This is a genomic window from Rhabdochlamydiaceae symbiont of Dictyostelium giganteum, from assembly GCF_964291045.1.
Lineage (GTDB): Bacteria > Chlamydiota > Chlamydiia > Chlamydiales > Rhabdochlamydiaceae > PALSA-1444.
Genome location: NZ_OZ197277.1, coordinates 115,344 through 346,029 on the forward strand (window position 1 = coordinate 115,344; position 230,686 = coordinate 346,029).

Here is a 230,686-nt window from a genome sequence, read left to right on the forward strand (position 1 = left end):
GAAGGGATAGATCTTTTGATAGTGCATGAGGGGATGGAAGCTTTTGAGTAGAGGGAGAAGTTTTAGACTCTAATTGAGAAGAGGCAACTTCAGTGGCTTTTTTGGTTGTTGTACTGAAAAAATGAGGAGTAAATTTTCCTGTTATTTCTTTTGGGGCTAAGAAAAAAGAGATATTTTTTCCCGCCCATCGAAGGGTATTTCTCATGAGCATGAGGCGTCTCCTTAAAATAGATGAATTTCTCATTATTCCTACTCATTCATAAAACAATCAAGATAAATCATTTTTACCTATTTTAAACCCTAAGTTGTTTAAATAGAATGCACTATACACTCCTATAGGAGTATTATTCATCTTAAAATAGGATGAAAAATAGCTATTTGGAGGGTGTGTATTTTTGATTTTTGATTCAAAAAATTAGACGCAGTTATAAAATCGAGTGCATATTTTTTTTCTCAAAGTATAGAGCCCATTTAAACTTTTTAAGGAGATGCTATGTGGATTGATACGCATGCCCACTTAACACTTGGATCATTTGATGATCAATTAGAAGAGATCATCAAAAGAGCCTTAGACTGCCGCATTGAGCACATTGTTAATATTTGTACAGATCAGAAGAGTTTAAATAAGGGACTTGAATTATCTAAGCAATACCCTTGGATTGTTAATACTGCAGCTGCTACTCCTCACGATGTTGTAGAGATTGGGGATGCTTTTTTTGAAGAGGTGTCTTTCCATGCCAAAGAGGGGAATTTAAGGGCTATTGGAGAGACAGGTCTTGATTACTACTCATCAACAGCTTCTAAAGAGATTCAGGCAGTGCATTTAAAGCAGTATCTGATGCTTGCAAAGGAGTGTTCTCTTCCGCTAATTTTTCACTGTAGAGAGGCGTTTGATGATCTTTTTAAAATTGTGGATGAGAAGAGAGAAAAGGTAAAAGCGATTCTTCACTGCTTTACAGGCACTCATGATGAGGCAAAAGAGTGTTTAAAAAGAGGGTGGCTTCTTTCCATTAGCGGGATTGCGACATTTAAAAATGCAAAAGCTTTACAACATGTGATTAAGGAGACGCCTCTTGAATCGCTTGTGATAGAAACAGATGCTCCTTATTTGGCGCCTCAGTCAAAACGAGGGCAAGTGAATGAGCCGTCTTATGTCATTGAAACAGCTCAAATGATTGCTGATCTCAAAAATATCCCTATTGAAGAAGTGGCTAGAGTCACAACACATAACGCGCATCAATTTTTTTCTTTTCAAAAAGAGGGAAGATCTATTTAATGCAAAATCATGAGCCAATCAGTTGTACCCCTTCCTTTTATCTTAAGAAGAATACACTCTTTGCTAGGCCTTTGGCTGGTTATTTTTCTAATAGAGCATCTTCTTGTTAACTCGCAACTAGCGCTTTTTTTTGGGGAAAAAGAGACAGGATTTATCCATCTTGTCAATACCATCCATGCACTTCCTTACCTTCCTTTCATTGAATGGACCTTAATTGGAGTTCCTTTAATTGCGCATGGGTTATGGGGCCTTCACTATTTAGCTGGGTCTTATTTAAGAGGTGGTAGGAGTGATGGGTCACGCCCTCTAATTCCTTCAAATGGAAGAAATAGAGCGTATTATTGGCAAAGAATTGCTTCTTTGATTTTAGGTGTGGGACTCATTTTACATGTGGGTAAATTCCGGTTTCTTACCTATCCAGCTTCTTTGCATCAAGGAAGCGCTAACTACTATGCTATCACAGTCCCAGCTGATCCAAAGCTTTACTTTTTGGCAGAAGAGATTGGGGTCAAGCTGTTTTCTCCTTCTCAAATTGAGGAGCTAAAAGCCACCCTTCTTTCTGAAAATAGTAAGAGACATTTAGAAGAGGTCGTAAAAACCTATCCTCCAGACAGCTCTGATTCTTCTATCTTGATCAGTAGCGTGAGGGAACTAGAAAACAATCAAAACACACAAGAGCTCATTTCTTTTTTAGAAGCGCAAAAACAAGCTCCTCACGAATTGGTTGCGCTTGGATCTCAAATGGGACAAGTCACCCTTCTTTCTGTACGAGAGACATTTAAAACGATTTTTACAGCCATATGTTATACAGCGTTTGTTTTAGCTGCCTGTTTTCACGCTTTTAACGGCCTATGGACATTTCTCATCACCTGGGGTGTCATTTTAAAAGTATCTGCACAAAAAATGGCTTTAATTGTGACGTGGTCATTGATGGGGACTATAACGCTTTTAGGGATGATGGCCATTTGGGGAACCTACTATTTTAATTTAACTGGATAAGGCGGTATGGATCAAGAAAAAGAGGTTATTGTCGTAGGTGGGGGATTAGCTGGATTATCGACTGCCATGCGTCTTGCAGAAAATGGGTGCAAAGTGAAGCTCTTTTCTGTCACCAAAGTCAAAAGATCGCACTCTGTCTGTGCTCAAGGGGGTATTAACGGAGCGATGAATCTTAAAGGAGAAGACGACTCTCCATTCATTCACGCTTATGACACCATTAAGGGGGGTGACTTCTTAGCTGACCAGCCCCCCGTATTAGAGATGTGTTTAGCTGCCCCTGGAATCATCCGGATGATGGACCGTTTGGGATGTCCTTTTAATCGAACAAGTGAGGGGACATTAGATTTTAGAAGATTTGGAGGGACACTGTATCATAGGACAGCGTTTTGCGGAGCGTCAACTGGGCAGCAGCTGTTATATGCCCTTGATGAACAGGTGAGGCGGTATGAGGTGTTAGGAAAGATCCAAAAATTTGAAAACCACGAATTCATGCGGCTCATTTTGGATGAAAAAAGGTGTGCAAGAGGCATTGTCTTCATGAATCTCATCACCATGCAATTTGAAAGCGTGCGAGGAGATGCTGTGGTGTTTGCAACAGGTGGCCCTGGCCTCATCTTTAAAAAATCCACCAATTCCACCTTTTGTACAGGCGCTGCAAATGGAAGATTATTTAGGCAAGGAATGCTCTATGCCAATGGAGAGTTTATTCAGATTCATCCAACAGCTATCCCAGGAGAGGATAAATTACGGCTCATGTCGGAGTCTCTTCGAGGAGAAGGAGGAAGGGTTTGGGTGATGGGGGACTCTTCTAAGAGTCTCACATTTCCAGATGGAATAGATAGATGTTGCGGTAAGACAGGAGAGCCGTGGTATTTTCTAGAAGAGATGTATCCAGGATATGGCAATCTCATTGCAAGAGATGTGGCTGCAAGAGAGATTTTAAGGGTGTGTGAGCTTGGCATGGGAGTAGGAGGCAGTGAGGGCGTGTATTTAGATATGCACCATCTTCCCCAAGAGACACTGCATAAAGTGGAGTCAGTCTTAGAGATTTATCAAAAGTTTACGGGAGAAGACCCTAGAAAAGTTCCCATGAAAATCTATCCAGCTGTGCACTACTCTATGGGAGGCGCTTGGGTGGACTTTCCAGCAGCTGATGATGCGGACCGCAATCAAAGGTTCCGTCAGATGACAAATATCACAGGGTGTTTTGCAGCTGGAGAGTCAGAGTTTGAGTATCACGGAGCGAATCGGTTAGGGGCAAATTCCCTTGTAGCTTGTATTTTTGCAGGGCTCACCTGTGGTAACGAAGTACCAAACTATTTAGAGACACTTCAAGAGCGTGCAAAAGATCTTTCTTCTAAGCTGTATGAAGAGGCTACTTTTTTAGAAAAGCAGGATCAAAAGAGACTCCTTTCTTACCAAGGAAGTGAAAACATCCATAAGCTTCATGATGAAATGGCAGAGGTGATGGTGCGTCATATGACTGTAAAAAGAAATAATAATGATCTTCAAAAAGCCGTAGGAAAGTTAAAAGAGATCCGGGAGAGGGTAGCTTTTGTAACGCTTGATGATCAAGGATCCCATCTTAATCAAACTCTTACCTTCGCTCAGCAGTTTACTCCCATGTTAGAGCTCTCTCTTGCTATGACAGTGAGCGCTTTATCCCGTAATGAGTCAAGAGGCGCGCATTTTAAGCCAGAGTATCCAAACCGTGATGATGAGAACTGGCTGAAGACAACTCTTGCCTCTTATACAAAAGAAGAGCCTACCATCTCTTATAAACCCGTTGACATAAGACACTTAAAGCCTTTAGCAAGAGATTATGTGCATGCTAAAAAAGTAAACCCCACCTTAGAAAATGTCCCTACTAATATAGGACTTCCGGTATGACACAGTTTATTTTAAAAGTTTATCGAGGAGTGCCTCATCATCAATATTGGGAAGAGTTCTTACTCACGTTAAAGCCGTTTTATAATGTGATTTCAGCCTTAATGGATATTCAGAAGGACCCTATTAATAGGCAAGGGAAGAGAGTTAATCCCATTGCTTGGGAGCAAGGGTGTCTTGAAGAGGTGTGCGGCTCTTGCTCCATGCTTGTGAACGGCTTTCCTAGACAAGCGTGTACAGCACTCATTGAACCTCTTCTTGCAAAAACTCAAAATAATACAGTAACCCTAGCTCCTTTTACTAAGTTCCCTTTGATTAGAGATCTTGTTGTAGATCGCAGTGTGATGTTTGAGCATCTAAAACGGATTCAAGGGTGGGTGGAGGTTGATAGCTCTTTTGCCCAAGGGACACCTCCTACTCAAGATCCCCAAGTTGCAGAAGCTAGATACGTGCTTTCAACCTGTATGACATGTGGATGTTGCTTAGAAGGGTGTCCGCAGGTAAATCCTAGATCTAAATTTATCGGGCCAGCTGCGATTTCTCAGGTGAGGCTATTTAACGCCCATCCTGTAGGGAAGCTAAAAGGAGGAGAGAGGCTCCGTGTCCTAATGGAAGAGGGAGGCGTCAGTGATTGCGGTAACGCCCAAAACTGCGCTAAAGTGTGCCCTAAAAAGATCCCTCTAACAGAATCAATTGCTAAGATGGGAAGAGATACAACTAGGCAGGCGTTAAGAGATCTCACCTCTCTTCCTGATGAAGGATAATAGAGATACAGGGCAGGGCGTGCTAATGCATGATATCAATATACTATAAAAAACTAAATTCTGTATTTTTAAAAACACAGGATTGAATTATATAGCATTTATCCTTAATGAAATTAAAAATAGTTAATATTAAAAAGATGGCGTTTTTGATCTACTTTGATAAAATATACGAAAGGGAGTTTGTCTCATATCAAACCCATCTATCTATTTTTCATGCATCAAGTTAAAGAGGTAAAAATGTTTATGAAAAAAACCATTTCACATGTTGATAGAGTTTTACAACAACTCTTCGGCATTGAAGAGCATCAAGACTTACTCATTTCTTTAGTTAACGCTATTTTAGAACAAGAGGATCAGGTGACCCTACTGACTCTTTTAAATCCTTATAATCCTCAAGAATATCATGAAGATCAAGCTTCATGTTTAGATATTCAAGCTCAAGGGAAAGATGGAAAAGGGCGCCGTATTATCATCCAAGTAAATGATGATGAAGCTCATGAGAAAAAAGCATTATATGATTGGGCAAAAGTGTATACCGAGCAATTTTCAACAGAAAAGAGGGATAAAACTCCTTCTAAGACGATAATGATAGATATTTTAAATTCTAACCGGATTCCATCTCCTGATAGATATCATCATGTATTTCGTCTTGAATCAGATAGCGGTAGCTGGAGCCATTTGGAGGATTTAGAGCTTCATACCATTGAATTAAAGAAGTTTTGTCAAGATAGCAGTAAAGATCTAGTGACTAAAATCCATACACCTCTTGATCGATGGATGGCTTTTCTTACATGGCCTGATCTACTGAATCAAGAGGATTTTCCTGAAGTGTTTAATACTCCCTCTTTAAAAAAGGCTCTTCATATTTTAGAGGGCATGCATTTTGAAGGTGTAACAATAGAGTAGTGTGAGGGTCATTTAAAGTGGCTTAGTATCGCATGTAAGATGTGATTAAGAAATATTTAAGCCACTTTAAATGTTATTCACAATGGGGCAAGTTAAGGATAGTCTCTCTTTAAGCAATTACAGATTAAAAAAGAAATAAGGATGCCGAGGTTAATCATCCTTTACTGATTTTAAAGAGCGTCATGCTGTTCAAGGTGTCTCATATTTTAAGCTTGTCATCATAGACTGATATTTTCTCATTACTCCCTTAATCTTTAATGAGTGAGAAGCTGTGCTTGATAGAAAAAAGAGTTAAAAGGAGAAGATTTTATTTTGCACCCATTGTACAGTGCTTAATCCTAAGGTAGAGCATTTTTTAATTTGATAAAAATGGGGTAGAGTTTCAAGATACATGATTTGATTTAAAATCCTATCCATGAAAGGTATCTAATGAGCGCTCCTGTCTCTTCTATTCAGCATCAAAACAATCAACCTCTAGCTCCTATCCCATCTAAACCTTCTGCTTTAGTCACCTCATCCTATCAAGAGATAAGCTCATCTCACTTAGATATAAAGTCTATGGCGATAAACTCCGTTCAGAAAGAGCAAATGCGTTCTTTCATGAAAACATACGGCTTTGATGATGCATTTATTCAAACAGTTCAAGAAGAGAATTTGCAGAGTAGAGAGCATCTAGCGGATCATCTTTTTTCTCACATTTTAAATGAGATGATATCCGAGGAGTGGGAAATTCTTTCCTATGATCATTTACTTAAGCTCTACGATTTACAAGGAATGAATCTTGTCTTTGCAGCGATCCGGGAAGGGAATAAAAAGTTTTTCTCTTATATCATTAATCATATTTCTGAGAATGATCTAATGAAACTCAAAGGATTAGAAGAAAGAGAGGAGCTTAGAGGAAAAACACTCCTTCATCTAATAGCTATCTATGGAAGGGAAGACATGCTTGAAACTCTTCTTCATGAAAATTCTGGTATTGTAAATATTAAAGATAAAGATGCTCTCGGTCTTACTGCTCTTCACCTAGCCACTCATGAAGGACATGAAGGGGTCTTGCAAAAGCTTCTTAACTATGGAATAACAGGACAAGAGTTAGAGCTTGAAAAACATAGCATCTCAATCATCGCTCTTGCAGTTGCCTCAGGTGATCCTAATATCTTAGCGCTTCTTCTCAAGCACAATCAATTTAAAGAGATCAGTCTCTTAGACCCTATTCCAGATGTCAAAACTGTTCTCCATTTGGCTATTCATTTAAACCAGCCGAAGATGCTTGAGCATCTCTTAAATCATGAGCATGATAGCATTAAACACCTTTTAGAAATGAAAGATGCCTCAGGAAGAGTGCCTCTTCAACTAGCTGCCTTTTTAGGAGATCTCTTTGCCATAAAAGCACTTGTTGATAAAGCAGTGCATATTCATAAGGGAGAACTTGAGAAGTGTGGAACAGCGCTTCACTTTGCTGTCAAAGGAAAGCAGCCAGATGCAATTACGCTTCTTCTTTCATTAGGAGCTGATCCTCATAAAATAGATGAAGCGGGTAAGGCCCCTCTTGCGTATTTACACGGAGAAGAGGCTGAGCATATCATCATGAAAAGATGCAAAAACATTTTAGAGAACTTTATAGCCTCCAAACGACTAGAAAAAGTGAAGGTTGTTGATTTTAATGAAAGAGCGCCATTTAACCTGATTTTAGAAGGAGGTTATCAGCAGAAAGAGGGATTTGTAGGGATCATTAAAGGGTTAGAATCAAAAAAGATTCTAAAAGATATTAGGAGATTTTCAGGTGTTGGCATGGGGGGCATTATCGCTACGCTCTTAGCCCTTGGATGCACCTCCTCACAAATTGAGGAGTTACCATTTTCTTCACTTCAAGATCTCTTTAATATAGATTCATCTCTTACACATCCTCAGCTTAAAGAACTTGATGCTCTTTATTTTTCAAATTCTTCAAAAGAAAAAAGATCTACTTCTACTCTTGCCTTATGTCAAATGAAGACTCTACAAAATAGTCTTGCAGAGATCATAACCAATCAAACAGAAATAGAGAATCTTACTCTAAAAGAACTCGCTGAAAAAATTAGACGGTATCCTGAGCGATATAAGCATATCCATCTTTCAGTTTATAGTTTAAAAACCCAAAAAACGATTCAGTTTACTTCAGAAGATCCTAAATATGGAGATTTTCTTCTGTCTGATGTTCTTGCTGCAACCCTTGCCTTTCCAGGAATTTTTAAGCCGTTTCCATTAAGACGGAAAAATAGTGATGGAGATCTTTATGACGATACGACCTATGGAAAAATGGGCGCTCCTTCTTTAGAAGCTTCTCTTGTAGATCAATTTGATGACTTGATGTATCAAGAAGACCCTTACTATCAGGGAAAACAAACCAATTACCGTACACTGGCATTAAAGTTAGATCATCAAGCGGACAAAAAAAATAAATTAACGCTTGAACCATTACTTTTATCTAGATTCCTGCGTTTTTATATGGATAAGAGGGAAAAAAAGATCTCTTCAGAAGAGATTTCTAGAGGCAGAATCAAGACACTTTCCTTTCTAGAAGATGAAGAGGATCATATAACTGCTGCTGAAAAACAGATTAGACTTCTTTTTTCATCTGCTAAAAAAACATCTATAGAAAATAGTTTTCCTCTCGTTCAGCCAAGATCTAAAGGTAATCTAACCCCATGGAAATATGACATTTTTCTTAAAAATAATGCTCTTTCCAATGAGAGCTCTTTAGCTAAATCACCTTCTTGTCTCAACAATATCCCTCAAAGAGAGATTTTATTTACAGGACGAGTTAAAGAGCTGAATGATTTAAAAACACGATTTAAAGATGTTTCTAAAGTAGCTATTGCAGGGCTTGGAGGCATGGGAAAAAGTACCTTAAGTTTTAAATATGCATCAGAACTTATTGGCTATAAGTTTATTCATCTCATCAAAGCCACAGCTCCTGATGCAGTAAGAGCTGGGCTCATTGAACTAGCAGGCCTTCTTAATATTAAAAAAGAGAAGCCTGAGGATACCTTAGCTGAGTTCAAAGTATCTATTCAGCAAATAATCTTGCCAGGACTGATCATCGTTGATGGAGCGGATGAGGAGAGCTTTTTTAAAGAGCTGAGCGACTATATCCCTCATGGAAAGAAATGTCATATCCTCATTTCAACTAGGATTGGGGATAAAGCTAAAGTCAATGGATTTCATGTGATTTCCTTAAAAGAGTTCTCAAAAGAAGAGGCTATCTGTTATCTCACTAAAGTAGATAAACCCATTCAAGAAGAACAACAAGCTGCAGAAAGGCTAGCTAGAGCAGTGGGGCACCATCCACTAGCTCTTTCCCATATTGCAAGATATTTAGAGCAAGAGATGATCTCTCTTTGTCAATATGAAGAGCGGTTTAAAGAACGTCATCTCAAACTTCCTGGCAAAGATGATATTAATCTCCCTGTAGAAGAAGTATCTATTTTTATCACTTGGCAAGTCTCTTTAGAGGCAATTAGTCAAAAAGAGCGGGGGACTTTAGCAATTGGCATGATGAAGATGATTGCGCTGCTCGAAGAGGAAGATATCCCTTTTGATTTACTGCACACTTGGGCCAAAAAATACCATCCTGATGAGGATGATATTGCGATTGCAGGGGCTATTAAGCTATTAAAGGACTACACATTTTTTCAGGAAAAAATCTACAAATTTGACAAACAAAAATATTATCAAATTCACTCTCTTGTTCAAAAAGTGACTGCGTATCAGCTAGAGCTCTCAGAAAAGAGCAGTATCCTTCAAGAAGCTATAGTTGCGCTTAATCAAGAAATTACTGAGCTTAGAAGACCTCACCGTATACCTAATTGGAACTTGGATGAAAGGTTAGCGGACCTTTATCAAGTACACATTGTTAAACTCTATGAAATAGAGGGAAAACAAAAAACACTTTCTATAGAGGAGTATGTACAGCTATTAAGTCACCTAGGATGGATATTAAGTCGTAATTATTTTAATAGGGATGAATTACTCAAATATATTGATCAAGGAATTAAGCTGGGGAAAGCCCTTCCTCATGGGGCAGAGTCTTTAATAATGGCAGAGCTTTATTGCTTAAAAAGTAAGCTAATGAATAACGAACAGCTAGGAAGAGAATCTCTAAAGATTAGAGAAAACATTTTTGGCAGAACATCTGAATATACGGTAGAAAGTTATGATAATTTATCAGATATTCTTAAGCAATTAGGTAAACAAAACGAATCCTTAATATTAGGAAAACAAGTCCTAGAAATTAGAAGGAAAAATTTAGGAGAGGGGAGCGAGTTAACCTCTAAGAGCTATGATAAAGTGATTGATCTCTTAAGGGAATTTGGACAAAAAGAAAAGGCGTTCTCTGTAGCGCAAAAGATGTTAGAAACAAGAAGAGAAGCATTAGGAGAGGGGAATAAGTGGACATCTAAGAGTTATAATAAAGTGATTGATCTCTTAAGGGAACTTGGACAAAAAGAAGAGGCGTTCTCTGTAGCGCAAAAGATGTTAGAAACAAGAAGAGAAGTATTAGGAGAGGGGAATAAGTGGACATTTAAGAGCTATGATAAAGTGATTGATCTCTTAAAAGAATTTGGACGAAAAGAAGAAGCTCTTTCTGAAGCGCAACAGATATTAGCAATAAGAAGAGAGAAATTAGGAAAGAGAGATCACTCCACATTTAAGAGCCATGAAAGAATAATTGATCTCTTCAAGGAATTTGGGCAAAAAGAAAAAGCTCTTTTTGAAGCGCAACAGATGCTAGAAATAAGAAGAGAGGAACTAGGAGAAGGAGACTACTACACATTTAGGAGTTATGAAAGAGTGATTGACCTCTTAAAAGAACTTGACCGAAAAGAAGAAGCGATTTCTTTAGCGCAACACATGCTAAAAACAATAAGAAAGGAATTAGGAGAGGGGAATTATTTGATGTCTCATATCTATAACAGCGTAATTTATTTCTTAAATGAGCTTGGAGAAGAAAAAAAAGCGCTCACTGTGGCATATGAGATGCTAGAAACAAGAAGAAAAGTCCTGGAAGAGAGGGATGAGTGGATATCAAAGAGTTATGCAATAGTGATTAATCTCTTAAGGAAACTTGGGCAAAGAGAAGAGGCGCTCACTTTAGCACATAAGATGCTAGAAACAAGAAGGAAAGCTCTAGGTGAGGGGGATAAGTGGTCATCTCAGAGTTATGCAATAGTGATTGATCTCTTAAAGGAACTTGGGAAAGAAGAAGAGGTTCTTTCTCTAGAACAATAGATGCGAGAAGCAAGAAAATAAACCTGAAAAGAGGGAGATGAGAATCTATACAGCTGTGATTCATCTATTAGTAACTTAGGCAAATGGATAGATCTCTTGGATTTATGTAAAAAGCGTTAGATAAATCCCCACCCATAAGATAATAATCTTGGCATAAGACCATAGATTTTCTTGGAGCTTTTCGAGAAAATAACTGAGGGACCTGTCATGTTTTTTACGGAGCTTATTTGGCATTAATTGGGGAGGGGTTGGAATAAGTTAGAGGGGTTACAGAAGGTAAAGATAACAAATTTTGACGGATCAAATTAAGAAGATCTTTCGTCTCAGATTCTTGTTCTGAAGCTTGGCCAACGATTGATTCAAGCTTTTCTGTGAGTGTTTTAAGTTTTTCTGTGTGCTCGCTGATTTTTGCAGTCTCAAGTGTGCACGCATGTCTTAGCTGAGAGAGTCTCATTGTCTCTTCATCAATAGTAATCAGTTGTTTTTGCACTTCACTTTCATTAGAGGCAAGTGTACACAGCTTTGTGATTTCAGAGAGCTGAGTAGCAAGAGAGACCCTTTGTTGATGCACGTTGTGAGGTAAAGGCTCTTCTGTAGATGAAGGGTACCTTTTTAAAAGAGCATCAAAAGATTGCTGAAGAAGCGTTGCTTCTCTTTCTACAGATTTAAGCTGCTCTTCAATTTCTTGATTTGTCTGTTGAAGTAGTTCAAGAGCAAGAGAGCTATCGATAATTGCCTTAGATAACGCTTCTTCTTTTTTCATGCTGTAAATCGTGAGGAGGCTATAGATAGGAAGCGCGTAATAGGGAAACCGTTTACTATACAGGCAAAAAAAAGGAAGAGCTAGATAACAAACCCGCTGAATTTGAGCATATAAAGGAAGATTCTTTAGTGATAAAGATCCGCTGTGATAGGAGTAGATCACAAGAGCGCAAGAAGACCATTTCAGTGCTGGTTTTTTTCCCCATACAGCTGCAACGAAAAGAGTTGTTGGGATCCATATGAGAAGAGGTTTTTTAAGCTTGATTAAAGGGTCTCTCACCTTCTCATGAAAAAAAGATAAGGGGGATACCGTGAATAAGTGTAAGAAATTCATCATCCATTCCTTATAAAGGAGGTTATTTTTTTATTTCATAAGAGAGCTTTTGAGAGGCGTCTTTAGACGCTTTTTTGGCCTCAATTAAATGCTCAAACTTTATGATCAATGTTTTTAACGCAATTACCCGTTCTTGTAAAGCTCCAATCTCTGCTTTCATCTTTCCAATCTCTTCATACAACCCAGTAATTTCTTGTTCTTGCGCCTCTATGACCTCTTCTGATTGGATACGGTAGGCAAGCTGAATATAGCTTTTTAGCTGCTCAGGTGGAGGAAGTGAGAGAGTATGAGGAGAGGGAAGCGGTGAGAGTAAAGAGAGCTTTTGATTAAGCTCATGAATTAACTGTGTTGTGTGATGAAGCGCTTCAACAGCCTCTTTTTTTAATTGGATTTCTCTTTGAAGCGCTATAAGAGGATCGTTTACAGGTGTTGTCATCATCAAGAAGAGGTGAGGTGAGAAGAGGATAAGAGATAAAAATGAGCCTCTTCTTCAAGTGTTAAAAGAGCCTGGGTTTTTTCTGTATTTAAGAGCTTAGCTGTTAGCATAAGCTCTTCTAAAGTGTGCATCTTTTCTTCTAACTCTAGGGTGATTTTAGCAAGGTTAGAGGCAAGCTCTATGATTTCTTGCTTTCCTTTTTCAAGCCTTTGGCAGTTGATTTTGATCCGTTGCAGTGTTCTTGGCGCCTCAAAGATCTTTTCCACAGCTTTTTGAACGAGAAAGAGCTCTTTTCGAGTCGCAGAAGAAGAAAGACCGTTTAAATCTAAAGCCTCTATGCTAGATGACGGTGTGGAAAATACCGCGATTTCTAAAATCAGCTGATCTGTCGTTTGTATAGAGGCTTTTTTGATTTGCTGTAGAAGTGTGATTAAAGGAGCAAATCGCTGCAGCTGTTCCTGATACTCTTGACCAAGTTTTTCAAGATTTACCCTATTTTGCTTGGATAGGGCCTCTACACTCCCCCTTTCATTTCTGATGAAACTCTCCAAGCTAAGCGCTAAATGCATGAGAGGTTTATGTGCGGTATAGTTAATCACATTTTTTGCTGTGTGATAAAGAGAGGGGATAAGAGCCTTACTTTCTTGATCTAAGGGAGGAGTGTTTTGAAGAGAGGTGTTTTTAGCAATTTTTGCGAGGAGATAGTGCTCAGGGATATCCACATCTTCAGGAAGAGCGCGTATAAGGGAGAGGTAAGTAAAAGCTGTTGTCATTTGAGAGACTGTCAGGCGCATAACGACTCCTTCAAATCTTAAAAATAGTACAGTAATTTTGAATTGTAGTGTCTCTTAATTAATTATTTTGAGCAAGAGATTTTGTGATGATGTGGGTAGAAAAAAGGTGAGAGGGGGGCAAAATAGGAAGAGGCTCAAGGGAAGTGGCTCCTTGATCCGTAAAAGAGGATAGGAGATTTTGCACCCATGTTGTTTTACACGGGAAAAAATCTCTCAGCTTACATAAAAACGCTTCGTGATCGCGGTTTTTGCGGTAAAGAGGGGTTTTAGGGGGGTGCTTAAGAAGCTGCATGTGATGCGCTTTATAATCCCAAAGAAGCGAGGTGTGAATGAGCCACCTCTCTTTTTTAATGTATAGAGCATTGCCTCCGCATTTATGCTCTCCTAAGGTAAAGTCGTTATCTTTAAGCTCTAAAGAGGGAATGACTTGCTGTAACATCGAAGCTGCCCATCTTAAAATAGGCTCTGGATACGGCATAAAACTGTGCTCTTTTTTATGGCAGATAAAGGTCACAAAAACAGTCTCTTCATCGACAATTACTGTTCCTCCTCCGCTAAATCTTCGAATGAGAGGAATATGCTCTGGCACTTTACTTAAGTGAACCAGTTCCTCTACTTTTCCAGAGATTCCCATGACAATAGCTGGCGGTGTCCCGTTTGCTATAATGATATAGTTGTCCTCAGAGTGCTTTAAGAGATACTCTTCTAATAACAATTGCTCATAAATCGGGACAGCAGTGAGATGAATGAGCTGAAATCTCATGAAGAGGTAAGAAGCGGCCTAGCTTGATGCTTCTTTTCAGAGACCACTTGATTTGCCACTTCAACTAAATGATCAAACTCTTCTGCAGCTGATTCACAGGTTGCGCAAGAGTGGTTCCAGGGGATCAAATCAATGGAAATAGAAAAAGGGAAGGTTTGCTTTTCAATATCTTGGCGAATTGCCTCTGCGACAAGTTCTGCTGTATGCTGAGATGTTTTAGGGAGCATTAGCACAAAATCTCCTCCTTGTTGAGGAAGTAAAATGTCGTGTTTACGGAGGTTAGATTGCAAAGCCGTCATGAGCTGAACTAAATCTTCTTCAGAAGGGGGAGCCTCATTTTGGCTAAAATCGATTTCAATGGTGAGTAAACTGATGTCCCCAGCATTACGTCTTTCATCAGAAGGCGTGTTTTCATCCTCCCTTTTTTCTTCTAAAGAAGGGGGGTGAAAAAGAAGGTTTTGCAGCGCAATCACAATCCGCTGGTTGAGGAGCTGTAGAGGAAAAGGGTAGGGGAGAAAATCCGAGGCCCCGGCATGCAAAGCTTTTTGAATAAAGCTTTGAGAGAATTGATTGGTTAATACAAAAAGAGAAGCGGCTGTTTTTTGAGACAGCTCTTCTAACCCTTTAAAGAGGCTAGAGTCTTCCATTAAGAGGGCGTCCATGATGATCACATCAATAGAGCCCTCTTCTAAAGCGTGAAGGGCTAGGTTTAAGTCCAGTGTGTGGATGAATCTGCAATCTACAACGAGAGTTTCTTGGAGAGCTAAAGCTATAGAGACTTCTTCAGAGACAAGAAGAACAGTTGGAATCGGGAGAGAGGTTTTCATATAAAGGGGTTTGATATTTTTTTTGGTGTAAAGAGATCATCAATACTTGAAGATCTGCTGGGGTAATGCCTGAAATACGAGACGCCTGCCCAAGGGTACGGGGTCTTATTTTGGAAAGGCGGTCTTTGGCTTCTTGACTAAGAGATAGCACTTCTTTGTAATCAAAGGAGCTAGGTATTTCTGTATTTTCTGTCTGGCTAAGTTTTTCAACTTCGATTTGCTGCCGGTAAATGTAGCCTGAGTATTTGAGCTGAAGTTCAACTTGCATTTGCACTTCAGGAGAGGCTGTATAAAGAGGGTCTGGAAATTCTTCTAGTAGCCTTGTGTAGTTCCAATCAGGTCTAGAGAGAAGTTGAGAGAGTGAGACCGATTTTCCGTCATAATTGAAGTGCTTTTTAGAGAGGTGGTGCTTGATTGTTTCAATCTGTTCTTGTTTATGAAGAAGGTGATCTTGTTGCTCTTTTGTAATCAGTCCTCTTTCATATCCCATGGACCGAAGTCTTAAATCGGCATTATCTTGTCTTAAAAGTAACCTATGCTCTGCTCTACTTGTAAACATACGGTAAGGCTCTTGAAGCTCTTTTGTAGTGAGTTCATCAATCATCACCCCAATATACGCCTCAGACCTCTTTAAGCAAAAAGGAGAGAGCCCAAGCACTTTAGAAGCTGCGTTAATACCCGCGATTAGTCCTTGGCCAGCAGCTTCCTCATACCCTGTTGTTCCGTTAATTTGCCCAGCTAAGAAAAGAGACTCAATTTGCTTGGTTTCAAGCGTAAGAAGTAACTGACCGCTTTTAATGTAGTCGTATTCAATGGCGTAAGCTGGCCGCATGATTTCTGCTTGCTCTAACCCTTTCACACTTCGAATCATGGATAGCTGAACATCAAACGGGAGCGATGTGGAAATCCCGTTAATGTAAAATTCATCAGTTGTCAGCCCTTCTGGCTCTACAAAAATTTGATGTCTTTCTTTATCACTAAACCGAACAAACTTATCTTCAATGGATGGGCAGTATCTAGGTCCCACACTTTGAATTTTCCCCGAATACATGGGAGAAAGATGGAGATGACTTAATACGATTTCTTTTGTCTCTTGCGTTGTATAGGTGATATGGCAGGGCACTTGGGGAAGTTTTGCTGTTTTTAGCTTGTCAAAAGAAAACTGCACATCCACGTCTCCCTCTTGAAGCTCCATCTGGCTAAAATCAATACTTCTTCTATGGATTCTTGGAGGTGTGCCTGTTTTTAATCTTCCTAAAGAAAAGCCCCATTTTTCTAAAGAAGCAGACAGCCCTTTAGACGGTTTATCGCCTGCTCTTCCTCCAGAAAAAGTTGTAGATCCAATATGAATCATCCCTCTCATGAATGTGCCTGCAGAAATGACGACTGATTTCCCAAGATAGGCAATCCCTTCTTGTGTCGTCACCCCTTGAATTTTTCCGTCTTTTACAAGAAGATCTTCAATGGTGCCTTGTTTTAGAAAAAGATGAGGAACCGTTTCTAAATACCGCTTCATTTCCGATTGATAGGCAAGTTTATCACTTTGCGCTCTTGGAGACCATACAGCTGGCCCTTTGGATTTATTGAGCATGCGGTATTGAATGGCTGTTTGATCGGCCATTTTCCCCATGATTCCTCCCAAAGCGTCGATCTCTCTCACAAGATGCCCTTTTGCCGTTCCCCCAATGGCGGGGTTACAGCTCATTTTCGCAATGGTATCTAGATTCATGGTGAGAAGAAGGGTTTGGCACCCCATTTTAGCAGCTGCGTGCGCAGCTTCACACCCTGCGTGACCGGCACCGATCACGATGACATCAAATTCTTGGGGATAGGTCCACATAAGATTAAATCACGTAAAAAATTGTAATGAACAGATTGTATTAGACATCTGATTCCTTTTCAAGTTGCCATAAGTAGAAAAGATAAGAACTGCACCCTATTTCTTCACGTATGAGCTCTTCTCTAGTCTAGTTTCTCTTAAAGATCATACAGACTAGAGAGTGAATCAGTAAAAACAAGAAAACAATTAGTTTTTATGGCGGTCTTGTCTACGACGTTTTTTACGCTTATGTTTTGCCATTTTGTATTTTCTTTTCTTCTTCACTGATGACATAGAAATAGTTTCCTTATAAATTAATTTTAAATTAGCTGTTATCCTGAAGCGGCTTCAGAATGGAGAGTTTGAGGAGCTTTGGAAAAAGACCCCCCTTCATTTTGATAAACAAGCGCTTGGAACTGTTTTCCCAGGTAGAAAACAGCCACCATCCATGCTGCAACAGAAAGGAGTAAAATGCAAGCAACATAAGGGAGTGTGGATGCAACTGTTCCTGAGAAGACAATGAGACCTTGGTAAACAAGAGCGCTTCCTGATTTTCCAAGGCGTGATCCCACACCATCAATCGCAGCTTTTCCTTTGAGTTTGGATTCTTTACTTAACGGGATGAAAGCAAGCTCTTTTGTTGCATCAAAAATGGTGTATTTTGAAGCTTTAGAGATCACTTGTTGCATGGTTCCAAAGAGGATGCTGATGGCAAAAGGAGTGGTATGGAAAAAAGCGCTAATTGCTAGCCCTAAAGAGGAATTTTTCATGAGGGCAAAAGAGAAGAAAATGATTCCTGTGACTAAAAGAAGAAGCGGGGCAATCATAGCATTCCATGTCCAGGAAAACCTGTGAATGGTAAAGCTTGTGACAACTGCAATGAATGTGGCGATGATTCCTACCCATGTGGTGACATTTCCCATATATCCACAAAAATCGTTAGGATCTGGACACAGTTGCTGCACCTGATCTTTCCAAATCATCTCAGTAAGGTTGATGGAAATATGGTAGGTGAGCACGATGGTTGCAATACAAAGAAGATACTTAGAATTGGTGAGGTAGTGGAAATTGTTTCTTAAGCTCATTTGAATAGAGGGAGATCCGCTATCAGGAGGGAGCTGGTCTTGATAGAGAGGGGTGCGGATAATATTGCGGTGAAGCCATCTAAAGATGAGAGAGAGAATAACGCCGCTTGCAATAATCACAGCATTTAACATCATGAGTGAATATTGCCAAGAGTCAATATTTGAAGATAAGGCCCAACTTGTTGCAAGAGAAGAAACGGTTGTGGAAAGGCTTCCTGCAAAGATCGCAGAGAGATTGCCTCCAATCAAAATGAGCACATAGAACCGTTTTGCTGCTTTGACATCAAGGATTTCATTTGCAAATCCCCAGAAAAGCACAGTCATGATGGTTGTTCCCCAAAGTTCTGCCATGACATAAAACGCGGTATAGGTCCAGTTACGAATGATCGCAATGAATCCTTTGAGTCCAATCGGGAGAAGCGTTTCTAAATAGTTTGCAAATTGATGCGGATGAAGAAAATCTCTTAGGGGGTAAATGACAGACGCAAAAAGAGCAAAGAAGCTTAAGAAAAAGGTCATCATGATATAGAACACTTTTTCAGTTGAGTATTTATTCGATAGACGAGTAAAGGCAACTGTCATACAAAGTGCCATGGGTAAAATGACCCACACTTTCATAAACGGCAAAATTTCAGCTCCTGAAGAAGGGGCAGTAATCACCAAAGAGTCTTTAATAATTCTTAGCACATTGTAATTAAAGCAGATAAAGAAAAAGATTGAAATAAGAGGAAGAAACAGCTTGAATTCATGTTGATAAACAGGGAAAAACCATGAGCGGAACCGGCTAAAGCCTTGTGGTTGCTGGGAAGACATAATCTCCTTTTGGCTAATAGGTTTAATCAAGATAAAAGGGTTGTAGCGGGACAAAACACGTAAAATAGTGCAAAATAATTCTTTCACGCAGCTTCATCTCTTGGGTAGATTTGATCAGTGATAGAAATAATCAAGGGGCACAGATTTTTCAGATGCTTTTTCCTATTAAACTTCAGTGAGAATAAAAATATTAGCTGGAACGAGAGTTATTTAGCAAGTAGGTTCTTCAAAAGAATAAAAATATTATTTTGTTTCTTCCTCTCACGGTTTAAGAGGGAGAAAATGAAGAAAAGGCTTCACTATTATCTTGATCTCCAAATCCTGAGGAAGAGAGGTTGGCAAACTGCGCAATTTCCTTACGGAAGGCAAATTGAATGTTTCCGACCGCGCCGTGACGGTTTTTTGCCACAATGAGCTCAGCTGTTCCTGGCTTATCGTAAGGGTCGTAATACTCTCTTCTTAAAAGAAACATGACAAGGTCAGAGTCCTGCTCAATCGATCCACTCTCTCTTAAGTCACTCATCATCGGACGGTGCCCTGTCCGCTCTTCCACTTTCCGAGATAACTGAGACAGGCAAAGGATCGGGATGTTCAGCTCTCTTGCCAGTGTTTTAAGTAGCCTAGAGATTTCAGAAATTTCCATCTGCCGGTTTTCTTGACTTCTTAAATTTCCAGAGCCTGAGAGAAGCTGTAAATAGTCAATCACCAAAAATTCAATGCCATGAGCCTCTCGCATCCGTCTAGCTCTTGCTCTTAAGTCTGTTACTTTGAGTCCTGGAGAGTCGTCAATGAGCATCGAGTGCTTTTGCATCCGGTTAACAGCAGCAACGACCCTTTGAAACTCATGGCCGCTTAAAGAGCCGGTGCGGATTTTTTCTGATTCTACTTCTGCTTGTGAGCAGATGATACGGTGAAGAAGCTGATCGGCTGTCATCTCAAGAGAAAAAATACCAACAGGAAGGTTGTTTTTAAAGCACACATTTTCTGCCATATTGAGGGCAAAAGCAGTTTTTCCCATCGCAGGTCTGGCTGCTAGTATCATTAAGTTAGAAGGGGATAGTCCGTTTAAGAGTTTATCGAGTTCAGAAAAATGGGTGGGAATTCCCGTTGTGATACTTTCTTCTTCCCCTTTAGCTTGAAACTCTTCTTGCTTTGCTTGAAGCTCTTTTAAATAGGGCAGTTTTGAGGGGGATTTAGCTCCAGAGAGAAGGTCTCTAATCGAAGTGCCGCTTGACGTATTAGCTGCTTGACTGATCTGGAAAAATTTTTGCTGCGCTAAATCAAGAGTTGCAGAAACATCATCTGGATCATCAAAGGCTAGCTTTTCAATCGTTTGAGCCGATTGAATCATTCTTCTAAGGAGCGACTTATTCCTAACAAGGTCTGTATACTCTTCAATGTGAGCTGCTGTCCCTGCATACTGCGCAAGTGTGGTGAGATACGCGATATCTCCAACCGCTTTAAGCTGTTTTTTTCTTTTGAGCTCTTCTGCAACAATATGAATATCTGCTGGTTTATCTTGTACAAAGCACTCTTTGAGAACTTGAAAGATGATTTGATGTTCAGAGGTGTAAAAGTCTTTATCGTCTAAAAGGTCAGCCGCGATGTTTAAGCTTCCAATGGAGGTTAACATGCACCCCAGAACGATCATTTCCGATTCTTTAGAGTAAGGGGGGACTTTTAATCCAACAGATGCATGCATACGCTTAAAATAATAACCAAGAATTTTTTTAGTTTATCAAAAGAAAACGGAAAGAGTGGGATTTGAACCCACGGTACCCGTGAGGGTACGCGTCCTTAGCAGGGACGTGCCTTCGGCCACTCAGCCATCTTTCCAAAAAGATTGAAAAGGAACATATTACCCCTTGGAGGGGTATTCGTCAATGATTGGATACAAAAAATATAAAACTCTTCCCTTCTAGCTAGCTGATGAAGAGTGGATAAACGGCCTTCCATTGAACGCATTCCAAAGCGTTGTTTGGACCGACCCATCAGGATTTTGCACAATCAAGTTGTGTACAGGAAGATAAATGAGGGTGATTTTCCGAATGGTGAAGTTTTCTCCAAAGGCGCAGTTTGCCATCTTTTCCACTTGGGTTAAAGAGAAATAAGAGGGAAGCCTTGGAGACTCTTTTAACGGTTTAATGAGAAGTTTTTCCTCTAGCTGCGTTTCAGGAGTGATGCGGAGTTTAGGGTTTTGAAAATGGAGGCGGTAGCTCGATCCATTTTGAATAATGAGTTTTTTCTTGAGGCAACTTGTGATCCACCCTTTCAAGGTTCTTGCATCTACAAATAACCCTTTTAAAAGCTGCTCTTCTGCCACTGATCCGCCTTTAGATGAGAGAAAATGGAGCACTTTAAAATCAAAGTGCGAGGCACTAGCAGAGAGGCAATCTCCAAATCCATGGGTTTTATCCCAATATTTTCCATTTAAAATAGCCTCTCCGTCACTTAAATCCCAAAGTAAAAGAGACTCTTTGGTATACCCTGCTGACGGGGTGTATTTCACTTCCATTAAAGCGTAAGGGTAAAACTCGGTTAAGGGAGCTAGATAGTGAGATTTCCCTTTTGGAAAAAGTTCTCCCCTATGTTTATCCATGAGCTGACTGGCTGTGTATTTCATCTCAAGCGCATGAAATTGCCGGATATCTAAGTGCTCTACAATTTTTGTGGTTACATCAGGGTAGTGATTGGAGAGAAACCAAAAACCGTAAACGCCTAAGGCTAAAGTAAGAAGTGTGGACAAAAGTCTGATCATAATATTTTCATTTTTTTATCAATTAAGAGAAAAAGCATACCACGAAGGGCTCTCAAAATGCACCTATTCTTGTCACTTACTTACTTGGCACCCCCCGCCTTGTTTTAAATCTCAATGACGTGGGAGCGTCTCTTTAGAAAGAAGGCTCTCTTCTCTTTTTTCCATGTGAATGCGGGAATAATCAAAGGCGCCGTTAGGAAGAAGGGGAGGAAAATGGACATAATCTTTAGCCAGGAAAGAAAATTGCCAGTGGTAAACCGGGGCAATGGGCATCTCTTCCATAATTAAAGATTCTGCTTCTTGTAAGAGCTCTACGCGCTGATCTGAGGGCATCACCTGACTTGACTCTTCAAGAAGATCGGTATACTCTTTGTTTTCCCACCCTGTGTAATTTTTATAATTATTTTTAGAGTTAAACCTTTCTAAGATGCTCATCGGATCGCTATATTGCGCCACCCAAAACGATTGAGCGAGATCATAAGAGAGCGTGGTTAAATTTTCGATATGCACTTGATGCTCGAGATTATGCAAATCAATTTGAATGCCTAAAGTATGCATCCATTGATCTTGCAGCACTTGAGCAAGCTTTCGGTTTAGCTCAGAAAATGTATAGTTGAGCATCACCTTAGGAAAATCTTTTAAGGAAATACCCAGCTCCTTCAGTCCTAAAGAGAGGTGATACTTTGCTTTTTGCGTGTCGTGATCTTGAAAACAAGAAGACCGTCTATTTGGCATAAAGGCAGGAGGGATAATTCCTGTTGCAGCGATTTCATTGAGCTGAGTGACATTTTGGGTGATCTGCTGCCGGTTAATCGCATAGCTAAACGCTTTACGGATATTGATGTTATTAAACGGATACTTTGTCGTATTGAAGGTGATCACCGTAGTAGCAGGAGCTGCAACGGTATGCAAAAGCCCTTTTTTATGGTAGTAGGAGGCGGCATCAGAAGAAATGGGAGAAAGCCCGGCTCCTAAAATATCGAGATCTCCATTTTCATACAAATTGAGCGCCGTATTTTCATCAGAAATCATACTGATTTTAAGGCCATCTAGATGAATACTTGACGCATCCCAATAATGCTCATTTTTATCTAAATTGATTTTTTTATGGTGTTTCCACGTTTTGAGGGCAAAAGGGCCGTTAGAGATAAATTGCGAAGAGGTTTGATTCATCCACTCACCGCTTGCTTGATCAAGCGTGTGTTTCACAGGGAAAAACGCGCAATACGCTACAAGTTTAAGAAAATAAGGCGTTGGCTTTTCAAGTGTGACAACAAGCGTTTTAGCATTTTCTGATACAATGCCTATTTCACTCACTGTTACTTCTCCAAGTTTGGCTTTTTTAGCATTTTTAATCGGATAAAAAAGATGCGCGCTTGGTGTGGGAAAATCTGGAGAGAGAAGCGTTTTCCAAGAGTGCTCAAAATCTTGAGCTGTCACTGCTGTTCCATCTGACCAAACAGCATCTCTTAAATGAAACGTGTAGATAAGTCCATCTTCAGAAATATCGATTTTTTGTGCTTGAGCTGGCATTAGTGAGGCGTCGTTACTGAGCCTTAAAAGCCCTTCAAAGAGCAAATAGTGCATTGCAGAGCCAATGTAATCTCTTCCTCTTCTAGGGTCTAAAGAGTGAGGTTCATGGGCAATATTTAGCCGTAATATTTGCTTAGATTCAGGCTGAGAAGAAGAGCTACATCCCATAAGTCCTACAAGAAGCCCTACAAGCGTTAGCAAGAAGAAATAGCTTTTTTTCCCCTTTGAAATTAGATTTACATTAAATATTTTCACTTACCATCTCACTACAGTGATGGGGCGATCATAATTCAAAGCTCGTTATATGAGAAGTGTTTTTGAAAATTTTTGGCCAATTACCCAGGTAAAAGGCTAAGATAAAGTGCTTAAAAAAGAAGTCCTTATTCACGGATGAGGGCACAAAACTTATGCGTATAAGGCTATAACTAAAGTGTTACTGCATTGTTTCTAGATGGTTAAAAGGTAGCCATACACAGAAAAGAAGAGGACATTTTCAACCCGGGTCATCTGACTTTTTTTCTTTAAAAAGCCAGCGTACGGCCTCTAGATCAGGAGGATTTTGAGAAAGGAAGTAGCGCCCTTGCCAGCTTTGTGTTTTAAGAGCTGATGGACTAGTAGGTTTTACCCAAGGAGCATAAACTCTAAAGGCACCTTTGCCTCTTTTGTGCTGATTTCCCATAATGCCTTGATCTATTAACACCTTTCTATCAAACACAAATTGCCCCCTATTGAGATGATCACTCACGCTAACGACAATAAATTCTAATGCGTCATGAGTTTGAAAAGGGACATAAGAGGCTCCTTTATGAGATCTTTGCCATACTGTCACAAAATGCCCAGCTTTTTTAGGGGTTGCTTTAGCAACCCGGAAAACAACTTGTTGTTCATTAAGCTCTAACCTACACGCTCCGTAGTCCTTACCTTCCTTTTCTTGATAAGCATTTGTCACCCTCATTCCAGCTGGCTGATATAAAGTGGTTATCGCATGAAATAATTCTTGAGGTAGGTCATCAAAGGCGTGATCTAGAGCACATTTTTTTGTAGGGATATCATAAGAGTCATCTTCTAGAGCGCGCTTTTTTTCCTGATTTTTATTCATGTGACTTAAGGGTATACCGTTTTGATTTAGAGTAGAGGAGATAGGATAGCTCATCTAGATGCCTTCTTGTGAGATTCAGTTTGAGAATAAGGAATCATATTTTATATCGCAATGTAAGCCTCTTTTTTAAAAACTTACGTCATGAAAAAGTCCATTTAAGTTCTTGTTTAGAGCTCACGGCTCCTAATTTTTATAAAAAAAGAGATCTCAAGCGCTTTTCGAGAATAGGCCTCTTCACATCACAGGCTTTTCTCGGCGCTCTATTTTCTTTGCAAGTTTAGAAAATGCACACTTTTTCTTCCCTATTTTCAATAACTTCTATAATAAATAATTTTAAAGTGCATTTTAATTTTCCGCCTGTATTTTAATAGAGAGGGTGAATATGAAATTTCTAGTCCTACTTTGCATAAGCCTTGCCATCACATTAGATGCAAATGCCCCAAGAGAGCAGCTCACCTTGACAGATGTCAGAGACTGTATGGAAGAGATGTTTAGCTTGCATGTGGAGACGCATGAGATGACGCCCTCTCTTGCCAAACGGTCCATGCACAATTTTATTGAGCAGTTTGATCCGCAGAAAATGTATTTAACAGAATCAGAAGTAAGACCCTTTCTTCAGCTCTCCTCTTTTATGACCGAGCAACTGATTGATAGCTATTTTGCCGATGAATTCCCTGAATTTATCATGTTAAATACGCGCATGATTAAAGCGATTGAAAGGTCCCGTGTGTGGCGTAAGCAGTTTTATGAAGAGTTTATGCAAAAAGGAGAAGCTTTGAGGATTGTTATTCCCTCTGAAAGAGCATCTCACTTTGCCACCTCTTTGGAAGAGCTAAGAGAGAGGTTTCGCTCTGAGCTCTTTCGTTTATTTATGCTGGAAAACAGGCAACAAAGTACAAGTTACTGGACACAGGACCGCAAAAGGTCAGCATGTCTCTTATTTGAAAAGAGGTTTCATCAGTATGAAAACAGCTATTTACTCACAGGAGAGGGAGAAGAGCACCATTTTGCTATGCATCTTTTAAAAGCCATGGCAAGAGGGCTTGATGCACATACAGCCTACTTTACCCCTGCTGAGGCGTATGAAATGCGGTCGTCACTCGAAAAGCAATTTGAAGGGGTAGGAGTTGTTTTAAGAGAGGGGTTAGACGGCGTTGAGATTACGGATTTAATCAAAGGGGGACCAGCTGCTCGATCCGGACAAATAGAGATGGGAGATCTCATTGTTGAAATCAATGGCAGACCTCTTATGGGAAGCTCTTATCAAGATGTGTTATCTCTCATGAAAGGAAATGGGAGAAGAGAAATCACTCTTTGTCTTAAAAGAAGAGGTCCTAATACGGATTCTTATATCCAGGTGTCTTTGATGAGAGAGAAAATGGCGATGAATGAAGAGAGAGTCTCTTATTCAGTAGAGCCTTTTGGGTATGGTATCATTGGAAAAATTACGCTTCCCTCCTTTTACGAAGGGTCTTCGTTTTCTAGCTGTGATGCCGATATTAAAGAGGCGCTTCGCAGCATCAAAAAGCAAGGAGAGCTCCTTGGCCTTGTGATTGATTTAAGAGGGAACTTAGGAGGCTTTTTAAGTCAGGCTGTTAAAGTAGCTAGCACCTTTATGACAAGCGGCGTTGTGGCCATTTCTAAGTATGCCCAAGGGGAAATTCAATATTTAAGGAATATCGATCCTAGAGTGTATTACCAAGGCCCTCTTGTTCTACTCACCTCTAAGATGTCAGCTTCTGCTGCAGAAATTGTGGCTCAAGCGCTTCAAGATTACGGTATCGCAGTTGTGGTAGGAGATCCAAGAACCTATGGTAAAGGGTCCATTCAATATCAAACAATTACAGATCCAAAAGCAAGCTCTTTTTTTAAAGTGACAGTGGGTAAGTATTACACCGTCTCTGGAAGATCTACGCAAATTGAAGGGGTTGAGACAGATATTCATGTTCCCACAAAGTACGCCTCGTATTTGATTGGAGAAAAGTACTTGCAATATGCGCTCAAAAATGATCAAATGGCTCCAGCTTATAGTGACAAGCTTGTGGATGTTGACGGATCAACGAAAAAATGGTTTCAACAGAACTATCTCCCTTTTCTCCAAAAGAAAGAGTCTAAGTGGACGCAGATGGTTCCTCTTCTTAAGAAAAATAGTGACTACAGGGTCAGCCACAGCCAAGATTATCAAAAATTTTTAAAAGAGCCTCTCAAGGAAAATCCGTTATTTGATTTACCTCTAGAAGAAGCTGTGAACATTGTTAAGGATATGGTGTACCTTGCTCATGAAACAAAAACAGATCATTCTAGGAGTTGATCCCGGCTCTCTCATTACAGGATATGGGCTCATTGAAGTGAGTCAAGAAGGGATTAAACCGCTTGATTTTGGAGCGATTAGACCCCCAAAACTTGCTTTAAAGCAAGAGAGGTACTTAGTGATTTTTAACTCCATTGAGCAGCTCATCTTGCAATTTAAACCAGAGTCAGTGGCTGTAGAGACGCAGTTTGTGTATAAAAATGTGCAAAGCGCTCTTAAGCTTGGGATGGCGTGTGCAGCTGTTCTCATTGCAGCTGCAAGACATAAAGTCTCTGTGTTTGAATACGCCCCTAAAAGAGTGAAACAATCTGTTGTGGGAGAGGGAAGCGCTAGTAAAGAGCAGGTGCAGAAAATGGTTCAAATGCACTTAAGTCTTAAAGAGCCTCCTATGCCCTTTGATGCCTCTGATGCTCTTGCGATTGCTCTTTGTCACGCTTATTATAAGGATACCGTTCATGTTTGAATTTTTAAGAGGAATAGTTGTTGAAGCAGCTCCTACTAAAGTGGTGCTAGATGTGGGAAATATTGGATACGGAGTCCATATTTCTTTAAGAACCTATGAAAAAATACCTGCTTTAAAAGAGGTGATCACGCTCCATGTGACACTCATTGTTAAAGAAGATGAACATGCGCTGTATGGATTTATTTCTCCTCAAGAAAAAATGCTGTTTCAGCAGCTCATCACAGTAAGTGGTATTGGTCCAAAAACAGCTCTTTCTATTTTAGGACATATTGAAATGGGAGATTTTCAAACAGCTATTATGCAAGCTAATGTCCCACTACTTTCTAAAGTGCCAGGTATTGGGTTAAAAACAGCGCAAAGGCTTATCTTAGAGTTAAAAGATAAAATGCATAAGATGAGTAAAAGTGATATTATTCCTTCTGCCTTAGATGCCCCATCATCGCATTTAAATGACGCAGTGTCAGCGTTGATTCATTTAGGGTATCATCCAGCTGAGGCGCAAAAACGGGTGAAAAAAGTGATCAGCACATTGCCAGAGAATTTCTCTCTTTCCGATCTCATTTCTTTAGCCCTAAGTGCTTCATAAATTACGATGAGATTGGATTTAAGACCCTCTTTTCAGGTATTATCTTGCACCAATGACACATTTTAATCATAGACCCTACGTTGTAGGAGAAACCGTTGCAGCGATTGCAACGCCGCCAGGAGAGGGAGGCGTTGCGATCATCCGTATTTCAGGGGATCAAGCTATTTCCATTGTAGAAAAAGTTTATAAAGGCCCTATCCGTTCATACAAAAGCCATACGATGCATTTAGGCGCTATCTTAAGTCAAGATGGATCCCTCATTGATGAGGTGATGGCTGTTGTAATGAAGGCTCCTAAATCGTATACAGGAGAAGAGACCGTTGAAATTCATTGCCATGGGGGAAGCCTCATCTCAAAATCTGTGCTAGAAAGGATTTTAGAAGTAGGAGCAAGAGCGGCTCTTCCTGGAGAATTTACGTTTAAGGCGTACATGAATGGAAAAATAGATCTGGCTCAAGCAGAAGCTGTTCAAACCCTCATTTCAGCGAAAAACACCCTAGCTCTTCATGCAGCAGAAAATCAGCTTCAAGGAAAACTCTCTCAGGCCATTGAACAGTTTCAAACAAGACTTTTTGATATTGCAGCGATTTTAGAAGCGTGGGTCGATTTTCCAGAAGAGGGGCTTGAATTTGCCTCTTTTGAAGAGGTGACTTCTTCCTTAGAAGAGATTAAAAAAGATATGCAGCGTCTTGCTCAAACCTTTGAAGAGGGAAGGGTTTTAGAAGAAGGGATTAAATTGTGTCTTTCCGGAGTGCCAAATGTGGGGAAATCATCTCTAATGAACGCTCTTTTAGGAAAAGAACGAGCTATTGTTACAGAGATTGCAGGCACAACAAGAGATCTTTTAGATGCTGATTTAAAGCTCGGCGGTCTGCATTTTCAGCTGATGGATACAGCAGGGATTAGAGAGGCAGAGGAACGGATTGAACAAGAGGGGATTAGAAGGTCAATAGAGGCGTTTCAAGAGTCTGATATCATTTTAATCGTCTTAGATGCCACTCAAGGAATAAGAGAGGAAGATGCAGACATTTTAAGGCAGATGGATTTAGAGAAGACTGTTGTCATCTGGAATAAAATCGATCTTCCCTCTTCTCATACGCAGCCTTTAGGATCCATTGGCATTTCTGCCAAAGAGCGCACCGGCATAGACCTCTTAAAAGAGGCCATTCTTGCAAAAATTTGGAAAAGAGGCGCTCCTTCCAAAGATGAAATTGTGATCACAAGTTTAAGACATAAGCAGTCACTTGAACAAGCCACAGGTTATCTTACCCAGGTGATTGAGGGATTTAAGGGAGGGGTTTCTCCGGAGTTTTTATCCGCAGATATGAGAAGCACTCTTTTAGAACTGGGAACGATCATTGGAAAAGATATGACAGAAGAGATCTTAAGTGCCATCTTCTCTAAATTTTGTGTGGGGAAATGAAAAAAACAGCAAAAGATATTCAAGTGATTTTAGAGCACTATTTTCCAGATCCCAAGCCGCCTCTTACACATTTTGATCCTTATACACTCCTCATTGCGGTCGTGTTATCAGCCCGTAATACCGATGCTAAGGTGAATCAAGTGACTCCTCATCTCTTTAAAAAAGCAAAAACACCTGAAGAGATGGTGAGGCTAACTGTTGAAGAGATTAGAGATATCATCCGGCCTTGCGGTCTTTCCCCCACAAAGGCGAAAAATATTTGGAAGCTCTCTCAAATCCTTCTTGAAGAGTATGAAGGAGAGGTTCCGCAGTCATTTGAAGCGTTAGAGAGCCTTCCCGGGGTGGGGCATAAAACAGCCTCTGTTGTGATGGCGCAGGCGTTTCATATCCCCGCCTTTCCAGTAGATACCCATATTATCCGCTCAGCAAAAAGATGGGGGCTAAGTTCTGCAAAAACAGCTGAGAAGATTGAAATGGATTTAAAAAAGATCTTCTTAAAAAAAGATTGGATTAAGCTCCATTTACAAATCATCTACTTTGCTAGAGAGTTTTGTCCTGCAAGGGGGCATCATGTGAACTGCCCCATTTGTCACCTAAGTGAGATACCCATGGGCTCTCCGAATCTCCCAGATATTTCCATTCCTTGAGAGGACGCCTCTACTAAATCTGCCTCAAATTGAATGGTATTTTTTTCAAAGAGGAGAATGAGTGAGGACCCTCCAAAGGAAAAATACCCTTTTTCATCTCCTTTATGATAGAAGGTGTAAGGGGAAAAGGTTTGATGAATGGTTCCGACATTTGTTGCTCCAATCTCAAGATACAATATCACTCCAAAATGGACCGATTCAAACGGGGTGATCACCCGTTTATTTTCTGCAAGAATAGAGGGTCTACTTTGCAGGGCTAACGGATTGACAGAGAAGAGGGGGCCATTGATGGGACGGGACTGGAGAGGTGTGCCATCACAGGGGAAGTGAAACCTGTGATAGTCAGGAGGGGAGAGCCTGGCAATAAGAAGAGACCCTTCTTCATATGTTTTTGCAAGCACAGGATCTTTAATCAGAGAAGAGATGGAAAAAGGCCTTCCTTTTACGAAAAACTTTAAAGAGTGAGAAGCTTTAGGAAAAACAAGATATTTTCCATCGGCTGGGAGTACGGCAACACGGGAGCTTGGGTGAAGAGGTCTAGAATTTTTTTTAAGTTTCCGGATAAAAAAGTCATTAAAGGTTTTAAAGGTGTGAGGAGCGTCTTGAAACTCCTCTATATTGACAGCATATTGCTGAATAAAAGGAGTAATTTTACGCCGGCTCCACTTTGTATTTTGTAATTTGCCATAGAGCTTTGAGACAAGAGATGAGTGAGTGATTAAAGGACGCAATAACCTAATCACACCTCTTAACAGAAAGTGGGGTCTATAGAAAAGGCGAACTAAAAACCCTTTGTAGACTTTTTCAATCTTTTTTTCCTGAGTGTTTCTGTCGGTATAATAGATGTGGGGCATAGTTAATTATTCCTTAACGCAAACTTCAAGGGGAAAAAACAGTTTGATTATAGAGGTTTAAAAGGGGTTTGGAAAGAAAAATGATGCCTAAGATCATAGGCATGTTTTGCTCATTTTATCTAAAGCTGGTATGGTGGGTAGAAAAGTCAATCAGTTGCGCTTTAACCCGCTTGTAAGAAAGTAGAAATCATCATGTTAACTATATTTAGATATCTTTTTGGAACCCAACAGACACGGATGCTCAGTCGTTATCAAAAACTTGTTAAAGAAGTCAATTCTCAAGAAAAAAAACTGCAGTCTTTAACAGATGATCAGCTTAAAGCAAAAACAGCAGAATTTCGGCAAAGACTAAAAGATGGAGCACCACTTGATGATCTTCTTCCTGAAGCGTATGCGGTGGTAAAAGAGGCTTGTAGACGGCTTTGCGGCATAGAGATGCATGTCTCGGGGTATGATCAAAAATGGGATATGATTCCTTATGATGTCCAAATTTTAGGAGGTATTGCCCTTCATCACGGCTCCATTGCAGAAATGCAAACAGGAGAAGGGAAGACCCTTACTGCTGCGATGCCCCTATATCTTAACGCCCTCACTGGAAAACCGGTTCATCTTGTCACCGTGAATGACTATCTTGCGCAAAGGGACTGTGAGTGGATTGGATCGGTGTTTAGATGGCTGGGGATGACAGTTAAATCTCTTACAAATGCGACGCCTCAATCACTTAGAAAAGAGGTGTATGCAGCAGATATTGTGTATGGAACCGCTTCTGAATTTGGGTTTGATTACTTAAGAGACAACTCCATGGCGCAGCAAGCATCTGATCAATGCCAAAGAGGGCACTATTTTACCATCATTGACGAAGTGGACTCTGTTCTCATTGATGAAGCAAGAACCCCTTTAATCATCTCAGGCCCGGTAGCAAGTTCTCGTCAAATGTATGATGTTTTAGAGCCCCCTGTCTCTGAGCTGATCCGGTTTCAAAGAGATCTTTGCAATAAGCTCGCCACACAGGCAAAAAAAACAGTTGATCAGTTAGATTTTTTGAAGGAAAAAGAGGTTAAACTGTCTAAAGAAGATGAGGCAAGCGCTAAAGCAGCCTTTCGTAAGCTGTGGCTTGTGGGTAAAGGTATGCCCCACAATAAGATCTTAAAGCGGTTAAAAGAAGATCCTAAAGTGCGCTCTTTTGTGGATGAATGGGATATTTACTATTACGGAGAGCAGAATAAGGAAGAGAGAATAGAGGCTCTTTCTGAGCTTTATATCACAGTTGATGAAAGAGGCAATGAATATGAGCTCACTGATAAAGGGATGCACCTTTGGGTAGAGATGAAGCAGTCTGCTAACGACTTTACGATGTTAGATCTAGGAGAAGCTTACGCGCTCATTGATCAAAATACAGCTCTTACAGACGATGAGAAATTAAGCCAAAAGGTGAATTTACGAGAAGAGGATGCACTGCGGAAAGAAAAAGCGCATAACTTAAGGCAGCTGTTAAGAGCGTATCTTCTCATGGAAAAAGATGTCGATTACATCATTCAGGACGGAAAAATTGTCATCATTGATGAAAATACAGGAAGACCGCAACCTGGCCGCAGATTTTCTGATGGCCTTCATCAATCAATTGAAGCTAAAGAAGGCGTTGAGATCCAAGGCGAGACGCAAACCTATGCGACGATTACGCTTCAAAATTACTTTAGGCTGTATGAAAAACTAGCAGGCATGACAGGAACGGCCATGACAGAGGCAAGTGAATTTAAAGAGATTTATAAACTTGATGTTCTCTCCATACCCACCCATAAACCTTCACGCCGGTTTGATTTTGATGATGAAGTGTATATGACAGAGCGGGAAAAATATTTAGCGCTGCTCCAAGAGATTCAAAAGGTACATAGGGAGGGGCGCCCGATCTTAATTGGAACAGAGTCGGTGGATATCTCCGAAAAAATTTCCAGGATCTTAAAGCAAAATAAACTTGAGCATACTGTACTCAATGCGAAAAATCATGCTAAAGAGGCAGAAGTGATTGCTCTTGCTGGAGAAAAAGGGGCGATCATGGTCGCAACGAACATGGCAGGAAGAGGAACAGATATTAAGCTCTCTCCTGATATCTCAGCACTTGGAGGTCTTCATGTCATTGGAACAACAAGACATCAATCTAGACGGATTGATCGGCAGTTAAGAGGAAGATGTGCAAGACAAGGGGACCCTGGAAGCTCCAAATTTTTTATCTCATTTGAAGACTCATTGTTAAGGCTGTTTACCTCCCCCCGTGTGGCGACCTTTTTACATAAGTTCCGTCCTCCTGAAGGAGAGCCGATTTCTGCTAAGGTATTGAATAGGTCAATTGAAACCGCGCAAAAAAGAGTTGAGCAAAGAAACTATCAAATGCGTAAACACACTCTTGAATACGACGATGTGATGAATAAGCAAAGAGCCGAGCTTTATGCATTTCGTAACGATGTGCTCCATACAACTGACATTTTATCTCTTGCCGAAGAGGTGTTAGAAGGACTCTCTATGCAAAAAGTGGCAAGGTTTTTAGGAACTGATAAGCAAGCTTCTATGCAAGGATTAGAATCGCTTACAAATTGGCTCACCACAAACTTCCCTGTCACCTTTGATCTACAAGTAGAAGCTCCTCTAGAAGTGGAAAAACGGGTTACAGAGCAAGTGATAGGAGCGTTTCGTTTAAAAATGGAGCAAGAGCGTAAGAAAATAGATAACATTGAAGCTTTAGTTCAAGGTAAAATGAACCCTTACTCTTCTGATATTCTCGTTGATATCGTGCGGAATATTTTGATCAGGAGCATTGATAAAAAGTGGCAAGAACATCTTCTTATGATTGACTATTTAAAATCCGAGGTGCATTTACGAGTGGTAGGACAAAAAGATCCTCTCATGGAATTTAAGCATGAAGCGTTTGAGCTGTTTAATCACTTAAGTGAAACGCTTAAAGAAGAGATTGCTCACGCTCTTTTTAAATTTCAAATGGTGCTGCCGGAAATCAAGAGCTCAAAAAAAGTCCCTTTAGAAGATAGCTCTTTTCAAGCTCCCTTCCGGGTCAACCTCTCTCTCATGCCTGAAATAGAGTCTTAAACTGAGCAGTCAAAGCACTTAAAAATACAAAGGGTTTAAAGAGAATGCATATCTCTTTAAACCCTTTTTTTATACCGTGTGATGTCCTAAATATTTAGGGGGAAGGTTTTGATGTATGACTTAGCCAGATTATTTGTTCGGACTTTTGAGTCCAAAATAGATGAGAGGCAAAGAGATGATTAACATCAAAAACCAGTAACTAGCGTTCATCTCTAAGTGTAAAATCCCTTGCTCTGAAAAGAAAAACTGCAAGAGTCCAACTGTAAAAAGATTACTTCCTACAACTAACATGGCGGTGGAAGAAAAAGACATTCCCTCTTCTTTACTCTCTTGAACAGGCTCTTCTGAGGGTAAAGAGATCCCTTCTGAAGGGGAGAGAGGTTTTGAGGGGTAAGGGGGATTATAAAGAGCTGCTAGGGGATCTTCTCTTGAAGAAGAAAACGGTTTCATATCACCCTCCATTTGAATGGGAGCAAAGCAATAAGGGCATTGAGAAGATTCATAAGGAATTCTCCCATCACAATTTAGGCACATTTTTTGACGTTCTGCAGACTTCATTTGATTTCCTCTTTATTAATTTTATAACTTTGGGTGTTTTTTTACCTCAACCTTTGATAAAATCACATTTTTAGAAAGGATAGATGCATGACCGAAAAAATGTGTTACGATGTAGTAGTGATAGGATCGGGTCCAGGGGGATATGTTGCCGCGATAAAATCGGCGCAAGCAGGAAAAAAAGTGGCGCTGATTGAAAAGCATCTCTTAGGCGGAACATGTTTAAATGTAGGGTGCATTCCAACTAAAACGTTAATTGCTGGCGTAGAGGCTTTACACGTTGTGAAGCAGGCAGAAAAACTGGGTATTACGATTGGAGAAATCTCAGTTCGCTACGATAAAATGAAAGAGCGTAAAGACGGCGTCATCACAAAAATACGTCAAAGCTTAGAGGGGCTCATTAAGTCGAATAAAATCACGATATTTAAAGGGTTAGCGACATTTACAGATGCCTTTGAAATTAAAGTGAAAGGGGAAGACAACCTCTACATTAAAGGGGAAAAGTTTATTCTAGCAACAGGATCTACACCGGTTGACATTGCCGCATTTCCTTGTGATCATACCCACATCTTTAACTCCACATCCATTTTAGAAATGACAACACTTCCAGAGTCCATGGCCATCATTGGAGGAGGGTATATTGGGTGTGAGTTTGCCTCTTTATATGCAGAGCTTGGCGTTAAAGTCACCATTTTAGAATCGCTTCCCTCTCTTGTGACATCTCTTGGAAAAGATATCTCTCAAACCCTTACCCAAGCGTTTAAGAAAAAAGGGATCGAGATGAAAACAGGAGTCACTGTAAGTCACCTTGAAAAAACTGCGTCTGGAGTGACTGTACACATCCAAGGGCAAGACCCTATTTCTGTAGGGATTGTACTTGTTGCAACCGGAAGGAATGTGAATACAGGCGGTCTTGGATTAGAAATGGCTGGTGTGAAGACATCAGAGAGAGGAGCTATTTTAGTGAATGATAAAATGGAGACCTCTGTTCCTGGGATTTATGCAATTGGAGATGTGACAGGAAAAGTGATGCTAGCTCACGTAGCTTCTCATCAAGGGATTGTGGCTGCAACAAACGCCGTAGGAGGAGATGCCTATATGCATTATGAAGCAGTGCCAGCTGTCATCTTTACCCATCCTGAAATTGCAACAGTGGGGATGACTCTTGAAGAGGCAGCTCAAAAAGGGTATTCTCCACAGCTTGGTAAGTTTCCTTTTCAAGCGCTTGGAAAATCGATTGCAACGCTTGAAACAGAGGGGTTTGCAGCGGTTGTGATTGATCAAAAGACAGGGCAAATTTTAGGGGCTCAAGTAGTCGGGCATAACGCGTCATCTTTAATTGCGGAAATGGCTCTTGCGATCAGTAATGAACTCACCATTGAATGTGTGACAGAGACCATTCACGCTCATCCAACGCTTCCAGAAGCTTGGTTAGAGTCAGGACTCATTGCTCAAAATACACCGATACATTTTCCCCCTAAGATCCTCAAATGATTCTAGAAGATGATGTTTTCAATCCAGCCCCTTTACCTAAGTTAAGAGTCTTAAATCAACTCCCCTCTAATCCTGAAGGGAAAGGGGGAAGGTTTCCCTCGTGGCTGCATAGATCTCTTCCTAAAGGAAAAAGCCTTTCTAAGACGAATCATATCTTAGAAAAATATGGTCTTAATACCGTCTGCGAAGAGGCTAAATGCCCGAATAGACTTCACTGCTTTTCTCATAAAACAGCTACATTTTTAGCTCTTGGAAAAGCGTGTACGCGCAATTGCGGTTTTTGTGATATTGACTTCACGAAAACGCCTCTTGCATTAGAGGCTGATGAACCTGAGAGAATTGCACTCTCGGTTGCAGAACTTGGCCTTAAACACGTCGTGATTACCATGGTGGCAAGAGATGATCTTCCTGATGGTGGGGGAGAGCAGATGGGACAAATCATTCAAGCTGTTAGATTGAAAAATCAAGAGTGTACGATTGAAGTTCTGACCACCGACTTTGAAGGCCGTGTAGAATCGCTTGATCTTGTATTAAACCGCCATCCAGAGGTTTTTAATCATAACATTGAGACAGTAAGACGCATAAGCCCTAGAATCCGTCACAAGGCAACTTATGATACAACACTTAAGATGCTTCAGTATGCTCACGCTTCAAAAAAGGTGTCCTTTGTGAAGTCAGGACTCATGGTGGGGCTTGGAGAGACAGAGAGTGAAGTGTTTGAAACACTGCAAGATTTAAAAAATGCAGGGTGTCAAATTGTCACCATTGGGCAATATCTTCAAGCAGATAAAAGAAAGCTTCTTGTGAAAGAGTTCATCACCCCTCAGCAATTTAAGCGGTATGAAGAGTATGGATACTTGATTGGAATACCTCAGATGTATGCAGGCCCTTTTGTGAGGTCATCGTTTAACGCGCATGAAATCAAGCTATTAGCTGGGGAAAAAATGGCTCTAATAGAGCCTTAATGTTCAATCACTGCCCGGTCAAAATCAATGAGGAGTAAAGAGTTCACCGATATGTTTTTAACATATGGCTGTTGCAGATAGAAAATGGTCATCTCTGTCACAGGAATAGAGGGCATTTCATTTAAGAACACTTTCTCTGCAGCGCACACATTTTTCCACTTATCTTCTTCAGAAATCGCGCTATAAGAACTTGTTGTATAGTGGATAAAGTCTTTATTCTCCCACCCTGTATAGTTAGGCTGTACATTTTTCAGCTTAAAAATCTCTAAGGTGTTAGAAGGGTCGTTATGCTGAACTACCCAACCTGACCACACAATTTGAAAGTCTTGATCATAAAATTTTCGAACCAGGATCGGGCCATCGACATTTTCAATTTTGACTCTAATCCCTAGCTGCTCTTCCCACATCTGTTGAATGGCTGCAATGGCTTTTGTAGACGTGCTGTAGTTAATCGTAATAGGAGGAAATTGTTCTAAAGAAACACCTAGTTCTTGGAGCCCAAGAGAGAAAAGGTCTTTTACATTCATAGGAAGAGGTGTTTGCCCAGCTGCAAACGGGCTTCCTTTCTTTAACACTTGAGGAACCAGGCCAACAATAGGAGAGGGATCATCAAGATGCATCACATCTTGCATGAGCATCTTCCTGTCAATGGCGTAAGTGAGCGCCTTTCGAATGTTGACATTATTAAAGGGAAACCTAGTGGTATTAAGAAACATCCACTGTTGCCCAGCGATTTGGCAGGTGTGAAGATTCATGGTTTGTTTCAGCGTTGGAATCGAATCTGTTGGAATGCGGCTAGTAGGTTCTCCTAACCAATCGAGCTCTTTCTTTTCAAACATCAAAAGAGCTGTCGCTTGATCTTTAATGATATAGTAGTGAAGTTGATGCAGCTGAACCGCCGTTGCATTCCAATAACCCTGATTCTTCTCTAAAATAATGCGATCTTGAAATAAATATTTATTTAAGATGAAAGGACCTGAGGATATGATCTTCTTCTCATTCGGAGCAGAAGTTTGCATACTGGGGTGCACAGGTGAGAATATTGAGTTAATCAAAATCTCTAGAAAACGGGGGTTAGGCTCTTCTAAATCGATGATTAAGGTAGCGCTATCTAGGGCTCTAACTCCCAGTTCATCGATGGGGAGCTCCCCTAAAAAGGTCTTTTTGCCGTTTTTTAAATTAAAAAACAAGTTGGTGTTAGCTGAGGCATACGCTGGAGTGAGCGCTGCTTTCCACGTATTTTCAAAATCTTGAGCCGTAATACGGGAGCCATCAGACCAATAACACTCTCTAATTTTAAAGGTGTATTGCTTAAAATCTTTAGACACTTGATAGGATTCAGCCAGCTCCATTTGAGGGATCATCTCTTCATTGAGTCTCACAAGACCCGTAAAGAGCATCCTAACAACTGCCTGGTTATGCATACTGACCCCCTTCCGAGGATCAAAAGAGACAATATCAGTTCCTAAGCTTGTGCGAAGGATTTGCTTGTCTAGCTTTTTCTCTGTAGTTGAAGAGTGACACCCACATAAAGCAAATAGATAGATAAATATTGCGAAAAGTTTCATTTTTATTAGCCTCTAATTGTTAAGCAAATAAAAATTATTGGCAATCATAAAGATGGATATCATACGGTATAGAGTCATAAAGAAGCTGTTTTGAGTGAACTCTTAGGAGTATTTTAGAAGATTAAAAAGAGGTAAGGGGATGAAAGGCTTTTAAATGCATCAAAAAATAGACTTCAGGAAATTCAATAAGTAACAAGAGAGTAATCGTTCTGGTTTAGAGCTTCATGCGTTTAAAATCGCTAAAGGCAGCCCTTTATACATAGGAAAATCCCCCTTCTTTATGACTTAAGAAAGGGGATAACGACTCGTTTAGTTTTCTGTCCAGCCAAGGACATCCCGGATAATAGACCACCGTCTTGTTTGGGTCTTATAAGAAGCAGTTTTTCCAAGCACCCAAATATTAAACTGCTCTTCTGTAAACCCTTCACTTTTTTTCAGCTCAAGCCACGCATCAAGGTAGGTTTGTAGCTTATGACTGCCTTGCGCTGTCATATACCCAAATGTGTCTTTAGCTTTAAGAGATTCTGGAATAATGACGGTAAAATCGGGGTAGTTAGAGCTCCATGAAAGCGACTGAAACTCTCCTCTTAGTAACACATCATTGGGATAATACGTGATGAAGTCTTCGTAGTCATCAATGAAAGCAATCTTTGCAGGAGGGACTAAAGAGTAGGCAATTTTTTCATACGTAGAGCCTCTTTTTACGACAAGCTTCACATGAGGGTGGTGTAAAAGCGCTTCAGGAGAAGCGTAGGCTTTGCGGAGTTTTTTTCTAAGCGTAAAGGCAAGGCGTGATTTTAAATACGGCTGCGTAAAGTGCGCTTTTTCTAATCTCTCTTCGTTAATGCTAATGCATGACATAGCAATATCATAGAGCCCTTGGTTTAAGTCTTTAGCTAAAGAGGAGAGGTTAATGGGAACAAGTTCTAGCTGACATTTTAAATCTTGAGCGAGCGCATACGCTAAGGCAATGTCATACCCTACAACATCTCCTTTTTCGTTATAAAAACAAAACGGGACAGATTCTGGGTTATACCCTACACGGAGTATTCTAGAAGCTAAGATCCTATCGAAGGGATCTTTAGATCTAGGAGGTGGAAGAAGGTCTTGAGGCCCATAAACATGCACTTTAACAGGCTCTGGAAGACTTAAATGATAAATACTTGGAGCTGGATTTGTAATGGGGGGAAGTTTAATCCAGTTTTTAAACGCTCCAATAAAAAGAAACACAGGAAATAGAATCAGAAGAAGATGTTTAGCAATTTTTCCAAATTCAAATTTTAAGAATTTGTGAGAGCTGAGAGCAACTAATAAAGAGAGACTAGAGATTTCTACGACAGATGTGATCGACTGAAATCCAGCTGTAAAGGGAAGCGTTGCCATATACGTATCAATAGCGTTTAAAGGGAGGCCAAGCGTTCCTAATAAGAAGTTAAGAGAATTAATCCAAGATCCCATTCCAATCGATCCTAAGCTTGTTAAAAAGGTAGTGAGAAAGAGTTGGATTTGAGAGTCGCTATTAATCGAGATGTTATAAAATGTTGCAGTAAAAAAGATAAATACAGTGATGAAAAGAGATCCTAGTGGCAGGTTGAAAAGGACAGAGACAATCCCTTGCACCTGATCACTTAGCGTGCTTTCTTTATGATAATAAATCTCAATCTCCCGTTTAATAATTTCGATGAGGAAGGGGAGGGTAACGATGACAAGATTTGTGGTAAAAGCCACTAGCATGATAGGCGCTAAGCTCTTTAGCCATCTGCCAGCTGGTATGTTCGTTAACATCCCGACAATATGCGGTATGATCCATAGGGCTAAAAGGCACATCCCTAAAATGTAGAGAATGAGATAGGTGCCAATTTGTTTAAAGGTAATCAGGTGCATTGAGCCAATGCGATCTGCCATAATCAAAAATGTTCCTAGTGGAGCTAGTCTACTAATCCAACCTGTCATCGTTGTCAAAGCTTTTACTAACGTATCTAATACGCCCATAAACGTTTGCTTTTCCCGGACATGCATAAGAGCAATACCAATCAAGAGCCCAAAGACCACAACTGCTGGAATGAGGTTATTGGCAAGGGCTGCAAAGATGTTAGAGGGGATTAAAAGCTCTGCAAAGTTAATCGATGAGGGCTGAATTTGGGTATAACTTGCGTAATGAACCCCATCTGATTTGGGGAAAAGATAGACGATGAGATAGATGCATAAGATGTTAATGATCCAAAAACAGGTGATAAATAACAGCCCTTTTTGGAGAATATTTTTTGCATGATCAAGAGAGAGTCTTCCGACTCCGTGAATCACAGCACAGATCAAATACGGGATGGTTGTCACTTTTAAAATCATGACATACGCCTCTTCCCAAGGAGCAAAAATGGTGCAAAGATCTCCTAAAAAGATCCCTAGAAATGCGCCGCAAAATGTGGCGATTAACATTTGAAGGTAAAGAGGTCTTCGAAAAAAAGTCATCATAAAAGCCTCTCATAAAAAAGGGTTTAAATGTTTTGGATCCTAGATCCTGGTTTTTGAGGAGGCAAAAATTGCTGCTGCCTCCACGCCTCATACAAAACGATGGCTACGCTATTTGAGAGGTTTAAACATCTTGCCTCTTCTAGCATAGGAATTGTATAAAATTGATCTGGGAATTCTTCTAGCCACTTCGGGGGAAGTCCAGCTGTTTCTGATCCAAAAATCAAATAGTCAGTTGGTTTAAAAGAAATATCTGTATAGGGTTTTGTGGCTTTAGAAGAGAAAAAATAGAAAGAAGAGGGTAAAAGGGGAAGATTGTCTTCAAAGGTATCATCAATGGTGACATTCACCCCTTCCCAGTAATCAAGTCCTGCTCTTTTTAGCCACCTATTCGAGGTTTTAAACCCAAGAGGAGGGACTAAAATGAGAGAAGAGCCAGTACAGGCGCAAGTTCTTACAATATTTCCTGTATTTTGAGGAATCTGAGGTTGATAAAGAACAACTTGCATAGAGTAACTGATATTACCTAATTGCCTGAGAATCTTCAAAAGGGGTAGCAATTTCAGGGCTTCCCTTAAAGATAGGAGAAGAAGAGGGAATTTCCTCTTGAAGAGGAGAGTTGGCTTTAATCACTTCAATATCAAACGTGAGTAAAGAGTTAGGAGGAAGATACCCTTGTGTTCCGTAGCCTAAATCAGGGTGAATGAAAACCGTTCTTTTTTCCCCTTCTTTCATCCCTAAAAGCCCTTTACTAAAGCCGGGGATTGTTTCATCAAGTCTTACAGGTTCAGCTTCTTGGGAGGAGCCAAAAATAGAGCCATCTAGAAATTTTCCGGTATAACGAATAAGAGGTGTAGAGCTTTCATCCACACTAGCTCCTTCTCCTTCATGCGTAATAATATATTGAACTTTGTTTTCCTCTAAAGGATGAACGCCCTTGATTTCTAAGTTTTGATTTAAGAAGTTTTCAGCTTTAGCTAAATTCTCTTGAGACACCTGTTTAAACGCAATCTCTTGAGCTGTTGTAATGGCTTGAATGCATTCTGCTTCACTCATCGGAGGCGCTTTCCCATCAGAGGCATCTTTTAACCCTTGAATCACTTTAGCCATATCAAATCTTAATCCCATGGAATCGAGATTTTTGCCGATTAAATGCCCAAACGCTTCTGAAATTTTTGCGACATCTTTAGAAGAAGATGTTTCTTCCAAAGCATCTGGCTGCGAGGGGTTAGAGACCAAACATGTTACGGAATAGAGCGATAGTGCAAATATGAATTTTTTCATGTAGATCTCCTCATCATCTTTTTTATCTCTTAAGTTACTAGCTTCGCTTCTTTATGTCCAAGTGATTTCCTTAAAATCTGCTCGAATGGCAAGCTCTTGGAGTTGATTAGAAGAAACAGGAGCTGGAGCTTGCATCATGAGATCGCTGCCTTTTTGGGTTTTAGGAAACGCGATCACATCGCGGATATTATCTGTGCCACTTAAGAGCATAATGAGTCTATCTAGCCCAAGAGCTAGCCCCAGGTGAGGGGGCGTGCCGTATTGAAGCGCATTTACAAAAAATCCAAACTTCTCTTCCACTTCTTGAGAAGAGAGGTTTAAAAGGGTAAAAATCTTCTCTTGTAAATCGCTCTCATGAATACGTTGAGAGCCGCCGCCAACTTCATAGCCGTTAATGACGATATCATACGCTTGGGCCCGCACTTTTAAGGGGTCCTCATCAATTAAATGACGATCATCCGGGTGAAGGGCTGTGAAAGGGTGGTGCTCACTTTCTAAACGATTATGCTCTTCATTCCACTTCATCAAAGGGAAATCCACAACCCATAAACAGCTAAACGTGTCACTCTTGATGAGATTAAGCTCTTTAGCAAGGAGCCGTCTTAAGTGATCAAGTCCTTGGTTTACAGAGATAGTATTACCCGCTGCAATGAGAAGGATGTCTCCTACTTCCAGTTGGGCTTTTTCAAAGATTTGAGAAAGTAGCTCAGGAGAGAAAAACTTCCCAATTGGAGATGATATTCCGTCTTGTGTCCGTTTAATCCAAGAGAGCCCTTTGAGGCCAAATTGCTCCACAAAAGAGGTGTACCGCTCTAGTTCTTTACGAGAGAGCGTAGTGCCATTTGCAACTTTAAATGCCTTAATGCAACCCCCTTTTTCAAGCTCACTTAAAAAGATAGAGCATGTAGATGCTTTCACAATGTCATCAAGCCGTATAAACCGCATATCAAATCTAAGGTCTGGCCTATCTGTTCCGTAATATTCAACAGCATCATGATAAGGCATACGGAGAAACGGGGCAGAAATGTCTAATTTTTTATGGTCTTTAAAGAGCTTGATCATCACTGTTTCTACCATATGCATTAAGTCATCAGGATGTGCAAAGCTCATTTCAATATCAACTTGTGTAAACTCCGGTTGCCTATCGGATCTTAAATCTTCATCTCTAAAGCAACTAGCAATCTGAAAATATCTATCCATCCCAGAAACCATGAGAAGCTGCTTAAAGATTTGAGGGGATTGAGGAAGGGCATAGAAATTTCCTGGATAAATCCTTGAAGGGACAAGATAATCCCTTGCTCCTTCAGGAGTGGATTTCCCTAAAATGGGGGTAGAAATTTCGATGAAGTTTTGATCAGAGAGAAAATTCCGAAGAGAGTGCATCACTTGATGCCGAAGGACGAGATTTTTTGCAATTACGCCCCTTCTGATATCTAAATATCTGTATTTTAAACGGAGCTCTTCATTCACATCGATCATCTCATCACTGATGGAAAATGGGGGAGTTTTGGCTTTAGATAAAACAGTAAGAGTCTCTACAGAGATTTCAATGGCTCCTGTTAACATGCGGGTATTATGCATCCCTTCTGCTCTTGGCCTAACAACTCCTGTTACCGAGATCACCCATTCTGATCTTAGCTTAATGGCAGAGTCATAAAGAGAGGGATTTGAAACGGGATCAAAGACAAGCTGAGTGAGTCCAAACCGGTCACGAAGATCCACAAAGAGTAGGCCTCCTAGATCTCGTCTTTTATGGACCCATCCTGAAAGGGTGACAGGAGTCCTGGTGAACGCTTCATTTAACTGTCCGCAGGTGTGAGAAGGTTTGTAATCAGTCATGACTGCTCCGCAATATGATGGGTTAAAAAGGATGCAATTTCACTCCAAGAAATTAGAGAGGAAGATCTATTTTTCATGTCTTTAATTTCAAGAGAGGACGACTTAAGCTCATCATCTCCTACAATGATACAAAATGGGGCATTTAAACTGTTGGCAAGCTGAAGGCCGTGCTGAATTTTTTTTCCTGAAAGATCAAGATCGACTTTCCAGCCAAGGTGTCTCAAAGTTGTCACTTCTTTAAAGCACGCCTCTCTTGCCTCTTTTCCCATTGGAATGAAAAAAAGATCAAGATGAGGAGTCTCAGGAAAAGGAGCTTTTTCTTTATGCATGGTTTGTAAAACTCTTTCTAGTCCTGTTGCAAATCCAACAGAGGGGAGGGCTGGCCCGCCAATGGATTCTAGAAGACCATCATATCTACCACCCGCTCCTATGGTATTTTGAGCTCCAAGGCCATGAGAGATGATTTCAAAGACGGTTTTATTGTAATAATCAAGTCCTCTTACAAGCTTATGATCAATCAGGAAGGGTATTTTTAAAGATGTTAAAAGAGCTTTAACTTTTTCAAAGTGCTCTTTTGCCTCTTCTGAGAGAAAATCTAAGATCGAAGGCGCTCCTTTTAAAATCTCTTTATCTTCTAGGCTTTTAGAATCAAGTATTCTTAAAATATTCTTAGAAAACCTTACTTGACTCTCTTCTGATAAATGATCAAAGTGAGGAAGAAGAAACTGATGGAGTGCTTCTCGGTATCTAGATCTTGTGACTTCATCTCCCACAGAATTTAAATGCACGGTCAGGTTATGAAGGCCAAGTTTTCTATAAATTGCTAAGAGAAAATCGATCATCTCGACATCTTGCTCAGGTGATCCAATCCCTAGAGCTTCAGCGCCAAACTGATGGTGCTGCCGGTATCTTCCAGCTTGCGGTCTTTCATACCGAAACATCGGTCCTATGTAGTAAAGCTTAGAGCATCCAGGAGCTTGATAGAGTTTTTTTTCGCAGTAAGCTCTTAAAGCAGCAGCTGTCCCCTCTGGGCGAAGGGTCATGGATCTATCAGATTTATCATGAAAAGTGTACATTTCTTTAGAGACAATATCAGAGCTTTCTCCCACAGACCGAATGAAGAGGTCTGTATTTTCAAAAATAGGCGTGCGAATCTCTTTAAACCCATAGCTTGAGGAGATAGATCTTAGCACTCCTTCAACGTATTGCCATTTCTCTGATGAGCGCCACAGATCTTCTTCTTTAGACTCATGGGGCACAATATCAAAAAGCCCTTTAGGAATTGTATACTTCATCACATCCTCTTAAAAATAGAATCTCTTCATTCTAAATCCTTCATAGAAACAGAGCAAGGACTTAAAGTGATAAAATCCATTTTTAACTTTTAAAATTAAAGGGCCATTATAGCTTAACAACTTTTCCTAAAACGATCATTTTTATTTTAGTTCCCATCCATCATACGATTGTCTACTGAAGAAGGGGTATCCTCATCATTTCCAAAAAATCATTAAAAATTGACCTAACCTTATGGAGAGGGTGTGGAATGTAGACTGATACAACAGGCTGTATTCAGGCTTACAAGAAACAGTTATTTACGATAAAATGGATCTCTGTGAGTAGAAATTTGATCACATGATAAGAAATATGACATAAGAGCTACATGTAGCCAAACCATTTCAAAAAAACTAGAGACCTTAAGAGGAAATATGCGGCTTATTTTATCAGGTATTTTATTGTTTACCTCTCTTTTTGCCAAAGAGACATTTGTTATTGGAACAACAAGTGGATACGCCCCTTTTGTGAGCTTAACAATAGAGGGGTCTTATGAAGGGTTTGATATTGATATGGCAGAGCTCATTGCAAAGAAGCTGGGTAAGACAGTTGTGATCAAAGACTACGGAAGTATGGCGGGGTTAATGCTCGCTTTAAAGCAGCAGAAAGTAGACGCTCTTCTTTGGGCCATTTCGATAACAAAGGAGAGGCAAGAAGCCATGCATATGATTTATTATCAAGGCGAGAAGATAAGTGAAATCTCACTTCTTTATAAAGGAGATCAAAACTTATCTTATCAAGAATTCATAGATAAGAAGGTAGGCGCCATTTGTGTGGAAGCCGGAACCTTTCAAGAGGCAGCTCTTGTAAAATCTTCTCCTTTTAAACTCAAACAAGTGACCCATATTGCCGATGCCATTTTGGAGCTGAGGTATGGTAAGTGTCAAGGCGTTGCGATTGATAAACCGCTCATTAAAAGGTTTCAAGAGCAATACCCTGAGTTTAAAGTTTTAAGTTTTCCTCTTCCTGAGAGTGAAGCGTCGTTAGGAAATGGCATTTGCATTAAGCATCAAAATACAGCGCTCATTGAGCAAGTGAAAATAGCTGTAGAGGAACTGATCCAAGAAGGCTCTATTGCAAAACTTGAGAAAAAGTGGGGCCTTGAGATTTAAATGGACTCTTTCCAGATGATTAGGGACGCCCTTCCTTTACTTATGAAGGGATCTGTCATGACCCTTCAAATCGCTCTCCTTTCTTTTATCATGAGTCTTGTGATTGGGACTGTGTGCGGAATACTTACCTGCCGGCATTTAAAAATACGGGGGATTTCAGAATGCATTGAAGGAGTGACATTTGTCTTAAGAGCGATTCCTTTTTTTGTGCAGCTTCTTCTCATGTATTTTGTGATTCCTGATGTCCTGAAGATTGATATGACAGCGGTTACAGCATCGATTATCTCACTTGGACTGTGTTCTTCAGGGTATATGACCCAAATCATTAAATCAGGCCTTGATGCTGTTCCTGTATCGCAGTGGGAGTTGACATTTTCTTTAGGGTATACAACCTATCAAAGCCTCCGTTTTGGTATTTTTCCTCAAGCGTTTCTCTCTGTTCTTCCCAACCTTAATAATGAACTTGAGTCACTTCTTAAAAGTACAGCCATTGTCTCTTCGATCGGCGTGCTTGAGCTCACCCGTATGGGGATGAACATCGTCTCAAGAGAGATGGAGCCTGTCCCGATTTACCTCACTGTAGCACTTTTTTATACGGTGATGTCTTTAATGATTAAATGTTTATCCCTATTTTTAGAAAGACGGTTTTTCTATGTTAAAAGTTAAAGAGCTATCTCTTTTTAAGAATAAAACCATACTCTCTCAGGTGTCCTTAGAGATTCCTTTAGGTCAGGTGACTTGTTTCTTAGGAAAAAGTGGGTCTGGAAAAACCTCTCTTTTAAGATGTTTAGCCCAGCTGGAAAAAAGCTATCAAGGAGAAGTGAGTTATGAGGGGAAAAAGATCTCAACTCTTTTATCTCGTGAAAGGGCGCATTTAATGGGATATGTCTCTCAATCGTACCCGCTTTTTCCGCACCTTTCTGTATTTGAAAACTGTTTACAGCCGCTCACTTTACACTGTAAAGGTGTAAAAGAAGATCGTTATATCCAGATTCAAAAGGTGTGTGAGTCTTTAGGCGTGCACGCCTATCTTGATGCTATGCCGCATGAGCTCTCTGGAGGGCAAAGGCAACGCGTAGCCATTGCCCGGGCCCTTTTACTTGAGCCCTTATTTCTCTTACTCGATGAACCCACATCTGCTTTAGATCCAGAAAATACCGATATTTTGATCCATATTTTAACAAGTTTTAAGAAAAAAGGAGGAAGTGTCTTGATCTCCACACAAGATATGGGATTTGCTGCCCGGGTGATGGATCACGCTTTTTTCTTAAGCTTTGGAGAGCTCTCTCATGAATACATTCCGTCTAGAAAGGAAATGTGTCATGATGAACTGTGTGCCTTTTTTTTATAAAAAAATAGACTCTAACATATTTCTTGGATCAAAACGAAAAGAGGTCTCTTTTTTTTCTTCCATACGGTATGATATTTGGGCTATATGAAGTATCAACTTTTAGATAGCGGCTTTGAACAAAAGCTGGAACAGTTTGGCCCTTATGTGTTTTCAAGACCGTGCTCACAGGCCGTATGGGCCCCTTCTTTACCCAAAACAGAGTGGAAAAAAGCTCACGCCTCTTTTACAAGAGAGCCTTCTAACAGATGGACAGGAAAGTCCCTTCCCTCTCACTGGGTGATTGAGCATGAGTCAGTTAAATTTAAACTAGAGCCAACTGATTTTGGACATGTGGGGATGTTTCCAGAGCATGGAGAGCTGTGGAATTGGTTAAGGCCAAGGTTATCTTCTCAATCTAAAATGCTCAACCTTTTTGCCTATACGGGAGGCGCCACCTTTGCAGCAGCTCAGATGGGATCAAGTGTTTGCCATGTGGATGCTTCAAAAACAGCTGTCGCTTGGGCAAGAGAAAACTGCGCACTCAATCATTTAGAAAAAGCTCCTATTCGGTGGATTGTGGATGATGTAGTGAAGTTTTTAACCCGGGAAGTGAAAAGAAAGAGCCTTTATAACGGGATCATTTTAGATCCGCCCACTTTTGGAAGAGGAAACCGCGGAGAGATCTTTAAGATTGAAACGCATCTGGTAGAGATTTTAAAGCTGTGTAGTGAGCTCCTTGCAGATGGGCCCTCGTTTCTCATTCTCTCTTCTCACACTCCAGGATATACACCGCTTGTTTTACACCATCTTTTACAGCAATGTATGGACAATAGAAACGGTGTGCTAGAAAAAGGGGAGCTCACCATTAAAGGTCCTTTAGATCTTCCTTCAGGCACATATGCGAGGTGGCAAGGTGAATAAACTCACAAGTTCTCAAAATATGAGAGTTAAAAACATTTTGCATTTAAGAGAAAAACGGGAAAGAGATAAAACCTCTCTTTTTCTCATTGAAGGGTATAGAGAGATTGAAAGAGCTGTTTCCTCAGGAGTTGTATTTGAGTCGTTTTATTACTGTCCTCCTTTTTTCTTAGGGAGTAATGAAGAGAAGCTAATCGATCAAATCAAGGCGCCTCTTTTTGAACTCTCAGAAGAGCTCTTTAAAAAGGTGTCTTATAGGGACCGCCCTGATGGTCTTTTAGGGGTGGCTTATCAGATGAAAACCACCTTACAAGATTTAAAGCAAAAAGAAAACGCTCTTTATGTGATTGCAGAGGCGATTGAAAAACCCGGGAACCTAGGAACCATCTTAAGATCGTCTGATGCAGTAGGGGCTGACGGGGTGATTGTGTGTGATCGGTGTACAGATATTTATAACCCCAATGTTGTAAGAGCAAGTGTTGGAACGCTTTTTACCCTGCCTGTAATTGAATCTTCAAGTCAAGAGGTGTTCGAGTGGCTCAAAAAAGAAAAGATTCAAACCGTTGCTACAACGCCGTTTGCTTCTTTAAACTACACAGACGCAAACCTCTTATCCTCTGTTGCCATTGTTGTGGGGACAGAGCAGCTTGGTCTTTCTGATTTTTGGCTCAATTCTGCTGATATCAGTGTCAGTATCCCGATGAAAGGGATTGCAGATTCTTTAAACGTCGCAACCGCTACAACCCTCCTTCTTTATGAAGTTCTTAGACAACGCCGCTATTCTATTTTGTGATAATCACGTCCTAGTCGTGGATAAGCCAGCAGACATCGCTACGCAACCAGAACTCGTAGAGATGGCTAAGCTATGGGTAAAAAAAGAGTTTCATAAACCTGGCAGTGTGTTTTTAGAGCCCATTCATAGGTTAGATAAACCCGTGGCTGGAGTGGTGATCTTTGCAAGAACCAGTAAAGCACTTTCCCGGCTGCAAGAAGAGATGCGAGGGCGCAATATCCAAAAGATTTACCATGCGTGGGTTGAAGGATCGCCTCCTTTAGAAAAAGGGGTGCTAAGGCATTTCTTAGAGCATAAAGAGTTTCATGCAGAGGTGTCTCCGCGCGGTAAAGAGTCGATTTTAACCTATGAAAAAGTAGAGAAAAAACCGGGTAAAACGCTTCTTAAAATTGAGCTTCAAACAGGAAGGTATCACCAAATACGGGCGCAAATGCAAGCGATTGGGTGTCCTATATTAGGGGATAAAAAGTATGGCAGTCAGGTTTCTTGGAGTAAAGGTATTGCTCTTTATGCCACATCTGTCTCTTTTACCCATCCTGTTACCAAAGAGCCTCTATATATTAAAAGCTTGCAAGGGCCTCTGCAATTTGAACGGCATTAAGCGCTGCTCCCTTAAGAAGTTGATCCCCTACTACCCATAAATCAAGAGCATTTTCTTGAGAGAGATCTTGACGGATTCTTCCTACAAAAACAGCATCTTGTCCCGACGCATCAACAGGCATCGGAAAACGGTTTTCTTCCCAATTTTCTAAGACCGTTATACCAGGAGATGTGGCCAAGACTGTATACGCCTCTTCAGGAGATATGCCCCTAGTAAATTCTACATTGATAGAAAGAGAGTGAGCGCGCATCACAGGAACTCTTACACAGGTCACCCCCATTTTAAGATGAGGGAGTTGTAAAATTTTCCTGCTCTCTTCCATCACTTTTACCTCTTCTTCATTATATCTCGAAGCGGTCATAGGAGCGTTATGCGGGAAAAGATTAAATGCATAAGGATGAGGAAACACGTTTGAAGAGAAGGGCGTTTGATTAAGAAAAGCTTTTGTCTCTTCTTTAAGATGCTGCATACCTTGATAGCCAGCCCCGCTTGCTGCTTGATAGGTGGACATCACAACTCGTTTTAAAGGAGCACTTTTGTGTAGGGGAAAAAGTGTCATAAGAGCCATTGTCGCTGTGCAATTTGGAGAGGCGATAATACCTTGGTGATGAGAGAGGGCATAAGAGTTAATTTCTGGAATCACTAAGGGCACTACAGGGTCCATACGAAATGCGGAGCTACTATCAATTACTAAACATCCCTGACTCACCGCTTCTTTTGCAAACTGAAGAGAAACAGCACTTCCTGCTGCAAAAAAAGCTAGATCAATCCCTTGAAAGCAAGAAGAAGTGAGCGGTTCAATAGTGATCTCTTTTCCTAGGAAAGAGAAACTTTTCCCTACAGATTGAGAAGAGGCAAAACACTTAAGAGTATGAAAAGGAAACGCTCTTTTTTCTAAAACACTTAAAATGGCTTGTCCTACAGCACCTGTGGAGCCAACAATCGCAATGGTCATATGAGTCCTTATAATGTAGTGATCAAGAGAGAAGGTTTTTAAGTTCTATAAGAAGAAGAGAGCTTAAAAATAGCCACTTGATAGAGCTTTTAAGAGTAAAAGTAGGGACCTTTTCTCTTAAAAGCCCTTTATTTTAACGCCAATTTTGGATTAGTCAATAGATTTTTTCTCATCCATAAATCGTGAAAATTGATATGTATTTATAGTAAGATGAAAATTAAGCTGTCTATAACACCCCTATTTATGAGGTCATTATAAAAATGATAAATTATTTTCAATTTATACAAAAAAGCCCATTGTTAGGATTTTCACAGGTGCAAAGCTTTTCAGAGAGGCTCTTTTTTTGTGCGATCACGGTTAACAAAGTGCGCTCTCTTTCAACCATCTCTCAACTGCAAACACCTTTAAAATCAGCAGAGTCTATTAAAGAGGCAGAAAATTTGATCAATCATCAATCTTATATTCTTAAAGCTAAAGAAGTGATCCGCATGTATCAACTCATGCACTCTGATAATATTGATCATTCTTTAAAAGAAAAGCTAAAACAACGATTTGATGAAAATGCCAAGAGATCAGATGCTAAATTTTATGCTGATCCTAAGCTTGATGCGTACATTGAAGCGCATCAAGGAAAAATTGAGAATATTAAGGCTTTTAATATAAACAACCTTGCCAACCGAGCAAGATTAGGCAAATTAGATGCCAAAACTTCAGCACATATTTTTCAGATAATTGAAGATGAAATGGATGAACTCAATCGTCAAGTATTAGAAGAAAAGAAGACCGGTTTAACAGGATATGAAGGGTTATGGGATTTGGAGATACATACAGGGAATGGAAAGTTCAGCTCATCTTAAGTAAATTGGATTGGGGGCTCCTTAAAATACCCCTCTTTTGAGAGTGAAGCTTGGTTATGAGCTTAAATTCTTTGATGGATAGCAACACATTAGCTTCCTTTCTAAGAACTATGAAAAGGGGTAGAAAAAGAATTTCTCTTGAGTATCTGTTTTCAAAATCCTTAAAAATTTCCCTTCAAAACCTCTTTTTGATGAAGATAGAGAGGAATTAAAAGAAGCCATACGCTTAGAATGTAGGGGAACAAAAAATGTATTCCCGTACAAAAGATTGGGATCCATGATCTCTATAGCGCATTTTAAGGTAAATGACTCAATGGATTTAGAAGCGTACATGCAAAAGGTGATTTCTCAAAAGAGCGTCATGCGATTTTTCTTTTGGGTTTTAAGTCTCCTTTATAAAGCAATTATTTGGGTAAAAAATCAAGCTTACCGCTTCCATTTATTTCCTATTAAAAAAGTGTCTGCTGTTGTGATTAGCATTGGTAATGTTACAGCAGGAGGAACGGGTAAAACACCGCTCACTAGCTATTTAGCAAGGGAGCTCTCTCAAAATTACACTGTTGCTATTTTATCTAGAGGATATGGATCGTCTGCGGGAAGAAGCAAAAAGCCCCTCCGTGTAGTCTCATCGATGAGCGCTCAGGAAGTGGGGGATGAGCCTCTTCTACTCGCAAGACAGCACCCGGCTGTTGCAGTGTGGGTGGGAAAAGATCGCTATCAATCTGCCTTAAGAGCGATTCATGAAGGGGCAGAGATTTTACTTTTAGATGACGGATTTCAACATCAAAGGCTTCATAGAGATTTTAATGTTGTTGTTGTTTCTTCTCACCGCCCTTTTGATAATGAACATTTTTTACCAAGAGGCTATTTAAGAGATTTTCCTTCTCGGTTAAAAGAAGCTACTCTTATTGCGGTGATGGGTAAGCCTTTACTCCCTTTTTTAGAGGCTCCCTCTGTTGTCTTTAAACGGACTTCTCCTCTTTCTTTAGAAGGGAAAAAGGTAGGGGTTTTTTGTGCCATTGCAAATCCTAAGAGATTTGTGCAACAAGTCAAGTTAGTTCATGGCACGGTGTGCGCAGCCTTTTTTAAACCCGATCATGCTGCTTTTTCTTTTAGAGAACTTGCCGCTTTTTTTCAGCAGCACTCTCCTGATTTACTGGTGTGTACAGAGAAAGATCATGTTAAGCTCTCTTTGGAACACGCCTCACTTCCCATTTGCGCTCTTCCTTTAATACTCCATATTCAAGAAGGTAGGGCAAGGTGGGAACAATTCATTCATCAAATTCAACTCCAGGTTCATCATGTCAGAAGAATATCTTGTCGCTCTCCCTAAACTCGGGGAAAGCATTGTCAGTGCTACGGTTGTTCAGTGGTTTAAAAAAGAAGGAGATACCGTCTATCTGGATGAACCTTTACTCGAAGTATCTACAGATAAGGTTAATAGTGAGATTCCCTCACCCACCTCAGGTATTTTAAGAAAAATCACCGCCTTTCCTGATCAAGAAGTGGAAGTGGGAGAGGAGCTAGGAATCATAGAGCCTTCTTCAGAAAAAGGAAAAGATCCTATAGAAGTAGTAGAAAAAAAGGTGATACAAGAGGTGATCACTCCCTCTTGTGCGATGAGAGAGAGCTACTCTCCTGCTCTTTTACGGATTGCAAGAGAAGAAAATATCTCTTTAGAAGAGCTAAGCTCTATCTCTGCAACAGGCCATCAGGGAAGACTCTCTAAAAGAGATTTAGAGCTTTATGTAGAACAAAAAAGATCTGCTATCAAAGCTCCTATGATCAAAGAGGTAGAAGGTGTTGAGCATCTCAAAATGACAGGGATGAGAAAAGCGATTGCAGATAACATGGTGCGCTCATTTTATGAAGCGCCTCACGCCTCTTTAATCACAGAAGTTGATGTCACAGAAATCCTTACCTTTATTCAACAAGAAAAAGAAGCCTTTTTAAAAGAGCACGGCGTAAAACTCACCATGACCTCTTTTGTTGCTAAAGCCATTGCTCAGGCGTTAACAGAATACCCTCTTTTAAACTCTTCTTTAGATCAAGATACCATCTTGATTAAAAGACAGATCAACTTAGGGATTGCAGTTAGTGTGGACCAAGGCATTTTAGTTCCTGTTATTCCTCATGTTCCTCATTTAAAGTTTTCCGAACTTGCCAGATGTATCAGTGATCTTTCTCAAAGAGCAAGACTGAATCAGCTACAACCAGCTGAGGTGAAAGAGGGGACGATTACGCTCACAAATTTTGGAATATCCGGAGTCTTGATGGGTATTCCAATCATCAGATATCCAGAAGTTGCCATCATTGGGATGGGAGCTATTCATAAAAAAGTAGCTGTTCTTGATGATAATACCTTTGGGATTCGTTCTGTCATGCATGTCTCTTTAACCTTTGATCATAGAGTGATTGATGGAATGTATGGATGTGGATTTTTAAACCGGATGAAGTTTTATTTAGAGCAAAAGCCGTCTCTTTAATCCAAGACAAAGCTATGAAGCAAAGGGGATAAGAGTTTAAAAGAAAACTCTTATCCTTTTTTTTAAGCGCCTTCTACAGCTGAATACCCATTTTTTCCATCAAATGTATAAAGATTTTCTGTTTTAATGATGTCATAGCCTAATTGAGTGAGAAACTCCAAAAGGGAGATGAGGTCTTGTTGAGAGAGCGCTCTAAGGGTTTTTTGCAAGAAGCGGTATCTCCACTGTTCAGAGCAAGCAGTTTCTAAATGACCACCTGGCCACACTTTCACGCCTCGATTAGAAATAAGCTCAAGCTTAAAGGGAGAAGAGGGGAGCGATTCTAGTTGATGGATCAATTGATCTGGTAATGTTTCTCTATAGATAAAAACATCGATGCCAACAAGAGTTCTTTGAGTAGATATAGGATGGATAGGGGGCACCCCCATCATTTTTGTTTCTGATTGATAGATCGGAGAGCGCATTTTCTCAGGTTGACTTCCTAAATTTTTTACAACACATCTTGCAAACTCTTTTGTTCCCATACAAACTTGGCTAACAGCTGGGTTAAAAATGTCATAGGTGTGGATGCCATCTTCAATGGTTTTTAACCACGCGTTATGAATAAGAGTTGCAAGGGAAAATTCTTTGAGATAGGCCATCATCATGACAGAAGCTAGGATGAGCCCGGAAGGGTTTGCAATATTTTGATGCGCTCTTTTAGGAGCCGATCCGTGAATGGCTTCAAACATAGCGCTGTGAGCTCCAATATTTGCAGAGGGGGCAAGTCCTACAGATCCTGTCATTTCAGCAGCCACATCAGATAAAATATCGCCATAGAGATTAGGAAGAATAATCACATCAAAACTCTCAGGGGTGGTGGCAAGTTTTGCAGATCCAATGTCTACAATCCAGTGCTCAGAGAGTAAATCAGGGTACTCTTTTGAAATTTCATTAAACACTTGATGAAAAAGTCCATCGGAAAATTTCATAATGTTGTCTTTGGTAAAGACGCTCACCTTTTTACGGCCGTGATGTTTAGCATACTCAAAGCCATACCGAATGATTTTTTCACACCCTTGTCTTGTGATGATTTTATGAGAGACATAGACGTGAGGCGTTTGTCTATACTCAATGCCAGCATAAAGATCTTCTTCATTTTCCCGGATAATCACCACATCCATCAGGGGATGTTTGGTGGCAATATAAGGAGAGTAAGAAACACACGGCCTAATATTAGCATAGAGCCCAAGTGAAGTTCGAATGGTCACATTCAAACTTTTAAAGCCTCCTCCTTGAGGCGTTGTAATGGGAGACTTCAAAAAAGCTTCTGTCTGTTTAAGGGTGTCCCAGGTTTGAGGTTCAATCCCGGAGTAAACCCCTTTTAAATACACTTTTTCTCCCACTTCCACTTCATGAAGTTCAAGATCAGCTCCTGCTTCTTTCAAAATATGTAGTGCGGCGTCCATGATTTCTGGACCGATCCCATCTCCTTTAGAAATCGTAATGGCATGTTTCATCTTTTTCTTCCCCTATGATTTTTTCACATTATCTTCTTCTGACAAAAAAGCCAATCCCCTATCATTAAGAGATCTGATTTTAGGGAGTTTTGTGCTAGAAAAGTTATTCCAACATCAAAAGCAGTCGCTTGCCTACTTTTACGAGAAACTCGATTTACACCAAGCGGAAAAAATCGTTGACCTCTGCTTAAATACCCAAGGATTTATCGTCATCACAGGAGTGGGGAAAAGCGGAATTATTGCAGAGAAGATTGCCATGACACTCATCTCTACAGGAACGAAGGCGCTCTATATTCCTGCGATGAATTTTCTCCATGGAGATATCGGTATTTTATCACAGCACGACTGTTTAGTGATGTTAAGTAAAAGCGGGGAGACGGAAGAGCTTTTAAATCTCATCCCCTTTATCCAAAAGCGGAAAATAAAAACAATCGCTCTTGTCTCAAATTCGCAGAGTAAACTCGCTAAACTCTCTGATTTATCACTCACACTTCCTGTTGATAAGGAGCTTTGCCCTTTTGATTTAGCTCCTACCATATCTGCAGAAGTGCAGCTTCTTTTTGGAGATGTACTCTCTATTGCGCTCATGCAAAAGCGTGGATTTTCTCTCAAAGAGTACGGAGCTAACCACCCTTCAGGAGCCATTGGGAAAAAAGTGACGCTTCAAGTGAAACAGCTCATGCTACCTCTTGAAGAGCTATCTCTTAGCTTTTCTAATCAAAAGGTAAAAGATGTTTTACCAGAGCTTTCTCAAAAAAAGCTAGGCTGCGTTCTTATTATTAACAGGCAGCAACAATTCCAAGGGATTTTTACAGACGGGGACTTACGAAGAGCCCTTGAGCAAAGAGGCCCTGATGTGATGGACACTTCTTTAGAAGCAGTGATGACAAAAGAAGCAATCACCACTCAAAGTGAAGAGCTTGCTTGGGATGCTTTGAAACGGATGCAGAAAAAACCGCATCAATGGATCATGGCGCTTCCTGTTATTCAAGAATCTCGTCTTGTTGGGCTCATCAGAATGCATGATATCATTCATGCAGGGATTTCTTGAGTTTATTTATTATCAAGAGCTTAAGAGCTATTTAAGCCTTTTCTTATCAGGTGAATGCCTTAAATTCACCTCAAAAACACTTGAGACTTAATCAAAAAAACAAGAGAGGCAAAGCTTTAGATCAGCTGTCTTCCCTCTTAACTCTATTCATTAAGGCATGGGTTTTCCTGATTTCTAAAGAGAGAAGGGCTTTATTTTTTCCCTACACAGTTTCTGAAAATACGTAAAACTGTATTCTCGTTTTTTTGAAGAAGTGACAGCTATCCACTCTTTCATAAGGTGCTTACAGGTGATCTTTAGAAGAAGGGGTTTTGATGAAAAAGGAGCTTCTTCAAAAATACTGAAGGGGGCTCTAAAGAGATATAAATATCTTAAATTGTTTATAATGAGTAGCTTATGATGTTTCTAAAATGAGAGGTTCTCTCAAGCACCTTTATAAGAGGGGTCAGGGCAGCAAAACACCTGGCATCTTTTAAGAGGAAATAACCTTCCTTAAATATCCTCATCTTTAGGGCAGTTTGAGATAAATGCGCTCCTAAGAGCCTAAAATCGTTCAAACTTTCCTAAAGTTTTCACCCGCAAACAGACAACTATTTGGTCCTTTGTCAGAAAAAAAGCCCTTTTTTCTTTGTTTCATCACGTTCTTGGAATGTTTTTTTTCGCATTTTTTCGAAAAATGGGCTCAAAAAGAGCTGCATAGAAGAAAGGGTAAACGAAAAAAAATTCGCCCAAAAAAAACTATTTTCCTCTATGAGAAACGGTTTTTTTACGTTTTGTTTTCAGAAAAAGCGTTGCGAAATAAATCCCATCTTTAGTATTGTTATGCTTTCCTCAAAACGACGGTGAGAGAGAAAAGCGAAAGCGAATCGTTTAAGAGCTTGATAAGAGTTCAAAAAACGGTAACTGAAAAAAATCTGATTTAAGCGAAAAGAAAATGATTGCTTAAAAAAGAGAAAATAAAGTAAGCTAGTAGCCATCCTCAAAACGAAGTGCGAGAGAATGTGTAACACGAAGTTGTTACTGATTGTTTAGATAGTGAAGAGAAATGATGTTCAAGCATATATAATAACAAGCTTGTGCGCTTAGAGCGAGAAATCGTTTTAAGTGCCTTTATATTAAATGATTTTTTATAATCAAATTTTCAAATTGAGAATTTGATCTTGGTTCAGATTGAATGCTGACAGCGTGGATGAGGCATGCGAGTCGAACGCTACTACAGGGCAACTTGTAGTGGAGTGGCGGAAGGGTTAGTAATACATGAATAACTTGCCTTAAACCTGGGGATAACGACTGGAAACGGTCGCTAATACCGAATGTGGTCTTTAAGGGATACCTTTTAAGATTAAAGTGGGGGATCGAGTAATCGACCTTGCGGTTAAAGAGAGGTTCATGGGATATCAGCTAGTTGGTGTGGTAATGGCGCACCAAGGCTAAGACGTCTAGGCGGATTGAGAGATTGACCGCCAACATTGGGACTGAGATACTGCCCAGACTCCTACGGGAGGCTGCAGTCGAGAATTTTTCGCAATGGGCGAAAGCCTGACGGAGCGACGCTGTGTGAGTGATGAAGGCCTTCGGGTCGTAAAGCTCTTTTGCTTGGGAACAAGGTGCATTTGTGAATAACAAGTGCGTTTGAGGGTACCAAGAGAAAAAGTACCGGCTAACTACGTGCCAGCAGCTGCGGTAATACGTAGGGTACAAGCATTAATCGGAATTATTGGGCGTAAAGGGTGCGTAGGTGGATTGATAAGTCAGATGTGAAATACCAGAGCTCAACTCTGGTGCTGCATTTGAAACTATCTCTCTAGAGGATTGACGGAGAAAGCGGAATTCCACGTGTAGCGGTGAAATGCGTAGATACGTGGAGGAACACCGGTGGCGAAAGCGGCTTTCTAGTTTATACCTGACACTGAGGCACGAGAGCAAGGGGAGCAAACAGGATTAGATACCCTGGTAGTCCTTGCCGTAAACGATGTGTACTTGATGTAGCTAGGCTCAACCCTAGCTGTGTCGGAGCTAACGCGTTAAGTACACCGCCTGAGGAGTACGCTCGCAAGGGTGAAACTCAAAAGAATTGACGGGGGCCCGCACAAGCAGTGGAGCATGTGGTTTAATTCGATGCAACGCGAAGAACCTTACCTGGGCTCGAAATATAGAGGACGATATCAGAGATGATATTTTCCGTAAGGACTTTTATATAGGTGCTGCATGGCTGTCGTCAGCTCGTGCCGTGAGGTGTTGGGTTAAGTCCCGCAACGAGCGCAACCCTTATCATTAGTTGCCAACACGTAATGGTGGGGACTCTAATGAGACTGCCTAGGTTAACTAGGAGGAAGGTGAGGATGACGTCAAGTCCGCATGGCCTTTATGTCCAGGGCTACACACGTGCTACAATGGTCGGTACAGAGGGCAGCGAGACCGTAAGGTGGAGCAAATCCCAGAAAGCCGATCTCAGTTCAGATTGCGGTCTGCAACTCGACCGCATGAAGTCGGAATTGCTAGTAATGGCGTGTCAGCAACAACGCCGTGAATACGTTCCCGGGCCTTGTACACACCGCCCGTCACATCACGGGAGTTGGTTTTGCCCAAAGTGGCTGACTTAACCGTAAGGAAAGAGGTCACCAAGGTGAGGCTGATGACTGGGATGAAGTCGTAACAAGGTAGCCCTACCGGAAGGTGGGGCTGGATCACCTCCTTTTAAGGACGAAATGGATATGTCAACCCTCCGTTGACACCATTAGGTTGAGCAAGCTTGTTGCTTGTAACATCATTTCCCTTCTCATGTCTAAGCATGAGATGCAATACTAATAAGTATTGATTGTTTTCTTGATAGATTGGATAAGTTTTTAATTAATTATTAAGTATTTTAAAATTTTTATGTTTTAATTACATAAAAGCGCATAATTTCATTGATGTAAATTAGCGCTTGAGGATAATTCACAATATGAACGATTAAGGCGAATAGCAGCTTTCAAAATTTTGATCAAGTTGCTAAGGGCTATTGGTGGATGCCTTGGTATCGATAGGCGAGGAAGGACGCGCAAACCTGCGATAAGTTTCGGGGAGCTGGAAAGAAGCTTTGATCCGGAAATGTCCGAATGGGGGAACCCGGTGAGAGTAATGTCTCATCATTATTATCTGAATACATAGGGTAATAAAGCAAGACCAGCTGAAGTGACACATCTCAGTAAGCTGAGGAAAATAAATCTAGAAGAGATTCCCATAGTAGCGGCGAGCGAAGTGGGAAAAGCCCAAACCAAGAGTTTCGTACTCTTGGGGTTGTAGGGCCTGTCAATATGTGTATCGATGGATCTTAGTTGAATAACCTGAAAAGGTTAGCGAAACAGGGTGATAGCCCCGTCAACGAAAAGTGAAGTGAGCACGATAGGTACCTGAGTAGGACCGGCCACGGGAAATCCGGTCTGAATCTGGGGGGACCACCCTCCAAGGCTAAATACTCATCGATAACCGATAGTGAACCAGTACCGCGAGGGAAAGGTGAAAAGAACCCCTGTTAGGGGAGTGAAATAGAACCTGAAACCAATAGCCTACAAACGGTCGAAGGCCTATGTCCTTTTTAAGGAAACGGCTGACGGCGTGCCTTTTGCATGATGAGCCAGCGAGTTACGTTAAATGGCAAGATTAAGGGACTGAAAACGTTCCGGAGTCGAAGCGAAAGCGAGCGTTAATAGCGCGTTAAGTCATTTGATGTAGACACGAAACCAAGTGATCTATCCATGACCAGGATGAAGCAGGGGTAACACCTTGTGGAGGTCCGAACCAGTAACTGTTGAAAAAGTTTTGGATGAGTTGTGGATAGGGGTGAAAGGCTAATCAAACTTGGAGATATCTTGTTCTCTCCGAAATAACTTTAGGGTTAGCCTTGGTTATGTAAATTCTTGGGGGTAGAGCACTGAATTCACTAGGGGGGCGACAGCCCTACCGAAGGAAATCAAACTCCGAATACCAGGAAGATGAACCAGGAGATAGACTGTGGGGGATAAGCTTCATAGTCAAAAGGGGAACAGCCCAGACCGCCAATTAAGGCCCCAAATTCTATGCTAAGTGGGAAAGGAAGTAAAGTTTCAAAGACAGTTGGGATGTTGGCTTAGAGGCAGCCATCATTTAAAGAGTGCGTAATAGCTCACCAATCTAGAAACTTTGCGCCTATAATATCCGGGACTCGAAGTATAGAGCCGAAATTGCGGATGTGCAACTCTAAGGAGTTGTACGTGGTAGGAGAGCGTTGTATGTGCGATGAAGATATACCGTGAGGAGTGTTGGAGCGCATACAAGTGATAATGCATGGCATGAGTAAACGATAAAGGCAGTGAAAATCTGCCTCGCCGAAAATCTAAGGTTTCCAGGGTAAAGCTCGTCTTCCCTGGGTTAGCCGGTCCCTAAGCCAAGGCGGAAACGCGTAGGTGATGGGAAGCAGGTTAAATATTCCTGCGCCGCCGTAGATGATACGACGGGATGACAAAGTAAGTTAAACGCGCGGACCATTGGATGTGTCCGTTTCAGCATGGAGCTGGTGGCTAGGTAAATCCGGTCACGGAAAGCTTGGTGTTGGACAAGGGGAATCTTCGGAGGAACCGATAGCGTGGCGCGATGCTTTCAAGAAATAATCCCTAGTTTTCGAAGGCGACCGTACCAAAACCGTCACAGGTGGATAGGATGAATATTCTCAGGCGCGCGAGATAACTCTCGTTAAGGAACTCTGCAAATTACCCTCGTAACTTCGGGAGAAGAGGGGCCTGTTGATGTTATTGACTTCGCGTCAAGAAGCGTCGATAGGCCGAAGAGAAATGGCCCAGGCGACTGTTTAACAAAAACACAGCACTATGCAAACTCGTCTAAGAGGAAGTATATGGTGTGATGCCTGCCCAATGCCAAAAGGTCAAAAGGAGATGTCAGCCGCAAGGTGAAGCATTGAATTTAAGCCCCGGTAAACGGCGGCCGTAACTATAACGGTCCTAAGGTAGCGAAATTCCTTGTCGGGTAAGTTCCGACCTGCACGAATGGCGTAATGATGGCCAGGCTGTCTCCACCCGAGACTCAGTGAAATTGAACTCGCTGTGAAGATGCAGTGTACCCGCGGCAAGACGGAAAGACCCCGTGAACCTTTACTATACTCTGATATTGGCTTCTGACTTTTTATATGTAGGATAGCTGGGAGACTGTGAAAGTAGCTCGTTAGGGCTGCTGGAGTCGACGGTGAAATACCAGTTTTAAAAAGTCGGAATTCTAACATCTGTCCCGTGAATCCGGGAGATGGACATTGTCAGACGGGTAGTTTGACTGGGGCGGTATCCTCCCAAAAAGTAACGGAGGAGTCCAAAGCTTCTCTCATCGTGGTTGGCAATCACGAGTTGAGCGTAAAGGTATAAGAGAGGTTAACTGCGAGACCAACAAGTCAAGCAGGTACGAAAGTAGGGCTTAGTGATCCGGCGGTTCAGAATGGAATCGCCGTCGCTTAACGGATAAAAGGTACTCCGGGGATAACAGGCTGATACCGCCCAAGAGTTCATATCGACGGCGGTGTTTGGCACCTCGATGTCGGCTCATCACATCCTGGGGCTGAAGTAGGTCCCAAGGGTATGGCTGTTCGCCATTTAAAGTGGTACGCGAGCTGGGTTTAGAACGTCGTGAGACAGTTCGGTCCCTATCTGCCGTGGGCGTAGGATACTTGAGAAGAGCTGCTTCTAGTACGAGAGGACCGAAGTGGACGAACCAATGGTGTGCTGGTTGTACTGCCAAGTGCATAGCCAGGTAGCTATGTTCGGAAAGGATAAGCGTTGAAAGCATCTAAACGCCAAGCCTCCTTCAAGATAAGGTATCCCAATTAGACCCCCGGAAGACTACCGGGTTGATAGGTTGGATGTGTAAGCGTAGTAATACGTTGAGCTAACCAATACTAATAGGTCGATTGACTTGATCTTTCTTTTTATTGTCGGCTTTACCCTTAATACTAAGGGCCAAGTCAATGATAATAAAAAGCTGTAAGCCTAGAATCCAATTCAATTGTGATTAATCTTACAAGCGCTATTTTATATCAATGAAAACTTATCCAACATTTTTTCTGGTGACTATAGAGAGGGGGAAATACCTGATCCCATCCCGAACTCAGAAGTTAAGTCCCTCATCGCCGATGGTACTGTACACGAGAGTATGGTAGAGTAGGTTGTTGCCAGATTTTTTTTCGCCCTAACTTGGAAACAAAGTTAGGGCTTTTTTTTTGTCTTTTTTTATTCTAATTTTAATCATCGTCATTCCTGTTTAAAGAAGCCTTTTTTAAAAGATGGGCATTTGATTTTTATCGGATTTTATTTTTTGATGATGAAACTTATTCATGATTTTTTCTGATGAATAGAGAAAAAAATGCCTAATCTTATCCTAAATTTAAGATGTTTTTAAGTTTTAAACTATTTCTGATGCTATACACAAGAGTGATGCATTAAGTGAGCAGAAAAAAAGCAGTATTTTTATTTTTTATCTTAAATATTCATGGGATTTTATTTTTTTAGATAGGCGCCTTAAAGGCAATTATTTATTGACAAACAAGAGTTTTTACTTAAAAAAGAGGCTTTTATAACTTCTTAGATGGAATTTCTTGATGATTTTGAGAAAAAATGATTTTTTTAATCTTATTTTAGCTCAAAAATGGAGATGTTTTTTTAGGAAAACTTCTTACAGCCGTATCCTATTGCTTATAAAGAAAGAGTTATAAAGTCACCTGAGAGCGCATAAATGAATAGATTTGAAAAAAATAAGCTGAAAAAATGCAATTTATTTTGAGAGAAGAAAAAAAATAGAAGAAAAAGACGAAATAACCTACATTTTTTTATCTTCATAAAAGCAATTTTTGGGGTGTTTTTTTTGACTTTTTTAACATTGTTATTTAACATTATTAATGTGCTGCGAAAAATAGTTTGTCTGAAAGAGAAAAAAGGGGGTTTTTATGTTTGGTGACTTAGTGATTCCTCATTATACATCTAAAAGCATTTTTAACTTTGTAAGATATCCTCATCAAAAAAAGAGCTCACAATCTTTGGATATTAAAACTCTAGGCTCCTGCCACCTTGTTTGTAAACAGTGGGATAAAACTTTAAATGAAATCATGAACTCTCATGATCTTGAAAAAAGAGGACTGCTTATTTTACTGCATGGATTACGTTCTTCCACTCTTTCTTATAGTTTTATCACCCCTTTTAATATAGATGCTTTGAAAATCATTCAACGGATTCCTCTTAATTTTTTTGCACACTTTAAACAAATTGATCTTGGAAATACTCTTGTAAAGCATCTCTCTTATATAGAGCAGCAGTTAAAAAGCTCAAAAGGTATCGCAGGATCTAACTTTAGAGCTTTATATGAACATGTGGAATGTCTTCAGGCAGCTGTATTTAAGGGGCAATATAATACCATTAAACAAAAAGCTGCGCAGTTGATGCTACGGCAACTAAAAGACACTGTGTATGATTCAAGGCATGGAATCCGGTTTTTCTCTCAAGATTTAGCCTTATTTTTAGTAAAAAAATTGCCTCAACAAGCCATAGAAGTGATGATCGAAAGCTTCTCAGGAAATAGGGAAAGAACTTATCTTCTTCTTAAAGGGCTTAGAATAAAAAATGTTCCCTCTAAAAATAAAGATACAGAAAGCGCTGCTATTGAAGAGGAGAATAAACAAATAGCAAGAGAGCTCTATTGTAGCTATGCCTCATTACAGTTTGATCAAATGATTAATGAATTTTTCCTCAACTTAGGAAATGAAATATCTCATCAAAGAAACATATTTTATTCAAAATATCTTAAGGCAAAATTGCACAAAAAACTTTTCTCTAGATCGGAAAAAGTTTCTCGTTTAAATGATCTATTTGCTGAGATGGATTTTTTGATGTATGAGCTTTTTCAAGAAGAAGAAGAGACTGTAGAGCAATTTTCAGGAGAGAAAGTGCTATGGATAGAAGATCAAATCTCTCAGGTTGATCCATCAGAATATCCAAAAAGTGATGCTTTAGAACTACTTAAAAAATTTTCTCAGGACTATGATGCCGGCTCTTTTATTGAAGGGCAGTATCCCCTGAATCAAATGACAGAGCAAGCACTAGAGTTAGAAAGAAAACTTTCTGATCGATTTTCCAAAAAATTAGAAATCGCTAAAAGAATGATCAAAGGATACTCTTTACTGAATCAACCTGAAAAGGCATTTTTGTTTTTTAAGGGACTTAATATCCAAGAACAAGACTTCGTCCATATTAGGCAAGTATCATCAATCATGATCCATTTGATCCAAAAATTTCCTGATTTTCCTGAAAGTGAAAGCCTGAAAAATCTTTTAATTCAAAAAACTCACCGTCACTATTTTTGGTTAAAAGAAGCTGTCCTATTAAAGTTGGCGAGTTTAGAAAATCTTAAGCAAAATCCTTCAGAACTTATACTTCTTGATCAAAAATTAACAATGCTTTCAGATAGAGAGATAGTAAGTTCTTTTCCAAGATTTCAGGCATTATTGATCATGACAGAGATATATGCTCAACTAGAGGAGTATGCGAAGGCCTCTCACTACCTTTCTAGAGCATGGAGAGTGAAATCTTTAATGAATCCAGAGCAGCAATTGAGGGCATCTATCAAATTGATTCAAGTCTTTAAAAAAGGTGCTGTTTTACAAGCAGAAAGCAGCTCGTAACAAACGCTTTTCTTTTGACGATTAAGAGACATGAACAAGAGAAAGAAGAGGGATACTTAGCCCTAAAAAGACTCTTCTTTCTGCTCCTTAAGGCGCTTTAAGGACTCTGTTATAAGAATTTCTCAAGGAGATAGATAACTCTTATCATGAAGCTATTCAAGAAGAGCATACTATCATGCAAAGCTTGAATCTTTAAAGTGACTTAAAAAAAAGAAGAAGAACTAAAGCCAAGCACCTGGAAAAAACCTTCTAGATGGACTAGGAGCAAAAGAGTCTCTTCTATTCTAGCATTTACCAAAGACCCTAAAATCCCTTTGAGTAACCATCAAGAGGAATAAGATATTTTAGATGGTGAAGCTCAAACAAAAAAAACCAGGAATATCTCTGATAACTCTTTTACCGAGTTAGAAGTTGTCTTTCCACAGCCCATAAGCAAAACTAGAATATTAATGAAATCATTATCACTTAACAGGTCCTCCTCAGTTAGCTCTCTAGATTTTTAAGAGCTAGATCATACTCCTATTTATACACAAATGTGTGTGTGGTGGGGCATCTAAATAGTTGCCATTTTTTCTTCGGCGAAAAATAACACATGACTTTTTTGATTCTTGTTTTTAGAATAAATATTTCTTAAGTTGGAAATTATTTATTAAAAAAGGGGTCTATTATGTCTCTTAATAAGCTCATTCCTGATCACATCTATCATCATATCATAGGGCTAGTAAGATATTCTGATCTAAAGCAAGATGTGAAATCTTTAGATGGTAAGACAATATTTAATTGCCGTCTTGTTTGTCAGCAGTGGAATAAGGTCGTTAACCAGTTAATGAATATCCATGATTTAGAAAAAAGAAGCCTATTAATTTTGTTTCAAGGGATACATATAGGATCGCTATCTCCTACAGCATCTTTTAAATTAAATCTTCAACTTTTAAAAATCATCCAGCTTGTTTATCGCGATTTTTTTCCTTTAGTTAAGATAAACCATTTAGAAAATATTCTTTATGAGCTAGATAAGACAAGCCATTTAGAAAATATTTTTTCTCAACATATAAAGCACATGCAAAAATTATTGGCTTTGCCAAATATGAATCAAGATTCTAGAGCGGAATGCTTACAATACTTTATTAAACTTACAGATGCCATCCAATCAAAAGGAACTTATCCTGTGGTAGATAATAAAATGACCTTTTTGACGCTGCCTCAGCACGAAGAAGAAAGAGAGCCTATGAGGATCCTAGGTCATTGTTTTTATAATACAGTGCAGAAATTTTTTCGAGAGGACCTTCTTCAATCACAGATAAAGGAAATGATTGAGAGTTTTTCTCATAAAGAAGAAAGGCTCTATGTATTATTAAAGGGGATTCAAAATACAATGCTCTCTCTTCAAGATTATGAGGGGCTTTCAACTAGGTACCTCCTATATATAGATAGTAACTGTGGCATGTATGATTATGAAAAGCGTGCAGCTCGGGAAGAATATTATCAATATGCAGCGTCTCAAATAGAAGATATTATTAATGAATCGATGCTGGATTTAGGAAAGAGAATTTCTTATCAGAAACAAAATTTAATTTCAGCGCATATTCAACTTGAAACTCTTTCTTTTATGGAAGAGCAGTGCCCAATTAATCAAAAACCTTTTTGGGCAATAGATGTAGAAAATAAATTGTCTCAAGCTTTTGCAAAAGAGCTCAAAGTGATGAAAAGAAGTATTAAAAGCTACTGTCTAATGTATGAACCAGACAAGGCTTTTCAGCTATTTACAAGGGTGAATATTAAGGAAGAGGATTTTTCTTATCTAAAAGAAATCTCCTCAATGATGATTGATCTTATAAAAACATTTCCTGATTTTTCAGAGAGTGAAAATATAAAAAGCCTTTTAGAAAAATACGTTCATCCTGACTATTTTTGGCTTAAAGAAGCGATGTTATTAAGTTTAATAGAAATAGAAAAGCTTAAGCAAGCTCCTTCAGAGTTGACTCTTTTAGAGCAAAAATTAACCCTTCTTTCTGATGAATGGATGAAATCTTCTTTACCTACATTTAAAGCATTATTGATGATGACAGATCTTTACTCTCAGTTAGAAAACTATACAAAAGCTACCCTGTATCTCTCTAAGGCATGGAGAATTTATTCATTAATGGAGAACAATAACAAGTTAAAAGCTTATATTGAACTTATCAAAACAGCAAAAAAATTGCATGAATTAAGCCGGCCTTTAAACTAGATTTTTTTAAAATATTTCGTTATGGAAGAGAAAAAGTGGATGTATAGGATCTGTTTAATATCAATATTTTGAAAAATTAAAGACCTATTTTTCTTTTATTTATTGAGTTAAACGGATAACATTTTTTCACCCAAGTGAGATGTTTATATCACTAGATTAAAAATGCATGCATTCCTTAAGGAGGATAATCATGACCATTCGGCCGCGCTCTTCAAGTTATGAGCATGTACCTAGTCCCGAAATCTCCCTAGAAAATGCTTCATCTTCTATAGCATTAAAGAAAATTAAGCAGTTATCTGCCGAGGCGCCTGAGACAAGTACACCCAGATCTTTTCAAAGACAAGATTTTTTAGAACCTCAAATAAAACAAGATCGTGATTATGCGCTGATGAGTAATCCTGATGTATCTATACGTCAGATAAGGTACATCACGACAAAAAGATGGATTCAAGCAATTGATCATGAACCTCATAATGCAGCTCTCATTTTTAACTACGGGAGAATGCATCCTCTTTTAAAACACGATCAAGAAAGAGGAAGAGATTGCACAAAGGAAGAGCTTTTTGAGCTGACGTGTGATATGAAGTCTTCTCACAAATACATGCAAATGACTCAACAAGAGCTTTATAAACAAGCCATAGAGAAAGGTTTTTCTGATCAACGCCTCCATAAAAATTTAGTTAAAGAATGTATGTTTATTGATTACTCGTCTCTTGGAAAATGTTATTCCCCATCTGGCGTATATCAAGGAACACTTAACTTAACTCCGGTTATCAATAACATGATTAGATTAATCGAACTCAATCCTCATGATGATAGGAATTATGCATTACTTGGAAAGGTGATGAGATATCAGGAAATTCCCAGGCGGCAAAAGAGCCATTCTAACAATGAGAATCAAGAAAAAATCTTATTCCCTTTAGGGATTCAAAAAGAAGAAGAGCTGTATCTTAAAGCGCTTGAACTTAATCCTCGTAATGATGAAGCGTACATAGGACTTGGACTCCTAGCTGAAAAAAATGGGGGTGAAAGAATCCCAGAACCTTATCTTAAGGCGCTTCATCTTAACCCTCATAACTTAGAAGCTGCGATCTTGCTAGCTAGCTGTCAAGGCATCATGGGTCAAGATAAAGACAGAGTCCGACCTATCAGTGACTATACCATCACTTTTCCAGATGGTAGCGTTAAAAATATAGGGACAGTAATTGAAAATGCCGTTCAATACGCTCCGCATTATTTAGCTATTATGCCTCATTGGCATGAGGTAAGAGATCTGACTTTTATGGATCCACAAAAAAATTATTTTTCAATTATTTTAAAAAAGTTCATTGATTCTTCTATTGAGAAGCACATTAAACGCAATACAATAAAATATTTTATAAAATCTATGAAGTGCGCAAGTTATTCCGAATGCTTCCAAGATATTGCAAATTTATTATTTCTTTTAAGTAAAACACATTTAGTTGATAGGTACGAAGATCGAGAATTGATTGAAAATTATTTTAATTCAACGGTTAAATTCGGTCTGTGTTGCGCTAATGGTGCTTCGCTAAACGCAGAATTTTTACAAGCCCACTTTCCTAATGATAAAAAAGCCCTTAAAGAACTTAATCCCTTTTTTATAGAAGGGATTGAGGGAGGCTGGCAGTATTTTCCTCATGCATATTACCATTTAGGAGCGTTTATATCACCTCATGAGACAATTAAGATTGGTGGGCAGTATTTTACACAGCAGGAGCTCTATTTTGAGGCTGCAAGCGAAGTCTATCACATGGAATATCGACGTCCACCAAGTTACTACTATCCACTTGATATTGTGGCAAAAATATTGGGCCACTATGCTCTAACCTTAAAAGAGGAAGATAATGGGAAAGAAGAGATAGAGCAATATGATGTCACATCTTTCAAAAGAAAAGATACCACTTCTTTAACAAAGAAAAATTTGTATCTAAAATCTTTATCCATTGCTTCGCAATCTGCATGGCCCTATTTTTATCTGGGAAAAGAGTTTAAAAATCCTATAGAGATCCAAGGAAAACTATTTAACTCAGCTCAAGAGTTATTTTTAGAAGCTCTTAATGTAGATCGGTATCATGCAGATACCTATCACCATCTAGGTAATCTCTTATCTTCAGAAGAGAGCATCACTTTACAAAGCAGAGTCACACTCACGTGTCAGCAGCTTTACACAAGAGCCATTCAGTTAGGTACCCGGGCACCAGATGCTTATTTCCAAGCTGCAAAGCTGATGAAAAAGGGTCAAGCTATCCTTCTATTCGATGGATTTACCTATCTATCTAAGATCGATCTACTTTTTAAAGCGTTCTCTCTGGATCTTACATCTTCTTACTATTTAAACCAAATCGCTCTCTATTTCAAAAAGCCAAGCTAAGGGATTTATGGCATAGAAGAGTTTTTGATGCAGCAAAGCCTCTCTTCTTTTTAGGGGTTAAAAAGGTTAGCTATTTTAGCCCTGTGTAAACGATGCTCACCTGGATAAAGCAGATCTTGCGGTAAGAGGCCCTAATAGTATTTTTATGATATTTTAAGAAAACTTACAGGTAAAAATAAGAAAAAAAGCCATGATTTTACTCTCTATTGAGGTTTTTCATCATGGCTATAAATAGGACTAAGCTTAAGCCTAAATTGTTAAATAATTGAACTGCTGCTCAAAGAGTTGAGAGGGAGTTTGAGAGGGGGCATCTTTCCAGTAAAACCCTCCACGAGCTAAATCTTGCTGATAGATGATTTTCATAAATAACTGCGCAAAATATCTCGGGTCAGAGGATTGATCTTTTAAATAGAGCCTAGCCTTTTGATCTTTTCTATCCACTTTAGGAATTAAGATTCCATTGATGGATAAGCTGTTTTTTAGATTTTCAGAACAAATCTCCACCTGTTTAATATCACCTGTTTCATCTTTAGTCAGCTGCGCCACTATTTGATGAGAATTGGAATATAAGACCGACTGGATTTCCATAAAACCTCTATAAAAGTTATGACTATTTTTAGTAACTTCATTGTAAAAGAACGATTTCTTTATTTCAATCAGTAAAAACTGAAAGGAACTAACAGATTTATGCTATGCCTTATTAGAATGGTTATTAAAAGAGCTGTTATTAAATTGTGCTAAAGCTGAGATAGGAGATCAAATACCTTGTTAAAATAGAGCCGGGGCTTTTGTTTAATCTCTAGGTATTTGATCTTCCTCAATACGAGGAGTTAGCTTTTCATTCAAACGCGTCAAATTTATTTCTTAATTTTATTGCTAGGGTATGGAGCGTAAATTGTGAAGCCTTTAATCTTAAGGTTTTTCCGACGTAGCGCATCCACATTATCATAGAAAGATTTATCCCAAATTCATCCATAATAGTGGCATATTTTTCGCAGGCAGTTTCTGAGAAAAGGGAATGAATTTCTTGAGCAAAAAAATCAGAGCTACTGAAGACATCAAGATAATCTATTTTAATCCCATCGTTTTTCTGTAAGCAATTTTCATGACTAATGCCATACCCTTTAACGAGGAGATTTCCCTCTTGAGTGTCGTATTGAATCAGTAAGTTACTGCTTGTTCTATTTTGGTTACAAAATAATAAATCAAAAATCAAGATTTTTTGCAGATCAATGAGAGGCAGCAGGGATTTAGGGTTTTCTTTAAGTGTAGAGAGCGGAACTGCATCTATAATAAAAGACGTCGCAATACCTGGCTGATCAAGGAGCTGAATCCCTAAAGATCTAGGAAGGGGAAATTGCTCTTCATAATTGAGAGCTAAGGCGCAGAGTTCATACTGAAGGTGAGTAGGTTCTGCTACAGGTTTAAAGATCCAAGCGGGGATATCTCTTTCATTACGTATGACAAAAAGGTTTTTATCTGAAGAGATTCCTGTCCAATCATGAATCTTATAGAGAGGATTCTCTTGGAGCGTGGACCGAATTCGAGATAAGAGAAGAGGATTACAAAATTGCTTAAGAGGAGGAGGAGAATATAAGGCTGGATAGGTCTTAGTATGTTTCGTATAGGCCTCTTCTATTGCTTGGAAGTTAGTATAGTCTTTCAACCGGGTAAAGCTATGATATAGAGAGGAGAGTGTTTTTAAAGAGCTCGCTATAGGGCGATGCGTGAGCACCATCTTAACGGAGGCTTCTTCAAAATTACCAAACAAGAGCGCGTATTTTTCTGAAAGGACATCTAGAGAAATGTAGTTGGTAGGTAACTTTAAAGATAGCAAGTTATCCATAATCTGCATTATCAGCGTTTCATCGATTGCAGGAGACTCTTCAGATGGACTAGACGAGGCTGTGTGATGACGAGATAGCGTGACAGGGATGGAGCTAGATGACCCAGCTTTTCTTATAGAAGATAGATTCAAGCTTAAATGATTCTTGTTTTCTTGGTGAGAAGATTGAGATCGCTGAATCACTTCTTGAGGGTGCGGTGTATATCTAGGAGGGGGAGTTGGCTCTTCTTCATCTGCATGAGTTGTAGCATTTCTTATAAGGTTCTCATTAACTACAGGATGTTCTCTTAAGGGATTTTCTTCTGCAACTGCATTTAAGAGCGGGGATTGATTCAAGCCCTCTTCATTTTCTAAATAGTGAGGAGTCGGGGTTCTTTCAGGAGTGAGATCATACTCCTCTTCAGATGCATAAATGATTGTATTCTCTTGGCTAAGGTGAGTTTCTACGATAGAGATGCGCTCTACATGTGATGGTGAGGAGTGAATATTTCGGTAAGAGTTAAAATCACTACTGTTATAAGAGCTAAAAAAGCTTTCGACTTTTTTTTCTTCATCTGAGGATTGCTCAGGAGATAATGCCATGTTTGCTGCTACATTCACTCTATTAGCGGTTGTAGTAAGGGTATTTTCAGCATCTAGGAAGCTGGCATCTGATTGAGAAGTGTCACGGTTAATTTGAGCTCTTTTATTCGGATAATTATGAGGAATATGAGTCATTGATATAAGTCCTTTATAGAATCAAAAAATGAAATTTAATTTTAGTAAGTTGTTATTATTACGCATTTATTCTTAATTTTAAACGCATTTGTTTTGTTTAAAAATTCAGGGGTTTCTAGATATTTATGCCCATATCTATTCTAAAAAAAGATAGGAGAGATAAGAGGTTAAAAAAAACTCGATCAGAAGGAAGGGGTTATTTTTTTAATAGTCTGGTAGAGAGCTTAAAACAAACAGGACCACTTTAATGAAAATGAGATGTCTAGCTCAAAAGTTAAAGCTTATTTACCTAAGGTGTGTCATAGAATCAAAGAGAGAGCTCAAAAAAAAATCATGAAGAATGAATTGCTGCGCATCAAATTTGCACTTTATGGCAGCAATTCATCAAGGGGTATTATTGTTGGAAACGTGGACGTTGGTTAAAGCGACCTTTACCACCATTGCCACCACTACGTGGTTCTAAAGAACGTGCAATGTTAACGATAAGGCTTCTTCCACCTAGTTGGTATCCGTTCAATGCTTCGATTGCTTTTTGTGCATCATCAGAACTTTCCATTTCAACAAATCCAAATCCTTTAGATTGACCTGTCACTGAATCTGTTACGATCTTTACAGACGCCACAGCACCAGATTGACCGAAGAGATCAGCTAATTCTTCTTCAGATGTTTTATATGGCAAGCTGCCGACGTACAATTTTTGATTTTGCATAAAATTCCTTTCCTTAACAAGTGCCCAACATGGGGCTTTAAAAAAGCCTGATCGATCTGTTTCCCCTCGACAAACAGTTGCACGTGGGACCTAAGAACTCAAACTCAAGCTTAGTTTACATGAATAAGGCATTGAGATGATAGAGGTATTTTAAAGGAATATAAAAAAAGCAATAAAATAGTATGGGTAATAGCAAATAGTGGTGTTCAAACAGAGGAGAAAGTGCTTAAAGCGCCGTATTACAGGGGTTAAGAGGGCCATATTTTTTTGGTATATAGATTAAACCTACGCATCATTTCTCTGGTATAAGGACCTGGCTTTCCTGATCCAATCAGTTGATGATCAATCGCTACAATCGGCATGACTTCTCTAGTGCTTGATGTCATGAACATTTCATCCCAATCAGAGAAATGGGCTAAAGGAAGAGGTTCTGTTTTAACAGAGATATCAGGGCCTGCACACCGTTTAACAATGTCTCTTGTAATCCCTGGTAAAATTTCAGGAGATTCTGGAGTGATCAAACACCCCCCACTCACAACAAAAATGTTACTTGTTAATCCTTCAAGAACCTCTTCCTTTGCATTCACATAAAGGGCATCATCGGCTTGCTCTAACTTGGCCTTTTGTAAAGCCATAAGAGCTTGTAAATAACAGGTGGATTTAACCTGAGGGAGAGGTCTTAATACACGTGTTGTAATCACCTTAATCCCTTTTTCTAAGCACTCACTTGCAAAAGAGGCAAGGGGTGTAAATAAGATACAAAAGCTTGGGCGAGAAAAAGGAGAGAGATAATCTTCACTTTGGCCAGCAGTGAGAAGAATTTTAACCGCCACCTCAGGGAAGGGGGATTTTGCAATCCCTTCATGAATGAGAGAGGCGATGTGTTCAAGAGAATAGGGGAGCGTGAGATACACGTGATCTGCCGATTTTTTTAACCGATTCAGATGATCATTGAGGTGAAAAGGGACCCTTTGATACGTACGTAAGTAATCAAAGACAGCATACCCTCTTATAATCGATAGATCAGAAAGAGGAAGGGTGGCTTTTGATAATAATAGCCACTCATCATTAAGAAAACATAATCCATCTAACATAAAGCTTAAAGCGTATCACTGAATAGGAGATGATATCAAATACAGAATGGGTTATAGATGGCTATCATAAGAGATGCTTATTTCATCTACCTGAGATAGAAAAATATGTGATATGATTTTTCCTATGAATAAGATTTGTGAGCATTTTTTAAGTTGCGGGGGGTGTTCCTCTCAAGATATCCCTTATGAAGAGCAGCTTCAACGTAAACAAAAGGTCATTGAAGAGCTATTTGCTCCTTTTAAGCCGCTTCCTATTATACCGTGTGAGCACCATGAGAACTACCGCAATAAGATGGAGTTTTCCTTCTCTCAAAATAAAGCAGGAGACTGTTTTTTAGGACTCATTTTGAAGCAATCAAGAGGTAAAGTGTTCAATCTTTATGAATGCACCATTGGACCTTTAGAGTGTAGAGATTTACTTGCAAGGGTAAGGCTTTGGTGGGAAAAAACACAGCTGAGTGCCTTTAACTTTAGATCAGGACTTGGGGCTTTACGGACGCTAACATTTCGGCAGTCTAAAAAAACAGGACAATCGTTAATCATGTTAACGGTTTCAGGAGATCCTCATTTTGCGCTCTCTCAAGAGCAGCTAAATGCTTTTATAGATTGTATTAACGACCCATCCATCTCGGTTTTTCTCCAAATTCATCAAGCCATTAAAGGACGCCCGACGCAGTTTTTCGAGATGCATCTTGCAGGCCCTTCTCACATCATGGAAACTCTGACAGTAGAGGGAAGAGAGTTTACATTTAAAATTAGCCCTAGCTCTTTTTTTCAACCCAATACCCTGCAAGCAGAAAAACTGTATCAAGCAGCCCTTAGGCTCCCTTCTTTTGATGTAGACTCTTGTGTGTATGATCTTTACTGCGGGACAGGGACTTTAGGCATTGTGTGCGCTCCTAGAGTGAAAAAGGTGATCGGTATTGAACTTAACCCTTATGCCGTCTTTGATGGGAAACTTAACGCTGAACATAACGGCATTTTAAATATCGATTTTCATCAAGGAGATGTTGCAGATATTTTAAAATCTCAAGAAACCGAGAAACCAGACGTTGTGATTGTAGATCCGCCAAGAGTTGGGCTCAATGAAGCTGCAATTCAAGAGCTTTTACTCTTAAACCCTTCAGAAATTTTATATATTTCTTGTAATCCTAAGACGCAAGTGAAGAATATTGAGGCACTAACGGGATACACGGTTAAGATTATTCAGCCGGTGGATCAATTTCCTCACACACCTCACATTGAAAATATTTGCCTCCTGACAAGAAAATAGAAAAAATGAAAGCCGAATTTACTTGAAACGATGCAGATTATTGAGGCACAATCAATCGTTTTGAGAAATTTCACCATTCGAGGTTGTGACATGAACAGCAAGCTTTTACAATTTTTTACCGCTAAAGGATTCTTGGCGGATGGATTTAACACGCAAGGACAAGAAAACAATTTACCCCAAACTTTTTTACTGTTTGGATTTGGGATTTTATTTTTCTATTTTCTCTTATGGCGTCCTGAGCAAAAACGGAGAAAAGCAGCAGACAAGCTAAGAGGCTCTTTAAAGGTAGGAGACCGAGTGGTTGCTATGGGAATCATTGGTATTGTAGATAAAGTACAAGAAGACTCTATCGTTTTAAAAATGTGTGATGATTCCAAAATAGAGATGCTGAAAGTTGCTGTTTCAGAGGTTTACCCTGGAACCGAGGAGAGCGCCGATCTACCTCCCTCTTTTCAAGCGTAATGCGTATTCTTTTAAGCTATCTAATAAGGACTCCTTATTAGATAGCTTAAACCATCTATTCAATTCTCCAATCGGTTTGATTTAAGCTCTTAAGCATATTTTTTAGAAGGATTCCAAGATATTGATTTAATTTCTCTGCATTTTCAAATTTCATCATTGTCTTAGGTTGCATCGCTGTTTTTTTTGAGATGAAAGCTTGGTACTGCTTAGAAATAAAGCTTAAATTTGTTCGGAGTTGGCTGATTTTAGGGGATAAAAATGTGTATTTTCCCAAAATGGAACCTGGATCAATGGCTCCTGTAGAGGAATTTAAGTCAGCTAGATACGCTGTAAACTCTTGATCTTGTAAAACCTGAGAGAGATATCCTGAGAGCTTCTCAATTGTGGGAAAGGTGATTTTAGGAGAAGAAGGATTTTTTTGATGTTTTTGCAGGTGCACCTTTAGACTTTGAATATAGGCTTTGAGAGAGACATCATCCAAGGAGGTGGCAATCTTCTTCTGAATCCATGTTCTATAGTCTAATTCTGAATATTTTTCAGGGAATTTCGGATCAAGATAAGCAAGGTTTGTTAAAGCAGATCCAGCAATATTTTTCTTCAAGAGCTTACCTTCAGCCAATTGTTGAAGACCTTGTCCAAATGCCTCAAGACTTTTTAAGGTTTCATCAATGGTTTTTGGAGAAGAGGAGACGGGCTTTTCTTCAAGAAGCGGTTGTAAAGAAGTGGCGGGGGGCGAGAGAGGGGCTTGCTGAATGGGGGGGGAGGTGGAATTTTTTTGCAAAAGCCCCTCTTCTAATTCCTGAATCTTTTTTTCTTGCAGCTCTAGCTGAGAGGCATAGGCAGTTTTAATATCCTGAGAGAGTTTTAAGGTCGCGTGATAATCACGGTGTAGAGTTTTTAATTCTTCAGTTTGGCAGTTGGCAACTTTTTCTAAATGGAGATATTGATCTTTAACCCCGTAAAACCCTTGAGAGAGATTTTGAAGGGTTGCTTTAAGAGTTTGAATAGTGATTTCAAGCTCCTTTTTTTCTTGCTGAAGCTTAAGATAGAGATCTTCTTCTTGACCTAGGTGAGAATAAGTCTTTATAGCGGTGGTTGAAGAAGCTAGCTCTGAATGTGGATGAGAGGCTGTTTGTAAAGAGGGTGTGTTAAGAGATGAGGGCAATATACTCTCTTCTTGATGAATGTCTAATTCTAAAGACGCTTCATCTTCAAGAGAAGATGGCGGTATCGATACTTGGTTAACGTCGATCTCTTGTAGATGAGGATCGCTTGGGTTATGCCTTATTTTCTCCTCCTCATTTATCGTAGAGAAGATGAGACTTACAAGTTTTTGTAACTGCTCAAGGGATGAGGTCAAATCTTTACTCAAAGAAGAGCTATGCATGAAGAGTTTAGAAGACGATTGAATAAGAGATGAGAGCTTTTTGATGCTTTCCTTAAGATCAGATCTTGATTGTAAAGAATGCTCTAAAGAGGAATAAGCATTGATTTTTTGCGTGAGCTGGGTGATGTCTGAGGAGAGAGCTTTAACTTGCTCCTGGACCAAAGAATTTTCTTTTAAGGGAGGGGTAGCGGGAGCTTCTTCTTTCACTGGAGAAGATTTTTTACAGGTTGACCAAGCGAGGCGCACTTTTTGTAAAGTTTGCTGAATATGAGAAGATAGCTGACTCTCTTGGAGTAAATCAGTTTCTTTACCGTCTGTATAAAGCTTCCACTTCCCTTCAGTATAACGCAAAGTTATGGATTCTTTAGATTTTTGAGAATCAAGATTTTGAAGAGTGACTTCATACCGATTAAGAGAGAGTCTATAGCGAGGTGTGATTTGATCTTTAAAAATTTCTTTAGCTATGCATGCCACATGCGAGGTAATATCATATTGCCCTTCTTTTTTTAACAAAGAGAGCTCCTCAGAGGTTAAATCTTTTAGCTGAGTTTTCCCTTGAGGATCATAAGAGCATCTTTGAATATCGATCATGATCACCTCTCCTCTTTATTTTTATATTATCATTATTTTTTATTTTAATATAATATTAATTATATTTTTTTTATTAACAACAAATAAAAAGATAGATAACGGGGGGGGGTAAAGGGGCATGAGATCCTAACCTAAGGAGTCGGTCTTAATTTATTGATTTAAGAGCTAAAATACTTAGCTTTACTTTTTAGGCATATCTTTTCCCTAGAGTATTAATGATGGTTTCATCATCCGGATAAACTTTGGATCATTTTTTAATGATTCACTTGCAAATTGAAGTGCAGAGCTATCTTGCTGGACAGCAGTAAGGACAACCTTGCTGTCATTTTTTAAAGTCTCACTTGCAAATTGAAGTGCAGAGCCATTTTTCTGGACAGCAGCAAGGACGATTTTTGGGTCATTTTTTAAAGTCTCACTTGCAAATTGAAGTGCAGAGTCATTTTTCTGGACAGCAGCAAGGACGATTTCTCGATCATTTTTTAAAGTCTCAATATTTTCATCATCCGGATAAACTTTGGATCATTTTTTAATGATTCACTTGCAAATTGAAGTGCAGAGCTATCTTGCTGAACAGCAGTAAGGACAACCTTGCTGTCATTTTTTAAAGTCTCACTTGCAAATTGAAGTGCAGAGCCATTTTTCTGGACAGCAGCAAGGACGATTTTTGGGTCATTTTTTAAAGTCTCACTTGCAAATTGAAGTGCAGAGCCATTTTTCTGGACAGCAGCAAGGACGATTTCTCGGTCATTTTTTAAAGTCTCACTTGCAAATTGAAGTGCAGAGCCATTTTTCTGGACAGCAGTAAGGATTAACTCTCGGTTATTTTTTAAAACTTCACTTGCATGCTCAAGTGCTAAGCTATCTTGCTGGACAGCAGTAAGGACGATTTCTCGGTCATTTTTTAAAATCTCACCTGCATGTTCAAGTGCTAAGCTATCTTGCTGGACAGCAGCAAGAACAATCAATCTGTCATTTTTTAATGATTCACTTGCATACTTAAGTGTAGAGCCATTTTGCAAGACAGCAGCAAGGATGACCTCGTGATCATTTTTTAAAGTCTCACTTGCAAACTGAAGTGCAGAGCTATTTTTCTGGATAGCAGTAAAGATTAACTCTCGGTTATTTTTTAAAACCTCACTTGCGTGCTCAAGTGCTAAGCTATATTGCAGGACAGCAGCAAGGACGATTTTTGGGTCATTTTTTAAAGCTTCGCTTGCAAATTGAAGTGCAGAGCCATTTTTCTGGATAGCAGCAAGGACGATTTCTGGGTCATTTTTTAAAGCCTCACCTGCATGCTCAAGTGCTAAACTATATTGCTGGACAGCAGCAAGAACAATCAATCTGTCATTTTTTAATGATTCACTTGCATACTTAAGTGTAGAGCCATTTTTCTGGACAGCAGCAAGAACAAGCCCGGTGTCATTTTTTAATGATTCACTTGCATACTGAAGCGCTGAGCTATATTGCTGGGTAGCAGCAAAGAAGAACAGTCGATCATTCCTTAAAATTTCATTCATGAATAGAAATGCAGAGCTATTTTTTTGGATAGCAGCCAGAATGAATTCTTTATCACTTCGTAGGTGCTCTTTAATATATTCAAGTATCCATGCGTTTTGTCTAATTGCATCAAGGATCTTGGCCTGATCATTTTTAATAGAGTTCAATAATCCAGGTTTTTTATTGTCATTTATAGATGAAGGTAGCTTTTTCCAAAGCCTAGAGATCGCATCAGCAAAGAGAAGACGTGAAATGGCATTTTTATTACCGGGCTCTAATAATTTTTGCCTTTGTTGAGTTAGTAAGTGATACTCTTGATCTGTCACTGAAGAGATATGAAAAAAGTAAGAAGGATCATTTAAATTAAGATTGTTGTGATGGGTGAATTTCCAATCTGAAAATAACCGTTTAAGAATCTCTTGATACTTTACTGTAGAGCTTCCCAAGTCAGATCCTAGAGGAGAATTTAGAAAAGAGTAAATAATTGCTAAGAATGTATGTTCATTAAAATAAGGGGGCAAGTCTTTGCATGCCACTTCTTGCGATATGAGCATATATAAGAGAGTTTCTCCAAGAGGAAAGTTTGGTCTGATAGAGGATAAATCTGATGTGAGTTGATTCGTGATGAGATTGACTCGTTCATTCCACTCTTCCTTTCCATAGATCTTTTCTATTTGAGCAATTTGATTTTGAAGGGATTCTCTTAAAGAAGAAACGGAGTCTAAAGACAGGGTGTGAGATAAGAAAACTTCATCAAATTGATCTTTCTTTTTAACCGTATTTTCGATGTCTTTTAAAGTGATCACAGCTTGCCCTGCGGCTTTAATTCCTTGATACAACTCCTCAATAGTATTTTGCATAAATTCCCTAGAAATTTTTCGTTGCTTTAGTGTTTTAAATAGGGAAAAAATACCATATGGAATGGCAAGGGGAATCAGTAAAACAATTTCTACTCCTTTGGAAAGCTTTAGCTCCTTTTCTGCGCTATTTAATCGTTCCTGATGTTCTTTTTGAAGCGATTCCCAAGCTTCTTTGATTTTATCAGGGTGCGCATTTGGAGGAATTCCTTTAGACAATGTGAGGATATAGCTTCTTAATGAGGCCCATTCCCGCTCAGCTTCTTGACTCTTAAGAGTCAGGTATTTTGTTTTGAGCTCTTTAATGATCTCTTCTGCAATGAGAAGGCAAGAGATCACTTCATTAATATATCCATTGATACAGTCTGTGATGACTTTCTTATCATATTGCCTAACGATCACAGGATCCATGCTTTCTAAATGTAAAAATTCTCCAATCTCTGGATGAGATTTCTCTAATAGGGTATTGATTAAACTTGTTTCTAAAATCCTTTGGCCAAATGCTTCAATTTCTTTTGAAATATTTTTAGAGATAGAGGTTAACGAAAAGGTTGAAAAATTTTGTTTCTCTTCAATTACCTTTTTTAAATTATTAGTAAAAAGAGTTTCTAAAAGTCTTTCATCAGCTGCATCTAAGGTGTTAGAAATCCTCGTAGATTCTGTTTTTGTTTGCACCTGGAGTGTTTGGATAATCTCTTTTAATTGCTCTTGATTTGTGAGATCTTTAAGAGAAATGACATTCTTAATCCCCGAATGTTTTTTAAAGGCCTCTTCTTTTTGGATAAGATTCTCGGAGTGCCTAGATTTTTCTTTTGTATCAGGAAGGGCCTTCTCAGAAGAGGCGGGTCTTAACTCTTGAAGCTTAGATAGTTTTTCTTTAAGGATATTTACCTGATCTTGAATCGCAGGAACAGCCCCTGCAAAAGGCTCTAAAGCTTGAATTTGCTGAATGAGATTTTTCTCCTCTTCACTGGGAGATAAGAGTTCTTCTTTTTGCCTTTTTTCAATAGCTTGGATATTAATGAAATCGATATCTTTAGAATATTTTGTCAGCCCTAATATACAGTGATCTAAGGTTCCAAGCACCCTTTCTAACCGCTTTCCTAAAAGATGCAGATGCGTAAATCTAGCTTCAGTATCTGTGATGGAGGTCACAAGAACGATCTGAGGAGAGTATTTTCTCGTTAAAGACCTAAGTGTTAGTTCAATAGCAAGTGAAATCACCTCACCATGCGTATCTGCAAATCCAGGGAAATCCACTAGGACAAGGTCGTCTTTTACAGTTGTATTAGGAAAAAGGGTGCAAGATGTTTCTGTATCATTTCCAATGAGGTTTCCTTCATCAGTAGAGGATTGATAAGCTCCATCTTGAAAGGTCATCTCATCTCCTCGTAAGTAACAAAGAGTAGTCGATTTTCCAGATCCAGTATTCCCTAAGAGAAATACGGTATTTGAGCTACCTTGAGGTATGATCTTGTCTATTTTTGAAAAAACTGCCTTTCTAAATTCCAAAATAATTTTAGAAAAGGAGGAAAATGAGAGGTTTTCTATGGCAGCAGATCTTTCTACTTTAGTTGAAAGTGCTTTCATAGAGATGAGATGGTCATAGAGGTGAAAAAAGCCTTCTTGAAGAATCTCTTCAAGATAAGAAGGGTAGAGAGAGGCATTTAGCTCTCTTAACTGCTGTAAGCTAGCTAGTTTTTGCTCTCGTTGTATATTCTTTTGGTATTCATCAAATTGATCTTTTTTCGTTTGCAATAGGGCAGCAATATCTGAAGAATGGCTCTTTCCTAGAAGGGCCTTAACATCTGCCTCAAAAAGTTCCCCTGATTTACAAAAAGGAAGATGTGTAGCGATCTCCCTCATTTTTTCTAATGTCAAGTTCATGGGAGCGCAAAAAGAAGTATTAACTTCACTTAGAGGAGATATCTTCCACTGCTGTAGATGGTAGGCAGTGATGATCTCTTCAGCTGAGATTTGACTGCTTTTCATCGCTTCTACTCTCTGCACTAGGTTATGTAAAAGAGCTGAAGAATTGGGATTAGAGGAGCTTTCACTTTTGTTTTCTAGTTGACGTATCGTTTGATATGCTTTATTTAGATGGGTCACATCATGACAGCAGAGAGTCTTTTTTTGGAGGATATCTTCAATGAACTTAATTCCTGCTTCAAGCGTGTGAAAGGAAGGGGCAGAGTTTCCATTTTGACTACAATATTCACGTGAGGAAAAGGGAGAAAATGTGGGATTCATTAGGATAGGTCCTTAAAAGAGAGTTTACTTACTTGGATCATACCTCTATGGATTTTAATACGTCAAGAATAGCTTTAAAATTTGATTTTATTCATTGCTATCCAGGGTGGCGTGAAAACGAATAGAGATAAGGCTGTCCTCTTAAAATCTTGTTTTCATGCTTTATTGAGAAAAGACCACCTATTTTAACAAAAGGGTTAAAGATCATCCCATGAAAGAGGTAAAATCTCTTTGAGGAAAGAAGCGTTTGTGAGCAGCATGAGGAGCCGGTCAAACCCAGCTGCCACCCCGCAGCAGGAGGGAAGCCCTTTTTCAAGCGCTGCAAGAAAATGTTCATCGAGTGGAAGAGGGGGTTTTCCTTGTTTCACTCTTTCTTTATTATTTTCTTGTAATCTGATGCGCTGCTCAAAAGGGTCTTGAAGCTCTTCAAACCCATTAGCAAGTTCAATCCCATTAAAGAAAATCTCAAAACGGTTTGCAACAGTGATATTTCCTTCTTGTTTAATCTTAGCAAGGGCTGCCCATGAAGGAGGAAAGGCATCTATGACATAGAGCCCTTTTAGCTGAGGCTCGATGATGCATCCCATGTAGTAGTAAAGCCAGGTGTCAAGATCCCAAGATAAAGAAGAGGGAGAGGGGAGTGAAGAGGTTTTAAGCGCTTGTTGATACAGCTCATCTTTTGTTACAAAAAAAGGATCAAAGTGTAAAAACTTTAAGAAAAGTTCCTGAAAACTTAAAAACTGAGGCGTTAAGGGGCCAAGAAAGAGCTGAATGAGCTCAAGAGTCTCTTCGATAAGCTTTTGTAAAGAGAAGTGATTACGGTACCATTCAATAAGGGTAAACTCAGGGTTGTGACGAGAGCTCATCTCTTCTTCTCTAAAGACATGAGAGAGTTGATACATATCCACTGGGTAGTGACATAAGAGCCGTTTCATGGCGTATTCAGGGGAGGTGTGAAGGTAGGCCTTTTGTCTTGATGCAAATGTGACTGTCATCACATCAATATGCGCATCAATGGGCGCTGATTTACTTAAGAGGGGGGTGTCAACTTCGATGACATTTCGGGTGGAAAAGAAAGTTCTGACTGTTGCGAGCATTTCTGCTCGCAATAAAAGATTTTGCAAAGAGATCAAGATTTATACTCTAGAGACGTATTCACCTGTCCGAGTGTCGACCTTAATTTTATCCCCTTCTTCAACGAAAATAGGGACTTGAATTTTTGCTCCGCTTTCAGTGATCGCAGGCTTAAGAACACGGCCAGAGGTATCTCCTCTAACACCTGGCGCTGTTTCTTTAATGATCATTTCCATGAAGGTTGGAGGAACCACTTCTGTTGGAGATCCTTTATAAAAAGTGATGGAATAGATCACTTCTTCCATGAGCCAGGTTTGATGATCGCCAATTAGAGAAAGAGGAATCTGAATTTGCTCAAACGACTCGTCATGCATAAATGTTGCAGAGTCTTGCTCAACGTAGAGAAGACGCATTTTGGATTCAGCAACATCTGCAATTTCGAGTTTATCGCCGGATTTAAAGGTTCTCTCGATCACACGTCCTGTCATCAAGTGTTTTAACTTTGTACGGTTAAACGGTTGTCCTTTTCCCGGTTTAACGAATTCATTACTGGTCATGGTGTACGGCTCGCCATCGATTTCAACTTTGAGACCGGCTTTGAATTCATTGCTATTCACTTGTGGCATGATTAATCCTTCTGTATAAGAAAAAGATTATGACAAAAAGTGCTGTTTTGGAGCAAATCTTCTCTAGGTTTAAGCCAAGGTTTATTGTGTTTAGGAGAGGAGCCTTAGCACAGCTTCTTCAAAGAGCTTTGGATTTTTATCTGAAGGGAGTGTAAAGAGCTCTTTACGGGTGCCTTGAGGAGTCATTTGTTCTGTTTTTAAAGTGTGAGAGCCAAATTTAAGAAGCGTATACCGTTTTTGAGACGCTACAACTTGGATACGGCAAAGGTGATATAACCAAAGTGTGGGAGGCGGGGGCGCTCCAAAGCGGTCTTTCATCTCCATAAAAAGGGTCTCCACTTCTTCTAACGTATGCGATTCTCCAAATCTGTGATACATCTCAAGGCGTAAAGAGCTTTCTTGAATGTAGGTTTCAGGGATCTTCGCGTCATAGTTAAATTCCATCTTGGTTTCAAAAAAAGAGGGCTCTTGCTGTTTTTTTAAAGCAAGAACTGCTTGTTTAAGAAGCTTACAGTAGAAGTGAAATCCAATGGTTGAAACTTGTCCTGACTGCTGCGTTCCTAAGATGTCGCCTGCTCCTCTAATCTCTAAGTCTCTCATCGCAACTTTCATGCCGCCTCCATACCCTTTAGCCTCTAAAAGAGCATTCAGTCTTTTTCTTGCAATTTCAGGAAGCTCTCTTAACCTCGGCACGAGGAAATAGGCAAAAGCTGGTCTATTCCACCTTCCCACGCGGCCTCTTAGCTGATAGAGGCTAGAGAGTCCAAATTGATCGGCTCTATCGATTAAGATGGTGTTGGCGTTGGGGATATCAATTCCATTTTCTACAATTGTTGTCGCAACAAGAATGTCTGCTTCTCCTTGTTTAAAGGAGTGAAAAAGGGTATCCAGCTCATCTCCTGACATCTGGCCGTGCCCAGAGAGTATTTTAGCTTGAGGGAGGAGCTTTTGGAGCTCAGAGGTCACATGCCCAATGGATTCAACGCGGTTATGAATAAAATACGCCTGTCCATCTCTTGAGAGCTCTCTTAGAAGCGCGTTTGTAATCACATGAGGATCTCTCTCAATGAGAGCTGTTTTAATGGGAAGCCTATCTTGAGGAGGGGTATTAATAAGAGAGATTTCTCTTGCCCCTAATAGCGAGAGATAAAGCGTTCTGGGTATAGGTGTTGCAGAAAGAGAGATGCAATCAACGCCAGTTTTAAGCTGCTTAAGATGCTCTTTGGCTCTTACTCCAAATCTGTGCTCTTCATCAATTACAATAAGCCCTAAGTTTTTGAAGATCACATCTTTAGAAAGAAGTCTATGCGTTCCTAAGAGGATATCGATTTTTCCCTCTGATACTTCTTGAAGTATTTTTTTTACTTCTTTAGCCGTTTGAAACCTTGAGATTACTTTAATCACAACCGGGTGATTTTGCATCCGATGACAAAAGGTTTCATAATGTTGAAGAGCTAAAACCGTTGTAGGGACAAGGACAGCTACTTGTTTATTCCCATCAGCAACGGCTTTAAAAGCTGATCTCATCGCGACTTCCGTCTTACCGTACCCTACATCTCCGCAAAGAAGCCTATCCATAGGATGGGGCGACTCCATATCTTTTTTAATATGCAATATCGCCTCTTTTTGATCAGAGGTTTCTGGATAGGGAAACTCTTCTTCAAAATCTTTCATCATTTGGCTATCTTCCCTGAAGGCAAAGCCGCCGCTGACTTCCCTTTCAGCATGAAGGCGTAGTAAATCTTGCGCATACCCCACAATAGCTTTTTGCGCTGACGCTTTAGCTTTTTGCCAATTTTTGGTTCCCAAGGTATGAAGTGTAGGGATTTCTTCACTAGAGCCAATATATCTGCTGACTAAATGCGTTTGGGCAATAGGCACATAGAGTTTACTTCTTTCTGCATACTCTAAGAGAAGGTATTCGGTTTCTTTCCCTTCATGATTGGGTCTTTTTTCTATACCGAGGTATTTTGCAATGCCGTGATGAAAGTGCACGGCCAGATCTCCAACACTCAGCTCATGAAAATCAGAGGGAGGGGTGTGAGTGGTTGATCTCCACTGCTCTCTTCTCACTTTTTGTTTATGTGTGAGCTCTGTAATGGGGAAAATCACTTCATCTGAATCGTGAAAAGCAAATCCCGAAGATAAATATCCTTTAATAAATTGAGGGTGCAAGATGTGGGGGAATTCTTTGATAAACACCTGCTTTTCAGATTCATGTTCATGAATGAACACAACATTTTTTGGATTATGGTCTAAAGAAGCTGGCTTAAAGGGGTGATGATATCTAGATGTTTGAAAGGACCTATTAAAGCATTCAAAAGAAAGAGGCTGCAGTTTGTCTTTTCCTGAATAAAAAGCTCTTCCTACCGGCTGCTCTAAGGTGACAGCAGAGAGTTTTTCGATAGGCTCTTCACTCCAAAACAGCACCTTTTGTTTTTCCACATGAGAAAAGAGCTCGTTAAGTGTTAAAAGCGCCTTTGATGTCATAGAAGGAAGCTTTTGAAGAGAGACCCAGTGATTTTCAAGTGCTAGGAGATTATCAAAAATTACGGCTCCTGGGTTAAGGTAAGTAAAAAGAGATGTTTGCTCCTCTTCCACAAGCGCTTTTTCATTAGCAGGAGAGAGAAAAATCTGTTGATGTCTAGCAATAGATTTTTGACCAATAGGATCAAATGACCGAATGCTCTCTAGAGTATTTCCAAAAAATTCTAGCCTAAATGGCTCAATGGAGCTGATGGGAAAGATGTCAATAATGCCGCCTCTCACAGCAAATTCTCCCTTATCGGTCACAACTTTAGCTCTTTGATATCCAAGCTTTGTTAACATCTCTGGAAGAGCTGAAAAGGAAAGCTCCATGCCTTCTTTAAAAAGGTGAGACCCTTCACGGATTTGGTGAGGGACCGGAACTTTTTGAAGGACTGCTTGCAGTGAGGCAATGATGATGCACGGCTCTTCTCTTTGTAATAGGTAGTGAAGGAGCTTAAGCCGCTTTCCCACAATATCTTGGCTAGGGTCTAAAGACTCTCCAGGAAGCGTTTCCCATGAGGGAAACTCAAAGACAGAGTTCATCTCAAAAAAAGGGGCGTTATCCACAATTTTACACGCTTGAGGATCATCCACAATCAGTAAGATATTTTTCTGATGCGCTTTTTGAAGTAAACTTAAAAGAAGCGTTTTGGGAGCGTCCCATAGCCCTTCCATGAGAAGAGAGGGGGTCTCTAAACTTTTCTGTACAAAAGAGAGGAGTGAGGGGCTATGAAAGTTCACAGATCTTCTTAGATAGCTTGGTTAAAAATTCTTTTAGGTGCTCTGGCGCCTTGCCGCCTGCTTGAGCAAGATCTGGCTTTCCGCCGCCAGACCCTTCAATAAGAGGCAAGAATTCTTTCAGTAAAGAAGAGGCATTTAACCCTTTTTTCACAAGATCAGAAGAGATTTTGAGGATCACCTGACATTTAGAAGGAAGTGCGGTCCCCAGGAGAACAACACTTGAGGGGAAATGGTCTGCAATAAGCTGAGCGGTATCTCCTAATTCAGCAATTTCCACCTTCACTTCTCCTTGAATAAAAGGGATAGGGTGAGGTGCCTGTCCTATGTGGATGAGCCCTCTTTGGATGAGGTCTTTAGCCATCTCTTTTAAGACAGATTTTCTAGCTGCTTTTAGCTGTTGTTGATACCCTTTAATTTCAAGAGCTTGAGACTGAAGTTTTTCCTCTAAGAGCTTGACTGATTCTTTAACCCATACATCTGCTTGCTTTCCAATGACAGCTTCAATACGGCGCACGCCTGCTGCAATGCTACTTTCTTTTACAATACGGAAATACCCAATCGTGCCAGTAGATGAGGTGTGAGTCCCTCCGCAAAGCTCTTGAGAAAAGCCGATGTCAACCACTCTCACAACGGTTCCGTATTTATCTCCAAAGAACTGTTTAATCTCTCCCTTTTGCCTTGCCTCTTCATAAGACATATCATAGGTTTTGACTTTGTGATCTTCTCTAATCTTACTGTTAACAGACTCTTCGATGAGAGAAATATCTTCTTCTGTTAACGGCTTATGGTGATTAAAGTCAAAGCGGAGCCGATTAGGCTCTACAAGAGAGCCAGCTTGTTTTAAATGCGCTCCTAAAATATCCACTAAAGCAAAGTGCAAAAGGTGAGTGGCTGTATGGGCATTTTGAATCTGATGTCTTCTTGTGATATCAATTAAAGCCGTCACACTGTCTCCTACCTGAATGACTCCTTCTTGAGAGAGGACATGATGAACTGTGAGATGAGGAGGTGCCATCTTTGTTGATTGCACTTTTAAAGAGCCTCTTTCATGAAAGAGCGTGCCTGTATCTCCAATTTGTCCTCCCATCTCTTTATAGAAAGGGGTTTGATCTAAGATAATGATCCCTTCAACACCTTTTGCAATTTGCGGGACTAATGCTCCTTCTACAATGATGGCTTTCACGGTACTTTTTCCTTCAAACTGATCGTAGCCAGTAAAAAGAGAAGGAGGAACTGTTTCACTTAAGGTTTGATAAAGATCTTCTTTTACGGCGTAAGATTCTTGGGTTTTTGCTGCCTTAGATTTTTCTTTAGCCTCTTCTTCAAGGAGTTGATACGTCTCAAGATTGACAGTGATACTAGAGTCTTTAGCAATAAGAAGAATCTCTTCTAAAGGGAACCCGTAAGTGTCTTTAAGTTTAAACGCCTCTTCTCCTGTGATTTGAGGCGGAACTCTTGTTTGAGCAGCTGTTGTAATGGAAGAAAGGATGTTTCCGCCTCTAGTGAGGTTTCTTAAAAACGCCTCTTCTTCAACAGTTAACAGCTCTTGGGTACGGCTTTTGGCCATTTTGAGCTCGGGATAGTCATCTCCCATGACTTCGATAAGAGAAGGAATAAGATTGGCAAGAAACGGCTGTCCCATACCGAGTTGTCTGCCATAACGAACAGCTCTTCTCACAAGCTTTCTTAAGACATACCCTCTTTCAATGTTACTTGGCTGCGCCCCGTCTCCAATGGCAAAGGCAAGAGACCTGATATGATCTGCAATCACATGAAAAGGAGCTGCGGTAGATGGTGAGCTTGGATCATAAGGTTTTCCCGATAACCTTGCGATATCTTGGATGAGATGGCTTAAAATATCTGTTTGAAACACGTTATTCACATCCATTTTAAGAGCGACAACCCTTTCAAGACCGCTTCCTGTATCAATCGATTGTTTTGGAAGAGGGGATATGATCCCTTCGTTATTTCTATTAAATTGCATGAAGACAAGATTCCAAAACTCTAAAAACCGCTCCCCTTCTGTATCATGAAGAAGCGACTCTGCTGTGCCGTATTTAGCTCCTCTATCGTAGTAAAGCTCAGAGCAAGGTCCGCAAGGCCCTGTTTCTCCCATCGCCCAGAAATTGTCCTTTTCATCTAGCCGCACAATTCTTGATGTGGGAATAATTTGTTTCCACAGCTCATACGCCTCATCATCTTCTCTAAATACAGAAATCCAGAGCCTTTCAGGGTCAAATTCAAACACCTTTGTCGATACATCCCACGCAAAGGTAATCGCCTCTTTTTTGAAATAGTCTCCAAAGGAGAAGTTTCCTAGCATCTCAAAAAATGTTAAATGGCGGCTTGTGTGTCCCACATTCTCTAAGTCGTTATGTTTTCCTCCCACCCGGATACATTTTTGAGATGTTGTAGCTCTTGTGTAATCTCTTTGACTCTCTCCTAAAAAGACATCTTTAAATTGGTTCATCCCTGCATTGTTAAATAAAAGTGTAGGGTCGTTATGGGGAACGACAGAAGAGGAAGGGAGCAGTGTATGATGATGCTCTTTAAAATAGCGGAGAAATTTTTGACGAATAGTTTGAGATAACATGGGTATAGCGACTCCTTCAGGGGGCTCTTGATCTTAAAAAATGATAACATGAACATTTCCAGAGGTCAATTGATTGAAAAAACATCCCTCTCTTTTTAAGAGATTTTTTTTTCACTTTAAAGTTGTGCTTGCTTAAGAAACCCCGTATTCCCTATTTTTTCTCTTTAAAAAAAGGAGAATAGTCATGACAGAGACCATTAAACGGAAAGGGTATGCTTGTATCAAAAAAATTCCAGCGGATATTTTAGAGGATTTAAGCCGGGGTAAAATTGAGACGGCTTCTTTAACAGAGGCACTAGCGATCGATTTTTCCCTTCTTTTACAAGAAACGTTTCCCCAGCTTTTTGCTCAAAAGAGCCATGAGATCCAAAATATACATTCTTTAAGCTTTATGATGAGAACAAAATTTGCGGCAGCGCTTCTTTATGAACATTATGGACTCAAAATCATTGATGAACTCATTTTACACCCCTCAGATAGTGTCAGAGGGTGGGCAGCAGGAGTGATTAGCTTAAATCCAAATCTCTCTCTTGAAGAGCGGCTTGAACAGATTAAGCCGCTAGCTAGGGATCCGCATTTTGGAGTAAGAGAAATGGCATGGCTTTTACTAAGAGACCATATTGCAGAGGATATTGCTACTACCATTACTCTTTTAACGCCGTGGGTGCAAGATGTAAATCCTTATATCAGAAGATTTGCCGTGGAAAGTACAAGACCAAGAGGTGTATGGTGCTCGCATATTGCAGATTTAAAAAATAACCCCTCACTTGGACTTCCTCTTCTTGAGCCGTTAAGTCAAGATCCAGAGAAATATGTACAAGACTCTGTTGCCAATTGGCTCAATGATGCTGGAAAAACAAACCGAGAGTTTGTGCTTACATTAACACAAGAGTGGCTAAAGAACTCTTCTCATAAAGCCACAACCTACATTTGTAAAAGGGCCTGCAGAAATCTTTTAAAATAGAGAAGTTTTTCTTTTGAGCGTTGTTGAAGGGGAGGATCTTTTTAAGTTGAGTAAGGGAAGGAAAAATCCACGTGACGCCTTACCCTTCCTTTCGTTATGATGAAGTGTTACTTAAGCTTAAAATACCTTGTTAAGGAGCAAAATCGGTGGAAAAAGATCTAAAAGAGCAACTCAGTCATATTGCCCATACAATCCGGGCCCTTTCTATCGATGCAATTCAAAAAGCAAACTCTGGCCACCCCGGCCTTCCGATGGGGTGTGCTGAGTTTGGAGCGTATCTCTATGGATGCGTTTTACAGCATCATCCTAAAAACCCGAAATTTCTTAATAGAGACCGTTTTATCTTATCTGCAGGGCACGGATCGATGTGGCTCTACTCTCTTCTTCACCTTTCAGGCTTTGATCTTTCTTTAGAAGATATCACGCAATTTAGACAGCTCCATTCGAAAACACCTGGTCACCCTGAGCTGCATATGACTGCAGGTGTTGAAGCAACAACTGGACCTCTTGGTCAAGGAATTGGAAATGCAGCCGGGCAAGCACTCGGGCTTAAAATGTTAGCTGCGCAGTTTAATACAGAAAAACATGCAATCTTTAACAGCAAAGTGTATTGCTTAGCAGGAGATGGCTGCATGATGGAAGGGGTGTCAGCAGAAGCATCTTCCCTAGCTGGTCATTTACGCTTAAATAATTTAGTCCTGATCTATGATGCTAATCAAATTTGCTTAGATGGCCCTATTGAAGAGTGTTTATCTGAAAATACCAAGATGCGTTATGAGGCGTATGGATGGGAAGTGTATGAGACAGATGGGCACGATTTTGATCAGCTAGAATCGGTTTTTACTAAGCTCAAGCAGCATCAACAAAAGCCTACCCTTATCATCATGCGTACGGTGATTGGAAAAGGGTCTCCTCATAAAGAAGGGACACATAAAGTGCACGGCTCTCCTTTAGGAGAAGAAGAGATCATACTTACGAAACAAAGACTAGGTATTGAAGAAAAGCCGTTTACCGTTGCAGATTCAGTAAGGGCTTTTTTTGCAGATAAACTTCAGCAAGGAAAAGTGTTAGAAGAAGAGTGGACAAAACAGTTTCTTCTTTGGAAAGAAGAAAACCCTGAAAAATCTCTCCGTTTAGAAGTGATGCAAAACAAAACGTTACCTCAAGATTTAGAAGCGATGCTTCAAAGTCTTACTCTTGAGAGCCCTATGGCAGGAAGATCAGCGTCTCAAGCTGTCATTCAATTTTTAGCCAAAAAGCTTCCTCAACTTGTTGGAGGATCAGCTGATTTATCGTGTTCAGATCTCACCTTTATGAAAGAGTTTCCCGTCATCACCCCTTCTTCTTTTGAGGGAAGAAACATTAAATACGGGGTGAGAGAATTTGCAATGGGAACGATCGGGATTGGGCTTTCAGAGACCCAGCTTTTTCTTCCCTTTGTAGGCACATTTCTCACCTTTTCTGATTACATGAGAAATAGCATTAGGCTAGCTGCCCTTTCCTCTTCACAGGTGATCTATCAATTTACCCACGACTCCATTTTGTTAGGAGAAGATGGCCCCACGCATCAACCGGTTGAACATTTTATGACTCTTAGAGCCATACCTCAGCTTCAAGTGATCCGTCCTGCAGATAGTCATGAGGTGAAAATGGCATGGCTTGCAGCTCTTAAATACAAAGGGCCAACAGCTATTATTCTCTCACGGCAAAATTTACCCTCTTTAGAAGGGACAAAAAAAAGCTATGCGGAAGGGATGGGAAGAGGGGCTTATATTGTCAAACAGGAGAAGAAAAAAGCTGATTATACCCTCTTTGCCACAGGGTCTGAGCTCTCTTTAGCCTTAAATGTGGCAGACGCTTTAGAAAAAAAAGGTCAAGATGTAAGAGTTGTCTCCATGCCGTGTTGGGAACTTTTTAAAGTACAAGATGAGGCGTATAAAAATAGTATTTTGCACGCTCATCCGGGGAAAAAAGTAAGCCTAGAAGCTGGGATTAGTCAAGGGTGGCATCAATGGATTGGAGAGGATGGTATTACAATTAGTATCGACTCTTTTGGAGCGTCTGCCCCTCAATCAGCTCTTAGTGAAGAATTTGGGTTTACTGTTGATCAGATTTTGCATAAGCTGAGGCAATGAATGACTCTTTACTAAAAGCTCTTAGCTGCCAGCCCCAAGATAGGCCCCCCATTTGGATCATGCGCCAAGCGGGGAGGTACTTACCTGAGTACCGGCAGCTAAGAGAGAAATTCTCTTTTCAAACGCTAATTCACACACCCTCTCTTGCAGTAGAGATTACAACACTTCCCATCCGTCTTTTACATTTTGATGCAGCCATTTTATTTTCTGATATCTTGGTGATTTGTGAGGTGTTTGGGTGGTCGATTCATTTTAAAGAAGGGAAGGGAATCTGGCTTAAAGCTCCTCACATTCCTATAGAGTATTCTGTGAAAGAGACGCTTCACTATGTATTTGAGACAATTACTCTTCTTAAACAAACACTTCAAGTGCCTCTCATTGGGTTTTGCGGAGGTCCTTATACGATCTGCCGTTACATGCATAATATTAATCATGAGTGGTTAGAGAAAATCACAGCTGCAACGATTGAATATTTAGAACTTCAAATTAAAGCAGGGGTGGATGCAATCCAAATTTTTGACTCGTGGGCAGGACTTTTGCCCCCGGAGGAGTTCCAGACACTTGCGCTTCCTTACCTGAAACGATTAGTAAGTGCTGTGCAATCTAAGGGAGTGAAAGTGATTGTATTTTGTAGAGGGTCTTCTCGGTTTATTCCAGAGCTTATCAGTTTATCTCCTTCTGCAATTGGATTTGACTGGGAGAAAGACCTCTCTCAGATTATTCTTGATATTCCCTCTTCAATAGCTATTCAAGGGAATTTAAATCCTACCCTTTTAAAAGCTCCAAGAGCTGATCTTAAAAGGCAAGTTGACCGTATTTTATCAGAAGTTAAGGGGAGGCCGGGTTACATTTTCAACTTAGGGCATGGGATTGAGCCAGATACCCCTGTAGAGAATGTGAAATGGCTTGTGGATTATATCCAAGGGATTTGAGAGTCCCTTGGATATCATGGGTTAAGATCTCTTTTGCTGAGTCTATTTTAAAAATCTTGCGTGTAATAGAAAGGCGTCTCGATCTGAAAAAAAGAGTGAAGGATCATCGCTTTTAGAGAAGACTTAAGATAAGTCTCTATAATACGAGATCTTTCCCAAGGTTGTGTTTGAGCGCGCGGAGGAACCGTTTCTACATTATAGTTAAGTTTAACAAATGAGGCGGTTGTGTCAGGATCAATAGTAGAGGGTGGTTTTTGAAAAAGAGCCTGGGCTTCTTGTTGAATCGCTTCAACTCCCTTAGAAAAATGAGGTATTTGGTTATAGTCATGACTAAGTGTGATGAGATCCATATCAGCGATGATATGAGCTGGCTTCATCATTTTTTTTGTACATAACTCTCTCCAAAGATGTTCATTGGGTGACAGATAACTAAAAAAACCTGTAGGGGAATAAGGAGTACTTACTTGATGGTAAGAACTGATGGCAATGTCCATATAGGTTAAGATATCATCCCGGCTTCCACGGTATTGGGTAGGAAGCTTTTTATCACTTGAGGTCAGTTCACAAATGGCATCAGATTTTGCTTGCCAGGCATACCGTAGTTCTAATTGTAGATCTTTTAAGAGATTGTGAAGTTTGCACTCTTCATGAACTTTTTTCCATAGAGAACACAGTTCAATGATAGGAGAAGCTAAGACAAGGGATGTGGTGCTGATGATGAGATGAGGAATAACACGAGGGTTCTTTTTTAAGGCGATCAAAACAGCGATAGCCCCTAAGAAAAGAGATGTTATAGTTATCTTAAACTGATAAGCATGTAAAGGCTTAAGGGTCTGATACCATTTTTCAGCTTGAGTATAAGAATGTGTAAACTGTTTAAAATCCGTTAGGTAATCAAGTTGCGAAATAATGTGTGGTCTAGGTGGAATAGATGTCATATAAAAGCCATTTTACCAAGTTATACTGAAAGCGTAAAGCTGTCTTATTCACTTCCATTTTATACAAGATCAAAGATTTTGTATTCATGAGAATTGGATGTATCCATAAAAACTCTTTCTTTCTAAGAGCTTATTTTTTTTAAGTATTGCTGAAAAATGCACATTCCTGAAGCTGTATAGGCATTTCTATCTTAAGCTAAGACATAGTTTCTAGTCTTTAAATCCCATGCTAAATGAGCCTATTCCACTTGGGTCTTGCTTTCATATTTTTAACCTAAAATATTATTTTCTGACCAGGGTGTTATACATACACCTTTTCTCAATTTAGCATGGCTCTTTTAGAGTAAAGAGGACATTGAAATGTGATTCAATCACTTCTTAAAAAAATTTAGCCCTTTGAAATGCAATAGATCGTTGATTTTATGGGCAGAGATCACATTTTTTAAGCGATGAATAGGTTTATAGTTAAGAACCAAAAGAGCAAATTTAATTAAAATAATTTGGCCGATAAGGTTTTTAGAGCATTTTTTCATGAGATGGGACTCAGGAGTTTTACAATAGGTCACATATTTAAGTTTTGCATGGGGATTGTGCCTTCTTTCGACCTGATCAAGAAGTGCTGCAGCTTGTAAAGAGGTGATAGCAAGCTCTCCTGCTTTTTCAAGAGATAAAGAGGGATTTTCTAATGTAATTTCATGAATCTTTCGGTGAATAACACGGGTCATAATTTGGCTTGCAAGAAAATCTGTAGGGTAGAAATGCTGAGGTACGTAAAAAAATCTGTGCTCTTCTTCTTTTTGTATTAAGGTTAAAGATTCTTTAAGTATTTTTTGAATCACCTCAATATTTGGGATCTTAGAAGAAAATGCCCAGTCAGAATAGTAACTTTCAAGATCAAGAAAGTTATATTCCACTGGGCGCTGAGTCCAATGTAAAAATTCTCTCTCTTGAATGATCAAATGATCCATTTGATTTGTGTAGGGCTTTTTTAGAAAATCTTCGGCTTCTTTAAGCTTAAAAGCACTTAATCCAAAGCCGTAACAGAATAGGGCATAAGAAAAATCACGAAAGGTTTGTGAATTGATAAACATTATTGATTCCTTTATTAACAGCATACTTTCCAAACACCCTGTTCTGCCATCTCACAAGAGGAGGCATCAAACAAAGAATCGCCTCACGATTTCCTCCTGAGAGAAACCCAAGTTTTGTTCCTTTATCATAGAGAAGATTAAACTCTACTAGGGAACAAAATGTGATTAAATAATATCTTAAAACGGAGATAGAAAATTAGTCTTTTTGAATGCAATAAATCGCTTCTGTAGACGGAAGTCTTCTCAAAGTTTAGAGATCTTTAGCCTATATGGTTATCAGTTATTTTTAATGCGTCAGTTTTGAGGTAAAGGAGGTGCTAAAGTGTGAGGAAATAACCTCCTAAAAGGAAGAGAGAAAAAATTTAGCCCTCTTGAATGCAATAGATCGTTGATTTTCTTGGCAGAGATTGCATTTTTTAAGAGATGAATAGGGTTGCAATTGAGAATGAAGATTACAAAGCCCGTTATAACGATATGTCTAATAAATTTTGTTACGCATTTCTTTGTTAAATGAGATTGAATCCCCTTACAATAGGTTACATGCCTAAGTTTTGCCTGGGGATTATGCTTTCTCTCTGTCTGATCCAGAAGTACTGCAGCTTGTAGGGAAGCGATTGCTAACTCGCCCGCTTTTTCAGGAGATAATGAAGGAGATTCTAAGGTGATTTCATAAATTTTGCGATAGATAACACGGGTCATAATTTGGCTTGCAAGAAAATCTTTAGAATAAAAATGTTGAGGGATATAAGAAAATTTGTGTTCTTTTTTGATTAAGGATAAGGATTCTTCAAGTATTTGCCCAATCACATTGATATTGGAGATCCCAGAAGAAAATGCCCAATCAGAATAATAACTTTCCAGATCAAGATAGTTATAGGCAGGATCAATCTGATTCCATCGATACATTTCTACCATTTGGATACGCACAGGATCAGCATGAGTATTTTTTATAAAAATGGCAGCTTCTTTAAGACTTATTGCACTTAATCCATATCCATAACAAAAAGAAGTGTAAGCAAGATCACGAAATGTTTGTAAATTGATAGACATCTTTTTCTCCTTTTTAAAAATTTATTTGCCAGGCATAAACTGACCTAGTCAATTCATCATAATCATCATGACTAATTTCTTTTCGAGCTCTCATCTGCCTAAAATGCACTTGAGCTACGGTTGCTATGGACTCCATAATTTGTTTAGTCTCATAGCTTAAGTTAAGTATCCGAGTTTTGACTTCATCTGTAAACAGATGTTGTGGAAGGAGATATTCAGATCGTTGAACTGTATGAATGGTGTATTGCACAAATTTGATTAGTTTCAAAGAGATAGGCCAATCAAAGCGGAGCTCATTTTGTCCTATTTCCCCACGGCAATTAGGGCATGTAGAGTGTGATAGTTGCCACTCAGAAATTTGAGATAAACTAAAGGTATGGTTACAAGGGGTTATGACAGGATGGGAAAGAAGATTTTGGGAAATTGTATCGGTGAGTTCAGCAGCTGTATTTCTATCAATAAAGTCTGTATTGGAAAGGAAGTATTCAAAAGCCTCTTGAAGGGGTTCTATAGCGCGATACCAATTTTGAACAGGCTCCACTTTAATTAAAAGCCGATTAGGGGATACAACTCTATCGCTTTTGAGTTCATCTCTGATTCTCAAAGATCCTCCAACTGCTCCAGTAATCAGGCCACTATAGACCACTTTTTTTAATATAGATTTTTTAAAAAGAGACTGAATTGTTTTTAATCCACCTCCATTTAAAATAGAAAATAGACGGACTGTCAGCTCAAATCCAGAACCTACTAAAAACCCCCACCCAAAATGGTTAGCTCCTGTTTGTAAGAGCGGGCGAGTGTTATCAAAGAGAAGCGCGAAATAGCTGGTATTTTGATTAGTGATAATTTTTTCAATGCAAGGGTTTCCTTGCATAAAAGTAATATAATCTAAATTTAATCTTAAATGAGTTCTTGCTATTGTCATAACAATTCCTAGTTTGAAGATAGCACTATTATTAATATCAAATGACATTTTTTGTAAATGGAGTAAATGGTTTCTCGTGTTTTTAAAGATTCAATTGCATATTGTATCGAATTAATTTAATTGAGCTAATCTATCTTCTTTATTGTATATTGGGATTTTTACCACTTCACAACAGGAGGCATAGAACAAAGAATCGCCTCAGGATTTCCTCCTGAGAGAAACCCAAATTTTGTTCCTTTATCATAGAGAAGATTAAACTCTACATAGTGAGCCCGTTTTTTAAGCTGCACTTCTTTATCTAAAGGGGAAAAGGGGAGTGAAATTCTTCTTTGGTAAATAAGCATAATGGCAGGAAGAAAACTTAAAGCAATGGATTTCCATAATCTGAAGTCTTCTTCAAAGTTTAAAGAGTGTAGCTGATCAAAAAAGATACCTCCCACACCTCTTTCTTGACTCCTGTGGGGAATAAAAAAGTAGTCACTAGCTGCTTGTGAATAGTTCTTATAAAGTGAAATGTCAAAGGCATCTAATGTCTTTTTTGCAGTTTGATGAAAGTGTGCTGTATCTTCATCATAAATAAAGCCCATAGGCGTTAGATCATACCCCCCTCCAAACCACGCTTTATCTTCAGTTTCAATGTACCGCATATTCATATGCACAGTTGGGGCATGAGGATTTTGCATATGCGTAATGAGGCTAACTCCTGTTGCAAAAAAGGGAGTCGGAGTTTCATAAAGAGGAAGAGAGGGCCCTTCTACTCCTGACCAGTTCACAGCAGCTTTTTCAAAAACATCTCCGCGAAGGACATTCATTTCACCGCCACCACCTGTTTTGTGGCTCCAAGGTGTTAACATAAACCGGTGATGAGGTTCAAATGTTTCAAAAGAGGTGATAATGGAGTCTCGAAACGTTTTTAGGAATTGAATTATTTTTTGACGATTTGACATAGTAAGCTCAGTATGCCAAAACCGACAATTATTATCTTGGGGGGAGGGATTTCAGGGCTCACATTAGCCTATACCCTTCTTCCTTACATGCATTTATTCAATCTCCATCTCATTGAAAAAGAAGAGACTGTAGGAGGTTGGATGGGAACAGATCACTCCACAGGTTTTTTCTTTGAGAAGGGGCCTAGAGTGTTTCGGAAAGATCGATCACACCATCTTTTATCTCTTATTCACAGATTAGGGTTAAGTGAAGAGGTGATCAATGTCTCTCCTCAGGGACGAAAAAGATATGTCTGGGACGGAGGGCGTTTAAAAAAAATGCCTCAGCTCTCTTGGGGTCTCATTAAGGGGATATTCCGGGATTTAAGAGAACCTCCTTCTTGCAGTCATGATGAATCTGTTTGGGATTTTGCTTGTAGACGGTTTAATGCTGAAGTAGCAAGTGAGATCTTTGATCCGGTGGTGACAGGAATTTATGGAGGAGATAGTAAACACCTCTCTTTTCAGTCGTGCTTTCCTTTATACGCTAAGTTAGAGTGTAAATATGGATCTTTAATCAAAGGGATGATCAAAGAGAGAAATTCTTTTAACTCCGCCTTATTTGGGCTTAAAAGAGGGACAGAGTCGCTCATTAATCAGTTAAAAATGAAACTCACTTCCTATCTTCATCTTCAAGAAGAGGTTTTAGCCATCACAGAGATAGGAGATCAATTTGAAATAAAAACATCTCAAGGCGTGTATTTTGCAGATCATCTCTTTAGCGCGCTTCCTCCTCAGGTAATCGGAAAGCTTTTAATCCCAGAACTGTGTCAAATTGCTCTTAAGGGAGTAGTGGCTGTTCATCTTGGCTATCATCAAAAAGTATTACACCAAGAAGGGTTTGGATACTTAACAAGAATGAGTTCGCAAGAAGAGGCAATGGGAGTCATCTTTGACTCCAATGCTTTTTTAGAGCATAACAAGACTGAAGAAGAGACAAGGCTTACTGTAAAGCTGAAAGATGAGACGCTCTCTGATGAAGAAGCCGTAGCTTCTGCCCTAAGAGTTATTCATAAGCATTTAAAGATCAAAGCGACTCCAGATAAGGTTTTAATCACAAGAGCAGAAGGTGTATTTCCTCAGCTTCATGTGGGGTACTCTACATGGATTCAAGAGGTTTTACATATCATGCAGCAAAGATCTCCTTACTGCACTCTATCAGGAAATTACTTAGAAGGAGTGAGTGTCAATGACTGTATTGCCTATTCACAAAAAATGGCTCTTCAATATCTACAAAAGAAAGGAATAGTATGTAGTACCCCTTAGGGAAGTTATTGCGACTCTTATCTAACTCTTTAAAACGATTTTTTTGGAGCAGGATTTAACTCATCTTTTGGATTTAAAATTTCTAAAAATTATCAAAGAGTTAAGGAGAGCTCTATACGAAAAAGCTTCTCAAGCTGCACTTTTACCCCATATGCATCAACACCTTCTTCGATATATCTTTGGATGAATGCGTCATAATCATACACTATATGATTGTAGATTACAGGACTATTTGGTACATCTTGAAGATAAGGGCAAATATCTGTGGGTAATAATTTCCTTTGAGCAGTAGGAAGATGCTCCCAAGCTGGAACAGATAAACGCCTTTGATACAAATTCCAAGGATCCCAAGTAGCCAGAAATACCTCGAATGAGCTTTCAGAGACTTCTTGTAAAATCTTTCTCCCCATGCAATCTATTTCTTCATCAGAAATTGACACACCTCGTCTAAAGATCATCCCTTTAGTCTCTATTGGAAGATTTAACATTTTTTGTAATCTAATATGAAATGCCATATACACTTCAACTTCATCAACAAAGCGAAGTGACTTGATATACAGTTGGATCTTTTTATTCAGCTCTTCTAAGTGAAAAAAACCTTTTCCTACACTTTTAAGCTCTTCGATAGTCACAGATGGTTGTTTAAGCTCACGTAGTTTTTGATAAAAGCCAATAGTATCTAAGGTAGCTCTGATACGGTCATCACAAGAAGAGAGTCCTTGGTGGATGAGAAAAGCGGTATGATGACACATTTTCTCATCTTCACTCATGAGCTGCATCATATGTAATACACGGCTTGCAAGCTGTCTTCTAGTAGATAGATTATAAAAATCTGCAGTCCCCGTCAGACGCTTAAGAAAGTGCAAGAGATTTTGGTGATCTTGAACTGAGGTAAGAGTTAGATGGAGATGATAACATACTTTTTCAAGATCTAGAGATGTTTCCTGCACTCCTTGGTTTTGCCAAAACTCAAGAGCGGGGAGGAGTGTTTCAAAATGGGTCATGTATTTTTCTGCAGCTTGCCTAGAAAAATAAAACTGAGCACCTTCAATATTGCGAGTAGCTTCTTGTAATCTAGTTATAATGGTAGGTGAGAGTCTTAATTCTGTGAGATATATGGGGCGTATATTTCCATTAGAAGCCCGGCCTAGAGTAGCTACCCAGTTGGGTAAAGATGTGAGATTACAACATCTAGCTAAGTCTAACCCCCCACCAAGTGTTACTTGAGTAGGTAAAGTCGTAAGAGCTGTACATCTGAGAAGCTTAAGAGATCCACCCACTTTAAGTCCGTTAGGTAAAGTCGTAAGAGCTGTACAGTCCGAAAGATTAAGATCATGTTTTACCTCAAGTTCTTGAGGGAGGAGTGTAAGAGATGTACAATCTGAGAGATCAAGATAGCCGTTTACTTTAATCCCGTTAGGTATTGCCACAAGGTTTTTACATTTAGAGAGGTTAAGATTAGATCCTACGACAACTGATGCAGGAAAGGATATAAGAGCTGTACAACAAGAGAGATTAAGCTCATTCCCGACTTCAAGATTTTCAGGAAGAAATTGAAGAGATATACAGTTAGAGAGGTTAAGATGCCCTCTTACTTTAAGCTCCTTAGGTAAGGCTGTAAGAGCCTTACAATAAGAGAGATTAAGCCCATGTCCAACCTTAAGTTCTTGGGGTAGAAGTGTAAACCCTGTACAATAAGACAGGTCAAGATATCCATTTACTTTGAGCTTCTTTGGTAAAACCATAAGGGCTTTACAATTAGAGAGGTTCAGATCTTTTCCAATCTCAAGTTCTTCAGGAAGAAATTGAAGAGCTATACAGTTAGAAAGGTTAAGAGAGCCATTTACTTTAATCCCTTTTGGAAAAGTCGTAAGAGCCTGACAATTAGAGAGATCAAGATCTGTTCCTACCTCAAGATCTTCGCATAAAAATATAAGGGCTGTGCACTTAGAGAAATTAAGAGAACCTCCCACTTTAAGCCCTTTAGATATGGCTACAAGAGCCTTACAATCAGGGAGTTCAAGATTACGACTTACCTTAAGATCCTCAGGAAGAAATTGAAGAGCTGTGCAGTTAGAGAGGTTAAGAGACCCTCCTACTTTAAGCCCCTTAGGTATTGTCATGAGAGCCTGATTACCAGAAAGATCAAGATCTTTTTCTACCTCAAGGTCTTCAGGGAGAAATGTAAGAGATGGACAGTTAGAGAGGTCAAGAGACCCTCCCACTTTAAGCCCCTTAGGTATTGCTGTAAGAGCTATACAATGAGAGAGGTAAAGGTTATCTTTCACTTCAAGCTCTTCGGGGAGAGATGTAAGAGCTGTACAATAAGAGAGTTGAAGGAAGCTCCCCACTTTAAGCCCCTTAGGTATGGTTGTAAGAGCTCTGCAAGCACAGAGCCCAAGCCAGTATTTCACCTCAAGTTCTTCGGGGAGAAGTTGAAGAGACTCACAATTATAGAGTTGAAGAGAGCCTCTCACTTTAAGCGCATTAGGTAAAGACATAAGAGACTTACAACCAGAGAGATCAATGTTTTTTTTCACTTCAAGATCTTCAGATAAAAGTGTAAGAGCGATGCAATTAGAGAGGTTAAGAGAGCCCCCTACTTTAAGCCCCTTAGGTATTACTGTAAGTTTCTTACAATTAGATAGGTTAAGATCATGTTCTACTTCAAGATCTTCAGATAAAGATGTAAGACCTATACAATTAGAGAGGTTAAGAGAACCCCCTACTTTAAGCTCGTTGGGTAGTGCTATAAGATTTTTACAATTAGAGAGGTTAAGATCATGTTCTACTTCAAGATTTTCAGACAAAGATATAAGACCTATACAATTAGAGAGATTAAGAGAACCCCCTACTTTAAGCCTATTAGGTAGCGTGATAAGATTTTTACAATCCGAGAGATTAAGATCATGTTCTACTTCAAGATCTTCAGATAAAGATGTAAGACCTATACAATTAGAGAGGTTAAGAGAACCCCCTACTTTAAGCTCGTTAGGTAGTGCTATAAGATTTTTACAATTAGAGAGGTTAAGATCATGTTCTACTTCAAGATCTTCAGATAAAGATGTAAGACCTATACAATTAGAGAGGTTAAGAGAACCCCCTACTTTAAGCTCGTTAGGTAGCGTGATAAGATTTTTACAATCCGAGAGATTAAGATCATGTTCTACTTCAAGATCTTCAGATAAAGATGTAAGACCTATACAATTAGAGAGGTTAAGAGAACCCCCTACTTTAAGTCCATTAGGTATTTCTGTAAGAGTTATACGATCAGAGAGATTAAGATCATACCCTACCTCAAGTCCTTCGGGTAGAGATGTAAAAGATGTACAATTAGAGAGGTTAAGAGAACCCCCTACTTTAAACGCCTGTGGTAAAGACATAAGAGACTTACAACCAGAGAGATCAAGATCTTGTCCTACCTCGAATTTTTCAGGAAAAAATTTAAAAGATGTGCATTTAGAGAGGTTAAGATGGCCATTTACTTTGAGTCTCTTGGGTAAAGCTATAAGGGTATTACAAGAAGAGAGGTTTAGATTGTTTCCTACTTCAAGCTCTTCAGGGAGGATTTTAAGAGCTATGCAGTAAGACATGTTAAGAGACCCCTTTACTTTAAGTCCTTTTGGTAAAACTTTAATAGCTGAGCAACTAGCAAGAACAAGGTCGCCCCTTATCTCAAGTCCCTCAGGTAGATGTATAAGATTTTTACACTTAGAGAGATTAAGAGATCCTCCTACTTTAAGTTCCTGTGGTAAAGAGATAAGTGACTTACAACCAGAGAGATCAAGATTTTCTCCTACATCAAATCTTTCAGGGAGAGAGATAAGACCTGTGCAATCAGAAAGATTAATATTTTTTTTCACTGCTAGTCCTTCAGGAAGAGATGTAAGAGCTATACAGGTAGAGAGGTTAAGATAGCCATTTACTTTAAGTCCCTTAGGTATTGTCGTAAAAGCTATGCATTTAGAGAGGTTAAGATCATTTCCAACTTCGAGTTCTTCAGGAAGAGATATAAGACCTATACACATAGAGATATTCAGAGATCCATTTACCTTAAGTCCCTTTGGTAAAGTTATAAGTTTTTTGCAATGAGAGAGCTGGAGATTTCCTTTCACTTCAAATATTTCTGGGAAAGAGAAGGGTTCAGAGATATTAGAAAAAATTACATTACCCTTTACTTTGAGATTTTGAGGTAAAAAGTTAAAACCTCTTTCCTCAGAATTATCCATTTTTTTACCAAAAATTTCTGAAAAGGATAGGTTCTCACAGCTCAAAGAACCCTCTATCTCGACATCTTTAGATTGTAAAAGAGCAAAATGATTTATATTAGAGGGGCAAATTTTTACATTGTTTCTAATAACAATTCGGCTTGGTAAGTCTTCCGCAGTCGCTAATTGATCTAATTCTTCTGCTAAAATAACCCGAGTAGACTCCCTATGTTGAAGGTTATCAGTGTATGTGTAAGCGTTAATAAGATTTGAAATATGCATAGCAACCTTTAATGGTATTTTTTACGAATTAATTTTAATACACATTAATTCTACATGATCAATCAAAATGATTTGTAGAAAATAGAGTTGAAAATTCCTAAAAAGAAGAGTCATAGGTATTTTTTTGATTTAAATTACTTATTTTACTAATGTGCAATTTATTTTTGCGAATGAAGAAAGAGTACTTAAAAAGGCCCTCTCATGAGAGGGCCTTTTTAAAGATCAGAGAAGAGAGGATTCTCTTTGTTAAAATCGCCCCTTTGCAAGTTGGATTGATTAAAAGCCTTAAATGGCTTTGAGGCTTTTAGAGAGTTAGCTTAAGAGCGCCTCAAGGTCTTCAATGGGTTCTTGTTGGTTAAGCTCATGCATGGCTTGAATGATCTGTTCAAAGCGCTGTTGGACCTCTCCTTCAGGTTTTACTTCAAGTACTTCTTGAAAGGCCGTAGCATCTTCTAATAAAGTAAACGATCCATCGTTCTCTTTTTTTGTAATATACTCTCCTCGTGTCGGTTCTAAACGCTGCTCGAGTTCATTGATAAAGGCTTTATTGTCTTTTTTTTCTTGAGATAGATTGCAGCTGATTTTTTGTATTGATGCAAGGGTTTCTATATGAGAATCTTTAAGAGCGTTTAAGCAGTCAGTAAAATTGAGGCCATCTATATTCCCTCCAGTTTTGAGCTCACGTAGGGACTGCTTGATAAACTCTTTTGTCTGATAATACCGATCTTTTTCTTTGATGAGCTGAGCTAGCCGCGCTTGGGAAGTATTTCGATCCATTCTTGGGATTACAGAGGAGGGCAAATTAGGATCGGTTAAACTTGCAAGCTCTGTTAGACCATTAATTGCCAGTTGTTTCACATCGTTACTGAGATGCGGTTTTTGGATTAAATTGGTGTAGAGATTCACTAATCCTAAAGTAGAGCTATGCCCTTCTTCTATCAGCTCAGGCTGAAGGGGAGTGACGATTTGATTAAAATCGCTAGCCGATTGAATGGTTAACGCTCTCCAAAGCATAGGTTGGATAGTAAGGTACCAAGAATTTATCCAATCATTTCCTGTATCATCAGAAATAGTTTTAAAATGCTTTATCATTTCTAAAAAAGTGTTTGAGGGTGTGCTATTAAGGGTTTTTATCACTTTATCTTGATGTCGAAGGAGCATACTATCAGTTGGATGGAGATAATTAAGAGCTTCTTTACAGCAGTTGTAGACAAAAGCTGTTGCGTGACTGACTTGAGGAAGCGTTTCAATCTGTGTGGATATCTTAGATAGAACCGTTTCTGCACAGTCTAGCGTCTCATGACGTCTTTCAAGTACGGCTCTATACCATGTTAAATCCAGGAAGATTTGGTATGTTTTTAAGACAGTTTTATAAAGCGTATCTTGATAAGGAATCTTATCCCATTCAATATGTTGATGTAGTGTCTTGATGACAGAGGCGAAAGAGGCTTTTGTTAAAGGAGCGTTATTCATTTCTGCTAAAATAAGCTCTCTCCCTTTTGTATAAAGGGCCTCTACTCCTTGCTGAAAGGCATCTGGGTCACTGGGTAATAAGCTACAAACGGTTTTCACATCGTTTTCTAGTTCATGAGCGATACTCTCAGAGGGGACTCCTGCTAAGGTAGGAGATATAGAAGGCCTATTCATTATAGAAATTGTCATAACGATCCTTTTACGTTGTATTGTTTAAAAGAGGAACTTTTTATCAGAAGAGCCGTCTTGTTTAATGTTTGGCAACAGGCTTTTAGAAGAAATGAAATTGTTTTAAAAGGGAGTATTTGAGCTAGGTGAACAGGGAATAAAAAAGAGAGCTTCATGAAAGAGGGGAAAATAAAGAACAGGGTTGCTTTTATCGGTAAGCGCATAAAAAACTTCTTTTTTGATCTTTAAGAAATGGAGTATTCAATTTTTTTCATAAAAAATCAAATTAAAAAATATATCCATCTGGAGTATGTTACATTTGTGTGAATAAAAGAATTTAAAAAATGGATAAAGATTTTATTGATTAGAGTTCTTTCAAAATTCTAGTTTTGAAGGAAGCTTAATATAGGAGCCTTAGAAAAGGATTTGGATTAAGGTTTAATTTGATTGCAGGGATTCATAAATTAGAGCTTTCTGAAGGGTTTTGAAAGAAATTCAGTTACAAAAGAGGGGAGTTACCGTAATGCCTCATAAGCTAAGAGCTTATATTTCGCATCCCTTTAGCTTTTAGAGGTCATTTTTTGAGATAGAGGACCGAATACATTTGAATTTACTCTCATTCTGCGGAATATAGATTATAAGATAAAGCGTTAAACGAGATACTCTTTTTCTACCTCATACAGGAAAAAATACCCATTTAACTTTGGCTCATCTATTTAGATCTTCTTCTTTTCATCAAACCCCTCATGTTTCTAAAGGATCTTGAGGTATTTAAGCAGTCTTAATACGAAAGAGTTGTTCAATGTGAACTTTTGTCCCGTATAAATCGACCCCTTCATCGAGATATCTCTTCATAAATGCATTGTAATCGTACACCATATTGTTATACAGTACAGGGAGCTCTGGTGTATCTTGAAGATAAGGACAATTTTCTAATAATAATGGTCTCTCTATTACAGGTAGCTGCTCCCAAGCTAAGATAGATGCTTTTCTTTGATAAAGATTCCAGGGGGCCCATTTTTCTAAAAAAGCCTCAAATGATGATTCAGTTATTTCTTGTAAAAGTGAGTTTCCCACACGATCGATTTCCTCATCAGAAATAGCCACACATCTTCTAAAGAGCATGTTTTTTGTATGTACCGGAAGATTTAACATGTTTTGCAGCCTGATATGAAATGCCATATAAACTTCTACTTCATCCACAAAACGGAGTTTCGTGATAGAGTCCTTGATTTTTTTATTTAGCTCTTCCAAGAGAAAAAAGCCTTTTCCTAAGCTTCTAACCTCTTCAGAAGTGACGGATTCATGTTGAATAGCACGCAATTGCTGGTACAAATCCATATCACTTAAAGTTGCGAGGATACGGTCATCACAAGAAGAGAGGCCTTGATGAATGAGAAATGTCATATGGCAACAGAGTAACTCATCTTCTGTCATGAGTTGAAGCATATTAAGTACCCGTCTAGCAAGATCTTTACGGGTAGCTATATTAGAGTAGTCTGCTGTCCCTGTAAGGCGCGTCAGAAATTTTAGGAGATTTTGATGATCTTGTCCCTGAGTCAAATTTTGATGAAGTTGATCGCAAACCTGAGCCATTTTTGGCATATCTTCTTGAATGATCTCTTGCCAAAACTGCGCAGCTTCAAAAAGATTATCAAACTGGGTGATGTATTCATCTTCAGTTTCTTCAGATAAATAAAACTGCATTCCTTCTAAATGATTGATATCGTGTTGTAGTCTTGAAATAACTGCAGGAGAGAGTGCGCATCCTCTAAGGTCTATAATACGTGTATTCCCATTAGAACGACGACCCAAATGGGTGATCCAATTGGGTAAAGATGTTAAATCACTACATTCACATAAATCTAAATGTCCTCCAAGCTGAAGAGAATGAGGTAATGTTGTAAGAGCGCTACAATAGGAAAGATCAAGATCTCCTCCTACTTCTAAATCTTCAGGAAGATGGGTCAATCCTTGGCAATCAGAAAGATTAAGATGACCTTTGACTTTAAGCCCTTTAGGGATTGAAGTCAAAGCTGGACAACAGCTGAGTTTACAATCTCCTCTTACTTCTAAATCCTCAGGGAGATGAGTCAATTCTTGGCACGTAAAAAGATAAAGATCACCTTTGACTTTAAATATTTTAGGGATAGTAATAAGAGCTGCGCAATAAAAGAGATTAAGATCACCGGTTACTTCTAGATCATCAGGAAGATGAGTCAATCCTTGGCAATGAGAAAAAGTAAGATTGCCTGCTACTTTAAGTCTTTGAGAGACCGCAATCAGATCTGGACAACGGCTGAGTTTAAGATCTTTTCCTACTTTTAGATCTTTAGGAAGATGAGTCAATCCTTGGCAATCAGAAAAATCTATATTCCCTTTAACATAAAGTTTTTGCGGTAAAAAGCAAGGCCAGGTTGTAGGAGAATTTTGGATGTGTTCTTTTAAAAATTGTGAAACAAAAAGATGATCACAGGTAAGAGAGCCTTCTATCTTAACATCTTTGGACTGTAAAAGGACAAAAGCGTGGATATTAGAAGAACATATTTCTATATCCTCTTTAATGAGAATGCCATGAGGTAAGGATTCTACGTTGACAAGCTGGCTTAGCTCTTTTGCTAAAAGTGGATGTCTCTGTTCTTTTTTATGTGTATCGGATGATTCGTAAATAGGATCATAATTTACTTTTGAAAAACCGTTAACAAACATGAAAATCCTTAATTTTTTATATTAGATCTTCCCATTTTATTGAGAAAATCCCCATCATCTTCCTTATCCCATATTCTGCTCTTTATAGAGAGATAAGAGTAGACTCAAGCAATTTTCTGTGTCATAGAGAAATATTTCTTGGAATTCGAAGTTAAAAAATATCTGATTATAGATTTCTTTGCATCTCTAAACTTCGGTTGTTCAGGATATATTATAATATTTTTTTAGGCATCATAGAAGAGGTAAGCCCCTTTAAGGCTATAAGTCAAAAGCAATAGTTCCCTTTCTTTAATAAAAAAGGGAAATTCTTGAAGATATGATTTTGATTATGATAACTGCCTTGTCATATGAGAGAAAATGACCGGGTGATGAAGATTAGTTAAATGGTCTCCAAATCCGTAGTCATAGTTTTTTAAGGTATGAGTATTAGGATCTAAGCTTTGATGAACATAAAGCGCTTTATCGATTGTATAAGAGAGGAGTAAGAAACTTTGATTAGGCGTTTGAAAGAGCTCTTGCCAGTTAAATTCCATGGAAGGAGAGAGGAATACGCCATTTCCAACAGCCCCTGGAATCCAAGGAGAAGAAGAGGTCCCTTCAAGAAGCCGAATTAAAAAGCCTCCAATTGTGGGGAAAATGGATGTGAGAGAAGAGAGAGGTGAAAGCGATAGAAAAGAGGGGTTAGGGATCGTAGTGGTGCGAAAGAGTTGATCACATCCTGTGCGGATGACAGGTTTAAGTGTTAAATCAGCTGCCACTTCTGCAAGAGACCTCATGAGCATGTATTTACGAAGAGCCGTGCTGTCTCTCCATAAATCTCTTCCTGCACTATAAAGAGAGGTAACTTCTGTTTGCATGAGGGGAGTAGGGAGCCTTTTGATGACCGTTTGATCGGTGTGAAAAGAGAGTTTATCTGTATCTTTTACGGGGAAAAGGGATTCAAACTCAATGTATCCATTGCGATGGAAAAATTCTCGCTGTTTACTTTCTATTTTAAAAGGCATAATCGCTCCACAGCTAGGTTGGCTTGAGTTGTAAATGTTGAGAGTCTAATAAATCCTTCTCCATGAGCTCCAAAACCAGAGCCCGGTATAGAGAGGATGTGACAGCTATTTAAAAGCGTATCAAAAAATTCCCAGGATGTTTTTCCTGAAGGGACTTTAACCCAAATATAAGGAGCATTCACCCCTCCAAAATAGGTCAGATTTAACTGATCTAACCCGCTCATTAAGATCTTCGCTTGAGATAAGTAGTGCTGAATTTGCGCTCTTGTCTCAAGAAGTCCTTGAGGAGAAAGAGCGGATTCTGCAGCGCGCTGAGTAATATAAGAGACGCCGTTTGATTTAATGGATTGCCGTTTTTTCCAAAGCGCGTGAATCTTTCCATCCATGAGTTCACAAGGGATGACAGAATAAGCACATCTTAGACCTGTAAACCCAGCTGCTTTTGAAAAGCTCCGCATTTCAATCGCCACTTCTTTGGCTCCTGGAATGTCATAGATGGACCTGGGGATATCTGAAGAAGAGATAAACGCTTCATAGGCATGATCGATGAGAAGAATGGCTTTTTCTTTTTTGGCATACTCTACCCAGGCTGTTAAGGCATCTCTATTCATCGCAACCCCTGCTGGGTTACTGGGGGTACAAAGATAGATCACATCAAGATGAATATCTGGAATTTGCGGTATAAATCCGTTTTCTTCAAGGCAAGGGATGAGATGAATATGCTCTTTTCTTCCTGCCAAAAGAGCGTTATCTAAGTAGGCGGGATAGGTGGGAGAGGGAATCCCTATTTTGACGCTGAGGTCAAATAATTCAATCAGTTGTGTACAGTCTTGATTAATCCCTTCAGAGATAAAGATTTCACTAGGTGAGATAAGATTTAAGGGGTAAGACACCTTTGCAATAGCTTCTCTTAAAAAAAGATACCCTTCACTGGGACCGTACCCATGCATGCCTTCAAACGAGGTCATTTCATCAGCTGATTTTGCAATTGCTTCTGCAACGGTTTTTGCAAGAGGAAGGGCGACATCTCCAATCCCTAAATTGACAATAGGAACAAGAGAGGAGGCTTGAAGAGTCATCAATTTTTCCTCGATAATAGGAAAAATATATTCTCGTTTTAGCTCTTTAAAGTGGGGATTGAGTTGTACCATTTGACATCGCTTCGTATTCAGGCCATAATGATATCGTATGAAAGATTTAATGGCTCATATTTCTACGATTGAAGAACAGATTGGATATGTATTTCAAGATAAGAAACTTCTTGAAAAGGCGTTTATTCACCGCTCCTATTTTAATGAACACAGAGAGAAAGTGTCAGAGCACAATGAACGGTTAGAGTTCTTGGGAGATTCTGTACTAGGACTCATTATATCAGGGTATCTCTACCAATATTTGCCAGAGCAAGCAGAGGGAGAGCTCTCTCGGTTAAGAGCGCATCTTGTTGAAGCAAGCTGCTGTGTGAAATTTTTACATAAGTTAGGGGTGGCATCCTTTATTCAATTAGGAAAAGGGGAGCGCATGAATGAAGGAAGAGGAAGAGAAACCATTTTAGCTGATCTTTTTGAAGCGCTGATTGGCGCCATTTATCTTGATGGCGGCATTAATGAAGCTAGAAGAGTCTTTCTCACCTCTTTTGAAAAAGATATTCAAGAAATACTTGCTCACCCCGTGAGAAATTGGAAGGCAGAGCTGCAAGACTACTCGCAGAAAAAATATCAAAAGCCGCCCTGCTATAAAGTGTTAAGAGAAGAGGGACCAGATCACAGTAAGCTGTTTGTTGTAGGCGCTTATCTTGATGAACTAGAAGTTGGGCAAGGCTCTGGTTCTTCTAAAAAAGAGGCAGAGCAAGCAGCTGCTTGTAGCGCCTTTACCATCATACCTTTACCTTAAAAGAGACTCATGACACCTTCTAAAAATAAAGCCAAAACACTGTGGGTGTGTCAAGAGTGTGGAACCAGTCACCCAAAATGGGCAGGGAGCTGCTCTGCTTGTGCAAAATGGAACACACTTGTGGAAGAGAGTGTAGCTCCCTTAACAAGATTTCAGCCAGCAGCTGTTATAGCTGCTTCCCCCATGACGTTAAGTGAAGTGTCTTTTAAAGAAAAACCAAGATACTCTACCCGGTTTCCTCAGTGGGATAGACTACTTGGTGGGGGATGTGTTGTAGGGTGCTTAGGCCTCATTGCAGGAGATCCTGGCATTGGGAAGTCGACACTCATGCTCCAGCTAAGCGCGCATTTAGCTTTAGAAGAACTTAAAGTTCTCTATGTTTGCGGAGAAGAGTCTGTTGAGCAAACAGCGATCCGGGCAAAAAGACTAGGCATTGTTTCAAGTCAGATCTATTTCTTAAGTGAAACCAATTTTGAACTGATTCAAGCACACATTGAAAAGCTATCTCCTCAAATTGTGATCATCGATTCGATTCAGATTTTGTATAAACCTGATATTCCCTCGGCTCCTGGATCTGTCACACAGGTAAGAGAGCTTGCTCTTTCTCTTATGCATCTAGCCAAGAAGATGCATATCACAACGTTTGTGGTTGGACATGTGACTAAATCGGGAGAAGTTGCAGGACCTAGAGTTTTAGAACATATTGTCGATGTGGTCTTAGAATTTGAAGGGGACTATAAGCACGGCTACCGCATATTACGGGCTGTAAAAAATAGGTTTGGCCCAACAGATGATATTGTTCTTTTTCAGATGAGACAAGAGGGCCTTTCTGAGGTAGAAAACCCCTCTCAGCTTTTTTTAGAAGAGAGAATACAAGAATCTACCGGGTCTGTGATTGTTCCTACAATGGAGGGGAGCCGTCCTTTTCTCATTGAAGTGCAAGCGCTTGTTGCCTCTTCTGCCTTTGCCACCTCCTCTCGTAAATCCACAGGGCTAGATCCTAACCGGCTATCTCTTTTGTTAGCTGTTCTTGAAAAACGGATGGGGTACATGCTTCACCGAAGTGATGTTTTTGTCTCGGTGACAGGAGGCATTAAAATCATTGAGCCAGGTATTGATTTAGCTGTTCTCATGGCGATCTCTTCTTCTTTTTGTAATAGAGCTGTTGACCCTGATACAGTTGTGATTGGAGAGGTGGGTCTTGGCGGAGAGGTGAGATCGGTATCTCGGATTGAAACACGGCTGAAAGAGGCAGCTCAAATGGGATTTAAGCGGTGCATTATTCCGCAAAGGAACTTGAAAGGAATTCAAGTGCCTGGCATAGAGATCCTAGGAGTCGATAAAGTCGAACAAGCCATTGAGTACCTCAAATTATAATATTATTATTGGAGCGAGAAATTCTTCTTTATCAAGAGCTCAAGTAGATGAAGTTTTTCGTGAGCTAACCATTTTTTTTCCTCAAATCACATTTTCCCCCCTTTGGATCATGACTCAAGGGGATAAAGATAAAGCCTCTTCTTTAAAAACTGTTGATAACACCTCTTTTTTTACCGAAGAAATTGATCAGGCAGTGATCTCAAAAAAAGTGCGCATTGGAATTCACTCGGCTAAAGATCTTCCCTCACCCTTACCTCAAGAGCTTATACAAGTTGCTTTAACACAAGGGCTGACCTCCATGGACTCTCTTGTCATTAAGAAGCTCCCTCTTCCACTAAGAGCTTTGATTGGCACATCTTCCTTGCGAAGAGAGCAAGGGATCAAAAACTTACGTCAAGATCTCATCTGTCAAGATATCCGAGGAACCATTGAAGAGAGGTTACAATTTCTTGATCAAGATGCTCTGCAGGGTGTTGTCATTGCAGAGTGCGCCCTCATCCGGCTTAAGCTCACCCACTTACTCAGAATACCTCTTCCTTTAACGCCTATCCCTCTTCAAGGAAAGCTTGCTGTCATTGCAAGAAAAGATGATGAAGAGATGAAAGAGCTCTTTCACTGTATTAACGCCTGTTAAGGACTTTAAGAGATATGGAACATGTTCTTTATCTTGGACTTGACCCCTCAGGGTATGTGAAAAAAGAGGGGCAAAGAAAACAGCTTTGTCATCTTCCTCTCATTCAAGTTGAAAAAAGCTCTTTATCTCTTAGAGATCAGTGTGATCTCTCTTTATTTACCCATATCATTGTGACAAGTCCAAGATCAGCTGATTTTTTGATTGAGGAAAACATCATGGAGTTTCCTTTAGCAATCATGGCAATTGGAAGGGCAACTGCGGCTAGATTTTTATCAAGAGGGGTAGATGTTGCCGTGACGGCTTCTTTAGAATCTCAAGAGGGGCTCTTACCTTATATTCAGGAGCTTAATCCTAAAAAGGTGTCGATTTTGTACCCCAGGTCTTCATCAGCTAGATTTTTAATAGCCTCTTACCTTCAAGAAAAAGGGTTTAATCACCAAGTGATGGATCTTTATCATGTAAAAGGGATCACGCCTTCTCATTTACCTTCATTAGAAGCTTTTTCTGAAGTGATCTTTACAAGCCCATCAACCGTAGCATCTTTTTTTTGTGCCTACAAAAGCATTCCCTCTCATCTTCTTTTAACCTGCATTGGACCGATTACAGAACAAGTGCTAAGAGCTATACCTCATGTGAAAATGGAGTGTTTAATCAGAAGGTTTTAAAAAGAGAAGGGTAAATGTTTAAGGGGTTTTTGCAGTTTTTATGAGTAAAAAAACCTGTAGGATAAGATGTGATCGATCATAGGGATAGCGTAATTTTAAGTCCCTCTTGGTATTTAGATAACATGCTTTGAGAACTTAACAATCTATGTGCTCAGTGGATGTTTCTCTCGAGGATGATGGAATAGGTAGTTGTTTTATCTCAAGGGTCTCTTTTTCATCCTCACCAAAAAATTCTTGTGTAAGTGTTATTCCTTTTAGTTTAGCTTTCTCAGAAAGGTTAGTTAAAAAAATCATTGTGCGCTCATGCACTTCTTCATTTTTTCGTTTTTCTGTAGCAGCATCAATATATTCATCAACACTTTTCCAATAAAATCTTTCTTTTAGAAGTTGTGTTTTACAGACGGTTTTTTGAAAAACCTCAGTGAAAAAATCAGGATTCTTTTCTAAATCCTCAAGCTTGAGAAAATTGATATCACTCTCTTTCATTTCTTTTGTTTGTAAATATAGAGGCACTCTCATACCTCTTTCATTAAACCGTTTGATCAATTGGGGCGCAATGATTTCCACTCTTGATTTACCCTGATCATGGGTATGCATTTTTGCCCATGCTTCAAAAGTGCGCGGGCAAATTAATACTTTAGATTCCATAGGATCTCCTCAAATCGTGAATATTCGCCTTGGAATAGGCATTTTTTAATAAATGCAGGGGGTTATAGTTGAGAATCAAAGTAACCAAACCTAGTAAGGCAACTTGGAGGGCAAGATTTTTTAAACATTTTTTGGTGAGATGAGATTGAGGTCCTTTACAATAGGTCACATATTTGAGTTTTGCATGAGGATTACGTCTTCTCTCGACCTGGTCAAGAAGAGCTGCACCTTGTAGTGATGTAATGGCAATTTCTGAAATTCTTTCAAGGGATAATGAGGGGTTTTCTAATGTCATTTCATAAATCTTTCTATGAATCACACGGGTCATAATTTGGCTTGCGAGAAAATTTGTGGGGTAAAAATGTGAAGGGATATAAAAGAATCTATGTTCTTTTTCTTTTTTGATTAAGGCTAAAGATTCCTCAAGCATTTGTTGAATTACACCGATATTGGGTATTTCAGATGAAAATGCCCAATCAGAATAATAACTTTCAAGATCAAGATAGTTGTATTCAATGGGAAGTTGAGCCCATCTGGTAAATTCTACGGATTGAATAGGTAAAGCATCCAAAGGATATTGATAGGGTCTTTTCAAAAAATCTTCCGCTACTTTCATCTTTAAAGGATTGAGTCCGCATCCATAGCAAAGGGCTGAGTAAGAAAGATCACGTATAGATTGTAAATTGATAAGCATGATTTATTCCTTATGATTAAAAACGTGTTTTCCAATCATGAATTGAGCAAGTCAATTCCTCAAAACGCGCATTTTTTAAGAGGAAAGCCTCCTTTTAGAAAATGGGTGTGATTTAATTTTAATATTTTAATTAATTGCATTTTATTAAAATAATTGGGTTTTTAATAGGATGTACTTATTAGAGATAATATCTCAATTTTTGTAAAAGAAAAAACAGTCTAATCTTAAGAATTGCAGCAGTAAAATTTTGTTGCCCTTGAACGTGAGAAAAACAGCTGCATCAAGATGGTTATAACAGTGTTGATTGACAACGCCTTACGGTTTTTAAATAAGTTTTTATAAGAAATCTCATGAAAATATAGCGATCTCTTAATCATGGTCAAAAAGGTAGCATCTTGTGATCAAGAATTCATAGAAATTGAACTTGAAAGAATATGCCTCTTCTTGGAATTTTTACGTCCTTTCTTGATAAGAGATGTCGAATACATCAGTTCTGAAGCCAAGGGAAGCTATTGATCGTTAAACCCCTAGAAGGTATCCTAGGGGAAAAAAGGAGATGTGTTATGACTTATAAGATGCCTGATTTATCATATGATTTTGGAGCTTTAGAGCCTGTAATTTCTGGGAAAATTATGGAAATTCACTATACAAAACACCATCAAACTTATGTGAATAATCTCAACATCGCTGTAGAAAAATATGCAGAACTTGAAAAGAATCACCAAATTGAAGCGATGATTCCTCTACAACAGGCGATTAAATTTAACGGCGGCGGCCATATTAACCACTCCATTTTTTGGAAAAACTTAGCTCCTGTGTCTCAAGGGGGAGGAGGAGTGCCTCAAGGAGCGTTATTAGCAGCGATTAATGAGGCGTTTGGTTCATTTGATCAATTTAAAGAAAAAATGACTCAAATGACAGTGGCTATTCAAGGATCTGGATGGGGATGGCTGGGATATGATAAAGCAAAAAAAGAACTTCTATTAACAACATGTGCCAATCAAGATCCTCTTAGCACACAAGGGTATACACCGCTTCTAGGGATTGATGTATGGGAGCACGCTTACTACCTTCAATACATGAATGTCCGTGCAGATTACGTGAAAAACATTTGGAATATTATCAATTGGAATGATGTTTCCCAAAGATTTGAAACCCATCAGGCTCCTTAATAACAGTTTCTTTTGATAGGGTTTTAATAAATAGCTAAGGTAAAATAATTCGCATGGGTCTTTTTTCAAAAAACAAACCGAAAATTAAAATTCAAAGCACTAAAAAAGACAGTTTTAGTGGATGGGTTAAATGCAGTCACTGTAACGAGCTGATTCATGCGAATGAACTACAAGATAATAAATATTGCTGTCCTAAGTGTGACTACCACTACCGCCTTACAGGACTTCAAAGGATTGAACTCCTTGTAGATGCGGGGTCGTTTGAGGAAAAATACACCACCATTCAGCCAGTAGATCCTCTACATTTTGTAGATAGTGAACCGTATCCTGAAAGAATTAACCGGGCCAAGGTTTCAACAGGGCGTGATGAAGCCGCAATTGTTGGAGTGTGCTCCATTAACTCTATCAAGGTGGCTCTTGGTGTTTTAGACTTTAGCTTTATGGCAGGCTCTATGGGATCTGTTGTTGGAGAGAGACTCACATCGATTATTGAATATGGATTAGAGCACCATCTTCCTGTTGTGCTTATTTCAGCCTCTGGAGGAGCGAGAATGCAAGAGTCGATCCTCTCTCTCATGCAAATGGCAAAAACATCGGCTGCCCTTGCAAAACTGCATGAGCAAAAGCTTCCCTATATTTCTGTCTTAACAAATCCTACTACAGGAGGAGTGACAGCCTCTTTTGCTTCATTAGGGGATGTGATCATTGCAGAGCCTGATGCTTTAATTGGATTTGCAGGCCCAAGAGTTGTCGAGCAAACAATTGGTCAAAAGCTGCCTCCTAAAGCGCAACGTTCAGAATTTTTGATGGAAAAAGGCATGATTGATTGCATCGTGACACGTCATGATCTCAAAAGTAAGCTCTCTTCTCTTTTACAGATGATGCTTGGGAATGAGAGAAATACAAAACTTAGCATGACCCCTTTAACATCCAAACCAAATGATATTCCTCATAAAATTAAAGAGTTATTAAACTTATCTACCCAAGAGCTTATTGATGTCAATCCGTAGAACCCTTATTGTTTCAATTATCACTGAAGAAGGGGTTGAAATACCCCACTATGCCTCAGAATTTGCAGCAGGAGCTGATGTGAGAGCGTATCTTCAAGAAGATATGACTGTATTACCCCATGAAACAGCGCTCATTCCAACAGGCATTAAAATGGCTATTCCGAATGGATTTGAGCTTCAAGTAAGACCTAGAAGTGGTCTTGCTTTCAATAATCAAGTGACAGTGCTCAATACACCTGGAACCATTGATGCAGATTACCGAGGAGAAATTAAAATTCTTCTCATTAATCATGGAAAAGATCCTTTCATCATTAAAAACGGAATGAGAATTGCTCAGCTTGTTGTTGCTCCTGTGATTCAAGCGCAGTTTATTCTGCAACCTTCTCTATCTTCAACAGAAAGAGGAGAGGGGGGATTTGGGCATACTGGCTCTTATTAAAAGCTAGGACCCTCTTTTCTTACGCCTATTTTCTTTTTAAGGGCCCCTTATTTTCATTGATTTTTCAAAGCAGGCGTTATTGTTTTGCTAAAAACGTTCTAAAAAGATAAAAAGAGAAGAAAATAGACTATTTGAGTTGTCTCAAAAAAATAGTTCGTGTTAAAAATGGATAGTTTTGGATAGACTCGGGATAATACGGTGAAGGGGGTTATGACATCTATACAAGCAAATTTAAAACAGACTCATGGCGGATGGAAAGGGATGTTTGATCCTAAAAAGCTTCTCAAATTATTAAAAAATTTCATTAAAAAGGACTGGACTGTGTCAATTACAGACTATTTAGATGACCGGTTGGTAACATTTTTAAAAACAAAGACCCAACTGCAGGCAATTGATGAACTGATTGAAACGCTCGATTTAGCGCATCAGCTCAAAGATAAGCCAAGGTTTCATCAAGCGATTTTAGACCGTGAAAATATTGTTTCCACGGGAATCGGCCTTGGAGTTGCCATCCCTCACGCAAAACTTCCTGAATATGAACAGTTTTTTATTGCAATTGGATTGCAAGAAGAGGGAGGGATTGAATGGAATTCCCTAGATAATGCTCCCGTTCATTTAATTTTTATGATAGGCGGGCCGGACAATAAACAAACAGAGTATTTAAATATCTTGTCAAGACTGACGATGGCCATCAAAGATGCCGACCGGAGAAAAGCTCTTCTCAAAGCGACATCAGCTCAACAAGTCATTGACTTATTCAAAGGGTGTTAAGGAAGAGATATGGATTTAAAAATAAAAGATGTTGCAGATCTTCTTAACGTATCAGAAACAACGGTGCGTCGGTGGCTTAAAGATGGAAAAATTCCAGCTTATCAACTCAATCGTAGATACCGATTTAGTAGAGGTGAGATTGAAGATTGGATCATGGATTGTAAGCTAAAGCTCAGTAAGAACGGCTTTTCTCCTTTCAATGAAAAATCAGAAGATATCCTCGATGAAGAAGAGTCCCAAAAGCAACGCGTCGGTAGGCAGCAGTTTGGGCTTTATAGAGCGATGTGTAAAGGGGGAGCTGTCACTCATATTGCAGCTAAAACAAAAGAAGAGTTCATTAAAGCTGTCATGCGGCAAGTAGCTCCTCGTTTGGGACTTGATGCTGATGTGATTTCTGAGCTTTTACTAGATAGAGAAAAGCTCATGTCAACAGCGCTAAACTCTGGACTTGCGGTTCCGCACCCAAGAGATATTGTGCTTGAACTACCTGGCTCTGATGCGGTGATTACCGCTTTTCCACAAGAGCCTATTGAGTTTGGAGCGTTAGATGGACAACCGGTTCACACTCTCTTTTTTCTCTTCTCTTCTTCCGATAAAACCCATCTTCATTTATTGTCCAAATTAGCGCATTTAGGAAGCCAAACTTCAGCGCTAGAATTTTTAGCCACAAGGCCATCAGAAGAAGAGCTTTTAACGTATGTTAAAGATTGGGAAGCTAAAATTCGAAACCAAAACCCTTAACCCCTCCCTTATCATGAAAAAAGGACTTTTTGCTAAAAAATCGATCGGCTCTTTACTCAAGAGTACAGCGAATCATAAAAATGGGTTAAAGCGGACTCTTGGCCCCCTTAACCTCATTGCCATGGGAATTGGAGCTATTATCGGAGCTGGTCTCTTTGTTTTAACAGGGGAAGTGGCAGCTAACTTTACAGGACCTGGTATTTTAATTTCTTTTGGTATTGCAGCGATCATTGCTAGTTTAGCAGCGCTTTGCTATGCAGAGTTTGCAGCGCTCATCCCTGTTGCAGGAAGTGCTTATACCTACGCCTTTGTGGCTGTAGGAGAGTTTTTCGCCTGGATTATGGGTGTTGCTATCACCATTCAATACTTATTCTCATTTTGTGCAGTTGCTGTCGCTTGGTCAGGCTATTTAGGAAGCTTTATGAGTGATCTTGGACTCACATTAGGAAAGTCTCTATCAGAAGCTCCTTTCATTTATACCGATGCAGGATGGGCATCTACAGGGGCGGTTGTTAATCTTCCTGCCATGATTGTAATCGGAGTGATTGGACTTCTTGTGGCAAGAGGGATTCAAACAGCTGCTCTTTTAAACGATCTTTTAGTGCTTGTGAAGCTTGGCGTGTTAGTGCTTTTCATTGGATTTGGAATTGCGTTTATTAAAGCAGACAATCTCACCCCCTTTATTCCTGAAAACACAGGGATTTTTGGAGAGTTTGGATGGAGCGGGATTTTTAGGGGAGCAGGCATTTTATTCTTTGCTTTCTTAGGGTTTGATGCGATTGCAACGCTTGCTCAAGAGGCAAAAAATCCTCAGCGGGATATGCCAATTGGGATGATTGGTTCTTTAGTTGTGTGTGCCATTTTATATATGATTTTTGGTCTTGTGATGACAGGGTCAACAAAGTACTCTCTTTTAGGTGTTGCAGATCCTGTAGGAGTAGCTGTGAATAGTTTTGGACCCAGTTTCATTTGGTTAAGATACATTGTTAAACTAGCTATTTTAGCCGGACTCTCTTCGGTGATTCTTGTGATGATTACAGCGCAATCAAGAATTTTATATACGATGGCGCAAGATGGACTCCTTCCTCCTATTTTTGGAAAGACGCATCCTACACACCGCACTCCTTTTTATACCACGATGATTGTCTCTCTTGTAGCAGCTGTTATTGCAGGGTTTTTCCCAGTCAATATTTTAGGACAGATCACATCGATGGGAGCGCTGTTTGTATTTGGCATGGTGTGCCTGGGCGTTCTTGTTTTAAGATTTACGCAGCCCACACTTCACCGTCCGTTTAAAACGCCCTTTACCCCATGGGTGCCTCTTTTAGGGACGCTTGCGTGTCTTTTACAGATGTTCATGATGCCGCTAATTACCTGGATTCAATTCACTCTGACTTTAGGGATTGGGTGCTCTATCTACTTTCTGTATGGAAGTAAACATAGTAAAATCCGCAAAGGTTAAGACTGTTTTACGGCACACTTAATCAAGGCGCCTCCTAAACAGGTGGCTCCTTGATAAAACACAACCGCTTGACGAGGCGTGATAGCCCGTTGCGGGTGATCAAAGACAACTCTTAATTGATTGTCATCAAGAGGGTAAAGAGTGCACCTCGTATCTTCTTGTCTATACCTGATTTTTGCTGTACATTCTAGAGGAAACTCTGGGGGAGCTCCTACCCAAGAGATCTCTGTTGCGATGAGCTCAGAGTGATAAAGCGCTTCATGGTGATACCCTTGCTCCACAAACACGGTATTTTCTTGAACATCTTTTCCCACAACAAACCACGCTTCACCGGGCCCGCCAATACCAAGCCCTTTTCTTTGCCCAATGGTATAAAAAGCAATTCCTTGGTGAGTCCCTACTACTTTTCCTGATAGCGTCTTAAAAGCGCCTTTTTGATAAGCAATATACTCTCCCATGAACTCTTTAAAGGGCCGTTTCCCAATGAAACAAATCCCTGTGCTATCTTTTTTTGCAGCGGTTGCAAGGCCGTGCTGAAGAGCTAAAGCTCTCACCTCTTTTTTATTTAAATGCCCAATGGGAAAAAGCACCTCTTGAAGCACCTCTTCTTTTAAGGTGTAGAGAAAGTAAGTTTGATCTTTATTGGTATCATGACCTCTAAGGAGCTTGCCTTCATGAGCTCTTGCATAGTGCCCTGTTGCAAGAAAATCCGCCCCTAGCTCTTTAGCTTTAAGAAAAAGCGTCTTAAATTTGATTTCTTTGTTACAAAGAACATCAGGGTTAGGGGTATAGCCAAGTTTAAGCTCTTCAACAAAATGGGAAAAGACAAGATCCCAATACTCTTGCACAAAGTTAACGGTATAGTGAGGAATAGAGAGCTTATCACACACTCTCACCACATCTTCATAATCTTCAGCTCCTGGACAGCTTCCATCGGTGTCTTCCCAGTTTTTCATATAAAGACCAATCACACGGTAGCCGAGTTCTTTTAAAAGCAGGGCAGAAACAGAGGAGTCAACCCCTCCTGACATACCAATAACAACAGTTTTTTGAGGATTCATAAGGTCTATTTTAAGGGGTGATGCGTTTTTAGGAAGAGAGATTTTTTTGAACATGGGTGTAAAAAATAAGAATATCTATTTAAAGGCACCCCATTTTTATTGAGAACTGGATATGAGAAAGAGGGCAAAAACGTTTTTTCAAAAAAGAGAGCAGATATGAATGCCTATTAAAAGAGAGTAATATTTTTTCCCTATGTAATACAGGAACCCAATTGTGTTTACCGTGTTCTTGTATTACATTGAGAAGATGAAGCATTCTAAATATCGCTCCCTACTCCAAGACTTACTGAAAGCTCCCATTTTTAGCGCTAAGGAAGCCAGGTCTAGAGGCATTTCAGCTCGAATGCTCTCTCATTTTTGTTAAAATAAAGTGATTGAAAGAGTGGGTAGAGGAATATATAAGGGGGCTCAAACAGATTAGAGGTATATAAAGGGGCGTGGGATTTAGATCAAAAACACACCTCTCAGAGTTCAATTTGCTAAAGTAAATTTGATAAAAAAATGACAATTTTTAATAAATTTATATTTAGATTATTTTTAATCAAGGAGAGCATCCGAATAGCTACCAAATTTCTGTACTTTTTTAGATGAGAATACAATACATCTTACAGTAATAAATTGTTAAAATTGATATTTATGCGTCATTAGATGAGAATTAGGCTTATCTATACCGTTACTATATCATGAGGTAATTATGAGAATTATAAACTGTTTGCAATTCATGCGAAAAAGCCAATCTCTAGGATTTTCACAGATGCAAAATTTTTCACAACGGCTCTTTTTTTGTCATAGCACAATGGGGAAAATTAAATCTCTTCAATCAACACATTTAGGCGAACCTTCAGCTCAGAAAATGGATACGATTGATGGGTCTTTTTCTAGACAGGTCCATGCATTATCTAATGTCATACAAGATCTGTCAAAATCGGCGGAGTATATTAAAGAGGCAGAAAGATTAATCAACTATCAAACTTGCCCTCTTACCATCGAAGAAGTTATTCGAATACAGCAATTAATGACATTAGATGAAATTAAGGGTTCTTTGAAAGAAAAACTGCAACAGCGATTCAATGATGATTTAAAGAATAGTTTAAATGAATTCTATAAAGATCCTAAGCTTGATGCATATATTCAATCCCATCAAGGAAAAATTGAAAATATTGAAGAATTTAATATCAACAATCTTGCTCACCGAGCAAAAAGAGGGGATTTAGATTTTGAAACTTCACAAAAGATTTTCAAAAAAATCAAAGATGAGCTTGATGCAACGAACCAGCAAGTTTTAGAAGAAAATAAGAGTGGATTGACGGGATATGAAGGACTATGGGATTTAGATAAAAAAGAGAGAAGGTAGATTTGAATTTACCTAAATAAGCCTAGCATGAATTGTATAGATATCTGCGAAAATTTAATTTTCTAGTTGATCGATACTCAGCTCTGATCTTAGCTATTTTAAATAAAATATATGCGATACGAGCCAATAAAATCATTGGAGGGCACCTCAATGGAGACTTTGTCAAAGGTACAGAAAAGCTAAAACTTGCTTAGGAAAATTAAGAACTTATATAAGAAAGGGGGTACAAGCGCTACATCCTGTTTTAGAAATCTATCCTCGGTTTCTTTCTTAAAGAGATTGTAATCAGAGCAAGAGTGATCCTACAAGTTAAGAAAGGTCATTTTAAAATTTATAGCTGTCATATATCTTGTATTGCTAAACGTAAAGCTGCAAAATTGGATGAATGTGGACGCAGAGTGTATCTTCTTTTCACATAGAAAAAAGGGGGGATATTAAGCACGAACTTTTATGTTCGAGCATCTTACGGTGGACATTTCATCCAAACAGCAAAAGAAAATGGGAAAAGAATCGCTATACTCTCATTAAATACATTTTTGCCCTTTGAGAGTTAAAAAAACATCGACTCAAAGAAGCAGAAGCGCTCATCAGTAGGACTTCTAAAATTCCTCTTCATCTTAAAAAACCTTTAAAGAGATACAAGCTATCAACCTTTGGATAGGATGCAAGAAACACGATAGAAAAATAGGGAGGCATTATCTCAAAGAGTCTATCATTGACCAAATGCAAGCATACTTTTTGGCCACCAGACACAATTTTAGAATAATTATGAGAGAGGCGGGGGGTGTTTATATCTTTTTTCCATTCTGAATATTAAAATTATGAAATTTTAAATAAAAATCTATGCTAGATCAAAAGTGTTGATAAAAATCAATGGGGGCATTTTACCCCCACTAAATTCATAAATCAGAGCTGATTATTTCAGTTTAGTAAATAGATTCATCGTTGTATCGTAAATTGCCGTAAGTGAATCGCAATCTGCTTTTCCCTTAAGAGCCATGGTTTCATGAGAATAAGAATTAATATCTCTCAGATCCAGAGGTTGAGATTGTTTATGCGCCGCTTGAGTGTTCCATGTTATAGGAAGGAAATATGGCTTATTTTGACCCTCTATAGAGAAAGGGTCTGTCATTTTAATGCCTATATGAACGGGCGCCTCAGGTCCATAATTAGAGATGATAAATACATTAAAACATTCATTTACTGTTTTAATAGTATAGATGAATCCTTGTGATGATGAATCTTTTTGAGAGTTTTCTATTTGCCGGGTGGCTTGTGTAACGATTTCACTATGAATGAGAGAATTCTCATTGAATCCAATTTTTTTCAATAACTGTGTTTTTGGATCAATGCTTATCCATTGATTAAATATAGGTTTAGAGTTCAATGTAAGGTTGTTATCTGCATTCGGCGTAAGTTGAAGGCTGTACTTGTCGATATTTTGAGATGTTAGAAATATACCAATAAGTCTACCGAATAACTTCCCAATAATATAGATAGGTCTTCCTTTACTATGAATAAGACTTTCTCCATTAATAGGATTTCCCTCATATAAAATTACAATGTCTCTTTCTTTGAGAGCCAAGTTTTTATCTTGATTTTTCTGGGAAAATTTCTCAAATGATTGAGTGCAAAAAAAACGTTTGAAGATTTGATCTTGAGGGGATCTATAAGTTAAGGGATTCGTTAAGGTTGTCATTGACGAACCCATCAAACGGGAAGTTATTCTAATTATATTCATAAAACACTCTCCTTACACCTTAATTATAATATATATAATTTTAATTTAACATTTGTTTTTAATAAATATTTTTATATTTTGATAATAACTAAATGTTTTAATGGCTTTAGAAGAGGGATTTTATCAATCAAATACTAGGGTAAAGGGGAGATCAGCTGAGATTAGAAAGCTTAATTTTGAATCAATGGAAGATTTTTTATATGAGATGCGTCCTATTTTTATTGAGCATCTGCCGATTATAAGTACTTAAAATGACAAAAATAAAATTTAAGTCTTTGGCTATAAGTCATTTGAATTGCGAGAATTACCAGTTTGGAAAGAGGATGCATGAGTAAAAAAGGCATTAAAAATGCAAGGCCTGAAGAGAAAATCGTAGGGAGGTTAAGAGAGCTAGAGCTTTTAAACCATCTTTTTTATTCTAAAAAAGCTGAGTTCATTGCTGTCTATGGACGCTGTAGAGTGAGCAAGACATATCTAGTTAAGAATTTCATAGGCTCTTTACCTTGCACTTTCTTTCATGTAACAGGTCTTCAGAAAGGGTCTTTAAAGGAACAACTCAAAGAATTTGCAAAACAAATTGGGGATACCTTTTATCAAGGTGCATCGATTGTCCCGAGAGTAAATTGGATAGATGCTTTTGAGGATTTGACTCAGGCGATGAGTAAAATTCCAAAAGATAAAAAAGTTGTACTTTTTTTTGATGAATTTCCATGGATGGCAACACCTAGATCCAAACTGATTACGGCTTTAGAATTATACTGGAATCGTTACTGGGTATTTGATGATCGCCTTAAGTTAATTATTTGTGGATCAGCTACTTCATGGATAATTGAAAATATTATTAATAATAAAGGCGGCCTTCATAACCGGGTGACTAGAACCATTCAGCTCAAGCCTTTTTCTCTCTATGAGACGGAAAGCTTTTTAAAAGAACATCAGATTCATTTAACGAGGTGCCAAATTCTTGATCTTTATATTGTCCTTGGGGGAGTTCCTTTGTACTTATCTTTCATAAGAAAAGGACTCTCTATAGATCAATGCATTGATGAGCTCTGTTTTCAAAGCGATGGCCCTTTAGTTAAGGAATTTGTACGATTATTTGAGTCACTTTTTGAAGATGTAAAACCTTATATGGAACTGATCCGCATCATTGCAAAGCACCGTTATGGAATTGGTCAAGCAGCCCTCATTACTGAATCTAAGCTCCCTGGTGGGGGAAGGACTGTGCGTAGATTACAGCAATTAGAAGAAGCTGGATTTATCACAAGTCTTGTGCCTTATGGAAGAAAAGATAAAGGCGTTTACTATGTTATTGACGATGAATATAGCCTTTTTTATTTATATTGGATTGAACCGAGTTTAAAACTCATTGCTAAAAAATCCATTAATGAAGGGTTTTGGTCTTCTCAATCCAAAGCATTAACTTGGAAAATTTGGGCAGCACTCTCTTTTGAATCCATCTGTTATAAGCATATTGATCAGATTAGAAAAGCGTTAAAAATTGATCCGGGATCTGTTGCTGGAACTTGGCGATTTATCCCTAAAGCAAGGCAAATAGAGGTAGGGGCTCAAGTAGATCTTCTATTTGATAGACCCGATGAATCGATCACTTTATGTGAAATCAAATACTCAAACCATCCGTTTGCCATTGATAAAACTTATGCAAAAGAGCTTTTAAGGAAAATGGAGGTGTTTCGTCAGCAGACGAAAACAGAAAAGCAGCTTTTTCTTTGCATGATTACAACGATGGGACTTCAAACCACCATGTACTCTGAAGAGATTATCATCCATCAAGCAACTCTTGATGATCTATTTGAAAAAAATGGATAAGTGGTAACTCTCTGTAGTGCATAACATACAAAAAATATCTATCAGAGAAAAGAGGATCACAATTGCGATATTATTTAGTGATAGGGGGCATTTAAATGAATTAAAATATAATTATTTTTCGAATAAAATTTAAAACACCCTACTTTTAAAAAATTCATTTATTATCAATTACTTACAAATATTCAGTAATATTTAATTTAAAATAACATGTTTTTCAAATTAAAAATATGTTATTAATGAAATTAAGATTGAATAATAAAAAGGGTGATAATATGGGAATGAATATTTCAAATATGAATCCGCAACCCCACTCCAGTTCTGAGAGTGAAGGGAGCGATAATGAAGATTCTCTCAAAATTCATCATTCAGGAAATCAAAAAAGTACATCTTTAAGCGTTAAAGAAGAGGCAAAAAAAGCCCATTCCGTAGGACAAGAAACTTTATCCTCTTCACTTAATGTGAAAAGGCCTCTTCATCAGGATGATCAAGATGTTGAAGATGCTCAAATAGGGGGTCATATTCAAAATACAGTTAAAAAGCGGCTGCCATCTGAGGGCTTGAACGTAAAGGTCTTATCTTCAGCATCTTCTCAGAGGCAAACTGAGAATTCAACTGACCTAAAACCATATAAACCTCCAATCAACAAAGGAAGTGGATTTAAACCTCCTTATAACAACCTATTAGCTCAAACAACTACAACGACGACAACTTCTTCAAGCTATAAAAAGGATGCTCCTCTTACACCGCAGACATTGCATTCAGAAATCAATAAACCTCAAGCTAAAAGGAAGGAAAAGTTTAAACCCCCCTATAACAATTCACTAACTCAAATATCCCTACCGATGACAACCTCTTCAAGCTATAAAAAGGATGCTGCTCTTACACCGCAGACATTGGATTCAGAAATCAACAAACCTCAAGCTAAAAAGAAGAAAAAGTTTAAACCTCCCTACAACAATTCACTAACTCAAACAGTGCCGCCAACGACAGCCACTTCAAATACCCTAAATGTGAAAGATCTTAAATCAGAGGGAGATCATGCAGAAGATGTTTCATATCAAAGAGAAGAGGAAAAAGAATATGAAGACACTTATCATGAAGCATCTCTTCAAACAATTAAAATGGGGGAGGAGATTTCAACTCAAGATTCTATTCTTTTCTCACCAGAAAAAAATCTAGCTTCTTTAGAGGCTAAGGAAGGGGTTCCATCTAAAAAACTTATACTAGAAAAAAGTTCAAAAATAAATCCTCCGCAACAACCTGCTATCCAAAAACAAACATCTATCTCCTCCTTTGAAAAGGCTATGGCTTATCTAGAAGAGACCCTTGCATCGTCTATGACCATTACAAATGAAACAGTTTCTCAAAATACAAGAGTGGAAAGAGTTTTTCAAGCATTACAAACTCATATTGAAAACACAATACTCACAGAAGAGTTTATTGAAGATGTTTACACGTGTCTATTTGAGTCGGATTTAGCTCCATTTAGCGAGGAGCACTTAAACACAGATATGACATTCACTAGACCTCATCCTGTTCATGTGATCTATTCATTAGCAAATTGCTTAAGAGCTCTTCCTAAAAACACTCATTTTTTAGCACTTATTGAGGAGGCAAAATCTTATTTAGCGAATTTATGGTATAAGGAGCAGCAAAAAGGGATTGAATTGTTCCCTATTTCAGAATTTTTGCAAAAAAGCACTAATGCAACACTTATTAAATCAGTTAATGAGTGTCCTCTCTATACAGCTACAGAGTGGCTTGGTTCAGATAATCGAAACCCAGTTTTTATTCTAAGAGCTCAAGACTTTAAGCCCAAGTGGGTCTTTAAACCTATAAACATTCAACCCGTCAACATTGAGGAGGCCAATAGACTAGCGAATACCAAAGACTGCGAACACTTTGCTTTTAAAATGAATTTTCATGAGCAATTTCCCATACCCGCAGTTTTTTTAATTGAACTCAGGGGAGTTAAAGGAACTATTCAACCATTTATTCCAGGTGCAATCAGATTTAATAAGATTCCTAGAGATAAACGAATGTCAATTCTTCCATCATTACAAAAATTATTAATCTTTGATCTTCTTTTTCTTAACCACGATCGAAATCAATCAAATATACTCTATCGAAAAGAGGGGGATTCATATACATGCTATGGAATTGATCATGAACAGAGCCTAAAATACCAAAAAGGGGCTTTTACAATGGATCAGATTGATTTGATACAAGAGCTATCTCCCGGGCTAAAATTTACTGATTTTAACCGTGCAGCAAAGAAGCTTTTTTTAGAAGAGAGCTGTAATAAATATTTAGAAATTCTTCAAGAATGCTTTAATAATGAGAAAAAACTAGGTAGATCTCATAAGAGTGATGAAGATCTAGAAATGGAAGATAAAATGTTAAATCATATGGTGAATGTGGGGAAAATGCTAAGAGAATCAACAGAATCTTTTCGTAAAACAGTTAAAGACATCAAAAAAATTATTAAGTTAGACAAAACTATCACAAACATTACTCAATCAAATACAGATGAATCCTTTTTGCCAGATTAGACAATTAATTTAAAAATTAATTAATTTGAATTATTTTTAAATTGATGTTATTTAATTATCATTATAAAATCGGTTTTGTTAGCAGAGGGGTTTTTATGGAGTCTAAAGTATTAATTTGTCCAGATACCTATGAAGCATGGGTAAAAATGCATATTGATGATCAAGGTAAGAAGAGAGTTGAAATTCTTGCACCTCGGTTAATCCAGCGATTTACTAAGTGGGGGCTAGAAATCCCTGATCACCGTCTAACTGAAGAAATGGAAAAGAATGAGATCTATTTTCTCAAGCTTGATGATCTAGAAAAAGATCCTGATTTTTTCACTACCATTTTTCTAGAGACTGTTTGTAGAACACAGCTATTAAAAGATCGATTTTATTGGAAAGATGCGAGTAACTATATTAATGCTGCTGATGAATCACAACGAAAAGATGAAAGAATAGCAAGAAGCATTGCTCTTGTCACAGGGGGGTGGAGGAAAAATTGGACAATGGATCAATCATTAAATACGAGGATTGAGAAAGAAGTTCCAGAAGCACCAACTGAACAGATAGAAAAGCTTAGCATTCAAGAAGGAAAAGATCCGGGTATTTCTAAGAAGGTAAGTAAAACACCTACAAGAGTGGAGCGTCTCTTAAAGATAGACACGGTCGCTACTAAGTTAATTAATGCAAGGAATGAAGCAAAGGCATCTTCACAAACACCTTTAATCCCCATGTCTGGATCCAAAGCTTGATCGCTTAAAGGAGGAATTTCTATGGAATCTAAAGTATTAATTTGTCCAGATACCTATGAAGCATGGGTAAAAATGCATACCAATGATCAAGGCAAGAAGAGAGTTGAAATTCTTGCACCTCGATTAATTAAGCGATTTACTACGCGGGGCATGGCAGTTCCTACTCATCTTAGAACACAAGAAATGAAAAATAATAAAATTCATTTTTTAAAGCTTGATGATCTAGAAAAAGATTCTGAATTTTTCACCTCGATTTTTCTAAAAACTGTGTGTAAAACACAGCTATTAAAAGATAGGTTTTATTGGAAAAATGCAAGTGACTATATCAATGCTGCAACTGAAGAGCAGGAAGAAGAGGAAAGAATACAGGAAACGATTGCTGCTTTAAAAGAATGTTGCGCTGAAGCTGAGGCGAGAGGAACAACATTCTCACAGGAATTTTTTGATAGAACTAGAGGTAAATCTCCTATAGTAGAACAAGAAATTTTCTTAAACCCATTAATAAAAAATTCAACTCAGCAGCTTACTGACAACAAAGCTCCTTTTTTCAAAACCCAAGTAGAAGTACCAACTGAAGAGATAGAAAAGCTTAGCATTCAAGAAGGAAAAGATCCGGGTATTTCTAAGAAGGTCAGTAAAACACCTTCAAGAAGTGAGCGATTCTTAAGGATAGATGCAATCGCTACTCAGTTGATCAATGCAAAAAATAAAGCAAATACATCTTCAATTCCCATGTCTGGATCCAAAGCTTGATAGCTTCAAGGAGGAATTTCTATGGAATCTAAAGTATTAATATGCCCACGTACTTATGAAGCATGGGTAAAAATGCATATTGATGATCAAGGCAAGAAGAGAGTTGAAATTCTTGCGCCTCGGTTAATCCAGCGATTTACTAAGTGGGGGCTAGAAATCCCTGATCACCGTCTAACTGAAGAAATGGAAAAGAATGAGATCTATTTTCTCAAGCTTGATGATCTAGAAAAAGATCCTGATTTTTTCACTACCATTTTTCTAGAGACTGTTTGTAGAACACAGCTATTAAAAGATCGATTTTATTGGAAAGATGCGAGTAACTATATTAATGCTGCTGATGAATCACAACGAATCGATGAAAGAATAGCAAGAAGCATTGCTCTTAGCAAAAAAGGTTGGGCGAGAATTTTAGGAATAAAGGAACCTTTAGATACGGGGGATAAGAGAGAAGTTTTAGAAGTACCAACTGAACAGATAGAAAGGCTTAGTATTCAAGAAGGAAAAGATCCTGGTATTTCTAAGAAGGTAAGTAAAACACCTACAAGAGTGGAGCGCCTCTTAAGGATAGACACGGTCGCTACTAAGTTGATCAACGAGAGGAATAAGGCAAAGGTATCTTTGCAAACATCTTCAATCCCTATGTCTGGATCCAAAGCTTGATTACTTAAAGGAAGGATTTCTATAGAATCTAAAGTGTTAAATTGCTCACGTGCCTATGAGGCATAAGTAAGAATACATATCGATGATCAAGGCAAGAAGAGAGTTTTGAAATTCTTTTACCTTAATTAATCCAGCGATTTACTACTCAGGAATAGAGAGAAAAATCCTTTCCTTAACTCTTATTGAAAATATTTCTGAAACAGATCAAAAAGCTCAGTAAGATCTTGATGATGAGAGTTCCTTAATCAAAGACATAAGGCAAATACGTGAGGGAGGAGTTTTTATAGAGTGTATAGCAATACATGCAAATTTATAGATTAGAAATAATGTAACTTATTATTTTTTGACTGGACTATGCTAGGGATAAGCTCTGGATAAGTCTCTGAATATTTTTTTATTATATCTCTTTGCAGCTCAATATCAAGAGGTACTAGTGCTGGCGCTACATCAGACATCTCACATCCTTGCATAATAGCAGCAACTAATAACGCCCTTGTTAATTGAATTTTCACAGGAGAAACACTATCTCTATCTCCATCAAAATTAACAGGAAAGCCGCAATTTAAAAGATGAACACCTTCAATATGAAGATCTTCATGACAATCTCTTATATAGGAACATTTTTTTCTCATATGAACTGCATCAAATTCTCTGTCGGAGGAGGATGCGCTTAACAAGACGCAATTATTTTTAATGAATTGATGATGAGTTAGAGGAACGCTTATTTGTCCAGTACAGCCGATAATCAGATCAGCATCTTGTAATAAGAGTGATAAATCAAATTCCTGGATTTCATCTGCTTTATCATAAATTTTTACATCCTAGTCATGTTTTATTCGTGTGTAAATGGATGATCCAATGACTCCATTTCCGATAATGAGCACTTGTCTTAGGTCCATGTTAAGACGTGCTATACGCTTCAGAGCTTTTTCTATGACTATTTCACTAATAAAAGGGGATTCATAAAGTAGTTTTGCTTCGCTTCTAGCTACATTAATGACAGGGAACTGAAGATGCTTATTTTTAATTTTCTCATATCCAGAGCTTGTTTGTTCAATACCCACAATTTTTCTATGATCAAGCATTAATGTTGTTGAAATTTCAATGAGTTGACCTCCATCATCAATGATAATAATTTTGTCAAAAACAGATAGATTAAGGGAATTTAAGGCGTCTTCAAGAAATTGAAGTGTTATTTTGCTGAATTGAGTATCAAAGGAGAGATCTTGCTTAAAGAAAAAACTTAAGGGTGAAACGTTTATGCCCTCAGAAAGCATCTCTTGCCAGACAGATTGATTACTTGAATAGCACTTTCCTAAGAGAAAAACATTTTGAGGAGATAGTCCTAATGGATAAAGAGATCTCAACATGGAATGTGTTGTAGATAAGATATGCTGGCAGCCGATTACAAGTGTGTTATTTAAAGAAAGAGAGGGATACAAGGAAGTGACATAGTCAACAATAGGCATGCTTAACATAAAAAAACACCCTTAAATTAAAAAAATATATTTTAAAAAAACGATTCTATTAAGCTACGTATATAATGTCAATTTAATTGCATTGAAATTATATTTAATTTTAAATATGCGTCATATTATTTTAGATGTTTATGCTATATTGCATTTTCTTTATCATTAAAAAATGAGCTGTTTCTAAGTTTATAAATTCATTTTATTTAGGCATTCATCTCTTTGCGCCTTATTTGGGCTATTTCTATAGAGACTTTAGACTAAATCAAGACTGAATAGATCATCCAATTGAAAATTCAAACATTCATGGAAAGAACAATCTGATTGTTTTAATTTTTCCATAGATTCGTGAATAATATATTTTGATAATTGCATTAAAAATGGATTAAATGAGGATGCTTTAAGCATTCTTTGCCATGCAGCTAAAATAATCTCTTCGCTGCCCCATTTATTAACATCAGATTTAAGCTGTTGCATTTGAGCTTCAATTTTATCTAGAGAATAAACTATTAATGCTTCAATAGAGGTCTTTTTTTCGTAGGTTAGCCATAAGTTGCAAAAATCTTCCTCTAAATTGTATGGAAGAACACTTGTAATTTCTTGTATGGCTTTTATCTCTTCTAATTTCTTTATTTTTTCTAGGTTTTGATTTTTAACTATTTCTGAAAAGGGAATATCTCCTGTGATTGCTTCAGGCAAATCATGAACAACCGCTAACTTCAAAGCTTCTAAAATATTAAAATCTAATTCAAGATAGGGAGCTACTGTAATGAGAAGTAAGGCTAAATTCCAAGTGTGGGAAGCTACGGTTTCTTGCATACCATTTGAACACCAAATGCGTCTGGGTTCAAATTTAAGTCTTTCACTTATGTTAAAAAAATTTATTATTGATTTGATATCATGATTACAGTCTTTCACAAATGAAGCCTACTTGAAATACGAGTGTTGATGTCATTGATAATTTTTGGATTTTATCGATAAGTTCAATTTCAATATAAATGTTATTGTTTGGAACATTTTATTATAAAATAATCTAAATATTTTAATTCGTAAGCGTCTACCCATTGGCTAGAATGTTTTGTATGGGGTTTTTCCTGGAGAGCCCATTTACAAAATCCTTTGAAAACATTTTCTCCAATTGAAAGGATATTAATATTTGAAAAACCGTGAGCTGATAGCAGCTCTCTTGCATATTCAATTCCTACTGCATGGTGAGATCCTAGCACATTTAGTGGTAAAATATCATTTATTGCTGGATTAGATGAATAGCCAGTGAAAAAAAATGTACTTATAATCAGCTCGCCATTTGGTTTTAAAATTCTATAGGACTCTTTTATAAAGGCCTCAAAATCAGGAAAATGTTGTGCTGCTTCTAGAGTGATAATACCATCAAAACTTTCATCAGAAAATGATGTATCTGCTGCATATCCCTGTATAAATCTATGAGCCTCTTGTGGATAATTGTCTTTACATAGAGAAATTTGAGAGGGAACTGCATCAATACCCATTGGGTTAAATCCATAATTTAGCATTAGATGCACACCATGCCCTCTTCCACATCCAACTTCAAGGATCCTTCGATCTTGACCATTTTCAAGAAAAGAGATCACTTTTTTATATAAATTTATCTGAGAATCCAATCGAGTTTTTTTATCAATTTTTTCAGGAAGGTTACTCCAAAACCCAAAGTTGATACATCCTAATTCTAGATCAGGGAATAATATTTCCATTCCATTGATATCCATTAATCCAGAATAAAATTTAATAACATCATGATCTACCATTGGTAAATCAATAGTGTTTTCAACAAAATTATATCCTTTGCTCATTTTCCCCTCTTACACTAAAGACATTAATAAAAAATGCGATAAAAAAAAGCAAACTGAGGCCTGCTCCAATTGAATAAAATGATAAATGAAAATATTTAATAAATTCAAGAATTAAAGGAGCAAAAATAGATGCAATACCTTGAATGCCTTCGCAAATCCCTGATGCTTCTCCTATTTTTTTTGAATTAAATAATTGAAATGATCGACTGTATACCAGTGGAATATAAATAGCTCCTATGCATGCTATAATCCCACCAAATACCTTTAATGAAATTGGATTTTTCATTAAGTATGCTCCAATAACCCCTAATAACATGAGTAATCCGCCCAAAAAATATGCCGCAGAAATCAGGTTTGAATAAGTTAAATGATAATCTTTATGAGGTAAAAAATGTAGAATGCTTCCGCTTACGACACCAATTCCAGCTAAAATAAAAAAAGTATCACCTTTAAAAGCTAGAGCGCTGATGAAATATACAGATTCAGCAAACAAAAATGATATCCAAACAAGATATAATTTAAAAATTTTGCCTCCTTTTGTCGCATTTTTTTTATTGCGGTTATAACTTTTATTTTCCTTAAATAAAATAAAAGAAAAAATAAAACTGATTATTGAAAAGTAATAAATTAAATTAATGGAATTTTCCAATCCTAGATTTTGAAAATTACCGAAAAAAATCCATGGAAATGCCTGTAACAATACAGAATAGGCGATTAATTTTGGACTTTGATAACTATGATTTTTTTTACTTGTTTTTAAAAAAAAATTTTTGTGAAAAGAGATTAAACTAGCATTAATAATCGGAGTAGGATTATATGCAAATGCCAATAACATAATAATAGGAAGATTAAATCCATATTTTTTTAAAAAAAAAATCCCAAAAATCCCAATAGCTGTTGTTATTAAGAGAATATTTTTTCGAGAATATTTATCAGATAGTTTGCCAAATAAGTAGGCTCCGCTAATATTGAGTAAAACCCATATTAAAAAAATAAAAATTTCCTTTTCTAAAGGAAAGAATGCGTAAATCCAAACATTTAGTGAAAGTGCACACATAATTGAAAGTGCTGCATTTATAGCTAAAGTAAAAAATGACCCTATTCCTATGTCATCTATTTTTTTTAGCGAATTTATTATCAATGGCCAAATCACAGAAACCTAATTTTTAAATTTTGTTTTTTTACTAAAACCTATCGAATAAATCTATATATATCAATAAATTTATTCCTACCTTCTGATGCCAATTTGATGCATGGAAAGAGTCAAAATAAGAGATATAAGATATAACTATCCGAACATCTTTCCATAAACATATATATTTAGAGAAGTGGGATATTTTATGAGATTTAAAAAATAATTATTTTGTCGAAAAAATAATATAATTTTCTTTCCAAATAGATTTTATCTGTATTATATAAAAATTACTTTATTGGTCGCTCCTGTCTTGCCAGCAATTTGAACTTTTTTCTCTGTAAATATTCACTTTTTAATCCTTACCCTGAGTTTTATTAACCCCTGAAGAGGTTTGCTCAATACCTACTATGGGAAGATCATGAGGAAACCGTGCATTTATTTTCTCTATGAGGTGCCCTCCATCATCTAAAATGAGTATTCTTTTATAAAAATACAAATCATTCTTGGATAATATTTGATCTAGCATTTCATCAACACTTTGATCAAAGACTAAGTCAAAAGGAAGTTTGCCGTTAAAAAAAGAACTGGCTAATGAAATATCTACATTTTTTTGTTGCAATAGATTTATAACAATTGGATTTGTCGAATAGCACTTGCCAAGTATAAATAATTTTTTGCATTGAAAAGGAAATTAAAAAATATTTCGCATAATGCTCTTGTACTAGAACATAAATGTTGCACAGAAATAATAAGAACATCTTCTAAGGACAAGCTGCTTAATGCTTTCTTTGTATATTCAAGTAGTGGCAATTTTTTATTGGAATAAACTATGCCATGGAGTTGAATAGTGAGATTTTTTTGACTATTAGTCATTAGATTCCCATTATATTTTGGTATTTAAGCATTTAAAAAATTAGCATGTTTTTGATAAATTTTGAAAATCAAATAATTTTATTTGTGCTGCGTGGGTGTGTTGTATTAATTCATAGACAATCAAAAAAAATGGAATGAAAAAATAGGGTAATTTTTTATTGATTAAAGAAAAAGCATGGGATTATACTTTTTGTTACAAAGCAAAAAAGGAGATCCCATGCAATCACGACGTAGATCACGACGTAACTGGGCTAAATATAACAGATCTTTAGTTAATCGTAGAGATATTAATTTCTGGGTAGAGTCTACAGCCCATGAAAAATTTAAGGTAAAAGATAAGAAAAAACGAGGCCATCCCTTTAGCTATTCGAATTTTTTGATCATGGCTATGATGACGCTTAGATTCCAATTCAATCTTCCTCTAAGGCAGACACAGGGGTTTTTTAGGTCTCTTCTTGTTCTTCAAGGTATTGATATACAAGTGATTTCCTATTCACAGCTCTGCAGAAGGATGAAAACGCTTTCTCTTCCTAAAAACCTCGTTAAACGTGGGCAAGTGACAGATATTGTGTTAGATTCTACAGGACTAAAAGTGTATGGATCTGGAGAATGGTGTGCCTCTAAATATGGAGGAAAATCCAAGTGGAATAAGCTCCATATAGCCATGAATTTAAAGACACAGGAGATCATCTTAGCTGAAATTGGGGATGAGTATGAGGCTGATACAACCTATTTTGAAAAAGCACTTCAAAAAGCAAATAGCAAGAAAGGGAGAGTTCTTATGGATGGTATCGCTGATAACGAAAACTGCTACGCACTTGCTAAAAAGTATAACAAGGAGCTTCTAACACCTCCTAGAAAAGGAGCGGTTATCCGTAATGAGCCTGTTTATGAAAAAAGAAATGAGGCTATCCAGATCATCAAAGGACTGGGAGGTGATCTAGAAGCAAGATCGATATGGGGAAAGCTAACTGGATACAGTCGAAGAGCGGTAGCCCGAAGTATGATGTCTAGGTGGAAAAGAACCTTTAGTGGAAGCCTAAAAAGTAGATGTCCGCAGAGGAGAAATGTTGAAGTTGCGTTCAAAGCAGGTATGATTAACAAAGTAATTTCTAGAAAAAGTGGATAAAAGTTCCTGGGAAAGGGGAATTATTGTCATTTTTTTGCTCTAAAATATTGTTTTTCAGCATTAGTACAACAAACCCGTGCTGCGTGATTTTTATGCAAAATGAGACCAATTTTTAGTATACAATTACAGAAGCGATTGTGTTGATATTAGCTCACTGAAATAGGAATTAAAGGATTTTTTTAATCATGCAGGGCCTAATCTTTGATGTTATCTAGTTAGCATTGTAGAACGAATAGGGCATTTTAATTGAATAAATTTATGGTTACAAATAACTTGCCTGCATATCAGCTAGGCGAATATTAAAAAATATAGATTGGTTTCAAATGAGGGCTTTTGAATTCATCGATTATTTCGTTATATTAAATTAATAATTGTAAAAAATAGATTGATCTGCGGATTGTTTTTATGGAATATTATTAAAAAATAATATCACTTTTGCAGAATAACAAATATTTTTCTATTGGATTTGATACGATAAAAGATGTATGTTTTCATTAAAGATAAAACATACATAAGGAGAGACGTTTTATGAGCAATTCGACTACTCAAGAATATTATAAGTTATCAGCGGATCAAATTTGTGAAAATGTAAATATGACAGGTCAAGAAGTTATTAAATCAGAAATAGAAGGTGTTTCTTTACTTTTGTTTCCTCATGTCTATCCTTCTCATAAATTTAGGACAACATCTTTTGTTCTTAAGAATTTAAAGGAAATTATTAAGAATAAAACAGTATGTGATATGGGATGTGGACCAGGAATTGTGGGTTTATTCTCTTTGCATAATGGAGCCACAAAAGTAGTTCAAGCTGATATCAATCCAAATGCTATAGAAAACGCCAAAGAAAATAACATTTTAAATGGCTTTAAAGAAGATCGAGTACAAACCTATCTGAGTAACTGTTTTGATAATATCCCTCCAAATATTTTTGATGTAATTGTATTTAATATGCCTTACCACTGTGATGAGATCAAAATTAACGATCCCTTAGAGTATGCTTTTTATGACCCAGCTTTTGTTTCCATACAAAAATTTTTATCCCAGTCTAAATCTTACTCACATAAAACAACTCAAATTTTTATAGCTTTTTCTAATAAAGGGAATACAGAATTATTAGAGACAATTTTCACTAATAGTCCTTATAAGTGGGAGTTATGGAAAGTAACCAATACAGAACAAGAATACGATAATAGAATCTATCTACTTCAGCAAAATGATTGATTTTAGAGAAAAAAGCATTCAGATATTGCGATTTTTACATTTGGCAGAGCAGCTAAAGAATGAGTTACGTCATAGTTGGACCTCTCAGGGAAGACAAGAAAGCGTTGCTGATCATTCTTGGAGAATGTGTCTTTTGCTGCTGGTTAGTGCTCCCTATCTTACTCCACAACTAGACCTTTTAAAAGCTCTAAAAATGGCCATTATTCATGATATAGGTGAAATAATAGTAGGTGATTTACATGCTTTTCAATTAATGAAAAATCCAATCCTTGCTCAAGATAAGAAAGTGAAAGAGAGCCTTGCCATGAAAAAAATTGTAGAGCCTCTAGGGGAGGAAGGTATTGAACTTCTTAATATCTGGAATGAATTTGAGGCTAATCAATCAATAGAAGCAAGGGCAGTCAATTTTATAGATAAAATCGAGGCCTGTATTCAGCATAATGAAGCAGATATACAAACATGGACTGTTGAAGAGATAGAAGGAATAGATGAGTATTTCTCAGCGCTAACTCCAATAGAACCTTTTTATCAAGAAATTAAAAAAATTATTCAGTTGGAAACATCGAAAAAAATAGATGCCACCTACCAAGGGAAAGAATGAAAATGAAAAAGTCCAATAAGCTAAGTGAGGAAATTCAAAAGTCGCAAATTCTTTATAGAGAGCGTGAAAATAAATCTCTTTTTAATATTATCGAAGAATTTTCTCAAGGAGAATTGGATAAATATGAATATATTTTAGAAATGCATGATAAATATTCAACTTTGTTTGAACTGAAAAAGTTAATAAAAAAATGCAATATTAAATCTATTTCAATTGATTCTGATTTTGTGAAATTTCATTTAGATGGCTCTAATTTGACATTGATCGCAGATAATGCCTGCCGTTCGGCTTTATTTGAATCGCTAAATTTTGGTTCTTATGAACAAGAAGAAATGCAAATGATAGAGAACCTGATTGGAGAAAAGGATGTTATATTCGATATAGGGGCGCATTTAGGCTGGTACTCCATTCAACTAGCTTATTTACGTAAGCATGCAACTATTTATGGATTTGAACCTGTTGCAGCAACTTATCACTTATTTAAAAAAAATATTGAATTAAATGAATTAACCAACATTAATTATTTTAATTTTGGTTTTTCTGATAAAGAAAAAATGACAAATTTTTATTATTCTGAAGCAGGATCTGCTATTGCTTCAGAGCAAGATATTTTTGAGGTGAATACCCTAGGAACAGTGGAGTGCTATTTAAAACGACTAGATGATTTTGTTTTAGATAAAAAAATTAGCCAAATAGATTTCATAAAATGTGATGTTGAAGGTGCGGAGTTTTTAGTTTTAAAAGGTGGGCAAAATTCTATAAAGAAATTCTCTCCCATCTTATTTCTTGAACTTGTTGAGAATTGGTGTAATATGTTTAGCTACACAATACAAGAATTAATTGTTTTTCTCTTTGATCTTGGTTATAAAATGTTTGAAATTCAAAAAGGCCATTTGAAGGAATTAAATGCAATTTCCACTGAAAGCATCGATAATTTTAATTATCTATTTTTACATGGAAAGAAACACGAACATTTGATCAGTAAGTTCTCTAGTAAATGAGCAAATAGAGAGTGTATAGTACGAAGATTAAAAAATAAAAATAATGCCTTTTTTCCAGAATCATTATTGTATGCTGTATTATTATCCTAATAAGTGGGAGGCATTTTGCTAGTTTTTCTTAGTATATGCCATCATGTTTTTGGATTTTTACTTTAAAATTAGAGATTAGATTTTGTGGCTATTATATCAATCCTTGGGAAGCTAAAAAGAATTTCTCCATTTTTTAAAGGCCCAACAATTTTCAAGTAGGTATCAATAACTTGATCAAGAAATATTTGTTTTAAATTTTGGGGTAAAGGCTGTAAATATGAAAACCATTGTATAATGTAATTTTCAAAACTGGTTTTTGAGGAAAAATGAACAACATGCTGAACATTATCAAAATAAATAGATTCAAATTTGTTTTTCACTAATAATTTTTCATAGTTATCACTTCGTTCAAAATACCATTCAGGAGAAAATTGATAGAAATAGCTAGCCCATTCTGTTGAAGATATTACTATTTCAATAGATGTTTCAAGCTCAGTGGAGATTCCTAGAGGGATTGTTGCTACTAAATATCCTTTTGGCTTTAAACTTTTTCTTGCAGATTGGAAGAACAAATCTGGATTTGGCATCCACTGTATGGCAAAAGAGGAAAAAATAACATCCATAGTTGCATTAAAATCAAATTGTTGAGCATCTTGAATTAAAAAAGTTAAATTAGGATGGGATTCATGATTGAAAGATTTTCTAGAAAATTCAATCATATCTGAAGAAATATCTATTCCTATAATGGAACCATTAGGAACTTTTTTGGCTATGATAGATGTTATTTTTCCATCTCCACATCCTATATCAAGGATATTTTCAGATCCTTTTAATTGAACTTTTTTTAAAAGATTTATTGCAGCTTCTTTTTGTACAAATGAATGGTCTGCATATTTTTTGGCATTCCATAAATATTTTACTTTAGTATTCATTAAATTTTAGTTGATTAAGGTTTAAAAATTTAAAATAAGTGAATACCACAAACGTGGTTTCCCGAATCGTTCTTGAGATTTATTTAAGCTTAATCCCATTTTTTCTAATACTCTCTTTGAAGGAAGATTTTCTGGATGCACTGTCGCCATTATTTTTAAAACAGAAAATTCTTTAAAATAACCCAAGCTATTGATGCTACGTGTATAATTAATAATAATGGCTTTTAGAGCTTCAGTACAAAAGCCTCTATTATGATATTTTTCATGTAAAATATAACCTATTTCAAAAACCCCTGGCTCTTCTGTAGGAAGAAAATCAATTTGCCCTATAAAATCCAGGCCATCTTTATTAAAAATAGAAAAAAAACCAAAGGGTTTACCTTGTATAAAAAAAGCGGCCCCCTTTTGAGAGATGAGAGTGTTGACTTCAAATTTAGTTTTTGGCTTTCCATGGTCAAAGTATTTAGTGATAGCTGCATCTCCATAAAGTTGGACGTATTTTTGAAAGTCCTCACTTTTATAAGATCGAATAAAAAGTCGTTCAGTTTCAATTTCAACTTGAAAATGGTTATAATTTAGCTGAAAAGAAATACGAGAATCTTCAATGGGCTCATTTTTTAGGGATTGCATAATAGTTACCTATAGAGATGAGATGGGTAATAGGTCTATAAAATGGGCGTAGGATAAATCACATTTTTTTAATATGCCTCCTGGAGCGTTGTAAGGACGATCTTCCTTCTTAAAGCCATAATTGAAAGATAAAAATTTAATGTTTATGGAGATTTCTTCCTTATAAAGCGAAGAAATAAAATATTTAAGATCATTTTGAAATGAATTTTGAGTGTCTCTATAATATTTTAATTCATCATTGGGAAGAGTAAAGACAATTTGAATAGGATCCTCTTTACCTTTACTTATTCTTGAAATAATATAATCAATAATTAAATGCCCTTCAAGATATTGAATAATAGAGTACGCTTTATTAGTATCATGATTATACCAATTAGATAAAATTGAGCAGTTGTCAGAAAAAATATTACCTAATCGAATATTACTATATTGAAAATGTTGGCTAGATTCAGAAATAAAATGACGAGAAAGAGCCCTTTTAAAGTAAACAATCAAATTATTTTCTGTTATTTTTTGCATTTGCATAAAAATTTGAGATGACTTGATACATTTTATCTGGTGAGACGGGATGCTCTCTATTATATCGCAAGCACTATTAAAACTTTGAATTGATGATTGAATTTTTTTCAATGCACTCCATGCTGTAAGGTCGACTAACCAAAAAGTAGCCTCTGTATGTTTGCTGAGCACAGGGGAAAACAAAAAATCTTTGTAAAATTGAACTCCTGCTGTCTTTAATCCATAGCATCCTATATACCATATAATGACATGAGGATTAGGCATCTGTATGATTTTACATACAATATGTTCAATAGGAAGGTCTTCTATAAATTCAACTTCTACTTTACACATAGCAGAAATAGACTCTTTTTTTCTTAGAAAAGATATGGATTAGATGGCTTTTTTCAGAAGAAATCAATTTAAGCATAGAAGGTGGCATAACTATCGCTATTCTCAGAAAATGTTTGAAGTATAGCATAGCGACTCAACTTGTATTTTTTAAATAATTAATCTGCATAATATGAAAAAAATGAAGCTTACAAGAGATAGATTACATCGATATAAGCCAAATCAAAAAATGAAATGAAAAAACAGATCAAATTTTTAGGAACTAAAGAAAAACATAGAATTTACGCTTTTCCATATCGCTAAACAGCACGCTTCAAGAAAAAATCACATCTTCATGATCAGCCTGTTTGTAAAAAAAGAGAGAATAATCAGAGTGGATAGATGGATTTGCTTTAAAAGTATCAGATAAGGGATTATTAAATATTTCTATTCAAAAAGTGTGGGCTGAGTACATACATACCCCTCTTGAACAAAAAATTCTATTCAAGAGGGGTATGTGTATTTTATGAAGAGGAAGGAGCCTCTTCAATGGCAACTGGAGTGACATCCATAAAGACAATCTTTCCTTCTTCAACCTTAGCTTGAAGTGAAATGCTTTGAGACATTTGCTGCAGCAATTTTTCTGCTAAAGGGTCTTCAAGATGTGTTTCAATCACTCTACGGATAGGACGAGCTCCCATTTCAGGTTGATACCCTTTTTCAACCAGAAGCTCTTTAACAGCAGGATCGATCGTTAAAGAGATCTGCCGTCTTGTTAGCCGTGTTTGAAGTTTTTGAATTTCAAGATCAACTACTTTCAGAAGCGCTGGTTTATCAAGCGTTCTAAAGATGACAGAACCATCAAGTCTATTCACAAATTCTGGTTTAAAGTTTTTACGAACAGCTGTTTCAATCGCTTCTTGAATCTTTTTAAAATCAGAAGAGTTGTCTTGAGCTCCAAAGCCAACTTCTACTTGCTTACGGACAAGATCAGCGCCAAGATTTGAGGTCATAATTACAATGGTGTTACGGAAATCCACCTTTCTTCCAAATGAGTCTGTAAGACGTCCCTCTTCAAGAATTTGAAGAAGAATATTCATCACATCAGGGTGCGCTTTTTCAATCTCATCAAACAGCACAACGCAGTAAGGTCTTTGTCTTACTTGCTCTGTGAGCTGCCCTCCCTCTTCAAATCCTACATACCCTGGAGGGGATCCTGTCATACGGGAGACGGCGAATTTCTCCATATATTCTGACATGTCCACTTGAATAAGCGCATCTTCTCCTCCAAACATGGTGATAGCAAGTTGCTTAGCAAGAAGGGTTTTTCCTACACCTGTAGGCCCTAAAAAGAGAAAGGCTCCAATCGGGCGGTTAGGATCTTTAATGTCTGCTTTACTGCGGCGTATGGCTTTACAAACCGTTTGAATGGCATCATCTTGTCCAGTGATTTTTTCACTTAAGAGCTCTTGCATCTTGAGTATTTTAGCCGTTTCTGCTTCTGTTAGACGGGTGATAGGAATGCCTGTTTGTTTAGAGACAATCAAAGCAATGTCATCTTCATCAACAATCACTTGATGCTCTTTTTTAGAAAGCTCCCACTCTGTCATGAGTCTTTGAAGTTGCTGACGGAGGTTTTTTTCATCATCGCGCAGTTTAGCAGCTTTTTCATAATCTTGATGCGTAATCGCCTCTTCTTTAGCAATTCTTGCCTTTTCAATCTCTTGATCAAGATCTGCAATATTGGGCGGTTGATGCATGGAAGAAATCCGTGCTTTTGCTCCTGCTTCATCTAAAAGATCAATCGCCTTATCAGGAAGAAACCGCCCAGTAATGTATCTGTCAGAGAGCTTAGCAGCAGCTTCAATGGAGGCTTCTGTATAAGAGCAGTGGTGGTGCTCTTCATATTTTTTTCGAAGTCCTTTTAAGATATGGATGCTATCTGGAATGGAGGGAGGAGCGACAACGATTTTCTGAAACCGTCTTTCTAAAGCCGCATCTTTTTCAATGTGTTTACGGTATTCATCAAGCGTTGTAGCTCCGATGCACTGAATTTCTCCTCTAGCAAGCGCTGGCTTTAAGATATTAGAAGCGTCAATAGCTCCTTCAGCCGCTCCCGCTCCTACAATCGTGTGGATTTCATCGATGAAAAGGAGAATGTTTCCATTTTTTTTCACTTCATCCATCACCGCTTTAATCCGCTCTTCAAACTGCCCGCGGTATTTGGTGCCTGCGATCATGAGAGTGAGATCTAAAGATATGAGCCGTTTTTTTGCAAGATGATCGGGCACCTCACCGCGCATGATCGCTTGAGCTAACCCCTCGACAATGGCTGTTTTTCCAACACCTGCTTCTCCAAGAAGCACGGGGTTATTTTTACGGCGCCTACATAAAATGAGAATTAAACGTTCCACTTCCTCTTTTCTTCCGATGACAGGATCGAGTTTTCCCTCTTTGGAAAGTTCTGTTAGATCGTGCCCATACGCTCTCAGAGCTGGCATTTTTTCTGTTCCTGAAGACGCTTTATCATACGATTTTGTTGAGCTAGAAGGATTGGGAGCAGAGTGGTGCAGTCCGATGGGGGGCAGCTGCAAGTTGAATGTCTCAAGCTCTTTCAGGATTTCTTTTTGAATATCTTTTAGGCTGACATTTAAGCTTTCTAGCACCTGAGCGCCCACTCCATCACTTTGTCTTAAAAGGGCTAAAAGAAGGTGCTCTGTCCCCACATAGTTGTGATTTAAGCTAGAGGCCTCTTCGTTAGAAAACTCAAACACCTTTTTCACTTTCGAGGTGAGTGTTGGGTCGCCGTACACTTGCATCTCAGGCCCAAATCCCACAAGCTTTTCCACCTCTTGCCGGACGGTTTCATAGTCGAGGTTAAAATTACGGAGAACATTAACAGCGATACCTTGCCCGAGCTTAAGGAGTCCTAAGAGCACATGCTCTGTTCCTAAGTAGTTGTGATTCATGCGCTGGGCTTCTTTTTTCGCAAGCTTAATGACCTGTTTGGCGCGGTTAGTAAATTTATCAAACATAGGTGACCTACATGGGTTAAAAACAGTATCGATTCAAGATGATAAATCCCTTCAGGGCGATTCACACTTCCTCATGGGTCATTCTATTCGGTTGAGGACTTTTTTCGCAAACAGATGGAAAAAGAAGAGAGGAGACCTTGGGCATTTTTTCAGGGTATGATCAAGATCGTGATTTTCTCTTTTTTCTAGTCTTCCTTTAAACAAGAGGCTGCAGTAAAATAGCATTTTTAACCATAAAGATAGATCATGAGCTGGACATTCATCGCAAGAAAAGCTGCTAAGGCCTCTGAGAATATGGAATACGATGCAGAACTTCTCAAAACCCTTGTACCAGAAGCTAAGCCGATTTTGCATCTCTATGATTGGGAAAGGCCAAGTTTAACTTATGGCTTTTTTGCACGGCCTGAAAAACTGCTCCATTTAGATGCGGTTAAAAAGCATGGATTTGATTTAGCAAGAAGACCCACCGGCGGAGGTGTGGTTTTTCATGCGTGGGATCTGGCTTTTTCTGTTCTCATCCCTGCTGGCTCATCTCTTTATTCACAAAACACCCTTGAAAATTATGAACTCATCAATCAAGTGGTTTTTTCTGTTGTCCAAGATTTTGTAGGGTCTGCTGCTTTAATGAGTCTAACTCCCTCAGATACTGTCATTCAACATCCTGAAGAGGCATTTTTTTGCATGGCAAGACCCACTAAATACGACCTTGTTGTAGGAGAAAAAAAGATTGCGGGAGCTGCTCAACGGAAAATGAAGCAAGGCTTTTTACATCAAGGAACGATTGCGCTTCAATTCCCTGATCTTAATCTCTTAGATGAGCTTCTCCCTTCTTTTTCTGTGAGAGAAGCGATGAGAAGAACCACATTTCCTCTCCTTTCTGAAAATATCTCTCTTGAAGAGGGCAGGGATCAGCTTCGTCTTTTACTTCAAAAACGGTTTTTAACTCTTTAACGGATCACTTATGAATATGAAATCGAAATCAGCCATTACGCCAACACGCGCTCAAAACTACCCTGAATGGTACCAAGAAGTGATTAAAGCTGCCGATTTAGCAGAACACTCTCCGGTTAGAGGATGCATGGTCATTAAACCGTGGGGATATGCCCTTTGGGAAAACATGCAAAAAGTGCTCGATAAGCAATTTAAAAAGCTAGGGGTGCAAAACGCTTACTTTCCTTTATTTATCCCTTTAAGCTTTTTACAAAAAGAGGCAGAGCATGTGGAAGGGTTTGCTAAAGAGTGCGCAGTTGTCACTCACCATAAGCTCACTAAAAATGCAGAAGGCAAACTTGTCCCTTCAGGAGAGCTGGAAGAGCCTCTCATTGTCCGTCCGACATCAGAAATGATCATTGGAGAGATGTTTTCCAAATGGGTTACTTCTTACCGTGACCTCCCTTTAAAGATTAACCAGTGGGCAAATGTGGTGAGATGGGAAATGAGAACCCGTCTTTTCTTAAGAACAACAGAGTTTCTCTGGCAAGAGGGGCACACAGTTCACGCAACAGAAGAAGAGGCAAAAGAGCAGACACTACAAATTTTAGATGTGTATGCCGCTTTTGCAAGAGACTATCTAGCGATTCCTGTCATTGTAGGAGAAAAAACACCTTCAGAGAGATTCCCTGGCGCCTCTGCAACATATACCATAGAGGCGATGATGCAAGATGGGAAGGCGCTTCAAATGGGCACCTCTCACTTCTTAGGGCAAAACTTTGCTAAAGGCTCGGGAATTGAGTTCCGAGATGCAAACGGAGATATGCTGTATGCTTGGACCACTTCTTGGGGAGTCACCACCCGGATGATTGGGGCTTTAGTGATGACCCATAGTGATGATGATGGACTCATTGTGCCTCCTAAAATTGCAGCTACTCATGCGGTGATTATCCCGATCATTCATAAAGAAGAGCACCGAGAAGAAATTCTTTCTTATGCAAGAAATCTCGCTTCTAGTCTCAATGAACTTCATTATCATGGCAATAACATCCATGTCCATGTGGATGAAAGAGATATCAGGGGAGGAGAGAAGAACTGGGGATGGATTAAGAAAGGAGTCCCCATCCGGATTGAAGTGGGTTTAAGAGAAATGGAGAGTAAAAAGCTCTCTCTTTTTAGAAGAGATCAGGCGCATAAAGAAGTGACACACCTTTCAGCTGAGGAGATCACTTTACAATTAAGAGACATTTTAGATGATATTCAAGCTAATCTTTATACAAGAGCCCTGTATTTTAGAGATTCTCATATCACCTCTATTGATTCTAAAGAGGCGTTTTATGCTCACTTCACAGCAGGAGATGAAGAGAAAAACACAGGGTTTGTGATGGCACATTGGAGCGGGGATCCTGAAGTGGAAAAAATTGTGAAAGAGCTTGGCGTGACCATTCGGTGCATTCCTTTAGAGGGGGAGAGAGAAGAGAGCCTTTGTCCTATCACAGGGCGGCGGAGTCAAGGGCGTGTTGTCTATGCAAAATCGTATTAACCTAGAGAGGTTGGATTAAAACATTAGCATGCAATTTTTCCGAAAGCATCAAAAAAAATTCATCTTGATTCTTGTCATTGCCATGATAGCGCCTCTTGCTCTAAGCCTAAATGGCTTAACCTCTTCTGAAGAGGATCATAAGAGAGGGGCTATAGAAAGGGGAAGAGCCCCTTTTGTGCAAAAAGAAGCCTTGCTGAAGTTTTTTGCTTTAGGAAAAATCCCTGTTTTAGAGGAGATTTTTTTTAAGAGAGATCTTCTTCTTCTTATTGCAAAGATAGCATATGCAAAGGTAGAAGAAGAGTTTCATCAAACGGTTTTGCATGCGAAGAAGTATACTTCAAGAGACTATCCATGGATGAAAGAAACTCTCCTACCTGATTCTAAGGAGAATAAAGCGCTTTTTCTGCTGAATACATTTCATCAAGTTAGAGAAGGGGCTCATTTCTTACCCCTTCATCATCTGGATTTTACCACATGGTTTGGACCTACATTTTCTCAAATCGTTACAGATGTCATTTTTCATCTAGCAAAAGTTGCTGAAGAAAAAGGGTATAAGATATCTTTTCAAGAGGCAAAAGAGCACTTCATGAAAAGCTGTCAGGACATGCTTCACTTAAGATACCCAAAAGAAAAGATCCAAGCGCATCACGTCTCTCAGTTCATCTTGCACCATTTTCAGGTAAGCCCTATCCAAGAGAGAGATGTTATCTTATTATGGCAAAAGATTTTAAGTCTTCACGCCTATTTCCAAGATATGCAAAATACACCGCTTCTTGATCAGCCTTCTTATGAAGCCAGGCAAGATGTGACTTTGCCAACAGCCCTTATTGAAGAGTACCGCTTTTCTCCTCTTTTTCAAATAAAAGATTTTAGCATGCTCCTTCAAATCCATGATTACTTCGAGGCGATATCTCCTCAGGGAATGTCTATTCTAGAGGCATCTTCTCCTATTTTTTATTCTCTTGAAGAGATTGAAAAGCACCATCCAGAGCTCATTGGAGGGGTGTATGATTTAGAGATAAGAGAGGTGTCTAAAAAGCTTCAAATGAGTAGGATTTCTCTTCAAGAGGTGAGGCGCTTTGAAGAGAGCGATGCGGGGTGGCAGCTACTTTCCTTACATTTTCCTGCATTAAAAACAGCTGCAAAAGAGTGTGCAGGAAGTAGGAGAGCCTTTTTAGATCAGTGTCATCAGGAGCTTAGGTTAGAGGTGAGTCAAAAAGCAAGAGAGCATCTTGTGCATCCCTCTTTAGCACTGAATTACGAGATGTTAGAAAAGGCTCCTTTAGAGAAAAAGCGTCTTCTGATTGCGTCTCAGTTATCCCCAATCCAAGAAATGGATCAGCAGCAGCAGTTTTTTCAAAAACTCCGAGAGTCTAAAGAGAAAGAGCATCTTTTTTTTAGCACAATAGACACCTCTTATTCGGTTCATGTGCTTCAAAAACCTCGGCATTTAGTCTTAATGCCACTTCAAAGGGTATTTCTTGACGGGGTGTTAAAAAAGCGGCTACATCAAAAGCTTAAAAGCCACTTCCAAGAAGCTAGAGAAAAAACGCCCTCTTCTTATCAAAATGCAGATGAGTCATGGAAACGGTTTGATGAGGTGATACTTGATGTCGGAGCTTATGTGTATAGAGATGTTTTAAAAGAGATCTCTCCTGAGCCGCTTCCCTACGAGGCGTATGTAGAGCGTCTTCTTACAAAAGTGCTAGAAAAGATCCGGCAAAACGTGATGCATTCTTTAGATAGCCAGGTTTTAGTAGATCTATGGCAGATTGAAAAGAAAGAAAAGGCACTTCAGCAAAAAGATGTGACATGCATGTCTCAAGAAGAGCTGTTTTCAAACCCTCCGGGGTTTATCTCACCTCTTATCGCATCTTCTAATGGCCCTTTTTTCTACCGCATTCTTGCCCAAAAAGCTCCCTCTTATCCTCTTAGTCAAGTGTTAGAAGAGGGAAGAGATGTGCTGGGGAATGAGCACATTAAATATTTAATAGAGACTTTTTTACAGAGAAAGGATGATGTATGATTTCAGGTTATCTAGACCCTTTAGCGCCGATGCACTTTTTCACTCTTCACCACCGTATTCCGTATCTTGAAAAGGGAAAAGATATTCCTATGGGTAAAAAGTATCAACTTCCTTCAACAGAGCCCTTTTTAGGAGAAGATCACTTTGCAGAAGCTTATGCAAGTTGGAATGAATCGGGCATTAAACTGCGGTTTATTGTCTCTAAGCCGTTTGAAACAGCGGTGTATCCTCAATTTACACAAGGAGATGCCATTGAGCTCTTTGTAGATACAAGGGATCTCAAAGATACAGGATTTGCAACGAGGTTTTGTCACCACTTTCTCATTTTACCTCAAGAAGTTCAAGGGGTACGGGCTTTAGAGCTGTCGCATTTTAGAGCAGAAGATAGCCATCCACTGTGTGAGCCAGATCTTATTATCACGCAGTTCATGGAAAGCTCAAAAGAGTATTTTGTAGAGATTACGCTTCCCTTAGAGGTTCTTTATGGATTTGATCCTACCCAATTTGATAAGTTAGGACTCACCTATACAGTGCACCGGCCTAAGGGAAAACCGCAACATTTTACCCTCTCTTCGAGCTATGTTACAATCGGGGCAAACCCTTCGATGTGGTCCAGTTGCCATCTCATTAAATAATAGGAGCTGCTGTATGAACATCAAGAAAAACACGCCAGCGTTAATAATCAAAGGGTAAGAGTATGAAGCGATTTACAGATTCACATGAATGGATCAAGATGGATCAAGAAGAGGGGATTGTAGGGATTACAGCGTATGCTCAAAAAGAGTTAGGAGATGCTGTTTATATCTCTTTACCTACACCTGGACATCAGGTAAAAAAAGGGGAAGAGATTGTAGTTTTAGAATCTACAAAAGCAGCAGCTGATGTGTATTCACCTGTCTCTGGTGTGATTACATGTATTAACACAGCAATCCAAGATAATCTCTCTCTTCTCAATCACAGTCCAGAATCAGAAGGGTGGCTCTACCGCATTAAGCCCTTAGATCCATCTGAGCTCTTAGAGCTGATGAGCCAAGAGGCGTATGAAGAGATGGTGAGATAACAGATAGAGAGTATGAGGACTGACTCTCTATTGATGAGGCTATTTTCTATTTTTAGAGAGAGCTACACATATGTAAGAGAGTGTAGCCTCATGATGAGTGTTATTTTTTAAATGAGGGGAGCGTATGCATCCTATTTTACAACATTTAAGTCAAAACCCATTTTTACAAAAAATCGTGAGGCAGCTTTTTCCCCCACAATGCCTTTATTGTAAACTCTTACATGATCAGCTTGGAGTGTATCTCTGTCAGAGGTGTCTTAGCTACTTAGAGCCTCTTAAACCTCGAGTATTAAGCCCCATCATGGTGACATTTCCAGGAAGAGGCCCTCCTGTCATATTAATCAAAAAACTAAAAACACACCCTGACCCTCAGCTTGCTTCTTTATTAGCAGCTTATATGGTGATTCAATATACAAAGAGCTCCTACCCTATTCCTGATCTTATCACAGCTGTTCCCTCCCATCTATTAAGGAGACTTCACCTCGGAGATAACATAGCTGAGATGTTAGGAAAAGAGGTGGCAAAGCTTCTTCAAAGGCCCTTTGTGATGTTACTGAAGCGTCAAGCGCAGAAGGTTAGACAAGATTTGATTCCTAAAGAAGAGAGGCTACTTTTATCCTCCGAGGAGTTTATGTGGATAGGAAACATGAGCATCAAAGGTCAAAATATTCTTCTTATTGATGATACAGTCACAACAGGATCGACTTTAAGATGCAGCGCTTTACACTTAGAAAAACAAGGGGCTCATCAAGTGATTCAGATGGGGTGTGTGGATCAAGGGTATCTTAAAGATGAAAGGAGTCATCTGCACTCTTTTGATGAAAAGAGGGAGTGATATCTTCTTGAATAGTTTTTTCATATTAAGTATCTGAGGCTATCTAGATTCTTCTTCAAAAACTTTAAGGTGAAAATTATTTTAATGGACTTGGAAAAGCAAGAGATATGGTAATTTGAGAACAACGTACAGGGATTAATGAGGATGAGTTGAAAAATCACCTATGATTCTTGAAGTTGAAAATTTCATTAAGGATAGCCGTGCACATTTCACCCAAAGACACCTCTCAAGCTTACACGCTGCATCCCCTTCAAACTCTTCCCTCTTCAGAATATGAAAGGGTTATTTTAGCAGAAGAGCTAACTCAATTAACTGCTTTAGAAAAACTCCCTTTTTCTCTCTTGATCCGGGGAGATGTGCACATGTGTGCTGCAAACATCTCTTCTTTTCTGCTTTTAAGTTCAAAAGAAGTGACCATAGAAGGATCGCTGAGTTGGGATAGTCAAGACGCTTCAGATTTTTTGGGGAAGCAGCTCTATGATCATCAAGAAAGGGGGCAGAGTTTTTTACCTTTAAAGCTAACGGTTCAAAAAGATCTTAATCTCTCTCACTCCACATATTTAAGGCATTTACCAGAGGAGCTTCATGTGAGAGGCTCTCTTAATCTCTCAGAATGTACGCAGTTGACACATCTTTCTCCCAAACTAACAGTGGGAGAAGATCTTGAGTGCGCAGGGTGTGTCTCTCTTACAGCCTTACCTTCTGGAATACAAGTAGGGGGAGGAGTGAACCTCTTGAGATGTCTTGCGCTCACCTTTCTTCCAGAGAATTTGACTATAAAAAAAGATCTTTTTTTAACCGGTTGCAAGGCGCTTACAACTCTATCACGGGGCCTTAAAGTAGGAGGTTCTTTAGATCTAAAAAATACAGCTATTTCCGCTCTTCCAGAAGATATGGAGGTGGGAATGGATCTTATCCTCTATGACTGCAGATCTCTTGTAGCTCTCCCTAAGAGGCTTCAAATAAGAGGCTCTCTTAACTGCTATGGATGTAAAGCTCTTATAGCCCTTTCTGAAGAGCTTGAAGTGGGGAAAAATCTGATTCTTTCAGCTTGCAGATCTCTTGAGCATTTACCTAAGAGACTAAGAGCTGGAGGGTCTCTTAACTTCACCGACTGTAAAGCTATAAAGTATATTCCAGATGATCTAGAAGTGGGAAAAGACCTTATCCTTTTTAATTGCATAGCTCTTACACAGCTACCAAAGAGGCTTAAAGTGAAAGATTCTTTGGATCTTTCTCATTGCATCAAGCTGACGCATCTTTCTGAAGATTTAGAGGTGGGAAAAGATCTGAAACTGCACTCTTGTAAGGCACTTACAGCCATACCGTTTGGAATTAAAGTGGGAGGCTCCTTCATCTTATCTGGATGTGTAGCATTAAGAGCTCTTCCTGAGGGGCTTGAAGTTAAAAAAATGCTTGCCTTATCAAACTGTAAAGCGCTTGTTAGCTTACCTTCCAAACTGAAAGTAAAAGGATCTTTAGATTTATCAGAATGTGTAGCGCTCACCCATCTACCCTCTGATCTTGAAGTGGGCATGGATCTTCTGTTGTGTAATAATCAAGCTCTTCAAGTCCTACCTAAGGGGATCAAAATTGAGGGGTCTCTTAACTTATCAGGATGTGTAGGGCTAAGAGCTCTTCCTGAAGATTTGGAAGTTAAAAAAGATTTAACCCTTTATGGCTGCAAAGCTCTTATCAGATTAGAGAGAGGGCTTAAAGTGGGAGGCTCTCTTGATCTTTCTTATTGCGTAGGTCTCACAGATCTTTCTGAGGAGCTAGAAATTGGAAGAGATCTTCATCTCTCTTTTTGTGGATCTTTGAGAGCGGTTCCTCAAAAACTTCATATTAGAGGCTCTCTTGATCTTTCTCACTGCATACAGCTGACTCATCTTCCCTCTCAGCTTGAAGTTGAAGAAGACCTTACGCTCTCTCACTGCAAAGCTTTAATCACTCTTCCTTATCATCTGAAAGTGGGAGGTTCTCTTGATCTTTCTCACTGCATACAGCTGACTCATCTTCCCTCTCAGCTTGAAGTTGAGGAAGACCTTACGCTCTCTCACTGCATAGCGCTGATCACTCTTCCTGAAGGGCTTACAGTGCAAAAGGATCTCATCCTTCATCATTGTGTATCGGTGAGTACTCTTCCTCATCAGCTTCAAGTGAAAGGGTCTCTTGACTTAAGTTACACATCTTTAACACATCTTCCAGAAGATCTTGAAGTGGGAAAAGACTTCAGTCTCTATGGATGTACATTCCTTACCCTGTTACCTCAGGGGTTAAAAATAAAAGGGTTTTTAGATCTTAGTGAAACAGCTTTGATCACGCTTCCAGAAGGACTGGAGGTGGGAAAAGATCTGCATTTAACAAAATGTACAGCTTTAAGAGTGATGCCTAAGAGGCTTAAAGTAGGAGGATCTTTAAATGGCTCATACTGCACCTCTTTAAGAGAGCTTCCAGAATACCTAGAAGTAGGAAGAGATCTGATTCTTTTGCATTGTATAGCGCTCACAGCTTTACCTCGGGAGCTCCATTTAGGGGGTAATTTAAATCTGACCAGTTGCTCTCATATCACCTCTTTACCTAATTGGATAAGGGAGCTAGGAAGGTGTAAGGACGGATCAACGCGCATTGTAGATCTCACAGGATCTAGTCTTTCTTTACCGATTTTGTCGAGATTACAAGAACTATCTAGTGTAGCTAGGGGCGTGCGGTTTTATTTTTCTTTAGAATCGTTTAAGACATCTGATCTCGGATTTAAGACGCTGTTATCGGCTCTTCAATTTTGGGAAATGTATGCGTTAGAAGAGCCGTCTTTCAAGCTTGAAACAGGGCACCTAGAAACAGTCTGTCAGAAATTTCAGCAAAGAAAGATATCACTTAAAGATCAAGAAAACCTTTTAACCTTTTTGACAAGACTTACAGTAACGGCTGATTTTCAAAATAAAGTGACAAGGACACCTCTTGCGATTCAGCTTCTTCAACTCCTAAAGCTTATGGCAGATGATCTAGACATCTCTTCTCAGGCAGCGCTTCTCATTCATCAAGGGCTCTCTTCTTGTGATGACAGAGTGATGACAACGTTTAGCGATCTTATGCTATATCAAAAATTGCATAGGCTTCAGCAAGACTCTGTGACAGCCGAGGAGCTTAAAACCGCTGCAAGGGGCTTATTTTTGTTAGAAGAGCTAAATAAAAAGATCACGCTCTATACAAGAGAGCTTTATTTTGTAGATGAAGTGGAAGTCACGATGGCGTTTCATATTCGGCTCCAGCAAATGTTAGAACTTCCTCTTGAGACTAAGGGGATGCTCTTTAGAGGGTGCGTCTCTATTTCAGATGAAGAGATCGATAGGGTAGGTGAGCTGGTTTTACAAGAAATGACCCAAAGTTCATTTGAAGCCTTTTTAGCTGTTTGGAATCCTTGGAACAGATATCAAAGAAGATTATTGGTTTCCCCTTGGGAAAATCTTCCTACTATAGATCAGAAAGCATCCCTTACAGACATTTGCCCCTACCTTCAAGATACACCAGAGCAGCCCGTACTTTATAACAATGTGGTGTATGATTATGCTCCGTTCATCAGAAGATACATTGAAGAGGGTGTGGATTTAACTAGAGAAAAGGTGCATATTGATAGGCTTTTTCGCATGGAGTTTTTAGATCTATCTCCTTCTTGATTTTGAGAAATACCTTACAAGGATGATAGATGTATAATAAAATTTTAAGAGATTTGATCTCACATCAGCTCCAATCACTTAAGGCAGATATTCTTAAAGAGGGGATTTTTTTGATTCAAAAAAATGCCCCTTGAATCAGGGGCATGAGTTTTGATCAGTAGCTAGTGGATTTAGCACCCACCCAAAGAAGGGGGTGCAAAATCATAGGACACTTTTTATTTCTCTTTAGGGGTGTAGGAGAGAGTTTGCTTTTCTTCACCTTCTGGGGAAAATACTTTTGCCTTCCAATCAGTGATGCTTCTTGTCTTGGAATCAAAATTAATTCCCATAGCAACAATCTTTTTCCCCTTAGGCTCTGTCTTGAATTTTGCAATATAATTTTTATTAATAATTTGATCTAAAGCGGCTTCTGCACTCTTATCTTTTTTAATCTCAATGACATAAATAAGCTTATCAAGTTCTATAACTAGATCAATACGGCCTAAATTTGTACTCTCTTCTGCTCTATAAGGAATATTCATCCCTCCGAGAAGGAAGCTCAGATTGACATGGAAAAATCTCTCATCCATCGTCTGTTTATGTACTTGGTAAGAAATTGCTGCAAATTGCGTGTTAATTTTATCACAAAAAGTTTGGAGATCAATTTTTTCTAAACTTTTTTTACAGGCAATTCCTAAACTATTCACCGTAGCTCTAGGTAAATGCGTTACATGAGACATCAAAGCCTCTGAAAAAGAGGCTTTCACTTCTTGATTAGGAAAATCTAAAGTATAAAAACGGGAACCAGGATCATAACTTTTAATGGTAAAATAACCTGTTTGCCACATTAAAGCAGGAACATTCATTGTCTCAACATCAAAATGACCGGATAAATCATCTTCTTGAACTTGAGCACCCCCTAAAAGAATACTTAGATCAGGGAGTTTTTCAATGTGTTTAATTAAAAAAGAAGGAGCCCCGGACTGTATCCAATAGTTTTGAAATTCTCCTCGTTGCAGGTAGCTTAAAATCGAGTGAGGGTTATAAACCTTAACTTCTTCTTTTGAAAATCGGTATCCATTATACCAACTTTTTAATGCCTCCATCTTGGAAAGCAGCTGTTGATCAGTGACAGGGTCTTTTTGTTTTGTTTCAGATTGGATATTTTCTTTAATAAGAGGGAGAAGAGATTGGATAATCTCTTCTTCTGTATATCCCATCATTGTTGCGTAAGATGGATGCGTTGTGATGTCATTTAAATTATTTGCTCCCGAAAAGAGAGAAACATGAGAAAATTTTGTAACACCTGAAACAAAAACGAAATCTAAATAGGCATCAGATCCTTTAAGAACTCCTAAAAATGATCGCATCAGACGGCGGTTATAGTTTAAAAGCGCAGGCTCATCTAAATTATCTGTCAGGGGTTTATCATATTCATCGATCAAAACAGCAACTTTCTTCTGATGTTTATTAAAAAGTTCTTCAATGAGTAGATAAAACTTCCGCTCAACAGAGTGCTTTCCTAAAACAATTTGATGACTTTTGGCAATTTTGATAATTGTTTGGTCTAAGTCATTTTCAAACCCTTTTTTTGTTCGGGTGCTCATCAGGGAAAAATCCAAATGAATGACTGAGCGTTTATCCCAATTGTAGGCTGTGTGATAAATGCTTTGATTTTTAAAAAGCTCTTTATCCCCTACTAAAATAGATTTAAGCATACTGATAAATAAAGATTTTCCAAACCTTCGAGGTCGGTTAATAAAATAATATTTACCGCTCTCGATCAGCTGTTTTGCGAAGGATGTTTTATCAATGTAAACATAATTATTTTTCAAAACCTCTTCGATGTTTTGGATGCCAAGAGGAATTTTTTGGGTTTTATCCGATAATGCCTTAGAAGATAGTGGTAATGGAGTTGAAATAGCCGGGTGATGAGGAGAAAAAGAGGGGGGAGTTTGAGAAGATTGGGAGTAATGTCTGAGCGGCATTTTTGAATTAAAAAAAGGAAGACAAAAATCTGTTACGTGCTTGGAATGTGCAGAGAGATAACCTTGCGTTATTATTCCTAATTTATTGCTTTTTAAATTAAAAATAACGTTTTTGTAATTTTGATTTACGAGTTGCCTAATCGACATGAATACCTTCCTTTGATAAGCATTATGTTACAATTATAAGCTATTATCTATCAATGTGATAAACCATTTTAGGTTATATCTATATCTACCTATTTTATTTATGAATGATGCATGTTAATAGAGATTAAAATGTAACTACTTAAGGTGTTTGACCTAGCATTTATGAGTTATGAAATACATATGGCGTAAATACGCCAACCCCCTGCATAAGTGTATCTTTTTATTCCTTTGATTTTTTATTTCTACATAACTTGCTAGTTGATAAGGAACGTGTTACATGCTACCTAAAATCTCATTTTTTAAATCATTAGGTATCTTTTTTTCTAAAAAATCCTATAAAAACGAATCCTATTTTTTGAAAAATAAGATTTCTCTAATGCGTCAGTTCTCATATTTCTTGAAGGAATAGAGCTATATATGTTTTTATAATTGAGAAAAAGAAATTTTTTACTTTATTTCAAATGAAATATTGCTAATATTTCTTTTATTGGCATTTAGATGATTTAAAAATATGTAACTAAATATATTAATTTTTTTATAAGAGAAAAAATGCAAACTAATTCTTCTATTCATGAATTAAGTGTTCAACAAACAAGCCCTTTATACCCCGAAAAAGATGTTTTCTCTTTGCTTGAAACTTCTTGTGAATTCCAGCAAACAGCTACTAAGAAGATCGCCTCTATTGCAATAGAGGCGATAGGGGAGACAAAACTGTTTCCACAAAGTCAGGGGACACTTTTTAAACCTGAACCCAAAAGCTCTCAACATGAAAATATTAGGCAGATGGCTCATCAGCTCGGGTATCTTCCCCTTGCAATTACGCATATGATTCAATATATTGAGGAAAATAACATTCCTTTTAGCATCTATCACGCACTTTTTAATGAGTATGAAGCTAAACTTTTCCATGAAAAAGGCCTTTTTATCACCCCAGAAGAGAGTTCAATTTTAACCACATGGTTGATAGCAATAGAAAGGGGAGGAAAAAAGGGAGGAGAAGAATTAGATCAGGAACTCATCACAAGAATCAGCTGCTTAGGACAAGGCTTGATTCCTGTTACCCTTCTTTACAAGTGGATGTCTTTATTCAGTGATAAGATCACAGAATCAATGATCAATCAATCCTTACAACGTCTTGAAGCTTATGCTCTCATCATTTCTTCCTCAGCTAGTTCAAAAGATGAACTCTATTATACAATTTCTCCAAGAATTCAACAATTTATTAACAATCGCCTCACCATTGAAGACGACAAGCAACATGTATCTGAACTGATTCTTCTTTTAGAACAAAAATTAAGTGCTTTTAAAGAAACAAATGAAGAAAAACGGAGCCTCTTACTTGGGTACCTAGATCAAGCTAACATGGTAGTCATGAGTGATATCGTTAGGAAAGAGGTTTCTCTAGAAAGAAAGGCTTCTTTTATCGTTCATTTAAGTGATTTATACTACAAGCTATGTTTCTTTAATGACGCTTTAAAATACAGGAAGGAGGGTTTAAAGATTGAGCGAGAATTGTATGGGGAATATTCTCTTTTTGTTGCAGAGAGCTATCAAGCGATTGGACGGATTCTCAAAGATTTATGGAGACCAGAAGAGTCACTCAAGATGAGTGAAAAAGCTATTGATATTTATCAAAAAGTGAGCGGAGAACATTCTTTACCTGTGATAGAAACTTATCAAGAGATGAGTAAAGCCCTTGCCAATTTAGGGAGATTAGAAGAGGCTTTTAACATACGGGAAAAAACACTTAAGCTGAGTTTGAGTATAGGGGAAATAAAAAATCATCATCTAGCAACAAGCTACCTACAAATGGGAAAATCTTTAGCTGGAATGGGAAAAAGAGAAGAGGCGCTTAAGATGCAAGAGATGGCCTTGCAGATTAATCAAAACGTCTTAGGAGAAGAAAGCCGCTATACCGCAGAAAGTTATGACGGCATTGCAAGAGTATTAAGCGGCTTAGGAAGGCGAGAAGAGGCGCTTAAGATGAGTGAAAAAGCGCTTCAGATTCATCAAAAAGTTTTGGGAGAATATTCTCGTTACACAGCAGAGAGCTACGAAACTGTGGGATATATACTCCATAAGCTTAAAAGGTGGGATGAGGCACTCAAAATGAGTGAGCAGAGTTTACATATCAAACAAACAGTGCTAGGAGAGCATTCTTGCTATACGGCAGAAAGCTATGAAGCCGTTGGGGAAGCCTTAAGCTGTTTAAAGAGATCTGAGGAAGGCCTTAAAATGTGTGAGCATGCATTACAGATCAAGCGAAACATCAAAGGGGAATATTCAATCTATACAGCTACAAGCTATCACTTTATTGCAGATGTACTGAATAGTTTAGGAAGACATGAAGAGGCATTAAAGATGCAGGAAAAGGCGCTCAATATTCATCAATATGTTAGAGGAGAAGACTCTATCTATACAGCAGAGAGCTACCACTTTGTTGGACAGACCTTAATCCGATTAGGGAAAAAAGAAGAGGGATTCAAGAGGTGCTATCATGCCGTGCAGATTTATCAAAAAATACTTGGAAAAGATTCTCCCGTAGCACTAGCTAGTTACCGGCGATTAGAAACAATGAAGCGTGAGTCGTGGGCTACAACGGGGATCATGTGGATGAAAGATGGGTTAAAGAGTTTTTTTCATAAATAATCGTTAAACCCAGGAAGTTCATAGTGAATTTATTGGCTGCTTAAGAGGCAGTTTCTCGTTTTATCTACGAGGAGTTGTTCAGCATGTAAAATTGTCCTCCCTGGCAAATAAAAAATAATATTCAAAAGAAGAACTTTGCATCAGAACTGGGCAGGTGGCCCAGTTTTGATCCATTCAGAAGCGTTGAGTATTCAAAAGTGATGTCTGAAAATAACTCTTTGCTCAAATAGAAAATCATTAAACATAGTATGAAATAGGGATCTTCATTTACCAAGAGAGTGTGAAGTAAAGGGTTTAAGACGGCTTATCTTCTAAATTCCGTCTGGCGATTTCCACTTGGCGGCGTAAACTGTCATCTTTTTCAATTTGCTCCCGGATTTTTTTCCATGAGTGAAGAAGCGTTGAGTGTGTTTTTCCTCCAAAAGCAGAAGAGAGCTTCATTAAAGAGTCTGTCATCAGCTCTTTAGCAAGATACATCGCCACTTGTCTGGGGAGCGCAATATCTTTTGTTCTTCCTGACCCTTTCAGATCACTCACTCTCACTTCAAAGATCGCAGACACGCATTTTAAGATGTTTTCGACAGAAACCCGTTTTTGCGGGTTTTTTTGAAACAGCTCACCTAAAGTTTTTTCCACAATTTCTTCGGTGACTTCTTTGTTGAAAAGTCTAGAAAAGGCAGAGAGCCTATTAATCGCTCCTTCTAATTGTCTTACGTTGTGGAAGATGTGTTGAGCGATGAACATCGCAATCGAATGGGGGAGTCTAATGCCTCTTAAATCGGCTTTATGTTGTAAAATCGCAACACGTGTTTCTAAATCAGGAATACTGATGTGAGCGACAAGGCCCCACTCCATTCTCGCAATCATCCTCTCTGAGAGTTTAAGCTCAGAGGGAGGTTTGTCACTTGTAATCACAATCTGTTTATTTTGCTGAATGAGGCTCTCAAACGTATTACAAAACTCTTCTTCAAAATTCAGGCGTGATTGCAGAAATTGAATATCATCGACAAGAAGAATATCTAACGATCGATAAAATCTTTTCATCTTATCCATTGACTTCTTTTTGAGGTTATCGACGATATCGTTAATAAATCCTTCAGTTGTAATGGAGTGGACTTTAAGTTTTTTATGACTTTTGGCAACAGCATGCCCTACTGCATGAAGAAGATGCGTCTTTCCAAGACCTACTCCTCCATGAATGAAAAGAGGGTTATAAGATTTACCTGGGTGAGCGGCCACTCCAAGAGCTGCTGATTTCACAAATTGATTAGAAGGGCCTTCAATGAAGTGATCAAATGTGTAGAGAGGATTTAAAATCGGATGGTGAGAAGGGGGGAGAACCTCTTTAACAGGAATAACGGGTTTAGAGGTCTCTTCAATCACCGTAAAATGAAGAGCTAGCTCTCCATTAGGTCTTGTGGGAATAAATCCTAGGAGATCTCTTTTATAATTTTGAAGGAGATACTCTTGAACAAAGATGTTGGGAACTTTAAGGAGAAGCTCTCCTGATGGATGCGTATCTGCTTGAATTGGAGCTAGCCAATTTTGAAACTCAGCAGCAGAACATTTCTCTTCCATAAAGGAAAGAAAATTTAACCATATCTCAGAACTACTTTTTGGAAACATGCCTTAAGTTTTACCATGAAACTCTATGTATAAGCAAGAAGAAGCGCAGAAGCTTGATCTGCAATGAGAGAACTTGCATCTTGAGAAAGAGCTTGTGCTTGATCTGCTGCTTGCCTTCGAAACCCTAAAGCAAAGAGCGCTTTCACCCGGTTAAGAAGGGTTTCTGCGTGATAAGGATCCATTTTTAGCGCTCTTTCGATCATATCAAGCGCTTGAAAATTTTTTCCCATTTCCAGGTAAAGCGCACCTAACGTTTGAAGATCATAATTAGTGTGGTGTTTTAACGTGAGAATCGCTTCAAAAAGAGAGGCTGCGATACTGTATTTTCCTTGCTTAAGATAGGCATATCCAAGCCCTCTTAAATCTTCAATGGCCTCTTCATTCCACCCTAAAATATCTGTCCATTCAATAGAGCTCATACACCTTATCCCTTTTGATACTGTTTACAACGAGAGGTAATATCTAGTAAATCTTTATTCAGTTGGTGGAGAAGGTTCAAAACTTGGATTAAGTTGTTTTTTTCTTCTTCCCATACAGGTTGATCTTCCTCATCTCCTACAGCATCTAAAAGTCTTGCCATCACCGTCTCTTGCTGCTCTTCGGTGCCGATAAAAGAGGCGAGCTTAGAGCGGAAAATGCGGCGGCGTAGATTAGTAAAATCGGGAGGCATTTTAAACGTTGCCCATGAAGGATGGAGTTTAAAAAGATCAAATAAAGCAACAACCTCAGCTTGCTTTGAAGGAAATGCCGTATCAAATTGGGCATGGGAAGAAGCAAATTGAGAATCTTGAATGATCGGTCTTGATTCTTGAAGCAGTTGTTGGTCTTCTGCCCAACGAATGGAAACATCAAGAGGAAGATTGGCTACTGTTTTTGGGTCTGTCACAACTAAATCCTTAAAAGTAGGCTTAGTTTAGCACGATAATCTCTTTTCTACCATGCCTATAGGTTTTCTTTTGTTTTTAACGACAATCCCTTTTTATCGCAACTCTTAATTTTTTTAGAGAAAAGAGCCAGATCTAGGTCATAGAAAAATAGGCTCTTTTAAGATATAACTGAGTAAAAATTCTTCAGGAAAATAAGGGGAGCGCTATGGATCTTACATTTGAGCTACGCCGTGTTTATGATCACGATCCTACAGAAGGGTATAAAGTTCTTGTAGACCGTCTATGGCCAAGAGGGATATCCAAGCAAAAGCTTGTGCTAGATGGCTGGTGGAAGGAGCTAACACCCTCACCTTCTCTTCGAAAATGGTTTCATCATGAAGCTGCAAAATGGGACGCATTTCAAATCAAGTATCTTGAAGAGCTGAAAGCTCATGAGAAAGAGGCAAAAGAGCGGTTAAAAGAAGCAGCCTTACATGCAAATACGGTCATTTTACTCTATGCCGCTAAAGACCCTGTGTATTTTCATGCTAAAATCTTAAAAAGCTACTTAGAAGAGCTATCTTCTTAGCGGCTTAAAGGTAAGAGAGTAGTAGGCATCTTTAAAGTACAATAGCTCTTCAAAACAGATAGGGCTCTCTATTCTTTTAGATAAAGTTCTTGGAAAAAAATCCTTGTTCTTTTTGGATCTAAAATAGGGCTTAGCAGCTTCAAGTGCATGAGATTTTTGTCCTATGCTTCTAGGTAAGAAAAACAAGATCATATGTACAAAAAAAAGCTCTTATGAGATAAGTTTGAGCTCCTTAAAGTCACACCGCTCTTATTTATTCTTTTTCTGTATTTTCACTTCCTATCAAAATTGTGATTAAAAAGAGGCATTCATTAACAACATAAGGTTTTTTATGCGTATTTCAAATATTGAAAATTCCCCTTATTCTCCTCTTAATCCTTCATTGGATTTTCATGATATAGAATATAGACAAACCTTTTTAGCAGAAGAGTTACATCAGTTAACAAGTTTGGAAGGTATTGCTCATGATATTGTAATTCAAGGCGATGTAACCATTGACTCTTCTAATATTCAGGCCTTTGTCCTTTTGCAATCAAAAAATATTAAGATAGAAGGCTCACTTTGTTTTGATGATAGATCTCTCATCTCATTACCTAAAAATTTAGAAGTAGAAAAAGATCTTAACCTCTCTCAGTATACAGATCTTATCACTCTACCAAAGGAACTTAAAGTAAAGGGAAGTCTTGATCTCTCTTATTGTACAAGACTCACTCATCTCCCTGAAGATTTGGAAATAGGACAAAATCTTAATCTCCGTGAGTGTAGAGCTCTTACTACTCTGCCTAAGGGGCTTAAAGTGAAAGGGAATCTTGATCTTTCTTATTGTATAGGACTGACGGATCTTTCCGAAGATCTAGAGGTAGAAAAAGATCTTAAGCTCTTCAGCTGTAGAGCTCTTACTACTCTGCCTAAGGGACTTAAAGTAAAAGGGGGCCTTGATCTCTCTTATTGTATAGGACTGACAGTTCTTCCCGAAGATCTAGAAGTCGGGCAAGATCTTAATCTCCGTGAGTGTAAAACTCTTACTACTCTACCAAAGGGGCTTAAAATAAAAGGGAGTCTTAACCTCTCTGAGTGTATAGGACTGACAGTTCTTCCCGAAGATCTAGAAGTCGGGCAAGATCTTAATCTCCGTGAGTGTAAAACTCTTACTACTCTACCAAAGGGGCTTAAAATAAAAGGGAGTCTTAACCTCTCTGAGTGTATAGGACTGAAGGACCTTCCCTCAGATCTAGAAGTCGGGCAAGATCTTAATCTCCGTGAGTGTAAAACTCTTACTACTCTGCCTAAGGGGCTTAAAGTAAAAGGGGACCTTGATCTCTCTTATTGTATAGGACTGACCGATCTTCTCGAAGACCTAGAGGTAGAAAAAGATCTTAATCTCCGTGAGTGTAAAGCTCTTACTACTCTACCAAAAGGACTTAAAATAAAAGGGGACCTTGATCTCTCTTATTGTACAGGATTGACACATCTTCCTGAAGATTTAGAAGTAGAATTTAGTCTTAACCTCTCTGCATGTACAGCTCTTACTGCTCTACCGAAGGGGCTTAAAATACAAGGAGATCTGAATCTCTCTGAGTGTACAAGACTGACCCAACTTCCCTCAGATTTAAAAATAGGACAAGATCTTAACCTTGAGAGTTGTACAACTCTTATTACTCTGCCGAATGGACTTAAAATAGAAGGAGATCTTAATCTCCGGGAGTGTACAAAGCTGACGGATCTTCCTGAAGATCTAGAAGTCAGACAGGATCTTAATCTCTCTAGGTGTAAAGCTCTCACTACTCTGCCTAATAGGGTTAAAATAAAGGGGAGTCTTAACCTCTCTTATTGTACAGGGCTGACTCATCTCCCTGAAGATTTGGAAATAGAACAAGATCTTAATCTTGAGGGTTGTACAACTCTTATTACTCTGCCAAAGGGACTTAAAATAGAAGGAGATCTTAATCTCCGGGAGTGTACAAAGTTGACCTATCTTCCCGAAGGCCTAGAAGTAGGACAAGATCTTAATCTCTCTGGGTGTAAAACTCTTACTACTCTACCGAATGGACTTAAAATACAAGGAGATCTGAATCTCTCTGAGTGTACAGGGCTGACTCATCTCCCTGAAGATTTGGAAATAGGACAAGATCTTAATCTTGAGGGTTGTAAAACTCTTATTACCCTGCCGAAAGGGCTTAAAATAAAGGAAAGTCTTAATCTCCAGGAGTGTACAAAGCTGACGGATCTTCCCGAAGACCTAGAAGTAGAAAAAGATATTAATCTCTCTAGGTGTAAAACTCTTACTACCCTGCCTAAGGGGGTTAAAATAAAGGGGAGTCTTAACCTCTCTTATTGTATAGGACTAACTCATCTCCCTGAAGATTTGGAAATAGGACAAGATCTTAATCTTGAGAGTTGTAAAACTCTTATTACTCTGCCGAGGGGACTTAAAATAGAGGGGGATCTTAATCTCCGTGGCTGTACAAAGCTGACCTCTCTTCCTGAAGATATAAAAGTAGAAGAAGGTCTTAACCTCTCTGAGTGCTCAGCTCTTACTACTCTACCTAAGGGGCTTAAAATAAAAGGGAATCTTAACCTCTCTGAGTGTGTAGGACTGACCAATCTTCCCGAAGATTTAGAAGTAGGGAAGAATCTTAATCTCTCTAAGTGTATGGCTCTTAATGCAATACCTAAGGGGCTTAAAGTAAACAGGGATTTTAATCTCCGTGAATGTACAAAGCTGACCTCTCTTCCTGAAGATATAAAAGTCGGAGAAGATCTTAACCTCTCTGGGTGCTCAGCTCTAATTACTTTACCGAAGGGGCTTAAAATAAAAGGGGATCTTAACCTCTCTGAGTGTATAGGGCTAACCGATCTTCCAGAAGGTCTAGAAGTAGAAAAAAATCTTAATCTCTCTCGTTGTATAGCTCTTACTACTCTACCAAAGGGACTTAAAGTAAAAGGGGGTCTTACCCTCTCTGAGTGTGTAGGGCTGATCTCTCTTTCAGAAGATCTAGAAGTAGAAAAAAATCTTAATCTCTCTCGTTGTATAGCTCTTACTACTCTACCAAAGGGACTTAAAGTAAAAGGGGGTCTTACCCTCTCTGAGTGTGTAGGGCTGATCTCTCTTTCAGAAGATCTAGAAGTAAAAAATAATCTTAATCTCTCTGGGTGTACAGCTCTAATCACTTTACCGAAGGAGCTTAAAATAAAAAGGGACATTACCCTCTCTAGGTGTACAAAGCTGACTCATCTTCCTGAAGATTTAACAATAGGAGAAGATCTTAACCTCTCTCAGTGCTCAGCTCTTACTACTCTACCGAAGGGGCTTAAGGTAAAAGGGTCTCTTAACCTCTCTGAGTGTATAGGGCTGACCAATCTTCCCGAAGATTTAGAAGTAGAACGAGACCTTGATCTTTCTGAGTGCATAGCTCTTACTACAATACCGAAGGGGCTTAAAGTAAAAGGGCGTCTTAATCTCTCTGGATGCATAGCTCTTACTACTCTACCGAGGGGGCTTAAATTAAAAGGGGATCTTAACCTCTCTGAATGTATAGGACTAACTGATCTTTCAGAAGATCTAGAAGTAGAAAAGAATCTTAATCTCTCTAGGTGCACAGCTCTTACTACTCTACCGAAGGGGCTTAAAGTAAAAGGGGATCTTAACCTTTCTGGGTGTACAAATCTCACCTCTCTTCCTGAAGATATAAAAGTAGGGGAAGATCTTGATCTCTCTCATTGCACAGCTCTTACCACAATACCTAAGGGGCTTAAAGTAAAGGAGAACCTTAATCTCTCTAAGTGTGTAGGGTTGACGAATCTTCCCTCAGATCTAGAAGTAGAAAAGAGTCTTAATCTCTCTGAGTGTACAGCTCTTACCACAATACCTAAGGGGCTTAAAGTAAAAGGGAGCCTTAATCTCTCTGAGTGTATAGGGCTGATTTCTCTTATAGAAGATTTAACAATAGAAGCAAACCTTGATCTTACGGGTTGTAAAGCTCTTACCTTTCTACCAAAGGGACTTAAAGTAAATAGGAATCTTGATCTTTCTAAGTGTATAGGGCTGACTGATCTTCCCGAAGATTTAGAAGTAGGAGAAGACTTAAATCTTTCGGAGTGCACAGCTCTTACCACAATACCTAAGGAGCTTAAAATAAAAGGGAGCCTGAATCTCTCTGAGTGTATAGGGCTGACCGATCTTCCCGAAGATTTAACAATAGGAGAAGATCTTGATCTCACGGATTGTAAAGCTCTTACCTCTCTACCAAAGGGACTTAAAGTAAATAGGAATCTTGATCTTTCTAAGTGTATAGGGCTGACCGATCTTTCTGAAGATTTAGAAGTAGGAGAAGACTTGAATCTTTCTGAGTGCACAGCTCTTACCACAATACCTAAGGGGCCTAAAGTAAATAGGAATCTTGATCTTTCTAAGTGTGTAGGGCTGACCGATCTTCCCGAAGATTTAGAAGTAGGAGAAGACTTGAATCTTTCTAAGTGCACAGCTCTTACCACAATACCTAAGGGGCTTAAAATAAAAGGGAGCCTGAATCTCTCTGAGTGTATAGGGCTGACTTCTCTTCCCGAAGATTTAACAATAGGAGAAGATCTTGATCTCACGGGTTGTAAAGCTCTTATCTCTCTACCAAAGGGACTTAAAGTAAATAGGAATCTTGATCTTTCTAATTGTATAGGGCTGATCAATCTTCCTGAAGATTTAACAATAGGAGAAGATCTTGATCTCACGGGTTGTAAAGCTCTTATCTCTCTACCAAAGGGACTTAAAGTAAATAGGAATCTTGATCTTTCTAAGTGTATAGGGCTGATCAATCTTCCTGAAGATTTAACAATAGGAGAAGATCTTGATCTCACGGGTTGTAAAGCTCTTACCACAATACCGAAGGGGCTTAAAATAAAAGGGAACCTTAACCTATCTGAGTGTATAGGGCTGACCGATCTTCCTGAAAATTTAGAAATAGAATGGGATCTTAATCTTTCTGAATGCATAGCTTTGACCCATTTGCCAAAGGGGCTTAAAGCAAACAAAAATCTTGATCTCTCTGGATGTACAGCCCTAACCTGCCTTCCTAAAGATTTAATCATAGAAAAAGATCTTAATCTTGCTAGATGTAAATTTCTTACCACAATACCTAAGGGACTTAAAGTCAGAGGGAGTCTTGATCTCTCTGAGTGTACAGGGCTGACTTACCTTCCCGCAGATCTAGAAATAGAGAATCATCTTAATCTCTCTAGGTGTACAGCTCTCACTCAATTACCTAAGGAGCTTAAGATAAATAGGGATCTTGATCTCTCTCATTGTACAGGACTCACGCATCTTCATGAAGATTTAACAATAGAAGGGGATCTGAATTTCTCTGGGTGCACAGCTCTTACCAATTTACCGAAGAAGCTTAAAGTACAGGGGAGCCTTAAACTTTCTGAGTGTACTGGTCTCACTCATTTTCCCTCAGATCTAGTTATAAAGAATAATCTTGATTTCTCTCATTGTACAAATCTGACTCATCTTCCCGAAGATTTAACAATAAAAGGAGATCTGAATCTCTCTGAGTGTACAGCTCTCACCAATTTACCGAAGAAGCTTAAAGTAAAGGGAAATCTTTCCCTCTCTGGGTGTACCGGGCTGACTTATCTTCCCTTAGATCTAGATGTAGATAATAATCTTGATTTTTCCCATTGTACAGCTCTGACCAAATTACCTAAGGAGCTTAAAGTACGTAGGCATCTTGATCTCTCTCATTGTACAAATCTGACTTATATCCCTGAAGATTTGACAATAAAAGGAGATCTGAATCTTTCTCATTGCACAGCTTTTATTGCTCTACCGAAGGGGCTTAAAGTAAAGGAGACCCTTAATCTCTCTGGGTGTATAGGGCTGACCTACCTTACCACAGATTTAGAAGTAGGGGAAGATCTTGATCTCTCTCATTGTACAAATCTGACTTATCTTCCCTCAGATTTAATACTAGAACGAAATCTGAATCTTGCTGGGTGTACAGCTCTCACCACAATACCGAAGAGACTTAAAATAAAAGGGAGCCTTGTCCTCTCTGAGTGCATAGGGATCACGCATATTCCCGAGGATCTAGATGTAAATAATAATCTTAATTTCTCGGGGTGTATAGCGATGACTACTTTGCCTAAGGGGCTTAAAATAAATACAAATATTGATATTTCTGGATGTATAGGGCTGACCCATCTTCCCGAAGATTTAGAAGTAGGAAATAGCCTTAATCTCTCTGAGTGTATAGCTCTTACTACTCTACCTAAAGGGCTTAAAGTAAGAGGAAATCTACACCTCTCCTATTGTACAGGACTCACTCATCTCCCTGAAGATTTAGAAATAGGAGAAGGTCTTAGCCTCTATGAGTGCACAGCTCTTACGGTTTTACCTCAATGTTTAAAACTGGGAGGGGATTTAGATTTAAGTGAATGCACACATCTAACATCTTTACCCAATTGGATTACAACTCTAGGCAGCTGTTCTGATGGGGTGGATCGTACTGTGGACTTGACAGGATGCGGGCTCTCACCTGCCGTGATGAGAAGATTGGAAGAGGACACTCGAAATATCGAAGGGATGCAATTTCACTTCTCAATAGATGCTACAGATGATTACATCATCGAATTTAGCACATTGCTTCCAGCTGTTCAGTTTTGGCAAGAAGAATCCGGAGAGAAACTTCTAGATCCTGAAGAAGTGTGTCACAAGCTTCATGAAAATCTCACTGATGTATATGATCATGAAAATCTCTTAAAATTTCTGATACGCCTTACAGGAACGGCAGATTATTATAACCAATCTACGAGGGGGACCATTGCAGAGCGGATACTAAACATGCTTCAGCTGATGGCCAAAGATGAAAAATTCTGCCACCACGCTGCCTTTTTAATCCATCAGGGACTTGCATCTTGTGATGACCGCGTGATGGCAACGTTAGAAGATATTAGCTTTTATCAAAAACTTTGTCACTTAGAGCGCCCCTCCATCACAGAGGAAGAGCTTAAAACTACTGGAAAAGGCTTTTTCCTGTTAGAAGAGCTTAATAAAAAAATCAGAGAATATATCAAGACTCTTCGGTTTGTAGATGAAGTAGAAGTGCATATGGCATTTCATACAAGGTTGCAAGAAATGCTCCATCTTCCGATTGAAACAAAGAATATGCTCTTTAGGCGCTATGTTACCATTTCAGATGAAGAGATTGACCGGCTAGGAAGAGAAGTGTTACAAGACGTAACAGAGGCTGCATTCATAGTATTTTTAGCTACATGGGGCCCTTGGACAAGGTATCAAAGAAGAATCTCTATAGTGCAGTGGGACCTTCTTCCTACAGTAGAAAGAGCCTTATCTTCCACAGATGTTTGTCCTTATCTTCAAGATACGCCCATACAGCCTGTCCTTTATCAGGGCACTGTGTACGATTACGAGGCGTTTATGCGAAGGTATATTGAAGAGGGCGTGGATTTATATGGTAATAGAGTGGCAATCCGTCAGCTTTTTCGCATCAATATTCCTTAGGCTCTTCCACCCTCTTTTGGTGTTTCAGAGGAAAATGGGCGAGAAGACATTAAAGATAATAGGCTGCTTAAGAAAGTTAAGCCAGAAAATAACTAGTTTAACTCTAGCTCCCCTGCCAGGTGATATTGAGTTGTCTTTGCAGGGGCTTTTTTGATCCAGTTGGGAACAATCTGAATGATTGATAAAGGAATCATTTTTAGAAAACATTCGTTTCAGATTAACTAAAAAAATAGTTTTCAATCTGAAAAAGAGACGGTTTGCGATACCTTTTGTCTAAGAATTTTAACCGGAGTAGCTAAGGGATGTTTCGGTGAAAATCAAAAAATCATATCTTAGTTTAAAAAAATATTATGCTTTCATGTAAGAAGACAAAAAACCTCTTCTTAAAATCTTTCTTGTAGATTTATTTTAGAAGAAGGAAAGGTATAAAAAATAATATATTTATTGAAAAAAATAACCTAACTTGCTAGTTACCTAAAATAGCCCTTATACATGAAAAAGCATCTTTTTCTAATAAAATTCCATGTAAAAAACAACGGAATTTTTAAAAAAACACGCAAAAAAAATCATTAAAAAAGGCTTTTTCAAGATAATTTGCATAGAAATTAAAAACTGCTTATCAACTAGCAAGTTAGGTGAAAAAAATAGATCTCTATATTTTCATAATGAGGAAAAAAGAAGTTTTTTATCCCTTTAAGGATACTTAAAAGCGTGATCAAACCGTCTGATCAGGGCATTTCCTTCTTGCTGTATTTCATGAATATTTTACTGGAGAAACACATATGGGCATTTCCCCTCGGTTAAATAGAGTAGAGACTCAAAATGGATCATGTCTATATCAAGAAACAGATCCTCTTTCTCTCTCTTTTAGAAAGCAAGTTTCTTTAGAGCCCCCTTTTCAGCTTGAGGAAGTTACAGTCAAGACAGTTACTGAAGTGGCAAAAGAGGCGATAGGAAAGACAAAAGAGCTCTCTTTAGATCTATTGTCTTCTCAATCTGAATTGGGTCATGATCAATTAGAAATGGCTGCACAGATGGCAAAAGAGCTAGGATATCTTCCTCAAGCAATACCACCTATGATCAAATATATTCAGGAAGAAAATAGTTCTTTTAGTGCCTACCACGCTCTTTTTAATGAGCATGAAGCTAAACTTTTCCAGGAAAAATCTATTCTTGTTTCTCCGGAAGAGAGCTCAATTTTAACGACATGGTCAATTAATATAGAGAGGAGAAAAACGCAAGTAGGAGGGCAGTTAGATAGAGGACTCCTCTCAAGAATCAGTTGTTTAGGAGAAGGTCCTATTCGTTTTTCTCTTCTTCAAGAATGGATGTCTTTATTTAGCTATCAAATTACAGACTTAATGATTACGAGATCCTTAGAGCGTCTAGCAGCCTACTCCCTGATTACGCTTAAGCAATCTAGTGAAAAAGAAGCTCCTTATTATGTGATTTCTCCAAGGATTCAACACTGCATTAAGCATGGACTCACCTCTAACGAAGAGCAGGAATATTTATCAGAGCTTATTTCTCTTGTAGAGAAAAAATTGATTGCCTTTAAAGAAAAAAATGTGGAAAGAAGGAGCTTTTTGATTGGATACGAAGCTCACGCTTTATCCTCTATGAAAAGCCGTGCATTTCAAGAGGAATTTTCTTTAGAAAGAAAGAGCGCTTTTACCATTAACCTAAGCCATTTATATTACAAATTAAGCCTTTATGATCATGCTTTAAACTACGCACAAGAAGGGCTTAAGATGAGGCAAGAACTCTATGGGGAATATGCTGATCTTACTGCAGAGAGTTATCAAGCAATAGGGCAAATTCTTAAAAATTTATGGAAGCTAGAAGAGTCGCTGAAGATGAGCGAGAGGGCGCTACTGATTTATCAAAAAATCTATGGCGAAGACTCTATTCAGGCTGCAGGAGTTTATCAAGATATGTGGAAATCTCTCAAAAATTTAGGAAGGTTTGAAGAAGCCCTTAAAATAGGGGAGAAGGCGTTACACATTCATCAAAATGAATTAGAAGAAACATATCATACAGTAGATACCTATTTACAAATGGGAAAATCTCTATCGAATTTTTCGAGATGGGAAGAGGCTCTAAAAATGGGAGAGAAAGCCTTACACATTTCTCAAAAGATAGGAGGAGAAGAAACACGCTATACAGCCGGGTGTTATGAATTTATAGGAACCATTTTAAATGTCTTAGGAAAGAAGGAAGAGGCTTTAAAAATAGGGGAGAAGGGATTAGAGATTAATCAGAAAATTGTTGGAGAGTACTCTCATTATACAGCAGAAAGCTATGAAACCGTTGGATCTATATTAGGCAGCCTAGGGAGATTTGAAGAGGCGTTAGAGATGTGTGAAAAGAGTTTGCGCATCAAAAAAAAAGTACTGGGAGAAAATTCTTGTATTACAGCAGAGAGTTATGAAGCTGTTGGAGAAGCTCTTAATCATTTAGGAAGGCGAGAAGAGGGGCTTAAAATGTGCCAGATTGCATTACAGATTAAACAACAGCTATTAGGAGAATATTCTCTATATACAGCCTTAAGCTATGACTCTATTGGACTTATCTTGATCGCATTAGGAAGGCGTGAAGAAGGAATTAAAATGTTTGAGAAGGTAGTTCAGATTTATCAAAAAGTGCTTGGAAAAGATTCTAAACAAGCCTTAGAAAGATACCAGCACTTAGAAAAAATGAGACGGTGGTCATGGGTGATTAGAGGCTTAGCGTTTATAGCAGATGGATTGCAGAGCCTTGGGGAGAGATTAGACAAAAAGAGTCACTAAATTTTTAGACAGCGGATATTCAAGTAAAAGTGCCTTTTAAGTTTTAGCGATTCTTACAGGCACTTGCATTTTTATGAAAAAATGAGCACTTTAAACAGCATCTTCTTAAAAAAAATGCTCTAACACACTTACAAACTATCTGCTTTTTCATGTATTTTAAAGGGTGGAATTTTTAATTGGAGAAAAATACATGGGCATTTCCCCTAGGGTACATAGATTAGAGCCTCAGCAAATAGCAAACTATGATCAAGATCTTAGTATGACGCAGGTGCATTTTTCACAGCAGCCCTCTATACAATCTCCCTCTCAATTACAGCAAATAGCTACGCAGTCAGTTTTGATGAAAAGAAAAGATAAAGCTATAGAGCAAGAAGAGCTTCATCAATTCAACTGGACTGCTTTAAATCCTGAAGAGGCACTTAATGATCTTTTTCTAAAAATAGGGCGTCCTTACCAAGAGAGTGATCAAGATAGCGGCGCACAGATTGTCCAGAAGCTCGGGTATTTTCCTTTATTGATAGCTCAAGCAGCTAGGTATATTCAAGAAGAAAAGATATCTTTTGAAGCGTATCACGCTCTCATGAACCACTATCAGGCAAAATGTCTTCCTGAAAATAGCCCCAAGGTCTCCCCTTTAGAAACATCTATTTTAATAACAGCGCATATTACATTAGAGGGTATGAAAAACAAGGTAGAGGGCAGATTAGCTCAATCCCTTATCAAAATAATGGCCTGTTTAGGAGAGGAGAGTATTCCTCTTCACCTCCTTGAAACATGGGCGTCTTTATTTGGTGGGGAGAATCAAGAGGGGCTCCATCATGCTTTACAGCATCTAAGTGATTGTTTTCTCATCAGCTCTCATCAAAATAATACCCTAGTTTATCACATGTCTTCACAGATTCAAGAGTGTATGAGACATCAAATCACCTTGAATGAGAAAAAACACATTTTATCTGAACTGACGATAGTTTTAGAAAAAGAGCTCAGTTGGTTAAAAGAGATGGGGGAAGAAGATGACACCCTCTTAATAAAGTATGAAGTGCATGCTTTAGCACTCCTTTATAAAGATAGAACAGAAGAGCTCTTTTCGCTAGAAAGAAAAGGCGCTTTTCTCCTGAATTTAAGTGACTTGTATGAAAAACTAGATCTTTTTGATCATAGCCTAAAATATGCTCAAGATGCTCTAGAGATCAGGCGCCAAGTGGTAGGAGAAAACTCATGCTATACAGCAGAGAATTACCATCAGCTAGGATTTATTTTTTATCAGTTAGAACGAGGTGAAAAGGCGCTTGAAATGAGTGAGAAGGCGCTAAATATTTATCAAAAAATATTTGGATACGACTCTCTTTTGACAGCAGGAAGCTATCAAGCCATGGGATATGCTTTTTATTCTCTTTGCCAATTTAAAGAGGCTCTAAACATGAGTGAAAAAGCGCTAAATATTTATCAAAACATATTAGGAAATGAGAGTCATTTAATAGCAGAGAGCTATCAAATGATGGGAGATATCTTCATAAATTTGGAAAGATTTGAAGAGGCTCTTCAGATGAGTAAGAGAGCGCTTTTGATTTTTCAAAAAGTTCTAGGAGAAGACTCTATCTCTACAGCAGAAAGCTATCAAGTTTTAGGAGCCATTTTTCAAGAGCTTGGTCAGTTAGAAGAAGCTCTTAATATGAACAAAAAGGCGTTAGAGATTAAGCAAAATTTGTTAGGGGAAAAGAGTTACTATACAGTAGAGAGTTATGAGGCTATAGGAGCTATTTTCTATGAATTAGATCAGCTAGAAGAGGCGCTTGAAATGAGTGAGAAGGCGTTAAAAATCAAACTAAATGTGTTAGGAGAAAGTTCTATCTCTACAGCAGAGAGCTATCAAAACATGGGGACTATTTTCTATGAGTTAGATCGGTTAGAACAGGCACTTGAAATGCATGAGAGAGCGCTTCATATTTATCAAAAAGAGCTAGGAGAAGAGTCTATTTTTACAGTAGAGGCTTATCAAATGATTTTAGAGGTTTTTGAAGATTTAGAGAGATATAAAGAGGCACTTGAAATCTCAAAAAAAATTTTAAATATCAAGCAAAAAATTACTAGGGAAGATAGTCCTTTGATCGGTAAGAGCTATCAAAAAATGGGATCAATTCTTCGAAAATTAGATAAATTTCAAGAAGCCTTGATAGAGAGCAAAAAAGCGCTTTCTATTTATCAAAAAACAGTAGGAGAAGAGAGCCATTTAACAGCAGAGAGTTATCAAGATATAGGATTAATTTTTTACGCATTAGGAAAGTTTCCAGAGGCGCTTACATTGAGTCACAAAGCCTTAAGTATTAAGCAAAAGGTGCTAGGAGAAAATTCTCTTTCTACAGCAGACACTTATCAAGCTATAGGAGACATTGCCTTAGAGCAGAGATTATTAGAATACTCCCTTGAAATGAATGAGAAATCCCTCAAGATTAAGCTTCAAATTCTACGAGAAGAATCCATTTCTATGTTAAAAAATTATCAAAATTTAGGATATATTTTATTTAAATTAGGTAAAGCAAAAGAGTCGCTTGCGATGAGTGAAAAAGCGCTAAGAATCCAGCAAAAAGTGTTAGGAGAAGAGAGTTATACGGCGGCAGAAATTTATCTCATCATTGCAAAAAATCTCAAAGATTTAGGTCGATTCGAAGAGGCAATTGGAATGGGTCAAAGAGCGTTTTATATGTATCAAAAAATAGTAGAGGAAGAGAGTCATTTAATAGCAGAGAGCGATCAAGATATAGGAGAAGAGACTATTTTTACGTTAAAGAATTATCAAAAATTAGGGTATATTTTATTGAAACTAGGTGAAGTAGAAGAGTCGCTTGCAGTGAATAAAAAAGCGCTAAGAATCCAGCAAAAAGTGTTAGGGGAAGAGGGTTGTATTGCGGCAGAAATTTATCTCATGATTGCAAAAAATCTCAAATATTTAGATCGATTAGAAGAGGCGCTTGAAATGAGTCAAAAGGCGCTTTCTATTTATCAAAAAATAAAAGGAGAAGAGAGTCTTTATACGGCAAGAAGTTACCAATCTGCTGGAAAGGTGCTCTCGTGGTTAGGAAGAGGCAAAGAGGGGTATAGCATGCTTACAAATGCATACAAGATCAAGGAGAAGGCGTTAGGGAAATATGCCAGGTCTACGAGAAAAACTGCCGAATGTATGAGAGATATTCGCCAGATGATGGGGCCATCTAAAAAGAGATAGATGAAAAAATAAAATATGAAGGGGCGCGCAAAAAGCCCCATGATCAGTAGAGTTAAGTGGATCTTTCCCTCTAGAGATAAAAAGCTAGCTACTCATAGGGGCAGGTGACCCTTTAAAAGAGAGTAAGTCATAATATAATCATTTCTTACATTGCAAGAAAAGATTAATGATTATTATTTTTTTTCTCTCTTTCAAAATCTTAAGTTTAAAAAAAATGTAAAAATATTTTTTTTCGATAGTAAATGATACTCAAGCTCAATGGCTCTCTTCAAATAGAGCCTTTTCTCTTTTATGTATGTTATAGAAAATAGTTGAAAGCATCATCCCATTTTTTGCGGGAAGAGCCTCTTTTTTCCTGATCAAAAGCCTTCTTTCCTTAAGTTTTTTTTCCAAAAACATTTTCCGATTATCATAAAAAAATATTTTTAGGTGATTTTCCTTTTTTAAGGACTTATTTTCCCACAAAATCCCACTTTTGATATCCTCTTTTAATACGCTTATAATAAGACACTTAACCAAACTTAGAACACTATTTTAACCCATTTTACATGAAGTTCTTGAAGAATTGAGCATTTAAGTGTTAAATTGTGGGAAAACGTGGAAAAAAATGTCACAATTCTTCTTCAGTGGATGTCATGATGCTAAACTTGATGGGAAAAGTAGGTTCGTCTTGCCCCAATCGTTTCGCTTTGGGCTCGTAGAAGAGGGAGAACTTGAGTTTACCATTGCTCTTGGGCTTGGAGGGTGTCTTGCCATCTACCGCAAAAGCGATATTCAAAAAATCATTGATAAATTCCGTTCCAAACAACACATCGCTAAATATCAAAAATTTTTCACTCTATTTTTTTCCATGCTCTATCCCACTTCTTGTGATTCTGTAGGACGTGTTTTACTTCCTCCCATGCTCAAAAAAGCAGTTGGAATTGATACAGAAATCGTCATTGCAGGCGTCTTAGATAAGATTGAGCTGTGGCCAAAAGACCGTTATGAATCAAACCTTGGCCTTACATTTGGCTCAAAAGAGTCTCAAGAAACGTTAAGTACGCTCATTGAGGATGCTTTTGCTCTTTTAAGTGATGAAGAAGGGGAGCATGAATCAGAAGCGTAAACACACCTCTGTGATGTTAGAAGAGTGTTTAAAAGGGTTTGAAGGGTGCCACTTGCCAGTTTTTTTTGAAGGAACTGTAGGAGCTGGTGGACATGCGGAGGCGATTTTGTCAGCGCATCCAGAAATTGAGCGGTATATTGCTTGTGATCAAGACCCAGAGGCTCTTGAACTTGCAAAAGAGCGGCTAACTCCTTGGAAAGATAAAGTGGAATTTGTCCGGGCAAATTTTAAAGATCTTGATGAGGTTTTAAAAGCCAGAAATGTTGAGTGGGTTAACGGATTTTTTTTTGATTTTGGAGTGTCATCTATGCAACTCGATCAAGGTGAGAAAGGTTTTAGCTTTATGAGAGAAGGTCCATTAGATATGAGAATGGATCCGGATGGACAGCTGACTGCTAAAGAGGTCGTGAATAGCTATTCCGAAAAGAAGCTAGGGGAAATTTTTCAAACAGTTGGGGAAGAGCCTCACTGGAGAAAAGCTGCAAGAGCGATTATCAGCGCAAGAAAAAACAAACCCATCGAGACAACTCAAGAGCTTTCTTCTTTAATGACAGAGGCACTTGCGTTTAAACGAGGAGGAAAACTTCACCCTGCAACGCTTGTTTTTCAAGCGCTTCGTATCGTTGTGAATCAAGAGCTTGAAGCAATTGAAATTGGGCTTAAAAAAGCGCTAGATTTTTTGACCCCTCAAGGAAGAGTTGGAACCATTGCTTTTCATAGCTTAGAAGACCGTATTGTGAAAAATATGTTCCGCTCTGCTTGCTTTAAGCCCAAAAGTAAGACAGGAAAAGGGTTTTTAAACCTCCTCACAAAAAAGCCGTGGATGCCTTCTTTTAAAGAAGCGAAAAAAAATCCACGATCAAGAAGTGCAAAAATGCGTTTTGCGGAGAAAATTGCTGCTTTATGAATGCAAGAGCTGTCTCTTTTTCCCTTCTTTGTCAGTTGATTTCAGGTGCCTTGCTTATAGGTTTTACCGCGCATATCTATTTGCAAAAACAAAATGCCTGCACAGCGATTAAAATGAAGCTACCTCATCTTGTGAAAGAGATCCAAAAGATTCATGAGAAAAACGAAGAGCTGCATTATCAAGTGAGATGCTTTGAAAATCCCGAACATCTCATCTACCTTGCGCAAGCACCTCACTACTCGCATCTCAAATTTCCCTTTACGCACCATATTACAAAAATGCAAGAGGGGCTAGCTGTTGAGCTTTCTACGTATGAAGAAAAAGATGTTATTTCTTTTTCAAGACCCTCCATTGTCATCGGAGCTAAATAGTTTTTCCTCATGACATGTTTAAGAGGAAAAACCGGCTCTTCAAACAAAAAGCCTGGCTTGAAAGATTTGAAGAGGCTCATCATTATTGCTCTTTTTTTATTCTTTCTCTTCACGCTCCTCATTTTGCAGTTTTACCGCATTCAAATCATTGAAGGGGACAAGTGGAAAAAAGCAGCGGGAAGGCAACATTTTTGCTCTGTCATAGAGCCGCATAAAAGGGGCCTTTTTTATGCTAATACCACACTTCGAGAGGGGCATCCAGAAACAGATCAACCGCTTGTGATTGATGTTGCAAGGTTTCACTTATATGCCGATCCTTTAAGTATTCCTAAAGCGCATAAAAAAGTGATTGCGGATAACATCCACCGTATTTTAGGGGATGTGTCACCAGGTATTGCCAAACTGCAAGAGCAGCTTTTTAAACAAAGTCGCAGTCGAAAACTTGTCCTTTGGATGAAGCAAGAGGCTCAGAAAGAGTTTTTAAGTTGGTGGCAACCGTATGCTAAGCTCCATAAAATTCCTGTGCACGCGCTTTTTTTTATCCAAGACTACAAAAGATCCTACCCGTTTGGAAAACTGCTAGGGCAGGTGTTACACACCATTCGATCAGAAAGAGAGCCAGCTTCTTACACCTGCATTCCAACAGGAGGCTTAGAATTTTCCTTAAATCACTACTTAAAAGGAGAAGACGGCAAGCGGGTTTTTTTACGGTCTCCTAAACAACATTTAGACTTAGGGGAAGTTGTTAAAGAGCCAGAGCATGGATCGCATGTTTACTTAACCATTGATCACCATTTGCAAGCGATTGCAGAAGAGGAGATTAAAAAAGCTGTGATCACAGCTGAGGCTAAAAGTGGCTGGGCTGTGATGATGGATCCTTATACAGGAGAGGTATTAGCTCTTGCTCAATATCCATTTTTTGAGCCAGAAAAATATAAAGACTACTTTATAGATCCCGTAAAACGGGAATCTGCTCTCATTAAATCCATCACAGTCCCTTTTGAGCCAGGCTCTACGATGAAGCCTATTACACTTGCGATTGCTCTTCAAGCTAATGCAAGAAGAAAATTAGAGGGTAAGCCGCCTCTTTTTCTTCCTAAAGCCAAAGTGGAATCAACTCCCACCCTCTTTCCAGGAAGACGTAAACCTCTTCAAGACTTAAGCCGCCACCGGTATTTGAACTTTGATATGGCGCTTCAAAAGTCTTCTAATGTGTACATGGCAAAAGCGATTCAAAAAGTGGTTGAGACGTATGGAGATGCATGGTACCGGCAAATGCTAGAAGATGTGTTTGGCCTCGGGCTAAAGACAGGGATTGAGCTTCCAGCTGAGAGTCCAGGACTTGTGCCAAGACCTGGAAAACTCCACCCCAATGGAAGAGCTGAGTGGTCCAAATCTACGCCTTATTCTCTTGCTATGGGACACAATATCTTAACAAATACCCTGCAGATGGTAAGAAGCTATGCCATTTTTGCCAATGGGGGGCATTTAGTCACACCCACTCTCATTAAGAAAATTACAGATCATACAGGAAAAGTTGTAGTAGAGCGTCCTCAAACACCTCTCATCCGTATTTTAGATGAAGATATTGTAAGACAAGTGATTAACGGGATGCGGTATGCGACAAAGCTTGGCGGTACCGCTAAACGCGCTGATATCCCAGGTTATACAGAAGCTGGAAAAACAGCCACTTCAGAAAAAGTGGTAGCAGGTGTGTATTCTAAAAAAGATCACATCTCAACTTTTATTGGATTTGCACCTATCGAGCAACCAAAATTTGTGCTTTCGATTGTGATTGATGAGCCAGCTTATCAATACATTCCAGGAGTGGGCAAGAATCAATATGGAGGGGTGTGCGCAGCTCCTTGTTTTAGAGAAATTGGGTTAAGAGCGCTGCAATATCTCGGCACGCCTCCTGATGATCCCCATAACGATGCGTGGATGAAAGAGGTGAACGATCTCAAAAAACTGTATCATGAGTGGAACCCCGCATGAAACTCAAAATCCTTATTAAAGATATCCCTTCCCTTCAAATTCGGGGGAATAAAGACGCCATGATCAAGGGAATTTCTGCAAACTCTAAGAATGTGGGGCCAGGATTTTTATTTCTTGTGAAACAAGGCAAGAGCTTTGATGGGTCTAATTTTATCAAAGAGGCGCTTCAAGGGGGAGCCTCTGTCATTTTATCTCAAAACTATCACCCTTTTTTAGAAGGCATCACGCAGCTCATCCATCCCCATCCAGCTCTTTTAGAGAGAATCCTAACCGAGAGATTTTATGATACCCCGGCCAAAAAACTGAAAATCATGGGGGTGACAGGCACTAACGGAAAAACGACTGTCACGTATCTCATCAGGTATCTCTTAGAAAAAGCCAAAAAAGGGTGCGGGCTCATTGGAACCATTGAGTGGTCAGCAGGGTCTAAGGTGTATACGCCCACCCATACAACCCCTGATATCATGATGCTCAATCGCCTGTTTTCAGACATGGTTTTAGCACGTCAGACTTATGTGGCAATCGAAGTGACTTCGCATGCTTTATCTCAAAACCGCATTGAGGGAGTAGATATGCATACAGCGATTTTTACGAACCTCTCTCAAGATCATTTAGATTACCATAAAACCCTAGATGACTATGCAAGAGCTAAAGCGTCTCTTTTTGAGAGGTTAAGCTCTTCTTCTTTTGCCATCATTAATCAAGATGATTCTTACTCTTCTCTTATGATCAAGGGGTGTAGGGCTCACATCTATTCTTATGGAATTGATCAAGCAGCAACTCTAAAAGCTTCTCATCTGATCATGAGCGCTAAAGGGATGGAATTTAGAGTCACCTGGAAGGGGGAGCAAGAGACCTTTAAGACACAGCTCATTGGAAAATTTAACGTCTATAATATCTTAGCAGCCCTCACAGCGTGTTTAATAGAGGGGTTAACTCTTCAGGATATGAAGCTCGCTTTAGCAGAATTTAAAGGGATTCCTGGAAGGCTAGAGCGTGTTCCTAATGTTAAAAAACTTCCGATCTTTGTGGACTACGCTCATACCCCTGATGCTTTAGAAAATGTTTTAAAAACGCTTCAGGAGTTAAAAGACAAGGGGCGTATCATCACTGTCTATGGATGCGGAGGGGATAGGGATGCTTCTAAGCGGCCTCTCATGGGGAAAATTGCAGAAGAGGGGTCAGATATTGCTATTTTAACAACCGATAACCCCCGCAAAGAAGATGCAAGAGAGATTGCAAGTCAAGTGCTTAAAGGGTGCACGTTTCCAGAGAAAATGATTGTAGAGCTTGATAGAAAGGCAGCCATTTATGAGGCCGTGCGTCTTGCAAAACCGCAAGATATTATCTTGATTGCTGGGAAGGGACATGAAAAAACCCAGGTCTTTGCCTACCGAACGGTGAGTTTTGATGACTGCCTCATTGCACAGGAGGCTTGTCGCAGTTAAAACAATATGATACACTCTTTTCCCATGCGTCTTGCGGGCTTTATTCTTCTTTGGATTCTCCCTCTTTTTTCAGAAGGCTCCCCTCTAACAAGATCTCAAGCCTATTCTTCAGTGAAATCTCAATCCTTTAAAACCCCATCCCGTTTCCTTAACACCGTCCCTCAACATGCAAAACCTTTAGTGATTATTGATCCAGGTCACGGGGGAGGAGATGAAGGGGCAAAAGTGGGCTATCTGATGGAAAAAAGATTAACACTCACTTCAGCGCTCATGGTCCGAAAAAACCTAGAAGAGATGGGGTACCGCGTCATTTTAACAAGAAGTAAAGATGTGTTTATCCCTCTTTCCAGAAGAGTCTCAATCGCCAATCAAACAAAAGCGCATCTTTTTGTGAGCATTCACTACAACACCTCTCCTTCAGAAGAGGCTCAAGGTGTGGAGGTGTTTTACTATGGCCCTCCCAATCTGACACGGACGAAGAGTTCAAGATTTTTAGGAAATGCCATTCTTTACGGCATTACAGGGCACACTAAAGCTGTATCAAGAGGGGTCAAACGGGGCAATTTTCATGTGATACGGGAGACCGTGATGCCTTCTGTATTAGTGGAAGGGGGATTTATGACACATGCTAAAGAGAGATCTTGCTTAAGAGACCGTCTGTATTTAGAAAAGATTGCAAGAGGGATTGCTCAAGGCATCGATTCTTATTTCAAAGCATCTCCTTAAAAGAATTTAGTCTTTTTAAGAGAAGAAGAATATGATCTCTTCTGATTTTTCCCTGTGCAGTTATCGTAAAGACGCAGTATGATAAAAGGTTCGTCCTCGGCGCGAATTGAACGCGCGACCTGTCGCTTAGGAGGCGACCGCTCTATCCACTGAGCTACGAGGACTTAAGATGCATTTTATTCTACGACTATTAAGGAATCTATGGAAGCAGATATTGGATTAATTGGTTTAGCTGTCATGGGACAGAATCTTGTTTTAAATTTAAATGACCATGGATACACCGTTGCCGTGTATAACCGGACTGTCTCTAAAGTAGATGAATTTATGGAAGGAACAGCGAAAGGCTCTGATGTAATAGGTGCGCATTCTCTTCAAGAATTTTTCCTCAAACTTAAGCGGCCTCGTAAAGTGATGCTCATGGTCAAAGCGGGCGCTCCTGTAGATGCCCTCATTGATGACTGCCTCCCTTTTCTAGAATCTGGTGATATCTTAATTGACGGGGGCAATAGTCTTTATAGCGATACAGAAAGACGTGTGAAAGCATTAGAAGAAAAAGGGATTTTCTTCCTCGGTATGGGTGTATCAGGAGGAGAAGAGGGCGCGCGTCACGGCCCTTCGATGATGCCAGGGGGTAATATTCAGGCGTGGCCTTTTGTAAAAGAGATGTTTCAAAAGATCGCTGCTAAAGCAGATGACGGGGCAAGCTGCGCTGATTGGGTAGGAGACGGGGGCTCTGGGCACTATGTGAAAATGATCCATAATGGGATTGAATACGGGGATATGCAGCTGATTGCTGAGGCGTATCAACTCTTAAAAGATGTAGGCGGATGCACAACAGATGAGCTAAGTACAATTTTCTCTACATGGAATCAAGGGAAACTGAGCAGCTATCTCATTGAAATTACAGCTAATATTTTTAAGAAAAAAGACATCAACGGCGCGCCTTTATTAGAGTCCATTTTAGATGTGGCAGGGCAAAAGGGAACAGGGAAATGGACAGGGATTAACGCGCTGGAACTTGGCATTCCTGTGACACTTATCGCAGAGTCTGTGTTTGCAAGATATCTCTCTTCTTTAAAAGAAGAAAGAAAAGAGGCTTCCTTGCTTTATAGCAAAGCTAAAAAAGAGATCTCTGTGAATAAAATAGTCTTTACTGAGCAGGTGATGCAGGCGCTCTACGCTTCAAAAATTGTCAGCTACGCGCAAGGGTTTATGCTCATGCAAGCAGCAGCTCATGAGATGAAATGGACGCTTCATTATGAGACCATTGCGCTTTTATGGAGAGGCGGCTGCATTATCAGAAGTCAATTTTTAGGCCAAATTCAAAACGCTTTTGCGAAGAAGAAAGATCTTGCCTCCCTTCTCTTAGATAGCTTTTTCCAAGGAGAGATTTTAGAGTGCATACAAGGGTGGAGAGATGCAGTATCCCTTGCCATTCAAGCAGGGGTGGCAGCTCCTGCTCTTTCTTCTGCCTTAGCATTTTTTGATGGCTATACGACAGCGAAGCTACCCTCAAATTTAATCCAAGCTCAAAGAGACTTTTTTGGCGCTCATACCTATGAGCGGATAGATAAGCCAAGAGGAGAATTTTTCCACACAGAGTGGAGCTCTTCGTAGCGAAAAAAGGAGTACACTATGAAAAAACTTTGTTATTTAGGATTAGTGCTCACACTAATCATGACCTCGTTATTTACTCAAGGAAAGGAAATTATGAACAAAAATCATCCTGTTGTTCTTGTAACAACAACCCAAGGTTCTTTTGAAATTGAGCTTTTCACGGAAAATGCTCCTAAAACATGTGAGAACTTTCTCAAACTTGCAGAAAAAGGGTATTATAATGGTACATCTTTTCACCGCGTGATTCCCAATTTCATGATCCAAGGGGGAGATCCTAAGGGAAATGGAACAGGGGGAGAGTCAATCTGGGGAGACACATTTGAAGATGAGTTTCATCCAACGCTTAAATTTGATAAAGAAGGGATTCTTGCCATGGCAAATAGAGGTCCTAACACCAATGGAAGCCAGTTCTTTATCACAACAACAGCTACCCCTTGGCTCACCAACAAACACACGATTTTTGGGAAAGTTGTGAAAGGGTACGATGTGATTCAAAAGATTGAGTCAACAGGATCTTCAAGTGGAAGAACTTCAATTTCAACCCAAATTCAATCGATCACAGTACTTCCTGCACAAGAGTAATTTTCCTCAGTAGCAAGTGATGCAAGATCAAGGAGATGAATCTCTCCTTGATCTTGGGGTCTATTTTAAGCTCATCAAAAAAATCCTTCATAATGTTCCTAAGCGTCAACTAGATTGCCTCTATCTCTTCTGCATTTTTTTTGAAATCTTTCGAAAAAATTCACAGCATTGTTTAAATCTCTTAGATAGATCCATCAAAGCCTCACATCTATTTTCTGTTATATATTACAGCTAATAGGTAGTATTTGATGAAAAAATGAAACTTTCTCTTAGATGATACCACCTATCCCTCTAAGACCGATCTACTTTTTAAAGCATTTTCTTTGAGTCTTGAGCCTTATTATTTAAATCAAATCGTCCTGTATTAAAAAAAACAAAAAGCAACCGCTTCTTAATCATCAAAAAGAGAACATCGCTCTTGTGTTTGGATGAGAAGAGCTCTTTTGAAAAGTTAAGAGGGTGCGCTGGTTAGGCCATCTCTTTAAGAGCTTAGGTTAAGGATGGAAAGAGATTACAGAATAAGACTTAAGGGATAGCACCCTCCATTATTGCCTTAGAAGAAAGATATTCCTCTTAATCAGAAGGGTTAGGAGTTAACCTAACCCTTTAAAATGGCTTTTAACAAAGGTTTTTTCAGCAAATGTGACGTTATTCACTGGCTTTTAGGACTTCCATGAAAGCGGATTGCGGGATATTCACCCGTCCAATCTCTTTCATCCGTTTTTTTCCTTCTTTTTGCTTTTCCCACAGCTTTCTTTTACGGGTAATGTCACCGCCATAACATTTTGCAGTGACGTTTTTCGTAATCGCGCGTATGGTTTCTCTTGCGATCACTTTTCCCCCAATTGCAGCTTGAATAGGAACTTTAAACTGCTGCATTGGGATCACTTCAATCAGTTTTTTACAAATTGCTCTTCCCTTTCCTTCTGCTTTTGACCGGTGTACTAGGCAAGAGAAGGCATCAACTGGCTCATCATTGACCCGGATTTCAAGTTTAATGATATCGCTTTCATGGTAGTGATCAGGTTCATAATCAAATGAGCCGTACCCTCTTGTGACAGATTTTAGCTTATCGTTAAAGTCGGTAATGATTTCATTAAGAGGAAAAATGTAGGTGAGAAGGAGGCGGTTTCCATTTACAGAGTCTGTTTTTTCAAGCCGTCCCCGTTTTTCCATACCAAGTCCCATAATAGCTCCTAAATAGTCAGCTGGAGTCATGATGTGGCATTTCACCCAAGGCTCTTCAATCGATTCAATATGAGCTGGATCTGGATAGTGAGCGACGTTATCAATCAGTTTTTCCTCACCGTTAGAAAGTGTGAACTTATACACAACAGAGGGTGCTGTGGTGATGATATCAAGGTTAAAGTGGCGCTGAAGTCTTTCAAAGACAATTTCTAAATGCAGAAGCCCTAAAAATCCGCACCGAAATCCAAAGCCAAGCGCCATGCTACTTTCTTGCTCAACATAAAGAGCTGAGTCATTAAGCTGAAGTTTATAAAGCGCATCGCGGAGCATTTCAAAGTCACTTGAATCAACAGGGTAGATCCCTGCAAAGACCACAGGGGAAATCACCCGGAATCCTGGCAGCGCTTCTTTAGCAGGCTCTTTAGAAGAGGTGAGAGTATCTCCAATTTTAATGTCGGCTGTATTTTTGATATTGGCAATGACGTAACCCACCTCTCCTGGCCTTAAAGTGTCTACCACTTTAGCCTCAGGAGTAAAAATACCCACTTCAAGCACTTCATAGGTTTTTCCTGTGATCATCATGAGTATAGGTGATTTTTTTGTGATTTCTCCGCTGATTACTCTGACATAGATCATCACACCGCGGTAGGTGTCATAATGAGAGTCAAAGATAAGAGCGCGCAAGATATTATCTTTAGGCTCTTTAGGAGGGGGGAAAAGAACAATGATGTTTTCTAAAATATCTTTAATCCCGACTCCCATTTTAGCTGAGCATAAAACAGCGTTAGAAGCGTCTAGGCCAATCACCTCTTCGATCTGCTTTTTTACAGAGTCGACATCTGCAGATGGGAGGTCAATTTTATTAATGACAGGAAGGATCTCTAGATCTCGCTCAACAGCCAAATGAACGTTTGCAAGACTTTGCGCTTGAACCCCTTGAGCTGCATCGACAATGAGGATCGCTCCTTCACAAGCAGAAAGAGACCTTGATACTTCATACGAGAAGTCAACATGTCCTGGCGTATCGATTAAGTTAATTTGATAGGTTAGGCCATCATCTGCTAAGTAGTGCATGGTGACAGGGTGAGCTTTAATGGTAATGCCCCGTTCTCTTTCAAGATCCATTTTATCTAAGACTTGGTTTTCCATTTCCCTATCAGGAATCGTTCCTGTGAGCTGAAGAAGACGGTCTGCAATCGTGGATTTACCATGGTCGATATGCGCTATGATAGAAAAGTTCCGAATAAGTTGACGTTGATAAGATGACATGTTTACCTGTGTAGGATCGTCTAATGATTTTAGGGAAAGTAAGAGAGGTAGGCAAGGAAAATATTCTTCCTAAGGAGGAAAAAATTTAGGGTCTTAACTTTTGAGTGTTAAAACCCTTACTTTAAAAATAGCTGTTTTGAAGATCAGAAAAATGTACGTAGGAGCCTCACAATATCTTGATACGTCAAATAGACAAAAAGCATCATGAGGAGCACAAGGAATGGAAGGACCCATTTCTCCATGGTTTTTGCTCTTAATGGCTTTCCTGTGATGAGTTCAATCAAAGCAAACACAATGTGGCCCCCATCAAGTACAGGTATGGGAAGAAGATTTAACACAGCTAAATTCAGGCTAACAAACCCCAGCCAAAAAAGAGCATCGGTTAAGCTACTTGCAAAGCTGTGTTGAAGTGCCTGGACAATCCCTACAGGTCCGCTCATCGATTTAGGAGATAGCGAGCCTGTAAAGAAGTTGGCAAGCGTTTCCCAAGCGTTATGAAAGACACGGGAGAACTGCTTCGTGGGAAGCGGGTTGTAGGTGACGACTTGATCTTTTAGCGTAATCCCTAAAGAGAGTCTCTCTTGATTTTGCTGAAGAAGAGAGAGCTGCTCTTCTTTTTGAGCTAGGTCATGTATTTTTTCAATCTCTTTTCTTTGCACGGCATATTGCATCTCAATTTGACTTTTGAGTTCTGGGGTAAAATTGAGCTCTATGAAAGGCTTTAAGGGGACAGTGACAACTCTTAAATCATGATAGCTCGTGATGGGTTGAGAGGTTCCAATTGTTCCCGCAATTTTTACGAGGTCTTGCACTTTAAAAGAAGCTAAGAAATGAGCATTTGCCTCGTTCCATAACCCAAGAGGGGTAGGAGCCTCTTTTTGCACAATGAGAAGAGCGACACTTTCTTGAAGCGCTTTAAAAATCGTAAAAGGATCTGTCATGGGCACCCCGTTGACAGCTACGATTGCATCTCCTGGTTGTAAAAGAGAGTGATCCTCTCTATAAGAGTGTAGCGTCACTTCTTCAGCCTCTTCATTCATAAAGGCAAGATGATCTTCCACAATGCCCTCTGAAGAGATTTGATAGGGTATGAAGTAAAGATGAAAGAGTTTAGACGGCTCTTTAAGTGCGTATCTCCAATCATCTAGTTCATTTTTAAAAGAGGGGCTTAACCGAAGATCTTCAATCTGGATTCTAGGGGTGACAATATGCAGGATTTTATGATTCCGTTTAACCGTTAAAAACGCCTCTTGCTGATTCAAAATCGAAGAGAGCTGCTTTTGAGAAAAGAGAAGATGTCCATTTGCCCACAGTAAACGGTCCCTTGGAAAAAGAGCTTGATCTACGGAGGCTCTCTGAGAGAGAACTTGATCAATCAGTAAATATTGAGCAGGTAAAATGCCTAGCTGATCAATACGGAGTGAAGGATTTGCAGCAGAGGGTAAAATAGCTGTAAAGGGGCGCTTTGTCTCTTTGAAATAGTTGATATGGCTTCCTTGAAGAGACGACTCTTTTCCTGTGAGGGCTACTTTCATCAAAAGATCAGAATAGCCATCAAACGGCTTTTGATTAAAACTACTTAGGATATCACCAGGCTTAACATGTTGCTCATTTAAGGAGGAATAAGACCCCACAAATCCCACAAAACGGGTCATCTCTTGAAAAGGTTTTTGCTGTCCTCCGCATAGCCAGATGAGTGTAAAAGCAAGAAGGGCAAAGACAATGTTAACAATAGGGCCAGCAAGCGCTACAATAATTCTTTGAATAGGGCTTTTTCCATAAAATCCGTGAGGAATTTGATGAGGCTCTAAAGACCCTTTTTTCTCCATCCCTGCAATGCGGACATACCCTCCAAAAGGGAGAAGGCAGAGTTGCCACTGCACTGCATTTTGTTCCCACTTATATAAAATCGGACCAAAGCCAATTGAGAAGATTTCAATTTTCATTCCCGATTTTTTGGCAGCAAAGTAGTGGCCAAGTTCATGGATAAAAACGAGAAATCCAAGTCCTAAAACAGCTAGAAGAATATATAATATGTTTAAAAGTATCATGAACGGGCCTCATTTTGAGAGCGGGGTTGAGTCATTAAACCTTATCTTCTGTCTAAAAGTCAATGCAGTAGACACAAAGTAGGCAAGCGATAAAAGGGTCACAATTAAGCCGCCTGTAGAGACAGGGACTTGGGTATAAGAGAGAATATGGCGAGAAAGAGCCACTCCTAGAAAAGAAAAACTTAGCCCCAAGCTTAAGCTTAAAAAAAGTAAAGAAGAGACTTTCTTGCTCCATTGCCTTGCAATTAACACAGGGCTAATCAAAAAAGAGAGCGCAAGAAGAACGCCGACTGCTCTCATGGAGACAATCAAGGCAAGAGCTGTCAGAAAAAGCTGAATGATGTGATGAAAGCGGATGGAAAATCCAGCTAAGTAGGCAAACTCTACATCAAAAGCAGAGATCACCCACGCTCTATAAAATAGACAAGTGACTAGAGTTATTCCCAATGTTGATAAGACGGTATAGGGAATATCGTGAATACTTAAGGCGTCGACATTGCCTGTAATCACTTCAGTGCCTAAGTGAGCATTTCGTGTAAAGACCGTGATGAGTAAGATGCTAAGCGCAAAGAGAGTCGTAAACACAAGCCCTATGGAGGCGTCTTCTTGCAGTTTAAACAGTTTATGGCTGAGCTCTGTTAAGATGAGAGTGAGGCAACAGGAGATTAAACTCGATAGCAAAAGGGTTAAAGGGTTCATCATGAGCGTGTGAACAGGTGTTTTTAGCAAGAGAAAGCAGAGTACAATCCCTAGAAGCGTTGTGTGAGATAAAGAATTAGCTAGCATCGTCATTTTACGAAGCGAGAGAAAAACGCCTAAAAGGCCCATAGAAATGGTGATGCAAAGGAGTATGATGAGCTGCACTTCATCAGGAGCTAGCTGAGAAAGCGGCATTTTTCCCATCAGCCGGTAAAAAAGAATACTAAAAAAATCAAAAAACCCAGAGCCCCAATAAGGATTCATAAAGGCTCCTGACGAGGGGGTATCGGTTGATGGTGAGGGTCAAGCTCTGGATTATTGAGAAGTGAAGAGAGCTTTTTTTCAAGAGATGGGGAGAAGAGGTGCTCGAGTTCTTCAGCTGTTTGATGAACGCCTTCTGCTCTTTGTCCTAAGTGTTCTACAAGATACACTTCCCATAACCTATGAAGCCGCACAATTTTCTCAGCTTCTAGGACTCCCTTAGAGGAGAGCTTCTTATCTGAAGAGAGAAACCCTTTCCATTTCAAAAGCCCTTCAATATAAAAAGGCATTTTTATATCTGTTACGGGGTTTTTCCAAAGCTGTTTCAAGCTATTTTCCATTTGGCACCGGAGCTTAAACTGCTGCATCCGAATGAGCCGCATGATCAGCCCTTGGTAAGGGGCAAAGAGAAGACTTAACAGACAAAAAAAGGAAGTGGTTAATAAAATGATAGGGCCTGTTGGAAGAGAAAGAGCCTGTGAGGAGAGTTTAACAGAGAGAAGAGCTCCGATAAGAGCAGAGAGCACTCCAAAGAGGGCAGCTGTCATGATGAGGGTTGAAAACCGAATGGTCCAAGGTCTTGCCGCAATAGGCGGGCCTACTAACATCCCTACCATTAAAACAACACCTACGCTTTTGATCCCTAAAATAATGGTTAATACAATGAGTGTAAAGGTGATGAGTTCTAATAAACGGGCTTTAAATCCTAAAAGCCTAGCATGAGTAGGATCAAAGTAGAGCCATTTAAGATAAGGATACGTAAGAGTGATAAAACAGGTCACAACAAGAGCAAATACAGCATAGATTTGAGCTTGTATAAGAGTCATGGTGACCACTTGCCCATAGAGGTATAACAGCGATAAACGGTACTCTGTAGGGTGAGTTTGTTGAAAAATACTAGCTATAAGAACGCCCCATCCCATCCAAGAAGCTAGCGTCCATGTGAGGGCAGAATCAGCTTTTACTTTCCCTTTTTTCTCCATCCAGTCAACACACTTTAAGCCAAGAAGAGCAAAGATAAAGCCGCCTGCTGTCATTCCATAAAAGTTCCAGGTGAAAGGATCCAAACCAAAGACAAAAGGGGTAAGAGACCCTAATAAAACCCCTGGAAATGCCGCATGAGATAGTGTTTCTCCCATTAAAGACCGTTTTCTCACAAAGAGAAGCGCTCCCATGATGGAAGAGGAAAGGGCCATTCCCAAAGTCCCTAAAAGGGAGGTTTTAATGATAGGGTCTTGAAAAAAGGAGAAGAGATTAAGCCAGTTCATGAACTTTTCATCTCTATTTAAACCCCGAGGTTTGCTTTTGAGACAGTAAAACAGCCTCTTCTAAAAGATGAGAGCCTCTTCCATAGGTTTTGGTGAGATTTTGCGGGGTGAGAACAGTGTGTGTGGGGCCTGAGGCAATGAGACACGTGTTGAGCATGACAACCCAATCAAACACATGTTTGGCGGTTGCTAAATCGTGATGGACAATCACGACGGTCTTACCTTGGGTTTTCAGCTTTTCAAAAAGATTAAGAAGCGCTTTTTCCGTCGATAGATCAATGCCTGAAAACGGCTCATCTAAAAGGAAGACTAAAGCCTCTTGAGCTAGCGCCCTTGCGACAAATAACCTCTGCTGCTGACCTCCTGAGAGCTGGCTAATGGGTCTATGAGCAAACTCTTCCATTTCTACAGCACGGAGTGACTCTTTCACTAAGGCGTGATCTTGAGAAGAGGGCCATTTTAAAAGAGGCATTAGGGGGTATCTTCCCATGAGCACAAGTTCATAGGCTGTGATGGGAAAGTCCCAGTCAATAGAGGACTTTTGCGGGATATAGGCGATGTCTTTACGCACCTCTTTTAAAGGGCGTCCTAAAAAATGGACTGTTCCGTGAGCTGGCTCAACAAGTCCTAGCATCGCTTTTAAAAGAGTACTTTTACCCGCTCCATTAGGGCCAATAATTCCAATGAGAGCTCCTTCTGGGAGTGAGCAGGATATATTCCACAAAACAGCTGTTGTATAGTAGTTAACACTTAAGTCACAAATATCAATGGCGCTCATGTTTCACTCCATGCTTTCACTAATACAGAGAGATTATGTTTCATCATGGATTCATAAGAGTTGTGATCTCCTAACGTGTCAGAAAGAAGATGAGAGGGATAAATTTTTACGTCATACGCTTCAGATTGGCAAATATCGACAATTTTTCGAAGAGAGTCTTGGCTCACATTTGTTTCTGAAAAAACCACTTTCACGTGATGTTTCTGAATATATGCAATCACTCTTTTTAAATCATAAAAGCTAAGCTGCCCATCAGGGGCTAGCCCTTCAGGAGCACAAAAATAATCTCTCCAATCTTGAAGAGGGTTTTCCACTAAATACCGTCTCGTAAAGTAATTAAAGGCGTCGTGACTGGAAACGAGGTGTTTTTTTTGAGAGGGTATCCTATGAAAGGTTTCTAGCATCAAATGGTGTAGAGTAAGAAGAGAGGCTTTGGTTTCAGCGCCTTTTTGTTCATAGTAATCCTTACCTTCAGGGTCAAAGGTAGAGAGCTTTTCTACAATAGGATCAATAGTATAAGACCATAAAAGGGTATCTAGCCAAATATGGGGATCGACTTGACCTTTATCTTCTAAGATAAGAGAGGGATCTTTAATGGTAATGAAGTCCCCTAAACAGCAAGCAGAGGGGTGAGATAACAGGTGCTTAAGCAAACTGGGGCTGTGTTCAAGCCCAAGTCCATTAAAGAAGATGACTTGCGCAGAAAGGAATTTTTCTTCATCTCCCTTACGCATTTCATAACTATGAGGATCAATTAAAGGATCAATGAGAGAAAGAGAGAAGATCCTCTCACCGCCTACCCTTGTGACAAGATCGTGAATAATCGCATTTGTGCATAGGACTTTTACATGAGCACTGTCAGCTTTCCATTCACTCAGCTTAGAGGAGGGTTTTTCACACCCGATTAAAAACATTATCATTGCAGCGTAACAAAAACGCATCATCCAACATTTCATGATCTTATTATGACAAACTATCCAATAAGATCCTATCGGTAAATCAAAACTGCCGTTTTGTGCACAAAGTTTCAAAGTTAGTCAAATGTGATCATTCTTATTCAAATGATACGAATTCTAGTTACGAGATAGTTTTAATATTCTTAAAAAAAATCAAACTTAGTTTATTTGGATTGCAAAAATATTATATTTTTTATAGAATTCGAAAAAAACGGTAATTTAAAGGAGTAAAGAAAATGAGCCAAGAGACTATAGGGTCTAAGACAAAAAGCTTAAAAGATATTGAAGAAATTATTTCCCGTGCAATTAAGAAAGTGGGTGCTAAAAGGGAAAACGATATCTGCCGTTATATTCCTATGAATAGCGGAGGCTATATGCATCATTTTACTTTAAAAAAAATGAAAACAAAGCAGCCAGGTGAACTGGGAGCCATGATTGAGAAATTTATCATCAATGCAGATAGACCAGGTATGGTCACTCCTAAGCAGCGCGCTCCAAGAGGATCTCGTAAAAGAAAAGACCATTTAACTTTTACTAAGACTCAAATTGAAAGAATGCTCGCAATTGCTAAACTTGCTGGAGATAAAGAGATGGTTTCTGTTCTCTCTCCTAAAAGATCCATGGCTGTATGTAAAAGAGAGCTGATCTCTTCTATTCGTCATAACAGACTTGAGCCAGAACTCTGGAATGCTTATGTTGAAGCAATTAACAGTCATCAACTTGCAAACGAATTTTTCAATCAAACAAGCAAGTAATTTCTCACGTGTTCTTAGAAGAGTTTTAAGCCTGAGCTTAAAACTCTTTTCTCTTTAATATCACCATTATTTTTTTTAATTTGAAAATTCTCTAGAGTGTGCTAAAATGTTTTTCTCTAAAACCATCAGAGAAGACTTTCGTCTTTTGTCTGAATTAGAGTTTGTAACCTAGAGGAAACAACATAAATGTCTACACAAACGAATACAACAACTCAATTTGGGAAGTTGCGGTCATACCTATGGCCAATTCACACATGGGAATTGAAAAAATTCCTTCCCATGGCCTTAATGTTCTTTTTTATCAACTTTAATTATACAATTCTTCGCGATACAAAAGATTCTCTGATTGTCACAGCTCCAGGATCTGGTGCTGAAGCAATCCCTTTCTTAAAATTGTGGGGAGTTCTCCCTTTTGCGATCTTGTTTATGATTGTTTACTCAAAACTGAGTAATATCTTAAGTAAGCCAAAATTGTTTTACACAATGATCTCAACATTCATTGGATTTTTTGCTTTATTTGCTCTTGTTCTTTATCCGAATAAAGAAATACTCCACCCAACAGAGCTAGCTGATAAGCTTCAAGCTGTATTGCCACAAGGACTTAGCGGACTTGTTGCGATTTTTAGAAATTGGACTTACGCTCTTTTCTACATCATGTCTGAACTATGGGGAAGCGTAGCTCTTTCTCTTCTGTTCTGGGGATTTGCTAACGACACAACACGTCCTTCAGAATCCAAAAGATTCTACGGAGCTCTTGGCGTTGGTGCAAACATTGCGATGCTTGTTTCTGGCCCGCTTATCATTTATTTCTCTAAAATCCAAGATAAGATCCCAGCTGGCGTTGATGCATGGGGAGTGACTTTAAACTATCTGATTGGAATGGTTGTAGCTTCTGGATTAATTGTGATGGCCATTTATGCATGGATCAACAAAAACGTCCTTACAGATGCAAGATTCTATGAGCCTGCAGAAGTGACAAAAGCGAAGAAATCAAAACCTAAAATGTCTTTAGGAGAAAGCTTTAAATATTTAGCGCAGTCTAAATATGTAGGACTTCTTGCGATTTTAGTGATTTCTTACGGTGTGGCGATTAACCTTGTTGAAGTGACTTGGAAAAACCAAGTGAAGTTGATGTATTCTAATTCTAACGACTACTCAGCATTCATGGGAGAATACTCTACATTAACAGGTGCTGTAACGCTTTTCATGATGCTGTTTGTTAGCAGTAACATCTTAAGACGTTTCGGTTGGACAACAGGGGCTCTTATCACTCCTATTGTGATTTTGATCACAGGAGCTGGATTCTTTGCGTTCATCATCTTTAGAGATTCTCTAACAGGACTTGTAGCTATGTTAGGAACATCTCCTCTCATGTTAGCTGTGATGTTTGGGCAAGCTCAAAACATCATGAGTAAAGCTACAAAGTACTCTCTTTTTGATCCAACAAAAGAGATGGCCTACATCCCTCTTGACCAAGAAGTGAAAGTGAAAGGGAAAGCTGCAATTGACGTTGTGGGAGCAAGACTTGGTAAATCTGGCGGATCGTTAATCAATCAAGGATTAATTATTCTTTTCGGATCTATCACAGCAATCACACCTTATATTGCGATCATTCTCTTTGCAATTATTTTTGCTTGGTTATGGGCTGCAAAATCACTCGGAGAGCTTTACAGCACACTCACGAATGAAAAAGAAGAGAGAGTAAAATCTGGAGAGCCTGTTGTTGCAAAATCAACAACATAAGTTTTCTAGATAGATTCTCAATCTAAAAACCCCTTTTTCAGAGATCTGGAAAAGGGGTTTTTTTATGTCTTATGTGTATTACATAACATTAAACAATAAACAAAATGCATTAAAAAAAGGGGCACGGGCCCTCCTTTTTTCAAGCATTTTCATTCTTACTTGATAAGCTTATGTCCACCTTAACAATCATAACCCCTCTTGTCCTATTTAGATGCCTATTCCTTTAAACTTCCGCTTTTTCCTCTATGCATCCATATTTTCTACCGCAGCTTTTTAACGGTATCTCGTCATTGTTTTCACAAATAGGCTTGAGCTTGGATTTTTGACCTCCTTTAATCAAATGGATTAAAGTTAGCATAACCTAAGAGCAATTTTGATAATCTAATGATCATAATCGGACTAAAGAGTAGAAGAGTTTATGGGGCTAAACATCTAAGACTTACAAAAGAGATGAAAAGAGCATATGATTTGGATTAAAGTGGTGAGCCTTTAAGGGACGAAAAATTCAAAAGCTGCCCACCCCTCTTCGGTGATACAATCTGTTTTTTCAAAGTGAAGAAGAGTTGTCCATTTGAGATAGCTGGGTATTTCTGTTTCTAAAACACCTGATGTGATGAGATGGAAAGGGGGCTTTAGAAAAGGGATGATGGTACTTAAAGCTCTTTCTTGTTCTGAGGAGATCATATTCATTAAGATGAGAGAATGCGGAGGAATGTGTACAGGGGGCGCAAGCCCAAAGACAACTTTTTGTTGATTTATGACATTATTTTCACGGGCATGACTGACTGCTTCTGGATCAATATCATAACCGTAGACAGAAGAGGCTCCAAGAAGCGCTGCTGCAAGAGATAAAATACCGCTCCCACATCCAATGTCAATGACATTTCGGCTTTGAACAGATTTTGAGAGGAGTTTTAAGGTAAGCCTTGTTGTGGGGTGAGAAAAATCTCCAAATCCAGGACCGGGTAAGAGAGATAAAGAGACATCTTTTCCGTAATCTTTAAGCAAGAGATGACTTTTTCCCTCTGAAAACCCAGGCGCAAAAAGTTTCCACTGCTCATACCAAAGTGTCATATCTGAATTTCCTTCTCTAAAGACTAAAATGCATTATCCACGATTTTATCATTCAGGAGCAATAGATCCCTTTTTTTGAGGAAGTTCCTGTGATAAAAACCGCTCTTTGAAGAAGAAATGCTTGCTCAAAATCCCAAATTTACCTGACAATATTAGGTTTCATGCACCGGTAGCTCAGTTGGATAGAGTACATGGCTACGAACCATGGGGTCAGAGGTTCAAATCCTCTCCGGTGCATTTTCCCTTATGTTTTTAAGAAAATTCACTTGCGGACCTATTGCAACCTGTGGCTATTTCATCGGTTGTGAACAATCAAAGACAGCTGTTTTAATTGATGCTCCTCAAGGGATTACACAGCATATTCAAAAGCTTCTTCATCAAACCTCTTTTTCTTTGAAGAAAGTCATTTTAACTCACTCTCATTGGGATCATACAGCAGATGTCGCTTCTCTTTTAGAGCAGTTTACTCTTGATGTGTATGTGCATGCAAACGATTACGCTAACTTAAAGCATCCAGGCTCTGATGGTCTTCCGCTTTTCTTTCCTTTACAAGGCATTGAGACAACATTTTTCTTAAAAGAAGGGGACGTGATTGAAGAGGGGAGTTTAGAGTTTGACGTGATGGAAACACCTGGTCATTCACCAGGCAGTGTTTGCCTGTGGATGAAAAAAGAGAATATACTATTTTCAGGAGATACGCTTTTTCAAGGAGGCATGGGAAATGTCAGCTTTCCTACGTCTAACCCTCTTTTCATGAAACAGTCTCTTCAAAAACTAGGAAAGCTCCCTTTAGACACTGTAGTATACCCAGGACACGGGGAGTCCACCACCATTCAAGCAGAAGCTTGGATTAAATCATCTTAATACGCAAATAGGAATGAACATATGGCTCATGTATTGATCGGAAAAAAAGCGCCCTCCTTTACAGCAACAGCTGCAAAAGAGCAGCACATCTTAGAGCAGTTCTCACTAGAGAACTATAGAGGCTCTTATACCGTTTTATTTTTCTACCCGCTAAATTTCACATTTGTTTGTCCTACAGAGCTACACGCTTTTGAAGAGGCAAAAGAAGAATTCAAACTACGGAATGCAGAAGTTGTGGGTTGTTCAGTAGATAGCGTCTATTCTCACTTAGCTTGGTTATCTATGTCTAAAGAGAAAGGGGGCATTCAAGGCGTCTCTTATCCACTGATTTCTGATTTAAATAAAGAGATTGCAACGCAGTTTCAGGTCTTAAGTCATGAAGGAATTGCTTACAGGGGACTTTTCATCTTAGATCAAGAAGGGATCATCCGTCACCAATTGATTAACGACTTACCGATTGGAAGATCTGTAGATGAAGTGATAAGAGTTCTTGATGCGTTAATTTTTACACAAAAAGAGGGCTCTGTCTGTCCTGCCAATTGGAAAAAGGGGCATAAAATGATGGTTCCTTCTCAAGAGGGAGTTGAAAGCTATTTCAAAGCCGATTAAGCTTGCTGTGAAGACTCTTCTTCAAAAGAGGGGCTTTATTTTTTAAAACGGTTAACTCAAGATAGTCTATGCATAGTAAGCCAGTTTTTAGTCTTGTACTCTTAGCGCTTTTGCTGATGAGAGGAGTTCAGGGAGAGGCGTCTTTTTTATCTTTTCCTCTTGATGTTGAAAAGAGGGAAATCACAGAAGAGGCGCCTCTTTGGTTATTTCCCTCACCAGCTGAATTGATTTCTTGCCGGTGGGTTATGCAAGACCTCATGAGCGGCGAGCCTGAGGTAAAATCGCTTGACTGTCCCAAAAACTCTTTTCTAAGGGATTTTCCTTTGTTAAGAGATGAGTGTATTGGCGCTTTAGTTGAAGGGGGAAAGAGGTTAACGGGGTGCATTATTGTGGGGAAAGTAGCTCCTCAGATCGTGATGTATCAACTGAGAGTGTATCATCAGTTTTTAACAGAGTATGGCTCTCAACCTTTACGAAAAGGGGGGACTTTCACCTTTATTCAAGCGCCCTCTTCTCATTTACGCCTCGTGTACAAAATGCCTCACCTGCAGCTTGAAGGGGTGGATGATTTAAAAAAAATATGGACGCATGCCCTCATTCAGCTCATGGCAACTTACCGCATGAGAGATCAAATCCAAGACGCCTTTCCCAGATACTTACAGTCCCAAGAATTAGACTATCTTCTTCCTGTTAATGGGTTAACACTCTCTTTTACAGCAGAGCACTTTAAAGAATTACGGTCGCAAGAGGGGCCTTTAATGAAGAGTTTAAAGACGCTTCATCATATGAAAAGTGAAGGGTTTAAAGAGATTGAGCTGACTAATGCGGTGTGGAGACTCAAGAAAAAACTTAAAAAGTATAGCGCCCCTTTGCTCTCAACGCAAAAGAGCGCTAATTACTGGATCCCCTTTTTAATCCACAACCTTCCTCAGGTAAGCCCCTCCTCACTCATTCCTCTTTCTTTAAAACTTCTCACGCAAATCACACTCCAAGATGTATCTCATGAAATGAACGGTTGGTTTAAAGATGACTTAAGGATCGTTCAACTCCAAAGTGAAGATAACCGGGATGCAAGTGAGCTCAAACAGCTTTTTCGTCACCACTCTTTAGATAAAACCGTGTGTCAACCCAAAGAATTTACTCAAGAACCTATTTTGGACCCTTTTTCAGAGCTTATACTCACTGCAGAAGAAGAGGAAATGCTTTTGTATGTGATTCAAAAAGTAGCAAAAACGCATCCCATTCAACTTGGACTCATGATCCGGGATCTAGAAAAAAAACGGGTTCAGCTGATGCATATTCATCCGCTAAAATCGATGGCTTTTTTTCTCTCAACACCGCACACTGTTAAATGCCTTGAAGAGATCTTAGAGAGCTTATTTAAAGCGCCAAGCTTTATTGGAGACTTTTCAAAAAGGATGAAGCAAGAACTTGGGTCTAATCAGTTATTTTCCTATGTGCCAGGCTTTTGTGAAGTGGTAAGGGCTAGCCCAGCTAGAGTATATGCCTACATTCAGATGGGGGATTTTGAAGGGCTAATTTATTATCTCATTGATGTGAAAAAGGAAGCTTGATGAAAGGTAAACTCTTCTTGAATATCCCCTATTTTGCCACTTTATTTTTTCTCTCATGGATCTCAATTATACTTCATCTTAGAGTGATTGAGGAGCTCACTTTAACAACCTATCTTTTCTACACTCTCCACGCATTTTGTCAGCTGAGCTTACAGTGGATGCCTATCATGATCATAACGGCTTGGTGCATGAACAAAGGGTATCGATGTTTAGGAGGAGTGGTAGCATGTATTTCTTTTACCCTCTTTATTCTTCAGCTCATTGATGTTCCCTTGATGCGGTTTATGGACCTCTCTGTTTGGTCAGCAATGATGCTCTATCTTCATGAAACCCCGCAAAATATGATCGAGTTTTTAAGATCAAGTCATATTTCTCTATATGCGTGGAGTTTACTGAGTCTTAGCAGCCTCTTGACCCTTGGCCTTGGTATCTATCTATTTTTTCTCACAGAGAAAAAAAACCATAGAGCTCTATCTTTACAAACACTTTGTTTTTACGGAGGGATTCTTGGGCTTCTTTGCGGATTCTTGATTGTACAAGAGAAAAAAAGATCTAGTTTGACTATTCAAAATCCAAAAGAGGCTTATCTCATCCAAGCACTCCCTTGGAAACGAACCTTCATTCAAAAGAAATCTCTTCACATCACGGTTCCTGGAAAATTCTTACCTTGGGAGAATAAGAAATTCGATCCAGGTCAGCTAGAAAACTTAAGCTTAGAGAATAAGCCTCTTCCTAACATCTATTTTTTTGTCATTGAAAGCCTAAGAGATGACTATATAACAGAAAAGCTAGCGCCGCATCTTGCTCGCTTTAAACAACAAAGTAGATCTCCAACCTATGCAGTAGCTGCTGCTAATGCAACCCCTCTCTCATGGTTTTCTCTCTTTCATAGTAAGTACCCCATTTGCTGGAGAGAAAAAACAGCATCTCAAGAGAGTTTAGGAGCGCTTCCTCTACAGATTTTAAAGAAAGTAGGCTATCAGATTCATGTGCTCTCTTCTTCACAGCTTAAATTCTATCAAATGGATGAGGGGATTTTTGATAGGGACCACCATATTGCTGATAGCTATCAAGTCTTTCCTGATGAAACAGGAGATGAACCAAGCTTTATCCACGATCAAAAGTGCTTTAACACTCTTATTCAAAGCATGCAAATCCATCAGAGAGGACATGTGTTTATTATTTTCTTAGAGTCGACGCATTTTGATTACAGCGCTCCTTTACAACACCTTAATAAACCGATTAACTATTTAAAGCTCCTCCTCTTTCCAAAATGTGTAGATGAGGTGAAAAAGCGGTATGAAACAGCCATTCATTACATTGATGAGCTGATGGGAAGATTTTTTCATCAGCTAGATAAGAGCCCACAGCAAAAAGAGGCGTTTGTTGTCATCACAAGTGATCACGGAGAAGAGTTTTTTGAAGAGGAGAGGCTCTTTCACGCCTCACACCTCAACCGTTTTCAAACAAGAATTCCTCTTTATTACCGTAAGGGGAGTCAAAAAGCAGATGCCGGGGTTCAGATGGCCTCTCATATAGATATTTTCCCCACGCTTTTAAATGATCTCTTTCGTCCTTTTCCCTACCCTGAATGGTTTGAAGGAAAGGCTTTAGATGAGCAGGTAAGTGATGATTCCTACCGGCTCTCGGCAAGATATCAGGGAGGGCACTCTCCCCGTGAATTTTTAATTACAACACCCATTGACACCTGCATTTTTAGGCTCTTGCCTTCTCAAGATCATGCGACATCTCAAATTGAGATCTTATCTTGGAAAGACTCTCAGCAAAACGCTCTACCTTTAGAACCTCTACGCATTCAAAAGCGGTATCAAAAGATCTTGAGTGAAATATTTTCCCCTGCAAAATGAGTATTAATTTTCTTTAGCGTATGATGCCATAGTGAGATTTTTCTTTTAGATCATGCTCAATCTTTAAGAGCCTGTTATATTTTGCAACCCTTTCACTCCGGGTTAAAGAGCCTGTTTTAATCTGTCCGCAGCCAGTTGCTACTGCAAGATCTGCAATAGTAGTATCTTCTGTTTCTCCTGATCTATGGGACATCACACAGGCAAAGTGGGATTCCTTTGCGAGCTTAATGGTTTGCAGGGTCTCTGTTAATGTTCCAATTTGATTGGGTTTAATCAAGATCGCGTTGGCCGATTTTTCTTCAATACCCCTTGCAAGAAAGTGGGTATTTGTCACAAAGAGATCATCTCCAACCACTTGAATATTTACCTGGGAGGTGAACGCTTTCCAACTTTCCCAATCATTTTGATCAAACGGATCTTCAATGGAAGAAATGGGGTAGTTTGAGCACAATTTTTCTAAATAACGGAGGTATTCTACGGATGATTTTCCTAGATAAGTGTGATGATTTTGATCGTAATATTCAGAGGCTGCGCAATCAAGCGCCAAAGCGATTTGACTTCCTGGAGTGTAGCCTGCTTTTTCAATGGCTTGCATGATAAAATCAAGAGCCAGCTCATGAGAGGAAAATTGAGGCGCAAACCCGCCTTCATCTCCCACAGAAATTACATGGCCCTCATCTTTAAGAAGCTTTTTCAACGTGTGAAATACCTCTGAGCCCCATTGAATTGCTTCTGTAAAAGAAGAGGCGCCAACTGGCTGAATCATAAACTCTTGAAAATGGAGCGGGTTATCTGCGTGAGCGCCTCCATTAATCACATTCATGAGAGGAATGGGTAAGATGTAAGGAGTTGAAGAAGAGAGGTATTGATAAAGAGGAAGGCGGGAAGAGGCGGCAGCTGTTTTTGCAACAGCTAAAGATACTCCAAGAAGGGTATTGGCTCCAAGACTTGATTTATTTGGCGTGCCATCTAGCTCAATCATCATTTGATCAATTGTTTTTTGATCAAAAACACTGACGCCTTGCAGCAAGGGAGAAAGGGTGTTTTCTACAATTGCAATTGATTTTTGCACCCCTTTTCCATGATAACGCAGCATGTTGTTATCTCTTAATTCAATCGCTTCGTGAACACCTGTTGAGGCTCCAGAGGGAACAGCTGCTACTCCTTCAAAGCCATCTTCTGTGATAGCTGTCACTTCAAGGGTGGGATTGCCTCTAGAATCTAAAATTTCTAACGCTTTTAATTCGGTGATTTTACTCATGAAAATGTCTCCTGAATGTGATAAAGTAAAATAGATGCTGCAGAGGCAACATTTAAAGATTCCATCTCTTTTTTCATAGGAATAGTGATCCTGATTCCGTTCTCTTTTGCTGTTAAAGAAGGCCCTTTTGTTTCATGGCCAAGGACGAGGATAAGAGGACGCTTATAATCAAATTCTTGAACCTTAGTCCCTTGAATATCTGCAACCACAACATGGTAATTTCCCTTTTGAATGAGTAAAAGAGCCTCATCCCAAGACCCTTTTTGCCAAGGAAGGCGGAGTGTCGCCCCTCTTGAAGATCTAAGTACTTTATCGTTATAAGGGTCTGCAGACTTTTCAATCACAAAAACGCCGTCCCATCCAAGAGCTAGGGCTGTTCTAAAAATCGTGCCTACATTGCCAGGATCTGCCACTTCATCTAAAAGGACAATGAGGGGCTTTCCTTGAAGAGGAGTGTGATGAGGAAGCAAAATTTCTGCTGCCACAAGATCTTGCGTAGGGTGGCCGGCAATTTTTTCTAACACCTCTTTTGAGGCAAGGGTGAATTTTTTTGCGGGGATATTTAAGGGTGTTAAAGAAATGAGATGCTCAATAGAGTGAGTTAAAGAGAGCTCTTCAATGACAGATTGGCCGGTAATGACAAGCGCATTTTCTTGGAGCCGAAAACTACTGTTTTCTCTTAGTTTAACGAGCCGTTTAACAAGGGGGTGTTGTAAGCTACAGATTTGTTGTGGTATCATGGGTCTCTATGATGGCACAACTGCAATTCAAGAGCAAGATTGTATGGAGCATCCTTTTACTTGGGGTCTTAATAACAACCATACGGTTCATTTCTCATAACCAAGCCTTTAATTTCTCTTTAGGGAGAATTAGGTCTTATTTTGCTTATCAGCAAAGTTGGGATATGGGCAGTTTATCTCAAGAGGAGACAGCGCATTTACAAGATATTCTCTCTCAACCGTTTCACTATTTAAACGCAGGAACAAGATCGTATGTGTTTGAAAGTGAAGATAAAAAATATGTGATTAAGTTTTTCATATCTAGGCGGCATCCCGTTGGACTTAAAAATATTTTCCACTATGAGAAGAAAGAAAAAAGGTGGCAAAAAGTGATGAAGATGTGCAATGCCTATGCACTAGCTTATCAAGAGATGAAAGAAGATACGGGGCTGATTTATCTCCACTTAAATCAAACATCGCATCTGAATAAAACCATCAAGCTGGTTGATAAACTCCATAGAGTTCACTTTGTGGATCTTGATCATACAGAGTTTGTGATTCAAGAAAGAGTAGAGACTCTTTTAGACCGAATGAGACGGTTACAAAAAAATCACGACATTGAAGGGATCAATTACTCTTTATCTCAAATCATGAAGCTGATGGAAAAACGTTATCAAAAAGGGCTAAGAGATCAGGAAAAGCTAAGTCCCTCTAACTTTGGGTTTATAGGCCAAAGAGCTGTTCAAATAGGGCTTGGCGGGCTTCAGAAGGGACAAAATGATCAAGATGTTTTAGAGATGAGAGCTAAAATTGATGAGTGGTTTGATCGGCAAAGGTCGTAGAGATGATCTATAATGTCTACTTTCTTAAATGAAAGAGGCATTAAAAATGAGAGGAAAGCTTAAATGCAGGGGAGGGCCCTGGCCTTTTCCATGATACATAAGATCTGTATCAAGAGTGAAAGGATAGGAATACACCTCTTTAGAGATGCATTCCTATCTTGATGAGCTTAAGGTCTAAAAGAGCTCCCTTATTCAACAGCCACTTGGAAAGTATCTACTGTATTTAAAAGCTGAGGAGACAAGGTTTGCATGATGTCTAAAACAGCTTTAATCAAGACAGCTCTACTTTCGATAATGGGTTGTTTTTTCACAATTAAAGGAGCTGCAATGATACTCACCATCACTTCTTGGAGTGTCTTAGAACTGAGCGTCCCCATACGGTAGTGGTGATCTAAAATGAGTGCTGCTTTAAACGCTCCGCCGCGGTCAATGTCGTCTTTACAGTGAGCTTCTAAGATGGAAATATCAAGATCTTCTAATAAAAGATGTGTGATCCTAACATACGAGAGCAAGATAAATGCTTTTCTTTGCTCGGGAGAGATAAAATGGGTTTTTTCAGGGAAATAGGTTGTTTTAACATTATCAATACACTCTTTGATTTTTGTTTTAAAAGTGCTTAAACTCCCTTGAGTAACTAAAATCTTTTCTGGAATTTTAAATCCGGAAGTGGGAGAAAAAATTTCTTCTAACAACCTTTCTTGAAAGGGGACAATACCTGCATCTTCATCTTGAGAAGGTGTTGCCTTAAAAAATTCTCCATCTAGTCTTAAAGCGAGGGGATAGAAATTTGGATGGTGCCCTAAACTTAGCCTAGCATCTGTCCTTGCGCTTTCATCTCCAATCTTTTTAAACTCCGTATTTTCTAAGACAATATGGAGTATATTTTTGTTGTAGGAATGAGCCTCTTCAATAAAAGCAATATAGTCTGGATTCATTTCTAATCCATAACCTGAGGATGTAGACGCACGGAGATTTGCCACAATGCCTGTCACATCAGAATGAGAGACAGCAACACCGTGTCTTAAAATGGCAATTGGCCGTGTATTTTTTTGAAGATACCCATAGACATAAGGGACATTTTCTCCTGTGCATAAAGGATCAAAACCCACATTTAAAAATCCTTTTAATTTTTGAAATCCTCGTAATAGAGAGGAGATATTTTCTTCAATAGGAAGGTTTTTAATGGAAGCATTTCTTTTTTGAAGGGTATCCCAGAAGTTTGCAAGAGATAGCTCTTCTTCAAATCCTCCCGACACTTTTTCAACCAGCTTTTGGCAGTAGTTATAAACGTGCATACCGGTAAATCGATAATAGGAAAGTTTGCGAATAAAGGAGGTTTCATTATGAAATTCCTGGAGTGAGCCGCACATTTTTTTCCCTTTACGGAGCATTATCACAAATGTTTTATATTGATAGGCCTTATCAGAACTATCTTGATTGATGAGATCAATCAAAGAAGCGCACACATCTGTTAATCGGTTAAGATTATAGGAAGAGGGGCTATTTGCGTATTGTTTGATATAGGCAACATCTCTTTTCATGCTATCAGATAAAAGAAACTGTTTTAGCTGATCAAAATAGTCATAAAATTTTTGCTCTTTCATTGAGACAGGAGATTCAATTTGCTTTAGCAAAGTAGATGAAACTTCTCTATTACCCTCTTGTGATAATGAAACAGAAAAGGTATTTGGGTCAAAAGAATCCGGTCCTACAGAGAAAGTCATCACATTGTTGACATCATCTTCATGGATAGATTCAGATAGGTTTGATACTGCAGGATGTTGTTCTTCTAATGGGGAAGAAGGGAGAGCATCTTGCTGCTCCTCCTCATCAAGATCTCCGTTAATAGGAAAAGGATTCACATAACGTGCGATCGTAGATGCATTTGACTCCATTAATGGCTGTTTTTTTAATGAAGGAGAAGAAGGTAGAGAAGACTCTTCTTCAGAAGAGATGCCTCCTGGCTCTAAGCTATTGGAGATTTCCTCAGTAGCTGCTGGGGAGATTAGAGAGAAGGTTGAGGCATGAGTGGAGTTTGCCTGTGCAAGAACATTGGGGTTGAGATGAGGATTTTGGTGAGAAGAGGGCTCTTGAGGTTCATGAGGTATAAAATGAGAAGGAGGGTTTACAGGGGGTATCTCAGGAGGTAGAGAGGATTGTTGAGAAGAAGGTAAATGACCTAGCAAGTTTTCTGTTTGAGAGAGAGGTTGATGAGGATTTTGAGGCATCTCAGATCTAAAACAAGAGAGGACAACAAACGCTGTTAGTGCAGCTGCAAAATGAAAGCTATTAAAGGCGTGTTTAAAACATTGAAAGGCATCATGTTTAATCTCTGTAAAATCAATATTCAAGATAGCTGTGACAAACCTTTTAGAGAGAAAAACTTGAGCTGTTATCGGAATGAGGTAGAGAAAGCCATTAACTGAGGAACTTGTAATGGCATACACTGTATATTTACACCGCGTTAAACGGCTATTTCCAGTTTGATTTACGGCCTCATTCAAATAGGAGAGGGTTTTGGTTGCTTGAGGAGGGAGTAAATCTCTTAAAGATTGAATGTTGCTGTTCGTCATTTAAACCTCAAATTAATGTTTAATAATTTTAGTGTTATTTCGTATTTATATTCAATATAATATCAATAATTGCATCTTTATCATTAATTAACTGATTACATGCAATTCTTTCGGCATCTTTTAATAAACGGCCCATTTCTGGCCCTGGAGAGATCCCTTTAGCTTTAAGATCACACGCTTTAACAAGAGGATTTTTATCTTGAATGCGGTGTATACAGGTAGAAAGGGTCTTCTGATGATTTGCATGTTTCTTTAAGAAATCGTCTTTATGCTTTGGATCAATTTTTTCTGCCGTGATGGATAAGATAAGAGAAGATCTTGGATCTGCATAAAAATGAGCCCAATCAACCTCTTCCATCACACTATTTTGTAGAGGAAATGGTGAGAGAAAAGAAGTAGATGTGATAAAAAAAGTCACAAACGATTTGTCCTCTTTTGAGAGCTTGAAGTAATCACAAAGATCTAGAGATTCTTTAAGAGAGGGATTTTTAAACAGCTCTAACACCTTAATGATAAGCGGAGTCTCTAAGGAGAAGGTAGGGATGAGAGAGACTCTCTCTTTAAGCTCTTGGAAAGTGAGATCTTTTAAGCTAGGGAAAATAATAGAAAGAAGGCCAAGTTCATGTAGAGATAAGAGAGCTTGATCAAAATGGGAAAAAAGATGCATTTTTTGAAATTCTTGCCAAACTCTTTCAATTGCAACAGAGGGAAAAAGAGTGGAAGCTAGATTTTTGATAGCCTCTTGTGTTTGAGCATCAATGGGGAAATGAAACCGAATCGCATACCGAACAGCCCGTATCATCCTCAGTTTATCTTCTTTAAACCGAATCCAAGGATCACCAATGGCTCTAATAACGCCTTGCTGAAGATCGTTTGTGCCTCCTACAAAATCAAACACCTCTTGGGTGATAGGATCATAAAAGAGACCGTTGATCGTAAAGTCTCTTCTTTGTGCATCTTCTTGAGGAGTAGCAAGGGTAAATCCTACAGGTCTTCTACCATCTAGATACTCTTGATCTTGCCGAAATGTCGCAACTTCAAATTGATGCCCTCCCATGACAACAATCACAATACCAAAGTTAATCCCAACAGGAATCGTTTTAGGGAAAAGCGATTGGATCTCTTGAATAGAGGCGCTAGTTGCAATATCAATATCATCAGAGGGCTTTTGCATGAGAAGATCTCTTACCCATCCCCCTGCAAAATAGGCTGTATATCCTCTTTTTTGTAAGGTTAAGACAATTTGCTTTGCAGCCTTGAGTTCATTCATAAAACCTATCTTGATCACAATTTTCCTAGAAAGATTAAGGTGAATCTATTTTTAATACTAGTTTTAGGTAAAGAAAAAGATAGTTCTCTTGTCAGAGAGGGGGAATTATCCAAAAGAAATAGTCAAAAGATGTACCTGATAGGCAACCTTTTGGATACCTATCCCAATGGTTATTTTGAGATCTAAGATAGTTGCTCTATTCAGTGATCAGAACGTTTTTTATCTTAGGATTTTATATTTATGCTTATGTGTAAAAAAAATATATTGATTAAATATAATTAGATGATTCATATTTAATTTTTCACTTAAATCGTTGGAGGTTAGAGATGGATATTAATACAAATATATTAACTAGTGCTGGCTTCACTAAAATTCCACTCTGCTCCGCTAACTCCATGAATGATAAAGTACGACTTTATTCTTTTTTAGATCACACTTCAAAGAGCCTTTTAAACACTCAAGAAGCATTGCAGAAACAGTTTAAGAAAGGAAGAATTTATGAAGGAAATATTGAACAATTAGACCAAGATATTAAATTAAATCCATATCTTCTCAAAACAGCCAATAGCTTGAAGTTGATTTCAAAAGAAGATACTCTTCAATTACAACAAAAAATATTTTATCCCATTGAGTTCACACAAGAGGTGTGTCAAAATACAACCAGTAAGAGAAAAGATGTCTCTATACAACATAGTAATGTACTAAATAATCCAGATCCATCTACCTTATTAAAATCTTATGAGAGAAACTATTTTCTTCTATCAATCGATAATTTTATAAATAAGAGCTCTAGATTAAGAAAGCGACTCATTTCAGAAGTGTGGTTTACAACATTATTGTTGATATCATGTTTCTATCAATTTCTTAAGATGTTTGCTATTGTATTTAAGGTAATTTTCTACTATGGGCTAAGGGATTATGATAGGGTAATTGAGTGTCTTGAAAAATATTTAATAATCGCTCTGCAGCTTAAAAACCGAGCAGCAGAAGGGAATATTTATGTCATATTGGGAAGTGTCTACATCCATTTAGGAGAGCATGGTAAAGCGATTCAGTACCTTGAGAAATCCTTAGCAATTGCTCTAGAGCTTAAGGGCCAAGTAAGGGAAGGGAGAGCTTATGGCAATTTGGGATATAGCTACTATAAATTAGGTGAGTACCATACAGCGATCCAGTATCATGAGAAAGCCTTAGCAATTGCTCTAGAGCTTAAAGACCAAGTAAGAGAAGGGAGTGCTTATAACAATTTGAGAAGTGCCTACGACGATTTAGGAGAGCATGGTAAAGCGATTCAGTACCATGAGAAAGCCTTAGTAATTGCTATAGGGCTTAAAGACCAAGTAAGAGAAAGGAATGTTTATTGCGATTTGGGATATAGCTACTATAAATTGGGTGAGTACCATAAAGCGATCGAGTACTATGAGAAAGCCTTAGTAATTGCTATAGGGCTTAAAGACCAAGTAGGAGAGGGGAGTGCTTATGGTAATTTGGGATATAGCTACTATAAATTAGGTGAGTACCATAAAGCGATCCAGTATCATGAGAAAGCCTTAGCAATTGCTCTAGAGCTTAAAGACCAAGTAAGAGAAGGGAGTGCTTATAACAATTTGAGAAGTGCCTACGACGATTTAGGAGAGCATGGTAAAGCGATTCAGTACCATGAGAAAGCCTTAGTAATTGCTATAGGGCTTAAAGACCAAGTAGGAGAGGGGAGTACTTATGGTAATTTGGGATATAGCTACTATAAATTAGGTGAGTACCATAAAGCGATCGAGTACTATGAGAAAGCCTTAGTAATTGCTATAGGGCTTAAAGACCAAGTAAGAGAAAGGAATGTTTATTGCGATTTGGGATATATCTACTATAAATTAGATGAGTACCATAAAGCGATCGAGCGCTATGAGAAAGCTTTAGCAATTGCTATAGGTCTTAAAGATCAAGTAAAAGAAGGGAATGTTTATCGCAATTTGGGATATAGCTACTATAAATTAGGTGAGTACCATAAAGCGATCGAGTACTATGAGAAAGCCTTAGTAATTGCTATAGGGCTTAAAAACCAATTACTAGAAAAGGCTGCTTACAGCAATTTGGCAAGTGCCTACGCTTTTTTAGGAGAGTATCATAAAGTGATCGAGTGCTGTGAGAAAGCCTTAACGATTGCTTTAGAGCTTAAAGACCAAGTAATAGAAGGGAATGTTTATTGCGATTTGGGAGATGCCTACATCCATTTAGGAGAGCATGGTAAAGCGATCGAATGCTGTGAGAAAGCCTTAGCAATTACTATAGGGCTTAAAGACCAAGGAGTAAAAGGAATCGTTTATTGCAATTTGGGAAGTGCCTACACCCATTTAGGTGAGCCCCATAAAGCGATCGAGTGTTGTGAGAAAGCCTTAGCAATTACTATAGGGCTTAAAGACCAAGGAGTAAAAGGAATCGTTTATTGCAATTTGGGAAGTGTCTACGTTTTTTTAGGAGAGTATCATAAAGCGATTGAGTGCTGTGAGAAAGCCTTAACGATTGCTTTAGAGCTACAAGATAAAGTATGGGAAGGAAGGGCTTATGGTGGGTTGGGAGCTGCCTACATTCATTTAGGAGAGTATCATAAAGCGATCGAGTGCTGTGAGAAAGCCTTAGCAAGTGCTTTAGAGCTACAAGATAAAGTATGGGAAGGAAGGGCTTATGGTGGGTTGGGAGCTGCCTACATTCATTTAGGAGAGTATCATAAAGCGATCGAGTGCTGTGAGAAAGCCTTAGCAAGTGCTCTAGGGCTTAAAGACCAAATATTAGCAGGGACAGCTTACAGCAATTTAGGAAGTGCCTACAGTTATTTAGGAGAGCATCATAAAGCGATCGAGTGCTGTGAGAAAGCCTTAGCAATTGCTCTAGGGCTTAAAGACCAAATATTAGCAGGGACAGCTTACAGCAATTTAGGAAGTGCCTACACTCAGTTAGGAGAGTATTATAAAGGGATCGAATGCTGTGAGAAAGCCTTAGCAGTTACTCTAGGGTTTAAAGACCAAGTAGTAGCAGGGATAGCTTACAACAGTTTGGGAAACGCCTACACTCGGTTAGGAAAATATCATAAAGCGATCGAGTGTTGTGAGAAAGTCTTAATGATTGCTTTAAAGCGTAAATCTCAATTATTAGAAGGGATAGCTTATATCAATTTGGGAAGCGCTCATTTTTGTTTAGAAAAGGACGATCAGGCAGAAGATTATTTTGTTAAAAGCCTTAATATTTCAGCTTTTTTACAGCTTAATACAAATAAGCCTCAATGGCAAGTAACAATATTTGAGAGGTTATCACTGCCTTATATTAACCTTGAAAGATTATTATTAGAGAAAAAAGAAAATAGAAAAGCGTTAGAAATTTCTGAAATGAGACGCGCCCGAGCGCTCTCTTCTCTTTTATCTAAAAAGCTTAATGTCCATGAGAACCAAGACTCTTTTCTTACTCCTCTTTCACTTGGAAAAATGCAAGAGCTTGCTAGAAGAATTCAGGCAACATTTATTGTTTATTCTCTTCTATGTTTAGATAAAGAGCAAATTATTCAAGCTTGGATTGTGTCTTATCAAGAAAATTATTTTCACTTAATTTCTCTACCCATTCCAAATGATGTATCCTCTGATATGGATCGATTTTTTGAAAAATTCCCCTATCAAGCAGAAGGTAAACGTCCGACAAGAGGATGTAAGAACCCCAGTAAGCAGTTTGAGGAAAATCTCGCTTCGTGGTATGACCTATTAATTGCTCCTCTAGAACAATACCTTCCTTCTCAAGACTCGGGAGAGACGCTTACCTTTATTCCTGATGGATTGTTAGCTCATCTTCCTTTTGGAGCACTTTACAATAAAGCCAATGGAAAATACCTCATTGAAAGCTATCCTATAGCAATTGCGCCCTCTATTCAAGTGCTCTCACTTCTTGATCAATTGCCTAAAGAGTCTGCTCCTCAAGCCCTTCTCATGGGGAATCCCACAACTCTTCAGAAAGAAGATAATCAACTAGGACAATCTGAGCATGAAGTGCAAGATATCATTGCTCCTTTGATGCAGATTCCTGATGTTAAAGTACTAACTCAGAAAGAGGCAACAGTAGAAAATCTATTTAAGCACGCCTCTCATGCAAAATGGATGCACATTGCATGTCATGGAGTGGCTGAGCAAAAGCCACTAAATGATCCTTACTCTGTTTTTGAAGGGTTTTTTAAATTAGCTCCCGGTGAACAATATCCGCTAGGACAACTTCATGCAAAAGATATCAATGAGCTTGCACTCACAGCTGATCTTGTTTTTATGAGTGCATGTCATCTAGGGAGAGGTAACCTTAAACAAGAGGGAAGTATTGGCCCTATTTGGTCGTTTTTAGGATCGGGCGCTAAATCTACAATTGCTAGCTACTGGCCGCTTCCAGAAGGGGACATGACCGTTAAGATGGTAGATACATTTTATAGGCATTACTTAGGATTTGAAACTCCTAAGCTGAATAAAGCAAAAGCGCTTCAACAGGCTGTACTTATGGCGATGAAAACAGAGCGAAATAAACCGCGTCAGTGGGGGGCATTTTTCTTATCAGGGCTCATTGAATAAGAGGAGTTATCTTTTTAATAGAATCCTTTACTTAAACTTCAGGGTTTTTGATAAGGGGATGGTGATTCTTTTGATTGCCTAGAATCTTAGAGAGATAGATACTTTTTTTCATGGGACAGATCCGCGTATTAAATGAAGGAACGATTAATCAAATTGCAGCAGGAGAGGTTGTTGAAAGCCCAGCATCTGTTGTAAAAGAGCTTGTAGAGAACAGTCTAGATGCAGGAGCCACCTCTATTTGGATTGAAATTAGAGGAGGCGGCTTTCAGCTGATTGAAGTAGCAGATAACGGGTGCGGCATGAATCAAGACGATGCCATTTTATGCTTTGAAAGACACGCCACTTCAAAAATTTCTTCCATTAACGATTTAAATGCCTTAAATTCCATGGGCTTTAGAGGAGAGGCGCTAGCCTCTATTGCCTCGATTTCTCATGTAGAGCTCACAACGGCTTTAGAAGGGCGCTCTGGAACCTCTGTTGAAATCAGTCACGGCCAAATTAAATCGGTAAAGCCAGCTGCTAGAGCTAAGGGAACAACCTTTTCTATTAGATCGCTTTTTTATAATGTTCCTGCGAGGAAGAAATTTCAAAAATCATCTACAGCGACAGGAGCAGAAATCTATAAATGCATCCTCTCTTTAGCGCTTGCCAATCCTCATGTGGGGTTTGAGTTAACAGTTGGTGAGGGGATTTCTCTTACAGTCCCAGCTTCTCATGAATCTACTTTTATTCATCAGCTTGAACAACGGATTGATCACCTTTTTGAAGACGCCTTTTTACAAAATAAACGGGCCATTTCTGCTGAAAAAGAAGGGTATCATCTAAAAGGGTTCTTAGGGTCTCCAACAGATGATAGAGCCAATAAAACAGGGCAATATTTATATGTAAATGGAAGATCTGTTTTCTCTCCTTTAGTATCTGATGCAGTTAAATCAGGATACGGGCAAAGAATCGATACAAGAAGGCATCCTATTTTTGTGCTGCATCTCACGGTTCCTCAAGATAAAGTTGATGTGAACGTTCATCCTCAAAAGCAACAGGTGAGGTTTGAAGAAGAGGGGTTTATCTATCAATTTTTACAAACAGCTACCCATGCAGCTCTTCAAGATACCCCTATTCAAAGAGAAGACTCTTCTTTAGGCCAGTTACCAAGGTTTCAAGAAAATGTCAATGCGCCTTCTTTCCTCACAGCTCCGCTTTTGATCCGGGAGAGTTTAGATGACAAATCACTTCCTTTAGTGAAAGAGCCTGAAGTGATCGCTCTTTTTAAAGTGTATTTAATTTTAAATGAAAGCTCTTTATCTCCTCCTCAAGAGGGCCTTGTATGGGTGCATCTTCAACGCGCGCATGAGTGGCTTTTACAAAGGGAATTTTTTGCCCGGCCTATTGTAGAGAGATCACAAGGGCTCTTGATCCCTTTACCCCTTATATTAACGCCTCACGAGCTGAAAATGCTACAGGAGAAAAAACCGTTTTTAGAAGAAGTGGGGTTTACGTTAGAAAGAAGCGGAGAAGATAGCTATTTTGTCCAAGGTCTTCCCTCGTTTATTCAAGAAAGAGATGCGTTAGATGTCATCCGCCAGCTTCTAGATCAACCAGCTGGGTATCAAATGCTCACTCAGTTTGTGTCTAAAAAGAAAACGCAGTTTATGTTACAAGAAGCTTTAGCACTTTGGCATAAAGTCAAAGATTTACATAACAAAGAAATCGTCACGTGGGTAGGGTTAGATGCCATTGAAAAACTCTTTAAATAGAATAGAGGCGGTGTGGAAAGATCAAGAAGCATCTCACTTAGATGCGCTTCTCATTGAAAATCCGATTGACCTTTTTTATCTCACACAGCTTCACCTATCAGCTGGATCTCTTCTCATTTTTGAAAAAGGGGCCTATCTTTTTCTTGATGGGAGGTATCTTGAGTATGCAAAAACAATTGATCAAACTTATTTTGAAGTAAAAGAGCAAAGCGCGCTTAAATCAGCTCTTTTATCTTTTTCTCACATTGGGTTTGATCAGCAGTGGACATCTTACGGCAGGTGGCAAACCTTAAAAGGCTCAAGAGTAGAGAGCCTCATTCCTCTAAAAGCCCCCGTTCAAAGAGTGCGGGCTGTAAAAGATGCGCATGAATTAGAGCTTTTACAAAGAAGCGCAAAACTCAATTGGAGAGGATTTGAGCATATCAAATCGTCTTTAAGAGAGGGCGCTACAGAAAAAGAGCTCTCTAAACAGTTTGAGCTATTTTGTTTAGAAAACGGGGCAGAGAAGATGGCCTTTGATCCCATTATCGCCTTTGGAAAAAATTCTGCCTATCCTCACTACCGAGGGGGACTTGCTACTTTACAGCCTGGAGATAGCATCATCTGTGATGTGGGGGTTGTGGTAGGGGGGTATCATTCAGATATGACAAGGACTCTTTTTTGGAAAGAGCCGGATCCCCTTCTTCTTAAAGTGGAAGAAGCTGTTCATGTGGCTTATCAGCAAGCTCTTAAGAGGTGCCATATCGGGGTAGAGGTAGGCTCTCTTGATGATGTGGTGAGAGAAGTGATGAAGGAGAGGGGATTAGACCCTTATCTTGTGCATAGCTTAGGCCACGGTGTAGGTCTTGATATCCATGAATATCCAAGAATACGGTCTCAAGGAGAAGATCACTTTGTTAAATTACAAGAAAACATGGTGATTACAATTGAACCAGGCCTTTATCTTCCAGGTGTTGGAGGGTATCGGTTTGAAAACACCTTAGTGATCACTCAAGATGGCCCTATGAATTTCTACCCTGAGGAAGACGCCTAAGAAGCTTTTATCCTACCCTCTTAGGGATCTCTTTGAGGAACCCCTTTTTCATAAGAAATTTGGTGTGTGATATGCCCTGACTCATCAAAAAGAGTCACTATTCCACACCCTTTTTCCACAGTGGAAACGGGATCTGGATCCAAGGGATTAAAATAAGACCCTTTGATGAGAAGATTATCTTGATACTCTTCCATGAGCATTAAAGGCCCTTCTTTAAACCAAGCAAAGGCAGATCCTTGTTTTTGATTGTTGAAAAACTCCCTTTGACTCTCCATTTTTCCATTGATATGCCAGGTGAGAGTAGGACCTGATAGTTTATTTTGTCTCCAGGTGATCATGAGTTTAGGATATAATTCTTGATTAATGAGAGTATAAAACCACTCCTCTCCCTCTTTAAACCCATTTTTTAAGGTATAAAGGTGAATGACTCTTCCTTCAGGGTCAAACTCTTTAATAACGCCCTCTATTTTACCTTGGTGATACGTGATTTCAGAGATGAGCTTACCCTCTTGATAAAGAGACTTAACGCCTTCTCCTTTTTGCACCATTGTGGACAGAACTCCTAAAGAAGAGAAGTAAGAGCCTTGGCTAAGAAGTCCTTTTTCATACAGCTCTTCTGATTGAAGATGTCCTAAAGGGCTATAGATGAGAGAGGGGCCGTGTTTAAGCCCGCTGACATAAGAGGTTTTTTCTAGACAAGTCCCCTCTTGGTCATACACCTTTAAAAGACCATGGATTTCATGGTTATGATAAGGAATCTCCTTTTGAATGCGCGAAGAGGGGAAGTAGTAAGTCGATATTCCTTCTAATTTCCCTTGTTGATACGGAATCCGGGCTAGTAGGTGCCCTTCTTCATCAAAGACAAGAGAGTCTCCCTCAAAGACCCATGTCATTTGGGCCACTTCACTTAAATCAGGAGTCCCTTCGATGACATACGCCTGAATTTTTAACTGACCGTTAGGGTGCCACTCTTGATAGTTTCCATGCGCTCTTCCACTTGTGATTTCTAAATATTGCCACAGGAGGCCGTTGGTATGATAGGTGGTGATTTTAGAGGTGGTTTTTCCGTGGCTAGCTTTTCCATAAACACGGGTGACTTTTTGATACGGCTGCGGCTTTTCAAAATTATTTGTTTCGTATAAAGCAAGCCGGTCTTTAATACTGATGGTTTCAGAAAAACCATTTCGGTCAAGGAGCTGAATGGATGTTAAGGACTCCGGCGCGCTCATCCGAGAAGAGCAGCTACAAAGCACCATCAGGAGAGTGAAGTAAACATAGTTCATCATCGTTCTAAAAGCTCCATATCAATGAGATACACTTTATCTCCTCCCATGACAGATTGTTTAGAGAGTTCAAATCTCTTAAAACTGTAGGAAGAAGAAGTGTTATCGCAGTTTGGATGATTTTTGATCAAATGGAAAGCAGCAATCAGATCATCTTCATCCATTTGAACAGGATGAGAGAGGAAATAATAAGGTTTTAAAGAACCTCTATCTTGACTTTTTTCAAAATGGATTTGATGGCGCTCAAGAAACGCTAACCTGTTTTTTAAAGCAAGATGAGAGGGAAGTTTTTTCACAAGATGGTGAAGCTTGCTTTTTTCTTTTTGAAGAAGCGGAAGCTGCTCAAGTTGTTTGGGTAAAGAGAGGGGTGAAGAGTGTGCCTCTTTTTCTAAAGAGGGCGCTATGGCGGAATAGCTACGCAATAAAGAGAGTGTATGGGTGAGGTGGGTGATTTCATGGAGCGTGCTATCAAGAGACTGCATTCTTTGAGAGGTGAAAAGACAAAGGGGGAGTAAAGAGAGGAGAGAAAATGCGCAAAAGAGGGCAAGTTTTAAAGGGAAAGAGACCTTCAGCTTCTCTATTAACGGATAGGAGACTCTTTTTGCAGCGGAAAGGAGAGTGTATAACTGTTTGATGATGAAGTCCATTTTAACTCATAGTTAGGTTCAACGAGGTCAGGAATGTGTTTAATTTGCTGAGTAAACTGATCTGCCTGTTGATCTGTTTTTGCATGAAATTCAAGTGTTACATAGCAAGGAAGAGGCAAATTTTTCTTTAGAGGCTCTCCCATTTTATAGGTAAATCTCTCAATGCTGATGTTAGATGGGAGAGAAGAAAAGAGAGACAGGAGCGTTAAAGGAGAGGGGAAATGAGAAGAGTGCTGCTGCTTTTTTTTCTCCTGAATCACTTGATGCTGTAAAGAGGAGACTGCTTTTTCATAAGGTGAGCTTTGTAAATGAGGAAAAGAGGTAAGCGCTTTATTGATTTCCATTTTTTTAAGAGAGAGCAAAGTAAGGCTTAAGAGGCACAGTCCAAGAAAAAGTGAAGCTCCTCCTAATAGACACCGTTTAAAAATGCGCGCTTCTTTTTTGTGCTTTTTCAAAGAGGGGGTTAAGCGGAATTGACACTGAGAATGCTCAAACGGCTCTAAGGCAGAGCCAATGGCTACTGCATACTTAAAAAGAGTTTGAAAAGAAAATTGAAGGTTTTCAAGGGAGGGGCAATAGCTTTCATCAATCACAGGAAAAAGAGGGTATTTTTGCTCAATAAATTTAGAGAGCCTTTGAGAGTCTTCCACATGAACTGAACAAATGACTCTTCCCTCATCAATGACAACTCCTAAAGGAGGCATGATGATAGCACATTTTTTGAGATGAGGAAGTACCCATTTAGCCCATCTGGCAATGGCAAGTGGTTCTAATGAAATTTGATCCGGATCAATTTGCATCGCTTGATACGCTTCTAGATGCGTCTTGATATCTTTTTGATGCGCGATCCAAGATGTTGTTTTCATCTTATGATCTTGAGGGGTGTATTCTGAAAACAGCTGACACTCTTTCAAGGGAAAAGGAAGTGTCATTCCCAGTTGAAAATCAATGCCTTGACTCACAAGAGATCTAGAGGTTTGAGGAAATGTTAATTCTTTACGTAAAACAAGAGAAGCAGAAAGGGGCGTTACCACGGTGATATCTGGATGCAAAAGAAGATCAAGAGGAGGAGATTCTTCTTCTCTTAAGATCTTGATATCCACATGGGCATTTAAGGAGCTAAGATGTGCCCAACGAAAAATCCCGTTATCTTGGATAACTCCTAATGATTGCATGAGGCGATTTTATCTTAAGTGTGATATTATCTCTATCATATGCTACTGATTCAGTTAATTAAGTATGGGTTTTCCCTCTATAGAGTGCTCTTAATGACACGGCTCATTGGATCTTGGTTTCCAACTATCTACAGCTATCCATGGTTTATCTTTGTGTGTCAAATCACAGATCCTTATCTTGATCTCTTTAGACGTCTGATTCCTCCGATTGGAGGCACGTTAGATTTAAGTCCCATGTTAGCATGGTTTTTACTCTCTCTTTTAGAATCATTGCTCCTCTCTCTTTTTCTATGCCGTTAAAAACACCGTTTAAAATAGGCTCACTTGAGCTCCCTTCTAATGTTTTCTGCGCTCCTTTAGCGGGATGCTCTGATCTTCCCTTTAGACAAATGACAACCGGGTATAAGCCAGGACTTGTGTATTGTGAAATGGTGAAGATTGACGCGCTTATTCGGCATGATCCTCACACTTACCGTTTACTTGACTACACAAGAGGGATGCATCCTATTGGAGCTCAATTATGTGGAAGTAAACCGCATATCGCTAAAGAGGCGGCAAAAATTGTTGAAGATTTAGGGTTTGATATCATCGATTTTAACTGCGGCTGCCCTGTGGATAAAGTCACCAAAGATGGCAGCGGCTCTGGGATGCTCAAAAATTTAAAGCTGATGGGAGAGACGCTATCTGCCATTGTTTCTGCTGTGAAAATCCCTGTGACGATTAAAATCCGGGCAGGATGGGATGAGAAGAGTTTAGTGGGCCCTCAAGTGGTTAAAATTGCAGAAGAGGCTGGCGCTAAAGCGATTGCCATTCACGGAAGAACCCGTGAGCAGGCGTATAAAGGATCTGCTAATTGGGGCTGGATTAAAGAGTGTAAGGAAGCAGCTTCTAATATTTTAGTCATTGGAAATGGAGATCTTTTTAATGCAGAGGCTGTTTGCAAGATGTTTCAAGAGACAGGATGTGATGCTGTTCTTTTAGCAAGAGGCACCTTTGGAGCGCCTTGGATCATTGAGGATGTATACCGTAAACTTGAAGGTCTTGAAGAAAAGATCCGGTCTCCTTTAGATTATAAAGAGGCGCTCCTTACCCATTTTGATGCGATTTTAAACTATCACACCCCGCGTAAAGTGATGATGGATATGAGACGGGTCGGGTGTTGGTATTTAAAGAAAGGCCAAGGGACAAAAAAGTTAAGAGAGAGCCTAAATAGATCGGCCTCTCTTGATGAGATGCGTCATCTCATTCTTGACTACCCTTGGCATGAAACCCAGTTTATTCCCTCTTTATCTGATGACAATTCTTCAGAAGAAGAGTCTTGTTAACCAACTTCCTTCTCAAAAAATCTGAGTTTAATTTTCTTGAAGTCATTCTATTTTGAAGGAAAGGGCAATCCCTTTCCTTCAAGGAATCAATAAGTGTTAATTTTTCCTTAAAATACAGAAAAATTCTTTCTGGATTTCTCGAGAGAAAAAAATATTTTTTTCTTCACGCCTTTATCTTTTCTTCACATAAAAATTTAAGATTGATATGTTGTCTTTTATTCACAATAGCGTGTGAATTTTTTAGTAACAATTTAAGTTAAAGGAGTGAAATATGTCTATGATAGGGGAAGCTCTAATTGGCGGAGCAGTGGGTTGGGGAACCAATTACCTCACTAAAAAAATTACTGGAAATGTAACAGAGAAGTTAGATGATTTTGTGAGAAGATCTCTAGATCATGTTAAAGCAACTGTTGAAGCTGTCAATACCTCCACAAGTGAAGCGATCAGGTTAGTGGTTCAAGATACAGCTCAGCAACTTACGCAAGCCATTGAAGGGTTTAAAGACACCTATCAAGAAGCGCTCCATCTCACTTTTGAAGAGTGCGGGCAGGGGACGCAAAATGTCATGCAGCATTTGATTTGGATCATGAATGAAGCAACCTCTTCTCCTACCATTGAAGGGATTTCTAAATATGTGGACTACTATTTTAAATATGTACTGCAGCAGCAGATTCCTTATGTCAGACAAATCACCCCTTTATGCATTGCTGACTCAAAAACTGATTACGATGTGAATTTTAAGGTAACAGGAGTTTTTTCTCATCACGATCTTGATCTTTCTAAAGAAGAAGAGAAAATTACTCTTTCTATAGGAGGCCGTAAGTTTTACTATACGAGTAATATTGGCAATCTTCTCACCTTCTTCGTTCCTTTTGCATTTTTATCAGATATCTATAAAAATTCCGAGCGCGAGGGAAATCTGATCCCTTATGATCTTTCTATCCCTTATATTCATGTGCCCACTAAGAAGGAGCCCGTGACAATCATTGAGAAAGAAGATGGTCAAATGGTGATTAAAGACAAAATTATTAAGTACATTAATCACAAAAGCTATTTTCTTATGCTTCCTGAGCAAGCGGGAGTTGCAAGTATTGATTATGAAAAGCGGGTAGCTAAGGAGGAGAAGAAAGAGCTATGTATGGGACCTTATCATCAAAGTTCGCGCTTAAATGGAGGAAGGGAAGCTATTGTCAACCGTATTTATACCATTGAAGTGGAAGATGGATACAAGATTGATCCTGGGTCAGTGCAATTTAAAGTGATCATGCAACAGAAGAACAGCTCTTATTCACTTATTTTGGTGACTGAAAAAGTGATTAAGTATAGCGTTTCAACACATAGAGCACGAAGAAACCGGCATTCTGGAGAACTCAAGTTTCAAATTCTCTATACAGCAAGCCGTATTGTGAATGTGATTGAGAAGATCCGTGATGAGGTTACGCTTGAGTGGGGGCAAATTATACCTCTTAAGGAAAATACGGGCGCTTGGAGAATTCAAATGAGTCTTTTTGATGGATCATTCTATCAAATTGATAAAGAAGATGTGAGATCAATGCTGCAAAACCCCTTTGCAACGATACTCTCTCCTTACCGTAATCCGGCTCTTAGAATTGCAACGCCTGAAGAGGTGAATAGCCACCTCATCAATCAACGGTTCATTAGAGCAATTGAACCCGCTCTTTAACCCTAGAGACAAGAATCTAGATAGAAGGATCTTGAGATATAAAAAATCTCTCAAGATCCTTTTTTTTTGAAAAATTCTCTCCTTTTATAAAAACAAATATTTTCATTAAAAAATGTATTGTGATATGCACTCAATTTTTAATGGATTATGTAAAAGAGAGTCTTTATGTCCCTACCCCTACACAATATCGCAAGTATTCTTAAACGCGCCAAGGAAAAACAGCTATCTTTAGATGCAAGAAAAGAGCTCACGATTCAGCTTGCTGAAGAGCTTTTACAAGAGTCACTCTCTCACTATACAAAAGAAGAAAGAAGGAGGCAAAAAGAGCTTGCAAAGATGATGCAAGATCCAAAAGGTAAAGTATTTACTACCCGGATGATTGATGAATGTTTTAGAAGTCACTCTCCCGCAAGAGTGGCCAATCAACTCGTCTATCTTTTGCAGCAGATGGGGCTTCCTGAATATGTGAGCTTAAGCAAAAAGATTGCTTTGTCTCTTTTTAAACGGTTAGGAGAGTTTTTTCCATCTTTTTCTGTCACGATGGCCACTTGGATGCTCCGAAAAGAAACCGCCTCTGTCATTCTCCCTGGGGAGAAGAAGCTGCTACTTAAACATATGCAAAAAAGGCGTCAAGAAGGTGTGCGTTTAAATATTAATCATTTAGGGGAAGCGATTTTAGGAGAAGAAGAGGCGATGCGCCGTTTACACACCTATCTTCTTGATCTTCAAAACGAGGCAATTGAGTATGTCTCAGTTAAAATTTCGACTCTTTTCTCTCAAATCAATCTCTTAGCTTGGGAAGAGACAAAAGCTGTGTTAGCGAGCAGGCTAAGAGAGCTTTATAGAGCTGCAAGAGATCACACTTTTATCCGTCCTGATGGAGTGAAAGTGTGTAAATTTGTGAACCTTGACATGGAAGAGTATAAAGATTTAAGGCTCACCGTCGATCTTTTTCAAACGGTTTTAGAAGAAGAAGAGTTTCATCAGGTGACAGCCGGCATTGTTTTACAGGCGTATCTTCCAGACTCTTACCTCATTCAGCAAGAAATCACGAAGTGGGCTCAAAATAGAGTGAAAATAGGGGGCGCTCCGATTAAAATTCGGATTGTTAAAGGCGCAAACCTTGCCATGGAAAAGTTAGAGTCTTCCTTAAAAGGGTGGCCTCAGGCTCCTTATCATCATAAAATTGAGGTCGATGCGAACTATAGGAAGATGGTGGAATTTGGTTCTTTAAAAGAGCATATAGAGTGCGTGGAACTGGGCATTGCAAGTCACAACCTTTTTGATATTGCCTACGCGCTCATTTTAAGAGCAGAAAGAGGGGTAGAGAGCAGGATGCATTTTGAGATGTTAGAAGGGATGGCAGAACCGATCAGAATCGCTCTTCAAAAAACCGCTCAAGATATTTTACTCTACTGCCCTGTTGCTAAACAAAGGGATTTTCAAAGTGCAGTCGCTTATCTCATTAGACGGCTTGATGAAAATACAGGACACGATAATTTTCTAAGAAGTAGCTTTGGGTTAAAACCGAAGTCTCCTGAATGGGATTTTCAAGCAAAGTTTTTTCTAGAAGGGTGCTTACATATGCAAACGGTGTCTTCGCATTCTCACCGTATCCAAAATAGGTGGCATGAGCCTTTACGGTATTCTATCTTAGAGCCGTTTAAAAGTGAGGCAGATACCGATTTTTCTCTTCTACATAACCGAGAATGGATCCACACTTTTCTTGAAGAGTGGAAAAATAACAACACGCTCTTGGTTCCTTGCACGCAGTTTCAAGAGAAACAAGATATCAGCTACTTTATCAAAGAAGGAAGCGATCCTTCTTGCCCTCAAAAGATTTCTTATCGGTATGCTACCGCCTCTTGGGAAGAGATCGATGCTGTCTTAGAAAGAGCCTCTCTTTCTAGAGAAGAGTGGACCTATGTATCTTTAGAGACAAGGTGTGAGTTACTTGCAAAAGTCTCTCATCAATTACAGCTTAAGAGAGGGTATTTAATTGGGGTGATGGTTAAAGACGGGGGAAAAACTATCTTAGAAGCAGATAGCGAAGTGTCAGAGGCGGTTGATTTTGCAGAGTACTATTTAAGATCAGCCCGTGAGCTCTTTTCCCACCGTGATGTTAAGCTAGAGGCAAAGGGGGCTTATCTCATCACACCTCCTTGGAACTTCCCTGTCTCCATTGCCGTAGGGGGGATTTTAAGCGCTCTCATCATGGGTAACACGGTCATCTTTAAGCCAGCTCCTGAAACGACTCTCATTGGATGGGTCTTAATCAATATCCTTTGGGAAGCTGGCATTTCAAAAGATGTCCTTTACTGGATTGTGTGTGAAGATGAACCTATGGGAACAAAGCTTATTCAAGATCCAAGAATTACAGCTGTTGTTTTAACAGGGGCAACTGCTACAGCCAAGTTTTTCTTAAATCAAAGACCAGGTCTTGATCTTTCTGCAGAAACAGGAGGAAAAAATGGGATCATCGTTACCAATCTTTCGGATAGAGATTTAGCTATTAGCTCTATCATTCAGTCAGCTTTTGGTCATGCGGGGCAAAAATGTAGCGCAGCCAGTCTCCTTGTTCTTGAGCAAGAGGTGTATGACGATCCCCATTTTAAAGAGCAATTAAAAGATGCCGTAAGAAGCCTTAAAACAGGCTCTTCATGGGACCCTTCTACAAAAGTTGTCCCCTTAATTAGAGAAGCTTCTTCTCACCTTGAAAAAGCGTTAACCACCTTAGAAATCGATGAGTCATGGCTTTTAAAACCTGTTCAAGACCCTCATAATCCATTACTGTGGTCTCCTGGTATTAAGTGGGGCGTTAAAGAGGGGAGTTTTATGCATCAACAAGAGCTCTTTGGTCCTGTTTTAGCTGTGATGCGGGCAGAGAACTTAGATCATGCTATTAATATTGTGAATCAAACGCCCTACGGCCTAACTTCAGGACTATTTAGCTTAGATCCAAGAGAGCAGGAACAGTGGTTAAAACATATTCAGGCAGGAAACTGCTACATCAACCGGACAACAACAGGAGCAATTGTTTTAAGGCAGCCGTTTGGAGGGTGTAAGTGTAGTCAATATGGCAGCGGAAAAAAAGCTGGAGGACCTAACTATTTGGTGCAGTTTGTTCATGTTAAATCCCTCACTTCTCCTCAAGAAAAAAGCCCTATTTCTCCTCTTTTAGAGCAGGTTATGCAGTGGGCAAGGAACCATGTGCAAGAGGCACATGATCTTGCCTGTTTAGAACCGAGTTTAGAGAGCTACACCTATTGGAGTGATCACTTTACACAAAAGCATGAAATGGCTTTCTTAATAGGACAAGACAATCTTCTCACCTATAAACCTTATGATAAGTTATGCCTAAGAATTCAAGTAGGTGATCTATCTATTGATATCTTAAGGGCGCTTTCCGCAGCGCTTCTTTGCAAGGTGCCCCTTGAGGTGAGCTTTTGCCTAAAGCATCCTCTGATCACTCAAGAGTTTAGGCAGCAGTTTTCATCATTTATTTGGAAAGAAGAGAGTGAAAATGTCTTTTTAGACCGGCTTTATAGGGGGCATATGCGAAGAGTTATCGTCCTCTCCTCTTTTCCTCCTATATGGAAAGAGATTGCAGCACATTCTTTAACCCATATTTCTGATCAAGACATCTGCTCAAATGGTCGTTTTGAGCTCCTGAGGTATCTTCAAGAGGTTGCAATCAGTCACGATTATCACCGTTATGGGAACCTCGGGTTAAGAGAAAACGAGAGGAAAAAAGAGGGGTCATAAGATCCAAATAGAGAAAAAAATATAATAATATTATTTTTTTAGGTGGCGATTTAGACACTTCCCTATCCATCAATAGGCTTGGGGGGGAGGTATCTAAATCGTGATAAACCTTCCTAACACCTTTTTGCTAAAAATATTTAAAGGGCTTTAGGGGTTATCATAGGCAAAAGCTGATCTATTACCTCTTTCTTACCGTATAAATCTACCTCTTTAAGAAGAGGGGTATTTTTTATGTCCCTCTTTTTAAAGAAGAGATTGTTACGTTTGTTTAGCCACTTTAGAGTGTCTTTCTGTTAAATGATCTAGAGAGGAGTTTTCATTTAAGGGGTCTAAATCATGATGCGTGATAGAGGGCTCAATACGGTAAAGTTTTTCAACTTGAACAGCTGCGCCGTATAAATCAACCCCTGCTTGAATGTATCTTTGCCTGAAGGCCGTGTAATCGTATATCACATTGTTATAGAGGACAGGTTGCTCTGGTTTATCTTGAAGATAAGGGCAGATATCATGAGGGAGCAGAGGGTGATGAAGAAGAGGGAGGTTGTCCCATGTAGGAATAGAGGTTTTTCTTTGATGCTCTTTCCAAGGATCCCAACTGTCTAAAAAAGCTTCAAAGGCAGACTCTTGCACCTCTTGTAAAACGTCTCTTCCGATGCCATCGATTTCCTCATCGGAAACCATGACACATCTTCTAAAGAGCATGGTTTTTGTATCGATAGGAAGAGATAACATCTCTTGTAACCGAATATGAAAGGCCATAAACACTTCCACCTCATCCACAAAAGAGAGCGTTTGAATATGGTTCCGGATTTTTTTATTAAGCTCTTCTAAGAGAAAAAAACCTCTTCCTAAGTTTTTCACCTCTTCAGAAGTTGCAGCTACATGTTGAACTGTGCGGAGCTTTTGATAAAAACTAATGTCATCTAATGTGGCAATCACTCTGTCATCACAAGATGAGAGGCCTTGATGAATCAGAAAAGCAATAGGGAGGCACAGTTGTTCATCTTCTGCCATCAGCTGAATCACAGTAAGTATTCTTTTTGCAAGGACTCTTTTAGTCGCTCTATTTGCATAATCTGTTGTTCCTGTAAGGCGCATGAGAAAATCCAAAAGATTTTGATGATCTTGTACCTGAGTGAGTGTATGATGAATTTTACCACACATCTCTTCAACAGTGATGGGAAGAGTTTGCATAGCTTCTTCTTGCCAAAAGGTAACTGCCTCAAAAAGATCTGTAAATTGAGTGATGTATTCTTCTGCAGCATTTTCAGAAAAATGAATGGTAATATCTGGATTATCTCCTACTGCTTCTTGCAATCTTAAAATCGTTGTCGGTGAAAGCCCGCATCCTGTCAAATCGATGATGCGTTTATTTCCGTCAGAAGAGAGGCCTAAAGTGGCAATCCAATTAGGTAGAGATGTGAGATGAGTACATCCGCTTAAATTTAAATTTCCCCCAACCTTCAGGGAGTGAGGTAGAGCGGTCATATTTGTGCAATAAGAGAGGTCAAGATCTCCTTCCACGGTTAAATCTGAGGGTAAGTGAGTAAGACTTGTGCACTCAGAAAGATTTAAGTTTTGATTTGCGATGAGTCCTTGAGGTAGAGCGGTAATATTTTTGCAAAGAGAGAGGTCAAGATCGCCATCTACCACTAAATCACTGGGTAAGTGAGTGAGACTTGTACACCCAAAAAGATTTAAGTCTTGACCCACGATCAACCCTTCAGGTAGAGCGGTAATACTTGTACAAAGAGAGAGGTCAAGATCCCCCTCTACCACTAAATCACGGGGGAGGTGAGCAAGGCGTGTGCATTCAGAAAGATTGAGATCTTGCCCCACGATCAACCCTTCAGGTAAAGCGGTAATATTTGTGCAGTGAGAGAGATTAAGATTTCCCTCTACCACTAAATCAACAGGGAGGTGGGTAAGATTTGTACACCTCGTGAGGATCAGATCTTGACTTGCTCTAAATCCTTGAGGTAGATCTGTAATACTTGTGCAATCAGAGAGGTCAAGATGACCCTCTACAACTAAATCTGAGGGGAGATGCGTAAGATTTGCGCTCCCAGCCATGAAAAGATTTTGTTTTACCGTAAATCCTTTAGGTAAGGTCTTAAGAGCTAAGCAGCTCGTGAGAATAAAACTGCCTTCTACGACTAAATCATCAGGAAGATGGGTGATATTAATGCAATTAATGATTTGAAAATACCCTGTGACTTTAAGACCCTTAGATAAAGTCGTAAGAGCTGTACAGTTAGTGAGAACAAGATCGCCCTCTATTGTTAAATCAACAGGTAGATGTGTCAGGTGTTTGCAATTGATGAGGATGAGGTGCTGCTTGACTTTAAGTCCTGTGGGTAGGGCTGTGATACCTATGCAATGAGAGAGATTCAGCGATCCCTCTATTTC

At 38.9% G+C, this 230,686-nt stretch carries 163 protein-coding genes, 3 tRNA genes, 3 rRNA genes and 1 pseudogene (2 of these 170 only partly in view); 90 read left to right on the plus strand and 80 right to left on the minus strand.

From position 1 onward, the window contains the following. On the minus strand, positions 1-211 hold the 5' end (the start) of the coding sequence (locus tag ACI7T6_RS00395; protein ID WP_404665625.1) for a hypothetical protein. Its footprint begins 1,679 nt before the window's first position; only the first 211 of its 1,890 coding nucleotides appear in the window; it begins with the start codon at positions 209-211; its stop codon lies off the left edge, out of view. 282 nt (positions 212-493) lie between these two features. On the opposite strand from ACI7T6_RS00395, the gene ACI7T6_RS00400 reads away from it, so the two are divergent. From ACI7T6_RS00400 to ACI7T6_RS00425, 6 genes are all read left to right on the plus strand, one after another. Next, on the plus strand, positions 494-1,276 hold the full coding sequence (locus ACI7T6_RS00400; protein WP_404665626.1) for a TatD family hydrolase: 783 nt from the start codon (positions 494-496) through the stop codon (positions 1,274-1,276). A gap of 9 nt (positions 1,277-1,285) precedes the next feature. Then, positions 1,286-2,275: a succinate dehydrogenase gene (locus ACI7T6_RS00405; RefSeq protein ID WP_404665627.1), complete on the plus strand. Its 990-nt coding sequence runs from the start codon at positions 1,286-1,288 to the stop codon at positions 2,273-2,275. Positions 2,276-2,281: 6 nt separating this feature from the next. Next, positions 2,282-4,165 carry a succinate dehydrogenase flavoprotein subunit gene (gene sdhA, locus ACI7T6_RS00410; protein ID WP_404665628.1) on the plus strand — a complete coding sequence of 628 codons (1,884 nt, stop codon included), beginning with the start codon at positions 2,282-2,284 and terminating at the stop codon, positions 4,163-4,165. Then, positions 4,162-4,926, plus strand: a complete 765-nt coding sequence (gene sdhB, locus ACI7T6_RS00415) for a succinate dehydrogenase iron-sulfur subunit (RefSeq protein WP_404665629.1) — start codon at positions 4,162-4,164, stop codon at positions 4,924-4,926. The genes sdhA and sdhB overlap by 4 nt, the downstream gene beginning before the upstream one ends. A 180-nt stretch (positions 4,927-5,106) precedes the next feature. After that, positions 5,107-5,832: an Rpn family recombination-promoting nuclease/putative transposase gene (locus tag ACI7T6_RS00420; RefSeq protein WP_404665630.1), complete on the plus strand. Its 726-nt coding sequence runs from the start codon at positions 5,107-5,109 to the stop codon at positions 5,830-5,832. Between the two features lie 429 nt (positions 5,833-6,261). Next, positions 6,262-11,103 carry a tetratricopeptide repeat protein gene (locus ACI7T6_RS00425; RefSeq protein ID WP_404665631.1) on the plus strand — a complete coding sequence of 1,614 codons (4,842 nt, stop codon included), beginning with the start codon at positions 6,262-6,264 and terminating at the stop codon, positions 11,101-11,103. A 223-nt stretch (positions 11,104-11,326) separates the two neighbouring features. On the opposite strand, the gene ACI7T6_RS00430 is transcribed toward ACI7T6_RS00425, so the two are convergent. The 13 genes from ACI7T6_RS00430 to ACI7T6_RS00490 all read right to left on the minus strand — a co-directional run bounded on the left by ACI7T6_RS00430 (position 11,327) and on the right by ACI7T6_RS00490 (position 24,180). Continuing rightward, the gene (locus ACI7T6_RS00430) at positions 11,327-12,199 is read right to left on the minus strand and encodes a hypothetical protein (protein WP_404665632.1); all 873 of its coding nucleotides are present in this window, start codon (positions 12,197-12,199) and stop codon (positions 11,327-11,329) included. Between the two features lie 22 nt (positions 12,200-12,221). After that, positions 12,222-12,635, minus strand: a complete 414-nt coding sequence (locus tag ACI7T6_RS00435) for a hypothetical protein (protein WP_404665633.1) — start codon at positions 12,633-12,635, stop codon at positions 12,222-12,224. A gap of 2 nt (positions 12,636-12,637) precedes the next feature. Continuing rightward, the gene (locus ACI7T6_RS00440) at positions 12,638-13,429 is read right to left on the minus strand and encodes a hypothetical protein (RefSeq protein ID WP_404665634.1); all 792 of its coding nucleotides are present in this window, start codon (positions 13,427-13,429) and stop codon (positions 12,638-12,640) included. A 58-nt stretch (positions 13,430-13,487) separates the two neighbouring features. After that, positions 13,488-14,192, minus strand: a complete 705-nt coding sequence (locus ACI7T6_RS00445; protein ID WP_404665635.1) for a lipoyl protein ligase domain-containing protein — start codon at positions 14,190-14,192, stop codon at positions 13,488-13,490. Continuing rightward, the gene (locus tag ACI7T6_RS00450; RefSeq protein WP_404665636.1) at positions 14,189-15,019 is read right to left on the minus strand and encodes a diguanylate cyclase domain-containing protein; all 831 of its coding nucleotides are present in this window, start codon (positions 15,017-15,019) and stop codon (positions 14,189-14,191) included. The genes ACI7T6_RS00445 and ACI7T6_RS00450 overlap by 4 nt, the downstream gene beginning before the upstream one ends. Then, positions 14,976-16,859 carry a tRNA uridine-5-carboxymethylaminomethyl(34) synthesis enzyme MnmG gene (gene mnmG / locus ACI7T6_RS00455; RefSeq protein WP_404665637.1) on the minus strand — a complete coding sequence of 628 codons (1,884 nt, stop codon included), beginning with the start codon at positions 16,857-16,859 and terminating at the stop codon, positions 14,976-14,978. Before mnmG ends, ACI7T6_RS00450 begins: the two co-directional genes overlap by 44 nt. Positions 16,860-17,045: 186 nt before the next feature. After that, complete coding sequence (locus tag ACI7T6_RS00460; protein ID WP_404666116.1) at positions 17,046-17,132, minus strand: AURKAIP1/COX24 domain-containing protein; 87 nt, start codon at positions 17,130-17,132, stop codon at positions 17,046-17,048. Positions 17,133-17,170: 38 nt separating this feature from the next. Next, positions 17,171-18,736, minus strand: coding sequence for an Npt1/Npt2 family nucleotide transporter (locus ACI7T6_RS00465; RefSeq protein ID WP_404665638.1), 1,566 nt, complete (start codon positions 18,734-18,736; stop codon positions 17,171-17,173). A 268-nt stretch (positions 18,737-19,004) separates the two neighbouring features. Next, positions 19,005-20,438, minus strand: a complete 1,434-nt coding sequence (dnaB, locus tag ACI7T6_RS00470; RefSeq protein WP_404665639.1) for a replicative DNA helicase — start codon at positions 20,436-20,438, stop codon at positions 19,005-19,007. Between the two features lie 47 nt (positions 20,439-20,485). Further along, positions 20,486-20,572: transfer RNA gene (locus tag ACI7T6_RS00475), tRNA-Ser, on the minus strand. A gap of 82 nt (positions 20,573-20,654) precedes the next feature. Further along, a complete protein-coding gene (locus ACI7T6_RS00480) occupies positions 20,655-21,494 on the minus strand; it encodes a hypothetical protein (protein WP_404665640.1) in 840 nt (279 codons plus the stop codon). Positions 21,495-21,605: 111 nt separating this feature from the next. Beyond that, positions 21,606-23,228: a peptide ABC transporter substrate-binding protein gene (locus ACI7T6_RS00485; RefSeq protein WP_404665641.1), complete on the minus strand. Its 1,623-nt coding sequence runs from the start codon at positions 23,226-23,228 to the stop codon at positions 21,606-21,608. Between the two features lie 292 nt (positions 23,229-23,520). Beyond that, positions 23,521-24,180, minus strand: a complete 660-nt coding sequence (locus tag ACI7T6_RS00490; RefSeq protein ID WP_404665642.1) for a MepB family protein — start codon at positions 24,178-24,180, stop codon at positions 23,521-23,523. 328 nt (positions 24,181-24,508) lie between these two features. On the opposite strand from ACI7T6_RS00490, the gene ACI7T6_RS00495 reads away from it, so the two are divergent. The 5 genes from ACI7T6_RS00495 to nth are packed head-to-tail and all read left to right on the plus strand — an operon-like array spanning position 24,509 to position 29,556. Then, positions 24,509-26,437, plus strand: coding sequence for a S41 family peptidase (locus tag ACI7T6_RS00495; protein WP_404665643.1), 1,929 nt, complete (start codon positions 24,509-24,511; stop codon positions 26,435-26,437). After that, on the plus strand, positions 26,406-26,900 hold the full coding sequence (gene ruvC / locus ACI7T6_RS00500) for a crossover junction endodeoxyribonuclease RuvC (protein WP_404665644.1): 495 nt from the start codon (positions 26,406-26,408) through the stop codon (positions 26,898-26,900). The genes ACI7T6_RS00495 and ruvC overlap by 32 nt, the downstream gene beginning before the upstream one ends. Further along, on the plus strand, positions 26,893-27,486 hold the full coding sequence (gene ruvA, locus ACI7T6_RS00505) for a Holliday junction branch migration protein RuvA (protein WP_404665645.1): 594 nt from the start codon (positions 26,893-26,895) through the stop codon (positions 27,484-27,486). Before ruvC ends, ruvA begins: the two co-directional genes overlap by 8 nt. A gap of 52 nt (positions 27,487-27,538) precedes the next feature. Continuing rightward, complete coding sequence (gene mnmE, locus ACI7T6_RS00510; protein ID WP_404665646.1) at positions 27,539-28,909, plus strand: tRNA uridine-5-carboxymethylaminomethyl(34) synthesis GTPase MnmE; 1,371 nt, start codon at positions 27,539-27,541, stop codon at positions 28,907-28,909. Next, the gene (nth, locus tag ACI7T6_RS00515) at positions 28,906-29,556 is read left to right on the plus strand and encodes an endonuclease III (protein WP_404665647.1); all 651 of its coding nucleotides are present in this window, start codon (positions 28,906-28,908) and stop codon (positions 29,554-29,556) included. Before mnmE ends, nth begins: the two co-directional genes overlap by 4 nt. Here nth and asd read toward each other — a convergent pair. Next, positions 29,499-30,410 carry an archaetidylserine decarboxylase gene (gene asd / locus ACI7T6_RS00520; RefSeq protein WP_404665648.1) on the minus strand — a complete coding sequence of 304 codons (912 nt, stop codon included), beginning with the start codon at positions 30,408-30,410 and terminating at the stop codon, positions 29,499-29,501. The genes nth and asd overlap by 58 nt on opposite strands. 192 nt (positions 30,411-30,602) lie before the next feature. Here asd and secA point away from each other — a divergent pair, with 192 nt between their 5' ends. Continuing rightward, positions 30,603-33,506 (plus strand): preprotein translocase subunit SecA, encoded by a 2,904-nt coding sequence (gene secA, locus ACI7T6_RS00525; protein ID WP_404665649.1) that lies wholly within the window; start codon positions 30,603-30,605, stop codon positions 33,504-33,506. 129 nt (positions 33,507-33,635) lie between these two features. Here secA and ACI7T6_RS00530 read toward each other — a convergent pair whose 3' ends face one another. Continuing rightward, positions 33,636-34,064, minus strand: coding sequence for a hypothetical protein (locus tag ACI7T6_RS00530; protein ID WP_404665650.1), 429 nt, complete (start codon positions 34,062-34,064; stop codon positions 33,636-33,638). Between the two features lie 87 nt (positions 34,065-34,151). On the opposite strand from ACI7T6_RS00530, the gene lpdA reads away from it, so the two are divergent. Next, on the plus strand, positions 34,152-35,555 hold the full coding sequence (lpdA, locus tag ACI7T6_RS00535; protein WP_404665651.1) for a dihydrolipoyl dehydrogenase: 1,404 nt from the start codon (positions 34,152-34,154) through the stop codon (positions 35,553-35,555). Continuing rightward, complete coding sequence (gene lipA / locus ACI7T6_RS00540) at positions 35,552-36,520, plus strand: lipoyl synthase (protein ID WP_404665652.1); 969 nt, start codon at positions 35,552-35,554, stop codon at positions 36,518-36,520. The genes lpdA and lipA overlap by 4 nt, the downstream gene beginning before the upstream one ends. Here the strand turns inward: lipA and ACI7T6_RS00545 are convergent. From ACI7T6_RS00545 to hisS, 6 genes are all read right to left on the minus strand, one after another. Further along, the gene (locus tag ACI7T6_RS00545) at positions 36,517-38,088 is read right to left on the minus strand and encodes a peptide ABC transporter substrate-binding protein (protein WP_404665653.1); all 1,572 of its coding nucleotides are present in this window, start codon (positions 38,086-38,088) and stop codon (positions 36,517-36,519) included. The genes lipA and ACI7T6_RS00545 overlap by 4 nt on opposite strands. Positions 38,089-38,397: 309 nt before the next feature. Continuing rightward, complete coding sequence (locus ACI7T6_RS00550; RefSeq protein ID WP_404665654.1) at positions 38,398-40,560, minus strand: cation:dicarboxylate symporter family transporter; 2,163 nt, start codon at positions 40,558-40,560, stop codon at positions 38,398-38,400. A 23-nt stretch (positions 40,561-40,583) separates the two neighbouring features. Further along, the gene (locus tag ACI7T6_RS00555; protein WP_404665655.1) at positions 40,584-41,066 is read right to left on the minus strand and encodes a tRNA (cytidine(34)-2'-O)-methyltransferase; all 483 of its coding nucleotides are present in this window, start codon (positions 41,064-41,066) and stop codon (positions 40,584-40,586) included. A gap of 13 nt (positions 41,067-41,079) precedes the next feature. Continuing rightward, the gene (locus ACI7T6_RS00560; RefSeq protein ID WP_404665656.1) at positions 41,080-41,841 is read right to left on the minus strand and encodes an FKBP-type peptidyl-prolyl cis-trans isomerase; all 762 of its coding nucleotides are present in this window, start codon (positions 41,839-41,841) and stop codon (positions 41,080-41,082) included. Positions 41,842-41,892: 51 nt separating this feature from the next. Further along, complete coding sequence (gene aspS, locus ACI7T6_RS00565) at positions 41,893-43,680, minus strand: aspartate--tRNA ligase (protein ID WP_404665657.1); 1,788 nt, start codon at positions 43,678-43,680, stop codon at positions 41,893-41,895. Further along, entirely contained in the window at positions 43,677-44,975 is a 1,299-nt protein-coding gene (gene hisS / locus ACI7T6_RS00570) for a histidine--tRNA ligase (RefSeq protein ID WP_404665658.1), read from the minus strand. The genes aspS and hisS overlap by 4 nt, the downstream gene beginning before the upstream one ends. Positions 44,976-45,386: 411 nt before the next feature. Between hisS and ACI7T6_RS00575 the strand changes: the two genes are divergently transcribed. From ACI7T6_RS00575 to ACI7T6_RS00600, 6 genes are all read left to right on the plus strand, one after another. Then, positions 45,387-46,124, plus strand: coding sequence for a substrate-binding periplasmic protein (locus tag ACI7T6_RS00575; protein ID WP_404665659.1), 738 nt, complete (start codon positions 45,387-45,389; stop codon positions 46,122-46,124). 42 nt (positions 46,125-46,166) lie between these two features. Then, positions 46,167-46,790 carry an amino acid ABC transporter permease gene (locus ACI7T6_RS00580; protein ID WP_404666117.1) on the plus strand — a complete coding sequence of 208 codons (624 nt, stop codon included), beginning with the start codon at positions 46,167-46,169 and terminating at the stop codon, positions 46,788-46,790. Then, the gene (locus ACI7T6_RS00585) at positions 46,777-47,475 is read left to right on the plus strand and encodes an ATP-binding cassette domain-containing protein (RefSeq protein ID WP_404665660.1); all 699 of its coding nucleotides are present in this window, start codon (positions 46,777-46,779) and stop codon (positions 47,473-47,475) included. The genes ACI7T6_RS00580 and ACI7T6_RS00585 overlap by 14 nt, the downstream gene beginning before the upstream one ends. An 84-nt stretch (positions 47,476-47,559) precedes the next feature. Beyond that, entirely contained in the window at positions 47,560-48,375 is an 816-nt protein-coding gene (locus ACI7T6_RS00590; RefSeq protein ID WP_404665661.1) for a class I SAM-dependent methyltransferase, read from the plus strand. Then, on the plus strand, positions 48,368-49,165 hold the full coding sequence (locus ACI7T6_RS00595) for a TrmH family RNA methyltransferase (protein WP_404665662.1): 798 nt from the start codon (positions 48,368-48,370) through the stop codon (positions 49,163-49,165). Before ACI7T6_RS00590 ends, ACI7T6_RS00595 begins: the two co-directional genes overlap by 8 nt. After that, a complete protein-coding gene (locus tag ACI7T6_RS00600) occupies positions 49,128-49,766 on the plus strand; it encodes an RluA family pseudouridine synthase (protein ID WP_404665663.1) in 639 nt (212 codons plus the stop codon). The genes ACI7T6_RS00595 and ACI7T6_RS00600 overlap by 38 nt, the downstream gene beginning before the upstream one ends. On the opposite strand, the gene ACI7T6_RS00605 is transcribed toward ACI7T6_RS00600, so the two are convergent. Further along, positions 49,726-50,721 (minus strand): aspartate-semialdehyde dehydrogenase, encoded by a 996-nt coding sequence (locus ACI7T6_RS00605; protein ID WP_404665664.1) that lies wholly within the window; start codon positions 50,719-50,721, stop codon positions 49,726-49,728. The genes ACI7T6_RS00600 and ACI7T6_RS00605 overlap by 41 nt on opposite strands. 314 nt (positions 50,722-51,035) lie before the next feature. Between ACI7T6_RS00605 and ACI7T6_RS00610 the strand changes: the two genes are divergently transcribed. The 3 genes from ACI7T6_RS00610 (at position 51,036) to ACI7T6_RS00620 (ending at position 54,064) form a co-directional block, all read left to right on the plus strand. Then, positions 51,036-51,578, plus strand: coding sequence for a hypothetical protein (locus tag ACI7T6_RS00610; RefSeq protein WP_404665665.1), 543 nt, complete (start codon positions 51,036-51,038; stop codon positions 51,576-51,578). Positions 51,579-51,855: 277 nt separating this feature from the next. Further along, on the plus strand, positions 51,856-52,911 hold the full coding sequence (lpxK, locus tag ACI7T6_RS00615; RefSeq protein WP_404665666.1) for a tetraacyldisaccharide 4'-kinase: 1,056 nt from the start codon (positions 51,856-51,858) through the stop codon (positions 52,909-52,911). After that, positions 52,880-54,064: a dihydrolipoamide acetyltransferase family protein gene (locus tag ACI7T6_RS00620; protein ID WP_404665667.1), complete on the plus strand. Its 1,185-nt coding sequence runs from the start codon at positions 52,880-52,882 to the stop codon at positions 54,062-54,064. Before lpxK ends, ACI7T6_RS00620 begins: the two co-directional genes overlap by 32 nt. A gap of 62 nt (positions 54,065-54,126) precedes the next feature. On the opposite strand, the gene ACI7T6_RS00625 is transcribed toward ACI7T6_RS00620, so the two are convergent. Then, complete coding sequence (locus ACI7T6_RS00625; protein ID WP_404665668.1) at positions 54,127-55,563, minus strand: NADP-dependent isocitrate dehydrogenase; 1,437 nt, start codon at positions 55,561-55,563, stop codon at positions 54,127-54,129. A gap of 91 nt (positions 55,564-55,654) precedes the next feature. Here ACI7T6_RS00625 and ACI7T6_RS00630 point away from each other — a divergent pair, with 91 nt between their 5' ends. From ACI7T6_RS00630 to ACI7T6_RS00660, 7 genes are all read left to right on the plus strand, one after another. Then, positions 55,655-56,614, plus strand: coding sequence for an SIS domain-containing protein (locus ACI7T6_RS00630; RefSeq protein ID WP_404665669.1), 960 nt, complete (start codon positions 55,655-55,657; stop codon positions 56,612-56,614). A 1,142-nt stretch (positions 56,615-57,756) separates the two neighbouring features. Continuing rightward, a 16S ribosomal RNA gene (locus ACI7T6_RS00635) occupies positions 57,757-59,312 on the plus strand. Positions 59,313-59,595: 283 nt separating this feature from the next. After that, a 23S ribosomal RNA gene (locus ACI7T6_RS00640) occupies positions 59,596-62,556 on the plus strand. Between the two features lie 139 nt (positions 62,557-62,695). Then, positions 62,696-62,810: ribosomal RNA gene (rrf, locus tag ACI7T6_RS00645) — 5S ribosomal RNA — on the plus strand. Together the 16S, 23S and 5S rRNA genes form the textbook arrangement of a ribosomal RNA operon. A gap of 765 nt (positions 62,811-63,575) precedes the next feature. Continuing rightward, positions 63,576-65,303, plus strand: a complete 1,728-nt coding sequence (locus ACI7T6_RS00650; protein ID WP_404665670.1) for a hypothetical protein — start codon at positions 63,576-63,578, stop codon at positions 65,301-65,303. A 667-nt stretch (positions 65,304-65,970) separates the two neighbouring features. Then, positions 65,971-67,533: a hypothetical protein gene (locus tag ACI7T6_RS00655; RefSeq protein WP_404665671.1), complete on the plus strand. Its 1,563-nt coding sequence runs from the start codon at positions 65,971-65,973 to the stop codon at positions 67,531-67,533. Positions 67,534-67,723: 190 nt separating this feature from the next. Further along, positions 67,724-69,925, plus strand: a complete 2,202-nt coding sequence (locus ACI7T6_RS00660) for a hypothetical protein (protein WP_404665672.1) — start codon at positions 67,724-67,726, stop codon at positions 69,923-69,925. A 249-nt stretch (positions 69,926-70,174) separates the two neighbouring features. On the opposite strand, the gene ACI7T6_RS00665 is transcribed toward ACI7T6_RS00660, so the two are convergent. From ACI7T6_RS00665 to ACI7T6_RS00680, 4 genes are all read right to left on the minus strand, one after another. Further along, positions 70,175-70,513: a hypothetical protein gene (locus ACI7T6_RS00665; RefSeq protein WP_404665673.1), complete on the minus strand. Its 339-nt coding sequence runs from the start codon at positions 70,511-70,513 to the stop codon at positions 70,175-70,177. 250 nt (positions 70,514-70,763) lie between these two features. Then, positions 70,764-72,488, minus strand: a complete 1,725-nt coding sequence (locus tag ACI7T6_RS00670; protein WP_404665674.1) for a hypothetical protein — start codon at positions 72,486-72,488, stop codon at positions 70,764-70,766. Between the two features lie 394 nt (positions 72,489-72,882). Beyond that, positions 72,883-73,197, minus strand: coding sequence for an RNA recognition motif domain-containing protein (locus ACI7T6_RS00675; RefSeq protein WP_404665675.1), 315 nt, complete (start codon positions 73,195-73,197; stop codon positions 72,883-72,885). A gap of 248 nt (positions 73,198-73,445) precedes the next feature. Beyond that, positions 73,446-74,291, minus strand: a complete 846-nt coding sequence (locus ACI7T6_RS00680) for an aminotransferase class IV (RefSeq protein ID WP_404665676.1) — start codon at positions 74,289-74,291, stop codon at positions 73,446-73,448. A 124-nt stretch (positions 74,292-74,415) separates the two neighbouring features. On the opposite strand from ACI7T6_RS00680, the gene rlmD reads away from it, so the two are divergent. Both rlmD and yajC read left to right on the plus strand, forming a co-directional pair. Beyond that, positions 74,416-75,564 (plus strand): 23S rRNA (uracil(1939)-C(5))-methyltransferase RlmD, encoded by a 1,149-nt coding sequence (gene rlmD, locus ACI7T6_RS00685; protein WP_404665677.1) that lies wholly within the window; start codon positions 74,416-74,418, stop codon positions 75,562-75,564. 90 nt (positions 75,565-75,654) lie between these two features. Next, on the plus strand, positions 75,655-76,026 hold the full coding sequence (gene yajC, locus ACI7T6_RS00690) for a preprotein translocase subunit YajC (RefSeq protein WP_404665678.1): 372 nt from the start codon (positions 75,655-75,657) through the stop codon (positions 76,024-76,026). A gap of 55 nt (positions 76,027-76,081) precedes the next feature. Here the strand turns inward: yajC and ACI7T6_RS00695 are convergent, their stop codons facing one another. The 7 genes from ACI7T6_RS00695 to alaS form a co-directional block, all read right to left on the minus strand. Continuing rightward, positions 76,082-78,004, minus strand: coding sequence for a hypothetical protein (locus ACI7T6_RS00695; protein WP_404665679.1), 1,923 nt, complete (start codon positions 78,002-78,004; stop codon positions 76,082-76,084). 204 nt (positions 78,005-78,208) lie between these two features. After that, a complete protein-coding gene (locus tag ACI7T6_RS00700) occupies positions 78,209-78,496 on the minus strand; it encodes a DUF4116 domain-containing protein (RefSeq protein WP_404666118.1) in 288 nt (95 codons plus the stop codon). Then, positions 78,484-82,608 (minus strand): DUF4116 domain-containing protein, encoded by a 4,125-nt coding sequence (locus ACI7T6_RS00705; protein ID WP_404665680.1) that lies wholly within the window; start codon positions 82,606-82,608, stop codon positions 78,484-78,486. Before ACI7T6_RS00705 ends, ACI7T6_RS00700 begins: the two co-directional genes overlap by 13 nt. A gap of 197 nt (positions 82,609-82,805) precedes the next feature. After that, positions 82,806-83,741, minus strand: a complete 936-nt coding sequence (epmA, locus tag ACI7T6_RS00710; RefSeq protein ID WP_404665681.1) for an EF-P lysine aminoacylase EpmA — start codon at positions 83,739-83,741, stop codon at positions 82,806-82,808. Positions 83,742-83,744: 3 nt separating this feature from the next. Continuing rightward, entirely contained in the window at positions 83,745-84,308 is a 564-nt protein-coding gene (gene efp / locus ACI7T6_RS00715; protein WP_404665682.1) for an elongation factor P, read from the minus strand. A 90-nt stretch (positions 84,309-84,398) separates the two neighbouring features. Beyond that, on the minus strand, positions 84,399-87,578 hold the full coding sequence (gene mfd, locus ACI7T6_RS00720; RefSeq protein ID WP_404665683.1) for a transcription-repair coupling factor: 3,180 nt from the start codon (positions 87,576-87,578) through the stop codon (positions 84,399-84,401). Then, entirely contained in the window at positions 87,565-90,171 is a 2,607-nt protein-coding gene (alaS, locus tag ACI7T6_RS00725; protein ID WP_404665684.1) for an alanine--tRNA ligase, read from the minus strand. The genes mfd and alaS overlap by 14 nt, the downstream gene beginning before the upstream one ends. A gap of 184 nt (positions 90,172-90,355) precedes the next feature. Here alaS and ACI7T6_RS00730 point away from each other — a divergent pair, with 184 nt between their 5' ends. From ACI7T6_RS00730 to ACI7T6_RS00740, 3 genes are all read left to right on the plus strand, one after another. Beyond that, a complete protein-coding gene (locus ACI7T6_RS00730; protein WP_404665685.1) occupies positions 90,356-91,135 on the plus strand; it encodes a DNA alkylation repair protein in 780 nt (259 codons plus the stop codon). Between the two features lie 146 nt (positions 91,136-91,281). Beyond that, entirely contained in the window at positions 91,282-93,270 is a 1,989-nt protein-coding gene (tkt, locus tag ACI7T6_RS00735) for a transketolase (RefSeq protein ID WP_404665686.1), read from the plus strand. Beyond that, a complete protein-coding gene (locus ACI7T6_RS00740; RefSeq protein WP_404665687.1) occupies positions 93,267-94,202 on the plus strand; it encodes a uroporphyrinogen decarboxylase in 936 nt (311 codons plus the stop codon). Before tkt ends, ACI7T6_RS00740 begins: the two co-directional genes overlap by 4 nt. A gap of 47 nt (positions 94,203-94,249) precedes the next feature. On the opposite strand, the gene ACI7T6_RS00745 is transcribed toward ACI7T6_RS00740, so the two are convergent. The 6 genes and pseudogenes from ACI7T6_RS00745 to hemF all read right to left on the minus strand — a co-directional run bounded on the left by ACI7T6_RS00745 (position 94,250) and on the right by hemF (position 99,153). Beyond that, a complete protein-coding gene (locus tag ACI7T6_RS00745) occupies positions 94,250-95,140 on the minus strand; it encodes a hypothetical protein (RefSeq protein ID WP_404665688.1) in 891 nt (296 codons plus the stop codon). 371 nt (positions 95,141-95,511) lie between these two features. Further along, a complete protein-coding gene (locus ACI7T6_RS00750; RefSeq protein ID WP_404665689.1) occupies positions 95,512-96,231 on the minus strand; it encodes a hypothetical protein in 720 nt (239 codons plus the stop codon). A 46-nt stretch (positions 96,232-96,277) separates the two neighbouring features. Next, positions 96,278-96,379: pseudogene (locus ACI7T6_RS00755) on the minus strand (coproporphyrinogen III oxidase); the annotation flags it as partial. Positions 96,380-96,525: 146 nt separating this feature from the next. Beyond that, positions 96,526-97,281, minus strand: a complete 756-nt coding sequence (locus ACI7T6_RS00760; RefSeq protein ID WP_404665690.1) for a hypothetical protein — start codon at positions 97,279-97,281, stop codon at positions 96,526-96,528. Between the two features lie 13 nt (positions 97,282-97,294). Then, positions 97,295-98,206, minus strand: coding sequence for a U-box domain-containing protein (locus tag ACI7T6_RS00765; RefSeq protein WP_404665691.1), 912 nt, complete (start codon positions 98,204-98,206; stop codon positions 97,295-97,297). Between the two features lie 158 nt (positions 98,207-98,364). Next, positions 98,365-99,153, minus strand: coding sequence for an oxygen-dependent coproporphyrinogen oxidase (hemF, locus tag ACI7T6_RS00770; protein WP_404665692.1), 789 nt, complete (start codon positions 99,151-99,153; stop codon positions 98,365-98,367). Positions 99,154-99,165: 12 nt separating this feature from the next. Between hemF and hemG the strand changes: the two genes are divergently transcribed. Continuing rightward, the gene (hemG, locus tag ACI7T6_RS00775) at positions 99,166-100,458 is read left to right on the plus strand and encodes a protoporphyrinogen oxidase (protein ID WP_404665693.1); all 1,293 of its coding nucleotides are present in this window, start codon (positions 99,166-99,168) and stop codon (positions 100,456-100,458) included. 92 nt (positions 100,459-100,550) lie between these two features. Here the strand turns inward: hemG and ACI7T6_RS00780 are convergent, their stop codons facing one another. The 5 genes from ACI7T6_RS00780 to ACI7T6_RS00800 form a co-directional block, all read right to left on the minus strand. Next, entirely contained in the window at positions 100,551-104,948 is a 4,398-nt protein-coding gene (locus ACI7T6_RS00780; RefSeq protein ID WP_404665694.1) for an NEL-type E3 ubiquitin ligase domain-containing protein, read from the minus strand. A gap of 312 nt (positions 104,949-105,260) precedes the next feature. Continuing rightward, complete coding sequence (locus ACI7T6_RS00785; RefSeq protein ID WP_404665695.1) at positions 105,261-106,610, minus strand: hypothetical protein; 1,350 nt, start codon at positions 106,608-106,610, stop codon at positions 105,261-105,263. Positions 106,611-107,360: 750 nt separating this feature from the next. Next, positions 107,361-109,298, minus strand: coding sequence for an NEL-type E3 ubiquitin ligase domain-containing protein (locus tag ACI7T6_RS00790; RefSeq protein ID WP_404665696.1), 1,938 nt, complete (start codon positions 109,296-109,298; stop codon positions 107,361-107,363). 326 nt (positions 109,299-109,624) lie between these two features. Beyond that, a complete protein-coding gene (locus ACI7T6_RS00795) occupies positions 109,625-110,302 on the minus strand; it encodes a hypothetical protein (protein WP_404665697.1) in 678 nt (225 codons plus the stop codon). Next, complete coding sequence (locus tag ACI7T6_RS00800; protein ID WP_404665698.1) at positions 110,287-111,453, minus strand: LL-diaminopimelate aminotransferase; 1,167 nt, start codon at positions 111,451-111,453, stop codon at positions 110,287-110,289. The genes ACI7T6_RS00795 and ACI7T6_RS00800 overlap by 16 nt, the downstream gene beginning before the upstream one ends. Positions 111,454-111,490: 37 nt before the next feature. Between ACI7T6_RS00800 and rnc the strand changes: the two genes are divergently transcribed. Genes rnc through ACI7T6_RS00820 form a run of 4 tightly spaced genes read left to right on the plus strand, consistent with a single transcriptional unit; the run spans position 111,491 to position 114,868 of the window. Continuing rightward, entirely contained in the window at positions 111,491-112,192 is a 702-nt protein-coding gene (rnc, locus tag ACI7T6_RS00805) for a ribonuclease III (protein WP_404665699.1), read from the plus strand. A gap of 9 nt (positions 112,193-112,201) precedes the next feature. Then, entirely contained in the window at positions 112,202-113,569 is a 1,368-nt protein-coding gene (gene radA / locus ACI7T6_RS00810; protein WP_404665700.1) for a DNA repair protein RadA, read from the plus strand. After that, a complete protein-coding gene (locus ACI7T6_RS00815; protein WP_404665701.1) occupies positions 113,550-114,203 on the plus strand; it encodes a hydroxymethylbilane synthase in 654 nt (217 codons plus the stop codon). The genes radA and ACI7T6_RS00815 overlap by 20 nt, the downstream gene beginning before the upstream one ends. A gap of 14 nt (positions 114,204-114,217) precedes the next feature. Then, positions 114,218-114,868, plus strand: a complete 651-nt coding sequence (locus tag ACI7T6_RS00820) for a uroporphyrinogen-III synthase (RefSeq protein ID WP_404665702.1) — start codon at positions 114,218-114,220, stop codon at positions 114,866-114,868. 135 nt (positions 114,869-115,003) lie between these two features. Here the strand turns inward: ACI7T6_RS00820 and ACI7T6_RS00825 are convergent, their stop codons facing one another. Together ACI7T6_RS00825 and ACI7T6_RS00830 are read right to left on the minus strand one after the other, a co-directional pair. Continuing rightward, positions 115,004-115,414 (minus strand): hypothetical protein, encoded by a 411-nt coding sequence (locus ACI7T6_RS00825; protein WP_404665703.1) that lies wholly within the window; start codon positions 115,412-115,414, stop codon positions 115,004-115,006. A 91-nt stretch (positions 115,415-115,505) separates the two neighbouring features. Next, positions 115,506-116,210, minus strand: coding sequence for a hypothetical protein (locus ACI7T6_RS00830; RefSeq protein WP_404665704.1), 705 nt, complete (start codon positions 116,208-116,210; stop codon positions 115,506-115,508). A 563-nt stretch (positions 116,211-116,773) separates the two neighbouring features. On the opposite strand from ACI7T6_RS00830, the gene ACI7T6_RS00835 reads away from it, so the two are divergent. From ACI7T6_RS00835 to ACI7T6_RS00860, 6 genes are all read left to right on the plus strand, one after another. Continuing rightward, positions 116,774-117,382: a superoxide dismutase gene (locus tag ACI7T6_RS00835; protein WP_404665705.1), complete on the plus strand. Its 609-nt coding sequence runs from the start codon at positions 116,774-116,776 to the stop codon at positions 117,380-117,382. A 53-nt stretch (positions 117,383-117,435) separates the two neighbouring features. Next, entirely contained in the window at positions 117,436-118,392 is a 957-nt protein-coding gene (gene accD, locus ACI7T6_RS00840) for an acetyl-CoA carboxylase, carboxyltransferase subunit beta (RefSeq protein WP_404665706.1), read from the plus strand. Continuing rightward, a complete protein-coding gene (gene dut, locus ACI7T6_RS00845) occupies positions 118,379-118,831 on the plus strand; it encodes a dUTP diphosphatase (protein ID WP_404665707.1) in 453 nt (150 codons plus the stop codon). The genes accD and dut overlap by 14 nt, the downstream gene beginning before the upstream one ends. A 210-nt stretch (positions 118,832-119,041) precedes the next feature. Beyond that, complete coding sequence (locus ACI7T6_RS00850; RefSeq protein WP_404665708.1) at positions 119,042-119,602, plus strand: PTS sugar transporter subunit IIA; 561 nt, start codon at positions 119,042-119,044, stop codon at positions 119,600-119,602. A 9-nt stretch (positions 119,603-119,611) separates the two neighbouring features. Continuing rightward, positions 119,612-120,343 carry a PTS sugar transporter subunit IIA gene (locus ACI7T6_RS00855; protein ID WP_404665709.1) on the plus strand — a complete coding sequence of 244 codons (732 nt, stop codon included), beginning with the start codon at positions 119,612-119,614 and terminating at the stop codon, positions 120,341-120,343. Continuing rightward, complete coding sequence (locus tag ACI7T6_RS00860; protein ID WP_404665710.1) at positions 120,300-121,805, plus strand: APC family permease; 1,506 nt, start codon at positions 120,300-120,302, stop codon at positions 121,803-121,805. Before ACI7T6_RS00855 ends, ACI7T6_RS00860 begins: the two co-directional genes overlap by 44 nt. Here the strand turns inward: ACI7T6_RS00860 and mnmA are convergent. Further along, on the minus strand, positions 121,802-122,866 hold the full coding sequence (gene mnmA, locus ACI7T6_RS00865) for a tRNA 2-thiouridine(34) synthase MnmA (protein ID WP_404665711.1): 1,065 nt from the start codon (positions 122,864-122,866) through the stop codon (positions 121,802-121,804). The genes ACI7T6_RS00860 and mnmA overlap by 4 nt on opposite strands. 754 nt (positions 122,867-123,620) lie before the next feature. Here mnmA and ACI7T6_RS00870 point away from each other — a divergent pair. Then, positions 123,621-124,220: a hypothetical protein gene (locus ACI7T6_RS00870; protein ID WP_404665712.1), complete on the plus strand. Its 600-nt coding sequence runs from the start codon at positions 123,621-123,623 to the stop codon at positions 124,218-124,220. Between the two features lie 916 nt (positions 124,221-125,136). On the opposite strand, the gene ACI7T6_RS00875 is transcribed toward ACI7T6_RS00870, so the two are convergent. Beyond that, a complete protein-coding gene (locus ACI7T6_RS00875) occupies positions 125,137-125,961 on the minus strand; it encodes a hypothetical protein (RefSeq protein WP_404665713.1) in 825 nt (274 codons plus the stop codon). Positions 125,962-126,288: 327 nt separating this feature from the next. On the opposite strand from ACI7T6_RS00875, the gene ACI7T6_RS00880 reads away from it, so the two are divergent. From ACI7T6_RS00880 to ACI7T6_RS00900, 5 genes are all read left to right on the plus strand, one after another. Continuing rightward, a complete protein-coding gene (locus tag ACI7T6_RS00880) occupies positions 126,289-127,791 on the plus strand; it encodes an ATP-binding protein (RefSeq protein ID WP_404665714.1) in 1,503 nt (500 codons plus the stop codon). A gap of 293 nt (positions 127,792-128,084) precedes the next feature. Next, positions 128,085-130,343 (plus strand): hypothetical protein, encoded by a 2,259-nt coding sequence (locus ACI7T6_RS00885; RefSeq protein WP_404665715.1) that lies wholly within the window; start codon positions 128,085-128,087, stop codon positions 130,341-130,343. A 95-nt stretch (positions 130,344-130,438) separates the two neighbouring features. Then, a complete protein-coding gene (locus tag ACI7T6_RS00890; RefSeq protein ID WP_404665716.1) occupies positions 130,439-131,077 on the plus strand; it encodes a hypothetical protein in 639 nt (212 codons plus the stop codon). A gap of 21 nt (positions 131,078-131,098) precedes the next feature. Next, on the plus strand, positions 131,099-131,830 hold the full coding sequence (locus ACI7T6_RS00895) for a hypothetical protein (protein WP_404665717.1): 732 nt from the start codon (positions 131,099-131,101) through the stop codon (positions 131,828-131,830). Positions 131,831-131,851: 21 nt separating this feature from the next. Next, positions 131,852-132,490, plus strand: a complete 639-nt coding sequence (locus tag ACI7T6_RS00900; protein ID WP_404665718.1) for a hypothetical protein — start codon at positions 131,852-131,854, stop codon at positions 132,488-132,490. Positions 132,491-132,807: 317 nt separating this feature from the next. Here ACI7T6_RS00900 and ACI7T6_RS00905 read toward each other — a convergent pair whose 3' ends face one another. The 6 genes from ACI7T6_RS00905 to ACI7T6_RS00930 all read right to left on the minus strand — a co-directional run bounded on the left by ACI7T6_RS00905 (position 132,808) and on the right by ACI7T6_RS00930 (position 137,542). Further along, positions 132,808-133,122, minus strand: coding sequence for a hypothetical protein (locus ACI7T6_RS00905; protein WP_404665719.1), 315 nt, complete (start codon positions 133,120-133,122; stop codon positions 132,808-132,810). Between the two features lie 189 nt (positions 133,123-133,311). After that, entirely contained in the window at positions 133,312-133,968 is a 657-nt protein-coding gene (locus tag ACI7T6_RS00910; RefSeq protein ID WP_404665720.1) for a hypothetical protein, read from the minus strand. A gap of 246 nt (positions 133,969-134,214) precedes the next feature. Next, entirely contained in the window at positions 134,215-134,877 is a 663-nt protein-coding gene (locus ACI7T6_RS00915; RefSeq protein WP_404665721.1) for an HD family hydrolase, read from the minus strand. 83 nt (positions 134,878-134,960) lie between these two features. After that, positions 134,961-135,788 carry a class I SAM-dependent methyltransferase gene (locus tag ACI7T6_RS00920; RefSeq protein WP_404665722.1) on the minus strand — a complete coding sequence of 276 codons (828 nt, stop codon included), beginning with the start codon at positions 135,786-135,788 and terminating at the stop codon, positions 134,961-134,963. Further along, positions 135,772-136,941, minus strand: coding sequence for a hypothetical protein (locus tag ACI7T6_RS00925; RefSeq protein ID WP_404665723.1), 1,170 nt, complete (start codon positions 136,939-136,941; stop codon positions 135,772-135,774). Before ACI7T6_RS00925 ends, ACI7T6_RS00920 begins: the two co-directional genes overlap by 17 nt. Before the next feature lie 334 nt (positions 136,942-137,275). Then, positions 137,276-137,542 carry a hypothetical protein gene (locus ACI7T6_RS00930; protein WP_404665724.1) on the minus strand — a complete coding sequence of 89 codons (267 nt, stop codon included), beginning with the start codon at positions 137,540-137,542 and terminating at the stop codon, positions 137,276-137,278. A gap of 471 nt (positions 137,543-138,013) precedes the next feature. Between ACI7T6_RS00930 and ACI7T6_RS00935 the strand changes: the two genes are divergently transcribed. From ACI7T6_RS00935 to ACI7T6_RS00950, 4 genes are all read left to right on the plus strand, one after another. After that, positions 138,014-138,925, plus strand: a complete 912-nt coding sequence (locus ACI7T6_RS00935) for an IS5 family transposase (RefSeq protein ID WP_404665725.1) — start codon at positions 138,014-138,016, stop codon at positions 138,923-138,925. Between the two features lie 528 nt (positions 138,926-139,453). Continuing rightward, on the plus strand, positions 139,454-140,146 hold the full coding sequence (locus ACI7T6_RS00940; RefSeq protein ID WP_404665726.1) for a methyltransferase: 693 nt from the start codon (positions 139,454-139,456) through the stop codon (positions 140,144-140,146). Then, positions 140,139-140,747, plus strand: a complete 609-nt coding sequence (locus tag ACI7T6_RS00945) for an HD family hydrolase (protein ID WP_404665727.1) — start codon at positions 140,139-140,141, stop codon at positions 140,745-140,747. The genes ACI7T6_RS00940 and ACI7T6_RS00945 overlap by 8 nt, the downstream gene beginning before the upstream one ends. Further along, the gene (locus tag ACI7T6_RS00950; protein WP_404665728.1) at positions 140,744-141,748 is read left to right on the plus strand and encodes an FkbM family methyltransferase; all 1,005 of its coding nucleotides are present in this window, start codon (positions 140,744-140,746) and stop codon (positions 141,746-141,748) included. Before ACI7T6_RS00945 ends, ACI7T6_RS00950 begins: the two co-directional genes overlap by 4 nt. 158 nt (positions 141,749-141,906) lie before the next feature. Here ACI7T6_RS00950 and ACI7T6_RS00955 read toward each other — a convergent pair whose 3' ends face one another. The 4 genes from ACI7T6_RS00955 to ACI7T6_RS00970 form a co-directional block, all read right to left on the minus strand. Further along, positions 141,907-142,710, minus strand: coding sequence for a class I SAM-dependent methyltransferase (locus tag ACI7T6_RS00955; RefSeq protein WP_404665729.1), 804 nt, complete (start codon positions 142,708-142,710; stop codon positions 141,907-141,909). A 21-nt stretch (positions 142,711-142,731) separates the two neighbouring features. Next, positions 142,732-143,340, minus strand: coding sequence for a GNAT family N-acetyltransferase (locus ACI7T6_RS00960; protein WP_404665730.1), 609 nt, complete (start codon positions 143,338-143,340; stop codon positions 142,732-142,734). A gap of 9 nt (positions 143,341-143,349) precedes the next feature. Further along, positions 143,350-144,192 (minus strand): hypothetical protein, encoded by an 843-nt coding sequence (locus ACI7T6_RS00965; protein WP_404665731.1) that lies wholly within the window; start codon positions 144,190-144,192, stop codon positions 143,350-143,352. 500 nt (positions 144,193-144,692) lie between these two features. Next, positions 144,693-147,203: an ATP-dependent Clp protease ATP-binding subunit gene (locus tag ACI7T6_RS00970; protein ID WP_404665732.1), complete on the minus strand. Its 2,511-nt coding sequence runs from the start codon at positions 147,201-147,203 to the stop codon at positions 144,693-144,695. A 246-nt stretch (positions 147,204-147,449) separates the two neighbouring features. Here ACI7T6_RS00970 and ACI7T6_RS00975 point away from each other — a divergent pair, with 246 nt between their 5' ends. The 7 genes from ACI7T6_RS00975 to ACI7T6_RS01005 all read left to right on the plus strand — a co-directional run bounded on the left by ACI7T6_RS00975 (position 147,450) and on the right by ACI7T6_RS01005 (position 157,274). Further along, on the plus strand, positions 147,450-148,154 hold the full coding sequence (locus ACI7T6_RS00975; protein ID WP_404665733.1) for a lipoyl protein ligase domain-containing protein: 705 nt from the start codon (positions 147,450-147,452) through the stop codon (positions 148,152-148,154). A gap of 10 nt (positions 148,155-148,164) precedes the next feature. Beyond that, the gene (gene proS, locus ACI7T6_RS00980; protein WP_404665734.1) at positions 148,165-149,676 is read left to right on the plus strand and encodes a proline--tRNA ligase; all 1,512 of its coding nucleotides are present in this window, start codon (positions 148,165-148,167) and stop codon (positions 149,674-149,676) included. A 28-nt stretch (positions 149,677-149,704) separates the two neighbouring features. Then, positions 149,705-151,702 carry a hypothetical protein gene (locus ACI7T6_RS00985; RefSeq protein WP_404665735.1) on the plus strand — a complete coding sequence of 666 codons (1,998 nt, stop codon included), beginning with the start codon at positions 149,705-149,707 and terminating at the stop codon, positions 151,700-151,702. Continuing rightward, a complete protein-coding gene (locus ACI7T6_RS00990) occupies positions 151,699-152,337 on the plus strand; it encodes a hypothetical protein (protein ID WP_404665736.1) in 639 nt (212 codons plus the stop codon). Before ACI7T6_RS00985 ends, ACI7T6_RS00990 begins: the two co-directional genes overlap by 4 nt. Before the next feature lie 62 nt (positions 152,338-152,399). Beyond that, a complete protein-coding gene (gcvH, locus tag ACI7T6_RS00995) occupies positions 152,400-152,762 on the plus strand; it encodes a glycine cleavage system protein GcvH (RefSeq protein WP_404665737.1) in 363 nt (120 codons plus the stop codon). 124 nt (positions 152,763-152,886) lie between these two features. After that, entirely contained in the window at positions 152,887-153,597 is a 711-nt protein-coding gene (locus ACI7T6_RS01000; RefSeq protein ID WP_404665738.1) for a ComF family protein, read from the plus strand. A gap of 200 nt (positions 153,598-153,797) precedes the next feature. Next, the gene (locus ACI7T6_RS01005; RefSeq protein ID WP_404665739.1) at positions 153,798-157,274 is read left to right on the plus strand and encodes an NEL-type E3 ubiquitin ligase domain-containing protein; all 3,477 of its coding nucleotides are present in this window, start codon (positions 153,798-153,800) and stop codon (positions 157,272-157,274) included. 215 nt (positions 157,275-157,489) lie between these two features. On the opposite strand, the gene ACI7T6_RS01010 is transcribed toward ACI7T6_RS01005, so the two are convergent. Beyond that, complete coding sequence (locus tag ACI7T6_RS01010) at positions 157,490-159,388, minus strand: AAA family ATPase (protein WP_404665740.1); 1,899 nt, start codon at positions 159,386-159,388, stop codon at positions 157,490-157,492. 549 nt (positions 159,389-159,937) lie between these two features. On the opposite strand from ACI7T6_RS01010, the gene ACI7T6_RS01015 reads away from it, so the two are divergent. Next, on the plus strand, positions 159,938-162,037 hold the full coding sequence (locus ACI7T6_RS01015) for a tetratricopeptide repeat protein (RefSeq protein WP_404665741.1): 2,100 nt from the start codon (positions 159,938-159,940) through the stop codon (positions 162,035-162,037). A 294-nt stretch (positions 162,038-162,331) separates the two neighbouring features. Here the strand turns inward: ACI7T6_RS01015 and dnaA are convergent, their stop codons facing one another. Genes dnaA through ACI7T6_RS01030 form a run of 3 tightly spaced genes read right to left on the minus strand, consistent with a single transcriptional unit; the run spans position 162,332 to position 164,549 of the window. Further along, positions 162,332-163,663 (minus strand): chromosomal replication initiator protein DnaA, encoded by a 1,332-nt coding sequence (gene dnaA, locus ACI7T6_RS01020; protein ID WP_404665742.1) that lies wholly within the window; start codon positions 163,661-163,663, stop codon positions 162,332-162,334. Positions 163,664-163,686: 23 nt separating this feature from the next. After that, a complete protein-coding gene (locus tag ACI7T6_RS01025) occupies positions 163,687-164,082 on the minus strand; it encodes a type III secretion chaperone (protein WP_404665743.1) in 396 nt (131 codons plus the stop codon). 5 nt (positions 164,083-164,087) lie between these two features. After that, the gene (locus tag ACI7T6_RS01030) at positions 164,088-164,549 is read right to left on the minus strand and encodes a DUF5399 family protein (RefSeq protein ID WP_404665744.1); all 462 of its coding nucleotides are present in this window, start codon (positions 164,547-164,549) and stop codon (positions 164,088-164,090) included. 206 nt (positions 164,550-164,755) lie between these two features. Between ACI7T6_RS01030 and ACI7T6_RS01035 the strand changes: the two genes are divergently transcribed. The 10 genes from ACI7T6_RS01035 (at position 164,756) to ACI7T6_RS01080 (ending at position 185,201) form a co-directional block, all read left to right on the plus strand. Continuing rightward, positions 164,756-165,118 carry a DUF488 domain-containing protein gene (locus tag ACI7T6_RS01035; protein WP_404665745.1) on the plus strand — a complete coding sequence of 121 codons (363 nt, stop codon included), beginning with the start codon at positions 164,756-164,758 and terminating at the stop codon, positions 165,116-165,118. A 331-nt stretch (positions 165,119-165,449) separates the two neighbouring features. Continuing rightward, the gene (locus ACI7T6_RS01040; protein WP_404665746.1) at positions 165,450-172,634 is read left to right on the plus strand and encodes an NEL-type E3 ubiquitin ligase domain-containing protein; all 7,185 of its coding nucleotides are present in this window, start codon (positions 165,450-165,452) and stop codon (positions 172,632-172,634) included. 782 nt (positions 172,635-173,416) lie between these two features. Beyond that, positions 173,417-175,423: a tetratricopeptide repeat protein gene (locus ACI7T6_RS01045; RefSeq protein ID WP_404665747.1), complete on the plus strand. Its 2,007-nt coding sequence runs from the start codon at positions 173,417-173,419 to the stop codon at positions 175,421-175,423. A 190-nt stretch (positions 175,424-175,613) separates the two neighbouring features. Next, the gene (locus tag ACI7T6_RS01050) at positions 175,614-178,646 is read left to right on the plus strand and encodes a tetratricopeptide repeat protein (RefSeq protein ID WP_404665748.1); all 3,033 of its coding nucleotides are present in this window, start codon (positions 175,614-175,616) and stop codon (positions 178,644-178,646) included. 607 nt (positions 178,647-179,253) lie between these two features. Then, positions 179,254-179,754 (plus strand): division/cell wall cluster transcriptional repressor MraZ, encoded by a 501-nt coding sequence (locus tag ACI7T6_RS01055; protein WP_404665749.1) that lies wholly within the window; start codon positions 179,254-179,256, stop codon positions 179,752-179,754. Further along, on the plus strand, positions 179,738-180,661 hold the full coding sequence (gene rsmH, locus ACI7T6_RS01060) for a 16S rRNA (cytosine(1402)-N(4))-methyltransferase RsmH (protein ID WP_404665750.1): 924 nt from the start codon (positions 179,738-179,740) through the stop codon (positions 180,659-180,661). Before ACI7T6_RS01055 ends, rsmH begins: the two co-directional genes overlap by 17 nt. After that, positions 180,658-181,032, plus strand: coding sequence for a hypothetical protein (locus ACI7T6_RS01065; RefSeq protein WP_404665751.1), 375 nt, complete (start codon positions 180,658-180,660; stop codon positions 181,030-181,032). Before rsmH ends, ACI7T6_RS01065 begins: the two co-directional genes overlap by 4 nt. Positions 181,033-181,041: 9 nt before the next feature. Continuing rightward, entirely contained in the window at positions 181,042-183,027 is a 1,986-nt protein-coding gene (locus ACI7T6_RS01070; protein WP_404665752.1) for a peptidoglycan D,D-transpeptidase FtsI family protein, read from the plus strand. Beyond that, complete coding sequence (locus ACI7T6_RS01075) at positions 183,024-184,475, plus strand: UDP-N-acetylmuramoyl-L-alanyl-D-glutamate--2,6-diaminopimelate ligase (protein WP_404665753.1); 1,452 nt, start codon at positions 183,024-183,026, stop codon at positions 184,473-184,475. Before ACI7T6_RS01070 ends, ACI7T6_RS01075 begins: the two co-directional genes overlap by 4 nt. Before the next feature lie 6 nt (positions 184,476-184,481). Beyond that, positions 184,482-185,201 (plus strand): N-acetylmuramoyl-L-alanine amidase, encoded by a 720-nt coding sequence (locus ACI7T6_RS01080; RefSeq protein WP_404665754.1) that lies wholly within the window; start codon positions 184,482-184,484, stop codon positions 185,199-185,201. A gap of 91 nt (positions 185,202-185,292) precedes the next feature. Here the strand turns inward: ACI7T6_RS01080 and ACI7T6_RS01085 are convergent. Beyond that, positions 185,293-185,365 (minus strand) — tRNA-Arg (locus ACI7T6_RS01085). Positions 185,366-185,402: 37 nt separating this feature from the next. Here ACI7T6_RS01085 and gnd point away from each other — a divergent pair. Continuing rightward, positions 185,403-186,818 (plus strand): decarboxylating NADP(+)-dependent phosphogluconate dehydrogenase, encoded by a 1,416-nt coding sequence (gene gnd, locus ACI7T6_RS01090; RefSeq protein WP_404665755.1) that lies wholly within the window; start codon positions 185,403-185,405, stop codon positions 186,816-186,818. A 93-nt stretch (positions 186,819-186,911) separates the two neighbouring features. Continuing rightward, a complete protein-coding gene (locus ACI7T6_RS01095) occupies positions 186,912-187,400 on the plus strand; it encodes a peptidylprolyl isomerase (RefSeq protein ID WP_404666119.1) in 489 nt (162 codons plus the stop codon). Between the two features lie 648 nt (positions 187,401-188,048). Here the strand turns inward: ACI7T6_RS01095 and lepA are convergent. The 6 genes from lepA to ACI7T6_RS01125 all read right to left on the minus strand — a co-directional run bounded on the left by lepA (position 188,049) and on the right by ACI7T6_RS01125 (position 195,828). Beyond that, positions 188,049-189,857 (minus strand): translation elongation factor 4, encoded by a 1,809-nt coding sequence (gene lepA, locus ACI7T6_RS01100; RefSeq protein ID WP_404665756.1) that lies wholly within the window; start codon positions 189,855-189,857, stop codon positions 188,049-188,051. Positions 189,858-190,000: 143 nt separating this feature from the next. Continuing rightward, complete coding sequence (locus ACI7T6_RS01105; protein ID WP_404665757.1) at positions 190,001-191,908, minus strand: site-2 protease family protein; 1,908 nt, start codon at positions 191,906-191,908, stop codon at positions 190,001-190,003. 9 nt (positions 191,909-191,917) lie between these two features. Continuing rightward, positions 191,918-192,871 carry a metal ABC transporter permease gene (locus ACI7T6_RS01110; RefSeq protein WP_404665758.1) on the minus strand — a complete coding sequence of 318 codons (954 nt, stop codon included), beginning with the start codon at positions 192,869-192,871 and terminating at the stop codon, positions 191,918-191,920. Then, the gene (locus tag ACI7T6_RS01115; protein ID WP_404665759.1) at positions 192,868-194,136 is read right to left on the minus strand and encodes a metal ABC transporter permease; all 1,269 of its coding nucleotides are present in this window, start codon (positions 194,134-194,136) and stop codon (positions 192,868-192,870) included. Before ACI7T6_RS01115 ends, ACI7T6_RS01110 begins: the two co-directional genes overlap by 4 nt. Before the next feature lie 13 nt (positions 194,137-194,149). Further along, the gene (locus ACI7T6_RS01120) at positions 194,150-194,914 is read right to left on the minus strand and encodes a metal ABC transporter ATP-binding protein (protein ID WP_404665760.1); all 765 of its coding nucleotides are present in this window, start codon (positions 194,912-194,914) and stop codon (positions 194,150-194,152) included. Then, positions 194,911-195,828, minus strand: a complete 918-nt coding sequence (locus ACI7T6_RS01125) for a metal ABC transporter solute-binding protein, Zn/Mn family (protein ID WP_404665761.1) — start codon at positions 195,826-195,828, stop codon at positions 194,911-194,913. Before ACI7T6_RS01125 ends, ACI7T6_RS01120 begins: the two co-directional genes overlap by 4 nt. A gap of 278 nt (positions 195,829-196,106) precedes the next feature. Here ACI7T6_RS01125 and ACI7T6_RS01130 point away from each other — a divergent pair, with 278 nt between their 5' ends. Further along, a complete protein-coding gene (locus ACI7T6_RS01130; RefSeq protein WP_404665762.1) occupies positions 196,107-196,625 on the plus strand; it encodes a hypothetical protein in 519 nt (172 codons plus the stop codon). A 186-nt stretch (positions 196,626-196,811) separates the two neighbouring features. Then, positions 196,812-198,368, plus strand: a complete 1,557-nt coding sequence (locus ACI7T6_RS01135) for an NTP/NDP exchange transporter (RefSeq protein WP_404665763.1) — start codon at positions 196,812-196,814, stop codon at positions 198,366-198,368. A gap of 489 nt (positions 198,369-198,857) precedes the next feature. On the opposite strand, the gene ACI7T6_RS01140 is transcribed toward ACI7T6_RS01135, so the two are convergent. Next, entirely contained in the window at positions 198,858-199,442 is a 585-nt protein-coding gene (locus ACI7T6_RS01140) for a 50S ribosomal protein L11 methyltransferase (protein WP_404665764.1), read from the minus strand. Positions 199,443-199,605: 163 nt separating this feature from the next. Between ACI7T6_RS01140 and ACI7T6_RS01145 the strand changes: the two genes are divergently transcribed. From ACI7T6_RS01145 to ACI7T6_RS01165, 5 genes are all read left to right on the plus strand, one after another. Next, positions 199,606-199,679, plus strand: a tRNA-Arg gene (locus ACI7T6_RS01145). 9 nt (positions 199,680-199,688) lie between these two features. Then, positions 199,689-200,306, plus strand: coding sequence for an MBL fold metallo-hydrolase (locus ACI7T6_RS01150; RefSeq protein WP_404665765.1), 618 nt, complete (start codon positions 199,689-199,691; stop codon positions 200,304-200,306). A 21-nt stretch (positions 200,307-200,327) separates the two neighbouring features. After that, positions 200,328-200,915 (plus strand): peroxiredoxin, encoded by a 588-nt coding sequence (locus ACI7T6_RS01155; protein ID WP_404665766.1) that lies wholly within the window; start codon positions 200,328-200,330, stop codon positions 200,913-200,915. Between the two features lie 68 nt (positions 200,916-200,983). After that, positions 200,984-202,489 (plus strand): hypothetical protein, encoded by a 1,506-nt coding sequence (locus tag ACI7T6_RS01160; protein WP_404665767.1) that lies wholly within the window; start codon positions 200,984-200,986, stop codon positions 202,487-202,489. After that, positions 202,489-204,357, plus strand: coding sequence for a sulfatase-like hydrolase/transferase (locus ACI7T6_RS01165; protein WP_404665768.1), 1,869 nt, complete (start codon positions 202,489-202,491; stop codon positions 204,355-204,357). Before ACI7T6_RS01160 ends, ACI7T6_RS01165 begins: the two co-directional genes overlap by 1 nt. Positions 204,358-204,370: 13 nt before the next feature. Here the strand turns inward: ACI7T6_RS01165 and eno are convergent, their stop codons facing one another. Next, positions 204,371-205,618, minus strand: coding sequence for a phosphopyruvate hydratase (gene eno / locus ACI7T6_RS01170; protein WP_404665769.1), 1,248 nt, complete (start codon positions 205,616-205,618; stop codon positions 204,371-204,373). Beyond that, positions 205,615-206,358 carry a TrmH family RNA methyltransferase gene (locus tag ACI7T6_RS01175; RefSeq protein WP_404665770.1) on the minus strand — a complete coding sequence of 248 codons (744 nt, stop codon included), beginning with the start codon at positions 206,356-206,358 and terminating at the stop codon, positions 205,615-205,617. Before ACI7T6_RS01175 ends, eno begins: the two co-directional genes overlap by 4 nt. 8 nt (positions 206,359-206,366) lie before the next feature. On the opposite strand from ACI7T6_RS01175, the gene ACI7T6_RS01180 reads away from it, so the two are divergent. Continuing rightward, positions 206,367-207,179, plus strand: a complete 813-nt coding sequence (locus ACI7T6_RS01180; RefSeq protein WP_404665771.1) for a hypothetical protein — start codon at positions 206,367-206,369, stop codon at positions 207,177-207,179. A 188-nt stretch (positions 207,180-207,367) separates the two neighbouring features. Here ACI7T6_RS01180 and ACI7T6_RS01185 read toward each other — a convergent pair whose 3' ends face one another. Beyond that, positions 207,368-209,752 (minus strand): hypothetical protein, encoded by a 2,385-nt coding sequence (locus ACI7T6_RS01185; protein WP_404665772.1) that lies wholly within the window; start codon positions 209,750-209,752, stop codon positions 207,368-207,370. A 34-nt stretch (positions 209,753-209,786) separates the two neighbouring features. After that, on the minus strand, positions 209,787-211,022 hold the full coding sequence (locus tag ACI7T6_RS01190) for a CCA tRNA nucleotidyltransferase (RefSeq protein ID WP_404665773.1): 1,236 nt from the start codon (positions 211,020-211,022) through the stop codon (positions 209,787-209,789). Positions 211,023-215,721: 4,699 nt separating this feature from the next. Here ACI7T6_RS01190 and mutL point away from each other — a divergent pair. After that, complete coding sequence (mutL, locus tag ACI7T6_RS01200; protein ID WP_404665774.1) at positions 215,722-217,365, plus strand: DNA mismatch repair endonuclease MutL; 1,644 nt, start codon at positions 215,722-215,724, stop codon at positions 217,363-217,365. After that, entirely contained in the window at positions 217,340-218,398 is a 1,059-nt protein-coding gene (locus tag ACI7T6_RS01205) for a M24 family metallopeptidase (RefSeq protein WP_404665775.1), read from the plus strand. Before mutL ends, ACI7T6_RS01205 begins: the two co-directional genes overlap by 26 nt. Before the next feature lie 20 nt (positions 218,399-218,418). Here ACI7T6_RS01205 and ACI7T6_RS01210 read toward each other — a convergent pair whose 3' ends face one another. From ACI7T6_RS01210 to ACI7T6_RS01220, 3 genes are read right to left on the minus strand one after another with little or no spacing between them, the layout of a single operon-like run. Beyond that, positions 218,419-219,684, minus strand: a complete 1,266-nt coding sequence (locus tag ACI7T6_RS01210) for a toxin-antitoxin system YwqK family antitoxin (RefSeq protein ID WP_404665776.1) — start codon at positions 219,682-219,684, stop codon at positions 218,419-218,421. Then, positions 219,681-220,328: a hypothetical protein gene (locus ACI7T6_RS01215; RefSeq protein ID WP_404665777.1), complete on the minus strand. Its 648-nt coding sequence runs from the start codon at positions 220,326-220,328 to the stop codon at positions 219,681-219,683. Before ACI7T6_RS01215 ends, ACI7T6_RS01210 begins: the two co-directional genes overlap by 4 nt. Beyond that, the gene (locus tag ACI7T6_RS01220; RefSeq protein ID WP_404665778.1) at positions 220,262-221,503 is read right to left on the minus strand and encodes a hypothetical protein; all 1,242 of its coding nucleotides are present in this window, start codon (positions 221,501-221,503) and stop codon (positions 220,262-220,264) included. The genes ACI7T6_RS01215 and ACI7T6_RS01220 overlap by 67 nt, the downstream gene beginning before the upstream one ends. 39 nt (positions 221,504-221,542) lie before the next feature. Between ACI7T6_RS01220 and ACI7T6_RS01225 the strand changes: the two genes are divergently transcribed. From ACI7T6_RS01225 to ACI7T6_RS01240, 4 genes are all read left to right on the plus strand, one after another. Then, positions 221,543-221,803, plus strand: coding sequence for a YggT family protein (locus tag ACI7T6_RS01225; RefSeq protein ID WP_404665779.1), 261 nt, complete (start codon positions 221,543-221,545; stop codon positions 221,801-221,803). Next, positions 221,794-222,828: a tRNA dihydrouridine synthase DusB gene (gene dusB / locus ACI7T6_RS01230; protein WP_404665780.1), complete on the plus strand. Its 1,035-nt coding sequence runs from the start codon at positions 221,794-221,796 to the stop codon at positions 222,826-222,828. The genes ACI7T6_RS01225 and dusB overlap by 10 nt, the downstream gene beginning before the upstream one ends. A gap of 271 nt (positions 222,829-223,099) precedes the next feature. After that, on the plus strand, positions 223,100-224,512 hold the full coding sequence (locus tag ACI7T6_RS01235) for a hypothetical protein (protein ID WP_404665781.1): 1,413 nt from the start codon (positions 223,100-223,102) through the stop codon (positions 224,510-224,512). Positions 224,513-224,677: 165 nt separating this feature from the next. Next, the gene (locus tag ACI7T6_RS01240; protein WP_404665782.1) at positions 224,678-228,277 is read left to right on the plus strand and encodes a proline dehydrogenase family protein; all 3,600 of its coding nucleotides are present in this window, start codon (positions 224,678-224,680) and stop codon (positions 228,275-228,277) included. 258 nt (positions 228,278-228,535) lie between these two features. On the opposite strand, the gene ACI7T6_RS01245 is transcribed toward ACI7T6_RS01240, so the two are convergent. Beyond that, positions 228,536-230,686, minus strand: partial view of an NEL-type E3 ubiquitin ligase domain-containing protein gene (locus tag ACI7T6_RS01245; protein ID WP_404665783.1) — the 3' portion only. 384 nt of this gene lie beyond the right edge of the window; 2,151 of the gene's 2,535 nt are visible here — the last part of the coding sequence; its start codon lies beyond the right edge, outside the window; the stop codon is at positions 228,536-228,538.

What these genes read in the sequence shown, in the direction of transcription:
- ACI7T6_RS00800 (WP_404665698.1), bottom strand. Translation starts at nt 111,453, where the DNA reads ATGGTACAACTCAATCCCCACTTTAAAGAGCTAAAACGAGAATATATT.
- ACI7T6_RS00545 (WP_404665653.1), bottom strand. Translation starts at nt 38,088, where the DNA reads ATGAAACTTTTCGCAATATTTATCTATCTATTTGCTTTATGTGGGTGT.
- ACI7T6_RS00660 (WP_404665672.1), top strand. Translation starts at nt 67,724, where the DNA reads ATGACCATTCGGCCGCGCTCTTCAAGTTATGAGCATGTACCTAGTCCC.
- ACI7T6_RS00490 (WP_404665642.1), bottom strand. Translation starts at nt 24,180, where the DNA reads ATGAGCTATCCTATCTCCTCTACTCTAAATCAAAACGGTATACCCTTA.
- ACI7T6_RS00900 (WP_404665718.1), top strand. Translation starts at nt 131,852, where the DNA reads ATGGAATCTAAAGTATTAATATGCCCACGTACTTATGAAGCATGGGTA.
- ACI7T6_RS00790 (WP_404665696.1), bottom strand. Translation starts at nt 109,298, where the DNA reads ATGTTTGTTAACGGTTTTTCAAAAGTAAATTATGATCCTATTTACGAA.
- ACI7T6_RS00495 (WP_404665643.1), top strand. Translation starts at nt 24,509, where the DNA reads ATGAAATTTCTAGTCCTACTTTGCATAAGCCTTGCCATCACATTAGAT.
- ACI7T6_RS00870 (WP_404665712.1), top strand. Translation starts at nt 123,621, where the DNA reads ATGCAAAATTTTTCACAACGGCTCTTTTTTTGTCATAGCACAATGGGG.
- ACI7T6_RS00605 (WP_404665664.1), bottom strand. Translation starts at nt 50,721, where the DNA reads ATGACCATTGCGATTGTTGGCTCCACAGGTGCTGTAGGACAAGCCATT.
- ACI7T6_RS00955 (WP_404665729.1), bottom strand. Translation starts at nt 142,710, where the DNA reads ATGAATACTAAAGTAAAATATTTATGGAATGCCAAAAAATATGCAGAC.
- ACI7T6_RS00550 (WP_404665654.1), bottom strand. Translation starts at nt 40,560, where the DNA reads ATGATGACTTTTTTTCGAAGACCTCTTTACCTTCAAATGTTAATCGCC.
- dnaB (WP_404665639.1), bottom strand. Translation starts at nt 20,438, where the DNA reads ATGCATGCATCTGTTGGATTAAAAGTCCCCCCTTACTCTAAAGAATCG.
- ACI7T6_RS01175 (WP_404665770.1), bottom strand. Translation starts at nt 206,358, where the DNA reads ATGATACCACAACAAATCTGTAGCTTACAACACCCCCTTGTTAAACGG.
- ACI7T6_RS01050 (WP_404665748.1), top strand. Translation starts at nt 175,614, where the DNA reads ATGGGCATTTCCCCTAGGGTACATAGATTAGAGCCTCAGCAAATAGCA.
- ACI7T6_RS00885 (WP_404665715.1), top strand. Translation starts at nt 128,085, where the DNA reads ATGAATCCGCAACCCCACTCCAGTTCTGAGAGTGAAGGGAGCGATAAT.
- ACI7T6_RS00820 (WP_404665702.1), top strand. Translation starts at nt 114,218, where the DNA reads ATGGAACATGTTCTTTATCTTGGACTTGACCCCTCAGGGTATGTGAAA.
- sdhA (WP_404665628.1), top strand. Translation starts at nt 2,282, where the DNA reads ATGGATCAAGAAAAAGAGGTTATTGTCGTAGGTGGGGGATTAGCTGGA.
- ACI7T6_RS00590 (WP_404665661.1), top strand. Translation starts at nt 47,560, where the DNA reads ATGAAGTATCAACTTTTAGATAGCGGCTTTGAACAAAAGCTGGAACAG.
- ACI7T6_RS00880 (WP_404665714.1), top strand. Translation starts at nt 126,289, where the DNA reads ATGAGTAAAAAAGGCATTAAAAATGCAAGGCCTGAAGAGAAAATCGTA.
- ACI7T6_RS01045 (WP_404665747.1), top strand. Translation starts at nt 173,417, where the DNA reads ATGGGCATTTCCCCTCGGTTAAATAGAGTAGAGACTCAAAATGGATCA.
- secA (WP_404665649.1), top strand. Translation starts at nt 30,603, where the DNA reads ATGTTAACTATATTTAGATATCTTTTTGGAACCCAACAGACACGGATG.
- ACI7T6_RS00935 (WP_404665725.1), top strand. Translation starts at nt 138,014, where the DNA reads ATGCAATCACGACGTAGATCACGACGTAACTGGGCTAAATATAACAGA.
- mnmG (WP_404665637.1), bottom strand. Translation starts at nt 16,859, where the DNA reads ATGTGGACCTATCCCCAAGAATTTGATGTCATCGTGATCGGTGCCGGT.
- ACI7T6_RS00695 (WP_404665679.1), bottom strand. Translation starts at nt 78,004, where the DNA reads ATGATCGATATTCAAAGATGCTCTTATGATCCTCAAGGGAAAACTCAG.
- ACI7T6_RS00905 (WP_404665719.1), bottom strand. Translation starts at nt 133,122, where the DNA reads ATGAGAAAAAAATGTTCCTATATAAGAGATTGTCATGAAGATCTTCAT.
- ACI7T6_RS00450 (WP_404665636.1), bottom strand. Translation starts at nt 15,019, where the DNA reads ATGAAAACCTCTCTCCCGATTCCAACTGTTCTTCTTGTCTCTGAAGAA.
- ACI7T6_RS00890 (WP_404665716.1), top strand. Translation starts at nt 130,439, where the DNA reads ATGGAGTCTAAAGTATTAATTTGTCCAGATACCTATGAAGCATGGGTA.
- ACI7T6_RS00920 (WP_404665722.1), bottom strand. Translation starts at nt 135,788, where the DNA reads ATGAGCAAAGGATATAATTTTGTTGAAAACACTATTGATTTACCAATG.
- ACI7T6_RS01010 (WP_404665740.1), bottom strand. Translation starts at nt 159,388, where the DNA reads ATGTCGATTAGGCAACTCGTAAATCAAAATTACAAAAACGTTATTTTT.
- ACI7T6_RS01240 (WP_404665782.1), top strand. Translation starts at nt 224,678, where the DNA reads ATGTCCCTACCCCTACACAATATCGCAAGTATTCTTAAACGCGCCAAG.
- ACI7T6_RS00555 (WP_404665655.1), bottom strand. Translation starts at nt 41,066, where the DNA reads ATGCAAGTTGTTCTTTATCAACCTCAGATTCCTCAAAATACAGGAAAT.
- ACI7T6_RS01130 (WP_404665762.1), top strand. Translation starts at nt 196,107, where the DNA reads ATGAGCCAAGAGACTATAGGGTCTAAGACAAAAAGCTTAAAAGATATT.
- ACI7T6_RS00835 (WP_404665705.1), top strand. Translation starts at nt 116,774, where the DNA reads ATGACTTATAAGATGCCTGATTTATCATATGATTTTGGAGCTTTAGAG.
- accD (WP_404665706.1), top strand. Translation starts at nt 117,436, where the DNA reads ATGGGTCTTTTTTCAAAAAACAAACCGAAAATTAAAATTCAAAGCACT.
- ACI7T6_RS01150 (WP_404665765.1), top strand. Translation starts at nt 199,689, where the DNA reads ATGTTTTTAAGAAAATTCACTTGCGGACCTATTGCAACCTGTGGCTAT.
- ACI7T6_RS00910 (WP_404665720.1), bottom strand. Translation starts at nt 133,968, where the DNA reads ATGTTAAGCATGCCTATTGTTGACTATGTCACTTCCTTGTATCCCTCT.
- radA (WP_404665700.1), top strand. Translation starts at nt 112,202, where the DNA reads ATGACACCTTCTAAAAATAAAGCCAAAACACTGTGGGTGTGTCAAGAG.
- ACI7T6_RS00650 (WP_404665670.1), top strand. Translation starts at nt 63,576, where the DNA reads ATGTTTGGTGACTTAGTGATTCCTCATTATACATCTAAAAGCATTTTT.
- ACI7T6_RS00665 (WP_404665673.1), bottom strand. Translation starts at nt 70,513, where the DNA reads ATGGAAATCCAGTCGGTCTTATATTCCAATTCTCATCAAATAGTGGCG.
- ACI7T6_RS00435 (WP_404665633.1), bottom strand. Translation starts at nt 12,635, where the DNA reads ATGACAACACCTGTAAACGATCCTCTTATAGCGCTTCAAAGAGAAATC.
- ACI7T6_RS01115 (WP_404665759.1), bottom strand. Translation starts at nt 194,136, where the DNA reads ATGAACTGGCTTAATCTCTTCTCCTTTTTTCAAGACCCTATCATTAAA.
- ACI7T6_RS01070 (WP_404665752.1), top strand. Translation starts at nt 181,042, where the DNA reads ATGACATGTTTAAGAGGAAAAACCGGCTCTTCAAACAAAAAGCCTGGC.
- hisS (WP_404665658.1), bottom strand. Translation starts at nt 44,975, where the DNA reads ATGAAGTATACAATTCCTAAAGGGCTTTTTGATATTGTGCCCCATGAG.
- ACI7T6_RS00480 (WP_404665640.1), bottom strand. Translation starts at nt 21,494, where the DNA reads ATGATCAGACTTTTGTCCACACTTCTTACTTTAGCCTTAGGCGTTTAC.
- ACI7T6_RS00985 (WP_404665735.1), top strand. Translation starts at nt 149,705, where the DNA reads ATGCAATTTTTCCGAAAGCATCAAAAAAAATTCATCTTGATTCTTGTC.
- ACI7T6_RS00625 (WP_404665668.1), bottom strand. Translation starts at nt 55,563, where the DNA reads ATGAAACATGCCATTACGATTTCTAAAGGAGATGGGATCGGTCCAGAA.
- lepA (WP_404665756.1), bottom strand. Translation starts at nt 189,857, where the DNA reads ATGTCATCTTATCAACGTCAACTTATTCGGAACTTTTCTATCATAGCG.
- proS (WP_404665734.1), top strand. Translation starts at nt 148,165, where the DNA reads ATGAATATGAAATCGAAATCAGCCATTACGCCAACACGCGCTCAAAAC.
- ACI7T6_RS00585 (WP_404665660.1), top strand. Translation starts at nt 46,777, where the DNA reads ATGTTAAAAGTTAAAGAGCTATCTCTTTTTAAGAATAAAACCATACTC.
- ACI7T6_RS00430 (WP_404665632.1), bottom strand. Translation starts at nt 12,199, where the DNA reads ATGAATTTCTTACACTTATTCACGGTATCCCCCTTATCTTTTTTTCAT.
- ACI7T6_RS01065 (WP_404665751.1), top strand. Translation starts at nt 180,658, where the DNA reads ATGAATGCAAGAGCTGTCTCTTTTTCCCTTCTTTGTCAGTTGATTTCA.
- ACI7T6_RS01015 (WP_404665741.1), top strand. Translation starts at nt 159,938, where the DNA reads ATGCAAACTAATTCTTCTATTCATGAATTAAGTGTTCAACAAACAAGC.
- rsmH (WP_404665750.1), top strand. Translation starts at nt 179,738, where the DNA reads ATGAATCAGAAGCGTAAACACACCTCTGTGATGTTAGAAGAGTGTTTA.
- ACI7T6_RS00760 (WP_404665690.1), bottom strand. Translation starts at nt 97,281, where the DNA reads ATGTCTATCAATTTACAAACATTTCGTGATCTTGCTTACACTTCTTTT.
- ACI7T6_RS00620 (WP_404665667.1), top strand. Translation starts at nt 52,880, where the DNA reads ATGTCAGAAGAATATCTTGTCGCTCTCCCTAAACTCGGGGAAAGCATT.
- ruvA (WP_404665645.1), top strand. Translation starts at nt 26,893, where the DNA reads ATGTTTGAATTTTTAAGAGGAATAGTTGTTGAAGCAGCTCCTACTAAA.
- ACI7T6_RS01125 (WP_404665761.1), bottom strand. Translation starts at nt 195,828, where the DNA reads ATGTTTTTAATCGGGTGTGAAAAACCCTCCTCTAAGCTGAGTGAATGG.
- ACI7T6_RS01000 (WP_404665738.1), top strand. Translation starts at nt 152,887, where the DNA reads ATGCATCCTATTTTACAACATTTAAGTCAAAACCCATTTTTACAAAAA.
- ACI7T6_RS01160 (WP_404665767.1), top strand. Translation starts at nt 200,984, where the DNA reads ATGCATAGTAAGCCAGTTTTTAGTCTTGTACTCTTAGCGCTTTTGCTG.
- ACI7T6_RS01220 (WP_404665778.1), bottom strand. Translation starts at nt 221,503, where the DNA reads ATGCAATCATTAGGAGTTATCCAAGATAACGGGATTTTTCGTTGGGCA.
- lpxK (WP_404665666.1), top strand. Translation starts at nt 51,856, where the DNA reads ATGATCTCTATAGCGCATTTTAAGGTAAATGACTCAATGGATTTAGAA.
- ACI7T6_RS00655 (WP_404665671.1), top strand. Translation starts at nt 65,971, where the DNA reads ATGTCTCTTAATAAGCTCATTCCTGATCACATCTATCATCATATCATA.
- dnaA (WP_404665742.1), bottom strand. Translation starts at nt 163,663, where the DNA reads ATGTTTCCAAAAAGTAGTTCTGAGATATGGTTAAATTTTCTTTCCTTT.
- ACI7T6_RS00795 (WP_404665697.1), bottom strand. Translation starts at nt 110,302, where the DNA reads ATGCCTTTTAAAATAGAAAGTAAACAGCGAGAATTTTTCCATCGCAAT.
- ACI7T6_RS01190 (WP_404665773.1), bottom strand. Translation starts at nt 211,022, where the DNA reads ATGAATGAACTCAAGGCTGCAAAGCAAATTGTCTTAACCTTACAAAAA.
- ACI7T6_RS01040 (WP_404665746.1), top strand. Translation starts at nt 165,450, where the DNA reads ATGCGTATTTCAAATATTGAAAATTCCCCTTATTCTCCTCTTAATCCT.
- ACI7T6_RS01185 (WP_404665772.1), bottom strand. Translation starts at nt 209,752, where the DNA reads ATGACGAACAGCAACATTCAATCTTTAAGAGATTTACTCCCTCCTCAA.
- ACI7T6_RS00740 (WP_404665687.1), top strand. Translation starts at nt 93,267, where the DNA reads ATGAATGACTCTTTACTAAAAGCTCTTAGCTGCCAGCCCCAAGATAGG.
- ACI7T6_RS01180 (WP_404665771.1), top strand. Translation starts at nt 206,367, where the DNA reads ATGATGGCACAACTGCAATTCAAGAGCAAGATTGTATGGAGCATCCTT.
- ACI7T6_RS00530 (WP_404665650.1), bottom strand. Translation starts at nt 34,064, where the DNA reads ATGAAGTCTGCAGAACGTCAAAAAATGTGCCTAAATTGTGATGGGAGA.
- rnc (WP_404665699.1), top strand. Translation starts at nt 111,491, where the DNA reads ATGAAAGATTTAATGGCTCATATTTCTACGATTGAAGAACAGATTGGA.
- ACI7T6_RS00400 (WP_404665626.1), top strand. Translation starts at nt 494, where the DNA reads ATGTGGATTGATACGCATGCCCACTTAACACTTGGATCATTTGATGAT.
- ACI7T6_RS00960 (WP_404665730.1), bottom strand. Translation starts at nt 143,340, where the DNA reads ATGCAATCCCTAAAAAATGAGCCCATTGAAGATTCTCGTATTTCTTTT.
- rlmD (WP_404665677.1), top strand. Translation starts at nt 74,416, where the DNA reads ATGAATAAGATTTGTGAGCATTTTTTAAGTTGCGGGGGGTGTTCCTCT.
- ACI7T6_RS00850 (WP_404665708.1), top strand. Translation starts at nt 119,042, where the DNA reads ATGACATCTATACAAGCAAATTTAAAACAGACTCATGGCGGATGGAAA.
- ACI7T6_RS00895 (WP_404665717.1), top strand. Translation starts at nt 131,099, where the DNA reads ATGGAATCTAAAGTATTAATTTGTCCAGATACCTATGAAGCATGGGTA.
- ACI7T6_RS00780 (WP_404665694.1), bottom strand. Translation starts at nt 104,948, where the DNA reads ATGCATATTTCAAATCTTATTAACGCTTACACATACACTGATAACCTT.
- ACI7T6_RS01035 (WP_404665745.1), top strand. Translation starts at nt 164,756, where the DNA reads ATGGATCTTACATTTGAGCTACGCCGTGTTTATGATCACGATCCTACA.
- mnmA (WP_404665711.1), bottom strand. Translation starts at nt 122,866, where the DNA reads ATGAATCCTCAAAAAACTGTTGTTATTGGTATGTCAGGAGGGGTTGAC.
- ACI7T6_RS00970 (WP_404665732.1), bottom strand. Translation starts at nt 147,203, where the DNA reads ATGTTTGATAAATTTACTAACCGCGCCAAACAGGTCATTAAGCTTGCG.
- hemG (WP_404665693.1), top strand. Translation starts at nt 99,166, where the DNA reads ATGCCAAAACCGACAATTATTATCTTGGGGGGAGGGATTTCAGGGCTC.
- yajC (WP_404665678.1), top strand. Translation starts at nt 75,655, where the DNA reads ATGAACAGCAAGCTTTTACAATTTTTTACCGCTAAAGGATTCTTGGCG.
- ACI7T6_RS01110 (WP_404665758.1), bottom strand. Translation starts at nt 192,871, where the DNA reads ATGAATCCTTATTGGGGCTCTGGGTTTTTTGATTTTTTTAGTATTCTT.
- nth (WP_404665647.1), top strand. Translation starts at nt 28,906, where the DNA reads ATGAAAAAAACAGCAAAAGATATTCAAGTGATTTTAGAGCACTATTTT.
- lpdA (WP_404665651.1), top strand. Translation starts at nt 34,152, where the DNA reads ATGACCGAAAAAATGTGTTACGATGTAGTAGTGATAGGATCGGGTCCA.
- dusB (WP_404665780.1), top strand. Translation starts at nt 221,794, where the DNA reads ATGCCGTTAAAAACACCGTTTAAAATAGGCTCACTTGAGCTCCCTTCT.
- ACI7T6_RS00680 (WP_404665676.1), bottom strand. Translation starts at nt 74,291, where the DNA reads ATGTTAGATGGATTATGTTTTCTTAATGATGAGTGGCTATTATTATCA.
- ruvC (WP_404665644.1), top strand. Translation starts at nt 26,406, where the DNA reads ATGAAACAAAAACAGATCATTCTAGGAGTTGATCCCGGCTCTCTCATT.
- ACI7T6_RS01205 (WP_404665775.1), top strand. Translation starts at nt 217,340, where the DNA reads ATGCCATTGAAAAACTCTTTAAATAGAATAGAGGCGGTGTGGAAAGAT.
- ACI7T6_RS01210 (WP_404665776.1), bottom strand. Translation starts at nt 219,684, where the DNA reads ATGATGAACTATGTTTACTTCACTCTCCTGATGGTGCTTTGTAGCTGC.
- ACI7T6_RS00855 (WP_404665709.1), top strand. Translation starts at nt 119,612, where the DNA reads ATGGATTTAAAAATAAAAGATGTTGCAGATCTTCTTAACGTATCAGAA.
- ACI7T6_RS00445 (WP_404665635.1), bottom strand. Translation starts at nt 14,192, where the DNA reads ATGAGATTTCAGCTCATTCATCTCACTGCTGTCCCGATTTATGAGCAA.
- ACI7T6_RS01105 (WP_404665757.1), bottom strand. Translation starts at nt 191,908, where the DNA reads ATGATACTTTTAAACATATTATATATTCTTCTAGCTGTTTTAGGACTT.
- ACI7T6_RS00785 (WP_404665695.1), bottom strand. Translation starts at nt 106,610, where the DNA reads ATGACAATTTCTATAATGAATAGGCCTTCTATATCTCCTACCTTAGCA.
- ACI7T6_RS00945 (WP_404665727.1), top strand. Translation starts at nt 140,139, where the DNA reads ATGATTGATTTTAGAGAAAAAAGCATTCAGATATTGCGATTTTTACAT.
- ACI7T6_RS00940 (WP_404665726.1), top strand. Translation starts at nt 139,454, where the DNA reads ATGAGCAATTCGACTACTCAAGAATATTATAAGTTATCAGCGGATCAA.
- ACI7T6_RS00730 (WP_404665685.1), top strand. Translation starts at nt 90,356, where the DNA reads ATGACAGAGACCATTAAACGGAAAGGGTATGCTTGTATCAAAAAAATT.
- gcvH (WP_404665737.1), top strand. Translation starts at nt 152,400, where the DNA reads ATGAAGCGATTTACAGATTCACATGAATGGATCAAGATGGATCAAGAA.
- ACI7T6_RS01165 (WP_404665768.1), top strand. Translation starts at nt 202,489, where the DNA reads ATGAAAGGTAAACTCTTCTTGAATATCCCCTATTTTGCCACTTTATTT.
- ACI7T6_RS01080 (WP_404665754.1), top strand. Translation starts at nt 184,482, where the DNA reads ATGATACACTCTTTTCCCATGCGTCTTGCGGGCTTTATTCTTCTTTGG.
- ACI7T6_RS00600 (WP_404665663.1), top strand. Translation starts at nt 49,128, where the DNA reads ATGAAGTTCTTAGACAACGCCGCTATTCTATTTTGTGATAATCACGTC.
- ACI7T6_RS01215 (WP_404665777.1), bottom strand. Translation starts at nt 220,328, where the DNA reads ATGGACTTCATCATCAAACAGTTATACACTCTCCTTTCCGCTGCAAAA.
- ACI7T6_RS01120 (WP_404665760.1), bottom strand. Translation starts at nt 194,914, where the DNA reads ATGAGCGCCATTGATATTTGTGACTTAAGTGTTAACTACTATACAACA.
- ACI7T6_RS00580 (WP_404666117.1), top strand. Translation starts at nt 46,167, where the DNA reads ATGAAGGGATCTGTCATGACCCTTCAAATCGCTCTCCTTTCTTTTATC.
- ACI7T6_RS00440 (WP_404665634.1), bottom strand. Translation starts at nt 13,429, where the DNA reads ATGCGCCTGACAGTCTCTCAAATGACAACAGCTTTTACTTACCTCTCC.
- ACI7T6_RS00950 (WP_404665728.1), top strand. Translation starts at nt 140,744, where the DNA reads ATGAAAATGAAAAAGTCCAATAAGCTAAGTGAGGAAATTCAAAAGTCG.
- ACI7T6_RS01225 (WP_404665779.1), top strand. Translation starts at nt 221,543, where the DNA reads ATGCTACTGATTCAGTTAATTAAGTATGGGTTTTCCCTCTATAGAGTG.
- ACI7T6_RS00990 (WP_404665736.1), top strand. Translation starts at nt 151,699, where the DNA reads ATGATTTCAGGTTATCTAGACCCTTTAGCGCCGATGCACTTTTTCACT.
- dut (WP_404665707.1), top strand. Translation starts at nt 118,379, where the DNA reads ATGTCAATCCGTAGAACCCTTATTGTTTCAATTATCACTGAAGAAGGG.
- ACI7T6_RS00705 (WP_404665680.1), bottom strand. Translation starts at nt 82,608, where the DNA reads ATGAATCCCACATTTTCTCCCTTTTCCTCACGTGAATATTGTAGTCAA.
- ACI7T6_RS00975 (WP_404665733.1), top strand. Translation starts at nt 147,450, where the DNA reads ATGAGCTGGACATTCATCGCAAGAAAAGCTGCTAAGGCCTCTGAGAAT.
- sdhB (WP_404665629.1), top strand. Translation starts at nt 4,162, where the DNA reads ATGACACAGTTTATTTTAAAAGTTTATCGAGGAGTGCCTCATCATCAA.
- mutL (WP_404665774.1), top strand. Translation starts at nt 215,722, where the DNA reads ATGGGACAGATCCGCGTATTAAATGAAGGAACGATTAATCAAATTGCA.
- lipA (WP_404665652.1), top strand. Translation starts at nt 35,552, where the DNA reads ATGATTCTAGAAGATGATGTTTTCAATCCAGCCCCTTTACCTAAGTTA.
- ACI7T6_RS00675 (WP_404665675.1), bottom strand. Translation starts at nt 73,197, where the DNA reads ATGCAAAATCAAAAATTGTACGTCGGCAGCTTGCCATATAAAACATCT.
- ACI7T6_RS00830 (WP_404665704.1), bottom strand. Translation starts at nt 116,210, where the DNA reads ATGCTTATCAATTTACAATCTATACGTGATCTTTCTTACTCAGCCCTT.
- ACI7T6_RS00765 (WP_404665691.1), bottom strand. Translation starts at nt 98,206, where the DNA reads ATGACAATAGCAAGAACTCATTTAAGATTAAATTTAGATTATATTACT.
- ACI7T6_RS00425 (WP_404665631.1), top strand. Translation starts at nt 6,262, where the DNA reads ATGAGCGCTCCTGTCTCTTCTATTCAGCATCAAAACAATCAACCTCTA.
- asd (WP_404665648.1), bottom strand. Translation starts at nt 30,410, where the DNA reads ATGCCCCACATCTATTATACCGACAGAAACACTCAGGAAAAAAAGATT.
- ACI7T6_RS01140 (WP_404665764.1), bottom strand. Translation starts at nt 199,442, where the DNA reads ATGACACTTTGGTATGAGCAGTGGAAACTTTTTGCGCCTGGGTTTTCA.
- ACI7T6_RS00460 (WP_404666116.1), bottom strand. Translation starts at nt 17,132, where the DNA reads ATGTCATCAGTGAAGAAGAAAAGAAAATACAAAATGGCAAAACATAAG.
- ACI7T6_RS00560 (WP_404665656.1), bottom strand. Translation starts at nt 41,841, where the DNA reads ATGAAAAAATTCATATTTGCACTATCGCTCTATTCCGTAACATGTTTG.
- ACI7T6_RS00875 (WP_404665713.1), bottom strand. Translation starts at nt 125,961, where the DNA reads ATGAATATAATTAGAATAACTTCCCGTTTGATGGGTTCGTCAATGACA.
- aspS (WP_404665657.1), bottom strand. Translation starts at nt 43,680, where the DNA reads ATGACTGATTACAAACCTTCTCACACCTGCGGACAGTTAAATGAAGCG.
- ACI7T6_RS01075 (WP_404665753.1), top strand. Translation starts at nt 183,024, where the DNA reads ATGAAACTCAAAATCCTTATTAAAGATATCCCTTCCCTTCAAATTCGG.
- ACI7T6_RS00670 (WP_404665674.1), bottom strand. Translation starts at nt 72,488, where the DNA reads ATGACTCATATTCCTCATAATTATCCGAATAAAAGAGCTCAAATTAAC.
- mnmE (WP_404665646.1), top strand. Translation starts at nt 27,539, where the DNA reads ATGACACATTTTAATCATAGACCCTACGTTGTAGGAGAAACCGTTGCA.
- ACI7T6_RS00750 (WP_404665689.1), bottom strand. Translation starts at nt 96,231, where the DNA reads ATGTTTATCAATTCACAAACCTTTCGTGATTTTTCTTATGCCCTATTC.
- hemF (WP_404665692.1), bottom strand. Translation starts at nt 99,153, where the DNA reads ATGTCAAATCGTCAAAAAATAATTCAATTCCTAAAAACGTTTCGAGAC.
- ACI7T6_RS01095 (WP_404666119.1), top strand. Translation starts at nt 186,912, where the DNA reads ATGAACAAAAATCATCCTGTTGTTCTTGTAACAACAACCCAAGGTTCT.
- ACI7T6_RS00745 (WP_404665688.1), bottom strand. Translation starts at nt 95,140, where the DNA reads ATGACATCTATTCCACCTAGACCACACATTATTTCGCAACTTGATTAC.
- ACI7T6_RS01025 (WP_404665743.1), bottom strand. Translation starts at nt 164,082, where the DNA reads ATGAGCTCTATTGAATGGACAGATATTTTAGGGTGGAATGAAGAGGCC.
- ACI7T6_RS01135 (WP_404665763.1), top strand. Translation starts at nt 196,812, where the DNA reads ATGTCTACACAAACGAATACAACAACTCAATTTGGGAAGTTGCGGTCA.
- gnd (WP_404665755.1), top strand. Translation starts at nt 185,403, where the DNA reads ATGGAAGCAGATATTGGATTAATTGGTTTAGCTGTCATGGGACAGAAT.
- ACI7T6_RS01055 (WP_404665749.1), top strand. Translation starts at nt 179,254, where the DNA reads ATGTCACAATTCTTCTTCAGTGGATGTCATGATGCTAAACTTGATGGG.
- ACI7T6_RS00575 (WP_404665659.1), top strand. Translation starts at nt 45,387, where the DNA reads ATGCGGCTTATTTTATCAGGTATTTTATTGTTTACCTCTCTTTTTGCC.
- ACI7T6_RS01155 (WP_404665766.1), top strand. Translation starts at nt 200,328, where the DNA reads ATGGCTCATGTATTGATCGGAAAAAAAGCGCCCTCCTTTACAGCAACA.
- ACI7T6_RS00965 (WP_404665731.1), bottom strand. Translation starts at nt 144,192, where the DNA reads ATGTGTAAAGTAGAAGTTGAATTTATAGAAGACCTTCCTATTGAACAT.
- ACI7T6_RS00405 (WP_404665627.1), top strand. Translation starts at nt 1,286, where the DNA reads ATGAGCCAATCAGTTGTACCCCTTCCTTTTATCTTAAGAAGAATACAC.
- ACI7T6_RS00860 (WP_404665710.1), top strand. Translation starts at nt 120,300, where the DNA reads ATGTTAAAGATTGGGAAGCTAAAATTCGAAACCAAAACCCTTAACCCC.
- ACI7T6_RS00465 (WP_404665638.1), bottom strand. Translation starts at nt 18,736, where the DNA reads ATGTCTTCCCAGCAACCACAAGGCTTTAGCCGGTTCCGCTCATGGTTT.
- ACI7T6_RS01235 (WP_404665781.1), top strand. Translation starts at nt 223,100, where the DNA reads ATGTCTATGATAGGGGAAGCTCTAATTGGCGGAGCAGTGGGTTGGGGA.
- alaS (WP_404665684.1), bottom strand. Translation starts at nt 90,171, where the DNA reads ATGTTATCTCAAACTATTCGTCAAAAATTTCTCCGCTATTTTAAAGAG.
- efp (WP_404665682.1), bottom strand. Translation starts at nt 84,308, where the DNA reads ATGCCACAAGTGAATAGCAATGAATTCAAAGCCGGTCTCAAAGTTGAA.
- eno (WP_404665769.1), bottom strand. Translation starts at nt 205,618, where the DNA reads ATGAGTAAAATCACCGAATTAAAAGCGTTAGAAATTTTAGATTCTAGA.